Annotated in this window: 211 protein-coding genes, 4 pseudogenes and 2 riboswitches (2 of these 217 running past the window's edge); of the genes and pseudogenes, 131 read left to right on the top strand and 84 right to left on the bottom strand. The window is 67.9% G+C overall.

Annotation, left to right across the window (positions count from 1 at the left end):
• Positions 1 to 183: the 5' portion of a LysR family transcriptional regulator gene (locus AC0KUR_RS04340; protein ID WP_034188520.1), read on the bottom strand. 714 nt of this gene lie to the left of the window's left edge; the window shows 183 of its 897 coding nt (coding positions 1-183); its start codon is at positions 181 to 183; its stop codon lies beyond the left edge, outside the window.
• A gap of 129 nt (positions 184 to 312) precedes the next feature.
• On the opposite strand from AC0KUR_RS04340, the gene tam reads away from it, so the two are divergent.
• A complete protein-coding gene (gene tam / locus AC0KUR_RS04335; RefSeq protein ID WP_175027056.1) occupies positions 313 to 1,098 on the top strand; it encodes a trans-aconitate 2-methyltransferase in 786 nt (261 codons plus the stop codon).
• 30 nt (positions 1,099 to 1,128) lie between these two features.
• On the opposite strand, the gene AC0KUR_RS04330 is transcribed toward tam, so the two are convergent.
• The 5 genes from AC0KUR_RS04330 to AC0KUR_RS04310 all read right to left on the bottom strand — a co-directional run bounded on the left by AC0KUR_RS04330 (position 1,129) and on the right by AC0KUR_RS04310 (position 6,673).
• Positions 1,129 to 1,719 (bottom strand): GNAT family N-acetyltransferase, encoded by a 591-nt coding sequence (locus tag AC0KUR_RS04330; protein WP_124670154.1) that lies wholly within the window; start codon positions 1,717 to 1,719, stop codon positions 1,129 to 1,131.
• A 510-nt stretch (positions 1,720 to 2,229) separates the two neighbouring features.
• Complete coding sequence (locus tag AC0KUR_RS04325) at positions 2,230 to 4,677, bottom strand: phosphocholine-specific phospholipase C (RefSeq protein WP_473375426.1); 2,448 nt, start codon at positions 4,675 to 4,677, stop codon at positions 2,230 to 2,232.
• A 41-nt stretch (positions 4,678 to 4,718) separates the two neighbouring features.
• The gene (locus AC0KUR_RS04320) at positions 4,719 to 4,856 is read right to left on the bottom strand and encodes a hypothetical protein (protein ID WP_226103870.1); all 138 of its coding nucleotides are present in this window, start codon (positions 4,854 to 4,856) and stop codon (positions 4,719 to 4,721) included.
• A 168-nt stretch (positions 4,857 to 5,024) separates the two neighbouring features.
• Positions 5,025 to 5,705, bottom strand: a complete 681-nt coding sequence (locus tag AC0KUR_RS04315) for an HAD family hydrolase (RefSeq protein WP_034188515.1) — start codon at positions 5,703 to 5,705, stop codon at positions 5,025 to 5,027.
• A 23-nt stretch (positions 5,706 to 5,728) separates the two neighbouring features.
• Positions 5,729 to 6,673, bottom strand: coding sequence for a choline ABC transporter substrate-binding protein (locus AC0KUR_RS04310; RefSeq protein ID WP_034188514.1), 945 nt, complete (start codon positions 6,671 to 6,673; stop codon positions 5,729 to 5,731).
• A gap of 259 nt (positions 6,674 to 6,932) precedes the next feature.
• Between AC0KUR_RS04310 and AC0KUR_RS04305 the strand changes: the two genes are divergently transcribed.
• From AC0KUR_RS04305 to AC0KUR_RS04295, 3 genes are all read left to right on the top strand, one after another.
• Positions 6,933 to 7,613: an MgtC/SapB family protein gene (locus AC0KUR_RS04305; RefSeq protein ID WP_034188513.1), complete on the top strand. Its 681-nt coding sequence runs from the start codon at positions 6,933 to 6,935 to the stop codon at positions 7,611 to 7,613.
• Between the two features lie 44 nt (positions 7,614 to 7,657).
• A complete protein-coding gene (locus AC0KUR_RS04300; RefSeq protein WP_034188512.1) occupies positions 7,658 to 8,425 on the top strand; it encodes a DeoR/GlpR family DNA-binding transcription regulator in 768 nt (255 codons plus the stop codon).
• 282 nt (positions 8,426 to 8,707) lie between these two features.
• Entirely contained in the window at positions 8,708 to 9,031 is a 324-nt protein-coding gene (locus AC0KUR_RS04295) for a winged helix-turn-helix domain-containing protein (protein ID WP_473375470.1), read from the top strand.
• A 24-nt stretch (positions 9,032 to 9,055) separates the two neighbouring features.
• Here AC0KUR_RS04295 and AC0KUR_RS04290 read toward each other — a convergent pair whose 3' ends face one another.
• The 4 genes from AC0KUR_RS04290 to motA form a co-directional block, all read right to left on the bottom strand.
• Complete coding sequence (locus AC0KUR_RS04290) at positions 9,056 to 10,402, bottom strand: DUF2325 domain-containing protein (protein WP_473375425.1); 1,347 nt, start codon at positions 10,400 to 10,402, stop codon at positions 9,056 to 9,058.
• A gap of 117 nt (positions 10,403 to 10,519) precedes the next feature.
• Positions 10,520 to 11,059, bottom strand: coding sequence for a hypothetical protein (locus tag AC0KUR_RS04285; protein ID WP_473375424.1), 540 nt, complete (start codon positions 11,057 to 11,059; stop codon positions 10,520 to 10,522).
• Between the two features lie 156 nt (positions 11,060 to 11,215).
• Complete coding sequence (motB, locus tag AC0KUR_RS04280; RefSeq protein WP_034188509.1) at positions 11,216 to 12,151, bottom strand: flagellar motor protein MotB; 936 nt, start codon at positions 12,149 to 12,151, stop codon at positions 11,216 to 11,218.
• Between the two features lie 27 nt (positions 12,152 to 12,178).
• Positions 12,179 to 13,048, bottom strand: a complete 870-nt coding sequence (gene motA / locus AC0KUR_RS04275; RefSeq protein WP_034188508.1) for a flagellar motor stator protein MotA — start codon at positions 13,046 to 13,048, stop codon at positions 12,179 to 12,181.
• A gap of 350 nt (positions 13,049 to 13,398) precedes the next feature.
• On the opposite strand from motA, the gene AC0KUR_RS04270 reads away from it, so the two are divergent.
• The gene (locus AC0KUR_RS04270) at positions 13,399 to 14,325 is read left to right on the top strand and encodes a patatin-like phospholipase family protein (protein ID WP_473375423.1); all 927 of its coding nucleotides are present in this window, start codon (positions 13,399 to 13,401) and stop codon (positions 14,323 to 14,325) included.
• Positions 14,326 to 14,466: 141 nt separating this feature from the next.
• Here AC0KUR_RS04270 and AC0KUR_RS04265 read toward each other — a convergent pair whose 3' ends face one another.
• The 3 genes from AC0KUR_RS04265 to AC0KUR_RS04255 all read right to left on the bottom strand — a co-directional run bounded on the left by AC0KUR_RS04265 (position 14,467) and on the right by AC0KUR_RS04255 (position 17,980).
• Complete coding sequence (locus tag AC0KUR_RS04265) at positions 14,467 to 15,948, bottom strand: aldehyde dehydrogenase family protein (protein WP_473375422.1); 1,482 nt, start codon at positions 15,946 to 15,948, stop codon at positions 14,467 to 14,469.
• A gap of 22 nt (positions 15,949 to 15,970) precedes the next feature.
• Positions 15,971 to 16,921: an agmatinase gene (gene speB / locus AC0KUR_RS04260; RefSeq protein ID WP_069704417.1), complete on the bottom strand. Its 951-nt coding sequence runs from the start codon at positions 16,919 to 16,921 to the stop codon at positions 15,971 to 15,973.
• Between the two features lie 174 nt (positions 16,922 to 17,095).
• Entirely contained in the window at positions 17,096 to 17,980 is an 885-nt protein-coding gene (locus AC0KUR_RS04255; RefSeq protein WP_034188504.1) for a helix-turn-helix transcriptional regulator, read from the bottom strand.
• Positions 17,981 to 18,178: 198 nt separating this feature from the next.
• Here AC0KUR_RS04255 and AC0KUR_RS04250 point away from each other — a divergent pair, with 198 nt between their 5' ends.
• From AC0KUR_RS04250 to AC0KUR_RS04235, 4 genes are all read left to right on the top strand, one after another.
• A complete protein-coding gene (locus AC0KUR_RS04250) occupies positions 18,179 to 18,523 on the top strand; it encodes a cupin domain-containing protein (protein WP_006484551.1) in 345 nt (114 codons plus the stop codon).
• 85 nt (positions 18,524 to 18,608) lie between these two features.
• Complete coding sequence (locus AC0KUR_RS04245) at positions 18,609 to 20,072, top strand: NAD(P)/FAD-dependent oxidoreductase (protein ID WP_200087229.1); 1,464 nt, start codon at positions 18,609 to 18,611, stop codon at positions 20,070 to 20,072.
• Between the two features lie 87 nt (positions 20,073 to 20,159).
• Entirely contained in the window at positions 20,160 to 21,350 is a 1,191-nt protein-coding gene (locus tag AC0KUR_RS04240) for an MFS transporter (RefSeq protein ID WP_473375421.1), read from the top strand.
• Positions 21,351 to 21,481: 131 nt separating this feature from the next.
• Positions 21,482 to 22,402: a LysR family transcriptional regulator gene (locus tag AC0KUR_RS04235; RefSeq protein ID WP_473375420.1), complete on the top strand. Its 921-nt coding sequence runs from the start codon at positions 21,482 to 21,484 to the stop codon at positions 22,400 to 22,402.
• A 15-nt stretch (positions 22,403 to 22,417) separates the two neighbouring features.
• On the opposite strand, the gene AC0KUR_RS04230 is transcribed toward AC0KUR_RS04235, so the two are convergent.
• The gene (locus tag AC0KUR_RS04230) at positions 22,418 to 23,248 is read right to left on the bottom strand and encodes a helix-turn-helix transcriptional regulator (protein ID WP_034188500.1); all 831 of its coding nucleotides are present in this window, start codon (positions 23,246 to 23,248) and stop codon (positions 22,418 to 22,420) included.
• Between the two features lie 237 nt (positions 23,249 to 23,485).
• Here AC0KUR_RS04230 and AC0KUR_RS04225 point away from each other — a divergent pair, with 237 nt between their 5' ends.
• From AC0KUR_RS04225 to AC0KUR_RS04210, 4 genes are all read left to right on the top strand, one after another.
• The gene (locus AC0KUR_RS04225) at positions 23,486 to 25,210 is read left to right on the top strand and encodes an amidohydrolase (RefSeq protein ID WP_473375419.1); all 1,725 of its coding nucleotides are present in this window, start codon (positions 23,486 to 23,488) and stop codon (positions 25,208 to 25,210) included.
• A 212-nt stretch (positions 25,211 to 25,422) separates the two neighbouring features.
• Positions 25,423 to 26,538, top strand: coding sequence for a polyamine ABC transporter substrate-binding protein (locus AC0KUR_RS04220; protein WP_034188498.1), 1,116 nt, complete (start codon positions 25,423 to 25,425; stop codon positions 26,536 to 26,538).
• A 97-nt stretch (positions 26,539 to 26,635) separates the two neighbouring features.
• The gene (locus AC0KUR_RS04215) at positions 26,636 to 28,219 is read left to right on the top strand and encodes a DUF3138 family protein (protein WP_034188497.1); all 1,584 of its coding nucleotides are present in this window, start codon (positions 26,636 to 26,638) and stop codon (positions 28,217 to 28,219) included.
• An 87-nt stretch (positions 28,220 to 28,306) separates the two neighbouring features.
• On the top strand, positions 28,307 to 29,383 hold the full coding sequence (locus AC0KUR_RS04210) for a C45 family autoproteolytic acyltransferase/hydolase (RefSeq protein ID WP_034188612.1): 1,077 nt from the start codon (positions 28,307 to 28,309) through the stop codon (positions 29,381 to 29,383).
• A 58-nt stretch (positions 29,384 to 29,441) separates the two neighbouring features.
• Here the strand turns inward: AC0KUR_RS04210 and AC0KUR_RS04205 are convergent, their stop codons facing one another.
• From AC0KUR_RS04205 to AC0KUR_RS04190, 4 genes are all read right to left on the bottom strand, one after another.
• On the bottom strand, positions 29,442 to 30,821 hold the full coding sequence (locus AC0KUR_RS04205; protein WP_473375418.1) for an MFS transporter: 1,380 nt from the start codon (positions 30,819 to 30,821) through the stop codon (positions 29,442 to 29,444).
• Positions 30,822 to 31,001: 180 nt separating this feature from the next.
• A complete protein-coding gene (locus tag AC0KUR_RS04200) occupies positions 31,002 to 31,865 on the bottom strand; it encodes an XAC2610-related protein (protein ID WP_473375469.1) in 864 nt (287 codons plus the stop codon).
• Between the two features lie 45 nt (positions 31,866 to 31,910).
• Positions 31,911 to 32,279 (bottom strand): hypothetical protein, encoded by a 369-nt coding sequence (locus AC0KUR_RS04195; protein WP_034188610.1) that lies wholly within the window; start codon positions 32,277 to 32,279, stop codon positions 31,911 to 31,913.
• A 23-nt stretch (positions 32,280 to 32,302) separates the two neighbouring features.
• Positions 32,303 to 32,683 carry a winged helix-turn-helix transcriptional regulator gene (locus tag AC0KUR_RS04190; RefSeq protein ID WP_124608144.1) on the bottom strand — a complete coding sequence of 127 codons (381 nt, stop codon included), beginning with the start codon at positions 32,681 to 32,683 and terminating at the stop codon, positions 32,303 to 32,305.
• Positions 32,684 to 32,819: 136 nt separating this feature from the next.
• Here AC0KUR_RS04190 and gstA point away from each other — a divergent pair, with 136 nt between their 5' ends.
• The 6 genes from gstA to AC0KUR_RS04160 all read left to right on the top strand — a co-directional run bounded on the left by gstA (position 32,820) and on the right by AC0KUR_RS04160 (position 40,398).
• Positions 32,820 to 33,452: a glutathione transferase GstA gene (gene gstA / locus AC0KUR_RS04185; RefSeq protein WP_367189006.1), complete on the top strand. Its 633-nt coding sequence runs from the start codon at positions 32,820 to 32,822 to the stop codon at positions 33,450 to 33,452.
• A 72-nt stretch (positions 33,453 to 33,524) separates the two neighbouring features.
• Positions 33,525 to 33,911: a hypothetical protein gene (locus AC0KUR_RS04180; RefSeq protein WP_034188493.1), complete on the top strand. Its 387-nt coding sequence runs from the start codon at positions 33,525 to 33,527 to the stop codon at positions 33,909 to 33,911.
• 91 nt (positions 33,912 to 34,002) lie between these two features.
• Positions 34,003 to 35,295 carry a TolC family protein gene (locus tag AC0KUR_RS04175; protein ID WP_473375417.1) on the top strand — a complete coding sequence of 431 codons (1,293 nt, stop codon included), beginning with the start codon at positions 34,003 to 34,005 and terminating at the stop codon, positions 35,293 to 35,295.
• Positions 35,296 to 35,306: 11 nt separating this feature from the next.
• Entirely contained in the window at positions 35,307 to 36,830 is a 1,524-nt protein-coding gene (locus tag AC0KUR_RS04170; RefSeq protein ID WP_473375416.1) for an efflux RND transporter periplasmic adaptor subunit, read from the top strand.
• Positions 36,827 to 40,033, top strand: coding sequence for an efflux RND transporter permease subunit (locus tag AC0KUR_RS04165; protein ID WP_473375415.1), 3,207 nt, complete (start codon positions 36,827 to 36,829; stop codon positions 40,031 to 40,033). Before AC0KUR_RS04170 ends, AC0KUR_RS04165 begins: the two co-directional genes overlap by 4 nt.
• Positions 40,030 to 40,398 (top strand): copper-binding protein, encoded by a 369-nt coding sequence (locus tag AC0KUR_RS04160; protein ID WP_473375414.1) that lies wholly within the window; start codon positions 40,030 to 40,032, stop codon positions 40,396 to 40,398. Before AC0KUR_RS04165 ends, AC0KUR_RS04160 begins: the two co-directional genes overlap by 4 nt.
• Positions 40,399 to 40,498: 100 nt before the next feature.
• On the opposite strand, the gene AC0KUR_RS04155 is transcribed toward AC0KUR_RS04160, so the two are convergent.
• Positions 40,499 to 41,509: a sodium:calcium antiporter gene (locus tag AC0KUR_RS04155; RefSeq protein ID WP_200089345.1), complete on the bottom strand. Its 1,011-nt coding sequence runs from the start codon at positions 41,507 to 41,509 to the stop codon at positions 40,499 to 40,501.
• Positions 41,510 to 41,611: 102 nt separating this feature from the next.
• Positions 41,612 to 41,746: riboswitch (yybP-ykoY riboswitch) on the bottom strand.
• Positions 41,747 to 41,863: 117 nt separating this feature from the next.
• On the opposite strand from AC0KUR_RS04155, the gene AC0KUR_RS04150 reads away from it, so the two are divergent.
• From AC0KUR_RS04150 to AC0KUR_RS04140, 3 genes are read left to right on the top strand one after another with little or no spacing between them, the layout of a single operon-like run.
• Complete coding sequence (locus tag AC0KUR_RS04150) at positions 41,864 to 42,139, top strand: metal/formaldehyde-sensitive transcriptional repressor (protein WP_034188488.1); 276 nt, start codon at positions 41,864 to 41,866, stop codon at positions 42,137 to 42,139.
• Positions 42,140 to 42,151: 12 nt separating this feature from the next.
• Positions 42,152 to 43,132, top strand: a complete 981-nt coding sequence (gene dmeF / locus AC0KUR_RS04145) for a CDF family Co(II)/Ni(II) efflux transporter DmeF (protein WP_069704430.1) — start codon at positions 42,152 to 42,154, stop codon at positions 43,130 to 43,132.
• Positions 43,133 to 43,134: 2 nt separating this feature from the next.
• Positions 43,135 to 43,320: a DUF1289 domain-containing protein gene (locus tag AC0KUR_RS04140; RefSeq protein ID WP_034188486.1), complete on the top strand. Its 186-nt coding sequence runs from the start codon at positions 43,135 to 43,137 to the stop codon at positions 43,318 to 43,320.
• A gap of 13 nt (positions 43,321 to 43,333) precedes the next feature.
• On the opposite strand, the gene AC0KUR_RS04135 is transcribed toward AC0KUR_RS04140, so the two are convergent.
• Positions 43,334 to 44,743, bottom strand: coding sequence for a heavy metal sensor histidine kinase (locus tag AC0KUR_RS04135; RefSeq protein WP_473375413.1), 1,410 nt, complete (start codon positions 44,741 to 44,743; stop codon positions 43,334 to 43,336).
• Positions 44,740 to 45,411 carry a heavy metal response regulator transcription factor gene (locus tag AC0KUR_RS04130; protein WP_034188484.1) on the bottom strand — a complete coding sequence of 224 codons (672 nt, stop codon included), beginning with the start codon at positions 45,409 to 45,411 and terminating at the stop codon, positions 44,740 to 44,742. Before AC0KUR_RS04130 ends, AC0KUR_RS04135 begins: the two co-directional genes overlap by 4 nt.
• 267 nt (positions 45,412 to 45,678) lie before the next feature.
• Here AC0KUR_RS04130 and AC0KUR_RS04125 point away from each other — a divergent pair, with 267 nt between their 5' ends.
• The 11 genes from AC0KUR_RS04125 (at position 45,679) to AC0KUR_RS04075 (ending at position 56,286) form a co-directional block, all read left to right on the top strand.
• Positions 45,679 to 46,023 (top strand): hypothetical protein, encoded by a 345-nt coding sequence (locus AC0KUR_RS04125; RefSeq protein ID WP_473375412.1) that lies wholly within the window; start codon positions 45,679 to 45,681, stop codon positions 46,021 to 46,023.
• 88 nt (positions 46,024 to 46,111) lie between these two features.
• Positions 46,112 to 46,384, top strand: coding sequence for a hypothetical protein (locus tag AC0KUR_RS04120; RefSeq protein WP_473375411.1), 273 nt, complete (start codon positions 46,112 to 46,114; stop codon positions 46,382 to 46,384).
• Positions 46,381 to 47,883, top strand: a complete 1,503-nt coding sequence (locus AC0KUR_RS04115; protein WP_059559874.1) for a TolC family protein — start codon at positions 46,381 to 46,383, stop codon at positions 47,881 to 47,883. The genes AC0KUR_RS04120 and AC0KUR_RS04115 overlap by 4 nt, the downstream gene beginning before the upstream one ends.
• 1 nt (position 47,884) lies before the next feature.
• Entirely contained in the window at positions 47,885 to 49,180 is a 1,296-nt protein-coding gene (locus AC0KUR_RS04110) for a multicopper oxidase family protein (RefSeq protein WP_473375410.1), read from the top strand.
• Positions 49,181 to 49,248: 68 nt separating this feature from the next.
• On the top strand, positions 49,249 to 49,596 hold the full coding sequence (locus AC0KUR_RS04105) for a copper-binding protein (RefSeq protein WP_049035864.1): 348 nt from the start codon (positions 49,249 to 49,251) through the stop codon (positions 49,594 to 49,596).
• A 14-nt stretch (positions 49,597 to 49,610) separates the two neighbouring features.
• On the top strand, positions 49,611 to 49,991 hold the full coding sequence (copC, locus tag AC0KUR_RS04100; RefSeq protein WP_034188608.1) for a copper homeostasis periplasmic binding protein CopC: 381 nt from the start codon (positions 49,611 to 49,613) through the stop codon (positions 49,989 to 49,991).
• Positions 49,988 to 50,929, top strand: a complete 942-nt coding sequence (locus AC0KUR_RS04095) for a CopD family protein (protein WP_069704437.1) — start codon at positions 49,988 to 49,990, stop codon at positions 50,927 to 50,929. Before copC ends, AC0KUR_RS04095 begins: the two co-directional genes overlap by 4 nt.
• A gap of 211 nt (positions 50,930 to 51,140) precedes the next feature.
• Positions 51,141 to 52,946 carry an ExeM/NucH family extracellular endonuclease gene (locus tag AC0KUR_RS04090; protein WP_473375409.1) on the top strand — a complete coding sequence of 602 codons (1,806 nt, stop codon included), beginning with the start codon at positions 51,141 to 51,143 and terminating at the stop codon, positions 52,944 to 52,946.
• Positions 52,947 to 53,640: 694 nt separating this feature from the next.
• On the top strand, positions 53,641 to 55,488 hold the full coding sequence (locus AC0KUR_RS04085; protein ID WP_069704439.1) for a S10 family serine carboxypeptidase-like protein: 1,848 nt from the start codon (positions 53,641 to 53,643) through the stop codon (positions 55,486 to 55,488).
• Between the two features lie 43 nt (positions 55,489 to 55,531).
• Positions 55,532 to 55,963, top strand: coding sequence for a hypothetical protein (locus AC0KUR_RS04080; RefSeq protein WP_049033869.1), 432 nt, complete (start codon positions 55,532 to 55,534; stop codon positions 55,961 to 55,963).
• 23 nt (positions 55,964 to 55,986) lie between these two features.
• A complete protein-coding gene (locus AC0KUR_RS04075; protein WP_226226985.1) occupies positions 55,987 to 56,286 on the top strand; it encodes an MmyB family transcriptional regulator in 300 nt (99 codons plus the stop codon).
• A gap of 96 nt (positions 56,287 to 56,382) precedes the next feature.
• On the opposite strand, the gene AC0KUR_RS04070 is transcribed toward AC0KUR_RS04075, so the two are convergent.
• Positions 56,383 to 57,861 carry an aminotransferase class V-fold PLP-dependent enzyme gene (locus AC0KUR_RS04070; RefSeq protein ID WP_034188471.1) on the bottom strand — a complete coding sequence of 493 codons (1,479 nt, stop codon included), beginning with the start codon at positions 57,859 to 57,861 and terminating at the stop codon, positions 56,383 to 56,385.
• Positions 57,862 to 58,403: 542 nt separating this feature from the next.
• Here AC0KUR_RS04070 and AC0KUR_RS04065 point away from each other — a divergent pair.
• From AC0KUR_RS04065 to AC0KUR_RS04025, 9 genes are all read left to right on the top strand, one after another.
• Positions 58,404 to 59,657, top strand: coding sequence for an MFS transporter (locus AC0KUR_RS04065; RefSeq protein WP_473375408.1), 1,254 nt, complete (start codon positions 58,404 to 58,406; stop codon positions 59,655 to 59,657).
• A 117-nt stretch (positions 59,658 to 59,774) separates the two neighbouring features.
• Entirely contained in the window at positions 59,775 to 60,704 is a 930-nt protein-coding gene (locus AC0KUR_RS04060) for a LysR family transcriptional regulator (RefSeq protein WP_034188469.1), read from the top strand.
• 115 nt (positions 60,705 to 60,819) lie between these two features.
• On the top strand, positions 60,820 to 61,314 hold the full coding sequence (locus AC0KUR_RS04055) for a cupin domain-containing protein (protein ID WP_034188468.1): 495 nt from the start codon (positions 60,820 to 60,822) through the stop codon (positions 61,312 to 61,314).
• 37 nt (positions 61,315 to 61,351) lie between these two features.
• Positions 61,352 to 62,371 (top strand): hydroxyquinol 1,2-dioxygenase, encoded by a 1,020-nt coding sequence (locus AC0KUR_RS04050; RefSeq protein WP_034188467.1) that lies wholly within the window; start codon positions 61,352 to 61,354, stop codon positions 62,369 to 62,371.
• 50 nt (positions 62,372 to 62,421) lie between these two features.
• Positions 62,422 to 63,888, top strand: coding sequence for an aldehyde dehydrogenase family protein (locus tag AC0KUR_RS04045; RefSeq protein WP_034188466.1), 1,467 nt, complete (start codon positions 62,422 to 62,424; stop codon positions 63,886 to 63,888).
• A gap of 7 nt (positions 63,889 to 63,895) precedes the next feature.
• Complete coding sequence (locus tag AC0KUR_RS04040) at positions 63,896 to 64,963, top strand: maleylacetate reductase (protein ID WP_226226983.1); 1,068 nt, start codon at positions 63,896 to 63,898, stop codon at positions 64,961 to 64,963.
• 62 nt (positions 64,964 to 65,025) lie between these two features.
• Positions 65,026 to 65,337, top strand: a complete 312-nt coding sequence (locus AC0KUR_RS04035; RefSeq protein ID WP_034188464.1) for a YciI family protein — start codon at positions 65,026 to 65,028, stop codon at positions 65,335 to 65,337.
• A 3-nt stretch (positions 65,338 to 65,340) separates the two neighbouring features.
• The gene (locus AC0KUR_RS04030; protein ID WP_069704446.1) at positions 65,341 to 65,676 is read left to right on the top strand and encodes a Rieske (2Fe-2S) protein; all 336 of its coding nucleotides are present in this window, start codon (positions 65,341 to 65,343) and stop codon (positions 65,674 to 65,676) included.
• A gap of 197 nt (positions 65,677 to 65,873) precedes the next feature.
• On the top strand, positions 65,874 to 66,962 hold the full coding sequence (locus AC0KUR_RS04025; protein WP_473375407.1) for a porin: 1,089 nt from the start codon (positions 65,874 to 65,876) through the stop codon (positions 66,960 to 66,962).
• Between the two features lie 67 nt (positions 66,963 to 67,029).
• Here AC0KUR_RS04025 and AC0KUR_RS04020 read toward each other — a convergent pair whose 3' ends face one another.
• Positions 67,030 to 67,689, bottom strand: coding sequence for a glutathione S-transferase family protein (locus tag AC0KUR_RS04020; protein WP_034188606.1), 660 nt, complete (start codon positions 67,687 to 67,689; stop codon positions 67,030 to 67,032).
• A gap of 122 nt (positions 67,690 to 67,811) precedes the next feature.
• On the opposite strand from AC0KUR_RS04020, the gene AC0KUR_RS04015 reads away from it, so the two are divergent.
• The 3 genes from AC0KUR_RS04015 (at position 67,812) to AC0KUR_RS04005 (ending at position 70,278) form a co-directional block, all read left to right on the top strand.
• The gene (locus AC0KUR_RS04015; protein ID WP_059559848.1) at positions 67,812 to 68,627 is read left to right on the top strand and encodes an AraC family transcriptional regulator; all 816 of its coding nucleotides are present in this window, start codon (positions 67,812 to 67,814) and stop codon (positions 68,625 to 68,627) included.
• A 220-nt stretch (positions 68,628 to 68,847) separates the two neighbouring features.
• A complete protein-coding gene (locus tag AC0KUR_RS04010) occupies positions 68,848 to 69,660 on the top strand; it encodes a hypothetical protein (RefSeq protein WP_473375468.1) in 813 nt (270 codons plus the stop codon).
• A 151-nt stretch (positions 69,661 to 69,811) separates the two neighbouring features.
• A riboswitch (SAM-I-IV-variant riboswitch) is annotated at positions 69,812 to 69,915 on the top strand.
• Positions 69,916 to 69,957: 42 nt separating this feature from the next.
• Positions 69,958 to 70,278 (top strand): hypothetical protein, encoded by a 321-nt coding sequence (locus tag AC0KUR_RS04005; protein ID WP_154233749.1) that lies wholly within the window; start codon positions 69,958 to 69,960, stop codon positions 70,276 to 70,278.
• A gap of 227 nt (positions 70,279 to 70,505) precedes the next feature.
• On the opposite strand, the gene AC0KUR_RS04000 is transcribed toward AC0KUR_RS04005, so the two are convergent.
• The 5 genes from AC0KUR_RS04000 to glmS form a co-directional block, all read right to left on the bottom strand.
• Positions 70,506 to 72,869 (bottom strand): heavy metal translocating P-type ATPase, encoded by a 2,364-nt coding sequence (locus AC0KUR_RS04000; protein WP_473375467.1) that lies wholly within the window; start codon positions 72,867 to 72,869, stop codon positions 70,506 to 70,508.
• Between the two features lie 228 nt (positions 72,870 to 73,097).
• A complete protein-coding gene (locus AC0KUR_RS03995; protein ID WP_473375406.1) occupies positions 73,098 to 73,751 on the bottom strand; it encodes a methyltransferase family protein in 654 nt (217 codons plus the stop codon).
• Entirely contained in the window at positions 73,735 to 73,989 is a 255-nt protein-coding gene (locus AC0KUR_RS03990; RefSeq protein WP_473375405.1) for a DUF2933 domain-containing protein, read from the bottom strand. Before AC0KUR_RS03990 ends, AC0KUR_RS03995 begins: the two co-directional genes overlap by 17 nt.
• A 22-nt stretch (positions 73,990 to 74,011) precedes the next feature.
• Entirely contained in the window at positions 74,012 to 74,449 is a 438-nt protein-coding gene (locus AC0KUR_RS03985; protein WP_051700987.1) for a hypothetical protein, read from the bottom strand.
• Positions 74,450 to 74,701: 252 nt separating this feature from the next.
• Positions 74,702 to 76,531, bottom strand: a complete 1,830-nt coding sequence (gene glmS / locus AC0KUR_RS03980) for a glutamine--fructose-6-phosphate transaminase (isomerizing) (RefSeq protein WP_473375404.1) — start codon at positions 76,529 to 76,531, stop codon at positions 74,702 to 74,704.
• 157 nt (positions 76,532 to 76,688) lie between these two features.
• On the opposite strand from glmS, the gene AC0KUR_RS03975 reads away from it, so the two are divergent.
• Positions 76,689 to 77,180 carry an Lrp/AsnC family transcriptional regulator gene (locus AC0KUR_RS03975; RefSeq protein ID WP_034188457.1) on the top strand — a complete coding sequence of 164 codons (492 nt, stop codon included), beginning with the start codon at positions 76,689 to 76,691 and terminating at the stop codon, positions 77,178 to 77,180.
• Positions 77,181 to 77,204: 24 nt separating this feature from the next.
• Here the strand turns inward: AC0KUR_RS03975 and panB are convergent, their stop codons facing one another.
• Positions 77,205 to 78,071 (bottom strand): 3-methyl-2-oxobutanoate hydroxymethyltransferase, encoded by an 867-nt coding sequence (panB, locus tag AC0KUR_RS03970; protein ID WP_473375403.1) that lies wholly within the window; start codon positions 78,069 to 78,071, stop codon positions 77,205 to 77,207.
• 77 nt (positions 78,072 to 78,148) lie between these two features.
• Between panB and AC0KUR_RS03965 the strand changes: the two genes are divergently transcribed.
• Positions 78,149 to 78,967, top strand: a complete 819-nt coding sequence (locus AC0KUR_RS03965) for an AraC family transcriptional regulator (RefSeq protein ID WP_473375402.1) — start codon at positions 78,149 to 78,151, stop codon at positions 78,965 to 78,967.
• A gap of 13 nt (positions 78,968 to 78,980) precedes the next feature.
• Here the strand turns inward: AC0KUR_RS03965 and AC0KUR_RS03960 are convergent, their stop codons facing one another.
• Together AC0KUR_RS03960 and AC0KUR_RS03955 are read right to left on the bottom strand one after the other, a co-directional pair.
• A complete protein-coding gene (locus AC0KUR_RS03960) occupies positions 78,981 to 79,514 on the bottom strand; it encodes a methylated-DNA--[protein]-cysteine S-methyltransferase (RefSeq protein WP_473375401.1) in 534 nt (177 codons plus the stop codon).
• Positions 79,511 to 80,983 carry a DNA-3-methyladenine glycosylase 2 family protein gene (locus AC0KUR_RS03955; RefSeq protein ID WP_473375466.1) on the bottom strand — a complete coding sequence of 491 codons (1,473 nt, stop codon included), beginning with the start codon at positions 80,981 to 80,983 and terminating at the stop codon, positions 79,511 to 79,513. Before AC0KUR_RS03955 ends, AC0KUR_RS03960 begins: the two co-directional genes overlap by 4 nt.
• Positions 80,984 to 81,297: 314 nt before the next feature.
• Here AC0KUR_RS03955 and AC0KUR_RS03950 point away from each other — a divergent pair, with 314 nt between their 5' ends.
• Complete coding sequence (locus AC0KUR_RS03950) at positions 81,298 to 82,590, top strand: MFS transporter (RefSeq protein ID WP_034188452.1); 1,293 nt, start codon at positions 81,298 to 81,300, stop codon at positions 82,588 to 82,590.
• A 72-nt stretch (positions 82,591 to 82,662) separates the two neighbouring features.
• Here the strand turns inward: AC0KUR_RS03950 and AC0KUR_RS03945 are convergent, their stop codons facing one another.
• Positions 82,663 to 83,766: a LacI family DNA-binding transcriptional regulator gene (locus tag AC0KUR_RS03945; RefSeq protein WP_034188451.1), complete on the bottom strand. Its 1,104-nt coding sequence runs from the start codon at positions 83,764 to 83,766 to the stop codon at positions 82,663 to 82,665.
• A 79-nt stretch (positions 83,767 to 83,845) separates the two neighbouring features.
• Here AC0KUR_RS03945 and AC0KUR_RS03940 point away from each other — a divergent pair, with 79 nt between their 5' ends.
• Positions 83,846 to 84,682, top strand: a complete 837-nt coding sequence (locus tag AC0KUR_RS03940) for an NAD-dependent epimerase/dehydratase family protein (protein WP_034188450.1) — start codon at positions 83,846 to 83,848, stop codon at positions 84,680 to 84,682.
• 28 nt (positions 84,683 to 84,710) lie between these two features.
• Here AC0KUR_RS03940 and AC0KUR_RS03935 read toward each other — a convergent pair whose 3' ends face one another.
• From AC0KUR_RS03935 to AC0KUR_RS03925, 3 genes are all read right to left on the bottom strand, one after another.
• The gene (locus AC0KUR_RS03935; RefSeq protein WP_034188449.1) at positions 84,711 to 85,031 is read right to left on the bottom strand and encodes a DUF1330 domain-containing protein; all 321 of its coding nucleotides are present in this window, start codon (positions 85,029 to 85,031) and stop codon (positions 84,711 to 84,713) included.
• A 129-nt stretch (positions 85,032 to 85,160) separates the two neighbouring features.
• Positions 85,161 to 85,859, bottom strand: coding sequence for a hypothetical protein (locus AC0KUR_RS03930; protein ID WP_473375400.1), 699 nt, complete (start codon positions 85,857 to 85,859; stop codon positions 85,161 to 85,163).
• A gap of 97 nt (positions 85,860 to 85,956) precedes the next feature.
• Positions 85,957 to 86,415, bottom strand: coding sequence for a MerR family transcriptional regulator (locus AC0KUR_RS03925; RefSeq protein WP_124608124.1), 459 nt, complete (start codon positions 86,413 to 86,415; stop codon positions 85,957 to 85,959).
• A gap of 77 nt (positions 86,416 to 86,492) precedes the next feature.
• Here AC0KUR_RS03925 and AC0KUR_RS03920 point away from each other — a divergent pair, with 77 nt between their 5' ends.
• Positions 86,493 to 87,737: an NADH:flavin oxidoreductase/NADH oxidase family protein gene (locus AC0KUR_RS03920; RefSeq protein WP_059559830.1), complete on the top strand. Its 1,245-nt coding sequence runs from the start codon at positions 86,493 to 86,495 to the stop codon at positions 87,735 to 87,737.
• Between the two features lie 66 nt (positions 87,738 to 87,803).
• On the opposite strand, the gene AC0KUR_RS03915 is transcribed toward AC0KUR_RS03920, so the two are convergent.
• The 5 genes from AC0KUR_RS03915 to AC0KUR_RS03895 all read right to left on the bottom strand — a co-directional run bounded on the left by AC0KUR_RS03915 (position 87,804) and on the right by AC0KUR_RS03895 (position 93,211).
• A complete protein-coding gene (locus tag AC0KUR_RS03915; protein WP_069704457.1) occupies positions 87,804 to 89,921 on the bottom strand; it encodes a TonB-dependent receptor in 2,118 nt (705 codons plus the stop codon).
• Positions 89,922 to 89,962: 41 nt separating this feature from the next.
• Entirely contained in the window at positions 89,963 to 91,438 is a 1,476-nt protein-coding gene (locus tag AC0KUR_RS03910) for a PepSY-associated TM helix domain-containing protein (RefSeq protein WP_473375399.1), read from the bottom strand.
• Positions 91,439 to 91,680: 242 nt separating this feature from the next.
• Entirely contained in the window at positions 91,681 to 92,166 is a 486-nt protein-coding gene (locus AC0KUR_RS03905) for a hypothetical protein (protein ID WP_473375398.1), read from the bottom strand.
• Between the two features lie 95 nt (positions 92,167 to 92,261).
• Positions 92,262 to 92,816, bottom strand: coding sequence for a hypothetical protein (locus AC0KUR_RS03900; protein WP_473375397.1), 555 nt, complete (start codon positions 92,814 to 92,816; stop codon positions 92,262 to 92,264).
• 71 nt (positions 92,817 to 92,887) lie between these two features.
• Positions 92,888 to 93,211: a hypothetical protein gene (locus AC0KUR_RS03895; RefSeq protein ID WP_034188441.1), complete on the bottom strand. Its 324-nt coding sequence runs from the start codon at positions 93,209 to 93,211 to the stop codon at positions 92,888 to 92,890.
• Between the two features lie 624 nt (positions 93,212 to 93,835).
• Between AC0KUR_RS03895 and AC0KUR_RS03890 the strand changes: the two genes are divergently transcribed.
• Positions 93,836 to 94,468 carry a LysE family translocator gene (locus tag AC0KUR_RS03890; RefSeq protein ID WP_059559818.1) on the top strand — a complete coding sequence of 211 codons (633 nt, stop codon included), beginning with the start codon at positions 93,836 to 93,838 and terminating at the stop codon, positions 94,466 to 94,468.
• 72 nt (positions 94,469 to 94,540) lie between these two features.
• On the opposite strand, the gene AC0KUR_RS03885 is transcribed toward AC0KUR_RS03890, so the two are convergent.
• Positions 94,541 to 96,169: an NADP-dependent glyceraldehyde-3-phosphate dehydrogenase gene (locus AC0KUR_RS03885; protein ID WP_034188439.1), complete on the bottom strand. Its 1,629-nt coding sequence runs from the start codon at positions 96,167 to 96,169 to the stop codon at positions 94,541 to 94,543.
• 731 nt (positions 96,170 to 96,900) lie between these two features.
• Positions 96,901 to 97,113, bottom strand: coding sequence for a hypothetical protein (locus AC0KUR_RS03880; protein WP_124608118.1), 213 nt, complete (start codon positions 97,111 to 97,113; stop codon positions 96,901 to 96,903).
• Between AC0KUR_RS03880 and AC0KUR_RS03875 the strand changes: the two genes are divergently transcribed.
• On the top strand, positions 97,103 to 99,232 hold the full coding sequence (locus AC0KUR_RS03875) for a TonB-dependent receptor (RefSeq protein ID WP_124608117.1): 2,130 nt from the start codon (positions 97,103 to 97,105) through the stop codon (positions 99,230 to 99,232). The two genes, AC0KUR_RS03880 and AC0KUR_RS03875, sit on opposite strands and share 11 nt — an antisense overlap.
• A 95-nt stretch (positions 99,233 to 99,327) precedes the next feature.
• Here AC0KUR_RS03875 and AC0KUR_RS03870 read toward each other — a convergent pair whose 3' ends face one another.
• Entirely contained in the window at positions 99,328 to 100,275 is a 948-nt protein-coding gene (locus AC0KUR_RS03870; RefSeq protein WP_034188437.1) for a LysR family transcriptional regulator, read from the bottom strand.
• A gap of 225 nt (positions 100,276 to 100,500) precedes the next feature.
• On the opposite strand from AC0KUR_RS03870, the gene AC0KUR_RS03865 reads away from it, so the two are divergent.
• Entirely contained in the window at positions 100,501 to 101,529 is a 1,029-nt protein-coding gene (locus AC0KUR_RS03865; RefSeq protein WP_034188436.1) for a DUF1338 domain-containing protein, read from the top strand.
• 343 nt (positions 101,530 to 101,872) lie between these two features.
• Here the strand turns inward: AC0KUR_RS03865 and AC0KUR_RS03860 are convergent, their stop codons facing one another.
• The 3 genes from AC0KUR_RS03860 to AC0KUR_RS03850 all read right to left on the bottom strand — a co-directional run bounded on the left by AC0KUR_RS03860 (position 101,873) and on the right by AC0KUR_RS03850 (position 102,712).
• Positions 101,873 to 102,070: a CsbD family protein gene (locus AC0KUR_RS03860; protein ID WP_034188435.1), complete on the bottom strand. Its 198-nt coding sequence runs from the start codon at positions 102,068 to 102,070 to the stop codon at positions 101,873 to 101,875.
• A gap of 63 nt (positions 102,071 to 102,133) precedes the next feature.
• Positions 102,134 to 102,484 carry a BON domain-containing protein gene (locus AC0KUR_RS03855; RefSeq protein ID WP_034188434.1) on the bottom strand — a complete coding sequence of 117 codons (351 nt, stop codon included), beginning with the start codon at positions 102,482 to 102,484 and terminating at the stop codon, positions 102,134 to 102,136.
• 63 nt (positions 102,485 to 102,547) lie between these two features.
• On the bottom strand, positions 102,548 to 102,712 hold the full coding sequence (locus tag AC0KUR_RS03850) for a hypothetical protein (RefSeq protein WP_167361896.1): 165 nt from the start codon (positions 102,710 to 102,712) through the stop codon (positions 102,548 to 102,550).
• 384 nt (positions 102,713 to 103,096) lie between these two features.
• On the opposite strand from AC0KUR_RS03850, the gene AC0KUR_RS03845 reads away from it, so the two are divergent.
• The 4 genes from AC0KUR_RS03845 to AC0KUR_RS03830 all read left to right on the top strand — a co-directional run bounded on the left by AC0KUR_RS03845 (position 103,097) and on the right by AC0KUR_RS03830 (position 107,873).
• A complete protein-coding gene (locus AC0KUR_RS03845; RefSeq protein WP_034188433.1) occupies positions 103,097 to 104,629 on the top strand; it encodes a helix-turn-helix transcriptional regulator in 1,533 nt (510 codons plus the stop codon).
• 140 nt (positions 104,630 to 104,769) lie between these two features.
• Positions 104,770 to 104,961: a CsbD family protein gene (locus AC0KUR_RS03840; RefSeq protein ID WP_034188432.1), complete on the top strand. Its 192-nt coding sequence runs from the start codon at positions 104,770 to 104,772 to the stop codon at positions 104,959 to 104,961.
• 424 nt (positions 104,962 to 105,385) lie between these two features.
• A complete protein-coding gene (locus tag AC0KUR_RS03835; RefSeq protein ID WP_034188431.1) occupies positions 105,386 to 106,537 on the top strand; it encodes a branched-chain amino acid ABC transporter substrate-binding protein in 1,152 nt (383 codons plus the stop codon).
• A gap of 163 nt (positions 106,538 to 106,700) precedes the next feature.
• Positions 106,701 to 107,873, top strand: a complete 1,173-nt coding sequence (locus tag AC0KUR_RS03830; RefSeq protein ID WP_049036133.1) for an NAD(P)/FAD-dependent oxidoreductase — start codon at positions 106,701 to 106,703, stop codon at positions 107,871 to 107,873.
• 94 nt (positions 107,874 to 107,967) lie between these two features.
• Here AC0KUR_RS03830 and AC0KUR_RS03825 read toward each other — a convergent pair whose 3' ends face one another.
• The gene (locus tag AC0KUR_RS03825) at positions 107,968 to 109,149 is read right to left on the bottom strand and encodes a serine hydrolase domain-containing protein (protein ID WP_473375396.1); all 1,182 of its coding nucleotides are present in this window, start codon (positions 109,147 to 109,149) and stop codon (positions 107,968 to 107,970) included.
• 252 nt (positions 109,150 to 109,401) lie between these two features.
• Between AC0KUR_RS03825 and AC0KUR_RS03820 the strand changes: the two genes are divergently transcribed.
• The 4 genes from AC0KUR_RS03820 (at position 109,402) to AC0KUR_RS03805 (ending at position 113,245) form a co-directional block, all read left to right on the top strand.
• Entirely contained in the window at positions 109,402 to 110,529 is a 1,128-nt protein-coding gene (locus AC0KUR_RS03820; protein WP_473375395.1) for an aminotransferase class V-fold PLP-dependent enzyme, read from the top strand.
• A gap of 265 nt (positions 110,530 to 110,794) precedes the next feature.
• Complete coding sequence (locus AC0KUR_RS03815) at positions 110,795 to 111,259, top strand: GNAT family N-acetyltransferase (RefSeq protein WP_049028879.1); 465 nt, start codon at positions 110,795 to 110,797, stop codon at positions 111,257 to 111,259.
• 111 nt (positions 111,260 to 111,370) lie between these two features.
• Positions 111,371 to 112,240 carry an AraC family transcriptional regulator gene (locus AC0KUR_RS03810; protein WP_473375394.1) on the top strand — a complete coding sequence of 290 codons (870 nt, stop codon included), beginning with the start codon at positions 111,371 to 111,373 and terminating at the stop codon, positions 112,238 to 112,240.
• An 87-nt stretch (positions 112,241 to 112,327) separates the two neighbouring features.
• Positions 112,328 to 113,245 (top strand): alpha/beta hydrolase, encoded by a 918-nt coding sequence (locus AC0KUR_RS03805; protein ID WP_473375393.1) that lies wholly within the window; start codon positions 112,328 to 112,330, stop codon positions 113,243 to 113,245.
• A gap of 34 nt (positions 113,246 to 113,279) precedes the next feature.
• Here the strand turns inward: AC0KUR_RS03805 and AC0KUR_RS03800 are convergent, their stop codons facing one another.
• Positions 113,280 to 113,708 carry a VOC family protein gene (locus AC0KUR_RS03800; protein WP_034188425.1) on the bottom strand — a complete coding sequence of 143 codons (429 nt, stop codon included), beginning with the start codon at positions 113,706 to 113,708 and terminating at the stop codon, positions 113,280 to 113,282.
• Between the two features lie 622 nt (positions 113,709 to 114,330).
• Here AC0KUR_RS03800 and AC0KUR_RS03795 point away from each other — a divergent pair.
• From AC0KUR_RS03795 to AC0KUR_RS03770, 6 genes are all read left to right on the top strand, one after another.
• Positions 114,331 to 114,702 (top strand): VOC family protein, encoded by a 372-nt coding sequence (locus AC0KUR_RS03795; protein ID WP_034188424.1) that lies wholly within the window; start codon positions 114,331 to 114,333, stop codon positions 114,700 to 114,702.
• A gap of 74 nt (positions 114,703 to 114,776) precedes the next feature.
• A complete protein-coding gene (locus tag AC0KUR_RS03790; RefSeq protein WP_049028877.1) occupies positions 114,777 to 115,004 on the top strand; it encodes a hypothetical protein in 228 nt (75 codons plus the stop codon).
• A gap of 13 nt (positions 115,005 to 115,017) precedes the next feature.
• Positions 115,018 to 115,305: a hypothetical protein gene (locus tag AC0KUR_RS03785; RefSeq protein ID WP_080287844.1), complete on the top strand. Its 288-nt coding sequence runs from the start codon at positions 115,018 to 115,020 to the stop codon at positions 115,303 to 115,305.
• Positions 115,306 to 115,415: 110 nt separating this feature from the next.
• A complete protein-coding gene (locus AC0KUR_RS03780; protein WP_473375392.1) occupies positions 115,416 to 115,859 on the top strand; it encodes a hypothetical protein in 444 nt (147 codons plus the stop codon).
• A gap of 85 nt (positions 115,860 to 115,944) precedes the next feature.
• Positions 115,945 to 116,457: a GNAT family N-acetyltransferase gene (locus AC0KUR_RS03775; RefSeq protein WP_124670109.1), complete on the top strand. Its 513-nt coding sequence runs from the start codon at positions 115,945 to 115,947 to the stop codon at positions 116,455 to 116,457.
• Between the two features lie 31 nt (positions 116,458 to 116,488).
• Complete coding sequence (locus AC0KUR_RS03770; protein WP_473375391.1) at positions 116,489 to 117,256, top strand: hypothetical protein; 768 nt, start codon at positions 116,489 to 116,491, stop codon at positions 117,254 to 117,256.
• Positions 117,257 to 117,260: 4 nt separating this feature from the next.
• On the opposite strand, the gene AC0KUR_RS03765 is transcribed toward AC0KUR_RS03770, so the two are convergent.
• Entirely contained in the window at positions 117,261 to 118,232 is a 972-nt protein-coding gene (locus tag AC0KUR_RS03765) for a LysR substrate-binding domain-containing protein (RefSeq protein WP_124608111.1), read from the bottom strand.
• Between the two features lie 135 nt (positions 118,233 to 118,367).
• Between AC0KUR_RS03765 and AC0KUR_RS03760 the strand changes: the two genes are divergently transcribed.
• From AC0KUR_RS03760 to AC0KUR_RS03740, 5 genes are all read left to right on the top strand, one after another.
• Positions 118,368 to 120,668 (top strand): NADP-dependent malic enzyme, encoded by a 2,301-nt coding sequence (locus tag AC0KUR_RS03760; RefSeq protein WP_473375390.1) that lies wholly within the window; start codon positions 118,368 to 118,370, stop codon positions 120,666 to 120,668.
• Between the two features lie 130 nt (positions 120,669 to 120,798).
• Positions 120,799 to 121,182: an ATP-dependent protease gene (locus AC0KUR_RS03755; protein ID WP_473375389.1), complete on the top strand. Its 384-nt coding sequence runs from the start codon at positions 120,799 to 120,801 to the stop codon at positions 121,180 to 121,182.
• Positions 121,183 to 121,492: 310 nt separating this feature from the next.
• Positions 121,493 to 122,692, top strand: coding sequence for an aminotransferase-like domain-containing protein (locus tag AC0KUR_RS03750; protein WP_473375388.1), 1,200 nt, complete (start codon positions 121,493 to 121,495; stop codon positions 122,690 to 122,692).
• 12 nt (positions 122,693 to 122,704) lie between these two features.
• Complete coding sequence (locus AC0KUR_RS03745; protein ID WP_034188415.1) at positions 122,705 to 122,896, top strand: hypothetical protein; 192 nt, start codon at positions 122,705 to 122,707, stop codon at positions 122,894 to 122,896.
• A gap of 96 nt (positions 122,897 to 122,992) precedes the next feature.
• Positions 122,993 to 123,583: a pyridoxamine 5'-phosphate oxidase family protein gene (locus tag AC0KUR_RS03740; RefSeq protein ID WP_473375387.1), complete on the top strand. Its 591-nt coding sequence runs from the start codon at positions 122,993 to 122,995 to the stop codon at positions 123,581 to 123,583.
• Positions 123,584 to 123,626: 43 nt separating this feature from the next.
• On the opposite strand, the gene gcvA is transcribed toward AC0KUR_RS03740, so the two are convergent.
• Positions 123,627 to 124,520 (bottom strand): transcriptional regulator GcvA, encoded by an 894-nt coding sequence (gcvA, locus tag AC0KUR_RS03735; RefSeq protein WP_069704470.1) that lies wholly within the window; start codon positions 124,518 to 124,520, stop codon positions 123,627 to 123,629.
• 134 nt (positions 124,521 to 124,654) lie between these two features.
• Here gcvA and AC0KUR_RS03730 point away from each other — a divergent pair, with 134 nt between their 5' ends.
• Together AC0KUR_RS03730 and AC0KUR_RS03725 are read left to right on the top strand one after the other, a co-directional pair.
• Positions 124,655 to 125,359, top strand: a complete 705-nt coding sequence (locus tag AC0KUR_RS03730; protein ID WP_034188601.1) for an SDR family oxidoreductase — start codon at positions 124,655 to 124,657, stop codon at positions 125,357 to 125,359.
• Between the two features lie 201 nt (positions 125,360 to 125,560).
• Positions 125,561 to 126,838, top strand: coding sequence for an epoxide hydrolase family protein (locus AC0KUR_RS03725; protein WP_473375386.1), 1,278 nt, complete (start codon positions 125,561 to 125,563; stop codon positions 126,836 to 126,838).
• A 53-nt stretch (positions 126,839 to 126,891) separates the two neighbouring features.
• Here the strand turns inward: AC0KUR_RS03725 and AC0KUR_RS03720 are convergent, their stop codons facing one another.
• Positions 126,892 to 128,277, bottom strand: coding sequence for an aminotransferase-like domain-containing protein (locus AC0KUR_RS03720; RefSeq protein ID WP_473375385.1), 1,386 nt, complete (start codon positions 128,275 to 128,277; stop codon positions 126,892 to 126,894).
• Between the two features lie 163 nt (positions 128,278 to 128,440).
• Between AC0KUR_RS03720 and AC0KUR_RS03715 the strand changes: the two genes are divergently transcribed.
• The 13 genes from AC0KUR_RS03715 (at position 128,441) to AC0KUR_RS03655 (ending at position 141,596) form a co-directional block, all read left to right on the top strand.
• Entirely contained in the window at positions 128,441 to 129,727 is a 1,287-nt protein-coding gene (locus AC0KUR_RS03715; RefSeq protein WP_034188411.1) for a hydroxymethylglutaryl-CoA reductase, degradative, read from the top strand.
• 87 nt (positions 129,728 to 129,814) lie between these two features.
• Positions 129,815 to 130,312, top strand: coding sequence for a hypothetical protein (locus AC0KUR_RS03710; RefSeq protein ID WP_034188410.1), 498 nt, complete (start codon positions 129,815 to 129,817; stop codon positions 130,310 to 130,312).
• Positions 130,312 to 131,691, top strand: coding sequence for a tripartite tricarboxylate transporter permease (locus AC0KUR_RS03705; protein ID WP_069704472.1), 1,380 nt, complete (start codon positions 130,312 to 130,314; stop codon positions 131,689 to 131,691). The genes AC0KUR_RS03710 and AC0KUR_RS03705 overlap by 1 nt, the downstream gene beginning before the upstream one ends.
• Before the next feature lie 258 nt (positions 131,692 to 131,949).
• The gene (locus AC0KUR_RS03700) at positions 131,950 to 132,993 is read left to right on the top strand and encodes an alpha/beta fold hydrolase (protein WP_473375384.1); all 1,044 of its coding nucleotides are present in this window, start codon (positions 131,950 to 131,952) and stop codon (positions 132,991 to 132,993) included.
• Complete coding sequence (locus tag AC0KUR_RS03695; RefSeq protein ID WP_473375383.1) at positions 132,993 to 133,535, top strand: cytochrome P460 family protein; 543 nt, start codon at positions 132,993 to 132,995, stop codon at positions 133,533 to 133,535. Before AC0KUR_RS03700 ends, AC0KUR_RS03695 begins: the two co-directional genes overlap by 1 nt.
• Positions 133,536 to 133,821: 286 nt before the next feature.
• Positions 133,822 to 134,148 carry a DUF4148 domain-containing protein gene (locus AC0KUR_RS03690; RefSeq protein ID WP_473375382.1) on the top strand — a complete coding sequence of 109 codons (327 nt, stop codon included), beginning with the start codon at positions 133,822 to 133,824 and terminating at the stop codon, positions 134,146 to 134,148.
• Positions 134,149 to 134,232: 84 nt separating this feature from the next.
• Entirely contained in the window at positions 134,233 to 135,024 is a 792-nt protein-coding gene (locus tag AC0KUR_RS03685) for an alpha/beta fold hydrolase (protein ID WP_059560080.1), read from the top strand.
• 76 nt (positions 135,025 to 135,100) lie between these two features.
• Complete coding sequence (locus AC0KUR_RS03680) at positions 135,101 to 136,501, top strand: amidase family protein (RefSeq protein ID WP_473375381.1); 1,401 nt, start codon at positions 135,101 to 135,103, stop codon at positions 136,499 to 136,501.
• A 378-nt stretch (positions 136,502 to 136,879) separates the two neighbouring features.
• Complete coding sequence (locus tag AC0KUR_RS03675) at positions 136,880 to 137,350, top strand: rhodanese-like domain-containing protein (RefSeq protein ID WP_049030959.1); 471 nt, start codon at positions 136,880 to 136,882, stop codon at positions 137,348 to 137,350.
• A gap of 28 nt (positions 137,351 to 137,378) precedes the next feature.
• A complete protein-coding gene (epsC, locus tag AC0KUR_RS03670; RefSeq protein ID WP_034188403.1) occupies positions 137,379 to 138,320 on the top strand; it encodes a serine O-acetyltransferase EpsC in 942 nt (313 codons plus the stop codon).
• Between the two features lie 8 nt (positions 138,321 to 138,328).
• Positions 138,329 to 138,550: a helix-turn-helix domain-containing protein gene (locus AC0KUR_RS03665; protein ID WP_034188402.1), complete on the top strand. Its 222-nt coding sequence runs from the start codon at positions 138,329 to 138,331 to the stop codon at positions 138,548 to 138,550.
• 138 nt (positions 138,551 to 138,688) lie between these two features.
• The gene (locus AC0KUR_RS03660; protein ID WP_034188401.1) at positions 138,689 to 139,621 is read left to right on the top strand and encodes a family 2A encapsulin nanocompartment shell protein; all 933 of its coding nucleotides are present in this window, start codon (positions 138,689 to 138,691) and stop codon (positions 139,619 to 139,621) included.
• Positions 139,596 to 141,596: a family 2A encapsulin nanocompartment cargo protein cysteine desulfurase gene (locus AC0KUR_RS03655; protein ID WP_473375380.1), complete on the top strand. Its 2,001-nt coding sequence runs from the start codon at positions 139,596 to 139,598 to the stop codon at positions 141,594 to 141,596. Before AC0KUR_RS03660 ends, AC0KUR_RS03655 begins: the two co-directional genes overlap by 26 nt.
• Before the next feature lie 69 nt (positions 141,597 to 141,665).
• Here the strand turns inward: AC0KUR_RS03655 and AC0KUR_RS03650 are convergent, their stop codons facing one another.
• The 7 genes from AC0KUR_RS03650 to AC0KUR_RS03620 all read right to left on the bottom strand — a co-directional run bounded on the left by AC0KUR_RS03650 (position 141,666) and on the right by AC0KUR_RS03620 (position 147,798).
• Positions 141,666 to 142,559, bottom strand: coding sequence for an amino acid kinase family protein (locus tag AC0KUR_RS03650; RefSeq protein ID WP_473375379.1), 894 nt, complete (start codon positions 142,557 to 142,559; stop codon positions 141,666 to 141,668).
• Between the two features lie 49 nt (positions 142,560 to 142,608).
• Positions 142,609 to 143,130 carry a PTS sugar transporter subunit IIA gene (locus tag AC0KUR_RS03645; RefSeq protein WP_473375378.1) on the bottom strand — a complete coding sequence of 174 codons (522 nt, stop codon included), beginning with the start codon at positions 143,128 to 143,130 and terminating at the stop codon, positions 142,609 to 142,611.
• Positions 143,131 to 143,261: 131 nt separating this feature from the next.
• Entirely contained in the window at positions 143,262 to 143,480 is a 219-nt protein-coding gene (locus AC0KUR_RS03640) for a hypothetical protein (protein WP_226103875.1), read from the bottom strand.
• 58 nt (positions 143,481 to 143,538) lie between these two features.
• Positions 143,539 to 143,910, bottom strand: a complete 372-nt coding sequence (locus AC0KUR_RS03635) for a DUF6697 family protein (RefSeq protein ID WP_059559752.1) — start codon at positions 143,908 to 143,910, stop codon at positions 143,539 to 143,541.
• Positions 143,911 to 144,428: 518 nt separating this feature from the next.
• Positions 144,429 to 146,069: a chaperonin GroEL gene (groL, locus tag AC0KUR_RS03630; protein WP_034188397.1), complete on the bottom strand. Its 1,641-nt coding sequence runs from the start codon at positions 146,067 to 146,069 to the stop codon at positions 144,429 to 144,431.
• A 12-nt stretch (positions 146,070 to 146,081) separates the two neighbouring features.
• Complete coding sequence (locus AC0KUR_RS03625) at positions 146,082 to 146,372, bottom strand: co-chaperone GroES (protein ID WP_034188396.1); 291 nt, start codon at positions 146,370 to 146,372, stop codon at positions 146,082 to 146,084.
• Positions 146,373 to 146,514: 142 nt separating this feature from the next.
• A complete protein-coding gene (locus AC0KUR_RS03620; RefSeq protein WP_034188395.1) occupies positions 146,515 to 147,798 on the bottom strand; it encodes a lipase family protein in 1,284 nt (427 codons plus the stop codon).
• A gap of 373 nt (positions 147,799 to 148,171) precedes the next feature.
• On the opposite strand from AC0KUR_RS03620, the gene AC0KUR_RS03615 reads away from it, so the two are divergent.
• Together AC0KUR_RS03615 and AC0KUR_RS03610 are read left to right on the top strand one after the other, a co-directional pair.
• Entirely contained in the window at positions 148,172 to 148,852 is a 681-nt protein-coding gene (locus tag AC0KUR_RS03615) for a class II aldolase/adducin family protein (RefSeq protein WP_034188394.1), read from the top strand.
• Between the two features lie 120 nt (positions 148,853 to 148,972).
• Positions 148,973 to 150,091: a sigma-54 interaction domain-containing protein gene (locus AC0KUR_RS03610; protein WP_059559743.1), complete on the top strand. Its 1,119-nt coding sequence runs from the start codon at positions 148,973 to 148,975 to the stop codon at positions 150,089 to 150,091.
• On the opposite strand, the gene AC0KUR_RS03605 is transcribed toward AC0KUR_RS03610, so the two are convergent.
• The 4 genes from AC0KUR_RS03605 to AC0KUR_RS03590 are packed head-to-tail and all read right to left on the bottom strand — an operon-like array spanning position 150,082 to position 153,922.
• Entirely contained in the window at positions 150,082 to 150,870 is a 789-nt protein-coding gene (locus AC0KUR_RS03605) for an ABC transporter permease (RefSeq protein WP_049030693.1), read from the bottom strand. The two genes, AC0KUR_RS03610 and AC0KUR_RS03605, sit on opposite strands and share 10 nt — an antisense overlap.
• A 22-nt stretch (positions 150,871 to 150,892) precedes the next feature.
• Positions 150,893 to 151,708: an ABC transporter permease gene (locus AC0KUR_RS03600; protein ID WP_059559738.1), complete on the bottom strand. Its 816-nt coding sequence runs from the start codon at positions 151,706 to 151,708 to the stop codon at positions 150,893 to 150,895.
• Positions 151,708 to 152,814: a PhnD/SsuA/transferrin family substrate-binding protein gene (locus tag AC0KUR_RS03595; RefSeq protein ID WP_049036333.1), complete on the bottom strand. Its 1,107-nt coding sequence runs from the start codon at positions 152,812 to 152,814 to the stop codon at positions 151,708 to 151,710. The genes AC0KUR_RS03600 and AC0KUR_RS03595 overlap by 1 nt, the downstream gene beginning before the upstream one ends.
• Before the next feature lie 31 nt (positions 152,815 to 152,845).
• On the bottom strand, positions 152,846 to 153,922 hold the full coding sequence (locus tag AC0KUR_RS03590; protein WP_034188389.1) for an ABC transporter substrate-binding protein: 1,077 nt from the start codon (positions 153,920 to 153,922) through the stop codon (positions 152,846 to 152,848).
• Positions 153,923 to 154,361: 439 nt separating this feature from the next.
• On the opposite strand from AC0KUR_RS03590, the gene AC0KUR_RS03585 reads away from it, so the two are divergent.
• The 8 genes from AC0KUR_RS03585 (at position 154,362) to AC0KUR_RS03550 (ending at position 163,439) form a co-directional block, all read left to right on the top strand.
• Positions 154,362 to 155,534 (top strand): LLM class flavin-dependent oxidoreductase, encoded by a 1,173-nt coding sequence (locus tag AC0KUR_RS03585; protein ID WP_473375377.1) that lies wholly within the window; start codon positions 154,362 to 154,364, stop codon positions 155,532 to 155,534.
• A gap of 50 nt (positions 155,535 to 155,584) precedes the next feature.
• The gene (locus tag AC0KUR_RS03580; protein ID WP_473375376.1) at positions 155,585 to 156,631 is read left to right on the top strand and encodes an ABC transporter substrate-binding protein; all 1,047 of its coding nucleotides are present in this window, start codon (positions 155,585 to 155,587) and stop codon (positions 156,629 to 156,631) included.
• A gap of 33 nt (positions 156,632 to 156,664) precedes the next feature.
• Positions 156,665 to 157,459, top strand: coding sequence for an energy transducer TonB (locus AC0KUR_RS03575; protein WP_124670095.1), 795 nt, complete (start codon positions 156,665 to 156,667; stop codon positions 157,457 to 157,459).
• A 41-nt stretch (positions 157,460 to 157,500) separates the two neighbouring features.
• Positions 157,501 to 158,217 (top strand): MotA/TolQ/ExbB proton channel family protein, encoded by a 717-nt coding sequence (locus tag AC0KUR_RS03570; RefSeq protein ID WP_034188386.1) that lies wholly within the window; start codon positions 157,501 to 157,503, stop codon positions 158,215 to 158,217.
• Positions 158,217 to 158,627, top strand: coding sequence for an ExbD/TolR family protein (locus tag AC0KUR_RS03565; protein ID WP_473375375.1), 411 nt, complete (start codon positions 158,217 to 158,219; stop codon positions 158,625 to 158,627). The genes AC0KUR_RS03570 and AC0KUR_RS03565 overlap by 1 nt, the downstream gene beginning before the upstream one ends.
• 34 nt (positions 158,628 to 158,661) lie before the next feature.
• Entirely contained in the window at positions 158,662 to 159,726 is a 1,065-nt protein-coding gene (locus AC0KUR_RS03560; RefSeq protein WP_034188384.1) for an ABC transporter substrate-binding protein, read from the top strand.
• Complete coding sequence (locus AC0KUR_RS03555; RefSeq protein ID WP_473375374.1) at positions 159,723 to 160,940, top strand: MFS transporter; 1,218 nt, start codon at positions 159,723 to 159,725, stop codon at positions 160,938 to 160,940. Before AC0KUR_RS03560 ends, AC0KUR_RS03555 begins: the two co-directional genes overlap by 4 nt.
• Before the next feature lie 192 nt (positions 160,941 to 161,132).
• Complete coding sequence (locus AC0KUR_RS03550; protein ID WP_473375373.1) at positions 161,133 to 163,439, top strand: TonB-dependent receptor; 2,307 nt, start codon at positions 161,133 to 161,135, stop codon at positions 163,437 to 163,439.
• 81 nt (positions 163,440 to 163,520) lie between these two features.
• Here the strand turns inward: AC0KUR_RS03550 and AC0KUR_RS03545 are convergent, their stop codons facing one another.
• Positions 163,521 to 164,480, bottom strand: coding sequence for a LysR substrate-binding domain-containing protein (locus tag AC0KUR_RS03545; RefSeq protein WP_069704478.1), 960 nt, complete (start codon positions 164,478 to 164,480; stop codon positions 163,521 to 163,523).
• A gap of 184 nt (positions 164,481 to 164,664) precedes the next feature.
• On the opposite strand from AC0KUR_RS03545, the gene AC0KUR_RS03540 reads away from it, so the two are divergent.
• Genes AC0KUR_RS03540 through AC0KUR_RS03530 form a run of 3 tightly spaced genes read left to right on the top strand, consistent with a single transcriptional unit; the run spans position 164,665 to position 167,851 of the window.
• Entirely contained in the window at positions 164,665 to 165,786 is a 1,122-nt protein-coding gene (locus AC0KUR_RS03540; RefSeq protein WP_473375465.1) for a M20 aminoacylase family protein, read from the top strand.
• 46 nt (positions 165,787 to 165,832) lie between these two features.
• Complete coding sequence (locus AC0KUR_RS03535; protein WP_059559723.1) at positions 165,833 to 166,615, top strand: ABC transporter substrate-binding protein; 783 nt, start codon at positions 165,833 to 165,835, stop codon at positions 166,613 to 166,615.
• Between the two features lie 51 nt (positions 166,616 to 166,666).
• Entirely contained in the window at positions 166,667 to 167,851 is a 1,185-nt protein-coding gene (locus tag AC0KUR_RS03530; protein ID WP_473375372.1) for a porin, read from the top strand.
• 44 nt (positions 167,852 to 167,895) lie between these two features.
• Here the strand turns inward: AC0KUR_RS03530 and AC0KUR_RS03525 are convergent, their stop codons facing one another.
• A complete protein-coding gene (locus AC0KUR_RS03525) occupies positions 167,896 to 168,915 on the bottom strand; it encodes a zinc-dependent alcohol dehydrogenase family protein (protein WP_034188377.1) in 1,020 nt (339 codons plus the stop codon).
• A gap of 127 nt (positions 168,916 to 169,042) precedes the next feature.
• Here AC0KUR_RS03525 and AC0KUR_RS03520 point away from each other — a divergent pair, with 127 nt between their 5' ends.
• The 8 genes and pseudogenes from AC0KUR_RS03520 (at position 169,043) to AC0KUR_RS03485 (ending at position 176,646) form a co-directional block, all read left to right on the top strand.
• Positions 169,043 to 169,996 carry a LysR substrate-binding domain-containing protein gene (locus AC0KUR_RS03520; protein ID WP_473375371.1) on the top strand — a complete coding sequence of 318 codons (954 nt, stop codon included), beginning with the start codon at positions 169,043 to 169,045 and terminating at the stop codon, positions 169,994 to 169,996.
• Positions 169,997 to 170,043: 47 nt separating this feature from the next.
• A pseudogene (locus AC0KUR_RS03515) lies at positions 170,044 to 170,457 on the top strand (hypothetical protein); the annotation flags it as partial.
• A gap of 116 nt (positions 170,458 to 170,573) precedes the next feature.
• The gene (locus AC0KUR_RS03510; RefSeq protein ID WP_473375370.1) at positions 170,574 to 171,293 is read left to right on the top strand and encodes an SDR family oxidoreductase; all 720 of its coding nucleotides are present in this window, start codon (positions 170,574 to 170,576) and stop codon (positions 171,291 to 171,293) included.
• Positions 171,294 to 171,429: 136 nt separating this feature from the next.
• Positions 171,430 to 173,388 carry an arylsulfatase gene (locus tag AC0KUR_RS03505; RefSeq protein ID WP_049031087.1) on the top strand — a complete coding sequence of 653 codons (1,959 nt, stop codon included), beginning with the start codon at positions 171,430 to 171,432 and terminating at the stop codon, positions 173,386 to 173,388.
• A gap of 16 nt (positions 173,389 to 173,404) precedes the next feature.
• A complete protein-coding gene (locus AC0KUR_RS03500; protein ID WP_200087676.1) occupies positions 173,405 to 174,454 on the top strand; it encodes a formylglycine-generating enzyme family protein in 1,050 nt (349 codons plus the stop codon).
• On the top strand, positions 174,451 to 175,263 hold the full coding sequence (locus AC0KUR_RS03495; protein WP_473375369.1) for a MetQ/NlpA family lipoprotein: 813 nt from the start codon (positions 174,451 to 174,453) through the stop codon (positions 175,261 to 175,263). The genes AC0KUR_RS03500 and AC0KUR_RS03495 overlap by 4 nt, the downstream gene beginning before the upstream one ends.
• Positions 175,257 to 176,243, top strand: coding sequence for a hypothetical protein (locus AC0KUR_RS03490; protein WP_059559709.1), 987 nt, complete (start codon positions 175,257 to 175,259; stop codon positions 176,241 to 176,243). The genes AC0KUR_RS03495 and AC0KUR_RS03490 overlap by 7 nt, the downstream gene beginning before the upstream one ends.
• 76 nt (positions 176,244 to 176,319) lie before the next feature.
• Positions 176,320 to 176,646, top strand: coding sequence for an antibiotic biosynthesis monooxygenase family protein (locus AC0KUR_RS03485; protein ID WP_034188371.1), 327 nt, complete (start codon positions 176,320 to 176,322; stop codon positions 176,644 to 176,646).
• Between the two features lie 10 nt (positions 176,647 to 176,656).
• On the opposite strand, the gene AC0KUR_RS03480 is transcribed toward AC0KUR_RS03485, so the two are convergent.
• The gene (locus AC0KUR_RS03480; RefSeq protein ID WP_473375368.1) at positions 176,657 to 177,484 is read right to left on the bottom strand and encodes a hypothetical protein; all 828 of its coding nucleotides are present in this window, start codon (positions 177,482 to 177,484) and stop codon (positions 176,657 to 176,659) included.
• A gap of 155 nt (positions 177,485 to 177,639) precedes the next feature.
• Entirely contained in the window at positions 177,640 to 178,572 is a 933-nt protein-coding gene (locus AC0KUR_RS03475; protein ID WP_011356169.1) for a LysR family transcriptional regulator, read from the bottom strand.
• Between the two features lie 207 nt (positions 178,573 to 178,779).
• On the opposite strand from AC0KUR_RS03475, the gene AC0KUR_RS03470 reads away from it, so the two are divergent.
• The 4 genes from AC0KUR_RS03470 (at position 178,780) to pdeR (ending at position 187,264) form a co-directional block, all read left to right on the top strand.
• A complete protein-coding gene (locus AC0KUR_RS03470; RefSeq protein WP_473375367.1) occupies positions 178,780 to 179,553 on the top strand; it encodes a putative hydro-lyase in 774 nt (257 codons plus the stop codon).
• Positions 179,554 to 179,637: 84 nt separating this feature from the next.
• On the top strand, positions 179,638 to 180,936 hold the full coding sequence (locus tag AC0KUR_RS03465; protein ID WP_034188368.1) for an MFS transporter: 1,299 nt from the start codon (positions 179,638 to 179,640) through the stop codon (positions 180,934 to 180,936).
• A gap of 119 nt (positions 180,937 to 181,055) precedes the next feature.
• Entirely contained in the window at positions 181,056 to 184,700 is a 3,645-nt protein-coding gene (locus AC0KUR_RS03460; protein ID WP_175028513.1) for a hydantoinase B/oxoprolinase family protein, read from the top strand.
• 560 nt (positions 184,701 to 185,260) lie between these two features.
• Positions 185,261 to 187,264: a cyclic di-GMP phosphodiesterase gene (gene pdeR, locus AC0KUR_RS03455; RefSeq protein WP_034188366.1), complete on the top strand. Its 2,004-nt coding sequence runs from the start codon at positions 185,261 to 185,263 to the stop codon at positions 187,262 to 187,264.
• A gap of 48 nt (positions 187,265 to 187,312) precedes the next feature.
• Here the strand turns inward: pdeR and AC0KUR_RS03450 are convergent, their stop codons facing one another.
• Positions 187,313 to 188,176 (bottom strand): crotonase/enoyl-CoA hydratase family protein, encoded by an 864-nt coding sequence (locus AC0KUR_RS03450; RefSeq protein ID WP_034188365.1) that lies wholly within the window; start codon positions 188,174 to 188,176, stop codon positions 187,313 to 187,315.
• 420 nt (positions 188,177 to 188,596) lie between these two features.
• Between AC0KUR_RS03450 and AC0KUR_RS03445 the strand changes: the two genes are divergently transcribed.
• A complete protein-coding gene (locus tag AC0KUR_RS03445; RefSeq protein WP_473375366.1) occupies positions 188,597 to 190,504 on the top strand; it encodes a DUF3857 domain-containing transglutaminase family protein in 1,908 nt (635 codons plus the stop codon).
• Between the two features lie 69 nt (positions 190,505 to 190,573).
• The gene (locus AC0KUR_RS03440; protein WP_167361897.1) at positions 190,574 to 190,744 is read left to right on the top strand and encodes a hypothetical protein; all 171 of its coding nucleotides are present in this window, start codon (positions 190,574 to 190,576) and stop codon (positions 190,742 to 190,744) included.
• A gap of 59 nt (positions 190,745 to 190,803) precedes the next feature.
• Here AC0KUR_RS03440 and AC0KUR_RS03435 read toward each other — a convergent pair whose 3' ends face one another.
• Positions 190,804 to 191,853 (bottom strand): AraC family transcriptional regulator, encoded by a 1,050-nt coding sequence (locus AC0KUR_RS03435; RefSeq protein ID WP_049032674.1) that lies wholly within the window; start codon positions 191,851 to 191,853, stop codon positions 190,804 to 190,806.
• A 70-nt stretch (positions 191,854 to 191,923) separates the two neighbouring features.
• Here AC0KUR_RS03435 and AC0KUR_RS03430 point away from each other — a divergent pair, with 70 nt between their 5' ends.
• Positions 191,924 to 193,126, top strand: a complete 1,203-nt coding sequence (locus tag AC0KUR_RS03430) for an MFS transporter (RefSeq protein ID WP_034188362.1) — start codon at positions 191,924 to 191,926, stop codon at positions 193,124 to 193,126.
• Positions 193,127 to 193,175: 49 nt separating this feature from the next.
• Here AC0KUR_RS03430 and AC0KUR_RS03425 read toward each other — a convergent pair whose 3' ends face one another.
• Positions 193,176 to 194,054: an aldo/keto reductase family oxidoreductase gene (locus AC0KUR_RS03425; RefSeq protein ID WP_034188361.1), complete on the bottom strand. Its 879-nt coding sequence runs from the start codon at positions 194,052 to 194,054 to the stop codon at positions 193,176 to 193,178.
• Positions 194,055 to 194,155: 101 nt separating this feature from the next.
• Between AC0KUR_RS03425 and AC0KUR_RS03420 the strand changes: the two genes are divergently transcribed.
• Positions 194,156 to 195,055, top strand: a complete 900-nt coding sequence (locus tag AC0KUR_RS03420) for a LysR family transcriptional regulator (protein WP_059559699.1) — start codon at positions 194,156 to 194,158, stop codon at positions 195,053 to 195,055.
• 342 nt (positions 195,056 to 195,397) lie between these two features.
• Here the strand turns inward: AC0KUR_RS03420 and AC0KUR_RS03415 are convergent, their stop codons facing one another.
• Both AC0KUR_RS03415 and AC0KUR_RS03410 read right to left on the bottom strand, forming a co-directional pair.
• Positions 195,398 to 196,159 (bottom strand): isocitrate lyase/PEP mutase family protein, encoded by a 762-nt coding sequence (locus AC0KUR_RS03415; RefSeq protein WP_473375365.1) that lies wholly within the window; start codon positions 196,157 to 196,159, stop codon positions 195,398 to 195,400.
• Entirely contained in the window at positions 196,146 to 197,201 is a 1,056-nt protein-coding gene (locus AC0KUR_RS03410) for a saccharopine dehydrogenase NADP-binding domain-containing protein (RefSeq protein WP_473375364.1), read from the bottom strand. The genes AC0KUR_RS03415 and AC0KUR_RS03410 overlap by 14 nt, the downstream gene beginning before the upstream one ends.
• A 130-nt stretch (positions 197,202 to 197,331) precedes the next feature.
• Between AC0KUR_RS03410 and AC0KUR_RS03405 the strand changes: the two genes are divergently transcribed.
• Positions 197,332 to 197,913 carry a TetR/AcrR family transcriptional regulator gene (locus tag AC0KUR_RS03405; protein ID WP_226226944.1) on the top strand — a complete coding sequence of 194 codons (582 nt, stop codon included), beginning with the start codon at positions 197,332 to 197,334 and terminating at the stop codon, positions 197,911 to 197,913.
• A gap of 30 nt (positions 197,914 to 197,943) precedes the next feature.
• Here the strand turns inward: AC0KUR_RS03405 and AC0KUR_RS03400 are convergent, their stop codons facing one another.
• Entirely contained in the window at positions 197,944 to 198,411 is a 468-nt protein-coding gene (locus AC0KUR_RS03400) for a MarR family winged helix-turn-helix transcriptional regulator (protein ID WP_034188356.1), read from the bottom strand.
• Between the two features lie 81 nt (positions 198,412 to 198,492).
• Here AC0KUR_RS03400 and AC0KUR_RS03395 point away from each other — a divergent pair, with 81 nt between their 5' ends.
• Positions 198,493 to 198,861, top strand: coding sequence for a hypothetical protein (locus AC0KUR_RS03395; protein ID WP_034188355.1), 369 nt, complete (start codon positions 198,493 to 198,495; stop codon positions 198,859 to 198,861).
• A 90-nt stretch (positions 198,862 to 198,951) separates the two neighbouring features.
• On the top strand, positions 198,952 to 199,569 hold the full coding sequence (locus AC0KUR_RS03390; protein WP_034188354.1) for a glutathione S-transferase family protein: 618 nt from the start codon (positions 198,952 to 198,954) through the stop codon (positions 199,567 to 199,569).
• Between the two features lie 36 nt (positions 199,570 to 199,605).
• Here AC0KUR_RS03390 and AC0KUR_RS03385 read toward each other — a convergent pair whose 3' ends face one another.
• The 5 genes and pseudogenes from AC0KUR_RS03385 to AC0KUR_RS03365 form a co-directional block, all read right to left on the bottom strand.
• A complete protein-coding gene (locus AC0KUR_RS03385) occupies positions 199,606 to 200,328 on the bottom strand; it encodes an HAD family hydrolase (protein WP_343726323.1) in 723 nt (240 codons plus the stop codon).
• Between the two features lie 23 nt (positions 200,329 to 200,351).
• Positions 200,352 to 201,323: an ornithine cyclodeaminase family protein gene (locus tag AC0KUR_RS03380; protein ID WP_034188352.1), complete on the bottom strand. Its 972-nt coding sequence runs from the start codon at positions 201,321 to 201,323 to the stop codon at positions 200,352 to 200,354.
• A 108-nt stretch (positions 201,324 to 201,431) separates the two neighbouring features.
• Complete coding sequence (locus AC0KUR_RS03375) at positions 201,432 to 202,562, bottom strand: DSD1 family PLP-dependent enzyme (protein ID WP_343726322.1); 1,131 nt, start codon at positions 202,560 to 202,562, stop codon at positions 201,432 to 201,434.
• A gap of 111 nt (positions 202,563 to 202,673) precedes the next feature.
• Entirely contained in the window at positions 202,674 to 203,600 is a 927-nt protein-coding gene (locus tag AC0KUR_RS03370; protein WP_034188350.1) for a LysR substrate-binding domain-containing protein, read from the bottom strand.
• 98 nt (positions 203,601 to 203,698) lie between these two features.
• Positions 203,699 to 203,959 (bottom strand): annotated as a pseudogene (locus AC0KUR_RS03365) (FAD-dependent oxidoreductase); the annotation flags it as partial.
• A gap of 3 nt (positions 203,960 to 203,962) precedes the next feature.
• Between AC0KUR_RS03365 and AC0KUR_RS03360 the strand changes: the two are divergent.
• From AC0KUR_RS03360 to AC0KUR_RS03345, 4 genes and pseudogenes are all read left to right on the top strand, one after another.
• Positions 203,963 to 204,170 (top strand): annotated as a pseudogene (locus tag AC0KUR_RS03360) (transcriptional regulator); the annotation flags it as partial.
• Positions 204,171 to 204,430: 260 nt separating this feature from the next.
• The gene (locus tag AC0KUR_RS03355) at positions 204,431 to 205,015 is read left to right on the top strand and encodes a DUF2760 domain-containing protein (protein ID WP_034188349.1); all 585 of its coding nucleotides are present in this window, start codon (positions 204,431 to 204,433) and stop codon (positions 205,013 to 205,015) included.
• Positions 205,012 to 206,853 (top strand): Hsp70 family protein, encoded by a 1,842-nt coding sequence (locus AC0KUR_RS03350; protein ID WP_473375363.1) that lies wholly within the window; start codon positions 205,012 to 205,014, stop codon positions 206,851 to 206,853. The genes AC0KUR_RS03355 and AC0KUR_RS03350 overlap by 4 nt, the downstream gene beginning before the upstream one ends.
• Before the next feature lie 5 nt (positions 206,854 to 206,858).
• Entirely contained in the window at positions 206,859 to 209,603 is a 2,745-nt protein-coding gene (locus tag AC0KUR_RS03345) for an Hsp70 family protein (protein WP_473375362.1), read from the top strand.
• Positions 209,604 to 209,733: 130 nt separating this feature from the next.
• On the opposite strand, the gene ctlX is transcribed toward AC0KUR_RS03345, so the two are convergent.
• On the bottom strand, positions 209,734 to 210,735 hold the full coding sequence (gene ctlX, locus AC0KUR_RS03340) for a citrulline utilization hydrolase CtlX (protein ID WP_473375361.1): 1,002 nt from the start codon (positions 210,733 to 210,735) through the stop codon (positions 209,734 to 209,736).
• Between the two features lie 61 nt (positions 210,736 to 210,796).
• Entirely contained in the window at positions 210,797 to 211,876 is a 1,080-nt protein-coding gene (locus AC0KUR_RS03335) for an ornithine cyclodeaminase (RefSeq protein WP_059559672.1), read from the bottom strand.
• Between the two features lie 296 nt (positions 211,877 to 212,172).
• On the opposite strand from AC0KUR_RS03335, the gene AC0KUR_RS03330 reads away from it, so the two are divergent.
• On the top strand, positions 212,173 to 212,604 hold the full coding sequence (locus AC0KUR_RS03330; protein WP_034188344.1) for an Lrp/AsnC family transcriptional regulator: 432 nt from the start codon (positions 212,173 to 212,175) through the stop codon (positions 212,602 to 212,604).
• Positions 212,605 to 212,639: 35 nt separating this feature from the next.
• Here the strand turns inward: AC0KUR_RS03330 and AC0KUR_RS03325 are convergent, their stop codons facing one another.
• From AC0KUR_RS03325 to AC0KUR_RS03310, 4 genes are read right to left on the bottom strand one after another with little or no spacing between them, the layout of a single operon-like run.
• Positions 212,640 to 213,230 carry a peroxidase-related enzyme gene (locus AC0KUR_RS03325; protein WP_473375360.1) on the bottom strand — a complete coding sequence of 197 codons (591 nt, stop codon included), beginning with the start codon at positions 213,228 to 213,230 and terminating at the stop codon, positions 212,640 to 212,642.
• Complete coding sequence (locus AC0KUR_RS03320; RefSeq protein WP_175028524.1) at positions 213,227 to 213,757, bottom strand: CMD domain-containing protein; 531 nt, start codon at positions 213,755 to 213,757, stop codon at positions 213,227 to 213,229. The genes AC0KUR_RS03325 and AC0KUR_RS03320 overlap by 4 nt, the downstream gene beginning before the upstream one ends.
• A gap of 45 nt (positions 213,758 to 213,802) precedes the next feature.
• A complete protein-coding gene (locus AC0KUR_RS03315; RefSeq protein WP_473375359.1) occupies positions 213,803 to 215,227 on the bottom strand; it encodes an NAD(P)-binding domain-containing protein in 1,425 nt (474 codons plus the stop codon).
• Entirely contained in the window at positions 215,224 to 216,237 is a 1,014-nt protein-coding gene (locus tag AC0KUR_RS03310) for a LysR family transcriptional regulator (protein WP_034188340.1), read from the bottom strand. Before AC0KUR_RS03310 ends, AC0KUR_RS03315 begins: the two co-directional genes overlap by 4 nt.
• 60 nt (positions 216,238 to 216,297) lie before the next feature.
• On the opposite strand from AC0KUR_RS03310, the gene AC0KUR_RS03305 reads away from it, so the two are divergent.
• Genes AC0KUR_RS03305 through AC0KUR_RS03285 form a run of 5 tightly spaced genes read left to right on the top strand, consistent with a single transcriptional unit; the run spans position 216,298 to position 221,268 of the window.
• The gene (locus AC0KUR_RS03305) at positions 216,298 to 216,579 is read left to right on the top strand and encodes a hypothetical protein (protein ID WP_473375358.1); all 282 of its coding nucleotides are present in this window, start codon (positions 216,298 to 216,300) and stop codon (positions 216,577 to 216,579) included.
• A 13-nt stretch (positions 216,580 to 216,592) separates the two neighbouring features.
• The gene (locus tag AC0KUR_RS03300) at positions 216,593 to 217,786 is read left to right on the top strand and encodes an ABC transporter substrate-binding protein (protein ID WP_034188339.1); all 1,194 of its coding nucleotides are present in this window, start codon (positions 216,593 to 216,595) and stop codon (positions 217,784 to 217,786) included.
• Positions 217,787 to 217,824: 38 nt separating this feature from the next.
• The gene (locus AC0KUR_RS03295) at positions 217,825 to 219,636 is read left to right on the top strand and encodes an ABC transporter permease (RefSeq protein ID WP_473375357.1); all 1,812 of its coding nucleotides are present in this window, start codon (positions 217,825 to 217,827) and stop codon (positions 219,634 to 219,636) included.
• A 13-nt stretch (positions 219,637 to 219,649) separates the two neighbouring features.
• Positions 219,650 to 220,507, top strand: coding sequence for an ABC transporter ATP-binding protein (locus AC0KUR_RS03290; RefSeq protein WP_473375356.1), 858 nt, complete (start codon positions 219,650 to 219,652; stop codon positions 220,505 to 220,507).
• A gap of 29 nt (positions 220,508 to 220,536) precedes the next feature.
• Positions 220,537 to 221,268, top strand: coding sequence for an ABC transporter ATP-binding protein (locus AC0KUR_RS03285; protein ID WP_473375355.1), 732 nt, complete (start codon positions 220,537 to 220,539; stop codon positions 221,266 to 221,268).
• A gap of 204 nt (positions 221,269 to 221,472) precedes the next feature.
• Here AC0KUR_RS03285 and AC0KUR_RS03280 read toward each other — a convergent pair.
• A pseudogene (locus tag AC0KUR_RS03280) lies at positions 221,473 to 221,787 on the bottom strand (DinB family protein); the annotation flags it as partial.
• A 127-nt stretch (positions 221,788 to 221,914) separates the two neighbouring features.
• Here AC0KUR_RS03280 and AC0KUR_RS03275 point away from each other — a divergent pair.
• Together AC0KUR_RS03275 and AC0KUR_RS03270 are read left to right on the top strand one after the other, a co-directional pair.
• Positions 221,915 to 222,559: a TetR/AcrR family transcriptional regulator gene (locus tag AC0KUR_RS03275; protein WP_473375354.1), complete on the top strand. Its 645-nt coding sequence runs from the start codon at positions 221,915 to 221,917 to the stop codon at positions 222,557 to 222,559.
• Between the two features lie 84 nt (positions 222,560 to 222,643).
• Positions 222,644 to 222,877: the 5' portion of a hypothetical protein gene (locus AC0KUR_RS03270; protein ID WP_473375353.1), read on the top strand. The gene runs 219 nt beyond the window's last position; only the first 234 of its 453 coding nucleotides appear in the window; it begins with the start codon at positions 222,644 to 222,646; its stop codon lies off the right edge, out of view.

Genomic DNA, 222,877 nt, shown 5'->3' with positions numbered 1-222,877 from the left:
CTCGGTCAGCGTGGTGCGGCGCGTCGTGCGCTCGACCAGCGCGACGCCGAGATAGGATTCGAGCTTGCGCAGCCGCTGCGTGATCGCCGTTTGCGTGACGTGCAGCGTGTCGGCCGCCTGCCGGAAGCTGCCGCCGTCGGCGATCGCGACGAAGGCCTGGACACCGAGCGTATCGATCTTCATCAGAATTTTGAATCAATAACGATATTAAATTCATTTTACTGAAGGTCGGATACGGTCGCAGAATGCGCTGGATCGGCGGCTGCCCGGATCCCGGCGCGCATGCCGCCTCCGCCCACAAGGAGAATCATCGTGACGACCCCACTCGATCAATACGCGAACCAGTACGTGCGGTTCGAGGACGAACGCACGCGGCCGGTGCGCGACCTGCTGGCCGCCGTGCCGAAGACGCCGATCCGTACCGCGATCGACATCGGCTGCGGGCCCGGCAATTCGACCGAGGCGCTGATGGCACGCGCGCCGGACGCGACGATCCACGGGATCGACGCATCGGCGGACATGATCGCGGCCGCGCGCAAGCGGCTGCCGGCGTTGCGGTTCGATCTTGCCGATGTCGCCACGTGGGACGATCCGGGCGGCTATGACCTGATCCTGTCGAACGCGGTGCTGCAGTGGGTGCCCGCGCACGACACGCTGTTCCCGATGCTCGTCGGCCGGCTCGCGCCGGGCGGCCATCTCGCAGTGCAGATGCCGGACAACCTCGACGAGCCCGCGCACCGGCTGATGCGCGAGGTCGCCGCGGCCGGGCCGTGGGCCGACAAGCTGAAAGGGGCGGCGCGTACCGAGCGGTTCGATGCGCGCTACTACCATGCGCTGCTGTCGCCGCTGTGTTCGCGCGTGGACGTGTGGCGCACGACCTACTATCACCCGCTGCGCGGCGGTGCGGACGCGGTCGTCGAATGGTTCAAGGGCAGTGCGCTGCGGCCGTTCCTTGCCGCGCTCGACGATGCCGAGCAGCGCGCGTTCCTCGCGCGTTATCGCGACGCGATCGCCGGGCCGGACGGTTATCCGGTACTCGACGACGGCACCGTGCTGCTGCCGTTCCCGCGCCTGTTCATCGTGGCGACTCGGAAGTAACCCGGCCATGATGTGACGGGCGGCGGGGCATCAGCGCACCGGCCGCACCGATGCGGGATCGACCGTGCGGCTCCGTGCGGTCTGCCCGTCGCGCAGGTCCTTGTACCAGAACAGCGCGACTTCCCCGGCGTTCTCGCCGCCTGCATACAGGAAGCGGTCGTGGCCGCCGAGCGTAAAGCCCGCGCGCGCATAAGTGGAGCAGGCCGCGACGTTGTTCGCCTGCGTTTCCAGCCGCATGAAGCCGAACCCGTGATGGCGCGCCCAGGCTTCCGCGGCCGCCAGCAGGAATTGCCCGATACCGAGGCGCCGATGCTCGCGGTCGACGGCCAGTTCGGCGATTTCGGCCATGCCGTTCCAGCGCTCGGCGACCGCGACGAACCCGGCGAACCGCCCGCCGGCGGTCGCGCGAAAGAGCGCTGTCTTGCCCGACGCTTCATCGGCCCAGCCGGCCGGATCGAACCCGTAGTTTTTGCGGCGCGCGGGCAACGCGCGCAGGTCGAGCAAATCCTGATACGGCGCATTCAGCTCCCATGCGATGTCGAACGAGAAGTCGCATTGGTCCAGCTCGTCGGCGGCAAGCGAGATCGCCGGTTCGATGCTGATGTGCTCGGCTCGGTCCATATGTCGGTGTCCTGTCTTCGGCGGAGGGTGTGGTCTCGTTGGTGGCGCGATCGCCGGTGCACCGATGTGCATCGAATCGCGCCCGTTCCCGTTCTTCGTTTTCTGCATCTGCACCATTCGCTGCATGCGAAACCGGTACAGACACGGCTGTGTGCCCGCCTGATTATGCTGGATTTCGGCGTCGTCACGGCGTTGCTGCCGGTGCGATGACGACCGCCGCGCGTCGTGTCTCCCATTCTCGACGGCAGTCGATCGTCGGCGGATGAAAGACGACAGGAAACCGAATGATTGTTTACCGTTTTCGACAACTCAACATTTTCCGTCAAACAGTTTGACGGTCGTGGCGCCGTCAAGCATCGCGTCGTCCACTGCTCCACGAAAGCCGGAAGAGAGGCTGACCTGCATCGCCGGCGCAACGCGGATCGGCCTGCGTCACCCGTTTTTGCCGCGGCGCGCGTCATGCACGCGCGCCGGCCGGAACGTTGAAGCGACGACGAAACGGCCGCGACCTCAGATGCTGATCGCGATGGGGCCTGCCAGCGGCGTATAGCCGTCGTCGAACAGCAGCCACGCATCGTACTGGCCCGATGCAAGCGTGCTGTTCGCGGTCGACGAGAACAGCAGCGAGCCGGTGCTCTTGGGCAGGTACGCCCACGACTTGTAGCCGCCCCGGGTCGGTTGCGCGCCGCGCGGATAGATGCCGACCCAGTTCTTCGGGCTGTGGCGCCACGGCGGCACGACGTAGTCGAACCGCAGCGTGGCGTACGACGACCCCTGCGACGCCAGCGCCGCGACGAATTTCCCGTTCGTATTGCCGATCGCCGAATCCGTCAGCAACGTGCCGGATTGCGTCTGCACGCAGCCGGCGATACGGCGCAGGAAGTTCGGATCGTTCGCGTCGCGGATGCTCGCGTCGTACCAGCCGGCGTCGCCGTACCACGTGACCGCCTGTGTCGCACCGGCCGGTACGCTGACCGACTGCGCGCGGTTCATCCCGTACGCATTGTCGACGAGCTGGAACGTCGTCGTGCTCGAACCGGCCGAATTGTCGAGCGTGATCTGCACGTTGCCGTTCTGTACGTCGTAGCAGAGCGACACTTCGCCGGTCGATCCCGCGTTCCCCGCTGCGCCGATGGTGCCGCGGAACGTCTGCAGGAACCCGTTCGGGCCGTAGATCGAATAGTCGTAGCCGCCCGCCGAATTCAGCGGGAGCGAATCCGTGAGGCACGCGCCGGTGCCGGCGCCGATCGTGTACTGCCGCGGCGTCGTGCTCGTCCCGTCGACCCATGCCTGCAGGTGCACGCCGGCTGCACCCGTGTTGGTCATCGTTAGCGCGAGCGTCTTGCCGGAGCGGTTGACGCGGCCCTGGACGAAGAACTCGTACGGCAGCCGGCACGCGGTGTTGCGGCCGGCCGTTTGCGCCGGAACCGCCGTGGTGGTGGCCGGCGGAATCAGCACCGTCGAGCCGTTCGGGTCCATGTTGCTGGCCGCCGCCGGAATCGCCGGAATCGTCTGGTCGGGATTCGCGAAGTCGAACGCCGACGTGAGATCGCCGCACACCGTGCGGCGCCACGGCGTGATGTTGGTCTCCTGCAGCCCGAAGCGCGCTTCCAGAAAACGGATCACCGACGTGTGATCGAAGACCTGCGAGTTGACCTTGCCGCCTTTCGACCACGGCGAGATCACGAACATCGGCACGCGCGGGCCCAGCCCGATCGGGACATCGCCGCTCGCGGCGCCGTCCGATGCGGCGCCGCTGCCGGCGACGAATTCCGCGGCCGTCGAGACCGTCGACCGGCCGGTGCCGGCGGCGGCGCTCGACGGGACGGCCGGTGGCACGTGGTCGAACAGGCCGTCGTTCTCGTCGTACATCACGAGCAGCACGGTGCTGGCCCACACCGCCGGATTCGACGTCAGCGCGTTGAGCACGTTGCTGACATACCATTCGCCGCCGCTCGCGGCCCACGACGGGTGTTCGCAATACGCATAGGGCGCGGCGATCCACGATACCTGCGGCAGCGTGCCGTTCGCGACGTCGGCCCGCAGTTGACTGAACAGACGGGTGTCGTACTCCGTGCCGCCGCCGGTCGGGTCGATCTGCGTGCCGTCGAGCGCCGGCGCGAGTGGATCATTCGCGCCGAGGTTCTGGTACTGCTTGAAGTTCAGGATGACGTTGTCGCCGTAGTTGCCGTTCCACCAGAGATCCTTGCTCGACCCGTTGTATTCGCCGTAGCCGTGGCCGGCATCGAGGCCGTTGCCCTTGTCCTGGTAGAACTTCCACGTGACGCCGGCCGTGTTCAGGCGTTCCGGCATCGTGGTCCAGCCGGTGCCGGTCATCGTGTTCGTCGTGTACGGCGAATAGCCGGCGACGTTGCCGCAGCAGCCGGTCCACAGATACAGGCGGTTCGGGTCGGTCGGGCCGAGCATCGAGCAGTGGTACGCGTCGCACACGGTGAACGCGCTGGCCAGCGCGTAGTAGAACGGGATGTCGTTCTGCGTGAAGTAGTACATCGTGCCGCTGGTCTTCGCGGCGACCCAGTTGTCGTAGCGGCCGTTGTTCCATGCGCTGTGCGTGCCGCTCCAGCTGTGATCGAGGTCGCCGTAGTACGTGTCGCCGTTCGCGACGCCGGAAACGGGCGGCGACGGGTTGAACGGGAACACGTAGGACAGCGTCGATGGCTGGCGCCAGACCGGGTAGCCGCTGGAGATCACGACCGGCCGCGGATCGCCGAAGCCGCGCGCGCCGCGCAGCGTGCCGAGATAGTGGTCGAACGACCGGTTTTCCTGCATCAGGATGACGACGTGCTTGACGTCCTGGATCGTGCCGGTGACGGTGGCGGCCGGAATCGATTGTGCGCGCAGGATGCTTTCGGGCAGCATGCCCGTCACCGCGGTGGCGCCGGCGAGCTTCAGCGCATCGGCGAGGAACTGACGTCGTGTCGTGGGTTTGTTTTGCATGATCGCTCCTTGTCCTGGATGGCGGATGGGGCCGGGGCCGGTCAATGGCACGCGCTTGCGCAGTGCAGGACCGGCGCGGACGCCGAACCCGGTGCCGACGCGCGCGCGGCGGCGACAGTGCCCGCCGCGCCCGGGTCGCCGTCGCCGCAGGCGGCCAGCGCGCACAGCAGCGCGATCATGAAAACGCCGCGCCAGTGCGGAATACGGCTTTCCGCGGGGCGAGGCGGGACGACTTGATTTCGATCCGATTCGAATCGGATTCCTGATTGATCGGGATGGTTGCTGCGTGCTCCGTATTTCATTTCCCCTCCAGACATGAAAATGGACAGCAGAGAATATCGCCCGAATCAGAACAACTTCATGACAGGCCAGCCGCGTTTGCCGGCGACCTGGGAAAGCTTCGAGTCGGGATTGGTCGCGACCGGATGCGTGACGTAGTCGAGCAGCGGCACGTCGTTGATCGAATCGCTGTAGAAGTAGGTCCGTTCGAAATCGGACGGCAGGTAGCCGAGCGATTTCAGCCATGCCGCCGTGCGCACGATCTTGCCTTCCCGGAAACTCGGCACGCCGATGCTGCGCCCGGTGAACCGCCCGGCCGGCGTGCCGTCGTCGGTATCGAGCTCGATGCCGAGCAGGTGCTCGATCCCGAACTCGGCCGCGATCGGCCGCGTGACGAAGACGTTGGTCGCCGTCACGATGCAGCAGAGATCGCCGTTCTCGCGATGCCGGTCGACCAGCGCGCGTGCCTCCGGTGTAATCGCCGGCCGGATCACCTCGTCCATGAACTGCGCATGCCACCGTTCGAGCTGCGCGCGCGAGTAGCGCGTGAGCGGCGCGAGCGTCACGGCGAGATACGCATCCATGTCGAGCGTGCCGGCCGCATAGTGGCCGTAGTGCTCGTCGATCAGCGCCGTGTGCGCGTCGTCCTCCTGCCAGCCGACCCGCGTGATGAAGCGGCTCCAGGCCTGGTCGCTGTCGAGCGGCAGCAGCGTGTGATCGAGGTCGAACAGCGCGAGATTCTTGTGCATGGGCCTTTCCCTGTATGGCGTATTTACGCGCCGATGAGCTTCTCGATCGCGTCCCTGGCGTTTTTCCCGTCGATGGTCGTGACGCCGTCGAGCCACTTCGACAGCACGCCCGGGTTCTTCTTCGCCCATTCCTTTGCGACCGCGACCGGATCGGCGTGATTCATGATCGGCACCATCAGCTGGTTTTCCTCGTCGGTCGTGAATTTCAGGTTGGTCAGCAGCCGGCCGACGTTCGGGCAGCGTTCGAGATAGCCGGGCGTGACGAGCGTGTAGACCTTCGCCGAGCCGTAGTTCGGACCGAACACGGTGTCGCCGCCGTCGAGATACGCGATCTTGTAGTTGATGTTCATCGGATGCGGCTCCCACGCCAGGAACACGATCATCCGGTGTTCCTGCACCGCGCGCGTGACCTGGACGAGCATCCCGGCCTCGCTCGATTCGACCAGCTTGAAGCCGCCGAGCCCGAATTCGTTCCTGTCGATCATCCGCTGGACCAGTGCATTGCCGTTGTTGCCGGCGCCGATCCCGTAGATCTTGCCGTCGAGCTGGTCGCGGAATCTGGCAATGTCGGCGAAGCTCCTGAGGCCCTTGTCAGACGCATACTGCGGCACGGCCAGCGTGTAGCGCGCGCCGACCAGGTTGGGTTGCGGCAGCAGGTGCACGGCGCCGGCGTCGACGAACGGCTTCACGGTCGGCGTCATGCTCGGATCCCAGTAGCCGAGGAACGCATCGATCTGCGCCTTCTTCACGCCGGCCAGCACGATCGGCGGCGACGCGATCGTCTTGGTTGCCTCGTAGCCGAGCCCGTCCAGGAGCATCATCGCGACGCCGGTGGTGGCCGCGATGTCGCTCCAGCCCACATCGCCGAGCGTCACCTTCCTGCAGGTATCGCCCTCGGACGCATGAGCGGGCGCCGTTAAAAATGCCGCCAGCAGCGTCGCAGCCAGCATCCATGCTTTCTTGATCATGATGGTCTCCTAAGCAAGTGTTTCGGATCGTGTTACCTGATTGGTCTGACGATTGATCGTGTGGATCGGATGAAACAAACGAACCTGGGTCTGGCTTTGTCGTTTTGCGTACCGTATATTAGAACGCACAAAATCGCAAGATTGCACAAAAATACAACCCGGCGAACGCGAAGGCGGCCGGGCGAAGCCGGGGCGAGCCGCGCAGAGGTCCGTGCGGTCCGTGCGTCATCAAGTGAATCCGTCAGGAAGGAGTGTTCGAATGATCAGTCAGCTGGAAATCGTTTCCCGCCTGTTGCTGGCGGCCTTGCTCGGCAGCATCGTCGGCATCGAGCGCGAGCGCCTGTCGTGGGCGGCCGGGTTGCGCACGCACATGCTGGTGGCCGTGGGCGCCGCGCTGGTGATGATCGTGTCGGCGTTCGGCTTCGCGGATATCCAGGAGGCGAAGAACGTGTCGCTCGACCCGTCGCGGGTCGCCGCGCAGGTCGTATCCGGTATCGGTTTTCTCGGCGCAGGGTCGATCATGTTGCGCGGCGAGATCATCCGCGGGCTGACGACCGCGGCGAGCCTGTGGGTCGTCGCGGCGGTCGGACTGGCGGTGGGCGGCGGCATGTACGTGGCCGCGATCGCCGCGACGGCGATCGTGCTGGCGATCCTGGCCGGGCTGAAGCCGATCGAGAAGCGCTTTTTCGCCGCGCGGCAGCGCTGGGGCGTGCGCATCCTCGCGAGCCGAGGCGCCGTGAAACTGACGTCGCTGCAGTCGATGCCCGGCATCGACCAGGCGCGCATCGTCCAGTTCATCATCGAGCAGGACGACGAGACACCCGACGACGACCGCATCCACGTGGTGTTCTCGAAGATGACGAGCCGCGAATTCCAGGTGGTCCGTCAATCGCTGCAGACCCTCGTCGGCGTCAAAAAAATGGAAGAAAGCGCCGGGTAGACGGCCGTTCGAATAAGATTGACAGACTTTTCCGAGGACATTTCATGTGGCAAGAAGAGCGATACCAGAGGATCCGGCTTCTGTTATCGAAGATGCAGCGCGTGTCCACCGACCGAATCATGGCCGACCTGAACGTGTCGCGCGAAACCGTGCGCCGCGATCTCGTCGACCTCGAGGCGCTCGGTGAACTGAAGCGTGTGCACGGCGGCGCGGTGCAGGTCGGCGACGAAGCGCCGATCGCCGAGCGCGCGCAGACGCACGTGAAGGCGAAGCTGGCGATCGCGCGCGCGGCCGCGCGGCTCGTCACGGGCTCGCAGACGCTGTTCATCGACGCCGGCACGACCACCACGCTGCTGGCCGAGGAACTGGCGAAGTTGTCGGGCCTCACGATCGTCACGAACTCGATCGACGTCGCGCTGAAGATGCGCTCGAGCGACCCAGCGCAAGGCAGGAACGAAACGATCCTGCTCGGCGGGATGATCGGCAGCCGCGCGGCCGCGACGGTCGGCGATGGCACGGTCGCCGAGATCTTCCGCTACCGCGCCGATCTCGCGCTGCTGTCGCCGGTGGGCGTCGATGCCGTTCGCGGCGCGACGAACTACGACCGGATGGAAACCGAGGTGGCGCGCGCGATGGTGAGCAACGCGGCGGACGTGGCGATCCTGGCCGATTTCAGCAAGCTCGGCACGAACAGCCGGATCAGCTTCTGCGAGCCCGCCCGGATCGGCACGCTGGTGACCGACCAGAAGGCGGAATCGGTCGACAGCTACAAGCGCATCAGGAAGGCCGTCGGGAACGTCGTGCTGGCATAGTGCCCGCGGGCAGGGGCGATCGGCTGCCGTCTACGGCCCATGTGGCGCGCCGTTTGCACCCGGACCGCTGTCGGCCGACGACGGCGCGCCGTCGCCGTTCCCGGGCGCCGACCGGCTGCCCGCGCCGCGCTGCGTGAAGCGGCTCGCCGGCATCGTCGCGCGCCTGCCGGGGGCCGGGCGCGGCGTTTTCCGTGCAGGCCATCGTGTATGCTTGCCCGCATCGATCACTCGGCGGACAACATGAAGACTTCGGCACACCCCAAGCCTGAGGTGCGGTTCAGGATGCGTATCCAGCAGGCCGACACGATTGCGCTCGGCCCGGGCAAGGTCGCGCTGCTCGAGGCGGTGCGCGAGCACGGTTCGATTTCGGCGGCGGCGCGCAGCCTGAAGATGTCGTACCGGCGCGCGTGGCTGCTGATGGACGAACTGAACCGTTCGCTGAAATCGCCCGCGACGGTGTCCGAGCATGGCGGGCAGAGCGGCGGCGGCAGCGTGCTGACGCCGGTCGGCGAGGAGATCATCCGCCTTTATCGCGGGATCGAGGCGCGCGCTTCCGCGGCGTGCGCGGACGACATCGCCGCGCTCACGAAAATGGTGCGTCGCTGACAGGGGCGTTGTGCCGGCGCTGGCCTACCCGTGCCGCAGGCAGAAGCGTGACGGGTCGCTCGCGGCGCCATCCGGCGCGATGACGTCGCGTGCCCGTGCATCGAGCCGTCCGATCAATTCGACGAAGCTCGCGACGCTGGCGGTCCGCAACGGGTAGTAAGCGATGTGGTGGCGTTCGCAGATACGCTTGAGCAGGTTCATCGAATCGTGATCGATGCAGTCGACCGGGAAGACGACCATCTGCGCGCCCGGCAGCGCGGCGGCCAGCAGGCCCTTGCGATCCTCGACGCCGCCGTCGTGCAGCGTCACTTCGCCGCCCGACGCCTCGACGATCCGCCGGATCGCCCGGTTCGAACCGGGCCGCCCGCCGACGTAGACGACGCGCCTGCCCTGCAGCATCGACAGCGCATTCGTCGCCGGGTCGGCCGGGTCGGCCGCCGACGCCTGCACCGCCTGTTCGATCGCGCTCGCCTCCGCGCGCAGCGTCTTCACCATCGCCGTCAGGTCGTCGAGCCGCGCGCGCATCGCGCGGGCGCTCGCCTGTTCCGCGGCGATCCGCTCCTCGGCGGCCTCGCGGCGGCTCGTGTGCAGCGCAAGCCGTTCGTCGCGCGCGGTCAGCGCCTCGCGCAGTTCGTGCACTTCGTCGCGCAACGCGCTTTCGGCGGCCAGCGGCCGCGCGTGGTGGCGGGCGTGGAGCGCGTCCCGTTCCTGCAGTGCTGCGTCGCGCTGCGTGCTCATCTCGTGCAGGCGTGCCTGCTGCCGTTCGAGCTTCGCATGCAATGCCGCGTTCTCTTCCTCCAGCGCGACCAGCCGCCGGATATCGGCACGATTGGCCGCGCCGACCAGGTGCGACAGCATGTGCAGGTCGCCGAATGCGGCCTGGCGCACGCCCATCGTCGTGCGCGGATGCGTCATCAGTGCCCAGTACGCGGGCGGAATGTCGCCGCGCTTGAGCGCTTCCTTCCAGCGCGTGAGCAGTTCGTCCGCGTCCTTTGCGTTGTCGAACGCGCGTATCGCGCCCGCATGGCGTTCGTCGAGCGCCTTGTGCAACGCCTTGGCGCCGGCCGTGCCGTCGATCGCGAGCGCGACGGCCGCGTGATGGATGTCGAGGTCGGTCGCACGCTGCCGGTCGAGGTCGGTGAACTTCGGCACGAGCTTGCGCAGTTCGTGCGTGGTCAGGCAGGTGCCGATGATCGAGCAGTGCAGGTTCGCATCGAGTTCGGACAGGCGCGCGCGGCGCTTCAACTCGGCCTGTTGCGCGCGGGACGGCGCGCAGCACGCGTCGATCCGCGCGCCGGTGGCCGCGGACGGAAGGCCGCCGGACGACGGGAGATCCGCCGTGCGGGCCAGGCGAAAGGGCGGAGCGTGCATGTTGACCTCTATCCGGCACGATCGGACCGGAGACGGATGCGCGAAAGATTTGCGAAATATACCACGGAATATAACGGGAACAATTCCGGGGAAACCATCGGGCGATGCGGGGGATGGTCAGCAGGACAGCACTGGACGGCAGGGTTGCGGTAGCGCGGCCGGCGCCGCGGGCGAAAGGGGGAGCGATGCCGGCGCGTGGCGCGCCATCACGGATTCGACGCACAGCCCGACGAACAGCACGTCGACGCGCTCGAGCGCGGCAACCGCGTCGCGCATCGCGACCGGGTCGTTGCTGAACGAATCGGAAAACACGTCGTCGCGCGTGCGTTCGAGGCCGCGCGCGTGGCCGATCGCGCGTTCGAGGTCGGGCAGGCGCGTGAAGCGGGCGGCGCGTGCGTCGCGTTCGAGCGTCGCCAGCAGTTCACGAAAGCCCATTGCCGACAACGCTTCGTCCGGCATCGCGCCGGTGTGCGCGGCGGAGAGCATCCGGATGAAACGCACGATGCTGCCGCGCAGGCGCCGGAACGCGTCGACGACATCCGTGACCTGCCGCGCCCGGGTGTCGCTCGACAGCGGCTTGAGTGCGCTGATCTTGCGTGCGAGCGTCTGTTCCCGGGCGGTGCGCGGCGGGGTGCGATCCGTCGACGTGCGGGCCATGCTGCTTCTCCGGGTGGGCAAGGTTTCGATATATTCTACGGAATATATCGAGGACGCAAAAAAAAAGACGACACCGTGCCGCAAGGCAGGGTGTCGTCAACGGCCTGAACGGCCGCGCTCATCGGTTGACCGTCGCCGGCTGCGGCCGCGCGCGCGTCACGGGCGGACGGCAGGCACGATGCCGGGCGTCTCGCCGACGGTCGTGCGGCCACCGTCGCGAAAGAACGCCTGCTCGGCGGCATTGTTCATGACGAGGATGCTGATGCGGCGATTGGTCGGCTCGTCCGACACGTTCCGGTCGAGCGGCAGCACATCCGCGAGCCCGCGCACCTGCAGCAGCTTCGCTTCCCGCAACCCGCCGGCGACCAGCGCGCGCCGCGCGGCGTTCGCGCGATCGCTGGACAACTCCCAGTTCGAATAGCCGGTCGGGCCGCCGGGATAGGGCGTCGAATCGGTATGGCCGGCAATCGACACGCGGTTGTCGACCTCGTCGAGCGCCGCGCCGACTTGCGCGAGGATCGCGGTCGCATAGCTTTCCGGTTGCGAACTGCCCGACGCGAACATCGGCCGCTTGAGCGAATCGACGATCTCGATGCGCAGGCCCTCGTGGGTGATCGCGATCCGGATCTGGTCCTGGTAGGCGCGCAACGACGGACTCCGCGCGATCGCCGCGGTCAGCTTTGCCTTCAGGCGCTCGAGTTTTTGCGTATCGGCGTTGTCGGCGACGGCTGCGGGCGAGCTGGCCGGCACCGGTTGCGCTTTCGTGTCGATGGCCGGCGCGGGGTCCGACAGGTCGCGGCCGCCACCCTGCACGACGCTCGGGCGCGGCGCCTGGGCGTCTTTCCCGCCGGACAGGAGCGTCGACAGCGGCGTATTGAAGTAGTCCTCGATCCCTTGTTTGTCGTACTTCGAGACGGAGCCGAGCAGCCACATCAGCAGGAAGAACGCCATCATCGCCGTGACGAAATCGGCGTACGCGATTTTCCATGCACCGCCGTGGTGGGCGTCATGGTCGCCGCCTTTCTTGCGGCGCACGACGACGCGCGATGCCGAGGCGGGCTGCTTCGACGAACTGGAGCGATGGTCGGCCATGGCGTGTTCCGTTTCCTCGCGTATCCGTTATGCCGCCTTGGGCGACTTGGTCGCGCGGACGGCGTCGTCGAGCTCCTTGAAGCTCGGGCGATCGGCGGTGAACAGCACCTTGCGGCCGAACTCCACCGCAACCGACGGCGCGTAGCCGCTCATCGACGCGAGCAGCACGGCCTTCACGCACTGGAACGGCTTGGCCGCGGCACGGCCTTTCGCGTTGAGCAGATCCGCGAGCGGACCGATGAAGCCATAGGAGAGCAGGATGCCGAGGAAGGTGCCGACGAGCGCGCCGGCGATCATCTTGCCGAGCACGGCGGGCGGCGCGCCGACCGAGCCCATCGTATGCACGACACCCATCACCGCGGCGACGATGCCGAACGCCGGCAGGCCGTCGGCCATCTTCTGGATGGCATTGGCCGCGACCGACGCCTCCGCATGATGCGTATGCAGCTCTTCATCCATCAGGTCCTGCATCTCCAGCACGTTCACGTTGCCGCTCGACATCATCCGCAGGTAATCGACGATGAAGTCGAGCAGGTGATGGTCGGCGAGCACATGCGAATACTTCTGGAACAGCGGGCTTTGTTCGGGCGCATCGACATCGGCCTCGAGCGCCATCATGCCGTCCTTGCGCGCCTTGTGCAGCAGCTCGTACAGCAGCGCGATCAGTTCGACGTACTGCTGTTTCGTATAGCCGCCGCCCTTGAAGCAGGTCGGCAGGGTCTTGATGGTCTTCTTCAGCGTCGTGACGGGATTGCTGACGACGAACGCGCCCAGCGCGGCGCCGAAAATGCACAGCAGCTCGAACGGCTGCAGCAAGGCAGGCAAATGGCCGCCCACGCCGACAAAACTGCCGATCACCGACCCGATCACGACGATCCATCCGATGGCTACAAACATGATTACCTCGTCCGCGACGTGCGCTGCTGGTTCCGTTGTCGATAAGCGGGCGGGACAGCTCGGCTGTCTCGCTCCATGCCCGCGACGCGATGCCGGTCGGCGGGTGTTGATGCAATAACGGCGCGCGTCGCGGCGGCTGAACCCGTGATTCCACGCATCCCGCGCGATTCGTGCCTGGCACACGTTTGCGGGCGCCGAAGCGCGCGATTTTGTTGATCGAGGTCAAAAAGTACGTGGCGATCGCGCGAGTTTCCGAGTGGAGGCGACCCGGAAACGTCGGCAGCCGAACGGCCTGGCCAGCACGCCGGCAGGGTTTTCATCAGGACATCCAACGCGCCGCACGATCCATCATGGAGAAAGCGCTGTCGCAGCCAACCGCAGGAGGGTGCCCCGTGAATTCCGATTCCACGCCTTCGACCGCCTTCGTGTTCGCCGGCGGCGGCAGTCTGGGCGCGATCGAGGTCGGCATGCTCCGTGAGCTGATCGCGAGCGGCGAACGGCCCGATTGCGTCGTCGGCGCGTCGGCGGGCGCGATCAATGCCGCCTATTTCGCGGGCCGGCCGGACAGGGACGGCGTCGCGATGCTCGCCGCGCTGTGGTGCAGCATCCGCCGCCAGGACATCATGCCGTTCTCGATGCGCGGCATCGTCGCGATGCTGCTGCGCAACCGGCCCCATCTGGTCGAGGCCGACGCGCTGCGCCTGCTGCTGGAAAAGAACCTGCCGTACCGGCGGATCGAGCAGGCCGCGCTGCCGCTGCACATCGTCGCGACCGACGTGCTGAGCGGTCGCGAAGTCGTGCTGTCCGCCGGCCCGGTCGTGGATGCCGTGCAGGCCAGCGCGGCGATTCCCGGCGTGTTTCCGTCGGTCCGCATCGGCGGCGTGGAACTGGTCGACGGCGGCGTCGCGAACAATACGCCGATCTCCGTCGCGATCGCGCTCGGCGTCAAGCGGATCGTCGTGCTGCCGGCCGGGTTCGCCTGTGCGTTGCGCGTGCCGCCGCGCAGCGCGATCGCGCATGCGACGCACGCGCTGACGCTCGTGATCGCGCGGCAACTGGTGCGTGATCTGGAGCTGTACGCGGCCCGCGCGCACATCCATGTCGTGCCGCCGCTCTGCCCGCTCGAGGTGTCGTCATACGATTACTCGAAGTGCGCGCAACTGATCGACGCGGCGGCGCAACGCACGCGCCTGTGGATCGATGCCGGCGGGCTCGCGCAATGTGCGATTCCCGACCCGCTGCGCGAGCACGATCACGCCGCGGCGCTGTCGCATTGAGGCGCGCTCGCGCGCCGCTCGAACGCGTGACCGGCGCACGCGGGCCGCCGGTCCTCTGCCCGGAAATCCGACGTGTACCTGAAAAAAGCGGCACCGTGCCATCCGCCACGGTGCCGCCAACGGCCTGAACGGCCGCACGGGTCAGTCGATCGCGCGCATCGCGTGGCGCAGTTCCTGATAGCTGCGCAGCCCGGTGACGCCGAGTTCGCGGCCGATCCCGCTGAGCCCGAAGCCGCCCCAGCACACGTGCGGGTAGATCAGCTGCGGCGCATTGATCCACACGAGCCCCGCCCGCACGCGCTGCTGGAATTGCTTCGCGACGTCGGCATCGCGCGTGACGACGGTCGCGACGAGCCCGTAACGCGTGTCGTTCGCGAGTGCGATCGCTTCGTCGTCGGTGCGGAACGATTTCACGCAGGCGACGGGGCCGAATATTTCGTCGGTCCACAACGGGTTGTCGGCGGCCGGCTCGGCGATCACGACGGGCGCCATGAAAAAGCCTTCGCCGCCGGCCTCCGCGACCCGTCCGCTGAACGCAATGCGTGCGCCCGCGTCGATGCCCTGCTGGAGCATCGCTTCGACGCGCGCACGCTGCGCGGCCGAGATCAGCGGCCCCATCGCGACCTGTTCGTCGGTCGGCGGCGCGACGACGAGTGCGCGCACGGCCGTCTCGAACGCGGTCATGAAGCGGCGGTAGAGGCTGTCGTGCACGAGAATGCGCGCGGTGGCCGAGCACATCTGGCCCGCGTTCGTGAACGCGCCCGCAATCGCGAGCGGTACCGCGACGTCGAGATCCGCATCGTCGCGGACGATCAGCGACGACTTGCCGCCGAGTTCGAGCGTCACGCGCTTCATGTCTTCGGCCGCGGCCCGCATCACCTTGCGGCCGGCCGCCGTGCTGCCGGTAAACGAGATCTTGTCGATCAGCGGATGCGCGGTCAGTGCCGCGCCGACCTCGGCGCCGCCGTTCACGACGTTGACGACGCCGGCCGGCACACCGGCTTCGGCGACGATGTCGAGCAGCGCGTGCTCGGTCGGCGACGTGAGTTCGGACGGCTTCAGCACGACCGCGCAGCCGGCCGCGAGCGCGGGCGCGAGTTTCCACGCGGTCGTGACCATCGGGAAGTTCCACGGCATCACCAGGGCGGCGACGCCGACCGCGTCGTGGAACCGCTCGGCCGTGACGGCGTCGCTCGGCAGTGCGACGGGCTCGGCCGCGAACAGCGCTCGGTCTTCGCACAGCTTCGCGTAGTACGCGAACGTCGCGGCGACGTCGCCGACGTCGGCGTCGGCCTCGAACGGCGGCTTGCCGCTGACCTGCATCTGCAGCGCGGCCAGCCGGTCGCGTGCGGCTTCGACGCGCTCGGCGATCGTCGCGAGCACGCGGCCGCGCGCGGCGGGCGGCGTGTCGCGCCAGCCGGCGAAGGCGTCGCGCGCGGCGCGCACCGCGGCGTCGACGTGCGCGGGCGTCGCGAATTCCTGCCAGCCGATCGCGTCGCCGGTCGATGCGTTGAGGATCGGCGCGCCGGCCGTGTCGGAATGCGTGCGGACCGGCTGGCCGGCGATGCGCGCGGCGGGCAGCACGAACGCGGTTGCGGAACGGGAAAGTTCGGCGATGGACATGGGGGTCATCCTGTCGGTCGGGTTAGCGGTAGGCGACGCCCGGCATCACGCAAAGCATCTCGAACGCGAGGTTCGCGCCCGTGAGCGCGGTGGTGCCGGCCGGATCGTACGGCGGCGACACTTCGACGAGATCCGCGCCGACGATGTTCAGGCCCTTCATCCCGCGGACGATTTCGAGGCCCTGCTGAATGGTGAGGCCGCCGATTTCCGGCGTGCCGGTGCCGGGCGCGAACGACGGGTCGAGCCCGTCGATGTCGAAGCTCAGGTAGACCGGCGTGTCGCCGACGCGTTCGCGCACCTGCGCCATCAGCGGCACGAGCGACTTGTTCCAGCATTCTTCCGCCTGCACGACGGTGAAGCCCTGCTCGCGGCACCAGTCGAAATCGTCCGCGTGGTAGCCGGTGCCGCGCAGGCCGATCTGCGTGACCTTGTCGCATTGCAGCAGTCCGTCTTCCACCGCGCGGCGGAACGGCGTGCCGTGCGCGATCTTCTCGCCGAACATCGTGTCGTTCACGTCCGCATGCGCATCGATATGCACGACGGCAACCTTGCCGTACTTTTTATGCAGCGCGCGCAGGATCGGCCATGCGATCGTGTGGTCGCCGCCGAGCGTGATCGGCCGGCAGCCGTTCGCGACGATCTCGTCGTAGGCCTCCTCGATGCGGCGCACCGAGTCCTTCAGGTCGTACGGGTTGGTCGCGACGTCGCCGAGGTCGGCCACCTGCAGCGAATCGAACGGCGCCGCGCGCGTGGCCATGTTGTACGGGCGCAGCAGCACGGATTCGGTGCGGATCTGGCGCGGGCCGAAGCGCGAGCCCGAGCGGTTCGACGTGCCGAGGTCGAGCGGCACGCCGACGAAGCACACGTCGAGGCCGTCGGTCGTCGCGGCCTGCGGCAGCCGCATCATCGTGGCGATGCCGCCAAAACGCGGCATGTCGTTGCCGCCCATCGGTTGATTGAGTTCGCGGGGCATGGGGGCCGTCTCCTTTTTCCAGGGTAAAGCGATCGGCCGATGGTAGAGGAGAACGCCTGCGCGAAGATTTTGAAGTCGCAACGTTTACATCGACGGGTCTCGATGCGAGTGGCGCCGCCGCATCGACGCCGCGCAACCGAAGGCGGCCGCGCGGCCGGCGCGGGCGGCGGGCGGTCAGCGGGAGAGGACGGGCGGCGTGGCGGCGTCGTGCGATCCGGCGGAAGGGAACGCGGTGGTGGCCGAGCCCCACGCGGCGAGTTCGCGCTTGGTCCGCACGCCGAGCTTCGCGAACGCGCGCTTCACGTACGACTCGGCCGACGCGACGCGCACGCCGAGGATGCCGGCGGTCTCGGGCACGGTCTTGCCGGAGAGCAGGTGCTTGCAGGTTTCGTATTCGCGTTTCGACAGCTTCACGCCGTCGGCGGCGATGCGCGCGTCGAACTGCGCGAGCGGATGGATCTCCGGTGTCGGATGCGCGACGCGCCGCACGGCGGTGGTCGACGCGTGGAGTTCGAGCAGCGGGAACAGCACGTCGCTGATGCCGCGGAAGCGGTTCATCTCGGCGAGCGTGAACGGCGGCCGGTCGCGGCCGCGCTCCAGCGCGATCGAGTGCTGCGAATAGCGCGTGCCGCGCGCGAGCACGCATTCGTGGCCGATCTGCACGTCGTCGAACAGCCGCTGACGGAATTCGCCGGGCGGGATCGCCGCGATGTCGCGCACGACGAGCATCGTGCCCGTCTTGCCGCGCAACCCGGCGAACAGCGGGTCGCTGTCGAGAAAGCGCTCGTAGTAGAGCGTCATCACGTCGGAGATTTCATGAGGGGCGGTGCCGATGCCGCTGCTGCCGATCCATTCGCATCGGTAGCCGGTGGGCATCGTGCCGTCGACGCGCGAGCGTTCGACGTGCGCGACGTCGAGCGGCACGACGTCGTTCAGCAGTTGCGTGAGGCGCGGCACGAAGTGAGGCGTGCCGACCGTCTCGATCAGCTCGCCCAGCGCCTTGAACGACACGTTGAAGCGGTCGTTGTCGCGGTGGAAGGGGTTCACGTTGAGCAGCATGCGGTTCCCCGGTGAAAAGCGGCGCGATTGTAGCGTCGGCAACGGAAAACGTCATTAGGGGGAAACACCGTCGGTTGTCCTGCCGACCTGCCCGCCCCCGCAAAACATCGCTTGTCCCCCCTGAAGGGGGGCATACCGGGGCAGTGTAAATGAGTAACTTTGTCTCTGCTTTTTTCAATCAAGAGACGAAAGATTCCGATGACCAAACTGATCAAGGACATCCTGCCGCTGGGCGCAGGCGTGGGCGAATTCACGAAGCTCGACTTCGGGATGGACGAAAGCGACTGGCGCGCGGCCGAAGGCAAGAGCGGCAACTACATCGTCGGCTGGTGGGAAGGCAAGGCCGGCTCGGTGGAGTTTCCGGAAACCGCGGCCGACGAAGCGGTGTGGCTCGTCGAGGGCCGGATCGCGCTGACCGACGTCGAAGGCAACCGCAAGGAATTCACGCCGGGCCAGGGCTACCTGCTGCCGGCCGGCTTCGCGGGCCGCTGGGAGACGATCGAGGACGCGAAGAAGTTCTACGTGCTGCTCGAACAGTCGTGATGTCCGAAGCCGCCGCCGGGGTGTCGTCGTCCGTGTGACGCGCATCCGGCGGCGGTTTCGTTTTTCGCGTGTGATGGCTGGGATCATGGAAATGGAAGTCAACGAAGCAAAACAGACCGCGCCGGTGCAGGCGCCGCGTGGCACGCCGGTCGCACCGGTCGCGCTGGGCGTCGAGGCGGCGCTCGCGAATACCAGGCTGTTCCCGTACTGGCTCGACAACCCGGCCGCGCCGGCCACCGAGCCGGAACTCGTCGGCGACGTGACGGCCGACCTGCTGATCGTCGGCGGCGGCTTCACGGGGCTGTGGTCGGCCGTGCAGGCAAAGGAACAGATGCCGCACCTGAACGTGGTGCTGATCGAGGCGGGCAAGGTCGCGCACGGCGCATCGGGCCGAGCGGGCGGGATCATCTCGACGTCGGTGATGCACGGGCTGCCGAATGCGGTGCGCGTGTTCCCGAACGACATCGCGGAACTCGAGGCGTTCGGCCATCACAACCTCGATGGCTTCGAGGAAACGCTGAAGCGCTACGACATCGACGCCGACATCGAGTGGAACGGCGAGATGACGGTGGCGGTCGATCCCGAGCACCTCGCGCACCTGAAGGGCGACTACGACCTGCATCGCGAGTACGGCCACGACGTCGTGCTGCTGAACCGCGAGGAAACGCTCGAACAACTGAATTCGCCGCTGTTCGCGGGCGCGCTGTGGTCGCGCAACCGCAGCGGCATCGTGCATCCGGCGAAGCTCGCGTGGGGGCTGAAGCGCGCGGCGCTGTCGCTCGGCGTGAAACTGTACGAGCACACGCCGCTGACGACCGTGACCGACGAAGGCGGCACGGTGTTCGTGACGACGCCGAAGGGCAGCGTGCGCGCGCCGCGTGTCGTGTTCGGCAGCGGCACCGCGAAGGTCGGGATTCCGGACATCAACCGCCGCGTGATGCAGGTGCGCGATCACGTGCTCGCCACCGAGCCGCTGACCGACGAGCAGCTCGCGCGGATCGGCTGGAAGAATCGCCAGGGCGTGTACGACACGCGCACGCAGCTCAACTATTTCCGGCTGACGAAGCACAACAACATCATCTTCGGCGGCCTCGTCAGCTATCACTTCGACGGCGATCCGGAGCCGCACCAGGACGGCCGGCGCGAAACGTACTACCGGCTCGCGGAAGCGTTCTACCGCACGTTCCCGCAACTGAGCGACGTGCGTTTCTCGCACGCATGGGGCGGCCCGATCGATTATTGCTCGCGCGGCTCGGTGTTCGCGAAACGCTATCTCGGCGGCAAGGCCGTGTTCGTCGCCGGCTATACGGGATTCGGCGTCGCGGCGAGCCGGTTCGGCGCGTTCATGGGGCTGAACATCCTGTTCGACCGCGACAGCCCCGAGCGCAAGCTCGACATCGCGAACCAGAGCCCGAGCTACATCCCGCCGGAGCCGATGCGCTGGGTCGCCGCGAAGATCACGTTCCACGCGTTCGACGGCGCGGATGCCGAAGGCGGCTGGAAGCGCGCGTGGATCAGCGGCCTCAAGGCGATGGGCTTCCCGATGTAAGCGACACGGCGGCCCGGCCCGGGCCGCCGCCATATCCAACTCCCCCGAGGAGACGGTCCGCGCCGCGGACACGGAGAGAGACATCGCATGAACGTTGTGAATCTGCAGGATGAAGCGCGGCAGGAAAGCGCGTTGTTCGTCGTCGTGATGCTGCTGCTCGGCATCCTCGGACCGACGGTCTTTCTCGGCCTGCCCGCGATCGTCGGGCAGGTCGAGCGCCATTGGGGCTTCGGCGAAGCGGCGCTCGGGCTGTCGAGCTTCATCGAGGTGCTCGGCGAATCGACGGGCACGCTGCTCGTCGCGTTCGTGCTCGGCCGCCAGCCGGTCCGGCTCGTGCTCGCGGGCGCGGTGACGCTCGCGGCCGGCGCGAACCTCGGCACGCTCGCGACGCACGGGCTCGTCGCCTATTCGACGCTGCAGTTCGTCGCGGGCGTCGGCTCGGGCGGGCTGAACGGGATCGCGCTGCGCTACCTGTCGTATTCGCGCGCGCCGGAACGCAATCTCGGGATCATGCTGATGGGGCAGGTGATGTGGAGCATGGTGCTGCTTGCGTATGTCTTCCCGATGCTGAGCGGCACGTGGGGCGCGCGCGGCGTGTTCGGTTTCGTCGCGTGCGTGCTCGGCATGTTCGTGCTCGCGACGCCGCTGTTCCGCCGCGGCGAGACGATGGCCGCGCCGACGCCGGTCGGGGGGGCCAGCCGCATCGACCGCCAGGGCGCGATGCTCGTGCTGTGCGCGCAGCTCGCGCTGTACGGCGGCGTGGGCGTCGTATGGACCTTCCTCGAGAAGATCGGCACCGATGCGGGCCTGAGCGGCAAGTCGGTGTCGCTCGTGCTCGGCATCGCGAACGTCGCGAGCCTCGTGATCTGCGCGGCGATGCCGAAGCTCGGCGCGGGCGCGGGCCTGCGTCGCTGGACGCTCGTGAACCTCGGCGGCTGCGCGGTCGCGGCCGTGCTGCTCGCGATGCCGGCGTCGGTCGCGACGTTCACGCTCGGCGCGATCGTGTTCATCGGCTGCTGGACCGGCGGCGCGCTGCTGATCTACGCGACGATTCCGCAGTACGACCTGATCGGCCAGTCGGCCGCGCTGTCGCCGGGCTGCGTCGCGCTCGGCTATGGAGTGGGCTCGGTCGCGGGCGGGTCGCTGATCGAGCGCGCGGGCACGCAGTCGGCATTGATCGCGGCGATCGCGCTGTGCGCGGCGGCGTTCCTCTGCTACGGGCGGCTGCGGCCGGCCGTGTTCGGCATCGCGCGCCCGCTCGCGGCGGTATCGGAGTGACAGGGTTGCGACGCGCGCCGCTGCCGATGGCGGCGCGCGTCCCGTTCGGTTCATCGGCGAAGGCGGCGGGCGGGGCGCGCGAGGCGCGCCGTGCCGGCCGGGCAACGCGCGTACGCGCAGCGGCTTGACGCATGTTTTCGAATACCACCGATCTCGATCTCCGGCTCATCCGGGTCTTTCTGGCCGTCGTCGACGCACGCGGCATCACGGCTGCCGAGGCGTCGCTCGGCGTGCGGCAGTCGACCATCAGCACGCAGCTGTCGGCGCTCGAGGCGCGCGTCGGCTTCAAGCTGTGCGATCGCGGGCGCGGCGGCTTTCGGCTGACGTCGAAGGGCGAACGCTTCGCGGCCACGGCGCGTACGCTCGTCGCGGCGACCTCCGAATTCGTCGCGCGCGTGCGCGACATCGACCGCAAGCTGGTCGGCACGCTGTCGATCGGCCTGATCGGCCAGGCGCCGCTCGTCGAGAACGCGCGGGTGGCCGACGCGATCGGCGCGTTCCGCCAGCGCGACCAGGCCGTCACGTTCTCGATGAAGGTCGCCTCGCCGCAGGAGCTCGAGGAAAGCCTCGTCAACAACCAGCTCGATCTCGCGATCGGCTATTTCTGGCATCGCGTGCCGGGCCTGCTCTATACGCCGCTGTTCACCGAGCAGCAGGTGATCTATTGCGGGCGCGGGCATCCGCTGTTCCATGCGTCGCGGCCCGTGACGGCGGACGATCTGCAGCTTCACGACTGGGTGTGGCGTACCTACCCGGTGCCGGAGGAGCAGTATCCGTTGCCGGAGCGCCGCGTGACCGCGAGCGCGGACAGCATCGAGGCCGCGACCATTCTGATCCTGTCGGGCGGCCATCTCGGCTATCTGCCCGCGCACTACGCGGAGCCGTTCGAACAGCGCGGGCTCGTGAAGGCCGTCGGCCGCGCGACGTTCAGCTTCGACGTGCCGCTGCATCTCGCGATGAAGCGCAGCACGAGCGACAAGCCGATCGTCGACGCGTTCTGCGAGGACTTGCTGCGCGCCTTCAACATCAAGGCGGCCGTGCTGGCCGCGTAAATCCGGGCCGCGCGCTCAGCAGTCGACGAGCGTCCAGTCGAACAGCTCGCGGCGCGTGCGCACGCCGAGCTTCGCGAACGCGCGCTTCACGTACGACTCGGCCGTCGACAGCTTCACGTCCAACTGCTGCGCGGCCTCGGGCACCGAGCGCCCGCACAGCATCAGCCGGCAGATCTCGTGCTCGCGGCGCGACAACTGCACGTCCTGGCGTTCGAGGCGCGCGTCGAAGCTCGCCTGCGATCCGACGTTCACCGATACCGTTGCCACGCGCCGCGCCGCGCAGGTACGCGCATGCAGCTCGAACATCGGGAACAGCAGATCGACCATCTGCCGGAAATGGAACAGCTCGTCCGTCGTGAACGCGGCCCGCCCGACGGCGCGCGCGAGCCCGAGCGCGTACTGCAGGTGCGCGGTGCCGTGCACGAGCAGGCATTCCTGCGCGATGCCGGGTTCGTCGAAGATGCGCCGGCGGAACTCGCCCTGCGCGATGCCGTCGACATGGCGCTGCACGAGCAGCGTGCCGGCCTTGCCGCGCAGCGGCGCGACCAGCGGGTCGGTCTGGCAATAGTGCTGGTAGTAAATATCCATCACGCGCAGTGTATCGGCCGCGACACGCAGGCTGCCGCTGCCGAGCCATTCGACGACGAAGCCCGACGTGCTGCCCGCGTCCGCGCGCCAGCGTTCGAGGTGCACGGCGTCGGCGTGGATGCTGTCGTTGACGAACGCGGTGACCGCGCCGACGAAATCCGGCGTGCCGACCGCACGCAGCGTCGCGCCGAGCGTGTCGGGGCGCACGCCGATCAGGTAGTGGCCGCGGGCGGCGGGGTCGGGCTGGAGCAGTCGCATGGTCGGGTGCAGGCGGTCAGGGGACAGCGCGACGTTACGCGAACGCCGCGCGTGCGTCAGCCGGGTATTCACCGGTCAACCCCGCGGATTTCGCGCGTTGTCCCCAAAACGACGACAAGACCGGGTACGCGGCGGCGTGAATTCGCCGAAGCCCCCGCGGCGGGGGGGCATACCGGTGCGAATCGTCTGTCTATAGTGAAAGCACTTCGAAAACCTGATGACCACCGAGGACAGGCAATGCAGATTCAACCGACGCAGGTCGCCGCGACGCCGGCGGATTTCGTTCTGACCAACGCGAAGGTCTACACCGTCGATTCGCACCGGCCGTGGGCGCAGGCCGTTGCCGTGCGCGACGGCCGGATCGTTCACGTCGGCGACGTGGCGGCCGTGCAGGCGTACGTCGGTGCGCGGACGAAGGTCGTCGACGCGGCCGGCCGGCTCGTGCTGCCGGGCTTCGTCGAGTCGCACTGGCACTTCGAGACGACCGCGTTCGCGTTCCAGGCGTTCGTGAATCACGAGGATCCGCAGAAGGTGCTCGGCGCGCTGCGTGCCTACGTCGAATCGCATCCGGACGAGCCGGCGATCACCGGGATGGGCTGGGTGCAGGCGACGATCCCGCCAGCCATGCTGCGCAAGGAGACGCTCGACGCGATCTGCGCGGATCGCCCGGTGTGCCTGCTGTCGACGGATTTCCATTCGATGTGGGTGAACTCGAAGGCGCTGGAGATCGCCGGTATCGACGCGTCGACGCCGCCCGTGCAGGCAGGCGCGAGCTGGTTCGAGAAGGACGCGATGACGGGCGAGCCGACCGGCCTGATCGTCGACGGCGCCGCGTATTCGTTGCTGATGCAGCGGATCAGCGCGGCCGGCCTGCTGCCGACCGGCATCGATCTGTACCTGAAATCGATTCCGCCGTGGCAGAAGAAGCTGTGCGCGGCCGGCGTGACGACCGTGTTCGATGCCGGCTTCTTCGACGCGAGCGGCGACCAGTCGCTGCTGTACGAGACGCTGCAGACGATGGAGCGCGCGGGCGACCTGAAGCTGCGCGTGGTGGGCAGTGTCGCGGTGATCGGCGAGATCGACGATCCGGTCGGCACGCTCGTCCGGTATCGCGAGCAGTACGATTCGCCGCTCGTGAAGGCGCGCGCGCTGAAGCTGTTCCTCGACGGCACCGAGGCGAACCACACCGCCTACCTGCTCGAACCGTACGCGGATCGCCCCGACACCTGCGGCGCGCCGACGATGCCGGCCGACACTTTCAACCGCTATCTGGTCGAAGCCGATCGCGCGAACGCGAACGTGATGGTCCATTGCGTCGGCGACGCGGCGGTGCGAATGGCGCTCGACGGCTTCGACGAGGTCAACCGCGCGAACCCGCCGCGCGACCGCCGCCACGTGATCACGCACGCGTTTCTCACGCATCCGGACGACATCCCGCGCTTTCGCCGCGCGGGCGTGATGGCGAACACGCAGTTGCAGTGGGGCGTGGTCGACGCGTACACCGAGCAGCTGCGCGACCACTACGGCCACGCACGCTGGAGCAACATGTACAAGTTCCGCACGTTCCTCGACGCAGGCGTGACGGTGTCGATCGGCATGGACGGCCTCGCGTGCCAGTGCCGCTGCCAGCACAAGCCGCTCGAGCACATCGAGTCGGGCCACACGCGCCAGCTCGCGGGCGAACCCGACGCGCCGGTGTTTCCGGACATCGCCGAGCGTCTGAGCATTCCGCAACTGATCGCCGCGTACACGATCCACGGCGCGTACCAGCTCGGGATGGAGCACGAGGTCGGCTCGCTGACACCCGGCAAGCGCGCGGATCTCGTCGTGCTCGAGAACGACCTGTTCGAGGTCGGCCAATACGACATCGGCCGCATCGACGTCGGGCTGACGATGATGGGCGGCCGCATCACGCACGTGGGCAACGATTTCGGGGCACGCACGGGTATCCAGGCGTCCTGACCGGGCATCCCGGCTGACGACGCGGTGACGCCGGCTTTCAGGCGGCTTCCGTTTTCGCGGGCCGCCGATCCCGGCCGGAACCGGATGCGCCGATTGTGACGCGTGTCCCCCTATTGGCAGGGCAGACCGGCCAATTTCCTCTGGCTACATTTTCCCGGACCGAAGCAACCACCGCTCGCCGGGAGCGGATCACGATACCGACGGAGGAAAACATGGCAGGGGAGTGGAAACGGCATCTGGGGACGGCATGCGCGGCGCTCGCGCTGGGCGGGTTCGCGTGGGCCGGCACGCCCGTCGCGCACGCGGCGGACGTCGTCAACGTGTACAACTGGGGCAACTCGATCGGCAAGGCGACGATCGCGAACTTCGAGAAGGCGACCGGCATCAAGGTCGTCTACCAGGAGTTCGATTCGAACGAGACGCTGCAGGCGAAGCTGCTGTCGGGCACGTCGGGCTACGACGTCGTCGTGCCGTCCGACATCTTCTGGGCGCGGCAGCTGCAGGCCGGCATCTACCGCAAGATCGACCGGAGCCAGGTGCCGAACTACGGGCTGCTCGATCCGGAAATCATGAAGGTGCTGGCGAAGGACGATCCGGGCAACCAGTTCGGCATTCCGTGGACGTGGGGCACCGACGGGCTCGGGATGAACGTCGAGAAGGTGAAGGCCGCGCTCGGCAACGATGCGCCGCTCGACAGCTGGTCGCTGCTGTTCGATCCGAAGGTCGTGCAGAAGCTGAAGCACTGCGGCGTGTCGGTGCTCGATTCGCCGGTCGATGCGTTCGGGATGGCGTTCGTGTACCTGAAGAAGGATCCGAACACGACGAACCCGGCCGACTACCAGGCCGCCTATGAGCTGCTGAAGACGGTGCGGCCGTACATCACGCAGTTCAACTCGAGCAGCTACATCAACGATCTTGCGGGCGGCGACATCTGCCTCGCGCTCGGCTGGTCGGGCGACGTGAACTCCGCGCGGATCGCGGCCGCTTCCGCGAAGAAGTCGTATCACATCAAGTACGTGATTCCGACCGAAGGCAGCGCGATGTGGTTCGACATGATGGCGATTCCGAAGGATGCGCCGCATCCGGACGCCGCACTGAAGTTCGTGAACTTCGTGCTGTCGGAGCAGGAGAGCGCGAACCTGACCAACGACACGTCGTATCCGTCCGCCGTGCCGTCGTCGAGGCATCTCGTGCGCGCCGAAGTGACGAGCGACCCGGCCGTGTTCCCGCCCGCCGACGTGATCCGCCGGCTGAGCCTCAGCAAGCCGGTTCCGCCCGAGCTGATGCGTCTGCAGAACCGTCTCTGGACAAAGCTGAAGACCGAGTAAGCCGGCCGCCGCTTCCCGCACTCCCGCATACCTTTCGCGCGCCCCGCCGCTGATCGCGGCGGGCGGGGGCGCGCTCGTCCCGACGACCACCCAGAACATGAAGATCAAACACATGACGGCGCTGTGCCTGCTCGCATTCGAAGCGGCTTCGGCGATGGCGCGCACGGCGCCGCAGGCGACCGACGCGAGCAGGATGAAGGCGCTGCAGGCGCAGGTCACCGCGCTGCAGCAGCAGGTGAACGAGCTGCGCGCGAGCATGCTGGCGGCGCAGCCTGCCGGCGCCGCACCAACGGCCCATGCCGCCTCGGGCGGCGTGAAGATCGGTTCGATCAGCACGGCGGCGGCCGCCGCGCCGGCCGCCGATTCCGCGCCTGCCTTCACGAACGACGACCTGCAGCAGATGCGCGAGCAGATCGCGAATGCATCGCTGAAGGTCGACTCGCTGCAGGAAGCCGCGACGACCGGCCCGCTCGCGGGCCTGAGCATCACCGGCTACGTCGATCCCGTGTACCTGTTCAACCGCGCGCAGCGTACGTCGGGCTTCCAGTTCCTGAACCACGACCCGGGCGCGTACGATTACTACAACAGCACGATCGGCGACGTCTATCTTGACATCAAGAAGACCTTCGGCGTCGGCCCGATGGCGCCGTCCGCGGAGATCGTGATCCAGCCGAACCGCGGCTTCGGCAACGTGTTCGGCAATTCGCACGGCGGCGTCGGCAACAACATCGTCACGCAGGCGCAGGTCAACGTGCCGCTCACCACGACGCGCACGTTCGAGATCGGCATGATGCCGAGCCTCGCGGGTTACGAAGTGCAGCCGTCGAACCAGATGCTCACGCTCACGCACGGGCTGCTGTACGACTTCAGCGAGCCGGGCAACCTGATCGGCATCGGGCTGAAGGGGTCCAACGCGGCGATGACGCGCTTCTGGCAGGTCGTGATCGGCAACGAGGTGCTGCGGACGGCCGGTGCGATCGCGAACGCGGCGAACAACACGACCAAGACCAACTGGACGCCGACGATCACCGCGCGCTTCGACAACGCGACGTCGACGGCCTTCGACTTCGGGATCTCCGGGATGCTCGGCCGGCAGTCGCTGTTCTCGCCGTGCGCGGTGGCGGGAGGCTACGGCTACCAGTGCAACGGCGCGTCGCCGACCGGCTTCTACAAGTACGTGGAAGCCGACATGACCTATACGCACGACAAGACGCAGGTCAACGCGCAGGTCGACTACGGCGAGCTGCAGAAGGGCGCGTGGAACGGCGGCACGGCCCGCTGGTACGGGATGTCGCTGCTCGGCCATACGAAGTGGACGACGTCGTGGGTCGGTCGCATGGGCGCGACGCTGCGCTTCGACTACCTGAACAACACGTCGAACGGCGGCGGCGGCACGAACATCCAGTACGGGCTCGCGGGCGGCAACCCGTCGGTGAACGGCACGAGCGGCTTCGGCATCGATCCGGCGTGCTTCCAGGGCTCGGCGACCAACGGCACCGAATGCAAGGGCGCGCGGCGTTATGCGATCACGGCGGACCTGTTGTTCTATCCGACGCAGCAGATCACCGTGAAGGTCGAATACCGCCACGACGCGGCGAACCATCCGGTGTTCCTGAAGAGCAACGGCACGTACGCGCGCAGCAACGACCTCGCCGGGATGCAGTTCATCTACTCGTTCTGACGGCCGGCACGTGCCAATTTGTTCGTATGGCGAAACACTTTACGGGCCGCGCCGGCCCGGGTCTCATTCGACACAGGAGGTTTGATCTTGAAGCTGCACACATTCGCGACCGACATCACCGATCCGCATGAGCGGGGCCGTCTGATCGGCGCGCGCTTCGCGCCCGCGATCCGCGATACGGTTGCGCGCTATCTCGCGTTCTTCCCGAAGCTCGGCGTCGAGCCGCAGCGCGCGCGGGCGATCGGCGAAGCGAGCCTCGCCGCGCTCGACGCATGGTGCCCACGCCTGGCCGCCGAAGTCGAGGCGATCGCCGAGGGCGTCGACCTGCCGCACTGGCAGCTCGCGTGCCTGAACGCGCGCACCGAGATTCTCGCGACCGCGCCCGCGTCGGCCGAAGGCGAATGCTCGACGACCGTCTACGCGCCGGCGGGCCCGCACGCGCCGCGCACGCTGCAGACGTGGGACTGGCACGACAGCCTCGCGCCGCAGGGGCTGCTGATGCTGTTCGCGACGCCGCAGGGCCGCACGGTCAAGCTGTTCGCCGAATTCGGGATGCTCGCGAAGCTCGGCGTGAACAGCGCGGGGCTCGGGCTGCACTTCAACATCCTGCATCACGCGAGCGACGACGGCAGCGCGGGCGTGCCCGTGCATGCGATCGCGCGGCGTCTGCTCGAAGAGGCGACGACGGTGCAGGAGGCGATCGAACTCGCGCGCACCGCGCGCGTGAGCGCATCGACGGTGCTGACCGTGTTCACGCGGCACGACGCGAACCCGCGTGCGGCGAGCATCGAACTGAGCCCGTCGGGTGTCGGTGTGGTCGTGCCGCGCCCGGACGGCTGGCTGCTGCACACGAACCACTTCCTCGATCGCGCGTTGAGCGGCGGCGAGTGCATGCCCGACAGTTCCACCACGCGCGAACGCTTCGCGTACCTGAACGAGGTCGTGACGGGCATGACGGGCGCCGATGTGCGCGAACGCGCGGCGGCGATGTGCGGTGCGGCCGGCGACGCGGCCGTCGTGTGTTTCCACCCGGATCCGTCGATGCCCGACACCGAGCGCTGGGAAACGCTGCTGACCGTCGGCATCGATACCGATGCGTGTGCGCTCGACTATGTGGCCGGCAATCCGCACGATCTCGCGCGCGACGGGTTCATGCGGTTCTGACGCGGCACGCGGACAGCGGCAAGGCCGGGACGGCTCGTATGGGCAGCCCTCGTGACGCTCATGCGTCGATGCGCTCGACCTTGCCGACGAGCAGCCCGTACGACAGGCTGCCGGCGAGCGCCATCGCGGCGATGTAGGTGATCGCACGCGAGAAGTCGGCACCGTCTACCAGCAGTCCGATCACGATCGGCGTCGCGATCGCGGACAGGTTGCCGATCAGGTTGAAGACGCCGCCCGTGAGACCGAGGAGCCGCGCGGGCGCGAGCCCCGATACGAGCGACCACGTGATCGACGCGAAGCCGTTGCCGAAGAACGCGATCGTCATGAACGCGATGACCCAGCCCGTCGACGACACGTAGTTCGCGCCGATGATGCAGGTCGAGACCAGCAGCCCCGAGATGATCGGCAGCTTGCGCGCGAAGCCCTGCGACGCACCGCGGCGCATCAGCCAGTCCGACAGCACGCCCGAGCACAGCACGCCGACGAACGCGGCGAGGAACGGCAGCGATGCGAGGAAGCCCGACTTGATGAAATCCATCCCGCGGTATTTGACGAGGTAGGTCGGGAACCACGTGAGGAAGAACCACAGCGTCGAGTTCAGTGCGAACTGGCCGAGGTAGATGCCCCACAGTTTGCGTCGGCCGAGCACGACGCCGAGGTCGCGCCACGTCGACGGCGCGCGTTCGCTGCGTGCCGCGATGCGGTCCTCCAGATCGACGAGCCCGCCGCCGTCGCGGATCAGCGCGATCTCGGCCGCGTTGACGCCGTGAAACGCGCGCGGTTCGCGATATACCGCATACCAGATCGCGGCCCATGCGATGCCGGCGAGGCCCGTCGCGACGAACACCATGTGCCAGCCGAGGTGCACCTGCAGCCAAGCGAGCACCGGCGTGAGGAACGCGAGGCCGACGAATTGCCCCGACGTGTAGCCGCCGATCGCACTTGCGCGTTCGCGGGTTGGGAACCACGTCGTGACCACACGGTTGTTGATCGGGTAGGCCGGCGCTTCCAGCGCGCCGACCGCGAGACGCAGCACGATCAGCCCGACGAACGAACCCGCGAAGCCGAGCAGCAGCGTCGCGGCCGACCACAGCGCAAGCGCGCCCGCATACAGCACGCGCGGCGACACCTTGTCGACGAGCCAGCCGCCCGGGATCTGCATCAGCGCATAGGTCCAGCCGAATGCGGAGAACACCAGGCCCGCGCGGACCGGATCGATGTTCAGTTCCTTGAACAGCGCGGGTGCGGCGATCGACAGGTTGCTGCGGTCGAGATAGTTGATCACGACCGTGACGAACAGCAGCGCGAGGATCAGCAGGCGCTTGCGGCTCGGCTGGGTGGTTGCGGTTGAGCGGGGCGTGGATTCGGGGGTGGTACCGCCATGCGCGGTCGAGCGCTCAGGCGGGGTTGCATGGGTGCGTGACGCGGATTGGGCCACGGTCGTCTCCTGTGTTCTCTGCCCGGCCGGCGCCCGCGAGCGGGGCGGCCGAATCGGATGGCGTTGGGGCGAACGTTAGAACCGTGGCGCGACGCGCGTCAACATTTGGACAGGTATCCCTATTAATGGGATGTTTGGCGTTCAGTATGTGGGAAAGGGCGGTGCGTGTCGCGTCGTGCGTCAGTCGGCCATCGCTTCCTTCGCCCTGACCCAGCCCTGCACCACACCCGCGTGCGGATTGCGATACCGCACCTTCAGCCACAGAAAATCATCGCTCGCGTCGATCACCTCCACCGTGTCGCCCGCGACGACATAACGGCGCGTGGGCGCATCGATCATTGCGTCGTGCAGCGGCAGGCGCGCCGGATGTACCTTGAACGTCACGTTGCCGCCGCCATACGCCTGCGGTCGGCGCGACACACGCTTGCCGTGCTCGTCGTAGGTCAGCAGCATCGACGCCGGGCCGTTGTCGTCGTCGAGGAGCGTGCGCAGGTCGTCAGGTACCGCTTCGCTGGACTGGTACAGATACATCTTGCCGGCGGTGTCGAAACGGTACGCATCGGTGTACCAGATCGGCCCGCCACGGCACGAACTGTACAGCGTGCGCTCCTTCGGTTTTGCATCGACATTGATCAGGTCGTCGCAACTGCCGTGCGGCAGGTTGCCCGCCGGCATCGAAAGCGGCGCGAACTGCTGGCGCGCGGCATCGTACAGGTAGATGCCGTAGCTTTCGTTGACCATGCCGAGCAGCGCATGCACCGCGAGATCGCGGTGGCCGTCGAAGTTGTAGTCGTCGGTCGCGACGTGATAGTGGCCCTCCTCGTCGGTGGCCGTGACGTCGAGCGTTTGCGTTTTCCCGCTCGGCAGGAAGCGGACCGTGATGTGCGCGCTGTCGGCGCGTTCGACGCGGGCCGTGACGGTGTCGTCGACCTTGAACGTGAGCAGCGGCTTGGCCGCATGCGCGGCGGGGGCGATCGATGCGCACGCGGCGAGCAGCAGCGCGGCGACGCGGGGAAGCGGGCGGAGCCGCGGCGAGTGCGTCACGAGCGGGTGCCGGAGCGAAGCGAAGGGGCGCATGCGGGCAGCCGGTCAGCGTTGCGTGCTGTCGTCGCGATAGCCGCTCTTGCCGACGAAGATCTCCTTCAGCGCGGCGCGCAGCGTGACCGGATCGTACTGGCCGGGCGCGAGATGGATCACGTAGCGCGTGTGGCCGTCGAGCCGCGCGGCGATGCCCGGTTCGATCTCGACGTCGATCGCATCGTCGGTCAGGCGCACCGACAGATCCTTGACGCGCAGGTTGACCTGGTCGCGCACCATCACTTCGATCAGCGCGTCGTCCGGAAAGCGCGACAGCGCGAAGCAGTAGTCCTGCTCCGCATCGTGACAGTAGAGGTTGGCGAAGCTTTCGTCGTCGTCGAGGTCGGACGTCGCCGCGCCGACGGTAGCGTGAAGTTCCATGAACGTCGGTTCCTGCATGAAGATTATCGGGGGGAATGCATGCGTGTTTCGATCGTGGCCGCGGTGTCGGGCGTCGGATCGGCCTGCTCGTCGCGCGCCTTCAGCCACAGCCCGAACTCGCGCATGACTTCGACGACCGGCCGCAGCCGGTCGCCGTCCGCGGTGAGATCGTACTCGACGCGCACCGGCACTTCGGGATAGACGGTCCGCTTCACGAGCCCCGCATCCTCCAGCGCGCGCAGGTCGAGCGTCAGCATGCGCTGCGAGATGCCCGGCATGTCGCGGCGCAGGTCGCTGAAGCGCCGCGGCCCGTCGAGCAGATACGACACCAGCAGCAGCCGCCAGCGGCCGCCGAGCAGGCGCATCGCTTCTTCAACGGAACATCCTGTCGCACTCGTTTTCATCGTGCTGAACCCTGGTCGGTAAATTTTTTGTGACTACGGCACAAACGACTGCCGTCTTCCCAGCCGTGCGCCGATGCGAGATATTAGCGCCCGCGTCGCGGCGAATCGATACCTGGACTACCCACGAAGGATACGCATGAAGCTCTATCACGCTCCCGGCAGCTGTTCGCAGGCGATCTGCATCGTGCTGCGCGAAGGCGGCATCGACGCGGAGATCGTCAGGGTCGACGCGCGCAAGCACGTCGTCGAAGACGGCCGCAACTACTACGACGTGAACGAACTCGGCTACGTGCCGCTGCTCGAACTCGACGACGGCACGATGCTGCGCGAAGGGCCGGTGATCGCGCAGTATCTCGCGGACCAGCGCCCGGAAGCCGCGCTCGCGCCGGCCCGTGGGACGCTCGCGCGTTACCGGCTGATGGAATGGCTCAACTTCCTCGGCACCGAGATCCACAAGGGCTTCATCCCGTTGCTGTATGCGGTGCAGGCGGGGAAGTACGTCGAGCCCGTCCGACAGAAACTCGACGGCCGCTTCGCATGGATCGACCGCCAGCTCGACGGCCGGACGTTCGTGACCGGCGACACGTTCACGGTCGCCGATGCTTACCTGTTCGCGCTGACCGGCTGGGGCAAGGCCGACTGGATGCGCTCGGTGTACAACGCGGATATCGACCTGAGCCGCCATGCGCATCTGCGCGCGTGGTACGAGCGCGTGCGCGCGCGGCCGGCCGTGCAGGCCGCGCTGGCCGCGGACGGCCTGCTGAAGTGAGCTGTGGCGGCGCGTCATTCTGCCGTAGCGACGCGCCGCCACGCAGCGACCGGCCGGGATATAATCGCCGCCATGAAACTGCTTCGGACCTTCATCCTGCTGCTGCTGTGCGCGGTGCTGCCCCTCACTGGGCTGGCAGCCAGCGGCCTGACCGGTGAATGTCCGATGCAGCACACGATGTCGACGGATCCGGATACCGGCATGAACCTGGCGATGTCCGCCGGCATGAGCGGCTGCGATTCGATGCAGCCGTCATCCGCCGATCACGCGAAGGCCAAAGCCAAGGGCGCGGCCTGCAAGGTGACGGCCGAATGCCAGTTCGGCAGCCTCTATCACCCGGTCGCTCGCGTCGACGTCAGCCGTCCCGCCGCATTCGCGAGCACGATCGTCTTCCATTACACGCAGTCCGTCCCGGCCCGCGACCCGAACGGGTTGTGGCGCCCGCCGCGCATCAACTGATCCCGATCTGACCGGTTCACCGCGCACGCGGTGAGGTTCGTCCTGTGCGCAGGACGTGGAATCCTTTTGGGTTCCGACCTGGGGTTACACCATGTCATTCGATTTCAGCACGCCGCGTACGCGGCGTGCGTGTCGGCGCGCGCCCGTACTGTGGGTCGCGCTGCTGGCGGCGGGCGCCGTTCATGCGCAGCAGTCGCCTGTCACGCTCGACGCCGCGCTGCAGTCCGCGACCGATCATTCCGCTTCGATGCAGGCCGCGCAGGCTTCCGTGCTCGCGCGTTCCGAAGTGGCCGTCAAGGCCGACCAGTTGCCCGACCCGATGCTCAAGGCCGGTATCGACAACCTGCCAGTCAATGGTGGTCAGCGCTTCACCGTCGGCCAGGACTTCATGACGATGCGCCGCATCGGCATCGAGCAGGAGTGGGTGTCCGGCGACAAGCGGCGGCTGCGCACGGCACTTGCCAACGAGCAGGTCGGCCGTGAGCGCGCGGGCCATCTCGCGCAGCTCGCCATCGTGCGCCAGCAGACCGCGACGGCTTGGCTCGACGCCGTCTACGCGAAGCAGGCGCTCGCGCTTCAGCAGGCGCTGCTCGGCCACATGAATCACGAACTCGACGCCACGCAGGCGTCGTATCGCGGCGCGAAGGCGGGTGCCGGCGATGTCGTGCAGGCGCGCGCGATGCTCGCGCAAACGCAGGATCAGGTGCTCAAGGCGCAGCAGGCATACCGCACCGCGCTTGTCGTGCTGGCCCGCTGGACGGCCGTTCCGGCGGCCGACGTGACGGGGGCGCCGCCTGCACCGGAATCCTTCGTGTCGTCGCTGCCGCCGGACGAGCTGCGCCTGTCGCAGCCGGCGCTCGTCGCCGCGGCCGACGACATCGCGGTGGCCGAAGCCGACACGGCGGTCGCGAACAGCGAGCGCAGCCCGAACTGGACATGGGAGATCGCGTACCAGCAGCGCGGCGGCGCGTATTCGAACATGGTGTCCGTCGGCGTCTCGATCCCGCTGCCGCTCAATCGCAAGAACCGCCAGAACCGCGACGTCGCCGAGAAGGCCGCCCTCGAGACGAGGGCGCGCCTGATGTACGAGGACACGCTGCGCCAGGTGCAGGCCGATATCCGTACGCAATCCGAGGCGCTGGCGAGCGGCCGCGAACGCATCGCGAACCTGAGCGCCGCGCTGCTGCCCGCCGCCGACCAGCGCGTGCAGCTCGCGATGGCCGCGTACCGGGCCGGCACGGGGTCGCTCGCCGATACGTTCGCCGCGCGGCGGGCGCAACTCGACGCGCAGTTGCAGCTGCTCGATCTCAGGCGCGACGTGTCGCGGACCTGGGCGCAGCTCGAATATCAGGTCGTGCCGTCGGCGCTGGCCGCCGCGCAGTGAAGGAGAACACCATGAACAAGCAAGCACTCGCACGCGCGGTGGTGCTGACGTTCGCCGGCGCGGCGCTCGGCGGCGCCGGCTACTTCGCGGGCGTTCGCCATGCGGCGGGCGGCGCGGCGACGGCCGCCTCATCCGCTGCCGCGCCGTCCGGCACGCAGGATCCGCAAGCGGCACGCAAGGTGCTGTACTGGCACGACCCGATGGTGCCGAACCAGCATTTCGACAAACCGGGCAAATCGCCTTTCATGGACATGCAGTTGCAGCCCGTTTATGCGGACGAAGAGGGCGCCGCACCGGGCATTCGGATCGATCCGGGCCTGCAGCAGAACCTCGGCATCCGGTATGCGACCGTGCGGCGCCAGCAGACGGCCGCCGGCTTCGACGCGGTGGGCACGACGCAGTTCGACGAATCGCGCGCGGACGTCGTGCAGTCGCGCGTCACCGGCTATATCGATCGCCTGTACGCGCGTGCGCCGATGCAGCGCATCGAGCGGGGCGCGCCGGTCGCATCGCTGTTCGTGCCCGACTGGCTCGCGCCGCAGGAGGAATATCTCGCGCTGAAGCGCGGCGGGATGGACGGCAGCCTGCTCGATGCGGCGCGCGCACGCATGCGGGCGCTGTCGATTCCGGACGGGATGGTCGCGGCCCTCGAGCGCACCGGCCGTGCGCAGACGCATGTCGTGCTCACGGCGCCGGAAACGGGTGTCGTGAGCGAGCTGAACGTGCGCGACGGCGCGATGGTGGCACCCGGTCAGACGCTCGCGAAGATCGCGGGGCTGTCGACGCTGTGGCTGATCGTCGAGGTGCCGGAAGCGCTCGCGCTGACCGTGCAGCCGGGGATGTCGGTCGACGCGACGTTCGCGGGCGATGCGGCGCGGCACGTCAGTGGCCGCATCCGCGAAGTGCTGCCCGGCATCGGCACGGGCAGCCGTACGCTGCAGGCGCGCGTGGAGATCGACAACGCGTCGCTGAAGCTCACACCCGGCATGCTGATGCGCGTGCGCGTAGCCGCGAAGGATACGGTGTCGCGCCTGCTCGTGCCGTCCGAGGCCGTGATCGCGACCGGCAAGCGCACGATCGTCATCGTGAAGAACGGCGACGGCCGCCTTCAGCCGGTATCGGTCACGACCGGCAACGACGTCGGCGGCAACACGGAAGTGCTCGACGGGTTGCACGAAGGCGACACGGTCGTCGCGTCGGGCCAGTTCCTGATCGATTCGGAAGCCAGCCTGAAAAGCGTGCTGCCGCGGCTCGAACGCGCGTCGGAGGCAGGTACGGCCGCATCGTCCGCTGCGGCGACCGCGCCGGTCTACGAAACGACCGGCAAGGTCGAGAAGGTGACGGCCGACGACATCACGTTCTCGCATCAACCGGTGCCGGCGCTCGGCTGGGGCGCGATGACGATGGCGTTCGGCAAGCCGTCGGCCCGGGCGTTTCCCGACGTGAAGCCGGGTCAGACCGCGCGGTTCGCGTTCATGCAGACCGACGACGGCTACCGGCTAACGAAGGTCGAGCCGCAGGGAGGCGAACGATGATCGCGCGCGTCATTCTCTGGTCCGTCCGGAATCGCTTCCTGGTGCTGCTGGCCACCGTGCTGATCGCCGCGTGGGGTGTTCATTCGCTGCGGCAGACGCCGCTCGATGCGTTGCCCGACCTGTCGGACACGCAGGTGATCGTGAAGGCGTCGTATCCGGGCAAGGCGCCGCAGGTCGTCGAGGATCAGGTCACCTATCCGCTGACGACGACGCTGCTCGGCGTGCCGGGCGCGACGACCGTGCGCGCGTACTCGTCGTTCGGCGATGCGTTCGTCTACGTGCTGTTCGACGACCGCACCGATCCGTACTGGGCGCGCTCGCGCGTGCTCGAATACCTGAGCCAGGTGCAAAGCCGCCTGCCGGCCGGCGCGACCGTGTCGCTCGGGCCGGATGCGACCGGCGTCGGCTGGGTGTACGAGTACGCGCTCGTCGATCGCACCGGCCGTCACGATCTCGGGCAACTGCGCGCGCTCAACGACTGGTTCCTGAAGTTCGAGCTGAAGGCCGTGCCGGACGTCTCGGAAGTCGCGAGCATCGGCGGCATGGTGCGCCAGTACCAGGTCGTCCTCGATCCCGACAAGTTGCGTGCCTACGGCATCACGCAGGCGGCGGTCGCGGATGCGCTCGGCAAGGCCAACCAGGCATCCGGCGGCTCGGTCGTCGAGCTGGCCGAGTCGGAGTACATGGTGCGTTCGTCCGGCTACCTGCGCACGCTCGACGACTTCCGCCGCGTCGTGCTGCGTACCGACGACGCGGGCACGCCGGTGCTGCTCGGCGACGTCGCGCACATCCAGGTCGGCCCGGCGATGCGGCGCGGGATCGCCGAGTTGAACGGGCAGGGCGAAGTGGCGGGCGGCGTCGTCGTGATGCGCTCGGGCAAGAACGCCCTGACGACGATCGACGCGGTGAAGGCGAAGCTCGGCGGCCTGAAGCGTTCGTTGCCGCCCGGCGTCGACATCGTCACGACCTACGATCGATCGCAACTGATCGAGCGCGCGGTCGGCAACCTGAAGGACAAGCTGATCGAGGAATTCGTCATCGTCGGGATCGTCTGCGCGGTGTTCCTGTTCCATCTGCGCAGCGCGTTCGTCGCGATCCTGTCGCTGCCGCTCGGCGTACTGGCCGCGTTCATCGTGATGCGTTACCAGGGCGTGAATGCGAACCTGATGTCGCTCGGCGGGATCGCGATCGCGATCGGCGCGATGATCGACGCGGCGATCGTGATGATCGAGAACGCGCACAAGCATCTGGAAGCGTACGACCACGCGCATCCGGGCGAGCCGCCGACCGCCGCGCGCCGCTGGGAGCTGGTCGCGGCGTCGGCCGCGGAAGTCGGGCCCGCGCTGTTTTTCTCGCTGCTGATCATCACGCTGTCGTTCGTTCCCGTGTTTTCGCTGGAAGGGCAGGAGGGCAAGCTGTTCGCGCCGCTGGCGTTCACGAAGACCTACACGATCGCCGCAGCCGCCGGATTGTCGGTGACGCTGGTGCCCGTGCTGATGGGCTATCTCGTGCGCGGCCGCATTCCGCACGAGCACGCGAACCCGATCAACCGCGTGCTGATCCGCCTGTACCGGCCGCTGCTCGAGGCGACGCTGCGGCGCCCGTGGTTCGCGATCGGTATCGCGGTTGTCGCGCTCGTGCTGACGGCCGTGCCGTTGTCGCGGCTCGGCGGCGAATTCATGCCGCCGCTCGACGAAGGCGACCTGCTGTACATGCCGACCGCGCTGCCGGGCATCTCGGCCGACAAGGCGGGCGAACTGTTGCAGCAGACCGACCGGCTGATCAAGACCGTGCCCGAGGTCGACACGGTGTTCGGCAAGTCGGGCCGGGCCGATTCGGCCACCGATCCCGCGCCGCTCGAGATGTTCGAGACGACGATCCGCTTCAAGCCGCGCAGCACATGGCGGTCCGGCATGACGCCGGAGAAACTCGTCGACGAACTCGACCGGACGGTGAAGGTGCCGGGCTTGTCGAACGTGTGGGTGCCGCCGATCCGCAACCGGCTCGACATGTTGTCCACCGGGATCAAGACGCCGGTCGGTGTGAAGATTTCCGGGCCGGACCTGGCAGGCATCGACGCGATCGCGACGCAGGTCGAGGCGGCCGTGAAGCGCGTGCCCGGCGTGACGTCCGCGCTCGCGGAACGGCTGAACGGCGGCCGCTACATCGACGTCGATATCGACCGGCTCGCGGCCGCGCGCTACGGATTGTCGGTGGCCGACATCCAGTCGGTCGTGTCGTCGGCGGTCGGCGGCGACGATGTCGGCGAAGTGGTCGCGGGGCGCGAGCGTTTCCCGATCAACCTCCGCTATCCGCGCGAGATCCGCGATTCGCTCGAGAACCTGCGGCAACTGCCGGTCGTCACCGCGCGCGGCGCGCAGATCCGCCTCGGCGATGTCGCGCGCATCGGCATCGCCGACGGGCCGCCGATGATCCGCAGCGAGAACGCGCGGCTGTCCGGCTACGTGTACGTCGATCTGCGCGGCGTCGACCTGAGCACGGCCGTCCGCGCGATGCAGCGGGCCGTCGCGCAACAGGTCGCGTTGCCGCCCGGCTATTCGATCGCGTGGTCGGGCCAGTTCGAGTATCTCGAACGCGCGGCGGCGACGCTGCGTACCGTGGTGCCCGTCACGCTCGTCGTGATCTTCGTGCTGCTGCTCCTCACGTTCGACTCGGTGGCCGATGCGCTGCTGCTGATGTCGACGGTGCCGTTCGCGCTGGTCGGCGGCTTCTGGCTCGTGTGGGCGCTCGGTCATGCGGTGTCGGTCGCGACGTCGGTGGGCTTCATCGCGCTGGCCGGCGTGGCCGCCGAATTCGGCGTCGTGATGCTGCTGTACCTGAAAGGCGCGCTGCAGCGCCGGCTCGACGGCGGCGAACCGCTGACCGATGCGCTGCTGCTCGACGCGATCCGCGAGGGCGCGGTGCTGCGTGTGCGGCCGAAGGCGATGACGGTTGCCGTCGTGCTCGCCGGTCTCGTGCCGATCATGGTCGGCCATGGCGCCGGCTCCGAAGTCATGCAGCGCATCGCCGCGCCGATGGTCGGCGGCATGGTCACGGCGCCGCTGCTGTCGATGTTCGTCATTCCCGCCGCGTGGCTCCTGCTTCAGCGCCGTCGTGCGTACGGCGCGGGCCGGGCGCGGCATTCCGATGCAGTTCCTTCCGGCACGAACGTGCCACCCATCCCAACCGGAGAATCACGATGAAGATGAATCAATTGATCGCCGCCGCAACCGCCGTTGTCGCGCTCGGCGCTGCCGCCGTGCCGGCGTTTGCCGCCGGCGAGATGTCTGGCATGGACATGGCCGGCATGAAGATGGCGCCGGACGGCGCGGCCGATTCGCATGCCGCGCTGACCGACGCCGAGGTGAAGAAGGTCGATGCCGCGAGCGGCAGGATCACGCTAAAGCACGGCGCCCTCGACAACGTCGGGATGCCGGCGATGACGATGGCGTTCAAGGCGAAGGATGCGGCGATGCTCGCGCACGCGCAGGCGGGCGACAAGGTCAAGGTGCGGATCGAGAAGGTCGACGGCACGCTGACGATCGTCAAGCTCGTCAAGGGTTCCTGACCGTCGTCGGCAGGTGCGGCGGTCGCCCGCATCTGCGCAGTGAAGCGCGCCGCGCCGACGTGTCCGTCGGTCGGCGCGCCCGGTCCACGCATCGGCGCATTCAGCGTGTCAGCGTCAGGACCAGATAACCCGCATACCCCGCGCCGTTCGCGAGCAGTGCCCAGATCGCGAGCCCGCGCGTCCGCGCGTTGACGCGCAGCCACGCGGCCGCCGCGAGCGTGATGATCACGCCGGTCAGCACTTCGGGGCGCGGCTCCCACGGCGTCAGCATGATGCCGATCGCCGGCAGCAGCGTGCCCTGGAACACCATCGCGCCGGTAATGTTGCCGAACGCGAGCGTGTCCTTCCTGCGGCGGATCCACAGCACGCTGTTGACCTTCTCCGGCAGCTCCGTCGCGATCGGCACGATGATCAGCGACAGCAGCAGCGCCGAGATGCCGAGCGCATGCGACACGCCTTCCACGCCGTGAATGAAGCCCTTCGCCCCGCCGACCAGCAGCGCGACGCCGATCAGCAGTTGCAGCGCGATCGTCGCGAGGTTGGTCGGCAGGCCCGCGCGCGACAGGAACATCGGATGCGGCGCCTCGGTGCCGTGCCCGGCATCGACGAGCCGGGTCGACGCGCGGAACGTCATCACGACGTACATCACGTAGAGGCCGACGAGCATCGCGGCGAGCAGCGCGCGCACGGCCCAGTTGTGATGCGGGACGAACATCGCGGCGGTCGCCAGCGAAAACGCGGCGAGGAAGTAGTTCATGTCGCGCACGAAGCCCGTGCGTTCCGGCGCGATCGTGCCGCGCAACCCGCGCGAGCGGATCACGGCGAGCGTCATCAGGAACGTGGTGAGCGTCGCGAGCATCAGCGGCGCGCCGAGGATCGCGCCGACGCCGATTTCCTCGTTCACGGCCTGGTTCGCGGTGCCGCCGGCCAGCGCGAGCAGCGGCACCATCGTTTCGGGCAGCGCCGTGCCGACGGCCGCGAACAGCGAACCGGTCACGCCTTCGGAAATCTTCAGGCGTTCGCCGAGATGTTCGAGCGCATTGGTGAAGACTTCGGCCGCGACGAGGATGACGATCAGCATGAACGCCAGTTCGAGGAACATGAACGTCATGCGGCACCTCCGCGGGCAACGGTGGCGTATGGGGAGAGAGCGGGGAGGAACATGGGGACTCCGTGGTCGGACGCTGACGAACCATGGCGCATCCGCCGCCGTCCGACCAGGAACGACGCGACGCGCCCATGGTCTCGCCAAGCCGATCAGGCCGAACGCGCCACGGCCGCAGGCCGAGTGTGTTGACGCGTTCGCTTTCCGGGGACGGAAAGCAGGCTACTCCCCAAAGACGAAGGGCAGTCTAGCCGAGCGGGTTGCTTTCGACAAGCCTTCATCTCGAAAAAAATGTCTCCCTCCACCCTATGGGGAAACCGTCGTGGAGATATACTCCCCTACCCTATACAGGAGCCATCGATGAGTCATACCGTTCGCGACAAACAGAAGCTGCTGAACCGCGTGCGCCGTATCAAGGGTCAGGTCGAGGCGATCGAGCGCGCGCTCGAGGACGAGCGCGGCTGCAACGATGTGCTGCAGCAGATCACGAGCTGCCGCGGCGCGATGAACGGCCTGCTGGCCGTCGTGCTGGAAGACCACATCCGGTCGCATCTCGTCGACGCGGACACGCCGGACGCGCATGAAGGCAGCGCGACCGAGCAGCTCATCGACGTCGTCCACAGTTATTTCAAGTAACCGGATCGGAACATGAGCAAACTCGAGGGGAGTGCCGCCGACGGCTGGCACAGCCATGCGTTTCTCGGCGCCGCGCACGCGCGGAACGAGCGGAAGACCTGGATGGTCATCGGCCTGTGCACGGCGATGATGATCGCCGAAATCGTCGGCGGCACGCTGTTCGGTTCGCTGGCCCTGGTCGCCGACGGGCTGCACATGTCGACGCATGCGGGCGCGATGCTGATCGCGGCGCTGGCCTACACCTACGCACGCAGGCATGCGGACGATCCGCGCTTCGTGTTCGGCACCGGCAAGCTCGGCGATCTGGCCGGGTTCACGAGCGCGATCGTGCTCGCGATGATCGCGCTGCTGATCGGCTACGAGGCGATCGCGCGCCTTCTGTCTCCGGTGCCCATCCATTTCGGCGAAGCGATTCCGATCGCGGTGCTCGGGCTCGCGGTGAATCTCGCCAGCGTGTGGCTGCTGAGCGGCGATCATCATCACGGGCATGGTCATGCGCATGTCCACGATCACGACCATGACGACGCGCATCACGACCACGGCTCGCTCGCGGCGGCGCATCGCGACCACAACATCCGGTCCGCCTACGTTCACGTGATCGCCGACGCGGCCGTGTCGGTGCTGGCCATCGTCGGCCTGCTGCTCGCGCGGGCGTTCGGCTGGGTCTGGATGGATCCGCTCGCGGGGATCGTCGGCGCGCTGGTGATCGCCAACTGGGCCTACGGGCTGATGCGCGACACGGGCGGCATCCTGCTCGACGTCAACGTCGATCGCAAGCTGACGGACAACGTCCGCCGCGCGATCGAGGCGCTTGGCGACAAGGTCAACGATCTCCATGTGTGGCGCGTGGGCCCGGGGCACATGAGCGCGATCGTGTCGGTCGAAACCGGCGATACCGCGCGCGATGCGCGTTTCTACCATGCACTCGTCGCGCGCTTCGACGGCGTGTCCCACGTGACCGTCGAAGTAACGACGCGTGCGAAGGCGGCCTGATCGTGGCCGTGAAATCGCCGTGTATCGACCTGTGCGCGTTCGACGGCCGGACGGGCTTTTGTGCCGGCTGCCTGCGCACGCGCGACGAGGCGCGCGACTGGAAGAAGATGACCGATCACCGCCGGCACCAGATACTGAATGACCGGTCGCGCCGCGAGGCGAAGCTGCGGCGCGGAACGGACGCGTGAGCGGGCGGGCGGATTACTCGTCCGTGCCGCGCGGAAAATAAAGCGCGAACGTTGTGCGCCCGTCGCGGCTCGCGACCTCCACCTTGCCGCGATGCAATTCCATGATCGACTTCACGATCGCGAGCCCGAGCCCCGCGTTGCGCGCCGCGCCGTGCCGCGACGAATCGATGCGGTAGAAGCGCTCGAAGATCCGTTCGACCTGTTCGGGCGGAATCGCGGCGCCGCGATTCGTGACCTCGACGACCGCATCATTCCCTTGCACCGAAACGGCCAGTTCGATCGCCGACGCGACTTGCGCGTGTTCGAGCGCATTCGATGCGAGGTTGCTCACCGCGCGCCGGAACAGCGTCGCGTCCGCGACGACCGGTGCTTCGCCGCGCACGTCGATGCGCACGCCGGCTTCGTCGGCCAGCGCCTGGAAATACGACGCGAGCCGGCGCAACTCGCCGCCGGCGTCCAGCTCGGCGGTTTTCAGGTGCTGACGCGCATTGTCGGTGCGCGCGAGAAACAGCATGTTCTCGATCATCCGCTGCAGCCGCTCGCATTCCTCGATGTTCGAATCGATCAGCGTTTCGTATTCCTCGGTCGTGCGGGCACGCGACAACGTGACCTGCGACGAGCTGATCACGTTCGCGAGCGGCGTGCGCATGTCGTGCGCGAGATCGGACGAGAACTGCGACAGCCGCACGAACGCGCGTTCGAGGCGGTCGAGCATCCGGTTGACCGACGTCGCGAGTTCGCGCAGCTCGACGGGGCCGCCGCGCGCATCGAGGCGCGCGTTCAGGTTGTGCGCCTCGATGCGCGACGTCTGCCGGCCGAGGCTCTCGACCGGGCGCAGGCCGCGCGATGCGACCGCGTAGCCGAGTGCGCCGACCAGCAGCGCGCCGACGGCCGCCGCGAGCCAGATGTCGACGCGATAGCTTTCGAGCAGCGACTGGCGATCGGTCGCCGTGCGTGCGAGCGCGACCCGGATCGCTTCGCCGGACGGCAGCGTTGCACGCGCATACACGCAGCGGGACGTGCCGATGCCCGATGGCGAGCAGGAGAACGGCCCGGCGGCGCCACCGGCTGGATGCGGTGCCGTGATCACCGACGCCAGCGTGTTGCCGGCCGCGTCGGAGTGCTCGACGAGCGGGCGGTCCTGCGCATCGTAGATGCCGAGATAGACCCCCGGGTGCGACAGCAGCACTTCATGGAACACGGCCGGATCGGCGCGCAGCGCGGCTGTCGATCCGCTCGCGTGCGCGAGCTGCAGGAACTGGTTGAGCTTGCCGGAGATCTCGATGTCGTCGCGCCGCGTGAGTTCGGCGGACAGCGAGCGGTACAGGTATGCGCCGGTCAGCGCGAATACGAGCGCGGCGACGACGGCGAACGCGAGCGTCAGGCGCCGCAGCAGCGAATACGAAGCCGGGCTCGCGCTCACGAGCGATCCTCGAGCACGTAACCCATGCCACGGATCGTGTGGATCAGCTTCTTCTCATATGCGTTGTCGATCTTCGCGCGCAGCCGCTTGATTGCCGCGTCGACGACGTTCGTGTCGCTGTCGAAATTCATGTCCCAGATCTGCGACGTGATGAACGTACGGGTCAGCACTTCGCCTTCGCGTTCGGCGAGCAGTTGCAACAGCGCGAATTCCTGCGCGGTCAGGTCGATGCGGGTGTCGGCGCGCCGCACGCGGCGCTTGAGCAGGTCGATCTCGAGATCGGCAACGAGCAGGATGTCGCGCGCGTTGCGCGGCGCGCGGCGCAGCAGCGAGCGGATGCGCGCGAGGAATTCGGCGTACGCGAACGGCTTGAGCAGGTAGTCGTCGGCGCCGAGTTCGAGCCCGGCCACCTTGTCCTCGATCGCGTCGCGGGCCGTGAGCAGCAGCACGGGCGTCTGCTTCTGCGCACGCAGCCGCCTGAGCACCTCGAAGCCGTCCAGCGCCGGCAGCATCACGTCGAGCACGACGAGGTCGAAATCCTCGTGCAGCGCGAGGAACAGCCCGTCCTGGCCGTTTTCCGCGATGTCGACCGTGTAGCTCGCCTCCATCAGCCCCTTGCGGAGGTACGACGCCATCTTGGGTTCGTCTTCGACTATCAGTATCCGCATGGTGGGGCAGGCTGTCCGTATTTCCAGCCGGTCAGTGTAACGCCTGAGCTTAAGGTGCCGCGCGTGCGCGAACGATGACCGCCGGATGACGGGATTGTCATGCATCGCCCAGGCGCCGCGTCACCCGCGTTTCATGAAAATCCGGTCATGTTTCGGCCATGTCGTCGTCACCGCGGCGGCGATAACCTGCAGCCGTCTTGTCCCCGGAGCGCGCCGTCGCGGCGCCGCGCCGGCCCAACCGGTCGTTGCCTGCCCGATTCCGCATCCATGTCGTACTGGCGCAAATTCCTCGTCGTCGTGCTGCTGGCGCTGAGCCTGCCGATCCAGTCGTTCGCGGCTGTGTCGATGCAGTGCGCGGGCGCAGCCGTCATGCCGGCGGAGGCGGCCCCGCACGCGCAGGAGGGCCGTCACGATCATGACGGTCACGCGCGGCATGCGTCGTCGTGTTCCGCGTGCGTGTCGTGCTGCTTCGGCACGGGCATGTCGGGTGCCGGGGCGATGCCCGCCGTCACGAGCGTCGGCGTCGCGATCGCCGCGCCTCCCCCATCGGCCGGCGGCGTGTCGTTCCTGACCGGCGGCATCGACCGGCCGCCTCGCGCGATACCCGTCTAGTCCCCGCCCGTGGCCGACAGGCCGCGACCTGCAATTCACGCTGGCGGCCGCACCCGGTCCGCCGGACGACTCACGACGAGATATTTTCATGCGACTGATCACTGCGGCGCTGTTGAGCGCGGCGGCCTTCATGCCGTCGCTCGCGCCTGCGCAAACCCCGTTGCCCGATCCGGCGGACGCCGCCGCGCCGGTGCCTGACGTCACCGTGACGTCCGCGTTCGACGGCTACCGGCCGTATCGCGACGACGAAGGCCCCGGCTGGAAACAACTGAACCGGAATGTGACGGAGCGGCCCGCGAAGCCCGGCAATGCGGCGCGCAACGGCGGCGCGCATGCGACGCACGGAGGGGCCGCGCGATGACGAACCTGGCGATATCGCCGAGGATCGGTGCGGCCGCGGTCGCGCTGGCGTTCCTTGCGGGCTGTACGACGTTTTCGAAGGACGGCGGTTTCGACGCCGTGTCGTCCGCCGCATCGGAACGCATCGGGAAAGACGCGGTGGTCGTCAGGACCGATGCCGACCGCGAGGCCGTCGACAGGCGGACGCAGGAACTGCTGGCCAGGCCGCTGTCGATGGACGATGCGGTGCAGGTCGCGCTGCTGAACAACCGCGGCCTGCAGGCGTCGTACGCCGAACTCGGACTGTCGGAGGCCGACCTCGTGCAGGCCGGCCGGTTGCCGAACCCGCGCTTCGCATTCAGCCGCACGCGCGCCGGCGACGGCGAACTGACGCTCGGTCGCACGTTGTCGGCGAACGTTTTCGCACTGCTGACGATGCCGCTCGCGACGAACATCGAACGCCGCCGCTTCGAGCAGACCAGGCTCGAAACGGCCGATGCGATGCTGAAGGTGGCGGCCGACGCGCGCCGCGCCTACGTGGAAGCCGTCGCCGCCGGGCAGGCCGCGAACTATGCGCAGCAGGTGCGCGACGCCGCGAGCGCGGCCGCCGAACTGGCGCAACGCATGCGGCAGGCCGGCAACTTCAGCCGCCTCGATTACGCGCGCGAACAGGCGTTCCAGGCGGACGCGGTCGCGCTGCACGCGAAGGCGCGCCAGCAGGCGCTGGCCGCACGCGAGAAGCTCACGCGCGCGATGGGGCTGTGGGGCGAGCGCACGCGGTACGCGCTGCCCGAGCGCTTGCCCGACCTGCCGAAAGCGCGCCCGAACCTGCCCGATCTCGAACGCTTCGCGATGAGCAACCGCTTCGACATCCAGGCCGCGAAGCTGCAGACGCAGGGCGTCGCGTCGTCGCTCGGCCTGAGCAAGGCGACACGCTTCGTCAACGCGGTCGATCTCGGCTACGTGAACAACTACGAAACCGGCAAGGGCCACGAGCACGGCTACGAGATCAGCGTCGAGATTCCGCTGTTCGACTGGGGCGGCGCGAAAGTCGCGCGCGCCGAGGCCCTCTACATGCAGTCGGCGAACCGGCTCGCGAAAACGGCGATCGACGCGCGCTCCGAAGTGCGCGAATCGTACGCGGCGTACGTGACGAGCTACGACGTCGCGACCCACTATCGCGACGAAGTCGTGCCGCTGCGCAAGACGATCTCCGACGAACTGCTGCTGCGCTACAACGGGATGCTCGCGAGCGTGTTCGAGCTGCTGGCCGACGCGCGCGAGCAGGTCGGCGCGGTCAACGGCTACATCGATGCACTGAAGGACTACTGGCTCGCCGAAACCGATCTGCAGATGGCCGTCGGCGGTCGCTTGCCGTCGTCAGGCGCTGCGCCGCGCGCGGCGAATGCCGCCGAACCGGCACCCGAAACCACGCCCAGGGCCGACGCTGCCGCGCAGCCGGTCTCCACTCCCGCGGCGCCACCGGCGCCCGCGACGCAAACGCATCCGGAAGGTCATTGACATGGTGTCCCGTCGACAATTTCTCAGCGGCTCGGGCGCCGCGCTGCTCGGTGCGGCGATGGTCAGCAAGGCCGGCGCCGCGTCGCTGCCCGAAGCGCCCACGATGGCGAAGACCGGCACGCAGCCGCCGCTCGTGCCGCCGAACGGTCGCGCGTACACGCCCGTCGCGACGCTGAACGGCTGGTCGCTGCCGTGGCGGATGAAGAACGGCTGGAAGGAGTTCCACCTGACGGCCGAGCCCGTCGTGCGCGAGATGGCGCCCGGCATGAACGCGAACCTGTGGGGCTACAACGGCCAGTCGCCGGGCCCGACGATCGAGGCCGTCGAAGGCGACAAGGTGCGCATCTTCGTGACCAACCGGCTGCCCGAGCATACGACGATCCACTGGCACGGGCTACGGCTGCCGAACGGGATGGACGGCGTCGGCGGCCTCACGCAGCCGCACATCCCGCCCGGCAAGACCTTCGTCTACGAGTTCCAGCTCGAAGCGCACGGCACCTTCATGTATCACCCGCACGCCGACGAGATGGTGCAGATGGCGATGGGGATGATGGGCATGTTCATCGTGCACCCGAAGGATCGCGGCACGATGCCGGTCGATCGGGATTTCGTGTTCCTGCTCGCCGCGTACGACATCGACCCGGGCAGCTACACGCCGCGCGTGAACGAGATGACCGACTTCAACATGTGGACTTTCAATTCCCGCGTGTTCCCGGGCATCGATCCGTTGCCGGTGCGCGCCGGCGACCGCGTGCGGATTCGTTTCGGCAACCTGACGATGACGAACCATCCGATCCACCTGCACGGTTACAGCTTCGAAGTGACCGGCACCGACGGCGGCTGGATTCCGCCGGCCGCGCGCTGGCCCGAAGTGACGGCCGACGTCGCGGTGGGGCAGATGCGCGCGATCGAGTTCATCGCCGATCGTCCGGGCGACTGGGCGTTCCACTGCCACAAGTCGCACCACACGATGAATGCGATGGGCCACCAGGTGCCGAACCTGATCGGCGTGCCGCAGAAGGATCTCGCGCAGCGTATCGGCAAGCTCGTGCCCGACTACATGGCGATGGGCAGCACGGGCGGCGCGATGGGCGGGATGGAAATGCCGTTGCCCGACAACACGCTGCCGATGATGACGGGCACGGGCCCGTTCGGGCCGCTGGAGATGGGCGGCATGTTCACGGTCTGCAAGGTGCGGCAGGGGCTCGGCCGCACCGACTATCGCGATCCGGGCTGGTTCCGGCATCCGAAGGGCACCGTCGCCTACGCATACACCGGCGAATTGCCGGACGGTTGAGCAGCAGCATGCGGCGGCCGTGCGTATGCGGCCGCCGGTTTCCATTCACTCACACGGGAGCCGACACGATGAAGAAGGGACTGGTTTTGATGGCAACGGGTTGCGCGCTGGCGTTTTCCGTCGCGTCGTACGCGGCCGGCGACATGGCCGGCATGGACATGAGCGGCGGCGCGAAGCAGGGCGCCGACGCGGCGCAGCGCATGTCGCACGGCGAAGTTCGCAAGGTCGATGCGGCCGCGGGCAAGCTGACGATCAAGCACGGCCCGCTCGAGAACCTCGGGATGGAGGCGATGACGATGGTGTTCAAGGTGAAGGACCCGGCGATGCTGTCCCAGGTCAAGGCCGGCGACAAGATCGACTTCGTCGCCGAAGAGGTGGGCGGCGCGCTGACCGTCGTCGAACTGAAGAAGCCGTGACGCGGAGCGCGAACATGACGATCACGATGCTCAAGCGGCTGGCCGGCTTTGCCGCGGCCGGCGCGATCCTCGCGGCCGCGCCTGTCGCGGCCTCGGCGCACGGCAAGCTGGAAAGCGCTGCACCGGCGACGGGCAGCACGGTCGACGTGGCGCCCGACACCGTGCGGCTCGCGTTCAACGAAGACCTCGAACCGGCATTCAGCTCGGTGAAGGTGTCGGACGCGAACGGCAATGCCGTCACGCAGGACAAGGCGAAGGTCGATGCGTCGAACCCGCGCGTGATGACGGTCGCGATGCCGAGGCTCGCGCCCGGCGCATACACGGTGCAATGGGTGGCGATGACCGCCGACGCGCATCGCACGAAGGGCACCTATACGTTCCGGGTGAAAGGATGAACGACGGTATCGTCGGCCTGCTGCGGCTCGTGGCGGTAGCGATCCAGAATGCGGGGTTCGCCGTCGTCGTCGGTGCGCTGCTCGGCGGCCGCTGGCTCGCGCTTGGCGCGTCGGCATGGCAGCACGGGATCGGGCGACGGCTCGTCGCGACGCTGCGGATCGCGTCCGCCGTGTCGCTGCTCGCGAGCGTCACCGCGTTCTGGGCGCACTGCGCGTTGATGAGCGAAGTGCCGTTGTTCGAAGCGGGGCCGGCCGTCCGCGCGATGCTCGCGGGCACGGGCTTCGGTCATGCATGGCTGGCCGGCGCCGTGTTCATGCTCGTCGTCGTGCTGCTGGCGTTCGTCAGGCGCGCGAACGACACGCGTTTTCCGTTCGCGATGTGGGCCGCGCTTGCCTGCGTTGCGCTTGCGCGCAGCAACGGCGGGCATCCGGTGGACGCAGGCCTGTTCAGCGTGCCCGTGTGGATCGACTGGCTGCATCTGCTGGCGATCAGCGCGTGGGTCGGGCTCGTGCTCGTGACGGCATTCGGCGTGATGCCGCGACTCGCCGGCATGCCCGCGAGCGAACGCGCGACGGGCGCATCGTTCGTGCAGTCGCTGTCCGATGCGTCGACGTATGCGCTGGTCGTGCTGTTCGCGACCGGCGCGTACAACGGCTGGCGCGGCGTCGATACGCCGGCCAACCTGCTCGTGTCGACGTACGGGCAGATCCTGCTGCTGAAGCTTTCGCTCGTGTTGATCGCAGCGGCGCTCGGCGGCCATAACCGCTTCTTCGGGATGCCGAAGCTGTTGGCCGCGCTGCGGGACCCGGCTGCCGCGATGCCGGCCGTCTCGTTGAAACGGTTTGGCGCCGTGTTGCGGATCGAAGCGGTCGTGCTCGGCGGCGTGCTGATGGTGGCGGCCGTGCTCGTATCGAGCGCGTTGCCGGGAACGGCCTAGCGCGGCGATGCGGCGGCGACGGCGGGGGGAATCGTCCGGAGCACGGAGGCGTTCCTGCCAGCCGATTGCCCCGCATTTCCGGGCCCGAACATGCGATCGGTGGGGATCGCGGCGGGATGACGGGCATTGCGTCGGCCTGTCTGTTCATTACCAAAAACTGTCATTGAGCGCCGCTAAGCTTTCGCCACCCTCACAACCGGGATTCCCCGTCATGCGCTCGACAATCCGCCTGTTTGCCCCGCTATTGTTGCTTCCGACGCTTGCCGCGCCGGTATTTGCCGCTCCCGTCAGCCCGAACTGCGACGGCAGCACGACGCCGATCGCCGATATCCAGGGGCCGGGCGCACCGTCGCCGCTCGCCGGCCAGAACGTGTCGGTCGAGGCGGTCGTCACCGCCGATTTCGGCGGCACGGACGGCTTCGGCGGCTTCTTCGTCCAGCAGGCCGACGCGCAACGCCGCAACCAGCCGGGCGTGTCCGAAGGCCTGTTCGTCTATGCGCCGAAAGCGCGCGCGAAGGCCGGCGATCTCGTGCACGTGACGGGCAAGGTCGAGGAGAAATACGGCCAGACGCAACTGACGCTGTCGGGGGCGATCGCGGTGTGCGCGAACGGCCAGACGGTCACGCCCGCGACGCTCACGCTGCCGGTCGACAGCCCGAACGCGTTCGCCGCGTACGAAGGGATGCGCGTGCGCCTGCCGCAGACGCTGAACGTGACCGACAACTACGAGCTCGGCCGCTACGGCAGCGTGATGCTCAGCAACGGCCGCTTGCGTACGCCGACGAGCGTCGTGCCGCCCGCGCAGGCGCAGACGCAGATCGATGCGAACGCACGCAACCGCCTGATCCTCGACGACGGCTCGAACAAGCAGAACCCGGCGACCGTGCCGTATCCGGCACCGGGCCTGTCGGCCGCGAACACGCTGCGCGCGGGTTACACCGTGCGCGACGTCGAAGGCGTGCTCGAAGTGCGTTACGGCGCGTGGCGCGTGCAGCCGCTGCCCGGCGCGGCCGTGCCGGCGTTCGACACGCGTCCGAATCCGCGCACCAACGCGCCCGCGCGCGATCCGAAGTCGAACCTGCGCGTCGCGTCGTTCAACGTGCTCAACTATTTCAACGGCAACGGGCTCGGCGGCGGCTTCGACGATCCGAACAACCGCGGCGCGAAGACGTTCCAGGAATTCCAGCGTCAGGAAGCGAAGATCGTCAGCGCGCTGAAGGCGATCGATGCCGACGTGATCGGGCTGATGGAAATCCAGAACAACGGCTACGGCGAACTGAGCGCGGTGCGTCAGCTCGCGGCGAAGCTCGGCAGCCACTGGCGCGTCGTCGATCCCGGCTCGTCGCGCCTCGGCGGCGACGCGATCGCGGTCGCGATGATCTATGACAGCCGCAAGGTCGAACCGGTCGGCCGCGCGGCGACGCTGGCAATCGACGACAAGAACCGCCAGCCGCTCGCGCAGTCGTTCCGCCTGGTCGACGGCAACAAGCAGACGCTGACGGTGGCCGTCAATCACCTGAAGTCGAAGAACTGCCCGGACGCCGCGAACGACGATCTCGACCAGGGCGACGGCCAGGGTTGCTGGAACCCGACGCGCATGCGCGCGGCGACGAAACTGGCCGACTGGCTGGCCGGCAACCCGACGGGCGTCGCGGGCCAGGGCGTGCTGCTGATCGGCGACTTCAACAGCTATACGTACGAGGACCCGATCCGCGCGCTCGAATCGCGCGGCTACCGCAACCTCGTCGCGCGCTGGATTGGCGCGAATGCGTACAGCTACGTGTACGACGGCGAAGCCGGCTATCTCGATCACGCGCTCGCGACGCTGCCGCTCGCCTCGCACGTGAAGGCCGTGCACGAATGGCACATCAACGCGGACGAGCCGCTCGCGCTGCAGTACACGCTCGCGTACAAGTCGGCCGAACAGCAGAAGACGTTCTATGCACCGGACGCCTATCGTTCGTCGGATCACGATCCGGTGCTGATCGATATCGCGCTCCCGGGCGGCAAGAAATAATCGACAATCGACGTGCCGCAACCGACGACGTGCGGCGACGCCGCATGTCGTCATCCGCCCGGAAATGCCGGCCGGATATCGAGTAAATAATGCCGTCAAGCCGGATTGAAATTAATGGAATCGGTATTTTATGGGCGATGCGGCGCGTATCAGCATGGCGATTGAAGAAAGGTTGAAGCGAATCGAATCCTGGCGTGATGGGTGAAGGTTGCCGTGCTGTATTAATCGATCACAGATAATAAAAATGAAAGAAAAATCCTGTCGATCTGAAGGTTTCGTCATCGTCGAGTCAATGCAGGCAGGGCTTCCGGGTTATGCGAGAAAAGTAAAATATTCGGCCCGGTATTACCGATAAAGCGCAGCTTGCACGAATAATTCCGTTTTCTTTCAAATGCCAGACACTGTCCGCCCTTCGCATCATTGCGGGATTTTTAATATCCGAATGATCTTTGACAACGCGGCGCAGCACCGCCTATTTTGTCGATGTCGTAAATTTCGGTAATCAGAATAGAAGTCCAAACTGCAGGGGGCGGTTCAAGCACGATTCTCGCCAGCAGTTTGCTGTGTCTGTATCACGTTCAGTCTCTTGAAGCAGTCCGATCCCAACCGCCTTTTGCGCGAGTGGCGGGTGTTGCTGCGCGTCTCGTCGGCGAAGGCGGCCTTTGTGAAGCGGTATCCGAACCAAAGGACAGAGATGAAACCAGACAGGAGCTGTACCGGCAGCCGCCGTGCTCGTCACGGCCGGATGGCCGGGCTGGGCGTAGTGACCGTCATGACACTGGCGCTCGCGGCCTGCGGCGGCGACGATTCGTCGTCCGTCGGCGCGTCGAGCCTCGCGCAGGCCACGGCCAGCCAGCAGGCCAGCGCGCAAGCGGCCGGCAATCAGGCGCCGGCGGCCAACCAGCCGTACATCGACCCCGTCGCCTACTCGATGAACGCGACCGACGGTCTCGCCGCGGCGCAGGTATCCGAGAAAGCGGCCGTCATGCATTACCAGTGGAAATCCGGCGGCACGACGGTCAACTACACGACGACCACCGGCCACCTGACCGCGCAGGATGCGAACGGCAATGCGGAAGCGTCGATGTCGTACGTCGCGTACACCGCGCCGAGCACCAACGGCAAGCCGCGCCCCGTCACGTTCGTCTATAACGGCGGCCCCGGCTCGTCGTCGATCTGGCTGCGGCTCGGCTCGTTCGCGCCGACACGGGTGGCCACGCCCGATCCCGGGTTCGGCACCACCTGGCCGAACTATCCGCTCGTCGACAATGCCGAGAGCCTGATCGACACCACCGACCTCGTGTTCATCGACCCGCCCGGAACGGGGCTGTCGGAAGCCGTGTTGCCGAACACCAACCAGAAGTACTGGGGTTCCGATGCGGACGTGAACATCATGCGCGATTTCATCCAGCGCTACCTGAACGTCAACAGCCGCGGCACATCGCCGATTTATCTGTACGGCGAATCGTACGGCACGCCGCGTACCGACATGCTGGCGCTCGCGCTCGAATCGGCCGGCGTGCACCTGACGGGCATCGTGCTGCAGTCAGCCATCCTGAACTACTTCGCGGATGCGGTGGAAGCGGTGGCGATCACGCAGTCGACGGAAGGGCTGCTGCTCGAAACCGATACGGTGGCCGGTTACCTGCCGGGCTATGCGGCGGTCGCGGCGTATTTCAACCAGGTCTCGCCGGCGCCGGTGAACCAGGGGTTGTACGCACTGCAGACGGAACTGTTCACGACGCTGATCTACAACCAGCTGCAGAAGTACTCGCAGTCGTGGGTGTTGAGCCAGCTCGGCATTCCGGATGCGCTCGGCACGCCGGTGTTCCCGAGCGATGCGACGCTCAGGCTGTGGTCGATCCCGTCGAGCCTCACGCAACAGGCGCTGCGCGGCTACTTCAACGCGAATCCGTTCGGCACGAGCCTGCTGCCCGGCACGACGATCGGCCGGTACGACGGACGCGTGTCGTTGCCGAATTCCGATCCGCGGCTGCAGAATGATGGCGACCCGTCCGACATCCTGATCTCGCAGCCGTTCACGAACGCGCTCGCGACGCAGATGCCGGATTACCTCGGCTACTCCGCGCCGAACGCGACGTACCTGCCGCTGAACGACAACATCATCGGCGTCTGGGACTTCTCGCACGACGGCCAGCCGATGCCCGACACGATCCCCGATCTGCTCGGTGCGCTGCAGTTGAACCCGAAGCTTCGCGTGCTCGCGGAGAATGGCTATCACGATCTCGCGACACCGTTCTTCAACACCGAGAAGCAACTCGCGCGGTTGCAGACGGTGAAGGGCCTCAATCCGAAGCTGCAGGTGAACTTTTTCCAGGGTGGCCACATGATCTACCTGGACGACGTCGCCCGGCCGGAGATGAAGCGGGACCTGAAGACGTTCTACAAGGGCGCGCGGATTCCGACGGCGCTGACGCTGCACACGCTGCCGCCGCCGTGGCCGGACGAGAATCCGCCGAGCGTGCCGACCGGCAGCGTCCCGGGCGCGACGGCCGGAACGACGCTGGCGGCGGCGCCCTGAGCGACGGACTCCTTGTCAAAGGAACCCTCTATTCATCCATTGAATGCGAGTGATCATGTCCCTAATCAAATTGATGCGGCGTATGTCTCCGTTGATCGTCCTCGGTGCCGTGACGAGCAGTGCCTATGCGTTGCCGCCGCAAGCGGTGGCGCCGGTGAAGCTGCCGCACGGTGGGCGCGGCGTCGACGGCCCGTTCTTTCCCGCCACGCGGGCGGCGCCGGTGTTGCCGTCGACCGGCGCGGCGCTGCAGCAGCAGGCGCAGCAGCGCGTCGACGCAAGGCTTGGCGGCAATACCGTGCTGAGCAACGGCGCGGCCGTGACGAAGGCGCAGGCGCAGAGCAGCGGCCTGGGTTTCGTGTCGAAGCACTTCGACGAGATCGATGCGAAGCACACCGGGCGCGTGACGATGAGCGACGTGCGGCAGTTCATCCAGCAGCGGCAGGTGCAGGCGCAGCAGGAGCAGCAGGACGAGTGACGTAGCAGGCGGCGCGGCGGCCGGTGCGATGGAGAATCGCATCGGCCGCCGAATCTTCGGTAGCGCGCGTGCGGGATCGTCCGGCTTTATCAGATTTCGGCGGCGTAGTGAAAATCCGGAAGCGTGCGCCGGATGCGAGCAGCGTCGCATTCGCGCAAGGGTGGGACGCTCACGACGTGCGCAGCGGCGTGTCCGGCGAGAAGGTGCTCGTGCATGCGCAACGCGGCACGCAGCGCTATGAGTACGCGACGTTTCAGGCGAACGACGATCCCGCGCTGAAACTGGCGATCTACACGCGGATGAATGACGGAGAAGGGGGCTGATGCTGCGTTGGCCGGCATCACCTCGCGGTCATGCAACGCAGCATCGGCTTCGTGCGTGAACGCGGGTGACGCGGTATAGCGGGGACGTGCGCGGGTTCAGGCCGTGCGTCGCGCGGACAGGCGATTCCACAACAGGCCGGAGCGGCTGCCGCTTCGGCAATACGCGAGCACCGGCTTCTGCAGCGTGTCGACCAGTGCGCCGAACGCGTCGATCTCCGCGTCGCCGATCTGGTCGCGCTCGACCGGCAGGTAGCGTGCCTCGAGGCCCAGTTCGCGGGCGGCGGCGGCGATCTCGTCGAACGCCGGCTGATCGTCGCCTTCGCCGTCGGGCCGGTTGCAGATGACCGAGCGGAAGCCGGCATTGCGGATCGCCTTCAGGTCGGCCGGCGTGATCTGGCGCGACGCGGAGAACCCGTTCGCCGCCGTCGCGCGGCACTGCTCGATCGCCTTGCGGAAACACGCGATCGCGAAGTCGACGTCCTGCTCCGTCGTGAAGCGGCCGAAGCTGATGCGCACCGTGCGGCCGGCCGTTTCCGCATCGAGGCCGAGCGCGGTGAGCACGTGCGACGGTGCGCCGCTGGTCGAGTTGCACGCGGAGGTCGACGAGACGGCGAGCGCTTCGCCGAGCATGAACGGGAAGAAGCCCGGTGCGTTCACGGTCAGGCTCAGCGTATGCGGGATGCGGCGCGCGGCGGCTGCATTCTGCGTGACGTCGCCGAGCGCGAGCAGCGCGTCGGTCAGGCGTGCGCCGAGCGCGGCGATCCGTGCGGTTTCGCCGTCGAGCTTGTCGGCGGCGAGTGCGCATGCGACACCCATGCCGACGATCTGATGCGTCGCGAGCGTGCCCGAGCGCAACCCGCGCTCGTGACCGCCGCCGTGAATCTGCGGTGCGATGCGATCGGCGATCTCGCGGCGCACGAACAGCGCGCCGATACCCTTGGGCCCGTAAACCTTGTGCGCCGACATCGACATCATGTCGATGCCGAGCGCGCGCACGTCGATCGGCGTCTTGCCGAGCGCCTGCGCGGCGTCGACGTGGAGCAGCGCGCCCGCGGCGTGCACGAGGCGGGCGATCGCGCCGATGTCGGTCAGCGTGCCGATCTCGTTGTTCACGAGCATCAGCGACACGAGGCCCGTCTCGGGACCGATGGCGGCCGCCACCGCGTCGGCGGTGATCTCGCCGTCGCGCGTGGGCGTCAGGAACGTGACCTGCGAGCCGTGCTTCGCCAGGCTGGCCATCGTGTCGAGGATGGCCTTGTGCTCGATGCGGCTCGTGATCAGGTGGCGCTTGCCGGCCGCGTTTTCCGCATAACCTTTCAGCGCGAGGTTGTTCGATTCGGTGGCACCCGACGTCCAGACGATCTCGTCGGCATCCGCGCCGATCAGTGCGGCGACTTGCGCGCGTGCGTGCTCGACCTTGTCTTTCGCCAGCCGGCCGGCGGCGTGCGAGCTCGACGCGGGGTTGCCGAAGATGCCGTCGAAGCCGAGGCAGGCCGTCATCGCGTCGATCACGCGCGGATCGGCCGGCGTCGTGGCGGCGTAGTCGAGGTAGTGCAGCGGGTGGGTGTCGCTCATTTCCGTCTCTTGCTCATTGCATGGTGACGGAAATGATACGGGGGACAGAAGGGAAAAAGGATCCAAAGTTGGCTGGTAATTCGGCCTGATATGAAATGACGTTTTATTCTGATGCCAAATTGGGGAATTTGGTTCTCATTCGATGCGAGGGCCTTTCTGTCCGGATGAGACGCGCGCCCTCCCGCGTTCCCGGGTGGTGCTGTATCCGGGCGCTTGCAAGTCCATGAGGGATTCCCCGATGCGGCGCGCGTGAGCGCCGCTTCAACACGGCGTCGACGTGCGCGACGCTTCCCTGCCGGTCCTTCCTGCCCGCCGTTCCCGATTATTTGCGTTTCGCGAATGGCGCGTTCGCCGGTTGTTCCATACCCGATTCGCGGCCATACCCCTATCGTGGCGACGTCGGCCGGGCGAATTCGACGCGTCGAATCCGGGCGCCGGCCGGCACTTCATTGCGATTCGCATCGCACACAAAAACCATCGGACCGGACCCACGTGCAGACGCTGCGGCGCGCGCGGGCGAACCGGCGTCCACGGAGACGGACATGAAAGCAAACGAGTGGGATACCGCATACGAGTGGAGGGCAGTCACGCTGCTGGCGCTCGGTTTCGGGCTGGTCGGCCTCGACCGCTGGCTCATCGCGCCGCTGTTTCCTTCGATCATGAAGGACCTGAACCTGACCGCGCAGGACGTCGGCAACTGCATCGGCGTGCTCGGCCTGTCGTGGGGCATCTTCGCGGCGCTGATGGGCGGCATCTCCGACAAGATCGGCCGCAGGAAGGTGCTGATTCCGGCCATCGTCGCGTTCTCGCTGCTGTCGGGGTTCTCGGGGCTCGCGGGCGGGCTGCTCGGCCTGATGGCGATTCGCGGGCTGATGGGCGTCGCGGAAGGCTCGTTCTGCCCGACCAGCTTCGCGGCGACGGCCGATGCGTCGCATCCGCGGCGGCGCGGCCTGAACCTCGGGCTGCAGCAAAGCGGCTTCGCACTGTTCGGTCTCGCGCTGTCGCCGATCATCGCCACGCAGCTGCTCGGCTTCGTGTCGTGGCGCTGGGTCTTTGCGCTGGTGGCCGTGCCCGGCCTGGTGCTCGGCGCGATCATGTTCTTCGTGATTCGCGAGCCGAAGGTGGTAAAGGAAGTCGCCGCGGAACATGCGCCGGCGTCGCTCGGCCATGTACTCAAGAGCCGCAACATCCTCGTCGCGATGGCCGCACTGTGCTGCGCGATGACGGGCGTCTTCGTGCTCGGCGCGCTGCTGCCGCTGTACCTGACCGATTACCTGGCGCTCGGTACGCAGAAGATGGGCCTCGTCGTCTCGGCGATCGGCTTCGGCGGTTTTCTCGGGCAGTTCGGGTTGCCGGGTCTTTCCGATCTGGTCGGCCGCCGCATCGCGAGCATCGTCGGTTTCGCGGGAACGGCCGCGATGCTCTACCTCTTCCGTGGTCTCGGCCCGCAGCCGCTCGCGCTGTTCGGCGTGCTGTTCGTCGCATCGTTCTTCACGCTCGGGCTGGTGTCGCTGCTGTCCGGCCCGGTCGCGACCGAAGCCGCACCGGTCGGCCTCGTGTCGACGTCCATCGGCGTGGTGGTCGGCGTCGGCGAGATCTTCGGCGGCGGCATCGCGCCGGCGCTGGGCGGTTATGTCGCCGCACACTTTGGCATCCAGAACATTCTGTGGTTGCCGATGTGCGCGGTCCTGCTCGGTATCGTGGTCAGTCTGCTGTTGAAGGAAACCGCGCCGGCCGTGTTGCAGCGCCGCGCGGTCGTGCCGCCGGAGCTGGCGGCCGGAGAGCAATCGCGGTAACGCGCGGTGCGCCGCGCAATTGACATCGATTCGGCGACACTGTGACGCTTTTCACATGACACAGCCCGATTCCCGCGCGGGTAGACTGCCGGTTTCGCTGTCGAAAAAGGGCGCGGTATGGACCGGTTCCTGAGCATCGAGGCATTCGTGAGAGTGGCCGAGGCGAGCAGCTTCGCGGAGGCCGCGCGGCAGCTGGGTGTGACGAGTTCGGTCGTGACGAATCGCATCCAGCAGCTCGAGAAGTTCGTCAACGCGCCGTTGTTCCATCGCAGCACGCGCCACGTGCGCCTGTCGGACGTGGGCGAGACGTTCTATCGCGAGTGCGCGGAGGTGGTCGGGCGCGTCAACGAGCTGACGGACCAGATGCGCGAGCTTCGCGCGACGCCGACCGGGCGGCTGCGTATCCAGATGCTGCCCGGCTTCGCGCTCGATCACTTCGGCGCGCCGCTGGCGGCCTTCAATCAGCGCTACCCGGGCATCCAGCTCGACATCATCGTCAACGACCGTGTGGTCGACCCTGTCGAAGAAGGGTTCGACATCGCGTTCCAGATCTTCCCACCGATTTCCGAATCGCTGATCGAGCGACGGCTGTTCACGGTCCGGCGTCTCTTTTGCGCGGCGCCCGCCTACGTCGACGCGCATGGTGCGCCACAACATCCGCGCGAATTGCTGCAGCACACGACGGCGCTGTATTCGGGCTATCCGTCACGTAACCGCTGGACCATGACGCGCGGCGACGAGGTCGTCGAAATGGAGCTGCCGGGCATGATCCGCTCGAACTCCGTCCACCTGCTGCGCGAATACGCACTGACCGGCGGCGGGGTCGTCTGTTTGCCGACGCTCGTGGCGAGCGACGCGCTCGTCGCGGGCCGCCTGGTGCCGATCCTCACCGACTACCAGCTCGCGCCGCTGAGCTTCGCCGCCGTTTATCCCGCAACGCAGCGACAGGCGCTGAAGGTCAAGGCGCTGGTCGAATTCCTCGCCGAATACATCGGCGACGAATCGCCGTGGGATCTCCCGCTGCTGGCGCGCGGCTGGGTGCGTTGAGCCGCGCGGATTATTCGCGAAACGCAAATGCCGTAATCGCCGTCCGTTGCCTTGTTGCTGCCGTGCGTTGCCCCTAGAGTGGAATCCAACAAGCGGTTCAACTCAGGAGGCAGCAATGACCAGCACGGCATTCCACACCGTCTTCGGCTCGCTCGACGGTTACCGGAAGGGCGAGATCGAAATCACCAGCGGCAGCGCGCAGCACTACGCCTTCTCGAACGTCTTCGAGGTGGCATCGAAGTCGGCCCCTTATGAAAAGGTCGTCGCCGGCAAGAATCTCGAATACGTGATCGAAGTGTTGCGGACCGACGGCCAGTCGCCGTGGTTCGCCTGTGCGCACGACGAGTTCACGATCCAGATGGACGGCGAAGTCCGGATCGATTTCATCAAGCTCGACCACCCGCCGAGATCGGGCCGCGGCACCGTGAGCGCCGGCCCGCAGCCGGCCGGCCGGAACATGGGGTACGTCGTGTTGCGCCAGGGCCATCAGGCGCTGCTGCCGGCCGGCTGCGCGTATCGCTTCACCGCGAGCCGGCCGGGCGTCGCGCTCGTGCAGACCGTCCTCGGCGAACTGTCCGTCGAGAAGTGGGCCGAGATCTGCCTGCACTGACCTTCCGACCTCATTCGACTATTCCAGGAGACACGTTATGGCCACCCTCGACACCCTCGATCCGTCCACGGGCTTTGCCGCCGATCTGGTGCGATCGACCGACGCCGATGCCGTGACCGGCTACCGCCGCTTCCAGCTCGGCGAATTCGAATTCCAGCGCGACGAATACTTCGTGAAGATCAGCTGGCCCGCGAAAGGCCAGACGCGCACGCATGCGATGCCGGCGGATGCGTTCCTGCGCGCGATGATGCGTGACGTCGCCTGGGGCTTCTTCTACGGCTGGGTGAACTTCGACCACGTGTTCGGCACGCGCAATCACTACGGCAAGGTCGACATGTATGCGGGCACCTTCAACGGCATCCTGAAGGATGCCGGTGTCGACTACACCGAGACCTTCGACACGCCGACGATCATGGCGACCTTCAAGGCGATGCTGCACGACTGGACGAACGAAGGCTTCGATCCGTTCGCGGCGCCCGAGGAAACGGGGACCGCGTTCGGCCGCAAGCACGGCGACAACGGCTCGGCGATCGAGCGCACGCGTATCGCGACGCGCCGCATGCCGGGCCTCGAAGGCGATTCGCCGCTGCGCGACGCACTGCCGGTCAACCGCGCGTTCCTCGACGTCGCGCAGGACGAGCCGGACGTGCACGTCGAGCCGGGCTTCGAAGGCGAGCTGCATGCGTTCAACCTGTTCAAGTATCTGTCGCGCTCGGACGTGACGTGGAATCCGTCGGTGACGTCGGTGTGCGGGCGCAGCCTGTTCTGCCCGACCACCGAGGAATTCATCCTGCCGGTGTTCCACGGCAACGACCGCGTCGAATGGTTCCTGCAACTGTCCGACGAAATCGTGTGGGACATCGGCGACAAGAATACCGGCGCGCCGCGTGCGCGCATCACGATGCGCGCGGGCGACATCTGCGCGATGCCGGCCGACATCCGCCACCAGGGCTATTCGACGAAGCGGTCGATGCTGCTGGTCTGGGAAAACGCGACGCCGGACCTGCCGCGGCGCTACGAGAGCGGCGAGCTTGCGCCGTACCCGATCGCGTTCTGAGCCGCGCGCCAGCGACGGCTTCCGCTTCAGCCCTACACCGAGGACGATTCATGCAAACCCAACTCTTCATCGACGGGCGTTTCGTCGACGCCGTCGAGCGCGGCACGATCGACGTGCTGAACCCACACGACGGTGCCGTCATCGCGAAGATCGCGGCGGCCACCGCGGCGGACGTCGACCTGGCCGTCGAAGCCGCGACGCGCGCCTTTCCGACATGGTCGGCGATGCCGGCGGCCGAACGCGGCCGTCTGCTGCTGCGCCTGGCCGATGCGATCGAAGCCAACGCGGACGAACTGGCGCGACTCGAATCGCTGGATACCGGTCACCCGATTCGCGATTCGCGTTCGCTCGACGTGCCGCGCACGGCCGCATGCTTTCGTTATTTCGGCGGCATGGCCGACAAGCTGCAAGGCTCGGTGATCCCGGTCGAGACCGGTTTCCTGAACTACGTGCAGCGCGCGCCGATCGGCGTGGTCGGCCAGATCGTGCCGTGGAATTTTCCGCTGATGTTCACGAGCTGGAAGATGGGCCCGGCGCTGGCGGCCGGCAACACGGTGGTGCTCAAGCCGTCGGAAATCACGCCGCTGTCGACGCTGCGCATCGTCGAGCTGATGGCGGAAGTCGGGTTTCCCGCCGGCGTCGTCAATATCGTGCCCGGTTACGGTCATACGGCAGGCCAGCGGCTCGCCGAACATCCGGGCGTCGGCAAGATCGCGTTCACGGGGTCGACCGCGACCGGCCGGCGGATCGTCGAAGCGTCGCAGGGCAACCTGAAGCGCGTGCAGCTGGAGCTGGGCGGCAAGGGCGCCAACATCGTGTTCGACGATGCGAACCTCGATGCGGCGATCAACGGCGCTGCGTGGGCGATCTTTCACAACCAGGGGCAGGCGTGTATCGCGGGCTCGCGTCTCGTGCTGCACGAACGGATCGCGGATGCGTTCCTCGAGCGCTTCGTCGCGCTCGCGTCGTCGATCCGCATCGGCAATCCGCTGGATGCGAATACCGAAATGGGGCCGCTCACGTCGAAGCAGCACCTCGAGCGCGTGCTGTCGTATGTCGACGTCGCGCGCGAGCAGGGCGGCCGCGTGCTCACCGGCGGCAGCGCGCCGCAGGATCCGGCGCTCGCCAACGGCTACTACGTGCGCCCGACGGTCATCGAGGCGAAGCGCGCCAACGATCGCGTCGCGCAGGAGGAAGTGTTCGGCCCGTTCGTCACCGTGTTGCGCTTCGGCAGCGACGAAGAGGCGCTCGCCATTGCCAACGCGACGGAATACGGGCTCGGCAGCGGCCTCTGGACCCAGAATCTGTCGCGTGCCCACAAGATGGCGTCGCGGATCAACGCCGGCATGTGCTGGATCAACTGCTACAAGCGCGTCAATCCGGGCAGCCCGTTCGGTGGCGTCGGCAAGTCGGGCTACGGCCGCGAGATGGGTTTCGAGGCCATGCACGACTACACGGAAGCGCGATCGGTGTGGGTCAACGTCGACGGCAACGTGCCGCCGCACTTCAAGCGCTGAGGTTCGCATGGAGCGCTTCGTCTATCAGGGCACGCCCTCCCGCGTGGTATTCGAATGGGGGGCGCTCGACAGGCTGCCGGACGAGCTGGCGACGCTCGGCGCCCGCCGCGCGCTCATCCTGTCCACACCCGAACAGCGGCCTCTCGCCGACCGGGTGACGGACATACTGGGCGAGCGTGCGGCCGGCGTGTGCGCGCAGGCTGTCATGCACGTGCCGGTCGACGTCGCGCGCGCGGCCCGCGAGATGGCCGCCGAACGGGGCGCGGACTGTTGCATCGCGATTGGCGGCGGGTCGACGATCGGGCTGGGCAAGGCCATCGCGCTCGAATCGCCGCTGCCGATCCTGGCCGTGCCGACGACGTATGCCGGCTCGGAGATGACGCCGATCTACGGGCTCACGGAAGGCCGCTTGAAGCGCACCGGGCGCGATGTGCGCGTGCTGCCGCGTACCGTGCTGTACGACCCGTCGCTGACGGTGTCGCTGCCGCCGGGTATTTCGGCGGCGTCGGGCGTCAATGCGATCGCGCATGCGGTCGAGGCGCTCTATGCGGAAGATGCGAACCCCGTGATCAGCCTGATGGCCGAAGAAGCGATTCGCGCGCTCGGCGAAGCGCTGCCTGGCGTGGTGCGTGATCCGGCGGACCGGCCGATGCGCAGCCGCGCGCTGTATGGCGCGTGGCTCGCCGGGACCTGCCTCGGTGCGGTCGGCATGGCGTTGCACCACAAGCTCTGTCACACCCTCGGCGGCACGTTCAACCTGCCACACGCACAGACACACGCGGCGATGTTGCCGCATACCGCGCATTACAACCACGCGGCGGCGCCGGATGCATTGCGTCGCGTCGCGCGGGCGCTAGGCGGGAACGACGCGGCCGACGCTGGCCCGTTGCTGTTCGGGCTGAACGAGCAGCTCGGCATCGCGCCGGCGCTCGCCGCGATCGGGATGCCGCGTGAAGGGCTCGACGAGGCGGCCGATCTCGCGTGCAAGAACCCGTATGCGAATCCGCGGCCGATCGAGCGCGCGGCGATTCGCGCGCTGCTTCAGGACGCATGGGAAGGCCGTGCGCCGCGTTGAGCGGCGTGATGCGCCAATGGAGAAAGACTGATGAATGACTCCATCGACCGGAGCTGATCGTCATGGCTCGATTTTTCGCGGTATTGGCGACGGACCAGCCCGGCATGCGTGACGTGCGCGACCGTGTGCGGCCGATTCATCGGACCTATCTGCGTGCGGCTGCCGAGCACGGCGTGGTCGTGCGGCTTGGCGGCCCGACGCTCGACCCGCAGGGCGACGCGATGAACGGTACGCTGCTCGTCGTCGAGGCGGACGACATTCATGCGGTGATGCGGTTCGTTGGCAACGACCCGTATGTGAAGGAGGGGTTGTTCTCGCACGTGGAAGTGCGCCCGTGGGACTGGAGCCTCGGCAACCCCGAGCAGCGGGTGTGAGCGATGGAAGCGAGACGACTCTGCCGCGTTTCCGAGGTGCCCGACGGCGGCGCGCGCGTCGTCGACGAAGCGTGCCTCGGGCGTCCCGTCATCGTCGTGCGGCGTGGCGAGCAGGTATGGGCGTACGTGAATCGATGCCCGCACTTTTCCGTCCCGCTCGATTACGTGCCGGGCAATGTCTCCTGCTATCGGTCGCAGGTGCTGATGTGCGCACATCACAGCGCGCTGTTCCGCTTCGACGACGGCGTGTGCATCGACGGGCCGTGCACGGGGGCCGGACTGGAAGCCGTGGCCGTTGACGTGGATTCCTCGGCGTGGGTCATTTCTCGAGAGCCGTGAATCACGGATCCTGATCGGCTAGGGTGCGACACCGGTTCACGTAAAGAATTTCACGATAATCAATCAGTAAAACTAATCATGATTTTGATGGTGATGTAGCAGCCCGAATCAGGGCGATTTTCCACGAGGCAACAAGCGAGCACCCGCCGCCTGGCGCGGTGACGGGCTCGTATTTCCATAAAAAAGACGGAGACAACATGAAACTCAGGTTTGGCGTATTCGCGGTACTTGCCGTCGCGCAGGGCGCATGGGCGCAGAGCAGTGTGACGATGTTCGGTCTGATCGACGCCGGCATCTCGTATGTCAGCAACGAGGGCGGCGGCAAGAACGTCAAGTTCGACGACGGCATCTATGCGCCGAATCTGTTCGGCTTGCGCGGCACCGAAGACCTCGGCGGCGGATATCGCGCCGTGTTCGCGCTCGTGAACCAGTTCTCGATGGCGAACGGCAGCATCGTCGGGACCGGGATCTTCGGGCGCAATGCATACGTCGGCCTCGACAGCGACCGGTTCGGCAGCATCACGCTGGGGAATCAATACGACTTCATGGTCGACGCGCTTTTCAACAAGGGGAATGCGATCGGGCGGGACATCTCGGGGCTGTACGGTTTCAGGAACGGGCCGTTCCAGCGTCTCGCGCTGCCGGGCAATCCGACCGGCGCGTTCGACTGGGACCGCACGGCAGGCAGCAAGCCGATCGCGAATTCGGTCAAGTACACGTCGCCGACGGTCTCGGGCTTTTCCGGCGGCGTGATGTATGCGTTCGGCGGGGTGGCCGGCTCGATCGGCGCGGACAACGCCGTCAGTGCCGGCGTGAACTACGAGATGGGCGCTTTCGGCGTGGGCGCGGCATACACGAACGAGAAATATGGCTCGGCGCCGGGTGTGCTGTCGACCAGCGTGCGCAACTGGGGCGTCGGCATGCACTACGACTTCGGTGTCGTGAAGGCGACTGCACTGGTGACCACCGTGCGGAATGCGTTCAACGATGCCGGTGTGTGGATGGCGGAAGCAGGCGGCCTGTGGCGGATCAGGCCGGACGTCGTCCTGGGCGCGAAGTACATGTACATGAAAGGCAACGAAGCGGTGAACGACAACCACGCGCATCAGGTCAGCGTGGCGCTTCAGTACCTGTTGTCGAAGCGGACCATGGTGTACGTGTCGGCCGATTACCAGCGCGCCAATAGCGGCGCGAATGCGCAGGTGAATGGCGTGCTCGATCCGAACGGTGCGTCGAGTTCGGCAAGTCAGACGGTGGCTCGGCTCGGGTTGCATACGGTGTTTTGAGGGAGCGGAGCCGACGCCGCACGACGGTGCGCGGGTCCGGCTCCGTCGCGTGCGACGGTTCCCGGCGTCAGCCGGCCGATGCGGCGGCCGCCTTCACCTTGTCCTGCTCCGCCGCCAGCGCCGCATCGGCCGCCTGTGCGCGCTGGATGGCGGGGCGTGCGAGCACGCGATCGAGATAGTGGCGCACCGCCGGCGTCTCGGGCATCAGTTTGAACATCGTGATCCAGTTCAGCGCGGACGCCCACAGCACGTCCGCTGCGGTGAAGCGTTCGCCGAGCAGATAAGGCCCGTTGGCCAGTTGCGCGCCGATCGTGTCGACGACGGTATCGAAGTCGCCGTAGGGTGACGTCGAATACGGAGCAGGCGGCCGGTTCATCGATCGATCGACGATGGCCGGCTCGAAGCACGATCCGTAGAACACCATCCAGCGCAGGTACGAGCCGCGCAGCGGATCGCCCGTCGCCGGCGCCAGGCCGGCTTCCGGATACAGTTCCGCCGCATAGAGATAGACGGCGGCCTGCTCGGTGACGACCACGTCGCCGTGGCGCAGGGCGGGTACCTTGCCCAGCGGATTGATCGCCCGATAGGCGGGCTCGCGATGCTGGCCTGCGGACAGATCGAACGCGTGCAGTTCATAGTCGGCGTTCAGTTCCTCGAGCAGCATGCGGGCGCCGGCCGACCGGCTGCGCGGCGAATGGTAAAGGATCAGGTGGCGGTCTGGCGGCATGGCGGACTCCATGGCGTGGTCGGGAAGCGGGCGTCCAATGTAGGCCGGCGCGCGCGGCATCGTCTTGGAAAAATCCGCTGTGGCGGTGCATCATCACGGTATTCCCTCTCGCCGTTCACACCATGTCCGACCTGCGCAACGTGACCGATAGCCCCAAGGGCGTGGTCGGCCCTCGGGCCGCCCTGCAGCGCTTCCGCCTGAATCGCTACTATCCGTGCGCCGCACTGGCCGGCGTGCTCGATCACCACTGGATCGTCGAATGGGATTTGCGCGACCAGCCGCCCCATGTGCAGCGCACGCTGCCGTATCCCTGCGTGAACCTGGTGTTCGACCGGCGGCAGACGGGCATTTTCGGCGTGGTGTCCGGCGCATTCGAGACGACGCTGGCCGACACGGGGCGCGTCATCGGGCTGCGATTCCAGCCCGGCGCGTTTCGGGCGTTTTTCGGCAAGCCCGTGCATCTGATGACCGACAAGGTGCTGCCGGTGTCGACGCTGCTCGACTGCAGCGATGCGCAGGCCGAGGCGGCGGTGCTCGGTGCGCAGGACGATGCGGGCATGGTGTCGGCCGCGGAGTCGTTGCTGTTGCGCGTGCTGCCGCCGCCCGATCCTCAGGTGGAGCGTATCCACGGCTTGCTGCAGATGCTGCAGCAGGACATCGGCATCACGCAGGTGCGCGATCTGGCCGAACGCGCCGGCTTGAGCGAGCGCACGCTGCAGCAGCTCTTTGCCGACTACGTGGGGGTGACGCCGAAGTGGGTGATCTGTCGATATCGCCTGCACGAGGCGGCTGACCGGCTGGCCGGCGGACAGCCGGTCGATCTGGCTGAACTGGCGCAGGCGCTTGGCTATTTCGATCAGGCGCACTTCACGCGCGACTTTCGCAAGCTGGTGGGGAAGGCGCCGGCGGAGTATCGGCGGGAGGACGGGCAGGCATGAGTGTGTGGATGCCCGATGGGCGCCGCTGCGCACATCCCGTTGGTTGTTGTCGGCCGGGCAACACGGTAGTGTGCCCGTGGGCCTGCCGCCGCGCCGACAACGAACCTATGATGGGGCGCGCCGGCCCTCGGTGACGATCAACACCGAGGGGTGCGCTGCCGATCATTCCACCCTATAGTGCTCGTCGTTGATCGATCTGCAAGCCAATCAGGAGTGTGTCGTGTTTCACCGGAAATCCAAATGGGATCGTTCGAACCTGGCGTGCATCGTCGCCCTGTCGACGATGCTGGCGACGGTCGCCGCGCACGCAGAGACGGAGACTGTCGACGGCGCGACGCGCATCGCGTCGGCCGTCAATCGCGACGCGTCACCGGCCCGGCCGATTGTCGGCGACGACCCGGCCGCCATCCGCGATGCGCTGCAGAAGCTGCACGTCGGCACGCGCTCGCCTTCGTTGCGCGACCGGGTTCGCGGCCTGGTTCCCGGTGCGGCCGACCGGCGCGGATCGAATCCCGACCTGGCGGCCGTCGGTCTGGATCGTGACGTGACGTTCGTGGTGCCGGTGCGGTACGGGGTGAGGTACCGGTCGCGGCGGCACCTGTTGACGCTGGATGTCGACCTGTTCGACGCGGAGCGCGGCGACCGGACGGGCATCCTGCTCAGCAAGGTCACGACGGGGCCACGAGGGCGCGGGCTCGTGATTGCGCCCGAAGCGAAGGCAAAGGGATACGTCCAGCACGTCGACGTCATCGAACTCGACGCCGGGGAAGGCAAAAAGACCACCGTTCGTAGCCGCATGCGGCTTTCGCCCGCCGAGTACGCCCGGACGCAGGGCGACTTCGCGCTCGTTTTTTCCGGGCGCCTGGTTCGGCCTTACCTGACCGACCAAACCGAACATGCCGATCCGAGTATCGAGGAGCCGACGGACATCACGACGAGGGTCTCCACGTTGCACGTGGATCTCCACGACATCCGGCTCGTGAGCCCGTCGAGCGGCGTCGTGGTGTCGAAGAAGCTGGCTTTGTCGAAGTAGCGGGTGTCGGCGACGAGGGTATGCCGGCGTGTGGACAGACAAGGGCCGGATCGGTGATGCGGTCCGGCTGAAGCGCCGTTTTCCGGGGCTTCTTGCCCGACGGCAGGTTTTCGGTATAATGAACCCACGTTCGAAATGCCGAACGTGACACATCAAGCATCCAGAGTCGGATTATCCGACGCCAACCTGCCCTCCCGGGCAAGGTGGACGCCTTCGAGGCGATGCGGCCGATTGACGGCAACGAAACGGGAGCAGCATGGCTGGCACCGGTTCGATAACCATTCATCCGGAGCAACCATGAGCCAAGTTTCCTCCGCTTCCCGCCCGACCCTCTGTGAAGACTGGTCGCAGTTCCTTCCCGGTTTCACGTTGACGCATACCGTTCATCTCGTATCGAAACGGAATCCGGGCATCGTCTCGACCGCGGCCGCCGTGCTCGAAGGTGAAACGGCGACGGTCGACCGGTGGGCCATCACCCGCTGTGGCGACGTGCTCGAGCAAAAGATCGTTCTCGGTGAAATGACGGAAGGGCAGGCGGTGCGTCTGCGCGAACGGCTTGCCGCGCTCGATGGTGTATTGCGCACGAGGGTGGAGCATCATTTCGTGCGGGCGGGGTGAGGCGCGTTCGGATGAACCGGACAACGGCCCGTTGGTGCAGGTCATACGGATCGTGTGTCCACCATCAACATCCGAACACGCGCTTTTGCAATCGTGTGAATGACGTATGCCGCCAGTGGAACTGCGCGCGTGACTTCTCCGGACCGCGTCTCCCGTCAGTGCCTTGACGCACGCTTCATCAGCGAATCGTGGCGGGTGGCTCGAATTGCGGCAGGGTTCGGTGCTGCTCAAATTTTGGCGTTACGCAATCTCAGCGCGTTCGAAATGACCGAGGCCGAACTCAGGCTCATCGCCAACGCTGCAATCATCGGCGAGAGTAGCAGCCCCGTGAACGGGTAAAGAACGCCGGCCGCCAACGGAACTCCGAGCGCGTTGTAAACGAACGCGAAGCCAAGATTCTGCTTCATGTTTGCGACGGTTGCCTCGGACAGCTTTCGAGCACGCGCGATACCGCGCAAGTCGCCCTTGACGAGCGTCACCTGAGCGCTGCTCATCGCCACATCCGTGCCTGTTCCCATGGCTACGCCGACATCGGCCTTGGCAAGCGCGGGGGCGTCGTTTATACCGTCGCCAGCCATCGCGACGACATGCCGGGCTTGCTGAAGCCGTGTCACCAGATCGAGCTTGTCGGCAGGTTTCACCTCGCCATGGAATTCGTCGATGGCGAGCTTTTCGGCCACCGCCTGGGCCGTGACCACACCGTCACCGGTCGCCATCACGACTCGAATTCCGTTCGCCCTCAATGTCGAAAGTGCCTCCGGCGTGGTCAGCTTTATCGGATCGGCGACCGCCAGCAGTCCGGCCAAACTGCCGTCGACTGCCAGATACATGACGCTGGCGCCTTGTGCACGCAGGCTGTCCGCCTTGTTGGACAGCGATTCGACGGATACGCCGTCAGTCTGCATCAGCGCGGTGTTGCCGAGTGCAAGTCTCCTGCCCGCGACCATTCCTCTCACGCCGATACCCGTTGCGGATTCAAAATTTTCCGTGCGGTCCAAAGTCAGCTTCTTCTCACGGGCTGCCGCAACGATGGCTGCCGCAAGCGGATGCTCGCTGCCTTGATCGAGACTTGCCGCCAGACGAAGCACTTCGTCGGTCGTGTATCCGTTTGCGCCTACGGCTTGCTCGAACGCGGGACGCCCTTCCGTCAGCGTCCCCGTCTTGTCGACAAGGAGCACGTCGACCTTGCGCAAATTTTCGATCGCAGCCGCATCGCGAAAGAGAATTCCGTTTGTGGCGCCTTTTCCGCTCGCGACCATGATGGACATGGGCGTCGCCAGGCCCAGCGCACACGGACATGCAATGATGAGCACCGCCACCGCATTGATGAGACCGAACACCCAGCTGGGCTCGGGGCCAAGGATGCCCCACACGAAGAACGTCAGAAGCGCAACGCTGACGACCCCGACGACAAATACGCCGGCGACCTTGTCGGCCATACGTTGCATGGGGGCACGGGAGCGCTGCGCCTGCGCGACCATCTGCACGATCTGCGACAGGACGGTCTGGGCGCCGACTTTCTCGGAGCGGATGAGGAGACTGCCCGTCGCGTTCATCGTTGCGCCGATGATGTGGTCGCCAACACGCTTCGTGACGGGAATGGGCTCGCCGGTAATCATGGACTCGTCGACCGAACTCGTGCCGTCCGTCACCACACCGTCGACGGGGACTTTCTCGCCCGGCCGCACACGAAGAATGTCTCCGACATGAACATGGGGCAACGGAATGTCTTCTTCGGAGCCGTCCGGGTTGACGCGCCGCGCAGTCTTGGGCGCGAGCCCGAGGAGTGCCTTGATGGCGGCGGTCGTTTGCGAGCGGGCCTTCAGTTCGAGCAGCTGCCCGAGAAGCGTTAGCGAAATGATGACTGCCGCCGCCTCGAAATATACGCTGACTCGGCCGTGCGCACTGTACGTATCGGGAAACACGCCGGGGAAGAGGGTGGCGATGACGCTGTAGATGTAGGCCGCGCCTGTCCCGAGCCCGATGAGCGTCCACATGTTGGGGCTGCGGTTCATGAATGAGCGCACGCACCGCTCGAAGAACGGCAGTCCTGCCCACAGGACGACCGGTGTGGAGATGACGAACTCGATCCAGCTCCCGGTGCCGACGTCCATCAATCTGAGGCGATGACCGAACATCGCCAGGACGAAGACTGCGACGGTCAGTGGCAACGTCCACCAGAATCGGCGTTGGAAATCGGCCAGCTCCGGATTGTCGTCTTCGTCGTCGCTGGGCAGAATCGGTTCCAGGGTCATGCCGCACTTCGGACATTGCCCGGGATGGTCCTGGCGAATTTCCGGGTGCATCGGACACGTGTAGATGGTGCCCCCGGGCACTCCTTGTGGTTGCTCAATGGTCGAAGGCTCAACGTACCTGGACGGTGCAGCCTCGAATTTCGTCAAGCAGGCCTGGCTGCAGAACGTGTACCACTTGCCATTGTGTTCGCGGCGGAAGCGTGACTCATCGGTCACCGTCATTCCACAGACAGGGTCGCGAAGCGAATCGGTGGAACGAACGCGCTCGTCCTGGCCCTCACGGTGATGAGCATGTGCGTCGTGTTCGTGCCCGGCGGGATGGTCGTGCTTGTCCATCTCGCGAGCGTGATGTTTGCCCGATGACACGTGCTCGGAAATCCGTGGGTGAGGAAGCTTGTCTTCGCCGGGTTGGCCGCTCATTTGACGCTCCTTTGCTCATCCGTTCCGCTTCCAGTGAGGCTGGCCGGTATCTCGGTTGCGTACAGTGAGACTACATTGCCGAATCGTCGGAGGACGCCTGAGCGATAGGGCGGGAGCAACATTCATTCCGGGCGGCAGTGCCAGCTACGGGTGAGCCGGGCGTTTTCCAGACAAGTTCGGCACAAAGCGCGGCGTATGTGCCGCATATTCACGCCACGCAGCGCCGAACTTCGCCTCCGAATCGTGCTCCTCCTGTATCGCGAGTCGAACGTACATGAAGACCAGGATGGGGAACATGGCCAAAGTCACGAGCGTGGGCCATTGGAGCAGGAAGCCCAGCATGATGACGACGAACCCGACGTACTGAGGATGCCGGATTTTCGCGTAGGGGCCGGTGGCGGCCAGCTCTTTGTCGCGTTGCGCTTCATACAGTACGTGCCAGGCTGTGGACAGCAAGTAGAAGCCGCCCAGTATCAGGAAGAAGCTGAGAAGATGCGGCAGTCCGCCATGCGGGTCGCCGTGCCGGCCGGTCAAGGTCCACCAGAGGTGCCCTGCGTCGTGAGACAGCAAATTCGTTTGCGGAAAGCGCGTCTGCAACCAACCCGACAGCAAATAGAGGGTGAGCGGAAATCCGTACATTTCCGCAAATAGCGCGACGATGAAGGCAGAGAACCCGCCGAACGTTCGCCAGTCCCGCTTGGTTGCCGGCTTGAAGAAGCTGAACGCGAAGATGATGAAGACAAGAGAATTGATAACGACGAGGCTCCATAGCCCGTAACCGTCACCGATGCTGGTCATGACCGTCTCCTGAATCAGGACGCCTGTCGGTCGATTTCGTCCCGTGGTGCCCGTGTCCATGGTGCATAAACAGATGCATCTGCGGGCACGAGAGCAACAGCAGATAGGGCAGCGCCCCAAGGAAGTGGGCGCGGTGTTCGGAAAGCAGGAGGACCAGCGCTATTGCGGTGAACGCGATGAGTGCAACGGCTGACCGCGATTTCCAGAACGGCCGGTCGCCATGCGAGTTGTCATCCACGGCAGTCTCCCATTTCGTACCGTCACTTCTCGGCCGGATGCTCCCGAGCAGCCTGACGGTCCATCATTGCCTGCATCATCATTTGCATCATGTCCATGCGCATTTCCATGCTTCCCCGCCGCGACGACATCGGCATGCCGGACGAGGGAGGCCCCATCATTTCCATCATGCTCATGCCGTTTTGCATGACTTTCATCTGTTCGTCCATCAGGGCGGCGCGTTCTTCAGGCGTCTTCGCGTTCATCATCTTTTCGTGCATGACGCGCATGGCCTGCATTTGGTCGTCCGCGTCGCGTTTCGACTTGCTCGGCGCTTTTGCGGTTGCTTTATTCGGATGATGGGCGTCGTGTGCTGCACTGTCGCTGGCTGCCGGCGTACCAGCGATTGCAGCGGCACTGACCATGCCGAGCGTCGCAATTGCAATGGCGAGTTTTTGCGGGATTGCCATCTTGTTCTCCATGAGCGCGGTTCTCGGGAGGCGGTCGAACCCTGAAACCACTCTATGCCGACGCCCCTCCGATGGCTTGACGTGGCTCAACGAATCACGCACCGAATTCTTCATATGTAGCGCGGCCATAACGCGATCCAGAGCGAAGACGAGGGGGTGAAGGCCGGAGCGTTTCGTGGAGGGAGATAAATTCTCCGAAAAACCTAACTGGACGGGGCGCGGAACGCTTTTTTCATCGTGCCGAAATTGCGCAAAAAACAGGCTTCACTCCACCGTCACCGACTTCGCCAGATTCCTCGGTTTATCAATATCCGTCCCCCGCGCCAGCGCCGCGTGATACGCGAGCAGCTGCATCGGCACCGCATGCAGGATCGGCGAAAGCGGCCCGTAGTACTCGTTGAGCCGGATCACCTCGATCCCCTCGCCCGGCACCAGCCCGCAGTCCACATCCGCGAACACGAACAGCCGTCCGTTCCGCGCGCTGACCTCATGCATGTTCGACCGGAGCTTTTCGAGCAGCATGTCGTTCGGCGCGACCGCGATCACGGGCATCTCGTTACTGACGAGCGCGAGCGGCCCGTGCTTCAGCTCGCCGGCCGGATAAGCCTCCGCATGGATATACGAAATCTCCTTCATCTTCAGCGCGCCTTCCAGCGCGATCGGGTAATGCATCCCGCGCCCGAGAAACAGCATGTTGTCGCGTCGTGCGAGCAACTCCGACCACCCCATGATCTGCGGCTCCAGCGCGAGCACTTTCGACATCGCATCGGGCAGGTGCCGCAGCGCGCGCAGATGCGTCTTCTCCTCGTCGTCGCTCAACCGCCCGCGCACCTGCGCCAGCGACAACGTCAACAGGAACAACGCAACGAGCTGCGTCGTGAACGCCTTCGTCGACGCCACGCCGATCTCGATGCCCGCGCGCGTCACGAACTGCAGCGCGCATTCGCGCATCAACGCGCTCGTCGAGACGTTGCAGATCGCGAGCGTATGCATCATCCCGCTCTGCTTCGCGACATGCACCGCGCCGAGCACGTCGGCCGTCTCCCCGCTCTGCGACACCGCGACCACCAGCGTGCGCGGATTCGGCACGCCGTCGCGATAACGAAACTCGCTCGCGATCTCGACGCTCGCCGGCAGCTTGGCGATGCTCTCGATCCAGTACTTCGCGGTCAGCGCCGCGTGATAACTGCCGCCGCACGCGAGCAGCAGCACCGAGTCGACATCGTTGAACACACGCCACGCGCCGTCGCCGAACAGCTCGGGCATGATCGACGACACGTCGAGCAGCGTATCGGCCACGGCCTGCGGCTGCTCGAAGATCTCCTTCTGCATGTAGTAGCGGTACGACCCGAGATCGGCCGCGCCGCTATGCGCGGCGACGCGTTGCACCGCGCGCTCGACGCGCTGGCCGTTCGCGTCGACGATCCAGTAGCGATGCAGCTGAATGTCGGCGACGTCGCCGTTCTCCAGATACGCGATGCGATCGGTGATGCCCGACAGCGCGATCGCATCGGACGCCAGGAAATTCTCGCCTTCGCCGACCCCGACCACGAGCGGCATCCCGTCGCGCGCGCCGACGATCCGGTGCGGCTCGTCGCGGCACATCACCGCGATCGCGTAGCTGCCGCGCAGCCGCGCCACCGCCCGCCGCACCGCATCGAACAGATCGCCGTCGTACAGGTGATCGATCAGGTGCGCGATCGCCTCGCTGTCGGTCTGGCTCGCGAACACATAACCGTGCGCCTGCAACTCCACGCGCAGTTGATCGCAGTTCTCGATGATGCCGTTATGCGACAGCGCGATGCGCGCATTGGCGTCGCTCGGCGAGAAGTGCGGATGCGCGTTGAGCGTGACGGGCGCGCCGTGCGTGGCCCAGCGCGTATGCGCGATGCCCGTGTAACCGGACAGCGCCTGCGCGGCGATGTCGCGCTGCAGGTTGGCCACGCGGTCGACGCTGCGCGCCCGCGCGAGCGCGCGGTCGCGATAGACCACGACGCCGCACGAATCGTAGCCGCGGTATTCGAGCCGCTTCAGGCCGTCGACCAGGTTCGGCAGGATGTCCCGCTGGGCGACCGCCCCGACAATTCCACACATATCGCGCTCCGTAAATGTCCTGTCTGGATCAGTGAGAGCGATGGTAGGGCGGGCTGTATGGAATTAAATTTCAAAAATTAAATGAAAATGAAACGTACCGTAAATCATCTATCATATTGAAATTAAATTTCACTCCCTTGACCGGAAGGAGCCGCCGATGGCCGGTATCACCCTCGACGATCTCGACCTGCGCATCCTCGCGATCCTGCAGGAGGATGCGTCGGTGTCGAACCTGCAACTGGCCGAGCGGGCGCTGTCGTCGCCGCCGACCTGCATGCGCCGCGTACGGCGTCTGACGGAGGCGGGCGTGATCCGCCGGCAGGTCGCGGTGCTCGACCCGGTCGCGATCGGTACGGCCGTCACCGCACTGATCGAGATCAGTCTCGACCGGCAGACAGCCGAGGACTACGACGCGTTCGAAACCTACGTCTGCGCGGAGCCGGCCGTCACGCAGTGCTACCGCGTGTCCCCGGGGCCCGATTTCGTCGTGGTGGCCGATCTGGCCGACGTCGCCGAATACGACGAATTCGCGCGACGGCTGTTCACCGGCGCATCGAACGTCCGCAACGTGCGAACGTTCTTCTCGACGCATCGCGCGAAATTCGAAGCGAACGCACGGGTCGCGCATGCGACGCGCAAACGCGCGTGACCTGACCATACCGTTCGATCCGCATCACGCAACCGTAGCCGCAACCGGAGCCGCCTCCGGCAGTTGCAGCGGCTTGCCGTATCCGAAGCAATGCGCGGGCTCCGGAAACACGCGCTCCCGCACGTCGTGCGCATACTGTCGGATCGCTTCGCGCATCACCGCATTCGCGTCGGCGTAGCGCTTCACGAAGCGCGGTGTGTACGCATCGAACGCGCCGACCATGTCCTCGGTCACGAGCACCTGGCCGTCGCATGCGGGCGACGCGCCGATGCCGATCGTCGGGATCGTCAGCGTGTCGGTCAGGTGGCGCGCGAGCGCTTCGGCGGTGCCTTCGATTACCACGCTGAACGCGCCGGCCCGCTCGGCCGCGCACGCGGCGTCGAACACGTGCGCGGCCGAATGCGGGTCCATCCCCTGCGCGCGGAAGCCGCCCGTCGCGTTGGCCTGCTGCGGCATGAGGCCGACGTGCGCCATCACCGGGATGCCGCGATCGGTCAGGAAGCGGATCGTGTCGGCCATCTCGCAGCCGCCTTCGAGCTTCACGGCCTGCGCACCGGTTTCGGCGAGCAGGCGCGCGGCCGAACGATAGGCCTGGGCGGGCGATTCCTGGAACGTCGAGAACGGCAGGTCGACGACGACGCACGCCTGCGCGGCGCCGCGTACGACGGCCGCGCCGTGTGCAATCATCATGTCGAGCGTGACGCGCAGCGTATCGGGCATTCCGTACAGCACCATGCCGACGGAGTCGCCGACGATGATCACGTCGGCCACGTCGTCGACGAGTTTCGCCATCGGCGCGGAATACGCGGTCAGCGCGACGAGGCTGCCGATGCCCTTGGTCGAACGGATCGCGGTGACGGTCTTGCGGGTGGTGCGGGTGTGAGCGCTCATGAACGGAAGCCGTGTGAATGAAGAGCCGCCACGGTAGCATCGCATGCGTTCGCGCAATGACCTTCGGAGGACGTCTTATGTTGCTGGCGGGACAATCGGCCGACCCTTACGCGGTGCCGCCGATGGCGCGGCTGCCGAGGCCGCTGTACGTGCGCGCGTTCGGCATTCCCGGCAACGTCAGCGTCGACGCGCACAGTCATCCGTGGGCGCAGCTGATGTATGCGACGAGCGGCGTGCTCGAGGTGTCGACGCCGTCGGGCCGGCAGTTGCTGCCGCCGCACTATGCGATGTGGATTCCGCCGCACGTGCCGCATGCGGTATCGACGCGCGATTGCGTCGCGTTCCACAGCCTGTATCTCGATGCAGCGATCGCGCGCGACGACGTGAACGGCGACTGCACGATCCTGTGCATGACGCCGCTGCTACGCGAGCTGGTGATCGCGACGGGCGAGTTGCCGGTGAACTACGACGAGACGGGGCCGGACGGCGCGCTCGTGTGTCTGATCGCCGACCGGATCGCGCGCATGCAGCCGGCGCCGCTGACGGTGCCGCTGCCGCGCGATCCGCGTCTGCTGAAAATCGCGCGTGCGTTGCATGCCGCGCCGGGCGATACGCGCAGTCTCGACGAATGGGGCCATCAGGTCGGCGCGACGCGGCGCACGTTGTCGCGGCTGTTCCGGCAGGACACGGGGTTGTCGTTCACCGAATGGCGGCAGGCCGTGCGGCTGCTCGCGTCATTGCCGCTGCTCGACGTGGGCGAGCCGATCGGCACGGTGGCCGCGCAACTGGGTTACGACTCGACGTCGTCGTTCATCGCGCTGTTCCAGGCGAAGTTCGGCGTGACGCCCGGCGCGTATGCGAAGCGTGAAGCGCGCCGGCCGGCGTTGAGCGCGTGATGCGCAGCGTCGCTCAGAACGCGAGCGCCTGCTGCACTGGATGGGACGCGCCGCGCGAGAACCCGGCGCCTTCGAGCGACAGCAACGCGCGCTTGCGATCGATGCCGCCCGCGTAACCGGTCAGGCTGCCCGACGCGCCGACCACGCGATGGCACGGCACGATGATCGATACCGGATTGCGGCCGACCGCGCCGCCGACGGCGCGCGCGCCGCTCATCGGCAACCCGATGCGCTCGGTGATGTCGCCGTACGACACGAGTTCGCCGAACGGAATCGCGAGCAGTTCCTTCCATACGCGGCGCTGAAACGCGGTGCCGCGCAGGTGGATCGGCACCGAGAACGTGTCGCGCGTGCCGGTGAAATATTCGGCGATTTCTTCCGCGACCTTGCGCGCGATCGGCAACATCGGGTGTGCGTCCGCTTCGGTCACGATCGTCACCGGCGGAAAGTATTTCTGGCCGACGAAGTACAGGCCCGTCAACGCATCGTCCTCGATGCGCACGGCGATGTCGCCCAGCGGGCTCGGAATCAGGTGAGCGGGAGTCATCGCGCTGCATCTCCTTGGAGGCGCCACACATGCAGTGCGGCATACGCGCGCCACGGCGCCCAGCGCGCCGCATGCGGCGCGGATGATGGCAGGGTCGCGCGTTCGTTGCGGGCGGGAAGCCACGTATCGTCCGCGGGGAACGCATTCGGCCAGGCCATCGCACGCATCGCGACGTACTGCACCGCGCGTTCGTCGAAGCCGGGCATCGCGCGCAACGCGGCGAGCGTCGCGTCGAGCGGCGCCATCGGTTCGAGCGCGAGTGTGCCGTCGCCGACCGCGCGCGCGAGCGACACGATGGCGCGCGCCGTCTCGCGCGGGATGCCGATCGTTTCGAGGGCCGCAGGCGGCAGGGCGGCCAGCGTCGCGGCGCACGGCAGCGCATGCGCGAGGCCCGGCGGCGCACCTTCGACCGACGCGCCGAAACGTTCTGCGAGGCGTGCCGGCACGGGCGTACCCGTACACGCATCCGCCGCCGCAAGCTGCTCGCCCGCGATCGCGCGGATCGCGATCTCGAGGCCGTCGAACGCGCCGGGCACGCGCAGGCCCGGCGAGCCGCGCGCGAGCTCGCCGAGATGCGCGTCGATCACGTCGGGCCGGCTGTCGAGATCGAACAGCCGCCGCACGCGCGCGAGCACGGCCGGGACGACCGGCGTCAGCGCGGGCGACACGGTGACGGCCAGCGCGAAGCGCTGCGGCACGTGTGCGACGGACAGCCAGCCCATCACGCGGCCGCCGTCGTTCCGGTTCGGCATGGCGACGGCGCGCGCATAACCCCGTGCATCGATCCGCTCGACGCCGTCGATCTGCCGCTGGGCGAGAAAACGCATCAGCTCGTCCCACGCGAACGGCGGCCGGTACGGCAGCGGGAACGTCATGTCGCCGGCGGCGGCACCGGCGCCCTTGCGCAGCCGCAGCGGGTTGAGGCCATAGCGTTGACGGAACAGGTCGTTGAAGCGTCGCACGCTGCCGAATCCGGCCGTCGACGCGACGACGGCCAGCGGCAGCGCGGTGTCGGTCAGCAGCCGCTTGGCCATCAACAGGCGGTGCGTCTGCGCGAACTCGACCGGCGACACGCCGAACTGCGCGCCGAAGATCCGTCGCAGATGCCGCTCGGTCACGCCGACGCGCTGCGCGAGCGCGTCGACGCCGTGCGCGTTCAGGAAACCGTCCTCGATCAGCGTCGCGGCCGCGTCGGCGAGATTGCCGGACAGGTCGAGCAGCCCGTGGCCGGGCGCGAGCTCGGGGCGGCAGCGCATGCAGGGCCGGAACCCGGCTTTCTCGGCCGCGGCGGCGGTCGGGTAGTAGCTGCAGTTCCGCGCCTTCGGCGGCTTCACCGGGCAGACGGGGCGGCAGTACACCCCGGTCGTCGCCACGCCGACGAAGAACCAGCCGTCGAAGCGGCGGTTCCGCGCAAGCAGGGCGTCGTAGCAGGTGTCGGGATCGAGGCGCATGGGGCGACTGTAACCCATCTCCGTGCCGCACTGGCTGGAATCGGACATGTGTATCGGCGGCCGCCCTTCTGCGCGCGCGTCGGGAAAATCCGGGAAAAACGGTTAATGCCACGCTGCGAAACAGTCGTCTCTTTTGCCGCGATCAATTTGAGATGACTCATCGAAATCCCCGACTGACAGGGCGCCGGCAGACGCCCTATCCTTTGAAAAACGTTTTCCAGACTGATTGGCGAAAGGGCCCGCGCGTCAGCGCGGGCCGTCCGCCCCGGCGCCGGTCGCCGGTCAACGAACCCAGTGCGGCGCGACGGGCGCGGCCGCGATCGGAGACATTCATGCAATCTGCCGTCGTCGGCGCCGTGCGCGCAGCCGCCAGCCGCTACCGCTGGACCGTCTGTGCGCTGCTGTTCTTCGCGACCGTGATCAACTACATGGACCGGCAGATCCTCGGGCTGCTCGCGCCGATGCTCCAGCACGACATCGGCTGGAGCCAGGTGCAGTACGGCCGGATCGTGATGGCGTTTTCCGCGTTCTATGCGCTCGGCCTGCTCGGTTTCGGGCGGATCGTCGACTGGCTCGGCACGCGCGTGTCGTACGCGGTGGCGATGCTGGTGTGGAGCATCGCCGCGATGCTGCACGCGGCGGTCGGCTCGGTGACGGGCTTCGCGTTCGTGCGCGCGCTGCTCGGGATCGGCGAGGGCGGCAATTTCCCGGCCGCGATCAAGACGACGGCCGAATGGTTCCCGCGCCGCGAACGCGCGCTCGCCACCGGCATCTTCAACTCGGGCGCGAACATCGGCGCCGTGTTCGCGCCGGCGATCATCCCCGCGATCGCGGTGGCGTACGGCTGGCGTGCGGCGTTCGTGATCATCGGCGCGATCGGCATCGTGTGGCTCGCGGTGTGGCTCGTGCTCTATCGGCAGGCCGACACGCGCGCACTCGCCGCGGAATACGACGAACCGCGCGACGAAGCCGAGGCGCTCGACGCGGCGAACGCGGATGCCGGCGCGCCGCGCTGGGGCGAACTGATCCGCAAGCGCGAGACGTGGGCGTTCCTGATCGGCAAGTTCCTGACCGATCCGGTGTGGTGGTTCTACCTGTTCTGGCTGCCGAAGTGGCTCAACGAATCGCGCGGGATGGACATGCAGCACATCGGCCTGCCGCTCGTGTGCATCTACGCGCTGACGACGGTCGGCAGCATCGGCGGCGGCTGGCTGTCGTCGATGCTGCTGCGCGCGGGCTGGAGCGTGAACGGCGCGCGCAAGACGGCGATGCTGATCTGCGCATGCTGCGTGCTGCCGATCGCGTTCGTGTCGCAGGTGCAGAGCCTGTGGGTCGCGGTGCTGATCGTCGGCCTCGCCGCCGCCGCTCATCAGGGCTGGTCGGCGAACCTGTTCACGACCGCGTCCGACCTGTTCCCGCGCCGTGCGGTCGCGTCGGTGGTCGGCATCGGCGGGATGGCCGGCTCGATCGGCGGCGTGCTGTTCTCGGAAGTGATCGGCCAGGTGCTGCAGCGCACGGGCCACTACTGGGTGCTGTTCGCGATCGGCGCGTCGGCCTACCTGATCGCGCTGGCCGTGATGCACGTGCTGACGCCGAAGATGAAGCCCGCGAAGCTCGACGCGTGATCGCGTGCCGGCAAACGAACGCGCCGCCCGAGGGCGGCGCGTTTTCGTTCGGCGTGCGGGGCGGGCGCGCGGTCAGCCGGCCGGCGCCGTCGACGCCCGCATGATCAGCCGCGGCTCGAACGTCGAATAGCTCGCGTCGGTGCGCCCCGCGAGCGCGTCGATCAGCTTCTGCATCGCGAGCTCGCCCATGTTCTCGCTCTGGATGTCGACGGTCGTCAGCGCGGGCGCCGCGTATTCGCCGTACGGCACGTTGTCGATGCCGGCGACGGACACGTCCTGCGGCAGCCGGAAGCCGAGCGACGCGGCTTCCTTCATGAAGCCGAGCGCGATCAGGTCGTTGTAGCAGATCACCGCTTGCGGGCGTTGCGGCCCGAGCATCACGCGCGAGCACGCGCGTTCGCCGGCCTCGGCGGTCGGCGCGTGCGCGTCGTGTACGTCGAGCGTGAGCCCCGCTTCGGCGAGGCAATCGCGCGCGCCCTGGATCCGCTCGTCGTTCACGCGCGCGCTGCCGAAGCCGAGATACGCGATGCGCGTGTGACCGAGATTGAGCAGGTGACGCGCGAGCATGTAGGTCGACAGCCGGTTGTCGATGCCGACGCTCGGAATCGGCAGGCCGGGGCTGCGACGCAGCAGCACGAGCGGCTTGTTGAGGTCGAGCATCCAGCCGGCTTCCTCGTCGGGCATTCGCGTGCTGACGATCAGCCCGTCGACGCGCTGCGCGAGCGCTTCGATCAGCGAGCGTTCGCGTGCCTGGTTCTCTTCGGTGTCGACGAGCAGCAGCGTGTAGTCGTGCTGCAGCGCGACGCGGTTCGCGCCTTTCACCACGTTCGTGAAGTGCGGGTTGCTGATGTCGAGGATCACGAGGCCGATCGTGCGGGTGCGGCCGGTGATCATCGAACGCGCGAGCGGGTTCGAACGGTAGCCGAGCCGCTCGATGGCCTCCTTGAGCCGCGCCTCGACGGTCGGCGAGAAGCGCTGCGTGCCGTTCACGTACTTCGATACCGTCGCGACCGACACGCCGGCTTCCGCGGCCACGTCGCGGATCGTCGGGGAAACTTTTTTCATCGGAAGGGTAACGTTTTCGTTCGATAACGCCGGATTGTGGCAGAAAAAGCCGGGCTGCGGCCACCGGCCGATATCGGGAAAGTGCGGATGGCTGCGAACAGGTTCGGCCATTGACGTTCGGCCGCGCCCCCGCGTATAGTTGGAAAACGTTTTCCGATTTTGGTCAGATTGTCAGATTCAAGGAGATTCGATGAACGCCTCATCCACCGCCGCGCGCAAACCGTTCGGGCGCCTGCTGCTGACGGGCGCGGCCGGCAACCTCGGCCGCCAGTTGCGCGGCGCGCTCGCCGACTGGGCCGACGTCGTGCGCGTCAGCGACATCGCGGCGCTGGACGACGCGGCCGCGCATGAAGAAATCCGCGTGGTCGATCTGGCCGACCGTCCGGCCGTGATGCAGCTCGTCGAGGGCGTGGACGCGATCGTCCATCTCGGCGGCATTTCGGTCGATGCGCCGTTCGACGATCTGGTCGACGCGAACATCACCGGCACGTACAACCTGTACGAGGCCGCGCGCAAGCATGGCGTGAAGCGCGTCGTGTTCGCGAGCTCGAACCATGCGATCGGCTTCCACCCGGTCACCGAAGTGCTCGACGCCGATTCGCCGCTGCGCCCCGACAGCCTGTACGGCGTGACGAAGTGCTTCGGCGAATCGCTGTCGCGCTACTACTTCGACCGCTTCGGGATCGAGACGGTGTGCCTGCGGATCGGCTCGTCGTTCGAAGTGCCGAAGAATCCGCGCATGCTCGTCACGTTCCTCAGCTATCGCGACTTCATCGAGCTCGTGCGCTGCTCGCTGCTGACGAACCGCGTCGGGCACGCGATCGTCTACGGCGCGTCGGACAACCCGGTGAAGTGGTGGGACAACACGAAGGCCGGCTTCCTCGGCTTCCGCCCGCGCGACAGCTCCGAGCAGTTCGCGGGCCTGTTCCCGGTGACGGCGCCGAGCGCCGAGTACGACGATCCCGCGCAGCGGTTCCAGGGCGGCGGCTTCGTCGTCGGCGAGCCGATGGAGCGAAAGGCGTCGTAAGCGTTGCCGGCATCGCCGGCGTCCTGATTCAGCGCAGGATGTCGGTCGCCTTGTGCCGCTCGTCGACCCCGTCGATCAGGATCAGCGGGCCGCTCGCGTGTCGTGCGCGCAGCGGCTGGATCCGCCGGTACGCATCCGATTCGTACCACGCGCGCGCCGTGTCGAGATCGGGAAACGCGATCGCGATCAGGTCGCCGCGCCACACGCCTTCGCGCACCTCCGGCCGCGCGCCGTGAATCACGAAATGGCCGTCGTACGGCGCGAGCGTGCCGTCGATGCGTTCGAGGTAGCCGACGATGTCGTCGCACATCTCGACGTCGTGCAGGTGGGCGATGGCGTAGGCGGTCATGGCGGGCTCCCGGTCGTTGCGGTTCGTGAGTCGATGGCGCCATGATCGCGGCGCGGGCGGCGCGCGTCGATTACCTGCGACGTAAGCCAATCCTCACGGCGGCGCCCGTGTCGCCGCCAGCCGACGCCGTCAAGGCTGGCGGCAAGCCGGATCGGTGTCGCGCCGCTCGGCGGAAGCGCACCAGTCGTTCGGCCGCCAGGCTTCGAAGGCGACGGCCTTCGCCGCATTGGCGCGCGTGACACGCACCGGGTCGGCCTTCAGCGCATCGCCGTCGGCGTCCGCGTCGAATCGCCAGTTCCGGAACACTTCGCGATGGAACACCCACGTGCGGTGCGCCGCGTCGTAGCGGAACGTCACGCGGTCGCGCCAGTGGCTATGGCCCGCGAATACGCCTTGTTCGACGGTGAACGTGCGCGGCTCGACCGTGAGCGCATGCTCGGCGACGCCGTCGAGATACGGGTCGCCCATGCCGCCTTCTTCGGCTTTCATGATCACGGTGTCGTTGCGCGCCGCGAGCCGGTATCGTCCGTCGTTGCCCTGCACGAAGATCAGCAGCGGGCGCGGCGACGGCGTATGCGTCGAATCGCCGGGCCGATGCGCGACGACGACGTAACCGCTGCGCGTGTCGTCGGTCAGGGGCCCCGAAGCGGCATCCAGCGCTTCGTAGCCGGCCGGCAGCTGCGCGACGATGTCGGCCGGCAGTGCCGACGTGTCCGGGCAACGGATCGACGCATGCGTGTCGTCGCACGTCGATGCGCGGGCACTGCCGATGCCGAAACTCAGCAGCGCGGCGACAACGAGCCATCCTCTGATACGGGGGAGCGTCATGCGGATAGGGTCATGAGGTTGCGCGGCGCACGGCGACGCGCTTGCGTCGACGCGTCTCGCCACGGTGCGGGTTGATCGAAGGGGGAGGTGGAGTCGGTCATGCCCGCTTGCGCGCCGGCCGTACCACGGGTGCGGGCTCCAGCGGCTGGCTGGCCTGCTCGCAAAGCCGGTCGAGCATTCGTTGCGCGGCGCCCGCGCAATCCTCGCCTGCCGGCTTGTTCTCGATTTCGTCGATCAGCGCTTCCAGCTGCTGCCGGTTCTGCGCGAGCCGCTGTTCGAGCAGCGCGATGTCGTCGACCTTGTGCCGCAGCGCGACCAGCAGCTCGTCGCGCGGCCATGCGCCGAGATCGGGCGGCAGCACCGCGCGGATTTCGTCGAGCGCGAAGCCCGCGCGCTGCGCGCGGTCGATGATCGCGAGCCGCGTCAGCGCTTCCGCCCCGTATTCCCGATAGCCGTTCGCCTGGCGGCGGGCCGGTTCGAGCAGCCCGCTCGCCTCGTAGAAGCGGATGCGCGACGCCGCGAGGCCGCTCGCCTTCGCCAGTTCGCCGATTTTCATGGTGTGCTCCAAAAGGGCTTGACCTTAAAGTTGACTTTAAAGTTATCGTTGGGCATCGTCAATCGAGGATGTCCACCATGAATCTGTTTGCGCCGCTGACACTGCCCAACGGGGCGGTGATTCCGAACCGTCTGGCCAAGGCCGCGATGGAAGAGAACATGGCCGATGCGGACCACGCCCCGTCCGACGCGTTGCTGCGCCTGTACCAGGCGTGGGCCGACGGTCAGGCCGGCCTGATCCTGACCGGCAACGTGATGGTGGACGGCCGTGCGATGACGGGACCGAACGGCGTCGTGCTCGAAAGCGACGCGCATCTCGACCGCTTCCGCCGCTGGGCGCAGATCGCGCGCTCGGGCGGCGCGCACGTGTGGATGCAGATCAATCACCCGGGGCGCCAGATGCAGGCGGCGCTCGGCCAGACGACGCTCGCGCCGTCGGCCGTGCCGCTCGCGCTCGGCGCGCTGTCGAAGCAGTTCCCGGTGCCGAAGGCAATGACGGAAGCCGATATCCGCGACGTGCAGCAGCGCTTCGTGCGCGCCGCGCAGCTCGCGGAGCAAAGCGGCTTCACCGGCGTGCAGGTTCACGCGGCGCACGGTTATCTGCTCAGCCAGTTCCTGTCGCCGCTGACGAACCGCCGGCAGGACCAGTGGGGCGGCAGCATCGAGAATCGCGCGCGCCTGCTGCTCGATATCGTGAAGGCCGTGCGTGCGGCGGTGTCGCCCGCATTCGTCGTCGCGGTGAAGCTGAACTCGGCCGATTTCCAGCGTGGCGGTTTCAGCGCGGACGACGCGAAGCGCGTGGTCGAGCTGCTGAACCCGCTCGACGTCGATCTCGTCGAGTTGTCGGGCGGCAGCTATGAAGTGCCGGCGATGCAGGGCGAGGCACGCGACGGGCGCACGCTGGCGCGCGAAGCGTATTTCCTCGAATTCGCGCGCGACATCGCGGCCGTCGCGCGGATGCCGCTGATGGTCACGGGCGGCATCCGGCGTCGTGCGGTGGCCGAGCAGGTGGTGAACAGCGGCGTCGCGATGGTCGGCATCGCGACCGCGCTGTCGATCGACCCGAACCTGCCGCGCGACTGGCGCGCGGGCAAGGACAGCGCGCCGGCGCTGCAGCCGATCCGCTGGAAGAACAAGGCGCTGGGCGCGCTGGCCAACATGGCCGTCGTCAAGTTCCAGCTCGCGCGGCTCAGCGAAGGCCGCCGCACGCACCCGCAGGTGTCGCCGCTGCGCGCGCTGGTGCGGCAGCAACTGGCCGCGCAGTGCCAGACGCGACGGTACAGGAAGTGGATGGCCGGGCGTGCGGCAGGCACGCGGGCGTGATCGGCGCGCGGGTGCCCGCCGCGGCGCTGCCGGAGACCGACCGGCAGCGCCGTTGCGCATGCCCCGTCAGAACCGGTAGTTCGCCAGCACTTCGAACCGCCGGTCGTTGCCGAGCAGGACCTGCGTCTCGTTGTAGTACGCGGACTGCACGTAGCGCCGGTTGAACACGTTGTACGCGCGCGCGGTGATCGTCGTGTCCTTGCGCGGCTTCCACGCGAGGCCCAGGTCGACGGTCGTGTACGACGGCATCACGAGCTGGTTCGCGGTATCGGCGAAGCGCTTGCCGACGTACTTGACGCCCGCGATACCCGTCCAGTCCGGCGCGAAGCGCCAGCTGACCCACAGGTTCGCGAGCCGCTGCGGCACCGACACCGGCACGTTGCCCGCGCGCGACACCGTCGTGCCGCCGGACGACTGCTGGAAATCGTCGTACTTCGCGCGCAGGATCGACACGTTCGCGTCGACACGCCAGTCCTTCGCGATCTCCGCGCCGACCGTCGCCTCGAGCCCGCGCGACGACTGCTGGCCGACCTGGATCGACTGGTTCGGGTTCACCGGGTCGGCCGTCAGCAGGTTGCGCTTGACGATCCGGTAGGCGGCGAGCGTCCATTCCGCCTTGCCGTCGAGGAACGACTGCTTCACGCCGATCTCGATCTGCCTGCCGGTCGCGAGCGTGAAGCCCGCCTTCGACGCATTCAGCGACAGCAGCGAGCTGACCGGATCGGCCGCGACCGCGTACTGGCCGTACACGGCGAGACCGGGCCGCACGTCGTACACGGTGCCGATGCGCCAGCCGGTGTTCGCGAACACCTTCGTGAAGGCGCCACCGTTCACGAGATCGTCGCGGTTCACGCTCGCGTGATCGTAGCGCAGCCCGCCGATCACCGACCAGCGCGGCGTGATCGCGAGCCGGTTCTCCGCGAACAGCGCGTACTGGTTCGACTGGCTGCGGTACTTCGGATAGGTGCCGGCCGTGTTGATGAAGCTGCCCGGGTCGAAGCCGAACGGATCGACCGTCGAGGTACCCGAATACGGCGAGTTGTTGTCGTGCTGGAACGTCGTGTGGTTGAACTCGACGCCCGCCGAAAACGTGTTGCGCATGCCGAGCAGCGCGCTGCTCACGGTGGCCGTCGTCACGTTGCCGTACTGCTCCTGGTCGTGGAAGATTTCCGTGTAGCTGCTGCGCCGCACCTGCGCGCTCGACGGCAGGTACGTGTAGTACTCGGCGTCCTTCCAGTGACGGTTGCTCTTCATCCGGTACAGCGTGGTCGTCACGTTCAGGCTGTCGCTCGGCTGCCAGTTCGCCGAGACGGTGGCCCAGCTGTCGCGGAATGCGATGTCGCTGTCGCCGACGTTGTAGTTCTTCCTGTCGAGTGCGCGATCGCGCGCGCCGTTCACGAGCGGCGCGCCGAAGTACTGCATCGGATGCAGGAAGCCCTGCGCATACGACGCCGTCACGTACAGGTCGGGCGTCACGTCGTAGCGCAGCGCGCCGGAGACCGACAGGTTGCGCGAATCGCCGCGGTCGACCCAGTTCGACGAGCGGTTGCCGCTGACGTCGAAGCGGTACGACAGCTTGTCGTTGATCGCGCCGCCGCTGCCGAACGCGGCCCGCGCGGTGCCCTCGGTGCCGCCGCCGACCTGCAGTTCGTTGCGGATCGGCGTGCGCGTCGGCTTCTTCGGCACGATGTTGACCACGCCGCCGATCGCGCCTTCGCCGTAGATCACCGAAGCGGGGCCGCGCAGCACGTCGATGTGGTCGACCGACCATGTGTCGAACGGGAACGTGACGCCGATCGCGCCGTACGGGCGCACGCCGTCGTAGAGTTGCGTGACCGACGACGCGCCGACGAAGCCGCGCGCGGCGAGCTCCGAGTTGCCGTTGCCGGGGTGCGGCGACGCGCTGATGCCGGCGGCGCGGCTCACCGCATCGATGATCGAACGGTCGCCGCGCGTGTCGAGCGCCGCGCGGTTGATCTGCTCGACGCTTGCGGGTGTTTCGAGCGACGACAGCCCGAGATGGCTGCCGGTGTCGAGCGGCTGCGTGAGCGCGGGGGCTTTCCGCGCATCGACGCGGATCGGGGCGAGCGTGGCGCCGGTGCGGTCGACGCCGCTTTCCTGTGCCTGCCCGGCGGGAGAGAAGGCCGCGAGAACGGCGGCGGGCAGCATCAATCTGAACTTCATTGTTTCGGTTTCCTTCGAATGGGTGGCCGCGCTTGCGTCGATCACGCCGCGGCGCGCGTCGCGCGGCCGAACAGCAGCCGGTCGACCAGCCAGACGGCGACGATCGTGATGCCCATCAGCGGGAAGACGATGCCGAGCAGCACGAGCCCGGCGATCCAGCCGCGCATCGGCGGCGTGCCGCGTTCGCGCGACGGTGCGCCCAGCTTGCCGGCCGGGCGGCGCTTCCACCACATCACCGTGCCCGTGACGGCCAGCGCGGCCAGCCCGAGCGACAACACCGCGCAAACGATCTGATTCGCGAGCCCGAAGTAGCGGCCCATGTGCAGCGACGTGCCGTACGACACGGCCTGCGAGACCGCGCCGTAGTCGTCGTAGCGGATGTCCTTCAGCACCGCGCCGCTGTACTGGTCGAGATGGATCGTGCGTTCGGCCTTCGGGTCGGCCGGGAAGTACGACGCGGTGAACACGCCGTCCGTGCCGGACGGCAGCGCGAGCGTGTAGCCGCTCGTCACGCCGAGGCCGGCGACGATCGCGATCGCGCGCGTCAGCGGCAGCGGCAGCGGCGCGGGTGTCGGCGCCGACGGCGAATGCGGAACGGGCACGTTGCCGACCGCCCACGGCGTTTGCGGCAACGGCAGGTCGTCCATCACCATTCCCGGCATCGCGTCGCCGGCATCGTGGTGATGCGTCGATGGTGCGGCAGCCTGCGCGTGCGCAGGCTCGGGCGTCGTGGCAGTGCCCGGTCGCGTCGAGCGTACCGATGCGCCGCCCCATGCGCCTTCCGGCGCGCCGAGGTTCACGCTCGTCGCGAGTGCCTTGAAGTTCTTGCCCCATGAGCCGGACCACGGCAGCCCGGTCAGGATGAACGCGACCGTGCCGGCGGCGAGCCAGATGCCGGCCGTCGCGTGGAGGCTTTTCCACAGCGGCCGGCCGCGCAGCGACAGGTCGGGCCGCAGCGCACGCCCGACGCGCGCGGCGCCACGCGGCCACCACAGCGCGATGCCGGTGCCGATCATCACGAAGGTCCAGCACGCGGCGAGCTCCATCAGCAGCTCGCCCGTCTTGCCGAGCAGCAGCTTGCGATGCAGCATCCGGTCGACCTGCATGAAGCGGTTCTCGACGCTCAGCGTGCCGAGCACGCTGCCGTCGTACGGGTTCACGTACACGCTCTCGCGGCTGCCGTCGTGCAGCCGGAACACGTATTCGGCGCTGCGGTCGCGCGCGGCGGAGACCTGCACGGAGACCGGCGTTGCGCCGGCCGGCATCGCGGTGCGGGCGCGTGCGAGCAGCGTATCGGCGTCGAGCCGCGGCGTGGCGCGCGGCTCGACGACCAGCCGGTGCGGATACAGCAGCGGCTCGATTTGCGGCTGGAAACAGTAGAGCGTGCCGGTGATCGCGAGGATCACGAGGAACGGCATCACGAACAGGCCGGCATAGAAGTGCCAGCGCCAGAGCGTCCGGTAACCGGCGCCGGTGGAACGGGTGGGCGAGATGGCCCGATCGACGGTGGTCGACATGGTGTCAGCTCCTCGTGTTCGTCGAGCGGCAAGGCCGGCAACGGCCGGCCGCCGTCAACGCGCGTCGCGTCCGCGTGCGCGCATCGACGCGGCGGGCGGCGCCGCGTGATGCGCAAACGATGCGCAACGCGGCATCGCCCGCGCGACGCGGGCATGCGGATGAACGCTTGAATCAGGTCGGGTGAAACGAACGGCATGAACGCGCATGCACGTCGACGTGCATGCGCCGCAGGGCGGAACGTTCAGCAGAACAGAGGCGGGGCGCGAGAGGGCGGGCGATCGTCGAGGATCGATCGCACGAAGGGAAGACTGTCGACGTGGACGCGGAACCGTCGTGGCGCCGCGGCCGGAAACAGCAGCACCAGCAGCACGAACGACGCGAGCGCGGTGAACAGTGCCGCGCCGAATGCGCACAGGCCGTCGCCGTTGCCGGCGGACGCCGTCTTGTCGGCATGCGCGTCGTGTTTGAGCGCATCGACGAGCGCCCGCGCATCGTTGGCCGGCGTGATCGGCGCGCTCGCATCGAAGCGGGCGGCCAGCGCGGCGCCGGTGACGATCAGCGGGCCGCGGCCCGAGCACAGCACCACCGAGCCCGCATCCGGACCGTCCGGATCGAGCATCACGGCGCCCGACATCAGCGCGCGGGACAGCAGCGTCACGAGGAGGAATCCCCACAGCAGCTGTCGCGCGACGCCGGGCCGAAGCAGGAAGCGGCGAAGTGCGTTCATGGCGCGCGATTGTACATCCGTTTGCGCGGCCGGGCCGGCGCGCGGCTTGCATCAGCGGGATCGGCTGGTGTGCGTCCGGAAGCGGAACGCGGGGGCTATTCCGGAGCGGCTGATCGTGGGTCCGGCGCGACGTTCGCGGGGCCGTACGACCAGGTGCCGTCGGCCAGCGCGGTCAGCACGTTGCCCGTGCGCGCGTCGTACAGATGCCACTGCTCGTCGGTCGGATCGTCGCCGTACGGCCAGGTCGTCAGCTTGCCGCCGAGGTCGAAGTCGAATACCCACGCTCCCGGTTCGGCGCGCGGCGCGATCGATCTCAGGAACTGTCCGTCGAGCTGCCGCGCGGCGGCCGCGATGTCGCCGGCGCGGGATTCGCTATGCGCGAGTTCACGGCCGTCGATCGCGATCGACCAGTGGCAGTAGCAGATCCACAGCTGTCCGTCGCCCGCGACGGTCACGCGCCGCGACGCCTGCCTGTCGCGTGCCGGGGCGGCCTGGCCGGAGGCGCCGCCGCGCGGCTCCCGCACATGCAGCGCGGGCTGGCCGAACTCGAACGTGAGGAAGCTGCCCTGGCCTTTCGTCACGGACCAGGCCGGCGTGTCGCAGATGGCCGGCCAGATCCGGTCGAAGTCGGCCGTGTTCACGAGGAGCATGTCGGTGATCGGAGCCCGGCGGCCGTGCCCGTCGCGATGGCCGTCCGCGGCAGCCGGTGCGGTGGGCCGGTTCAAGCCGGATAGGAGTCGTCCACCTTCAGGTTCGCGAGCCGGAACAGCGTGCGCAGCGTCTGCGGATGAATGTCGCGGTGCGACGCAAGCGACGTCAGCATGAAGTCGAGCACTTTCGCGTAGCGCAGCAGCACGAGGCACCGTGCGAGATCGGGCGTACGACCGCGCATGTCTTCGGCAAGGGTGACCATTTGCGTCGACAGCGTGCGCGCCATCTCGAGTTCCATCTGCTGTTTTTCGGTCCAGTCGGGCAGGGGCTGTTCGAGCACTTTCGCGAGAAAGAGCTGGAACGACGTATCGGACGAGTTGGGCAGCGCATCCATGAAGAGCCTCGTGCGTATGTGGATCGTTCGGGCGCATCCGTGGACGCGCCCGTGGGTGGAGGTGTGTCCGCGTCTTGATCGGCGCGGTGTTCACCCGAACGGAACGCAGGTTCCGTACCAGCGTCGCGAGACGAATGTTGAGTATTGTTGAGGCGTGTCAACGCGACGTCGGCGAGTCCCGCCGGTGCTGGGTCGCGGCGGCGGTCGAGGAAGGCATCCATACGCGCGGCGCGATGTATGCCGCGCACGCAAAACGGCTCGACACGTCGAAATGCTTCAGGGATGTAACGTAACGCCCGCATAAAACCCGTCGCGCGATTCCGTCGACGAACGGCTGGAACGAGGCGTTTCGCGCGTCCCGGCCACGTCCGACGTGCGTTCGCCGGTGCGGCATGCCGGAACGCGGCGCCCGGCGCCGAGCGGCGCAAGCGGGCCGCGCATGCGCCGGGTGTTTCAAAACCGAGACGCTTGCGCGAGCGGCGATCGCTGGCGCGGCTGCCGAACCGGCCCGGCGAATTGGCCCGGCGAACCGGGGAATTGGCCCAGCGAAACGGCGACCAACTGTCCATGGGCAGACGGCGCGCGTTTGCCAACAATCTCCAGATCATCCCTGCGAGGTTCGACATGAGCGTCCACGCCTTCTTCTCGGCCAACCTGCTGCTCGCCTATACGGCTTACTTCATCGGCACGGCCAGCCCGGGGCCGAGCAACCTGGCGATCATGTCGGTGGCCGCGAACCAGGGCCGCAAGGCGGCGCTGGTGTTCGCACTCGGCGTCATGTCAGGGTCGATGTGCTGGGCGACGGTGGCGGCGCTCGGCGTGTCGGCCGCGCTGCTCGCGTGGTCGAAGCTGCTGGTCGCGATCAAGATTTTCGGCGGGCTGTACCTGCTGTGGCTCGCGTTCAAGTCGGGGCGCGCGGCGCTGTCGGGGCCGGCGGCGGCAACGGTGAACGCGGCGCGCGAGCAGCGGCTGTCGCGCTTCTACGTGCGGGGCGCGATGCTGCACCTGACCAATCCGAAGGCGATTCTCGTGTGGGTATCGATCGTCGCGCTGTCGTCGAACGGCGCGGGGGCGTCGCACGGCGCCGTCGTGCCGGGCTGCCTCGTGATCGGCTGCCTGGTGTTCGGCGGTTATGCGCTCGTGTTCTCGATGGACGGCGCGCGCCGGCTGTACGTGCGCGGCCGGCGCGCGATGGACGCGTGTCTGGCCGTCGTGTTCGGCGTGGCGGGGGTTCGGCTGCTGGCGTCGAACGTCTAGCCGCGCGGCAGGGACTGTCATCCTCCGCCGCGCGGGCGCGCGACGGAGGCTCCGACGTCGATCAACCCGGCTTCAGAAAATGAAGCCCGTGTTGATGAACTTCGAGTGGTGATCCGACACGATCGAATCGAGCAGCTGCTTGCTGCTGTCGGTCTGCTTCGCGGCGACCATCGAGCGGATCGAGAACGCGCGCAGCGCGTCGCTCACCGACAGTGTGCCTTCGGCCGAATCCTTGCGGCCGGCGAACGGGAACACGTCGGGCCCGCGCTGGCACTGGCAGTTGATGTTCACGCGGCATACCTGGTTCACGAGCGGATCGACGAGCGCGCCGATCTGCGCCGGATCGGAGCCGAAGATGCTGACCTGCTGGCCGTGATCCGACGTCGTCACGTAGTCGAGCGCGGTGTCGACGTCGTCGAACGGCGCGACCGGAATGATCGGCCCGAACTGCTCCTCGCGGTACAGCTTCATCCCTTCCGACACCGGATACACGACGGCCGGATAGAACAGCGTCTTGCTGAACTCGCCGCCCGAATGGTTGACGACCTGCGCGCCCTTCGCCTTCGCATCGTCGATCGCGTCCGTCATGTAGGCCGTGCGATGCATGCCCGGCAGCGGCGTGATGCTGACGCCTTTCTCCCACGGCATGCCGATCTTCAGTTGTTCGAGCGCCGCGGTGAAGCGCTTCAGGAATTCGTCGACGATCGAGCGATGCACGAGCAGCATCTTCAGCGCGGTGCAGCGCTGGCCGTTGAACGACAGCGCGCCGAGCAGGCACTCCTTCACGGTCAGGTCGAGATCGGCGTCGGGCAGCACGATCGCGGCGTTCTTCGCGTCGAGGCCGAGGATCGCGCGCAGCCGGTGCGACTTCGGGTGCTGCTTCTTCAGGTGATCGGCGACCTTGCTCGACCCGATCAGCGCAAGCACGTTGATCTTGCCCGAAGCGAGCATGTGCGGCACGACCACCGCGCCCGGCGCGTAGATCGTGTTGATCACGCCCTTCGGGAACGCGTCGCGGAACGCCTCGAGCAGCGGTTCGAACAGCAGCGTGCCGTACTGGGGCGGCTTGAACACCACGGTGTTGCCCATCAGCAGCGCGGGGATCAGCGTCGCGAACGTCTCGTTCAGCGGATAGTTGTACGGGCCCATGCACAGCACGACGCCGAGCGGCGTGCGGCGGATCTGGCCGATCGTGCCTTCCGCGATCACGAAGCGCGAGTTCGCGTTGTCGAGTTCCTTCAGCGCATCGATCGTCTGCGTCATGTACGTGACGGTACGGTCGAACTCCTTCTGCGAATCGGCGAGGCTCTTGCCGATCTCCCACATGATCAGGTTCACGACCAGTTCACGCTGCGCGACCATCCGCTTGATGAAGTCCTGCATGCACGCGATGCGCTGCTCGACCTTCATCGTCGGCCACTCGCCGCGGCCGGCATCGTACGCGCGCACCGCGGCGTCGAGCGCCGCGTCGCTTTCCGTTTCGCCCATCACCGGGTAGCTGCCGATCTCGACCTGCTCGACGCTGCCGTCCGCCTGCCGCACGCATACGGGCGACAGCACGGTCTTGGTCGCACCGTCCCACGGTCGCAGTGCGCCGTCGACGAGCGACACGCGCTGGTGGATCGGGGCGGAGAGCCGGAACTCGGCGGGGATGTCCTGATAGGCGGGAAACAGCTGCTGCAGGGAGGCGGAATCGGGCATGACGGTCTCGTTTGACGGGGTGTCCGGGAAGGACGGGTGATGCGAATCCTGAGCTGAATGATCCTCGATCCTGAATCGGCATGATGACGCGCACGCGACGGCGCGTCACGCGGAAACCTGGCCGAATCAATGAATGGAACCAGTTCCATTAAAAAGGAACGCCGTCGTGAATGCAAGAATCGCCGAACGGCATGACGGAGGCTGTAAGTATTTGGAAAGACTGTTGCCGAATGGCCGGTATAACGTGCAGGGTGCATTCGCAAACGTTTCACTTCGACCGAATTGAGCGGATAATGGCGCGGCGCGGCGAAGAAAATAATGAAGTGAGCCTGAGAGCAGACGGAGTGAAGAACGGAAGTAGGTCCGCCGCGTTGCCGATGCGAGGTCGGCTGCCCGGAGCGCCGGGTCGGGGTTGCCCGGTCCGGCGCGCACCGGACTTTTGCATGCGTGCTGCCTGCGTGGCCAGATCCTTCGGAATCCTCCCCAGTCTCTCCGCCGTCGCTTCCCGAATCCCGCCTTCCCCCTGATCGTTTCCGCCTGGCGCGGCCAATCCTGGTCTTTCGTTTTTATTACGAAAAGGCCGGTCAAATCTACAAAAATGAAAGGTATTTGTCGGGAATGCAGAGCGTTAAGCAGGCGCACGTTGTGGGCAGGCGACACGTCGAAAATTAATTAAAAACACGAATCATTCTCGTTTAATATTTCGCTCCGTTACGAGCCATGACATCGCGTCACGGCTCTTTCGTGCCGGTCGTGCCGGCCGGCATCCACCCGCGCCGGCCATTCGCGGCCGGCATGCGCGACGGGGCGATCCTCCGCGCGCCACAGCCTTCTTCACGGAAAAGGGTGTCGTCGGCCGATTCGCCGCGTGACGCGCGCGTTGACCGGACACGTTTCCGTTCGCCGTTTTTCTTCACCACCCCTACGTTCACGATGAAACTCAACAAGAGCGCCTGCCATGCGCTTCTGATCGCCGCGTCGCTGGCCGGCGCCCGCACCGCGTTCGCCCAGGCGAGCGATGCCGCGGCCACCTTGCCCGCGATTTCCGTCAACGCGGCCGCCGAGCATGCGTCGTACGACGGCGGCCACTCGCGCGCGGCGACCAAGACCGACATGTCGCTGATGGACGTGCCGCAGACGGTGAACGTCGTCCCGCACGCGGTGATCGAGGACCAGAACGCGACGTCGCTGCAGGACGCGCTGCGCAACGTGCCGGGCGTCGGCTTCTCGGTCGGCGACGGCCAGCGCGACCAGATCACGATCCGCGGCTTCAACAGCATCACGGACCAGTACGTCGACGGCATTCGCGACGACGCGCTGTACTACCGCGACCTGTCGAACGTCGATCGCGTCGAGGTGCTGAAGGGGCCGGCGGCCGTGCTGTACGGGCGCGGCTCGGCGGGCGGCATCGTGAACCGCGTGCTGAAGCGGCCGCTGGCGAACCCGGTGAACGACGTGGGCGTGACGCTCGGCACGCGCGGCGAGCGGCGCGGCGAATTCGACCTCGGCTGGAACGCGAACGACGCGGCGCGCTTTCGCATCACCGGCGCGGCCGAGAACTCGAACAGCTTTCGCGACCAGTTTCAGCTGAACCGGCAGGCGATCGCGCCGTCCGCGCAATTCAAGCTCGACAGCGACACCGTGCTGAACGTCGAATTCGACTATCTGCACGACCGCCGCACGTCCGACCAGGGCCTGCCCGCGTATCGCGGCCGGCCGGTGGACGTGCCGATCAACACGTACTACGGTTCGGCCGACGCGGCGAACAGCTCGTACAACGACGTCTCCGCGAAGAGCGCGACGGTGTCGCTCGATCACCGTTTCAACGATTCGCTGTCGTTCCACGGCGCGATCCGCGCGTACGACTTCTCGCTCGAGCGCAAGAACTACGTGACGTACGAGCCGATCAAGACGGCCGCGCACCCGGTCGTCACGCTCGACCAGTCGACGCGCCAGCGTACCGATCACGGCATCGACGGCCTGTTCGAACTCACGCAGAAGACGTCGCTGTTCGGCATGCGCCACGAGCTGCTGTACGGGCTCGAACTGTCGCAGCAGCAGAAGTTCGACACGATCTACGGCGTGACGAAGGTCGCGACCTACGATCTCTTCGATCCGCAACAGGTGGTCCTGCCCGGCGTGCCGACCGGCGCGCGGGCGAAGACGAACGCGTCGACCGTCGTCGGGCTCGCGGGCGTCTACGCGCAGGACCTGATCTCGCTGACCGAGCACTGGAAGGTGCTCGCCGGGTTGCGCTTCGACTACCTGAACCAGATCCGCCACGACTATACGTCGTCGAACGTCAATCTCGACCGCACCGATCACGCGTGGAGCCCGCGTGTCGGGCTGATCTACGAGCCGCTCGACTGGCTGACGCTGTACGGATCGTTCAGCCAGTCGTTCTCGCCGCTCGCCGATACGCTGATCAGCTCCGGCGCGTTCGCGAACGGTGCCGCGCTCGCGCCGCAGAAGACCACCGCGTATGAAGTCGGCTCGCGCGTCGATCTCGGCGGCAAGGCGACGGCCAGCGTTGCGCTGTTCGACATGCGCCAGACCAACCAGCAGATCGGCGATCCGGCGAACCCCGGGTATGCGCTGCCGATCGGCACGCAGCACGTGCGCGGGATGGAGCTTGGCCTGACCGGCGAGATCGCGCCGAAGTGGTCGGTGTATGCGGGTTACGCGTACCTGAACGGCACGGTCGACGGTTCCCCGCAATCGACGGCGGCCGGCCTCGCGTTGTCGAGCAACACGCCGGGGCTGATGCCGCGCCACAGCGCGAGCCTGTGGCTGAAGCGCGAGCTGCCGTACGGCTTCTACGCGGCGGCCGGCATGCAGTTCCAGTCGGCACGTTATGCGTCGGCGAGCGATCTCGTCACGCTGCCGTCGTTCACGGTGTTCAACCTGGGCGCCGGGTATCGCAGCAAGAAGGTCGACGTGACGCTCACGCTCGACAACCTGTTCAATCGCCGTTACTTCATCGCCGCGCACGGCAATGCGGACCTGTACAACATGCCCGGCGATCCGCGCACGCTGACCGCCACGGTGAAGTGGCACATGTAACGCGCTTGCGGTGAGCGATGCAGGCCTTCGTCAGGACGGCCTGCATCTCGTTGCCGACGCTCGCGGCGCCGGTTGGCAGGTTGCCGGCGGCGCCGTCATTCGACGTCCTCGTCGTCCTCCGTATCGTCCATCTCCTCCGCGCGCGCCGGCGCCGCATACGCGCTCGCCTGTTCGAGCAGCCAGCCGCGGAACAGCTCCAGCGGCTTGCTGTGGCTGAATTCCGTCGGATACACGAGGTAGTACGCCGAATCGCCGACCGTCGCGGCGTCGCACGGCACGACCAGGCCGAGCTGCTGCAGCTGTTCCTCGACGAAGAACTTCGGCACGAGCGCGATGCCGAGCCCGGCCGCGGCCGCGCTGATCAGCATCGTATGCAGTTCGTAACGCACGCCCTGCATCGTGCGGATGTCCTCGACGCCATGGGTCTCGAACCACTGCGCCCACGCGCCGGGGCGCGTGGTCGAGTGCAGCAGCGGATACGCGAGCAGATCCTCGACACGCTCGACCGGCCCGTCGAGCAGCGCGGGCGAACAGATCGGCACGACCTCCTCGCCGAACAGGTAGTCGGACGAGGTGCCGGGCCAGGTCGGCTTGCCGTAGTGGATCGCGGCCTCGAAGTGCGTGTCCTCGAACGAGAACAGGTCGGTGCGGCTGCCCATGTTCACGCGCACGTCGGGCGTGCGGTCGTAGAAGCTCTTGATGCGCGGGATCAGCCAGTGCGATGCGAAGGTCGGCAGCACCGCGAGCTCCAGGTAGCCGCCGCCGCTGCCGTGCGCGATGATCGACAGCGTGTCGCGGTCGAGCGTTTCCAGCGCGCGCCGCACCTGCGTGCCGTAGAGCTTGCCGGCGCGCGTCAGCACGACGCGCTGCTTCACCCGGGCGAACAGCCGCACGCCGAGGCTGGCCTCGAGCGTCGCGATCTGGCGCGACACCGCGCTTTCGGTCAGGAACAGCTCCTTGGCCGCGTGCGTGAAGCTCTCGTGGCGCGCGGCGGCTTCGAAAGCCACGAGCGCGCCCATGTTGGGAATCTTGAATTTACGCATGATGCTCGTTTCGTCTGACGAACGGGGCCGCGCCGCGCGAGGGCGGAAGGCGGGCGGGGGACAGGTAATAATTCCAAAAACTCATCACGTGTCAATTTAATCTCGCTTTACGCCCGGCTGCAACCCTTTGAATAATGCTCCCCACGCAAGGTCAGGCGCCCGCCGGGCGGCCGGCCGACGAGTTGCCGGCACGTTTGCCGGCGGTCCCCCGAGACGAGAATCCTGATGCGCAATCCGAATATCGAGAGCTTGCTGACGAAGCTGCTGGGACAGGCGAAGACCGACGCCCTGTTCTCGACCCTGAACATGCCGGCCATCCTCGAAGAATGGGAAGACGGCGTCGTAACGCGCGCGGAAATCGCGCAGGCGATGAACATGGCGCTGTTCGAAGGGCTGCTCGAACGTTCGGCTAACGGCCGCGCCTACACGGCCGAAGCGATCGAAAGCGGCGGCTCGGTCTATTTCGACCACGGCGCGCTGCGCACGGTGCGCTGGCCGCACACGGGCGCGCTGCCGCCGGGCGAAGCCGCGTTCACGCGCATCCTGCGTCCGCTCGGGTTCCGCCTGAACGGCCGCTACCCGCTCGACAAGCTCGGCATGACGGGCCGCGCGTACGCGCACGAAGACGCGCCGGACGAAATCGCGCAGTTCTTCGTCAGCGAACTGCATCCGGAACGTTTCTCGAAGGAGTTCCAGCAGGCCGTGACGAACGTCGTCAGCTCGTCGCGCGATCCGCTGTCGCCGGCGGCCGTCGCGCTGCTGTGGGAGGTCGAGCGCGAAGGCTGGCTGCCGCTGGACGCCGCGCAGGCGCTGCTGCCGGAAATCGTCGGCGCGTTCGCGCGCCAGCACGACGTGCCGAACGAACTCGACTATGAAACGCTGCTGATGGAATCGGCGGAAATGGCGTGGATCGCGACCGAAGGCAACGCGTTCAACCACGCGACCGACCGTGTCGCCGACGTGTTCAAGCTGTCCGACGACGAGAAGGCGAAGGGCCGCCCGATGAAGCCGGAAGTCGAGCGTTCGCGCTCGGGCCGCGTGTTCCAGACCGCGTATCGCGCCGACACCGTCGAGCGCGAGTTCCGCACCCGCGACGGCGGCACGGTGAAGCGCAACGTGCCGGGCTCGTTCTACGAGTTCATCACGCGCAAGCGCACGTTCGACCAGGGCGCGCGCCGCTGGGTGACCGACCTGCGTTTCGATGCGGGCAACGCGCAAGGCATCTTCAAGATGACGGCGAACGCGGCGAAGTAACGCGGCACCGCGGCGGAAGCGACGAACCGGTCGGGCAGGACGTGCATGCGTCCTGCCCGATCTGCGTTGGGGGGCTCGCGATGCAGCGTCGGCGCGCGTCGACGGTCGTGCGGCGAAGCGGTCCGTGGCCGTCGGTCGTGTCGTCGAAGGGGAGGGGTGTGCCGCGAAGGCGGCGGGCGCGTGCCGGGCGCCGCGCCGTCAGAAGACGTGCGTGATCAGATAGAACAGCACCAGCAGCCCGAACGGCACGCCGAGCAGCCAGGCGATCAGGTATTTACCCATGTCGTTGTCCTGAATGGCCGCGACGCCATCGGCGCCGCGGCGGGTGAAATTGCCGGATGCGTTACAGCTCGCGATCGAAATCCTTCAACTGCTTTTCGGCTTCATCGCGGGCGATCCCGTAACGTTCCTGGATCTTGCCGGCCAGGTAGTCGCGATTGCCTTCGGCGACCGCGAGATCGTCGTCGGTCAGCTTGCCCCACTTGGCCTTCAGCTTGCCGGTCAGCTGCTTCCACTGGCCCTTGATCTTGTCCTCGTTCATCGTGTGCTCCTTGGTCGTGATGGGAAAACTGCGGGGGAAGCGCGGCAGCCGCCGCGCGGGAGGTCAGGCCTTCGCCTTCAGGCCGGATGCGTCGACGTGCTTCACGCCCTTGATCGCGCGCGTCACGGCGACGGCCTTCTTCACGGCCGTCTTGGTCGGCAGCACGCCCGTGAGCGTGACGACGCCGTCGACCGTCTTCACGCTGATGTCGGTGCTCTTCACGCCGTCGGTGGTCGCGAGTTCACCCTTCACCTTGGTCGTGATCCACGTGTCGGTGACGGGCTGGTTCGATTCGGTCGCCATGCCGCTGTCGGCCGACGAGGCCTGGGCGTGCGCGTTCGTGAGCGGCGCGGCGGACAGCAGGAAGGCCGCGCTGACGGCGAGCAGCGTCGAAAGGTGCGAGGTCTTGTTCATGGATGTTCTCCTTCGATGGGCGTGTTGAATGAATGGATCGACGAGCACGGAGCGTGCCGCGGGTTACCGGGCGATCGGCGTGTCGTAGCCGGGCTCGCGCGGCGGCATGTCCGGGCGCGGCAGGTCCGGCGGCAGCGGCACCGGCGGATCGGTGCCGGGCGGCGGTTCGGGCGGAGCGTCCGGGGCCGGCTCGGGCCGCGTCGGATCGGGTGTCTGATGCAGCTTCATCCGGTTGTCCTCCTCTGCGGTGTGAAAGGGCAGCGCATGAGCGCCGATGCAGTACCAGCGTACCGACGCGAACGCGAGCGGACATCGCGCAAATTCACCGGATCGGCTAGTGCGTTTGCACCGGGAATGGCACGGGCGGGCAGGAACGGGGAATGCATCACGACCCGGGCAACGCGCGGGCACCGGCGCGAGGGCCTTGCCGTGCCGTTGGGCGGGACACCGCACGGTGCCGATGCGGCATGCGAATGTACTATTGGAGGTAGTGCATTCGCGCCTGTCGCGTCCTCGTGCGGTACGCGATCATCACCGCACGCGCCGGCCGGGGCGTGCGGCGTAACGGGGCAATCGGCGGGCGGTCATGTTGACGACAGGGACAACGACTCGATGAACGAACAAGTAGACGAACAGGCGCTCAAGTCGCACACCGACCGGCGCCAGCTGCACCAGATCATCGCGGGGCTCACCGAAGGCGTGATCCTGATCGAGCCCGACCAGCGGATCGTCTGGGCGAACGAGGCCGCGCTCGCGATGCATGGCGTGACCGAACTGGCCGCGCTCGGCGCGGACGTCACCGAATACCGCGAGCGCTTCCGGCTGCGCTACCGGAACAACCATCCGGTGCGCGACGGCCACTATCCGATGGATCGCGTGATCGCCGGCGAGGAGTTCAGCGACGTGACGGTCGAAGTCGAATCGGCCGCCGACGAAACCGTGAGCTGGGTGCACCGCATTCGCAGCCTCGTGCTGACGAACGCGGCCGGCGAACCCGACTGCCTCGCGCTCGTGCTGCACGATGCGACCGAATGGGCGAGCGCCGAGGAGCGCTTCGAGCGCACCTTCAACGCCAACCCGGCGCCGGCCGTGATCTGCCGGCTCGACGACTTGCGCTACGTGAAGGTCAACCAGGGCTTCCTCGACATGACGGGCCACGCGCGCGACGACGTGCTCGGCCGCTCGGTGTACGAGGTCGACGTGCTCGAACAGGCCGAGCGGCGCGAGCTGGCGATCGAACGGCTCGGCGAAGGCGCGACGATCCCGCAGATGGAAGCCGTGCTGAAACTCGCGGACGGCAGCACGAAGGCGGTGGTCGTCGCCGGGCAGCCGATCGACATGAACGGCGAGGCGTGCATGCTGTTCACGTTCATGGATCTCGAGCCGCGCAAGCAGGCCGAGCGCGCGCTGAAGCAGAGCGAGGAGCGTTTCGCGACGGCATTCCGGATGGCGCCGGTCGCGACCGCGATCGTCACGGCCGACCGCTTCGAACTGCTCGACGTGAACGATGCGTTCGCCGCGATGACGGGCCATGCGCAGGACGCGCTGCTCGGCAAATCCGCGGACGAGATCGGGCTGTGGGCCGAGCGCGGCGCATGGCAGCGCATCGAAGGCCGGCTCGCGCGCGACGGCAACGTCCGCAACGCCGACGTGCAGATCCGCACGCGCGACGGTGATGTGCGCGATTGCGTCGTGTCGGCCGATCCGGTCGCGATCCACGGCCGCGACTGCCTGCTCGTCGCGCTGCTCGACATCAGCGATCGCAAGCGTACCGAGATGGAGCTCGTCTATGCGATCGAGACCGCGATGCAGGATGCGTCGTGGTTCAGCCGCACGCTGATCGAGAAGCTCGCGAACGTGCGGCGCGCGAATGCGCCGGACGCGGGCGCGCAGTTGTCGGACCTGACCGCGCGCGAGCGCGATGTATTCGACCTGCTGTGCCACGGCCTTGCCGACAAGGAGATCGCGGGCCGCCTCGGGCTCGCGCCGAACACCGTGCGCAATCACGTCGCGACGATCTACGCGAAGCTCGACGTGCACAGCCGCGGCGAGGCGATCGTGTGGGCGCGCGAGCGCGGGATCGTCGGCGCGGCCGAGGCGAACGGCGCACGCGGCGAGAAGGGCGGAACGAAGGGCAAGGACTGACGCCGACGGTACGAATGCACCACGCACACTGGTGCATCCGCATCTGCCGCCCGCCGCGTTCGCTTGCGATCCTGTCCACTCGGCGGGGCGGCGCGGGCCGCCGCATCGCCGGTTCTCCCTCACCATCGCAGGAGACGACCATGGACAGGAATCGCATCGAAGGCAAGCTCAAACAGGTCAAGGGTTCGGTCAAGGAAGCGCTCGGCAAGGTAACGGGCGACCGCAAGGCGGAAGCCGAAGGGGTTGCCGAACAGCAGGCCGGCAAGATCCAGGAGAAGGCCGGCGAGGCGGCCGACGCGGTGCGCAAGCCGGTGCGTACCGATCGGCGCTGACCGATGACGCGACGCCCGCCGCGGACGTCGCAAAGGCCGGCCGGGCCGTCGTCGCGACGATGATGCGCGATCGGCATGACCACGGCCGGCCTTTGCCCGAGGGTGCCGCCGCCGCGCCCTCTTGCAGCCTTCCACGCTCGACCCCCCGCCGTACTGGCCGCGGGGTCGCCCGCGAACGCGGAACTTGATGAAAAATCCTCACAACATAGTTCCGATATTTCGTTTGCTGCGCGGGTATTGGCTACCCACAATCCCTTCACCTCTTTCGCGATGAAAGGTTCTTCGGAGACGGAATCGCGGTGATCGGCCGGCCGGTTGGCGCATCGAATGACGCCCCGGCAGCGCATGCCATCACCGACGCGCGAGAGGTCGCCGACGCGCGGCCGCCGCGCGTTGCATCCCGACCCACAGAAGAAGGATTGCCATGACGTTCCGCATTCGTTCGCTTTCCGGCGTTGCATTGACCGCTGCGCTCCTCGCGTTCCAGACAGGCGCGGCTCATGCGCAGGAAACCGTCGTGAAGGTCGGCGTGGCCGGCCCGCTGACGGGCGGCGGCGCCGCATACGGCAAGGACATCGAGAACGGCGTGCGCATGGCGGTCGACGAAGCGAATGCCGCGCACACGACGGTCGGCGGCAAGCCGGTGAAGTTCGTGATCGCATCGCAGGACGACCAGAGCGATCCGCGTACCGGCGTGCAGGCGGCGCAGCAGCTCGCCGACGCGCAGGTGGCCGTCGTGATCGGCCACTTCAATTCGGGCACGACGCTGCCCGCGTCGAAGATCTACGCGAAAGCCGGCATTCCGATGATCACACCGTCGGCGACCAATCCCGACATCACGCGCGCCGGGCTCGGCACCGTGTACCGCGTGATCGCGACCGACACGCAGAACGCGGGCAACGCCGGCGCGTACGCCGCGAGCGTGACGAAGGCGAAGCGCATCGCGATCATCGACGACCGCACCGCGTTCGGCCAGGGCGAGGCCGACGAGTTCGAGCGGGCCGTGAAGGCGAACGGCGGCACGATCGTCGCGCGCGAGTTCACGAACGACAAGGCCGTCGACTTCAGCGCGCAGCTCACGAAGATCAAGAGCACCAATGCCGACCTCGTGTTCTTCGGCGGCCTCGATGCGCAGGCCGCGATGCTCGTGAAGCGTATGCGCCAGCTCGGCATCCGCGCGCAATTCCTCGCGGGCGGCGGCGTGATGAACGCGAACTTCATCAAGCTCGCCGGCAATGCGGCCGAGGGCGCGTCGGTGTGGGAATACGGGCAGCCGCTGTCGCGTCTCGCGAAGGGCAAGCAGTTCGAAACGAAATTCAGGCAGAAGTACGGCGTCGACATGCTCGCGTACGCGCCGTTCGCGTACGACGCGACGTGGATCGCGATCAACGCGATGCAGAAGGCGAACTCGACGAAGCCGGCCGATTTCAACGGCGCGCTGAAGGGCACGCGCTACGACGGCATCACGGGCACGATCGCGTTCACGAACACGGGCGACCTGAAGAACCCGAGCTCGACGCTGTATGAGGTGAAGAACGCCGCGTGGCAGCCCGTCACGACTCAATCGTCGGACTGACCGCAATACGCGCGAGCGGGCTTTCGCGGCGATGCCGGACGTGCTGAAATAGCCGAAGCGATCGCCGGGGAGTCCGCCCACGCGAGGCCGCGCGCGACGCGGCACGAACAACCTACGGGCGCGGCCGGCGGGCTGCGCCTTTCACGTGCAACCGGAGTCAGTCGTGAGTTCTCAAGTCGTCATCGTCGGCGGTGGTGTGATCGGCAGCTCGATCGCTTATTTCCTGCGCGCCACCGATCCCACGGTCGCCGTGACCGTCATCGAACGTGACCCCACCTATGCGCGGTCGTCGTCGGCGCTGTCGGCCGCGTCGATTCGCCAGCAGTTCTCGACGCCGCTGTCGATCGAGATGTCGCTGTTCGGCATCGACTTCCTGCGCACGATCGGCGAGCGTCTCGAAGTGGACGGCGACCGGCCGTCGATCGACCTGCACGAAGGCGGCTACCTGTTCCTCGCGACGCCGGCCGGCGACGCGACGCTGCGCGAGAATCATGCGCTGCAGACGCGCCTCGGCGCCGATATCCGCCTGATGGACCGCGACGCGCTGCGCGCGAAGTTTCCGTGGCTGAACGTCGACGATCTCGTGTCGGGCGCGTACGGCGCGAGCGGCGAAGGCTGGTTCGACGGCTACGGGCTCGTGCAGGCGCTGCGCAAGAAGGCGCAGGCGCTTGGTGCGCGCTACGTGCCGGCCGACGTGAAGGACGTGGTGCGCGACGGGCGCAAGATCACGCATGTCGTGACGGGCGACGGCGAGCGCTACGCGTGCGACACGCTCGTCAATGCAGCCGGCGCATGGGCGCGCACGCTGTCGTCGATGATGGGCATCGACATTCCCGTGTATGCGCGGCGCCGCAGCATCTTCAACGTATCGTCGCCGGCGAAGCTCGCCGATTGCCCGCTGCTGATCGACCCGACCGGCGTGTATTTCCGGCCGGAAGGGCGCACGTATATCTGCGGCACGTCGCCGAGCCCGGATCGCGACCCGGACGACCTGCCGCTCGACGAAGTCGATCATGACCTGTTCGACGAGGTGATCTGGCCGACGCTCGCGAATCGCGTGCCGGAATTCGAGGCGCTGCGCGTGGAGAACTGCTGGTCCGGGTACTACGAGTACAACGTGTTCGACCACAACGCGATCATCGGCTATCACCCGGCGCTCGACAACGTCGTGTTCGCGAACGGTTACAGCGGCCACGGATTGCAGCAAGGGCCGGCGACGGGGCGCGGCGTCTGTGAACTCATTCTGGGCGGGCGTTACGACACGCTCGACCTGTCGTCGCTCGGCTGGGCGCGTGTGCTGGAAAACCGGCCGATCGTCGAAAAGAACGTCGTGTAGCGCGGCGTGACCGCCCGGTCGTGTTGTGGGCGGGATTCTCCTTGTGCCTCAAACCCGTTGGCCCGACGCGTGTCGGGCCTTTTTTTCGTGCGGGTCAGCCGGCGCCGTAGACGGCGTCGCGCAGATCCAGCGTGTACTGGCCGTTCATTCCTTCGTAGAGCGTGTTCGACAGCGACACGACGGTCAGCCCGCGTGCGCGATCGACGAACCAGGAATGACCGTAGACGCCACCCCAGCGCCAGGTGCCGACCGATTCGGGCGATGCGGCCGCCTGCGGGTCGCGCAGCACCGAAAACCCGATCCCGAAGCCCGCGCCCGGCAGGTCCGCCAGCTCGAGGTCGCCGGTCTGCACGCGGCCCATTTCGTCGACGAGGTCCGCGGGCAGGATGGCGCCGCCGCCCGCGCGCAGCGTGTCCAGCACCGTCAGCACATCGCCGGCGGTGCCGACCATGCCGGCGCCGCCCGATGCGAAAGCCTGCGCGTCGAGCGCGCGCGACGGCGAGTACGTGACGCCGACGAACCCTGCGTCGATGGGCACCGTCTCGTTCTCGGCGAGCCGGTGCGGCTGCGGCGTGTCGTTGACGTACGGCGTGGCAAGCCGCGCCGGATCGCGCGCGACGAAGGCCGTGTCGCGCGCGCCGAGCGGGCGGAGCACGAGCGCATCGATCGCGTCGGCGAGCGGCACGCCGCAGACGGCCTCGATCAGCGCGCCGACGACGTCGATCGACAGCGAGTAGTTCCAGTCGGTGCCGGGCGCGAACTGCAGCGGCACGCTCGCGATCCGGCGCAGGTTTTCGGCGAGCGTGATCGCCGCGCCGTCCAGCCCGTCGGAGACGCCGGCACGCGCATAGGGGCCGTTCGTGTCGGTCTCGCTGAAGCGATAGCCGAGGCCGGCGGTATGCGCGAGCAACTGTCGCAGCGTGATCGTCGGCACGCGGCCGTCGGGCAGTGCGGGGCGGAACTCGGGCAGCCAGCGCGTCACGTCGTCCTCGAGCGACAGCTTGCGTTGCGCGACGAGCGCCATCGCGGCCGCCGAGACGATCGGCTTCGTCACCGATGCGAGCCGGAACAGCGTGTCCTCGCGCATCGGCGTGCGCGATTCGCGGTCCGCGAACCCGGCCGCGCGGCGGTAGACGAGTTCGCCGTCGCGCGCGACCAGGACCACCGCGCCGACGAGGCGCTGCGTGTCGAGCTGGCGGGACAGGACCGCATCGATGCGCTCGGCGAGCGCCGGATCGATGGACGACTGCCGTGACGAAGCTGAAGAGGAGGTCATCGAGGATTCCTTCGTGAAGGGTCTGGTCGACATGTTATGGGCGGATGGCCGCACGCGTCGTTAACCCTTACACGGAACAGGGCTACGCGCGCGGCACGGGCCGGCGGACAAAATATGCCCCAATCGGCCGGCGGCGTTCGTTAGAATCTGCTTTCGTCGAGGAAATGACGCATCCGCATGGGTGCGGAGCAGTATCGAATCGCAGGCGCCGCGCGCCGCGGTTCCATCGTTCATCTTTCACCGGAGGCGAGCATGCCAGGTTTACTTCCCGATGTTGACCGCGAGGGGCTCCTCGAATATTCGGTGGTGTACACCGATCGCTCGGTCAACCACATGTCGCAGCGCTTTCAGGGCGTCATGCGCGACATTTCCGCCACGCTGAAGAAGGTCTACCACGCGAAGGCGGTCGCGATCGTCCCGGGCAGCGGCACGTTCGGCATGGAAGCCGTGGCGCGGCAGTTCGCGACCAACAGGAAGTGCCTCGTGATCCGCAACGGCTGGTTCAGTTACCGCTGGTCGCAGATCTTCGACATGGGCAGCATTCCGTCCGAAACGACGGTGCTGAAAGCGCGTCCGGTCGAAGCGGGCCGGCAGGCCGCCTATGCGCCGGCGCCGATCGACGAAGTGGTCGCCGCGATCAACGAGCACAGGCCGGATCTGGTGTTTGCGCCGCATGTCGAAACGGCTTCCGGGATGCTGCTGCCCGACGGGTATCTGCGCGCGGTGGCCGATGCCGTGCATGCGGTCGGCGGGATGTTCGTGCTCGATTGCATTGCGTCGGGCACCGTCTGGGTCGACATGCAGGCGAGCGGCGTCGATATCCTGATCAGCGCGCCGCAGAAAGGCTGGAGCGCGTCGCCGTGTTGCGCGATGGTCATGTTCAGCCCGCTTGCGCGCGAACGCATCGATTCGACGACCAGCACCAGCTTCGCGTGCGATCTGCGCAAGTGGCTGCAGATCATGGAGGCGTACGAGGGCGGCGGGTTTGCGTATCACGCGACGATGCCGACCGACAGCCTCACGACGCTGCGCGACGTGATGAAGGAAACCGACGCGTACGGTTTCGACAAGGTGAAGGCCGAGCAGCTCGAACTGGGCGAGCGCATTCGTGCGCTGCTGGCGGAGAAGGGGTTCAGGAGCGTGGCGGCGGCAGGGTTCGAGGCGCCGGGTGTCGTGGTCAGCTACACGGACGACGACGGGATTCGAACCGGGAAGAAGTTCGCGGATGTCGGGTTGCAGATCGCGGCCGGCGTGCCGCTGCAGTGCGACGAGCCGGAGGACTTCAAGACGTTCCGGCTGGGGTTGTTCGGTCTCGACAAGCTGCACGATGTCGATGGCGCGGTCGAGCGGTTCTCGGATGCGTTGAACCGGATTCTTTGACGCGGTTGTTCGGCGCGGGCGCGCACCGGATCGTTGCCGGGACGGTGCGCGGTGGCGTGCGCTGTCCTGGTCTAGCGGTCCCGAATGGGCACGGTGAGTTTCGATGCCGACCCACTCGACCACGTGATCGTTCGAGCGGTTTCCGCCTCCACCGGTGACTACGCCGAGTTCCGCCTGCTTCAACGCGTCGTCCAGCGCCTGATGCCTCCGACAGAGGCATGCCGCGCATGGTCGTCGGTCTTTACCGACCGGGAAAGGAGACCGGATGCACCGCCGATTTGTCATTCGTGCCGGCCGGCCCGCCGATGCAGACGCACTCACGAAACTGGCATTTCTTTCGAAAGCGCACTGGGGCTACCCCGAGGCGTGGCTGGATCTTTGGCGAGCCGATCTCACGGTGACGCCCGAGATGATCGAGAGCTCGATGGCGTACGTGGCCGAAACGGAAGAACGGATCATCGGGTTCTGGGTGAGGGCTGCGACCGATTCCGATGCGCTTACGCGCGGATGGTTGTTCGTTCATCCGGATCATATGGGGCAGGGCGTCGCACGTGCGCTATGGTCCGCGCTCAGGAAGGAAGCCGCCGCGAAGGGAATCGGAAGCTTCGTGATCGAGGCAGATCCCAACGCCGTGCCGTTCTATATGGCGCTCGGCGCGGAGAAGATTGCCGAGAAAGAGTCGACGCTCATTCCGGGCAGATGGGTTCCGATCCTGCGGGTACCCGTGTGATTTGGCGACGTGGTGCAATCATCGGGGCGACCGAACGGAATTCCACGCTGCAGGCGGACCCGTGTCGTTTGTCCGACTCGCGCGACCGCATCACCCGGCCATCCCGCGCAAATGAAAGGACGCGCGATGCAGGGCGAAGGTAAAGCGATCATGCTCGACGCGACGGCCCACCCGAAGCGGACTGGCCGCGCATACGCGCCGAAGAGCACCGACCCGCGCGATTACCAGCACGCACCGGGTATCGCTGCAGTCATGCCGAAAGCATTTCCCGACGGTTTCGTCGTCGCGGAACACCAGCATCCGCGCGCGCAACTCGTCTACACGACGACGGGCATAGCCGAAGTCCGTGCGAGCCAGTCTCTGTGGATGATCCCGCCGCATCGCGCACTCTGGATTCCACCGGACCTTCCGCATGCGATGCGCGCACACGGCCTCCTCGAAATGCGAACGGCGTACGTCGACCCGCGCGCGTACCCGTCGGCTTATCCGAATCAACCGAGACTGGTCGAGGTGTCGCCGCTGCTGCGCGAACTGATCGTGCGCGCGTCGTCCCTGCCGATCGACACGCATCCCGCCGGACGCGACGATCTCGTCATCCAGCTCATGCTCGCTGAAATCGAATGGTCGCCCGAGCAGCCGTTAAGGCTTCCGTCTGGCCGGGACCGGCGGCTTGCACGCGTCTGCGATGCCATCCTGTCGGATCCGGCCGATCAACGAACGCTGACGGAATGGGCCGGTGAAGTCGGTGCGTCGAGCCTAACCTTGGCGCGGTTGTTCCAGGCCGAAACGGGCTTGTCGTTCAGCCAGTGGCGACAACAAGCGCGTATTTCAGCCGCGCGCCCGCTGCTGGCGTCGGGTTGCTCGGTGATCGCCGTCGCGGCCGAACTGGGCTACGAAACGACGAGCGCATTCTCGACCGTGTTTCGCCGGTTCACCGGCATGACGCCGAGCGCTTACGCGAAATTGTCCGATTCGGCGTAGCACACGTCTTACCGGAACACGCGGGACATGGCGTGCGGGCATATCGTGTCGGTCATCGAATCCACCGACCGAATGAGGCCAGCCGACATGACGCGCCACGACATCGAATTCCCGTCCGAATCCGCGACGCTGCGGGGCTGGTTCTACGTGCCGACGCGGCGCGTCGCCGACAGCGAAACGTATCCTGCCATCGTGATGGCGCACGGCTTTTCGGCCGTGAAGGAGCAGTATCTGGACCGCTACGCGGAGGTGTTCGCCGCGAGTGGTTTTGCCGTGCTGCTCTACGACCACAAGAACTTCGGCGCGAGCGACGGGCTGCCCCGTCAGGAAATCGACCCCGTACAACAGAAGCGCGGCTATCGTGATGCGATCAGCTACCTGCTGACGCGTGCCGATGTCGATGGCGAACGCATCGGTATCTGGGGCACCAGCTACAGCGGCGGCCACGTGCTCGAAGTCGCCGCGATCGACCGGCGCGTGAAATGCGTGGTGTCGCAGGTGCCGACGATCAGCGGATACCAGTCGGGCTTGCGCCGCACGCGTTCCGATCTCGTACCGGCAATGCTGGCGCGTTTTGACGAAGACCGCAGGCAGCGCTTCGCGGGCAGCGCGCCGGCCATGTTGCCGGCCGTCAGTGCCGACCCGTCGGCCGCGTGCGCGATGGCCGGCGCGGATGCGTACCGGTTCTTCACCGAATCGGCCGCGCAGTTTGCGCCGAGCTGGCGAAACGAAGTGACGTTACGCAGTGCGGAGATGTCCCGCGAGAACGAACCGGGCCAGTACGCCGATCGCATCTCGCCGACGCCACTGCTGATGATCGTCGCCGATCAGGACGTGTTGACGCCGACCGACCTGTGCCTCAAGGCATGGGCAAACGCACTCGAACCGAAGCGCCTGCTCCAGATCAAGGGCGGGCATTTCACGCCGTATATCGAGCACTTCGACGCAACCAGTCGGGCAGCGGCGGAATGGTTCACGCAGCATCTGGGCGGCGTGCCGACCTGAGCCCGCGCGCGTCCGACCGGCGCCGCCGTTGGCGCTATGCGTGCCGCTTCGGGTTCCACGCCTTGTGGACGAACTCGAGCCGATTGCCGTCGAAGTCGGCGACGTTCGCCGCGTAGTAGCCGCGAGCGAAGTAGGTGCGATCCGCCGGTTTTCCCTCGTCGATGCCGCCTGCCTGGAGCGCGGCTGCGTAAGCGGCGTCGACCCGTTCGTTGGAGTCGCAGACGATCCCGAGATACAGCCCCGTCTCGCCGGGTTTGCGCTGGCGCAGCCAGATACTCGATCCGACCGCGGTGCCCTTGCCGTACACGTCGTCGCCGATGCCGTAGAGATCGGGGACGCCCTCGGGGCCCGACGCGGAGTCGTAGTTGCCGAAGATGCGCCAGCCGAGCGGTTTCAACGCTGCGGCGTAGAAAGCCAGCGACTTGTCGATGTCGGTGACGGAGAGGTAGACGTGGTCGATCATTGGGCCGCCTTTTTCGGTGTGGGTGTGCGGGGTTGGGACATCACGCTATCGGACCATAACAAACCGGCGATGCGCTGCACAGCGCCGACGATGGTCAAGCGCGGTCGCACGGCAATGGGGGCTCACAAATGACGTGCCGCAAACCGGCGCCGACGCCGGCCGTTGCTTCGTCATATGAAGTAATAGCTGTAATCCCGCATGAAATCTTCTTTCCGGTGACTCGGGCTAGACTGGTCGCGCCTTGTCCCCCCCAAGGCGTTTGGTGACTTCCGCTCGGCCCGCGCTTTCCGGCGCGGGCCTATTTTTTCGAGCGGGTGCTGTCGGCGCTCGAATGAGCGCCAACCGGATGCGCATGGGTTTTTCGAATCCTTTCAGGTGAGCAAGGTATCGACATGCGATCGTCAGGTATCCACAGGATCTCGCCAATGTCACGTCGCGTCGCGTGACGGCCCGGTATGGGGTGAGCGGGTGTTCCTTGTATCCCGCTCATTGGCCCGACGTTGTCGGGCCTTTTTTGTTGGTGAGCGAAGAGGTGTACTGCTGCAGGCAGTGTGTGGCACCATCGCGGTGGTCTCGACATCACACCCGGGTGCAGGCCCGCCCATCTATCCGAGGGGATCTCATGTTTGACCACGTCAAATTCGGCGTCAGCGACTTTGCCGCCAGCAAGGCGTTTTTCCTCAAGGCGCTTGCACCGATCGGGGCAGTGACCGTGGGCGAGGGCGAGCCTTCTTACGGTATCGAGATCAGTACGCCCGCCAAGGCCTCGTTGTGTCTGTTCCAGTCGGACGAGAAACCGGCGCATCTCCACATCGCGTTCGTGGCCGACAATCGGCAGCAAGTCGATGCGTTCTATCGCGCGGCGCTGGAGGCGGGCGGGAAGGACAACGGTGCGCCCGGGCTGCGGCCGCATTATCACGCGAACTACTACGCGGCATTCGTCATCGGGCCGGATGGGCACAATATCGAGGTGGTGTGTCATCAGGCGGAGTAATCGTCGGCGGCTGGCCGATGTCGTCGAAACCATGAACTGACGTATGCATCCGGCATGCACGGGAGTCTCGCGGGATGAGTGACATCGCCATCGATATACCTTTTCCGGTCATCGCGATTATCGTCGGCGCCATCTACTGGCCGGCGACGCTTGCTATCGGGGCGGTCGGCCTGTATTTCGGCGTGACGCGTCTGAGTGGAATCGGGCGCGTGGTCTGTGTCGTCGTTGCGCTGGTGTTTATCGTCGATGCCGGCGCGGGGATCTATGAATCGCTCAGGCAGAGTTTGAGTGCTTCAGCCTGATTGGAGCAGTACGATGGCGTATCGATTTCAGGTGGCGTCGAATGTCCTTCGCGACGGGTTGGGTGTTGAGCTAACCGACACGGAGGGAAATGTGCTCGCCGAAGTGTTCAGATGCGACGCCGACCATACCCTGACGGTTTCGTTGTTTTGCGACGCGCTGCCGTTTGCGCAAGTGGAGAAATTGGTTCTATTGGCACGGGACGAACTGGTTGCATTTGAAGATGGAACGCCGCTGCCGATTCGTATGGACCGCCACGACTCGTCACCCGGCTGTCACAACCTGAGAGATGGAAACGGATAACGATCGATAGCGATGTATGCGGCATTGCGAGTGAGCTACACTCGGCCGACAATCTGCACCGACGATTCAAATAATACCGGGGCGGGGGCCATCGGCCTCCCGAAAAGACGATGCCAATCAGCAAGCTGAAGGCCATGCCGGCGTTTCACACGGACGCGCCGCCGCAGATCAGTCATGCCGTCGCGCTCTTCGCGATTGTCTGGCTCATCGAGGTCGGATGTGCTGTCTGGCTTCAGAGGCTGGGTTTCGATCAACTTGGTGAAGTGCCCGCGGAAAAGGCAACGCTGATGCGTAAGGGCATTGCCCTGATCGCCGTGGTCCAGGCATTCTGGCTGCTCTTGAACGCGAGCCTGATCATCGGCCTTTGCCAGCGACAAAAGCTGGCGCGAACGCTGGAACTGATACTCACGATTGTCACGACGCTAGCCTTCATCGTGATGGCGCCCCCGTTCAGGATGACTCTGTTCGAAGTGTCCTTTTTCGCCAATGCGATTGCGACCGTGCTCATTTATTCGGGCCCATGTTCACGCTGGTTCCAGGGTACGACTTCGTAAGGTCGTTACGTTTGTTATTGCGAATGCGGGTCGGCGAGATGAAGGCCGTCGTGCGACGCCGCGAAGATTCAACGGAAAGACGAGCGTGAATTCGAATGACATCCGCCGAGCCACGGCAGACGACGTACCGGCACTTACGCAGATCCGGAACGATGCGCACGCAAAGAAAGTCGCGCATGGCGACTATGTGTGGGGCAAGGAGGGTGACGGCTTCTCCGAGCGGTGGGTACGAAACCATGTCGCCGAGAAATCGGTGTATGTCGTCGAACAGAACGGCACGTTGGTCGGAACGTTCTCGCTGAGCTTCGACGATGATCCGCACTGGGGGCCGCAAGAACCGGTTGCCGGTTACGTGCACGGGCTATGTGTGCGGCAAGGTTTCAACGGGCTCGGGATCGGCGGCGTCATGCTCGATTGGTGCGCCCGCGAGGTGAGCCGCATCGACCGGCGTTTCGTTCGACTCGACTGCGCTGCCGAAAACACCAAGCTCTGCGCTTATTACGAATCGCTCGGCTTCGTCCGCGTGGGAATCAAGTCGGATGGCCGCGACTGGTCGTTGTACGAGAAACCGGTTGCCCCGCACCGACCGGAACGTTGAAGGGCCTCCCTCACGCACTTCGTCGAAGCGAATGAAACCGGCGATGCGCCTTTTTGCCAGAACCGACCAGATCATCGACAATCTGCAGCCGTCAAATAATCAGAAAGAGAGAGGGTGTATGCGCAGGACCGGCAAGATGTTCACGGCAATCTTGAGTCTGGCAGTCGTCGGCATTGCCGGCGTTCGGGCGGCCTCCGCCGGCGAATCCGCATTTCCGCGCTATACGCAGACGGAAGGCCAGCTCGATAGCGACGGGCTCCCGCTTTCCGGCGTGAAGCTCTGCGTGCTTCCCGACCATGCGCCGTGCTTCGAGATGCCGCCGGCGCCGCTTCCCGGTTCGTCCCGGGAGGTGTACCAGTTCGGCCTGAATCCTCGCTCCGAACGGCTGCCGATCGCATCGGGCGGCTCGTGGGTGTTCTTCTCGGGGATGTTCTCGGGCGGCGGCAGCGGGATGCTGGAGCGTGTGGCCGTCCTGCGTGTCGGCCCGAATGGCAAGATCGAGAACCTGATGCCCAAAGTGACCGAAACGGAGATGGCCGACCGCGCGATGTGGAAGCTGCCGGACGTTTCGCCCTACCCGGTGTTTGTCCGCGCGGACTATATCTGGGAGAAGGACGAGGATCATTTCGGCAAGCACTTCTTCGAAGTCGACGCGTGGGTGTTCGATCCCGCCGCCAATCAATATGCGAAGCGTTTTTCCTACCGCACAACCAGTCGCTACGACCGCGGCGAGGGCTCGGACCACGTATTGAGTGCCGAGCGCGCGGAAATCCTGCGCCGCCTCGCCGCGAGTAAATAGCCGCTTATCGCTGCATGTCCCCGTACGTCTCCTTGCATACCCCGCGCAGCGCGTCGACGAGCAGATCGCGCGCGGGCGAGCGCGAATCGGCGGAACGGGTAAACAGCGCGATCGGCGGCAGCGTCCACACGAGCGAGTAAGGCACGATCGCCACGCCGGCAATCCGCACCAGTTCTTCCGCGATATCGGCCGGCACGATCGACACGGCCTCGTCGCTCGACGCGATCATTTCGCCGATCAGCTTCGACGAGTAGCTTTCGACGATCGGCACGGGCGGCGCGATGCCGGCCGACAGGAACAGGTCGGTCACCTGTTCGCGCATCGGCGTATGCGGCGCGCCGAGAATCCAGTCGAGCGCGTGCAGCTTGTGCCAGTCCAGCGGCATGCGCGCGAGCTTGGCCGCCAGCCGCCGGCTCGCGATCACGCGCGGCTGCTGCTGGTACAGCACTTCGAACGAAACCTGCCCCAGATCGATCGCCGACGACGCGCGGCCGATCACGATGTCGACGCCGTGATCCCTGAGTTGCAACAGCAACTGATCGCTGGTGCCTTCGTGAATCGTCACGGTCAGCCGCCGTTCCATCCGTGCCTGCAACCGCTTCAGCGCCGCAGACAGCAGCTGGCCGGAGATGAACGGAATCACGCCGATGTGCAGATGGGCCGCGTGCCCGGCGGCGACGGCCTCCATTTCGCGGGCGAGGTGGTCGAGATCCTTGATCATCGCCTTCGCGCGCTCCAGCACGACCGTGCCGAGCGCGGTGGGCCGCATGCCGCGCGACGAGCGCTCGAACAGCGGCGTGCCGAACATGCTCTCCAGCTCGGACAGCGCGTTCGTCACGGCCGGCTGGCTGCTGGCCATGTGCTCGGCGACGCGCGTCAGCGACCCGTGCTGCTGGATCTGCAGCAACAGCACCAGATGCCGAATCTTCAGACGCGCGCCCAGCCGCCTGACCACGTCGTTTGCGTCAAAATTCATTGACTGGTCATGTATTCATCAGGAAAAAGTGATGAGCCGATATTAAAACAGAATCATTACGTTATGGCAGATCCCTAGAATCACCTCCATGGATCGCGCCGGGACTGGCCTGGCGCCCACGCCGGGACCCAAAACATGAAACAGACAGAGACACAGCAACAGGCCGCGTTCGACTATCACGAGTTTCCGACCCCCGGGAAAATCTCGGTCGTGGCGAGCAAGCCGCTGGTGACCCAGCGCGATCTGGCGCAGGCCTATACGCCCGGCGTGGCGAGCGTGTGCGAGTCGATCGCCGCCGATCCGCTGCAGGCGCACCGCTTCACGAGCCGCGGCAACCTGGTCGGCGTGATCACGAACGGCACCGCGGTGCTCGGCCTCGGCAACATCGGCCCGCTCGCATCGAAGCCGGTGATGGAAGGCAAGGCCGTCCTGTTCAAGAAGTTCGCCGGGATCGACGTGTTCGACATCGAGATCAACGAGACCGATCCGGACAAGCTGGTCGACATCATTGCCGGCCTCGAACCCACGTTCGGCGGCATCAACCTCGAGGACATCAAGGCGCCGGAATGTTTCACGGTCGAGCAGAAGCTGCGCGAACGCATGAAGATTCCCGTCTTCCACGACGATCAGCACGGCACCGCGATTACCGTTTCCGCCGCGTTCATCAACGGGCTGAAGGTCGTCGGCAAGTCGATCAAGGACGTGAAGGTCGTGACGTCGGGCGCCGGAGCAGCCGCGCTGGCGTGCCTGGACCTGCTGGTCGACCTCGGGCTGCCGGTGGAAAACGTCTGGGTGACCGACATCGAGGGCGTCGTCTATCGCGGCCGCACCGTGCTGATGGACCCGGCCAAGTCGCGCTTCGCGCAGGAAACGGATGCGCGCAAGCTGGCCGAAGTGATCGGCGGCGCGGATGTGTTCCTGGGGCTGTCGGTCGGCGGCATTCTCACGGCCGAGATGCTGAAGGCGATGGCGGCGCGTCCGCTGATTCTCGCGCTGGCCAACCCGACGCCGGAAATCTTCCCGGAACTGGCGCACGAGACGCGCGACGACGTCGTCATCGCGACGGGCCGCTCGGACTATCCGAACCAGGTCAACAACGTGCTGTGCTTCCCGTACATTTTCCGCGGCGCGCTGGATGTGGGCGCGACGACGATCACGCGCGAAATGGAAATCGCCGCGGTGCACGCGATCGCGGGGTTGGCGGAGGAAGAGCAGAACGAAGTGGTCGCGGCGGCCTACGGCGCGTACGACGTGTCGTTCGGCGCGCAATACCTGATTCCGAAGCCGTTTGACCCGCGCCTGATCGTGCGAATCGCGCCGGCCGTGGCCAAGGCGGCGATGGAAGGCGGCGTGGCGACGCGCCCGCTCGAGAATCTCGACGCGTATGTCGAGCAGCTGCAGCAGTTCGTCTATCACTCGGGCGCGTTCATGAAGCCGCTGTTCGCGACCGCGCGTCGGCTCGTGCGTGACGGCGGCAAGGCGCGGATCGTGTTCACCGAGGGCGAAGACGAGCGCGTGCTGCGTGCGGTACAGGTGATCGTCGACGAGAAGCTCGCGCGTCCGATCCTGGTCGGGCGTCCGGAGGTGCTGCTGGCGCGCATCGAGCGGTTCGGCCTGCGCCTGCGACTCGGTCAGGATATCGAAGTGACCAATCCGGAGTATGACGAACGCTTCCCGCAGTACTGGACGAAGTATTGGGAACTGCGTTGCCGCGACGGCATTTCGAAGGAAATGGCGCGCGTGGAAATGCGCCGCCGCCTCACGCTGATCGGCGCGATGATGGTGCAGCTCGGCGATGCGGACGGGATGATTTGCGGGACGGTGGGCGAGTATCACAATCACCTGCGGTTCGTGGACGAAGTGATCGGCAAGAAGCCCGGCGCGTCGACCTACGCGGCGATGAACATCCTGCTGCTCGATCAGCGGACGGTCGCGCTGGTGGATACGCACGTCAACGACAACCCCGATGCGGAGCAGATCGCGGAATTCACGATCGCGGCGGCCCGGCAGATGGAATGGCTGAACCTGACGCCGAAGGTCGCGCTGCTGTCGCGGTCGAACTTCGGGTCGGGAAGCGCGGCCTCGGGCGTGAAGATGCGCCGGGCGCTGGAGATCATGCGGGAACAGGCGCCGGATATCGAGGCGGATGGCGAGATGCATGGCGACTGTGCGCTGGATGAAGGGCTGCGCGCGAAGCTGCTGCCGATGTCGCCGTTGAAGGGCGCGGCGAATTTGCTGGTTTGTCCGAATGTCGACGCCGGTAACATCGCGTACAACCTGCTCAAGACCGAGGCGGGGAGCAATGTGGCGGTGGGGCCGTTCCTGCTCGGCGTCAATGCGCCGGTGAACATCCTGACTTCGAGCGCCACCGTGCGGCGGATCGTGAATATGGCCGCGTTGACGGTGATCGAGGCGAATCGGGGTGTGGGTGGTTGATTGAATGGCGGGGGCGGTTACGGCCGCCCCTTGTTCGTGCGCATCTGGCCGTTACGAGCCAGCCGGATTCGCTGCGTCTGCCCGGGGGCGGCCCGTGCGATGATGTGCCATGACCAGCATGAGAAATGGAATGACGACTACATTCGACGAGGCGACCACGGCGGCGATCGCCGCGTTTGCCCAACTGGATCTCCACACGGCCGTGCAAGCGATGCGCGCCGAGGCCGATTACGACTACGAATGCGACCAGTGGATCTCGCGCTATATCGACGAGCACGGCGGCGGCGAGGACGATGCAGCCTACGATGCCTTGCACGCGCAGGCCCAGGCCACCCCGGAATACGCGCAGTTCGTCGATACGGTTCGCCGGGAAATCCTGGCGTACTTCGACGTGACCGACGATCAACTGGACTGGATGATCCTGCTGCGCGATGACGACAGCGATGCGCTTTGGGCGGAGGTCAACCGGCAGCGGAGCGCGTTGGGAACGGGTGAGGTGCGCGGGGATCTCTGATCTTCGTGTTCCATCTGTGCCGGCTTGTCAGAAATTTCAACCATGTCGGCCGAGCGAATCGCATAGGCCGGGCGAGCGTCACGCTCGTTTTTTTTGATGTTCGTCTACCTGTCAACAGCCCGGCCTCGCTCCGTCTAAACCCGCGATTTAATGACCAAACCGCAAGACCTAGTGCATAGATATCGTTTGCCGAGCCCTTAATGACTATCGACAATCGTGGCTCGAATTCACTGCCGCGGCGCCAAAAGCGCCCCGGCGGTTGGCACTCGACGGCTATCCCGGCCGCCCGTGCCCTCCAGCTCACGACGACATGTACGCGTTCACTCCCTCATTCCAGAATCCCGCCGGCTCGCCGATCCGCGAACTGTTCAAGTACCTGTCCGAACCGGGCATGATTTCCTTCGCGGGCGGCTATCCGGCCAGTGACCTGTTCGACGTCGACGGCCTGAACGCGGCCGCCGAGCGCGCATACGCGCAGCCCGTCCGCTGCCTGCAATACGGCCCGACCGACGGCCTCGCCGAACTGAAGCAGCAATTGATCGCGCTGATGGCGCGTCGCGGCGTCGCGTGCACGCCGGCCGAACTGCTCGTCACGACGGGCTCGCAGCAGGGCCTCGACCTGCTGCTGCGCGTGATGGTGTCGCCCGGCGACGTCGTGCTGACCGAACAGCCGGCTTATCCGGCCACGCTGCAGGCGATGCGTCTGCAGCAGGCGCGCATCGTGACGATCCCCGTCGACGGTGAAGGGCTCGACGTCGACCGTCTTGCCGAGCAACTCGCCTCCGGCGCGATCGCGCAACCGAAGCTGCTTTACACCGTTCCGACCTTCGCGAACCCCACCGGCGCGACGCTCACGCGCGAACGCCGGCTGAAGCTGCTGCGTCTCGCGGTGCAATACCGTTTCCTGGTCGTCGAGGACGATCCGTACGGCGACCTGCGTTTCGCGGGCGAAGCCGTGCCGTCGATGCTCGCGCTGGCCGGTGAAGTGGACGGCGCGCGCGACTGGATCGTGCATTTCGCGAGCCTGTCGAAGATCGTCGCGCCGGGGCTGCGCGTGGGCTGGACGATCGCGCCGGCCGAGATCGCGCGGCGCTGCGTGATCGCGAAGCAGACGGTCGACCTGTGCAGCGCGCCGTGGACGCAGGCGACCGCCGCCGAATACCTGGCCGACGGCGCGCTCGAACGCCACTTGCCGCGCATCACGGCCGCGTACCAGCGCAAATGCGACGCGATGTGCGACGCGCTGCGCGACGGGTTCGGCGATGCGATCGAATTCCACCGTCCCGAAGGCGGGATGTTCGTGTGGGCGCGGATCGGCGCGGTGCCGTCGGACGTGCTCCTGCAACAGGCGATCGCCAACAAGATCGTGTTCGTTCCCGGCAAGGCGTTTTTCGCGGACAACGTCGACGCAGCGTCGCTGCGCCTGTCGTTCGCCGCGCCGGACGTCGAAGCGATCCGGGAAGGCGTCGCGCGCCTCGTGCGCGCGTATGGTGCGGCGCTGGCCGTGTGAGGAGACATCAACGTGAATATCACCGTCAACGAAACGGCATCGACGGGCGCGGCGTCAGTCACGGGCGACAAGCGGCCGCCCAGGCATCGCTCGTCGCAGATCAGCGCGGGGCCGCAATACGTGGCCGACGTGCTCGGCCGCTTCGGCGCGGAGCCGGCGTCCGATGCGGGCGATGTCGCCCCGGCCGTGCTCGGCTATAACTGACCGGCACAAGCACGGCGGCCCGCGTCGCAGGCGAGCCGCCGCTGAAACAACCGGTTAAGCTGGCGCGATCGAAACACCGACGATCGCCATCGCCTCATGTCCGACCCGACTTCCGAATCGCTCGCGCAAACCTACGACCGCCTCTGGTCCTGTCTCGAAACCGGCGTCGGCGCGCGGCGCTCGCCGTTCACGATGCTGCAGGCCGCCACGCTCGGCCTCGACGGCACGCCGAAGGTCCGGACGATCGTATTGCGTCAGGTGAGCCGGGCCGATCGCGTGCTGTCGTTTCATACCGATGCGCGCTCGGAGAAAGTCGCGGAGTTGTGCCGCGATCCACGCTTCTCGATCGTTGCGAACGATCTCGACGCGCTCGTGCAGATTCGCGCGCAAGGCATTGCATCGATCTGCGAAGACGAAGCGCAGCGGCGTGCGATCTGGGCGTCGAGCCGTCCGCATACGCTGCTGCTGTATCGCGCGCCGTTGCCGCCCGGCACGCCGATCGCGTCACCGGAACAAGCGCATATCGACGGCACCGCACCATCCGGCGACGGCTACGAAAACTTCTGCCTGATCCACATGACGTTCACGCGCATCGACTGGCTCGAACTCGCGCGAACGGGGCATCGCCGGGCGGTGTTCGATCTGAACGGTGAAAGCGGCTACGAGGCGCGCTGGATCGCTCCCTGACGCTGATGCAGGACGATCAAGGCGCTCCAGGCATTTAAAGCACTCAAGGCCGCCCGTCCGACGCTGCCTGCCCGGTCATCCACTCGCGCATCACCGCGATCGCATCGTCGTCGCGCCGCTCGGCCGGATACACGAGATAGAACCCCATCGACAGCGGAAACGCGAAATCGAACGGCTTGCACAGCCTGCCGGCCGCGATGTCGCGCTCGACGAGCGGCTCGGTCGCGAGCGCGACGCCCTGGCCGGCGACGGCCGCATCGATCGCGAGCGACGTCTGGTTGAAGCGCAGCCCCTTGTGCGGATCGACGTCGACCGGTTCGGGCAGCGCCGCAAGAAACTCGGGCCACAGGTCGTGCGCGTCATGCAGCAGCACCTGGCCGAGGAGCGCACGCGGCGAAGCCGGCGCAGCGAGCAGCGCCGGGCTGCACACGGCGCACACGTCGAGCGGAAACAGCGCATGCGCGACGAGATGCTTGCCGAACGGCGGCTTGCCGTAGCGGATCGCGAGATCGACGCCGTCGTGGCGGAACGTCGCGATCTGCGGGTCGGCGATCACGCGCACGTCGTAGTCGGGATGGGCCTCGGTGAACCGCGCGAGCCGCGGGATCAGCCACTTCGACGCGAACGACGGCGTCGTGCTGATCGTCAGCGCGGCACGCCGCTTCACGAGCTTGTCGGTCGCGTCGGCGATCGCGTGCAGCGCGCGCTGCACGTCGGAGAAATACGCGGCGCCGTCGTGCGTGAGCGCGAGGCCACGCGGCAGGCGCTCGAACAGCTTCAGGCCGAGCACGTCCTCGAGGTGGCGCACCTGCTGCGCGACGGCGCCCTGCGTGACGCCGATCTCGTCGGCCGCGGCGCGGAAATTGAGGTGCCGCGCGGATACCTCGAACGCGCGAAGCGCATTCAGCGGCGGCAGTCGGGAAGGGCGTGGCGGCATCGTCAGGCTGTAGAAAAACTATCGGCTGGCGGCAGAAATACTGGTTCGACAGTCGGATTCGATGCGCCTACATTACCACCATGGCGGGCCGAACGGCGGCTGCGCGGCAACGGAATCGGAACGAGGAGCAAATCGTGACTGTAGAAAAAGTGGCGTTGATCACGGCGGCAGGCAAGGGCATGGGCGCGGCGATCGCGCGCGAACTGGCGGCGACGGGCTATCGCGTCGCGCTGATGTCGCCGTCGGGCAGCGCGGTGGCGCTCGGCGAGGAACTCGGCGGCTTCGGCATCCAGGGCTCGGTGACGGAAGAAGCCGATATCGACAGGCTCGTGCAGGAAACGGTTGCCCGCTACGGCCGGATCGACGCGGTCGTGAACAACACCGGCCATCCGCCGAAAGGCGACCTGCTGGCGATCACCGACGACAACTGGCATGCGGGGCTCGACCTGATCCTGCTGAACGTGGTGCGCGTGATGCGCCGCGTGACGCCGATCTTCCAGAAGCAGGGCGGCGGCGCGGTGGTCAACATCTCGAGCTTCGCGGCGGATGCGCCCGAGCAGCCGATGCCGGTGTCGTCGGCGCTGCGCGCGGCGCTGAGCGCGTGGACGCGGCTGTACGCGGAACGCTATGCGGCCGAGAACATCCGGATGAACGCGGTGCTGCCGGGCTTCATCGACAGCTGGCCGGAAACGCCGGAGATCGTCGCGCGCATTCCGGCCGGCCGCTTCGGCAAGACCGGCGAGATCGCGAAGACGGTCGCGTTCCTGCTGTCGGACGGCGCGGGCTACATCACCGGGCAGAACATTCGCGTCGACGGCGCGATCGTCAAGGCGCTCTGAGCGTTGCACGAAGAGCGGGCGGCGGCGCGGGCCGCTCGCCATGCAGCGACTACAAACGCGTACAAATCAGACAAATCCGGGATACATCAGACCTTTCAAATGGGCGACGCCGTGTGACGAGGGCGCGCCGGATCGAAAGCCTGGGCGCGATCCCGCGCGCGGCATGTTCACTTTCCACTTCACGAAAGGAGATGCCGAACGATGTCTTCCACACCGTTTTCCCCGCTGCGTCGCCACCTGCTGGCCACTTCCGTGGCCGCCGGCGTCTCGGCGATGCTGCCCACCGCGCTGCATGCCGCAACCGGCGCGAGCGGCATACGCCCGTTCACCGCGCACATTCCCGACGAAGCCGTGGCCGACCTGCGCCGCCGCATTGCCGCGACACGCTGGCCGGGCCGCGAGACCGTCGCCGACGAATCGCAGGGCGTGCGGCTCGCGCGCATGCAGGCGCTGTTGCGCTACTGGGGCACCGATTACGACTGGCGCAAGGGCGAGGCGCGCCTGAACGGTTTCCCGATGTTCATCACGGAAATCGACGGGCTCGACATTCATTTCATCCACGTGCGCTCGCGGCACGAGAACGCGATGCCGATGATCATGACGCACGGCTGGCCGGGTTCGATCTTCGAGCTGCTGAAGGCGATCGGCCCGCTGACCGACCCGACCGCGCACGGCGCGAGCGCCGACGATGCGTTCCACGTCGTCGTGCCGTCATTGCCGGGCTTCGGCTTCTCGGGCCGGCCGACGAAAACCGGCTGGGGCTCCGACCACATCGCGCGGGCATGGGGCGAACTGATGGCGCGGCTCGGTTATATGCGCTTCGTGTCGCAGGGCGGCGACTGCGGCTCGGTGATTTCGCACCGGATGGCGATGCAGCGCGTGCAGGGGCTGGCCGGGATTCACGTGAACATGCCGGCGACGGTGCCGCCGGATATCGCGACGCTGCTCGCGACCGATGCGCCCGCGCCGGCTTCGCTGTCGCCGAAGGAGCGGGCCGCGTACGAGCAGCTCGCGACGTTCTATCGCGACAACTGCGGCTACTCGGCGATGATGGTCACGCGTCCGCAGACGGTCGGTTATGCGCTCGCGGATTCGCCGTCCGGGCAGGCTGCGTGGATGTACGACAAAATTTCGCAATGGACATACAGCGGCGGCGTGCCCGAACGCTCGATCCCGCGCGACGAGATTCTCGACGACATTTCGTTGTACTGGCTGACGAACACGGCGACGTCGGCCGCGCAGATCTACTGGGAGGATCACTCGAACAACTTCAACGCGGTGGATATCTCATTGCCGGCGGCAATCACGGTGTTTCCGGGCGAGATCTACCAGGCGCCGCGCAGCTGGGCCGAGCGCAGTTATCACAACCTGATCTACTTCAACGAAGTCGACAAGGGCGGGCACTTCGCGGCATGGGAGGAGCCGGAGTTGTTTGCGCGTGAAGTGCGGGCCGGGTTCCGGCCGTTGCGGCGCGGGTAAGCGGGGTTGCACGACGAATGCGGGCCGGGCGGTGGTGCGGCCCGCATTCGTTTTCAGGCAACCGCCTGCAAGGCCTGCGCAAACCGCTTGTCCGCCAGATACGCAACGTTAAAGCGGCAATACTTCGACGGGCGATCGGCCTGCGGCGAAAACACCGCGCCGGGGGCGAGGATCACGCCGCGCGCCAGCATCGCCTGCGCGAGCTGCATCGAATCGGGCCAGCCGGGCAGCGCGGCCCACAGATACAGGCTCTGGTCGCAGGACCGATAGACCTCCGCGCCAAGACGCCCGAGCGCATCGAGCGCGTTGCCGGTCGCGCGTCGCAGCTTCTCCTGAAGGTGATTCGTATGCCTGAGAAAGTGCCCGTCGCTGACGATCGCGTCGAGCGTGCGTTCGCAGTACTCGGAGCTGCTGACATGCGTCAGCATCTTCACGTCGGCCAGGTCGCTCGCAAGCGCCGCATTGCACGCAAGGAACCCGACACGCAGCGCAGCCGACACCGATTTCGAGAAACTGCCGATATAGATGGTCCGGCGCAGCTGGTCGAGCGTCGCGATGCGCGTGAGCGAGCGCGGCCGCAGGTCGGCGAGCGCGTCGTCCTCGACGATGATCAGGTCGTGCGTATCGGCGAGCTGCAGAATGCGGTGCGCCTTGGCCGCGCTCGTATCGGTCGCGGTCGGGTTGTGGCCGACCGATTGCGTGAAGAACAGCTTCGGCCGGTGCGTCGCGACAAGTTCGGCCAGCTTCGCGACATCGGGGCCGTCGATCTCGCGCGGCACGCCGACGATGTTCGCGCCGCTCAGCTTCAGCTTGCCGAACAGCGGGTAGTAGCCGGGATCGTCGACGAGCACGGTGTCGCCCGGGCGCACGAAGTAGCGCAGCACGAGATCCATCGCCTGGTTCGCGCCGTGCGTGAGCACGATCTGCGCGGGCGGTGCCTCGATTTCGTAGCCGGCGAGCTTCTGCTGCAGCGACTGGCGCAGCGGCAGGTAGCCGAAGCGGCTGCCGTAGCGGAACAGCGACGCGGCGCTCGTGCGCATGATGCGCTGCTGGTACTGGTTCAGCCGTGTTTCCTCGAGCCATTCGATCGGCGGGAAGCCTTCGCCGAGATTGAGCACATCGGGCTTCACGTGCAACTGCTCGCGCATCAGCCACACGATGTCCATCGCGCGGTCGAGCGAGCTCGGTTCGTCGATGTCGGGCGCGGCTGCCGCGCGACGCGTCACGAAGAAGCCCGAGCCGCGGCGCGGCTCGATCAGGCCGTCGGCCGCGAGCATCTCGAATGCACTGATCACCGTGTTCTTCGAGCAGCCGGATGCCTCGGCGTATTCCCTGATGGAGGGCAGTTTCGCGCCGGCCGGCAACACGCCTTCCTCGATCTGTCTGGCGAGATTGTCCGCCATCGTGCCAGACAGGCTGGCTCTTGCACGCTGTTTCATCGGCATGTTCCGTTGGGCCGGCCCACTGTCATGGGTACGGTTGGGTGACTGTCTGCGTCGTCTGTACCTTTTCAAAGGGTACAGCGTGACTATTATTCGGCTATCCGATGCCCGCCGCAAGCACCGACGGGCAATACCGCCACCCCGAGACAACCGACCCGTCATGCCCATCGATTCCGCCTTGCCGAACTTCCGCGCGCTCACGCCCGAGCAACGCCTGTCCCACCTGTCCCGCGCCGTCGGGCTCGACGATGCCGAGCATGCGCTGCTCGCGAAGCCGGGCGCGCTGCCGCTCGAGGTCGCCAACGGGATGATCGAGAACGTGATCGGCACGTTCGAGCTGCCGATGGCCGTGGCCGGCTACTTCCGGATCAACGACCGCGACGTGATCGTGCCGATGGCCGTCGAGGAGCCGTCGATCGTGGCGGCCGCATCGTATATGGCGAAGCTCGCGCGCGCGGCCGGCGGCTTCCGCACGTCGAGCAGCGGCCCGCTGATGCGCGCGCAGGTCCAGGTGATCGGCGTCGACGATCCGTACGGCGCGCGGCTCGCGATCCTGCGGCATGCGGCCGAACTGGTCGCACTCGCGAACAGCCGCGACAAGGTGCTCGTCGGCCTCGGCGGCGGCTGCCGCGACATCGAGGTTCACGTGTTTCCCGACACGCCGCGCGGCGCGATGATCGTCGCGCACCTGATCGTCGACGTGCGCGACGCGATGGGGGCGAACACGGTCAATACGATGGCCGAAACGGTCGCGACGCGCATCGAGGCGATTACCGGGGGCCAGGTACGGTTGCGGATACTGTCCAACCTCGCGGATCTCCGGCTGGCCCGTGCGGAGGTACGGTACGCGGCCGCCACGCTCGCGACCGACGCTTATTCCGGTGAAGACGTCATCGATCGCGTGATCGACGCCTACGTGTTCGCGGCGACCGACCCGTACCGCGCGGCGACACACAACAAGGGCATCATGAACGGCATCGACCCGGTCGTGGTCGCGACCGGCAACGACTGGCGCGCGGTCGAAGCCGGCGCGCATGCGTATGCGAGCCGCAGTGGCCGCTATACGTCGCTGACGACGTGGGAGAAGGCCGCGAACGGCGACCTCGTCGGCACGATCGAGATGCCGATGCCGGTCGGGTTGGTCGGCGGCGCGACGAAGACGCATCCGCTCGCGCGTCTCGCGCTGAAGATCATGAACGTGACTTCCGCGCAGGAACTCGGTGAAATTGCGGTGGCGGTCGGGCTTGCGCAGAATCTCGGCGCGCTGCGCGCGCTCGCGACCGAAGGCATCCAGCGCGGCCACATGGCGCTGCATGCCCGCAACATCGCGGTCGCGGCCGGCGCGACCGGCGCCGACATCGACCGGATCGCGCAGCAGATGGTCGCGGCGAAAGACGTGCGCACCGACTTCGCGGTCGAATTGCTCGCGGGCCGCCGCGGCGGCTGACGCGCGGACTGCACGCCGCGTCACGCACGCGGCGTGCGGCGCGCCACGCCGGCCAGGCCGGCGACATATCAATCCAGGAGGAGACACATGGAACAGACCGGTTCAAGCGCGCTCGCACGCGCGCCGCATCGTGCCGGGCCGTTGGCCGGTGCCGATGCGTCGGCCGCGACGCTCGTCGAGGTATGGGGCGACACGGTGGCGACGAAACATCTCGCGTGGTCGGTGCTGCTCGGCATCGCGATCAGCCTCGGAGCGTTCGAGATCGGCCGCGTCGTGCTCGCGTCGTTCGTCCACGACGTGGCGATCGCGCGTGCTTACGCGATGCTGATCGGCCTCGGCGGCTGCCTGCTGGCCGGCACGATCTGCGCGGTGCTGTTCAAGCCGAAGCGCACGGTGATCGAACATGCGGCCGGCGGCGCCGAGCGTGACGCGGCATTGCGGCAGCTCGCCGAAGCGTCGGGCGGCCTGGGTTCGGCGAGCGACCTGTCGGCCAGCGCGCGTGCCGAGATGGAGGAACTCGGGCTGCTCGACCTGTTCGCCTCCTACGACGCGTCGTCCGGGCGCGCCCGCGCGGGAGGCCGCTGATGGACGCGCTGCTGCATGCATTGCCGGCCGCGTTCGCGATGGGGCTGCTCGGCGCGATCGTGTTCTCCGCCATCGGGCTGATCTCCGGCACCGACGAAACGACGACGATCGCGCCGCTCACGTTGCTCGTCGCACTGCTCGGCGTCCCGCCGGCCGGCGTGTTCACGTTCTTTCTCGCGGGCGCGGTGGCCAAGCACATCACGCATTCGATCCCGACCGCGCTGCTCGGCATTCCCGGCGACACGATGGCCGCGCCGCTGCTGCAGCAGGCGACGCTGTTGCGCGCGCTGGGCGTGCCGCATATCGCGCTGCGCAAGATGATTTCCGGCGCGATCGTCGCCGCGTTCGTCGCGCTGCCGCTCGCGGTGCTGTTCGCGTCGCTGCTCGCGCCGTTCGGCGCGGCGATCGCCAAGGCCGCGCCGTGGGTGTTCCTCGCGGCGGCCATCGGCATCGCGTACTTCTCCGCGGGGCGCTGGGCGTCGGTGCTGCTGCTCGTGCCGTTCGTGATGCTGGTGGTCGGGCTGCAGGCGCTGACCGGTCGCTACGGCGTGAAGCTGAGCGTCAGCTACTTTCTCGGGATCGCGATCGGGCCGCTCGTGGCCGACCTGTTCTCGATCCTGTCGCCGGCCGAGCGGCGGCGCATGCGCCGCGACGGGCCGTCGACGTTCGTGCTCGCGCCCGACGTGAAAAGCTGGCGCGGCTATTTCCCGAATCCGCTGAAGGTGCTCGACCGCGAGCAGGTCGCGTGGACGGTCGGCACGGCCGCGGTATCGAGCGCGACGTTCGTGTTCAGCCCGGTCGCGATGACGGTGCTGATGGGCGAGGTCGTCGGCGCGCGCGTGCGTCATGCGTACCAGCGGCTGACGACGGTGATCGCCGCGCGCAACGGCGTGACGGAGGCGACCTACATTGCCGAGGCGCTGATTCCGCTGATCGCGTTCGGGCTGCCGCTGAGCCCGGTGGCGGCCGGCCCGGCCGCGCCGCTGTTCAATGCGCCGCCGCGCTTCACGGTCGACGCGGCGAGCGGGCAGATCCACAACCTGCATACGTTGATGAGCTGGCCCGAGTTTCTCGGCTACGGGCTGCTGTCGATCCTGCTGGCCGCGCTGATCGCGTATCCGCTCGCGATGCACCACGCGCACCGTGCGGCATCGTTCGTCGCGCGCAAGCTGAGTCACGAAGCGATCATCGCGACCTTCGCGGGGCTGATCGTCGTGATCGGCGTGTGGGAAGGGCAGTTGCTGGGGCTGGCGGTGATCGTGACGATCGGCCTGTTCGGCGGGATGCTGTCGCGCCTGTTCGCGTTCAACACGGGCGTGCAGTTCATGGGCTACTACGTCGCGGTGCTCAGCGTGCCGGCGATCGCCAGGCTGTTCTGACGTACCGCCACACGGTGGCCGCGTGTGCCGCGCGGTCGCCCGAAAGCGTCGTTTCTCGCGCGATTTTTGAATCGCTGTGTGTCGGGTTCGCACGCGGATACGTTGGGATACAAAGCCTCCGGAGGGTTCGGATATAAAACCGGTGAAGCGATTCACACGGCGGCGCGGTGCCATGCGCCGCCGCTGCGAACGGCGACACCTGATTGCCCGCCTGTGCCGCGGGCCTCTTCCTTAGCGATCGACAATGGAGAACGAGTCATGCCCGATACCGTGAACACCCGCCGCCGCCTGATCCTGGGCTCGACGCTGGCGAGCCTGAGCCTGGCCGACCTCGGCTTCAGCGCGCTCGCGCATGCGCAGTCGGCGCCCGATGCATCGGCCGCGAAGCGCCCGGCCGGCAGCGCGTCGCTGGGCACGATCCACCAGATCGACGCGGGCGTGCTCAACGTCGGATATGCGGACCTCGGACCGAGGAACGGCCCCGTCGTGTTCCTGCTGCATGGCTGGCCGTACGACATCTACAGCTATGCGGACGTCGCGCCGCTGCTCGTCAAGGCCGGCTATCGCGTGATCGTGCCGTACCTGCGCGGCTACGGCTCGACGACGTTCCGCTCGGCCGACACGGTGCGCAACGGCCAGCAGGCCGTGACGGCCGTCGACATCGTCGCGCTGATGGATGCGTTGAAGATCGACAGCGCGGTATTCGGCGGCTACGACTGGGGCGCGCGCACGGCCGACATCATCGCGGCGCTGTGGCCGCAGCGCGTGAAGGCGCTCGTGTCGGTGAGCGGCTACCTGATCGGCAGCCAGGAGGCGAACCGCAAGCCGCTGCCGCCGCAGGCCGAATTCCAGTGGTGGTATCAGTTCTATTTCACGACCGAGCGCGGCGAGCTCGGTTATGCGGCGAATCGCGACGCGTTCAACAAGCTGATCTGGCAACTCGCGTCGCCGAAGTGGAAGTTTTCCGACGAGACGTATGCACGCACGGCCGCGTCGTTCCAGAACCCCGATCACGTGGCCGTCGTGATCCACAACTATCGCTGGCGCCTCGGGCTGGCGAAGGGCGAGGCGCAGTACGACGACATCGAGCGGCGCCTGGCGGCCGGGCCGGCGATCACGGTGCCGACGATCACGATGGAAGGCGACGCGAACGGCGCGCCGCATCCGGAGCCGGCCGCCTACGCGAAGAAGTTCACCGGCAAGTACCAGCACCGGACGATCTCCGGCGGCATCGGCCACAACCTGCCGCAGGAAGCGCCGCAGGCGTTCGCCGATGCGATCCTGCAAGTGGAGCATCTGTGATGCGGGCACGCGTGCGGGTATGGCGGCGCGGCGCGCGCCGTGCGCTCGTCGCCGGCGTGCTGCTGGGCGGCGCGCTGTCGGCCGGTGGGCCGGCCGCGTTCGCGGAGCAGCCGAAGCCGGCGGCGGCGGCCTCGCCGATCTACGGTGTGACGATCCCGCCCGGCTACCGGAAGTGGGAAATGGTCGCGCCGGCCGAAGAGGCCGCGCCGCTCGACGAGTTGCGCGTGGTGCTCGGCAACCCGGTCGCGATCCGCGCGCTCGAACAGGCGACGCTGCCGTTTCCCGACGGCACGATCCTCGTGAAGCTCGCGTACAAGCGCAGGCAGTCCGACGAGTTCGCGCCGGCGACGGTACCCGGCCAGGCGACGACCGTGCAGGTGATGGTGAAGGACGCGCGTCGTTATGCGTCGACGGGCGGCTGGGGCTTCGGGCGCTTCGTCAACGGCGTGCCGGCCGATATCGGCCAGCATCAGACGTGCTTTGCGTGTCACCAGGCGCGGGTGAAGAACCACGACTATGTGTTCACGCGACTCACGCCCTGACGCGACGCGGCGGTGTGCGTTCGATGGAAAGGCGTGCCTTGCGAGGCACGCCTTTTTTCATGATGCGTGGCGAGCGTGGCGTGGCGGCATGCATCGGCGAGCGGGTTTGTATCGCACTGTATCTGCGGCCATTCCGGAAAAACTGGCATGCAGAAAGCACCGGTTCCGGAAACATTCGGGATACGTGGGCGGGTTCTACTGTCGACATGCAGCAAACGTTCGGTGCCAGACGTTCGCACCGGGCGCCCAGTGATCGACACCTCAACTTCCGTCAAGGAGAATCCTCATGAAAGCCGCTCGAATCCTCGCTGTCGCCGTCCTCGCCGTTGCTCCCGCATTGTCGTTCGCCGATACCGGCCACGGCCTCACGCGTGCCGACGTGCGCGCCGACCTGGTCCGCCTCGAACAGGCCGGCTACAACCCGGCGCGCAGCGAGCCGCACTACCCGGAAGACGTCATCGTCGCGCTGCAGGTCGCGCGTTCCGACCAGAACGGCCCGTCGAAGTCGCAAGGCGACAACGTGGCCGATGCATCGACGTCTGCCGGCCATCGCGACGCGGCGCAAGCGCGTGCCGCGCGAGACGCGGCCGACGACCTGTACGCGCATTCGTGACCCGCTGCCGCGCCTGTCGCAAGCAGGCGCGGCCTTCGTTGCAGCACTTCATTTGAACGACACGACAGAGAAAGGAGCATGACGATGGCCGGTTTGATGAAACGCGTTCTGGTGTCCGCCGCGGTGATCGGCGGACTGTCCGGTGCGGTCGCGGCGCAGGCCGCGCCGAAGGAAGACCTGAAGGGCACGAACGTCGTGCTCGTGCACGGCGCGTTCGCCGACGGGTCGAGCTGGAACCGCGTGATTCCGCTGCTCGAGGCGCGCGGTCTGCACGTGGTGTCGGTGCAGAATCCGCTGAGTTCGCTTGCCGACGATGCGGCCGCGACGAAGCGTACGATCGACGAGCAGAAGGGACCGGTCGTGCTGGTCGGCCATTCGTGGGCCGGCGTCGTGATCAGCGAGGCGGGCAACGACGACAAGGTGAAGTCGCTCGTGTACGTCGCGGCGTTCGCGCCCGACAACGGCCAGTCGATCGCCGACGTCACGCAGGGGCTGCCGGCCCCGTCGTGGGCCGGCGAACTGCGCCAGGACGCGGGCGGTTTCGCGCGGCTGTCGGACAAGGCGATCGCGCAGGATTTCGCGCCGGACCTGCCGCCCGCGCAGCAGCGCCTCGTCGCGGCGACGCAGGGGCCCTGGTACGGCGGGTGCATCTCGGAGAAGGTCACGCAGGCCGCGTGGCATGCGAAGCCGTCGACGTTCGTCGTCGCGACGCAGGACAGGATGATCGATCCGGCACTGCAGGAAACGATGGCGAAGCGGATCGGCGCGACGCTCACGCGCGTGAACGGCAGCCACGTCGCGATGCTGAGCCAGCCGAAGGCCGTGGCCGACGCGATCATTGCGGCGGCCGAACGCGCGAAGCAGGCGGCGCAGTGAGTGAACACGGTGCCGCGCTTTCGCGAGGAAGCGCGGCGCCGCGCGCGCGTGTGATGTCTTTCCACCAGGAGAAGTCATGACCGAACTCTGGCAACTGCCGGCAAGCGAACTCGCGAAGCGCGTGCGGCATCGCGACGTGTCCGCGCGTGAAGTGGCCGACGCCGTGCTCGATCGTCTCGATGCGGTGAATCCGGCGATCAACGCCGTGGTCGAACACCGCCCCGACGACGTGCGGCGGCAGGCGGATGACGTCGACCGCGCGATCGCGCGCGGCGACGATCCGGGCCCGCTCGCGGGCGTACCCGTCACCGTGAAGATCAACATCGACCAGGCCGATTTCGCGACGACCAACGGGACGCGCCTGCAGGAACACCTGATCGCGCACGCCGACAGCCCGGTGGTCGCCAACATCCGGAAGGCCGGCGGGGTTCTGCTGGGCCGCACCAATTCACCGACGTTCGCGCTGCGCTGGTTCACGTCGAATCTCGTGCATGGCCGCACGCGCAATCCGCGCAATCCGTCGTTGACGCCGGGCGGATCGAGCGGCGGCGCGGCGGCTGCGGTGGCCGCCGGGATCGGCCCGCTTGCCCTCGGCACCGACATCGGCGGCTCGGTGCGTTACCCGGCCTATGCGTGCGGCGTCCATGGAATCCGGCCGTCGCTTGGCCGCGTGCCGGCGTTCAATGCGTCGTCGCCGGAGCGTGCGATCGGCGCGCAACTGATGTCGGCGGCGGGGCCGATCGCGCGCACGATCGACGACCTGTCGCTCGCGCTGCGCGCGTTCTCCGCACCCGATCCGCGCGATCCGTGGAGCGTGGCGGCGCCGTTCGACGGGCGCGAGGTGCCGAAGCGTGCGGCGCTGTGCGTGCGGCCGCGCGGCCTGGCGGTCGTGCCGGAAGTGGAGGCCGCGTTGCGCGATGCCGCGCGCCGGCTGGTCGACGCGGGCTGGAGCGTCGACGAGATCGACGAGACCCCGCCGCTGCGCGAGGCCGCGCTGCTGCAGGAACAGCTTTGGCTGGGCGACGGCTTCGATGCGCTGGCGAACGCGGTCGGGCAGGACGGCGATCCGGGCGCGGCCGCGGTGATCGAGGCCGTGCGCGGCAAGGTGCGCGATTTGCCCGCCGACGTGATCGGCCGCGCGCTGGTTCGCCGCACGACGCTGGCGCGGCAATGGCGGCTGTTTCTGGACGCGTACCCGGTGTTGCTGCTGCCGGTGTCGTCGGAACTACCGTTCCCGGACGATCTCGACAGGCAGGGGCCGGACGGCTTCGACCGCGTGTGGGAGGCGCAGCTCACGTTGCGCGCGCTGCCCGCGATGGGGCTGCCGGGGCTGGCCGTCACGACGTCGGTCGTGAACGGCGTGCCGGTGGGCGTGCAGGTGGTGGCCGCGCATCATCGCGAGGATCTGTGCCTGCTCGCGGGGCGCGATATCGAAGCGCGCGGTGCGCCGATTGTGCCGGTCGATCCGGTGGCCTGATTGACTTCACTGACGGGCGGATGCGTCGGCGAGGTGCGCTGGCCTCGTCGATGCATGGCGCCTCCCATGCCATTCTGGAATCCATGACAGCGCGCCGCATGCCGCGCTGATCGCCTCCCGCCTCCTTTCAATTTCCTTCGATGGCTGACATCGAACGGTCGTCGTCCTGCCTTTCCTGCCCGCCAGCGACCGCGCATGCATAGCGCGCGTCTGCTATTGCATTCCCCGCGGCGCTGATTAGGAAATGAATTTTTATTGGTTCTGCTTCCCCGGCGGCCCTCGCATAGTGGTGCTGACGGCTATAGACAGCACGCAAGCTGCGACGGCCGAATTCCCGGTGTTTTTGTTCATACGAATCAGCGAAAACAAGGAAGTGTCATGACGGTTGAACTGGAAGAACGAACCGCTGCGCAACAGGCGCTCGAAGACGCGCGCACGGCGGCCGCGGCGGCTGGCAAGTCCTATGCGGGCGGCGTGTCGCCGCAAACCGCGTGGGCGCTGTTCTCGGCAGGCGACGCATTGCTGGTGGACGTGCGCACGGCGGAAGAACGGAAATTCGTCGGTCACGTGCCGGAATCGCTGCACGTGCCGTGGGCGACCGGCACGAGCCTGACGCGCAACCCGCGCTTCGTGCGCGAACTGGAAGCGAAGACCGGCAAGGACGCCGTCGTGCTGTTGTTGTGCCGCAGCGGCAACCGCTCGGCCCAGGCGGCCGAGGCCGCGGCGAAGGGCGGTTTCACACAGGTGTTCAATGTGCTCGAAGGGTTCGAGGGCGACCTCGACGAGCGGCAGCAGCGCGGTAGCCAGAACGGTTGGCGCTTCCGCGGCCTGCCGTGGGCGCAGGACTGATTCACGGCCGTTACGGGGAGAAGGCAGCATGGCCGCATTCGACATCGACGACATCGTTCAATCGCTGCAGACGGTGCGCCGCGCATGGCGCGAGAAGCAGCGGCGCTCGCTCGAACCCGGCGGGCGCGACCTGCCGGCGCGCGAGGCGCTCGCGCAGATCATCGGCGCGCTGAAGGGCGTGCTGTTCCCGATGCGGCTCGGGCCACCCGACCTGCGGCAGGAGAGCGAGAACTTCCACGTGGCCCATGCGCTCGACGCGGCGCTCAATGCGCTGCTCGCGCAAGTGACGCTCGAGTTGCGCTACGCGGCGCGTCACCGCCATACCGACGGGGCGCCGCCCGACAACATCGACGCAGTCGCGTCCCAAGCCGTGCAGGCCTTTGCCGCGCGATTGCCCGAGATCCGCCGGCTGCTCGACAGCGACGTGCTGGCGGCCTTTCACGGCGATCCGGCGGCCGGCAGCGTCGACGAGGTGCTGCTGTGCTATCCGGGCATCCTCGCGATGATCCACCACCGGCTCGCGCACGAGCTGTACGGGCTCGGCCTGCCGCTGCTCGCGCGGATCATCGCCGAGCAGGCGCATGCGGAAACGGGCATCGACATTCATCCGGGCGCGCGCATCGGCGCGGGCTTCTTCATCGACCACGGCACGGGCGTCGTGATCGGCGAGACGGCGATCATCGGCGAGCGCGTGCGCGTGTACCAGGCCGTCACGCTCGGCGCGAAGCGCTTCCCGCGCGATGCGGACGGCCATCTGGAGAAAGGGCTCGCGCGCCATCCGATCGTCGAGGACGACGTCGTGATCTATGCCGGTGCGACGATCCTCGGCCGCGTGACGATCGGACGCGGCGCGGTGATCGGCGGCAACGTGTGGCTCACGCAGGACGTGCCGCCCGGCGAAAACGTCACGCAGGCCGTGCTGCGCAGCGAAGCGAACGCCGCGCCGCGCGCGGCGGCGCGCGTCGCCTAGGAGGCGCGATGAGCGACCTCATCCATCACTTCGGCGCCAACGTGCGCAAGCTGCGCGAGGCGCGCACGTGGTCGCAGGAGCAACTGGCCGAGCATGCGGGGCTGAACCGCTCGTACGTCGGCGAGATCGAGCGCGGCGAGGCGATCGCGTCGATCGTCACCGCCGACAAGATCGCGCGCGCATTCGACGTGTCGATCTCCGCGCTGCTGCCGGGCGCGTACGTCACCTGAGGCTGCCTTATTTCGTTTCCCTTTTGGTTGTACGGGACCTGACGGCTATAGCATGTTGAGCCGGCAGGGGCGTGCTTCCGATAATCACCCAGCGTCATAAGCAATCCCGTTTTTCATCTTAAGAACCCGGAGCCACACATGTCGACCGTTGCAAGCGGCGCGGCTGCGCTGAGCGATCACGCCGCCCGCCAACTAGCGAACGCTACCAAGACCGTCCCCCAGCTTTCCACGATCACGCCGCGCTGGCTGACCCATCTGCTGCAATGGGTGCCGGTCGAGGCCGGCATCTACCGGCTGAACCAGGTGAAGAACCCGGAAGCCGTGCGCGCCGCGTGCACGCAGCTCGAGGACGAAAGCGTGCTGCCGCAGACCTTCGTGCCGTACGAGGAACAGCCGCGCGAATACTTCCTGAACGCGGTCAGCACGGTGCTCGACGTGCATACGCGGATCTCGGATCTCTACAGCAGTCCTCACGATCAGATCAAGGAACAGCTGCGCCTGACGATCGAGACGATCAAGGAACTGCAGGAAAGCCAGCTGATCAACAACCCGGACTACGGGCTGCTCGCGAACGTGACCGACGAACAGCGGATTTTCCCGCTGACGGGCGCGCCGACGCCGGACGATCTCGACGAACTGCTGACGAAGGTGTGGAAGGAGCCGGCCTTCTTCCTCACGCACCCGCTCGCGATCGCCGCGTTCGGCCGCGAATGCACGCGGCGCGGCGTGCCGCCGCCGACGGTCAGCCTGTTCGGCTCGCAGTTCCTCACGTGGCGCGGCATTCCGCTGATTCCGTCGGACAAGGTGCCGGTCGCGGACGGCAAGACCAAGATCCTGCTGCTGCGCGTCGGCGACAAGCGCCAGGGCGTCGTCGGCCTGTATCAGCCGGGTGTCGCGGGCGAGCAGGGGCCGGGCCTGTCGGTGCGCTTCATGGGGATCAACAACCAGGCGATCGCGTCGTACCTGATCTCGCTGTATTGCTCGCTCGCGGTCCATTCGCCGGATGCGCTGGCTGTCCTCGATGACGTCGAAATCGGCAAGTTCCATGACTATCCCGACACCTACCGTTAATCCCGGCCTGGCCGGCGGCGACGCGCACGCGCTGCCGCACGCGCCGCTGCCGGCGGGGTTGCCCGACCCGGCGACGCTCGCGCGGCTCGCGTCCGAGTTCTTCGCGACGCCGCCCGGGCAGGCCACCGCGCCGGGGCTGTCGGCCGGCAGCGGCGCGGTCGGCGGCGTTCCGTCGGCGTTGCCGGCGGCCGCGCCGATCCTCGCGTCGGTCAGCAATCCGGTGCCCGGCGGCTCGCCGCTCGCGGGCCCGGGCGGGGCCGGCACCGGCGTGCCGGGGCTCGCGCTGCCGCAGGGCAAGGTGCCCGGCGCGAACCTCGCGCCGTCCGCGCCGACCCACGTGCTGTCGCTCGGCAACCGCGTGCCGGCGCTCGCGCCGCATGCGGCCGCGCAGAACGGGCTGCCCGACAACGCCGTGTCGATCGCGCCCGCGCTCGAACCGCGCGTCGGCGGCGCGGCGCTCGGCGTGCCGCAGGTGAATGCGCCGGCACCGGAAGGCGCGGCGAAGGCGTCGCCGTACTACTTCACCGACGGCTCGCTGCAGGGCTGGCAGCGGACGCCGCAGGACATCGTCGTGCCGTCGAACGGCCTCGCGTCGCCGGAAGCGTTCGGGCTGCCGGGCGACGACGCGTTGCGCGAACTGCTCGCCGTGCATCGCGACGTGCCGGTGTCGCGTGCATCGGGCGCCGACGTGCCGCGCTACTTCGTCGACGATACACATGCCGCCGAGCCGCAAGGTCAGTTGTACCGCGGCGCGCACCCGCCGTTCGACGTGAACGCGATCCGCCGCGATTTCCCGATCCTGCAGGAGCGCGTGAACGGCAAGCAGCTCGTCTGGTTCGACAACGCGGCGACGACGCACAAGCCGCAGGCCGTGATCGACCGGCTCGCGTATTTCTACGCACACGAGAACTCGAACATTCACCGCGCGGCGCATGCCCTGGCGGGCCGCGCGACGGATGCGTACGAGCATGCGCGGGAAACGGTGCAGCGCTTCATCGGCGCGTCGTCGCCGGACGAGATCGTGTTCGTGCGCGGCACGACCGAGGCGATCAACCTGATCGCGAAGTCGTGGGGCGTGCAGAACGTCGGCGAGGGCGACGAGATCATCGTGTCGAATCTCGAGCATCACGCGAACATCGTGCCGTGGCAGCAGCTTGCCGCGCTCAAGGGTGCGAAGCTGCGCGTGATTCCGGTCGACGATTCGGGGCAGGTGCTGCTCGACGAATACCGGAAGCTGCTCAACGACCGCACGAAGATCGTGTCGGTCACGCAGGTGTCGAATGCGCTCGGCACGGTCGTGCCGGTGAAGGAGATCGTCGAGCTTGCGCATCGCGCGGGTGCGAAGGCGCTCGTCGACGGCGCGCAGTCGATCTCGCACATGCGCGTCGACGTGCAGGCGCTCGATGCGGATTTCTTTGTGTTCTCCGGGCACAAGATCTACGGGCCGACCGGGATCGGCGTCGTGTACGGCAAGCGCGCGATCCTCGACGACATGCCGCCCTGGCAGGGCGGCGGCAACATGATCGCGGACGTGACGTTCGAGCGCACGGTGTTCCAGCCGCCGCCGAACCGGTTCGAAGCCGGCACCGGCAACATCGCGGATGCGGTGGGGCTCGGCGCCGCGCTCGATTACGTGAACCGCATCGGTATCGAGAACATCGCGCGCTACGAGCACGACCTGCTGGCGTATGCGACGAGCGTGCTCGCGCCGGTACCGGGCGTGCGGCTCGTCGGCACCGCGCGCGACAAGGCGAGCGTGCTGTCGTTCGTGCTGAAGGGCTATGAAACCGAGGAAGTCGGGCAGGCGCTGAACGAAGAGGGCATCGCGGTGCGCTCCGGGCATCACTGCGCGCAGCCGATCCTGCGGCGCTTCGGGCTCGAGGCCACGGTGCGGCCGTCGCTCGCGTTCTACAACACGTGCGACGAGGTCGATGCGCTGGTGCGTGTCGTGAAGCGGCTGGCGACGCGCCGTTGACGGTGATGTCGTTGTTGCCCGCCTGCGGCGGCCCTTGCGGGTCGCCGCAGGCGTTTTCCCGTTACGCGGTCAGAATCGTACGACCGGCTTCTTCTCCACGCTGAACCCGTCACGCAGCACGCACGCCGAATCGGCGAAGTATCGGCGGGTTTCCGACAGCAGGTCGGTGTTGCCGCGCCGACAGAACACCACACCCGATCCTTCCTCCGTCAGCAGTTCGTCGATCAGCGATTCGGGTTGCCCGATATCGGCGAGGTGGACGTTCTGCACGCCGTGCGCGAGCGCATCGAGCGCGTCCCGCACGCAGGGCGCCGCATCGGCGGCCGGATGCTCGGCAAGCCATTGTTCGAGTTCCGTGATGCCGTACAGCCCGGCGAGCTCGCCGAGTTCGCGCAGCCATGCCCCGTCGACCATCATCACCAGCGTGACGGCACCGGTGCATTGCGCGAACAGGCTGCCGAGCCGTTCCGGGCGCAGCATGTGCGCGTGGCCCGCGTCGTCCGGTGCGACCGGCATCACGACGGGCACGAGTCCGTTTTCCAGGAAGGCGTTCAACGCGGCGCCGTCGAACCGTGCGACCGCGCTTGCCTGCGTGCGGTCGGGTGCCGCGCGGGCGACCAGCAGGCCGCCGTCGTGACCGTCGATGCCGATCGCCCTAGCACCGTGACCGCCGATCAGGCGCACCAGTTCGTGATTGACGCCGGCCATCGCGGCATGCGCGGCCTCGACCGATTGCGTATCGGCCGCGGCCGGCCCGCCCTGGACGACGACCGGACGAACGCCGGTGAGCGCAAGCAGCGCGACATCCTGTGCGAAGGCCGCACGGGTGCGTGCATCGCTCGCGGCGCCGCCATCGACGATGACGACGGTCCGCCCGTGCAGCGCCTGCATGAACGGCAGCGAGCGAGCCAGGCCGGCTGCGCGTCGCGACATGAGCGTGGGACTTTCAGGGTCTGGGAACATGGGAGTCCGAATGAATGGAGGGAGGTGCCTGTCGCCGTTCGACGCGGCGTCAGTGTGTGCGTTGCATCAGCAGGTGAAGCTCGCCGGGCGTTCGCGCATCGCGCGACGCGTGCCGGAACGCGCGCTCGCTGAAACACCGTGCCGCGTCGGCGAGCAGTTCGAGGTGCGTGCGGTCGTCCGCCCGCGGCAGGACCAGCACGATGAATTCGCGCACGGGCTTGCGGTCCGGCGCGTTGAACGCGAACGGATAGAGCGCGCGGACGAACAGCGCGACCGCCGAGTCGAGCCCGTCGACCCGCGCGTGCGGAATCGCGACGCCCTGGCCGAGACCGGTCGAGCCGAGCTGCTCGCGCCTGGCGAGTTCGGTCCGGATCCGTTCGGCGGATACGCCGCCGCTGCGCGCGATATGGCGCGCGACGAGGTCGAACAACTGGGTCGCGCTTTCGGCCGGGACGTCGAGCAGGATGTTGTCCACCGGGCAGGCGTCGGCGAGCCGAGCTGCGGACGGCGTGCCGCCGCGCGGGCGGGGAAGGTCGGGTTGGCCGCCCACGGCGGCCTGCTGCGTTTGCATGCGGATTGCTCCGTGTCGGGATGACAGGGAAATCCTAGACAAAGCCGCATAAAGACAGTGTCAGAGACAGGGGGGCCGGTATTAAAATTTCATATCGACCGACGATGGAACCGGGCCCGCTACGGACTGGCTCACGTACCCGACAAAACGAACGGCAGCGTGGTCAGCAGGAAGACCGAAATGCCGACGACCGGCGCGCCGAACGCGATCGCCGCGAACGCCACGGCGGCGCTGGTCAGCACGAGCGTTCTCGATACCCGGCGATGCCGGTCGTGCGCCGTTGTCCTGCTGTCGCGGATTGCATCGGTCCGCGCGCCGATCACGTGTTTCCAGAACGTCAGGCCCAGCATGATTGCTCCTGTATGAAAGACGAGCGGGACGCGGCGCGTGATGCGCCGCGCAAGCGTGTCAGCTGCGCTCGAGCTTGAGCACGCGCGAGATCTGCGCGGCGGTGAAGCCGCTGTTGCGCACGTAAGGCGCGCAGTCGAGCGGCGCCGTGAGCGATTCGCTGACGACGTACCGGCCGACGAAGCGGTAGGCATCGGTTGCCGTCTTGATGAACACCGGAATCGCATCGCGTTGCGCGGCGAGCGTCCTGCCGGCCGAGCGCGCGGACGCGCTGCCGTCGCAAAGGATCACGTCGGGCGCGTGCGGATTGAGGTCCGCGCGAAGGCAGGCGGCCACGACCTTGCCGTTCTTCGTCGGCAGGAAACCCTGCTTGCTGCCGCCGCAGGCGGTGTGGATGAATTCGCGTGTGTACTGCTTGTCAATCTCGAACATGACCGGGCTCCGGTAACGGAAATTTCTCTGAATAAAATTCAGGTATGCGTAGTAAATGAGTTGGACCGGCGGATCGATGACGCTTCGTTGCACAGGATGTGCCGCGCACACGCTCGAGCGCATGCATTCCCGATGCGCGGTGATCGCATCGACGTCGTGTTCAGGCGTGCACGGAGAGGACTACGGCGCGCACCGTCCGCCAGGCGGCAGGACGATGGCTCGGGAGGGAGGCACAGGCGTCCTGCCTGTCAGGCAGAAAAGCAACTCGGAGGACGAGGACTTCGGAGGCGCATGTCGCGTGCTCGGTGGTGGATGGCGAACCCATTCTAGTGAACGTATTCGCCGGCGCAAGTAAAAAGGTCGTAAAGGCGTGAGAGCGGTGTGTCGGTGCCCGGTTCGACCTGCCGGCCACCGCATTTCGCCGCTTCCATGCAACAACGCGTGACGACTTGCGTCGCCACGCGTTACGCGTCCTGCCCGGCTGCGCGCGCCGGTGAACCGGCGCGCACGGCCCGTCGTCAGAAATCGAAGCCCGGCCCGCCCGCACCCGGGCCGCCCGGTGCGGCAGCCGGCGCCGCATCCTTCGGCGCTTCGAACACGGTCGCATCGGTCGTCAGCAGCAGCCCGGCCACCGACGCCGCGTTTTGCAGCGCCGTGCGCGTGACCTTGGTCGGATCGAGCACGCCCGATTCGACGAGATCGCCGTACTCGCCCGTCTGCGCGTTGTACCCGAAGTTGCCCGTGCCTTCCGCGACCTTCGCGACGACGACGCTCGCTTCCTCGCCCGCGTTCGTGACGATCTGGCGCAGCGGTTCCTCGAGCGCGCGCAGCACGATCTTGATGCCCGCATCCTGGTCGGCGTTCACGCCTTTCAGTTCGCGGATCGCCTGCCGCACGCGGATCAGCGCGACGCCGCCGCCCGGCACGATGCCTTCCTCGACGGCCGCGCGCGTCGCGTGCAGCGCGTCGTCGACGCGGTCCTTCTTCTCCTTCACCTCGATTTCGGTCGCACCGCCGACCTTGATCACGGCAACACCGCCGGCCAGCTTGGCCACGCGCTCCTGCAGTTTTTCACGGTCGTAATCGGACGTCGCCTCGTCGATCTGCACGCGGATCTGCTTCACGCGCGCCTCGATGTTCTTCGCATCGCCCGCGCCGTCGATCACGGTCGTGTTTTCCTTGCCGACCTCGATGCGCTTCGCCTGGCCGAGCTCGGCGAGCGTCGCCTTCTCGAGCGTCAGGCCCGTTTCCTCCGCGATCACCTGCCCGCCGGTGAGGATCGCGATGTCCTCGAGCAGCGCCTTGCGGCGATCGCCGAAGCCCGGCGCCTTGACCGCGACCGTCTTCAGGATCCCGCGGATGTTGTTGACGACGAGCGTCGCGAGCGCTTCGCCTTCGACGTCTTCCGCGATGATCAGCAGCGGCCGGCCCGACTTCGCGACCTGTTCGAGCACCGGCAGCAGGTCGCGGATGTTCGAGATCTTCTTGTCGTGCAGCAGGATGTACGGGCTTTCGATCTCGGCGATCTGCTTGTCGGGATTGTTGATGAAATACGGCGACAAGTAGCCGCGGTCGAACTGCAGCCCTTCGACGACGTCGAGCTCGTCGGCGAGCGACTTGCCGTCCTCGACGGTGATCACGCCTTCCTTGCCGACGCGGTCGATCGCCTCGGCGATGCGCTGGCCGATCGATTCCTCGCCGTTCGCGGAGATCGTCGCGACCTGCGCGATTTCCTTGCTCGTGGTGGTCGGCTTGCTGATCTTCTTCAGCTCGTCGACGGCCGCCGCGACGGCCTTGTCGATGCCGCGCTTCAGGTCGAGCGGGTTGAGCCCGGCCGCCACGTATTTCTGGCCTTCACGGACGATCGCCTGCGCGAGCACCGTGGCCGTCGTCGTGCCGTCGCCGGCTGCATCGCTGGTGCGCGACGCGACTTCCTTCACGAGCTGCGCGCCGATGTTCTGCAGCTTGTCCGCGAGTTCGATTTCCTTCGCGACCGACACGCCGTCCTTCGTGACGACGGGCGCGCCGAAGCTGCGTTCGAGCACGACGTTGCGGCCCTTCGGCCCGAGCGTCACCTTCACCGCGTTCGCGAGGATGTTCACGCCTTCGGTCAGTCTTGCCCGTGCGACGTCGCTGAAAATGATTTCCTTGGCTGCCATGATTGCGCTCCGTTATTGATTGACGACCGCGACGATGTCTTCCTCGCGCAGCACGAGAAACTCGTTGCCGTCCACTTTGACGGCCTGGCCCGCGTACTTGCCGAACAGCACGCGCTCGCCGATCTGCAGGTCGGGCACGATGCGCTGGCCGTCGGCATCCTTCCGGCCGGGGCCAACGGCGATCACTTCGCCCTGGTCGGGTTTTTCGGCGGCGCTGTCGGGGATCACGATGCCCGACGCGGTGGTGGTTTCCTGGTCGAGTCGCTTCACGATCACGCGGTCGTGCAAGGGGCGTAGGCTCATTTTTTCGTCCTGTGCTGATCTGTCGGATTGGGCTGGCACTCTTCAACAGAGAGTGCTGACGAGTATAAAAACGGGCAGCGGCGCGATCCAATAACGGATTTGCACAAGCATTCGCGTCGTCGTGCAAAGCGCAGGGACCCGGCTATTGCGACGCGGACTGCTGGGCGACCGGCGAGCAAATCGGGTGGATCGTCTCGCCGGCGAGCACGCGCTTCACGAACGGAATCGAATCGGCGAGCGACGCGTTCACGGTGCCGTTGTGTTCGCGGCCCGCGTACAGGTGTGCCTCGACCGTCGTGCCCGCCGCGCACGCGTCCTTCGCCAGCGCGAGTTCGAGCGGCGCCAGCCCGTCGTCCGCGCCCGCGCCGATGAAGACGGGGGTGGCGAGCTTCAGTGTCGGATATTTCAGGTAGTCGTCCCACCATGCTTTCAGCCGCGCATCGCCGCCCGGCTTGACCGTATTCGCGTGCGTGAGGTGCGCGAGCGCCGCGTCGTCCTCGAGCGACGCGAGGCAGCCGATGCGCGATTGCTCGAGAATCGGCAGCGCGCGGTCGGTCAACACTTCGTCGGCGCGCAGTGACGGGTCGATCTGCTGCGCCGACAGCACCGAGTAGAACTGGTACGCAAGCGTCGGGTCGACGCGGTCGGGATCGCGCCGGTAGGCCGTCTCGAACGGCGGCAACGACGCGAGCGTGGCACGCGACGCGTTGTAGATCGTCCCGGTCGCGACGGTCGCGCGGATCGCCAGTTCCGGCGCGTAGACGGGTGCGTAGCCGGCCGCCGCGATGACGGCCGAGCCGCCTTGCGACTGGCCGACGAGCACGACTTCGTTCGCGAGGCCCGGCACGCCGCCGAGCACCGCACGCACGCTGTCGAGCAGCGTGTAGCTGTTCGAGCGGTTGTTGAGCTGCGGATTCGGGCCGGGCGTGCCGAGGCCCTGGTAGTCGGTCGCGACCACCGCGAACCCTTGCTGAAGCCATGCGTTCAGGTAGCGCACGTCGCGATACGAGCGGCCGAACCACGACGGCGCGCAGATATCGGCCATCCCGAACGTGCCGTGCGCCCATGCGACGATCGGCCAGCCGCCGGCCGGCGGTGTGCCGCGCGGCACGAACAGCGCGCCCGACACCGCGATCGGCGTCCGGCCGCCGACGCCGTCGGTCGATGCATACAAGATGCGCAACTGCCGCGCGGCGCCCGCGAGCCCGAGCGTGGCCGGCAGTGGTTCGGAGCGCAGCAGCGCGCCGGGAGTGGCCGGGATGTCGCGGTCCCACGTGTAGAACGCGGACACGCGGCCGTCGCCCTGCAGCGGATCGGGCACGGGAACATGGCCGGGCGAGGCCGCGAGCGAAACGACGGAAGGCACGGCGAGTGCCGAGATGAGCAGCGCGCGCGCGGCAACACCGCGCAGGGGAAGGAGCGTCATGGTCGGATGAAGGTGGATGAGATCGGATGCACCGTGCAAGGCCGGTGCGGGCCGACCACGACGCAAGTTTCGAACCAGCACGTTCGTTGCGCACGCCACGCGCGGTGCGGCGGGCAACCGGTCGGCACCACGCGGATGGTGCACGTGCACGCGCTGCGCGTCGCGCAGCAATCGCGGCCGGTACAGTGTTGCTCCCGCAACAGGCGCACGCTCGCGGATAGCATCGCGCGGGTCGGGCATCGCGCGAGCGCCACGCCGGCCGGCCCGCGCAGCGCGCACGCCGGGTTGGCACGATTGCTGCTGATCCGGTGGCCGTGCGTCGCGGTGTCGCGACGCGAGTCCCTCCGTCCATCCGATCAAGGAAACCGTTCTCATGTCCGTCACCCAAGCCATCGACAGCGGCGAACTCGTGGCATTCGTCGAGCGCGCCACGCGCGAGTTCACGCAGGCCGCGCGCGTGCTGAAGGAAACGCGCACGTTGTCCGCGACCAACACGTTCCAGGCGTTCCAGCGCGTGCCGGGCACGGAGCTCGTCGTCGCGCTGTCTGCGCCGAGCCCGTGGGCCGCGTCACAGGACATTCAACCCGTCGTCGTGACGCTCGACGGCGACGTGCTGCACGGCGACGCGCGCGCGGGCGGCAACGGCCCGCGTTACGCGGGCGTGTTCCGCGAGGCGCCTGAAGTGGACGTCGTGATACACGTGCATGGCCCGTATCTCGGTGCGTGGGCGAGCGCGCATCGCCCGCTGCCGATCCGTTATGCGCCGGCCGCGCGCTACACGCGGGCTCGCGAGATTCCGGTCTACGTCGATCGTCGCCCGGGCGAGCCGCGCTTCATCGTCGATACGATCCGGCGCGATCCCGACGTGCCGGCAATCATCGAGGCAAACGGCGGCGCGACGTTCTGGGGCAAGTCGATCCTCGACGTATCGAAGTACATCCTGATCCTCGAGGAAGCCGCGTATTTCCAGGCGCTCGCGGAACCGCTCGGCGGCTCGCTCGACTTCGGGCCGGGCGCGCTCGAACAGCAGTGGAAGATGACCGGTCTTGCCTGACGCCGCACGGCGGCCGACGCAATCCGGCCGCCGTCATACCGATAGCTCGATGAATTGGTTCGTGGCCGGCGTGCGCCTTGCTATCGTCGAACCTTCCCCGTTCAACACGCCGGTCGTGCCATGGCCATCTTCAGCTTGCCGGACCCGACTTCGCACGCGATCACGATCCGCGCGAAGGCACTGACGTTCGACGATCCCAAATCGCGGGTGCTGCTCGAACGCATCCAGCTCGTCGCACCGAGCGATGCGACGGTGCTCGTCACCGGCGAGAGCGGCACCGGCAAGGAGCTGATCGCGCGCCTCGTGCATTCGCTGAGCGAGCGCCATGACGGCCCGTTCGTCGCGGTCAACTGCGGCGCATTTTCCGAGACGCTGATCGAAAGCGAGCTGTTCGGCCACGAGCGCGGCGCGTTCACCGGCGCAATCAATGCCCAGCCCGGCTGGTTCGAATCCGCGAATCGCGGCACGCTCTTTCTCGACGAGGTGGGCGACCTGCCGCTGTCCGCGCAGGTCAAGCTGCTGCGCGTGCTGCAGGAGCGCGAGGTGACGCCGGTCGGCTCGCGCAAGACCGTGAAGATCGACGTGCGGCTGGTCGCGGCGACCAACGTGAATCTCGAGGCGGCGGTGCGCGCGGGCAATTTCCGCGAGGACCTGTACTACCGGCTCAACGTCGTGAAGCTGAGCCTGCTGCCGCTGCGCGAGCGGCCCGGCGACATCGCGCCGCTGATCGAGCATTTCATCGACACCTATGCGAAGCGGCTGCGCGTGGCCGCGCCGACGCTGACCGACGCCGCACGCGCCCGACTGCATGCGCATGCGTGGCCCGGCAACATCCGCGAGCTGGAGAACGTGATCCACCACGCGGTGCTGATCTGCGCGGGCGGGGCGATCGACGTCGGCGACCTGCAGTTCTCGGCGCTGTCGCTCGCGCCCGACACGGCCGGCGCGCCGGGTGCGGCCGCCGCACCGCCGCGCCGCGCACGCGACGTCGCCGAAGCGACCGAGGCGCTGCGTCATGCGGTGATCGAATTGCTGGATCTGGGAACGCCGGCGCTTTGGCAGCACATCGAGGACACCGTCTACCGCAGCGTGTTCGACTACAGCGATCACAACCAGCTGCGCATGTCGCGCCTGCTCGACCAGTCGCGCAACATCGTGCGAGCGCGGCTCGCGCAGCTCGGTATCCTGAAGCCGCGCGACACGGGCGACGCCGACGCGCGGCTGCGCCGTCAGGCGTGATCCCGCCAGCGCAGCGCGCGCCGCGCGATCCGCTCGCATAGCGCGCTCATCCCGACGGCCAGCGCCGTCACGCCCAATACGCACACGAGCAGCACGTCGGCGCGGGCGCCTGCCTGGGCATTCTGCATCAGGCTGCCGATACCGGCCCCCGTGTTGAACAGCAACTCGCTGCTGGTCGCGGTGATCCACGCGAACGGCACGGCCTGCAGCACGCCCGCGAACAGGTCGGGCAATGCGCCCGGTATCAGCACGTCGCGCCACAGGCCGACGCGCGTCAGCCGATACGACTGCGCGAGTTCGACATAACGTGGATCGACGCGGCGCAGCCCGTCGAAGCTGGCGGTGGTCATCGGGTAGAACGCGGCGAGCGCGATGATGAACACCTTGGCGAATTCGCCGGTGCCGGCCCACAGGCTCAGCAGCGGAATCAGCCCGAGCAGCGGCACGTAGCGCAACGCCTGGAACGCCGGTTCGGCGAGCTTGCGCGCGAGCGGCGAACGCGCCAGTACCGCGCCGAACCCGAGCCCAGCCGCGACGCCGAACCCGAGCCCGAGCGTCGTGCGGCGCAGGCTCGCGCCGAGATCGGTTGCGAGTTCGCCGCTGCGGGCGAGTTCGACGAGCGCCGCGCCGACCTGCTGCAGCGGCACGAATGCGTATTGGTGGGCCGCGTCGCCGGACGAGGCAGCTTGCCACGCGGCGATCAGCAGGGCCGGCACGACGAGGCCGCGCGCGCGGCGGCGCAGCGGGGCGAACGAGAAAGCGCGGGTGGCGAAGGTCATGCCGAAGCGTATCCAGTCAAAGTCAGCGCGCGGGCGTCTGCCAGCGCAATGCGTAGCGCTGCACGAGCGCGATCGAGCGGTCGAGCGCGAAACCGATCAGCCCGATCACGGCGACGTCGACGAGCACCACGTCGAGCCGCAGCATCTGCCGCGCGAGTTCCATCATCTGGCCGATCCCGCTGTCGGCGCTGAGCAGCTCGACCGCGACGAGGGCGAGCCACGCGCGCGCGAGTGCGATCCGCACGCCCGTCAGCAGCGGCGGCAGCGCGGCCGGCAGCAGCACGTCGCGCAGTAGCGCGAAGCGGCCGAGCCCGTAGTGGCGCGCCATTTCGACGAGATCGCGCGGCGCATCGTGCACGCCCGTGTACGCGGCCAGCGCGACCGGGAAGAACACGGCCTTGCCGACGACGGCGAGCTTCAACGGCTCGTCGACGCCGATCAGCAGGATCAGCAGCGGAATCAGCGTGAGCGTCGGCACTTGCCGCAGCAGGTCGAAGGTCGGCCGCAGGTAGTCGGCGAACAGCCGGCTGCGTGCGAGCAGGATGCCGAACGCGGCGCCGCCGGTTGCGCCGAGCGCGAAGCCGAGCGCGAGGCGATGCAGCGTGATCAGCAGGTTGTCGCGCAGTTCGCCGGTGTCGAGCAGCGTGCGCAGCGTCGCGGCGAGGCGTTCGGGCGGCACGACGAGCTGCGGCGGAAACCAGCGCTGCGCGCTCGCGAGCCACCACAGCGCGGCGAACGTAAAGGGCGTGATCCACCACAGCGCATGTTCGCCGAGCCGCGCGAGGCCGGGCAGGCGGATCGCGCGCCAGCCGTTCGGCGCGAGGGCGCGCATCGCCATCAGCGGCTCGCGACGCGCGCGGCATCGGCGCGCCAGTAGCCGTCGAGACCAAGCTGCTTGAGCGCGGTCGCCACGAAGGTCGGCGCGAGCAGCGCGTTCACGTCGACCGGCACCGACGTCAGGCCGGCCTGGCGGCTGTACGCGACGACATCGCGGTAGTGGCCGGTAAGCGCCGGCGTGAAGAGCGGCGTCCATTGCTCTTTCCACGGCGTCGATTCGTCCGCGTATTCGCGGCGCACGACGCTTTCGGGCTGGCCCGACGCGCTCAGGATCTTCACGTACGCATCGCGGTTCTGCGGCTGCGAGATCCAGTGCGCGGCCCGCACGTAGGCCGTCGCGACGAGCTGCGTGACGTCGGGGTAGCGCCGCACGAAATCGTCGGATGCCCACAGTTCGGCGCGCATCTTCCAGTCGTCGGGCGCGGTCTTGGTCGACCAGATGATCTTGCCGACGTTCTTGTCGACGAGCGAATACGCGTCGGACAGCGTAAAGAAGCCGTCGACGCGGCCGGCCGCGACGGCTGCCGCGCCGGCCTGCGGATCGAGGTTGTAGATCTTGAAGTCGGACAGCTTCAGCCCGTTTTCGGCGAGCAGCTTGCCGAACGTGACTTCCCACGGCCGGCCGCGATTGAGCGCGATGCGCTTGCCTTTCAGATCGACGATCGACTTCGCGGTCGAGCCGGCCGGCACGACCAGATACGTGTTGCTGCCGGCGCCGCCCGGCACGATCAGGCGCGTGTGCGTGCCCGACGCGTTGACGACGACCGACGGCAGGTCGCCGTAGCCCGCGAAATCGATGCTGCCGTTCGTGAACGCCTCGTTGACGAGCGTGCCGACCGCCGCGGTCGACACCGGCACCCATTGCAGCTTCACGTGCCGGGCGGCCAGCGCCTTCTCGAGCGACTTGTCGGCGTCGATCAGCGCGGATGCGCCGGCATATTGCGTCTTGCCGCCGCTCGAGTACGCGACGACGGCAATGCGCACGACCTTGGGCGCGTCTTGCGCATGCGCGGCCGGTGCCGCGAGCGACGCGGCCGCCAGCGGTAGCACGGCGAGCAGCGCGCGCAGCAGGCGGCGCAGTGACGCGAGGGAGAGGGAGTATTTCATGATGGTCCCGAACAGTGAACGAAAAAGGGGCTCACGCGCGTTTCTGCCACGACGGCCGCAGCACGTCGGCGAGCGGGCGCGGGTCGATCCAGTCGGCGACGTCGAAGTCGGTTTCCAGAAAGCCGTGCTCGCGCAGGAACGTCTTGAACTCGTCGAGCGCGGCGACCGATTCGTCGTCGAGATTGACGCCGAGATGGCGGTGCAGCTGGTTGCCGTACGCGGCTCGCACCCAGTCGATCGACGATGCGGTTTCGCCCGCCACGTAGTGCGCGGTTTCGTCGGGATGCGTGCTCGCCCATTCGCCGGCGGCGACCACGAGCTTCAGGAAGCCGGCGACGATGTCCGGATGGTTCGCGAGCACGTCCGCGTTGACGGTCAGCGGGCGCGGCGTGCCGTTGTTGTTGCGGATCGAGCGCTCCGGATGAAAGCCGATGTCGATCACGACGTGTGCGCCGATCAGTTGCGCGATCTCGAGACCCGTCGAGCCTTTCACGTAGATCGCGTCGACTTCGCCGCGCAGCAGCGCGCCGGCTTCGGCCGCATACAGCGCGCGGCTCGAAAAGCCGTGCGGCGACGCGAACAGGTTCGCCGCACGCGCGGGCCCGACGGCCTGCAGCGTGCGTGCGCGCACGTCGACGAGCTCGACGTCGCGCGTGGTCAGTCCGTCGAGGCTCAGTGCATTGACGAAGCCGCGCAGCGCGGACGCGCGAAAGATGTCGATGCGGTCGTCGGGGCGGCTCGGAATCGCGATCCGGCGGCCGCGCAACGCCTTCACCGAGCGGATGCCCGACTCGGGCCGCGCGAGGATCAGTTGCGATTCGTCGACCCACGACAGCCCGATCACGCGCGTGTTGGCGTCGTTCGAGCGCGCCCACATCGCGGGGATGCTGCCGCCCTGGCGGAACGACTGCGCGAGCGTGTGATCGCTGATCGATGACACGTCGTGCCGCGTGGCGCCGCGCGGCGAGCGGATCGCGACGCCGTCGGCCGACGTCTCGCCGTTGAGCCAGCCGAGATGCACGGCGATGCCGAGCGGCGTCGGCACGGGCGATCGGGCGTACCAGAACGTCTGCTGCTTGTCCGATGACGAATCGGGCCTGTCTGTCATGTGTGAGATTCCCCTGTCTGGGTAAGCGTGGTCGATGCGCGGTGTCGCACGCGCGGCCGTTCCACGTTGCAAGTTCCGGGCCAATGAGCGGAAACGGCCGGGCGGCACGCGGCGCGGGCATCCCGGGCGCCACGCGGCGCGACGGCCGGCGCAACGCCTGTTGCGTGAGCAACAGTCGCGTCGGGTGCTGTTGCGCGTGCAACACCGGTGTGTCGTGCGCAACAGCACGGCACGGATTCGCTTTCGGGATGCCGGCACCGCGCGGCGCGTGTTCGTCGATGGCCGTCGACGCCCGGCCGGCAAGGCATCGCGCGTGCTCGGCGGCCGCGCCGCACGTCAGCAGGCGTGCGCGTTGGCACACCGCGTGCTTTACAGCGCTGCATACGCGCGGCACGCCGGTGCCGCACGCAATCCGAACGGGCCGACAAGGAGAATCCCGATGGCTGTTGAATTTCTGTGGCGCCTGCCGATGCACGGCGATGGCCGGCGCGCACACGACCTGCATACGCGCGGCGAATGGAATCGCCAGCGCGCGTCGCGCGTCGCGCCGAAAGTCGACGACGACGATTTCGGCTACATCGACTATCTGTCGCAGGTGGCGCGCGCGGCCGACATCGCCGGTTTTCACGGCGCGCTGATTCCGATCTTCCGCTTCACCGAGGAACCGTGGGTCGTCGCGGCGGCGCTGGCGCGCGAGACGCGCCGGCTGCGGCTGCTGATCGCGCTGCAGCCGCATTTCGTGCATCCGGTCTATGCGGCGCAAATGGCCGCGAGCCTGCAGCGGATCAGCCGCGGCCGCGTCGAGTGGAACGTCGTCACGGGCGGCGGCGGTCCCGACCAGCGCGCGTACGGCGACTTCATCGATCACGACAGCCGCTATGCGCGCACCGACGAATTCCTCGACGTCGTGAAGGGCGTCGCGGCCGGCGCGCCGTTCTCGTTCGACGGCCGCTTCTACCGCGTCGAAGCCGGCGGGCTGCTGCCGCCGCTGAGCGGCCAGAAGCCGCCGCGGATTTATCTGGCCGGCGCGAGCGACGCTGCGCTCGCGGTCGCGGCGAAACACGGCGACGTGCACCTGAGCTGGGGCGAGCCGCTCGCGAAGCAGAAGGAAGTGATCGACGCGGCGCGCCGCGCGCTCGACCGGGAGAACGCCGAGCGCGACCTGCGCTTCGGCATGCGCATCGACATCCTCGCGCGCGAAACCGAGGAACAGGCGTGGGCCGAGCTGCGGCAGATGTTCGCCACGGTGGGCGACGCGACGCGTGCCGGTTTCGGCGGGCGCGGCGAATCGTCGGAATCGGTCGGCGCGAAGCGCCAGTTCGCATTGCACCAGGGCAACACGCAGCACTTTGACGACCTGATCGTCGGCCCGAACCTGTGGGCCGGAATGTCGCAGATCCGTGGCGGCCCCGGCTGCGTGATCGTCGGTAGCCACGAGCAGGTGGCCGAGCGGCTCGCGGAATACGTCGACATCGGCGTATCGACGTTCATCCTCGCGAGCAACCCGCATCTCGAAGAGGCGTACCGCGTGGGCGAGGAAGTGCTGCCGCTCGTCGACGGCGCGCTGAACGCGGGCGGCACGCAGGCAGCGCTGCGCGTGGCCGGCGCCTGAGCGCGGCGGCGTGCCGCCGCGCATCAACGACAACGACAAGGATACTCACCATGACGACACTCGCTGCGCAGGCCACGGCTTGCGACGCACTCTGGTACACGCGCTGCCCGGTGCCGACCGCGCTCGGCATCGCCGTGCATCGCGGCTGGTTCGACGAAGAGTTCGGGCCGGACGGCATCGTGCTGAATTCGCTGCAGGAGACGGCCGATGCCGACAAGCGCGAATCGCACTTCGATCACAGCCTGCCGCACTCGTTCCGGCAGGGCGGCAACATTCCCGCGCTGTGGGCGCGGGCACGCGGCGCCGATACGCGCGTGATCGGCCTGTCGTGGACCAACGAATTCCAGGCGATCGTCACGCTGCCCGAGCGCGGCATTCGCACGACGCGCGATCTGCGCGGCCGGCGGCTCGGATTGCCGCGCCATCCGATCAGCATCGACTTCTGGCGTGCGGCCGCCCTGAAGGGCTTCCTGAGCGCGCTCGAACTGGAAGGGCTCGGCCACGGCGACGCCGAATGGATCGACCTGCCCGACACGCGCGAGCGCCGCACCGGGCCAGCCTCGTTCACGCGCGGCCCGCACGAGTACGGACTCGAGATCGCGGCGCTCGTGCGCGGCGACGTCGACGCGGTGTTCGTGAAGGGCGTCGCCGGGCTGGAGACCGTGCACCTGATCGACGCGCAGGTCGTCATCGATCTTGGCGCGCATCCCGATCCGCTGGTGCGGATCGGCAACGGCACGCCGCGCACGCTGACCGTCGATCGCGCGCTGATCGATATGCGCCCCGATCTCGTGAGCCGGTTCCTGTCGGTCGTGGTCGGCGCGGGCGACTGGGCCGCGCGCCATCCGGCCGAGACGGTCGCCTATATCGGCCGCGAAACGCATGCCTCCGACGAGTGGGTGCGCTATGCATACGGCGGGGACGTGCACCGCCATCTGGAGACCGGGCTCGCGCCGACGTCGATCGACGGTCTGGTCGCGTTCAAGGATTTTCTCGTCGAATGGGGCTTTCTCGAACGCGATTTCGACGCGCGCGCGTGGATCGACCCGGCGCCGTTCACGCAGATCGACCGGCATCGCCATGCGTGGGTCGCGTAGCGCGCCGCGGCGCGTCATTGCAAGGAGTCGAACATGACAGGGCTGACGATCGAATACGGCGTGCCGCCGGCGCGCCGGCACGTGGCGCGCGCCGCGCCGCGCGCGGCGGTAGTCGCGCGACCTTCGCCGGTGGCGCCGTCCGCGCATGCGGACAAGCGGCCGGCGCCGGCGAGCGGTTGGCGCGGCGCGGGCGCGATTGCACTGGCCGTCGCGGCGCTGCATGCGGGCGTCGTGCTGCTGGCCGCGCGTCCGGCGGCCGCACCGCCGGTGCAACCGCCGCGGCCGTTGCCGATGACGGTGGAACTGACGCGGCCGCCCGAACCGCTGCCGCAGGCCGCGCATCCGCCGCCGATCGTGCCGCCGAAACCGCTGAAGCAGGCGCCGACGCCGCCGAAGCCGCAGATACCCCGCGCGGCCGTTCCGCATCCGGCAGCGGCACCGTCCACCGTGCCGCAGGCGGCGCGCGAAGCTGCACCTGTGCCCGCGCCAACGGCACTGGCCGTCGCAACCCCGGCGCCGGCACCCGCACCCGCCGCACCCGTGCGTGAAACCGCGCCGATCGGCGACGCGGCGTACCTGCGCAATCCGGCGCCCGACTATCCGGCGTTCGCGCAGGACCAGGGCTGGGAAGGGCGCGTCGTGCTGCGCGTGCACGTGCTCGCGAGCGGCACGCCCGATTCCGTCGAGGTCCGCACGAGCAGCGGCCGCCGCGTGCTCGACAACGCGGCGGTGGCCGCCGTGAAGCGCTGGACGTTCGTGCCCGCGAAGCGCGGCGACGAAGCGGTCGACGGCTGGGTCAACGTGCCGATCGATTTCAAGCTGGGCTGACCCGACGGGCGGCTCGCCATATTTTTCAAGGAACTCACATCATGAACGGTATCCCGACCACCTTCATCGTCCAGGGCGCGCTCTGGCTGCTCGTCGTCTTCTCCGTCGTCACGTGGACGTTGATCGTCGTGAAGGCGATCCAGAGCCTGCGGTCGAGCGCGCGCAACCGGCGTTATGTCAGCGCATTCTGGGCCGCGAACAGCTTTCACGACGCGGCCGCGCTCGACAGCGCGAACAGCCCGGTCGGCGAACTCGCCGCGACGGGCTTCGACGCGCTGCGGCGTGCCGACGAGAGCAGCGCACACGATCTGGAACACAGCTGGAGCCGCCACGACCTGCTCGAACGCCATCTGCGGCAGCAGATCCACAATGCGCGCCGGCGCGAGGAAGCAGGGCTCGCGGTACTCGCGTCGATCGGCAGCACCGCGCCGTTCGTCGGCCTGTTCGGCACCGTGTTCGGCATCATCCACGCGCTGACCGCGATCACGCACAGCGCATCGGCGAGCATCGACGTGGTCGCCGGGCCGATCGGCGAGGCGCTCGTCGCGACCGGGATCGGCATCGCGGTCGCGGTGCCCGCCGTGCTCGCCTACAACTTCTTCGTGCGCCGCGTGAAGGCCGCATCGGCCGACCTCGATGCGTTCGCAACCGACTTCGTGACGCTCGCGCAGAAGGCCGGCTTCCGCGTACCGGCGACGGTACCCGCGGCCGCGCCGGCGCGCCGTGCCGGCGATACCCGTCAGGAGGCGTTCGCATAATGGCCTTCTCGTCCTCCACCGACAACGACGACGTGCTCAGCGAAATCAACATCACGCCGCTCGTCGACGTGATGCTCGTGCTACTCGTCGCCTTCATCGTCACCGCGCCGCTGCTCAACAACGCGGTGCACGTGACTCTCCCGAACACAGTCGCGACCGCGCCGGCCGACCGCAAGCCGAACGTCACCGTGAGCGTCGACGCCAAGGGCGTCGTGTATCTCGACAAGCGTGCGGTCGCGCTCGCCGCGGTACCGGCCGAGCTGGCCGCGCTGAAGGCGGGCCGGCCCGACGTCGCGCTCGACCTGCAGGCGGACGAGCACGTGCCGTACGGCACCGTCGCGAAGCTGATGGCCGCGATCGAGCACGCGGGCATCACGCGGCTGTCGGTGCTGACCGCGCCGCGCGGCTGACGCGCCCTTCACGACTTCCTTTGCGAATGCATCCATGAGCACCACGGCTTCACACAACGTTCAATCGATCTGGTACACGCGCTGTCCGGTGCCGACGCCGCTCGGCATCGCCGCGCATCTCGGCTGGCTCGACAGCGAATTCGCCGGCGACGGCATCACCGTGCGCGCGCTGCAGGAAAGCCAGCACGCGGCGCTGCATCACGCGCACGTCGATCATTCGCTCGACAACGCGTTCCGGCAGGGCGGCAGCATTCCCGCGCTGTGGGCACGCGCGGCCGGCGCCGATACGCGCGTGGTCGCGCTGACCTGGGTCGACGAGGCGCAGGCGATCGTCGCGTTGCCGGAAGCCGGCCTCACGCGACCGAAGGACCTGCGCGGGCGCCGCATCGGCTTGCCGCGTCGCGACGGCGAGCGCATCGACATCTTTCGCGCGGCGGCGCTGCGCGGCTTCGTCAGCGCGCTGTCGCTCGACGGGCTCGGCCCCGGCGACGTCGAATGGGTCGACGTGCCGGCGTCGAACCTGCGCGCGCCCGTGTCGACGCCCGCGACCCGCGACGCGGCATTCAGCCACCCCGCGAGCCTGTCGAGCCGGCGGCTCTATGCGGCCGAAGCGGCCGCGCTCGTGCGCGGCGATGTCGATGCGATCTACGTGAAGGGCTCGCTCGGGCTGGAGACCGCGCACCTGATCGGCGCGCGGACGGTCGTCGACATCGGCTTTCATCCCGATCCGCAGATCCGCATCAACAACGGCTCGCCGCGTCCGCTGACCGTCAATGCGGCGACGCTCGAGCGCCATCCCGGCATCGTCAGCCGCTTCCTCGCGCGCGTGACCGATGTCGAAGGCTGGGCGCGCGAGCACGAACACGAAGTGCTCGGCTATCTCGGCCGTGAGACGGGCTCGGGCCATGACTGGCTGCGGCTGGCGTACGGCGCCGACGTGCACCGGCGGTTGCGCACCGATCTCGACGAAGCGTCGATCGCCGCGCTGGACGATTTCAAGCGCTTCCTGGTGGCGTGGCGGTTCCTGCCCGCCGACTTCGACGTGCGCGCGTGGATCGACCGGCGTGCGCTCGACGGCATCGCGACTTTGTCGCGGTGAGCGCGACGGCACGCGTCGCCGACGCATGGCGGCGCGAGCGCTTCACCGGCGGCTTCATGCTGCTGGCGCTCGCGAGCGGCACGACGATCAGCATGGCGCAGCTCGCGACGACGCTGTATGCGCTCGCGCTCGGCGTCGACAGCGCGCGGCTCGGCATCATCGCCGCGATGGAACCGCTCGGCATCGCGCTGATGACGCTGCCGGCCGGGCTGCTGGTCGCGCGCTACGGCGCGCGGCGCGTGTACTTCGCCGCGAGCATGGGGCCGATGCTGCTCAATCTCGTCGTGCCGTTTACCGGCGCGTGGCCGCTGATCGCGCTCACGCAGGCGCTGATCGGACTGTGCATCCCGTTCCGGATCGTGTCGATCAACGGCGTGTTTCTCGCGCGTCTCGCGCGGATCGGCCTCGCCCGCGCGGGCTGGTATCGCGCGGCCATGACGGTCGGAACGGGCATGGCGGGGCCCTGGCTCGCCAGCTGGCTGATCGGGGCGCATGGCGCGGTCGCGACCTTCTGCGCGGCGTCGGCGAGCTTCGCGGGCATGGCCTGGTTCAGCCGCCTGCTGCTCGGCGACGCGGAGCCGCCGCCGCGCGGTGCGCAACCCGACGCCGGTGGCCTGCGTGCGTTGCTCGCGCTTGCGTGGAGCCGCGACGTGCGCGAGCAACTTGCGCTGGAAGCGGTGAACAGCGCGACGCGCTCGCTCGTCGGCACCTATACGGTCGTGCTCGCCATCCAGTATCTGAAGTTGCCGCAGTCGGGCGCCGTCGCGCTGCTGACCCTGCAGGGCGTCGTCGCGGTGATCGCGCTGTTCGGGCTGGGGCATGTCGCGCAGCGGATGACGGAGCGCCGCTGCCATGCCCTTGGCCTCGCAGGCGGCGTGGCCGGGCTGCTCGCGTTCGGCCTCGCGCACGACGCGTGGATCGTCGGCGCGGGGCTCGCCGCGTTGTGCGCCGGGTCGTCGCTGGTGCATCTCGTCAACATGCAGCATCTCGGCCGCCACCCGGCCGACAAGAGCCGGGTGTCGAGCCTCTACAACCTCGCGTCGATGACGGGGGCGTTCTGCGGCCCGTTGGCCTGCAGTGCGCTCGTGCCGGTCGTCGGGTTGCGGGCCGTGTTTCTGTGCTGTCTGCCCGTCGTCGTGCTGGTTGCGTTCGCGTTGCGCTTTGCCGATGGGCGGCGCGACGCGATGCGGCCGCTGCCTGAAAAGTTGTCCTGAAGATCGTCGTCGCCGGTGTTGCGTGACAAGCAGTTTGCTTCCCTCCACAGATGCGCATGCAGCAACACCGGCACCATGCGCGCGCCGGAAGCCCCGTGCGACGGGCCTGTCGATGCTGGCATCCGAATTGCATTAGAGAACCTGTGCGTAGCGCGCACATGCGTTCAACCGATCAAACAGGATGACTCATCGATGTTCAGGAAAAAACTAATCGTCACCGCGCTGGGGGGACTGCTGACGGGCGGCGCCGTATCGTTGCCGGCGTGGGCAGAAGATGGCGCGGCGGCGGGGACGCCGGACGCGCAGCCGGCGCAACAGGCACCGGACGACGCGACCGCGCCGAAGCCGGCGCGTGCGAGCCGCGGCACGGCCGCACGAGAAACGAACCTCGGCACGGTGACCGTGACGGCGCGCCGGCGCAAGGAAAGCATCCAGGACGTGCCGGTCGCGGTGAGTGCGCTGAGCGGCGATGCGATCAAGAACAACGAACTGCGCGTGATCAACGACGTGACGAAGTACGTGCCGAACTTCACCGGGCAATCGACCGAGGGCCGCGAGCGGCCGCGCTGGTTCCTGCGCGGGGTCGGCAGCAACGATCCGTCGGACCTGTCGTTGAGCCCGATCGGCGTGTACTTCGACGACGTGTACATCAACAGCGTGTTCGGGCAGGGTTTTCCGCTGTTCGACCTCGATCGCATCGAGGTGCTGCGCGGGCCGCAGGGCACGCTGTGGGGCAAGAACACCGTGGGCGGTGCGCTCAGCATCACGTCGCAGAAACCGACCTTCGATGTGAGCGGCTATGGCAAGCTCGGGATCGGTCAGTACAACAGCCGGCTCGCGGAGGCCGCGATCGGCGGGCCGATCGGCAAGAACGACGTGCTGGCCGCGCGCGTGTCGGTGTATCACGAGAATGCCGACAGCTTCTACACGAACACCGTTCAGCAGGGGCGCTTCGGCGGCTTCCACGACAATGCGGTGCGCTTCCAGGTGCTGGCCGTGCCGACGTCGGACACTGACTTCCTGTTCAACATCCACGGCCGAAACTATACGGGCGGGGGCAATGCGTGGCACGCGGAAGGCGCGGGGCCGCGCGGCACGAACCAGTTCGGCTTCGTCGGCTCCACCGATCCGTACACGGTGTCGCTCAACGCGCCGTCGAGCGATCATATCTCGACCTGGGGCACGTCGCTCACCGCGCACTGGCGCATCAACCCGGCCGTGACGCTGACGTCGATCACCGCGTTCGAGGGGCTGCACCGCTGGTACCAGGACGACGAGGATTATTCGGCGTTCGACGCGGCGCGCTCGCACGACCGCCTGTCGAGCCGCCAGTTCTCGCAGGAATTCCGGCTCGAATCGCCGCAGGGCGACCGGCTGAGCTGGCTGGTCGGCACGCACCTGTTCACCGAGCAGCTCGCCGAGCAAGGCGCGGGCGGCAGCCCGAGCAGTTCGCCGTCGCCGGCGTACTATCACCTGACCGATCTCTCGCAGCACACGCAGAGCGCGGCGATCTTCGGCAGCGTCAAGTACCGCTTCACCGACCGCTTCAACGTGACGGGCGGGCTGCGCTACACGGTCGAGCGCAAGACCATCAACCTGACGGGGCTGCAGGGTACCGGTAACGTGACGTTCAGCGATCCGAAAAGCTGGTGGTCGCCGTCGTCGGTGTCGTCGCCGCTCGGGGTCAGCGCGCAGCAGAACCAGACCAACACGTGGCGCGCGCCGACCTGGGACCTGACGCCCGAATATGCGCTCAGCAACAACGTGCGCGCGTATTTCCGCTACGCACGCGGCTTCCGTTCGGGCGGCTACAACGGCAACGCCTATACGCAGAGCACCGTGTCGACCGTATCGCCCGAGTACCTGACCGATTACGAGATCGGCATCAAGAGCGAATGGTTCGACAAGCGGCTGATCGTCAACGCGAGCGTGTTTCATTACGACTATCGCGACATCCAGGTGTTCGCGCTCGCGCCGAACCCGTTCGGCGGGCCGCCGGTGTCGACGCTGTCGAACGCGGGGCAGGGACGCGCGGACGGCTTCGAGCTGGAGCTGAAGGCGCAGCCGGTCAACAGCCTGTACCTGTTCGCGAACCTCGGGATGCTGAACACGCGCTACACGGAATTCCGCTACGTGCCGACGGCCGTCGGCAATTCGTTCGCGCGTTCACCGCATACGACGCTGAACGCGGGCTTCGACTATCGCGTGCCGGTGCCGTTCGGCACGCTGACGGCGGGCGGCGACGTGAACTACCGCAGCCGCGAGTATTTCAGCGCGACGCGGCAGACGATGCCGCAACTGTGGCAGGGCGGTTACACGGTGCTGAACGCGCACGTGTCGTACACGACGCCGAACCAGAAGTACATCGTGACGGGCTACGTGACGAACCTGACGAACAAGGTCTACAAGAAGCTCGAGCTGTTGCCGTCATATGGTGCCTATCCGGTGTTGTACGGCGATCCGCGCACGGTCGGAATCACGCTGACCGCGAAGATCTGACGGGTGGCGCATGCCGCGGTGCTGGCGCGTGGCGCGCCGGGCCGCGGCAGGTCGCGGGGTCTGCCGCGACGGCGCACGCCGTCAGATCAGCAGCGATACCGTCCTGAACAGCGCGAGATCCTCCTTGCGCGCCGAGCGCGCGTGCCGGCGGATCACGTACAGCAGGCATTCGATGAAGCAGCGTGCGGCATCGCTCAGCGTGCTGCTGCGGCGCGTGACGATCCCGAGGTCGCGCGGCTCGAACGTCTCCGTCAGCGTCAACGGCCGCATCCGTCCGCCGAACGGCGGTACCGCCGCGAGGATCGTCGGGCACCACGTGCACATGTCGGCCTGTTCGAGCATCGTCTGCAGCATCGCGACCGACTGCGCGCGCACGATGCGCCGCTCGTCGATCCGCGCGCCGTGGCGCGTGAACAGGTAGTCGACGAGCGCGGCCTGCCCGTCGGCCGCGAAATTCAGCACCCAGTCGTGGTCGAGCAGATCGTGGATCGACCGTGCGCGTTCGCGCGGATGGCCGGCGCGCACCATGACCGCCGTGTCGTAGCGCAACATCGGCTCGAACGCGAATTCCTGCGTGCCGCCCGGCTGCACGTGTCCGAGCGCGAAGTCCATGCTGCCGTCGCGCAACAGCGGCTGCGCAACGGCCATCAGCGCTTCGTAGAGTTCGAGTCGCACGTCGGGCATCCGCTCGCGAAAACGCAGTACCGTTTCCGCGAGGAAGGTCACCGTGAGCCACGGTGTGACGCCGACGCTCAGCCGGCCCTCGACGCGGCCGCGCATGCGCTCGAGATCGCTCCGCGCATGCTCGAGCTGCTTCAGCACGAGCTTCGCATGCGTGAGCAGCGTTTTCCCGTAGTCGGTGAAGCCGATGCCTTCCGGCGCACGCACGAGCAGCGGCAGGCGCTCGCTCGCTTCCAGCTCGCGCAGCGCACGCGTGACGGCCGCTTGCGATAGCCCGAGCGCGCGTGCCGCACCACGGATGCTGCCGGCCTCCGCGCTCGCGACGAGTGCCTGCAACTGATGCAGCTTGATGGTGCTCATGACGCGATACCCGACAACGGAAGGTTGTCATCATAACGAAACCGCGGCTGTTCGCCTGGATTTTCGCTGCATACGATCCGGTCACGATCGATCATTCGGGCGATCGGCAACCGGAACGTGTCAGGGGGAATCGGGGTTGGAACGGAACCATATCCATCCGGAAATATCGGCGATCGAGGCGGAGATGATCGCGCTGCGGCGCAGGCTGCATGCGCATCCTGAGCTCGGCTTCGACGAGCATGCGACGAGCGCCATCGTCGCCGATTGCCTGACAACATGGGGTTATCAGGTCACGCGCGGACTTGGCGGCACCGGCGTGGTCGGCACGCTGACGCGCGGCCCCGGGAAACGGCTCGGGTTGCGCGCGGACATGGATGCGCTGCCGATCCGCGAAACGACCGGGCTGCCGCATGCGAGCCGGCATGACGGCGTGATGCACGCGTGCGGCCACGACGGCCATACGGCGATGCTGCTCGCGGCGGCCCGCTGTCTTGCCGGGCGGGCGCGCTTCGCCGGCACGCTGAACCTGATTTTCCAGCCGGCCGAGGAAGGGCTCGGCGGCGCGAAGCGGATGATCGACGACGGACTGTTCGTACGATTTCCGTGCGACGCCGTGTTCGCGATGCACAACGTGCCGGGCTTGCCGGCCGGTGTGCTCGGTTTCTGCGACGGCCCGGCGATGGCGTCGGCCGACGAGGTGCGCGTGCGCGTGATCGGGCGCGGCGGGCACGGCGCCGCGCCGCATACGACGATCGACCCGGTGGTCGTGTGCGCGTCGATCGTGATGGCGTTGCAGACGGTCGTGTCGCGCAACGTGAATCCGCAGGAGCTGGCGATCGTTTCGGCCGGCTCGATCCACGCGGGAACCGCATCGAACGTGATTCCGTCCCACGCGGACCTGACGCTCAGCGTGCGTGCGTTGTCGCCGGACGTACGTGCGCTGCTGGAGCGGCGCATCCGCGAGATCGTGCACGGACAGGCCGCGAGCTATGGCGCGACGGCCGAGATCGACTACCGGCACGATTATCCGGTGCTCGTCAATCACGCGGTGCAGACGGCCTTCGCGCGCGAGGTGGCGCGCGAATGGGGCGGCGATGCGGCGCTGATTCCGCATCTGCGGCCGATCGCGGCGAGCGAGGATTTCGCATTCATGCTGGAGGAATGCGCCGGCAGCTACCTGTCGATCGGCAATGGCGACGGGGCGTCCGGATGCGGGCTGCATCACCCGGGCTACGACTTCAACGATGCCTGCCTCGCGACGGGCGCGAGCTACTGGATCGCACTCGCCGAGCGATATCTCGGATGACGCGGCCGCACGATTTCGATTCACGATTCACACAAGGAGACAGGCAATGAAACAGTGGATGGCGGTACTCACGGTCGCGCTGGCGGCAGGCGCGGCGCATGCCGGCGACTGGACGGGCAGGGAGATTCGGCTCGCGGTCGATCCGACCTACCCGCCGCTCGAATACAAGCTGCCGGACGGCACGCTGACCGGCTTCGGGATCGACATCACGAACGCGTTGTGCGCGGAACTGCATGCGCGCTGCGTGTGGGTCGAGTCGAGCTTCGACGGGATGATTCCGGGGCTGCTCGCGCGCAAGTTCGACGTGATCGCGTCGTCGATGACGATCACGCCGAAGCGGATGCAGCAGATCGCGTTCACGAACCGCATCTCGAACGCGCCGGCGCGGCTGATCGCGCGCAAGGGCTCGCCGCTGCTGCCGACGGCCGAATCGCTGAAGGGCAAGCGCGTCGGCGTCGAGCAGGGTTCCGCGCAGGCCGACTATGCGGTCGCGAACTGGCAGCCCGCGGGCGTGCAGGTCGTGTCGTACCCGAACCAGGACCAGGTGTATGCCGACCTGGTAACCGGGCGGCTCGACGCGGCGTTCCAGGCGTCGATCGCGGCCAGCGACGGGTTTCTGAAAAAGCCGCAGGGCAAGGATTTCATGTTCGCCGGCGCGCCGATTGACGACGTGAAGTACTTCGGGCAGGGCGACGGCCTTGGCTTGCGCAAGCAGGACAACGACCTGCGCGACGCGTTCAATCGCGCACTCGCGACGATTCTCGCGAACGGCACGTACGGGAAGATCAACCGGAAGTATTTCGACTTCGACATCTACGGCGCGAAGTAAGCAGCGGCGTACCGAAAGGACGCATTCTAAAAATATCAATAAGGATGGCGAATGAACTGGAGATCGATTGTTGTCGCGCTGCCGGCGCTGTGCGCGGCGCCCGCATTTGCGCAAGGCAGCGTGACGCTGTATGGCCTCGTCGATGCAGGCATCGACTATACGAACAACGTCGGCGGCCATGGCGCGTGGCAGATGGCGAGCGGCTTCGCGCAGGGCAGCCGCTGGGGGATGAAGGGGACGGAGGATCTGGGCGGCGGCTACAGCGCGCTGTTCGAGATCGAGAACAGCTTCAACGTGAACAGCGGCACGCTGGCGCAGGGCGGCCGCCTGTTAGGGCGCCAGGCCTACGTCGGGCTCGGCAGCACGCGTTTCGGCACGCTGACGCTCGGCCGGCAGTACGACTCGGTCGTCGACTATCTCGCGCCGACGACCGCGAACGGCAGTTGGGGCGTTTATCCGTTCTCGCATCCGCTCGACAACGACAACACCGGCAACACGTTCCGCACGAACAACACCGTGAAGTATGCGAGCCCGGACTTCTCCGGCTTCTCGTTCGGCGGCACGTACAGCTTCAGCAACGACCCGGGCTTCGCGAACAACAGGCAGTGGAGCGTCGGCGCGCAGTACGAGCAGGGCGGGTTGCTCGTCGGCGCGGCCTTCCTGAACGCGGACAACCCGGGCGCGACGTCGGGTGGCGCGATCGCGGGCTCCGGGGCGGTCGGCGCGGATGCGAACTTCGTGTCGGAGCGGCTGCGGATCTTCGGCGCGGGCGTCAACTACACGGCAGGGCCCGCGACGATCGGATTCGCATACACGAACAGCAACGTCACTCGACCGACCGCGAACGTCGGCTACCTGTTCGGCGACGAGACGATCGAGCCGTCGACCGGGCCGCTCGCGGGCGGCATGGTGACGTCGATCAAGTATCAGAACTTCGAGATCAACGGCAAGTACCAGTTCACGCCGGCGTTGTTCGTCGGCGCGCAATACGTGTACACGACGGTCCGCTACGACGCGACCACCGGCACCGCGAGACCGAAAATCCATTCGTTCGGGCTGATGGCCGACTACAGCCTGTCGAAACGCACGGACGTGTACCTGACGGGCGCGTACCAGCGGGTTGCCGGCGATGCGACCGGTTCGTCGCTGGATCATGCGTATATCCCCGGCGCGGCCGATCTGTCGTCGAACGGAAAACAGTTGATGGTGCATGCGGGGATCCGCCACAAGTTCTGACGGAACGGGCGGGAACGCAGGCGGCCGCCCGCCGCCTGCGTTGCTTACGACGCGACGCGGATCACGACTTTCCCGAAATGCTGCCCCGACTGCAGGTACGCATACGCCTGCGGCGCTTCGTCGAAGCCGAACACGCGATCGACCACCGGCTTGATGCGCTTCGCATCGACGAGCCGCACGACGTCGTCGAGCATCGCGCGGCTGCCGACCATGAACCCGTGCAGTCGCCGGACGCCGCCGATCAGCGACAGCAGCCCGAGTTCGGGCCCGCCGAAGCTGCTGAGGCCGCCGATCACCGACACGATGCCGCCCATCTTCGCCGCCGCCACCGAGCGCGGCAGCGTATCGCGGCCGCCGACTTCGACGACCAGATCCGCGCCCGCGCCGTCGGTGAGCCGCAGCACCTCGTGTTGCCACTCGGGCGTGGCGCGATAGTTGATCGTTGCGTCCGCACCGAGTGCGCGGGCGCGTTCGAGTTTCGCGTCGCTCGACGAGGTCACGATCGTGCGCAGCCCGGCCGCATGCGCGAGCTGCAGCGCGATGATCGACACGCCGCCCGTGCCGAGCAGCGCGACGGTCGCGCCCGGCGCCAGTCCGCCGTCGACGAACAAGGCGTTCCACGCGGTGATGCCCGCGCACGACAGCGTCGCGGCTTCGTCGTAGTCGAGATGAGGCGGGATGGCGACCAGCGCGGCTTCGTCGGACACGAAGCGTTCGGCGAGCACGCCGTCGAAATGGGAACCGGCCGATCCGGAGACTTTCTGCGGCGTGACCGGCCCGTCGATCCAGCGCGGGAAATACGTGTTGATCACGCGATCGCCCGGCTTGAACCGCGTGACGTCGCGGCCGATTTCGACGACTTCGCCGGCGCCGTCCGCGACCGGGATCAGTGCTTCCGTGCCGATGCCGAGATAGTCGCCGCGCGCGAACATCAGGTCGCGATAGTTCAGCGAGGCCGAGTGGATCTTCACGACGACGTCGGTCGGCCCGACCGGGTGCTGCGTCGCGTCGATGCGCCGGAGTCCGGCAATGCCGTCGCCCGGTTTGATTTGCCATGCATGCATGTTCGCTCCTGTTCAGAGATAGTCCGGACTATCATAGTGTTGCGCTGGGGGACGCATTGGTGAGAATTTTTCCAATGATTGTCGCCAGTGCGGACACAAATCAGCCATTCCACCGGAGCGGACTTGCATGGATGAGCGGTTGAGGGGCGTTGCCGAATTCGTCGACGTCGTGGAGTCGGGCAGCTTCGCGGCGGCGGCGCTGCGCCTGGGCATGACGCGCTCGGCCGTCGCGAAGATCGTCGCGCGGCTCGAACAGCGTCTCGGCGCGCGGCTCCTGCAGCGCACGACCCGCCAGATCGGGTTGACCGACGAAGGGCTCGTCTATTACGAGCAGTGCCGGCGGCTGCTGGCCGAACTCGGCGAGACGGAAGCCGCGCTCGACGCGGGCCGCCGCGAGCCGGCCGGGCGCGTGCGGATCAGCGTGCCCGTGCTGTTCGGCCGGCAATGCGTGGCGCCCGTCGTGCGGCGCCTCGTCGAGCGTCATGCGCGGCTCGAAATCGACATGTCGTTCAGCGATCGCGTGGCCGACCTCGTGAACGACGGTTTCGACATCGCGGTGCGCATCGGCGCGCTGGCCGACACGAGCGCGCTCGTCGGCCGGAAGCTGGGCGTGCAGCGCATGGGCATTTGCGCATCGCCCGCGTATCTCGGCCGGCACGGGCGGCCGTCGGGGCTCGACGAACTGGCGTCGCACGTCGGCATCGCGTATTCGCGCGGCGGGCAGCCGACGCCGTGGCGGGTCATCGGCGCGGACGGCGCCGTGCACGATCATTGTCCGGCCGGCCGCCTGAGGTTGGACGACCTGCTGGCGATCGCCGATGCCGCCGCCGCCGGGGCGGGCCTCGCGTGGTTGCCGTGCTGGCTGATGGCGCCGTATGTCCGTGACGGCCGTCTCGCGCTCGTGATGGACAGCGACAGCGTGTCGGGTGCCGAGGTGTACGCGGTGCGGCCGGCATCGCGCCACGTGCCGTCGAAGGTGCGGGTGGTCGTCGACGCGCTGATGGACGAGATTCCGGGCATGCTGGCGTCCGATGATGCCGATGGCGAGCGCGTGCCGCAGCGCGGCGCTCATGCTTCGTAGCGGCACGGTACGTTCGGTTGACGCGGCGAGTGATCAGCGCCTACGACCTGTCGCACTGCGTCGCGCTACGGCGCGCGTTCGGCGACGGCAACGTATGGGCGCGGGGTACGATCGGCCGCACGCTGTTCCTGCCGCTGCTCGTGAAGCGTGCGTCCGGACAGTCGGGCTTCGCGGTCGGTTTCAACTGGGCCGTGACGACCGAATACGCGTCGGGCCTCGCGGCCGCCGCATCGATCGCGCTGATCAATGCGGTCGCGAAACTCGCGGGGCTCGCGCTGCCGCCAGTGATGGGGCGGATCAAGGACGTCACGCATTCGTACGATTTCGCGCTGCTGCTCGTCGCGGTCGCGTTGCCGGCGGGCGGCGTGCTTGCACGGCGGATCACGTCGCGGCGTGCGCTGCCCCGCAGCGGCGGGGCGGGCGGGTTGAGCGACGCGCGGGTGCGTGGCGTCGACGAGTAGCGGGTGACGACCGTACGCGTTTCTCTTCGCTGCGGCACAATCGGGCCGAGCACGCGCGCGCCTCGTGACGACGGGCGCGTCGCGCCGTTTCCCCACTCCTCGTCAAAGGCTCGCCCATGTCCTCCCGCACTTTCCTCGTCACTGGCGCATCGCGCGGCATCGGTCTCGCGATCAGCGCCACGCTCGCTCGACGCGGGCATCGCGTCATCGGCCTTGCGCGACATGCGCAGGGCATCGACTTCCCCGGCGAACTGCTGGCGTGCGATCTGGCCGACATCGAGCAGACGGCCGTGACGCTCGCGCGGATCGGCGAGCGTCACGACGTCGACGGCATCGTCAACAACGCGGGCATCGTATTGCCGCAACCGCTCGGCCAGATCGACTTCCAGTCGCTGCAGACCGTGTTCGATCTCAACGTCCGGGCGGCGATCCAGGTCACGCAGCACTTTGCCGACGCGATGAAGGCGCGCGGCTACGGGCGCATCGTCAACATCTGCAGCCGCGCGATTTTCGGCAGCCTCGATCGCACCGCGTATTCCGCTGCGAAGAATGCGCTGGTCGGCTGCACGCGCACCTGGGCGCTGGAACTGGCCGAGCATGGCGTGACCGTCAACGCCGTGGCGCCGGGCCCGATCGAGACCGAACTGTTCCGCCAGACGCGGCCGGTCGGCAGCGAAGGCGAGCGCAAGGTGCTCGCGACGATTCCCGCGCGCCGGCTCGGCACGGCCGACGACGTCGCGGCGGCGGTCGCATTCTTCCTGTCCGACGAAGCCGGCTTCGTCACGGGGCAGGTGCTGTCGGTGGACGGCGGCGGCAGCCTCGGCGGGCGCAGCTGAAGCAGGGCGGCGCGATACGTGCCGGGCGGCGCGCATCGCATATTCCTGCATCCCGTTAGCATGTGACGAATCCGACTTTGGCCGCCGCGCGCGCGCGGCTAAGATCGCCGATCCCGTAGATCGAGCGTCAACAATAATGAAAAAGTCCGCGTCGCCGTTGCATGCTTTCCGTTTCCGTGTCGTCTGTGCCGCGATTGCCGGCGCGGTGTCGCTCGCCTCGTGCGGCGGCGTCGACAGCAATTCGCCGCCGCCGCAGGCCAACACGACGCCGCCGCAGGCCGCGAAACGCCCGAACATCCTGTACATCATGGCCGACGACCTCGGCTATTCCGACATCCATGCATTCGGCGGCGAGATCAACACGCCGAACCTCGACGCGCTCGTCGCATCGGGCCGCATCCTGTCGAATCACCACACGGGCACCGTCTGCGCGATCACGCGCGCGATGCTGGTGTCCGGCACCGATCACCATCTCGTCGGCGAAGGCACGATGGGTGTGCCGACCGACGAGCGGCGCGGCTTGCCCGGCTACGAGGGCTACCTGAACGACCGCGCGCTGTCGTTCGCGCAACTGCTGAAGGACGCCGGCTATCACACGTATATCGCGGGCAAGTGGCACATCGGCTCGGGGATCGTCGGCAGCGCGACGGGCAGCGGGCAGACGCCTGACCAGTGGGGCTTCGAGCGCAGCTACGTGCTGCTCGGCGGCGCGGCGACGAACCACTTCGCGCACGAGCCGGCCGGCTCGTCGAACTACACGGAAGACGGCCGTTACGTGCAGCCGGGCCAGCCCGGGCAGCCGGGCGGTACGGGCGGCAGCCCGGCCGTGTTCTATTCGACCGACTTCTATACGCAGAAGCTGATCTCGTACATCGATTCGAACCAGCGTGACGGCAAGCCGTTCTTCGCGTATGCGGCCTACACCTCGCCGCACTGGCCGCTGCAGGTGCCCGAACCGTGGCTGCACAAGTATGCGGGCGTGTACGACGCCGGCTACGACGCGATCCGCAACGCGCGGATCGCGCGGCAGAAGGCGCTCGGCCTGATTCCCGCCGACTTCAAGCCGTTCGACGGCCTGCCCGAAACGACGGCCGCGTCGCCCGCGACCGCGAACAACGGCACCGCGAACGCGAAGTACATCAGTGCCGTGCATTCCGCCGCGGACGGCTACAGCGATTACGGCCCCGGCAAGGTCGACAAGCTGTGGTCGAGCCTGTCGCCGGCCGAGCGCAAGGCGCAGGCGCGCTACATGGAGATCTACGCGGGGATGGTCGAGAACCTCGACTACAACATCGGCCTGCTGATCCAGCACCTGAAGGACATCGGCGAATACGACAACACGTTCATCATGTTCCAGTCGGACAACGGCGCGGAAGGCTGGCCGATCGACAGCGGCGCGGACCCGACGGCGACCGACACCGCGAACGCGCAGGAGCCGGTCTATTCGGCGCTCGGCACCGACAACGGCAAGCAGAACGCACAGCGCCTGCAGTACGGGCTGCGCTGGGCCGAAGTGAGCGCGGCGCCGTACCGGCTCACGAAGGGCTATTCGGCCGAAGGCGGCGTGTCGACGCCGACGATCGTGCGCCTGCCGGGCCAGTCGCAGCAACTGCCGACGCTGCGCGCGTTCACGCACGTGACCGACAACACGGCGACGTTCCTCGCGATCGCGGGCGTCACGCCGCCGTCGCAGCCGGCGCCGCCGCTCGTCAACACGCTGACGGGCGTCGACCAGAACAAGGGCAAGGTGATCTACAACAACCGCTACGTGTACCCGGTCACGGGCCAGTCGCTGCTGCCGGTGCTCACGGGCTCGGCGACGGGCGAGGTGCACACCGCGCCGTTCGGCGACGAAGCATACGGCCGCGCGTACCTGCGCAGCGCCGACGGCCGCTGGAAGGCGCTGTGGACCGAGCCGCCGCTCGGGCCGCTCGACGGTCACTGGCAGCTGTACGACCTCGCGTCGGATCGCGGCGAGACGACCGACGTGTCCGCGCAGAACCCGTCGGTGATCAGCACGCTCGTCGACCAGTGGAAGACCTACATGAGCAACGTCGGCGGCGTCGAGCCGCTGCGTCCGCGCGGCTACTACTGATCGCGGGGACGACACGATGCGGTTCCGCTTCTGGACGACCGGCGCGGCGCTTGCCGCCACGCTGTTCGCCGCCGCGTTCGCGGTGGGCTATGCGAATTCGGCGGCGCCGGCAGGCGGCGCGTTCGACGACCTGAATCGCGGCCGCGTGCTTGCGCCGCTCGGTTCGGAACACCAGTGCGAACGCTATTCGGGGCTGCCGGCGAAGTGGCGCGACGATCCGCAGGCCGGGATGGTGCACCTGCGCGGCGGCGCGTTCGTGTTCGGCAGCACGCGCGGCTATGCGGACGAGCGTCCGGTCGGCGACGGCCGCACGCGCGTCGGCGGCTTCTGGATCGACCAGACCGACGTGACGATCGCGCAGTTCGCCGCGTTCGTGCAGGCGACCGGTTACGTGACCGAAGCCGAGCAGCAGGGCGGCGCGGCGGTGTTTCATGTGCCGACGCGCGACGAGATGAATGCGCGCGACCTTGCGTGGTGGTCGTGGGTGAAGGGCGCGTCGTGGCGCCATCCGCGCGGGCCCGGCAGCGACGTGGACGGGCGCGGCAACCTGCCCGTCACGCTCGTCACGCAGCGCGACGCGCTCGCGTATGCGCGCTGGCTCGGCCGCGACTTGCCGACCGAAGCGGAATGGGAATACGCGGGCAAGGCCGGCCGCGACGACGCATCGCTCGATGCGGCGCCGCGCGACGCGCGGGGCAAGCCGGCCGCGAATTACTGGCAGGGCGCGTTTCCGGTGCTCGACACGGCCGAGGACGGGCATGCGGGGCTCGCGCCCGTCGGCTGCTACGCGGCGAACGGGTTCCGGCTCTACGACATGATCGGCAACGCATGGGAATGGACGAAGGACGCGTACACGGGCCCGCACCAGTCGCATACGAACGGCGACACGGCGGCCGTCGCCCCGCCGACGCGCCGGCACGATACGCCGATGGTCATCAAGGGCGGCTCGTTCCTGTGCTCGCGCGATTACTGCGTGCGTTATCGCGCGTCGTCGCGCGAACAGCAGGAAGCCGATCTCGGGGCGTCGCATATCGGCTTTCGCACGATCCTGAGGGACGCGTCATGACGAAGGGTTTCGTGCGCTGCGTGGCCGTATGGCTGCTGGCCGCGTGGGGTGTCGCGCATCAGGGATCGGCAGTGGCGGCCGACACCGCTGCGTCGGAGGTACGCGTCGGCGTCACGCGCGGCGTGCATGCGCAGATCCTGGACGAAGTGAAGCGGGTTGCCGCCGCGCGCGGGCTGGGTGTCGACGTCGTCGAATTCGACGATGCGTCGCGCATCGACGCGGCGCTTGCCGACGGCCGGATCGACGCGGCCAGCTTCGAGGATGCGCAGCAGCTCGCGGCGACGCGTGCGCGCAAGCGCTACGCGCTGACCGAAGTCGCGCCGACCGTCACGCTGCCGATGGCGTTCTATTCGCGCAAGCTGAAAAGCCTGAACGAACTGCGACCGGGTGCGACGGTCGCGCTGCCCGCCGATCGGCGCGGGATGGCACGCGCGCTCGTGCTGCTGCAGAACGACACGCTGGTGACGTTGCGCGAACAGGCCGGCCTGCACGCGACGCTGCGCGACGTGACCGGCAACCGGCTCGGGCTGAAACTCGTCGCGCTGCGCCGCGACCGTCTGTATGCGGCGCTCGATACGGCCGCGTTCGTCGCGATCGACAGCGAGGACGCCGCCCGCGCCGGGCTGCAACCCGCGCGCGACAGCATCAGCCTCGAGGACGCCCGCTCGCCGTATGCGAACGTGTTGACGGTGCGCGACGCCGATCGCGCGAAACCGTGGGTCGCGCAGCTCGTCGCCGCGTATCACTCGGACGACGTCGCGCGCTTCATCCTCACGCGCTACCAGGATTCGGTGCGGCGGCCGTGGTAGAGACCTATTCGCTTGCCTGCCACGCATGCGGACGCTGCTGCAACAGCGCGCCGGCGCTGTCGTTGCGCGAACTGCTCCGGCATCGTCATCGCTTCGTCGGCGCGCTGACGATCCGTCGCGTGCCGAAGCGGCGGATCGGCGAGCGCTGGCGTGCGGGCGGGCGCGAGCACGTGCTCGATGCGGATGATGTCGCGGCGTCCGATGCGCTGGCCGACCGGCTGTTCCATCGCATCGGCGGCGTGAACGGCGAATGGATCGCGGTCACGCTGCAGGGCTACGACTATCCGTCGCTCGGCCGTTGCGCGGCGCTGGCCGACGACGGCCGTTGCAGCGTGCAGGCGAGCAAGCCGTCGATCTGCAGCGCGGTGCCGCTCGATCCGATGCTGCCGGACCGGTTGCAGTCGCGCGTGCTCGCCGCGCGGCGGGACGACGCGGCATGGCTGGGCGCGAACTGCATCGTCGAGGCGGGCGCCGCGCAGGCATCCGTCGACGCTGCATTCCCGATTCCGCTGGTGACGGCCGGGCAGGTCGCGGATCGCGCGGCGCTCGACGCACATCGCGATGCGCTCGCGTTCGAGCGCGCGGTGTGGCGCGACGCCGTGTTCGCCGCGTTGAGCGATGGCGGGCAGGACGTGCGTCATGCGCTGTCGCGGCTCGCGCCGGGCGGCTACCTGACCGTGTCGATCGTGCCCGTGCTGCTGGCCGTCGCAGCGGTTTCCGCGCATTGCCGCGCGCTGTGCACCGACTTCATCGACGCGCAGCTTGCATTGATCGGTGCCAACATCGAGGCGGCGCTCGTCCGCCGGCGTGCCGACGACCGGCCCGCGACGCAAGAGTTGCGCGGTTTCGCGCAGGCGCTTGAACGCGCACGACACGCGCTGGCCGCGATGCCTTCGCCTGCTGCCGGAACGCGTGACGACGCGCCGCGCATCGATGCATGGCTCGACGACCGGCTCACCGCCGGCCCGCTCGCCGCGTAAGCGCCGCATGACGATCGCGGCACGCCGTGCGTGCCGTACACTTGGCGCTCTTTCAACCGTTCTCGATGGAGCGTGCATGTACGCGTCGACCTTCATTTTCCGTGCCGGGCGATACGACGACGAATTCCACCGGCTCGACCGGCAGATCGCCGACATGGCGCGCGCGACGCCCGGCTATGTCGGCGAGGAAACGTGGGAGAACGCCGAAGCGGGGTTGATCCAGAACGTCTACTACTGGGAATCGGAGGCGGCGCTGCAGCAGTTGATGCAGCATCCCGCGCACCTCGAAGCCAAAGCGAAGCAGGCTCGCTGGCTCGACGGCTATCGCGTCGTGATTTCGAAGGTGCTCCGCGAGTACGGTGACGGCAAGCTGACGCAGCCGCACGCGGGGCAACCGGCGTAAGCGTCGCCGCTCAGGCGGTCGCTCCGGTTTCACCCGGCGTGGCCGGGTCGCCCGCCGTGCGTTCCCAGATCGGGAACGTCGCGTTCTGGATTGACGTCTGCGCGTCGACGACCTTGCGGTGATCGATGCCGGGCAGGTCGAGCAGCCGGTCGACCGCCGCCTTCGCGCCTTCGGCATCCTGCGGAAATCCGCACGCGAACTGCTTGCGCGTATCGAACAGGAGCCACCAGACGTCCGACACGAACGGGCCCTGGTCGTTGGTTTCGATCACGACCGCACCGAGGTCGGACAGCGCGATCCCGCGCGTTGCACCGGTCTGGTCGGTCGCTTCGATGCGCGTGCCGGCCGCCGTGACGGTCCAGCCCGTTTTCCGGCCGGGCGGGCCGGCCGGTGACGGCGCGGCGGCGACCGCCGCCATGGCCGCCGCGCCGTCCTTCCGCTGGCGCCCGTCGATCCACGGCAGCGCGGCGCCGCCCGCCATCGCCACGATCCACAGGTAGTACCCGGCACCGAACGTGGTGATCTTTTCGTAGTTCGCGTCGGTCGGGATCGTGTGCCACCCGATCGCAAATACCACGACCACGGCGAGCAGCGCGGACACGGTGCGGTTCGGCCTGATCAGCGCGGCGATCAGCAGCGGATTGCCGAGCCACGCGAACTGCAGGTCGAGGATCGCGAGCCCGCCGAGCGCGAGCACCGTGTACCCGTGCCACCAGCTCACCGCGCCCGCGGCATTCGGCGGTTCGGCCGCGACGGGCAGCAGCAGCGACGCGACGTACAGCGCGACGATCACGGCGCGCGCGAGATTCAGGCGGGTGGAGGCGGAGCGGATCGGCATGTTGCCCTCTGGTCGTGCAGGAGCATGCGAAGCGATGAATGCCGGCCGGCCGTGCCGTCATTCTCGATGGAGGGCGCGATGGTGCGGACGCGCCGAAGGCGATTGTGGGCGATTCCCGCGGCGATGTCGAACGCGCGTCATCGGCCGCTGCAACGTCACAGCGCTTCGACCAGCAACCGCTTGCTCTTCTCGCAGTACTCGTGACACGCGGCCCGCGCGGCGATCGACGCGCCGTGCACGAATCGCGGTGCGTCCGCGCGTCGCGACATCGACACGACGATCGACGGCGGCGACGGCTGCAGCGGCAGCTCGACCACTTCGCCGCTCTCGATCAGCGCGTCGACGAACAGCACCGGAATCGCGGCGACGCCGAAACCGTCGCGCACCAGCTGCACGATCACCGAGATCGACGGCGAGCCGGTGATGCGCGTGTCCGACAGCGGCACGCCGTGCGCATGCGCGAGCGTGCGCACGATGTCCTCCAGCGCGCGATGGGGCGCGGTGCCGCGCCCGTACGTGAGGATCGGCTGGCGCAGCACCTGCCGCGCGAGGCCCGTGCGCGTGTTCGGCAGCAGCCCCGCGCGGGCGATCCAGCGCACCGGGTAGTTCGCGAGCGCGTCGCACACGACCGACGCCTCGTCGCTGCCCTCCACGCGGATGATCAGGTCGAGCTCGCCGGCCATCAGCCGGCGCTGCAGCACGACGCTCACGTCGACGGTCAGGTCGATCTCCAGCTGCGGGTAGTCGGCCGCGAGCCGCCGCATGTAGTGCGGCAGCCAGCTGTGCACGACGGTCTCGATCACGCCGAGCCGCAGCTTGCCGCGCAGCGCGCTCTCGCCCGAGGCGGCCGCCTGCAGTTCCTGCGTGGCCTCGACCACGGCCTTCGCATAGCCGAGCAGGTACTCGCCGTTCGGCGTGAGCCGGAATTCGCGACTGTCGCGATCGACGAGTACCGTCTGCAGTTCGTCCTCGAGCGCCTTCAGGCGCTGCGAGATCGCGGCCGGCGTCGCATGCAGCGCGGCCGCCGTCGTGCGGAAGTTGCGCAGCTTCGCGAGCGTGACGAAGGTTTCGAGAAAACGCGTGTTCATGGCGGATCGGGCGAAGGGGCGATGCGCAGCTTGCCGCTGAGGAAAAGTGAACGGGACCGGGGGGAAACCCGAGGGTGCGTTAAGAAATTCTATACAAGAAGTGCAAAAAAACTCGTTGGCGGTCAATTTTTTTCCTTTCTATTCTTCGCCGTAACCGATGACACATCACCGTCATCCCGACGACAACCCGATTCGCGACAGAACCTCATGACGCCTTCCGAATTCCGCCAGTCCGTGCGCAGCGGCGCATTCCGCGGCCCGACCGCCGGCCATTGCGGCCCGTTCGCGCAAGCGAACCTCGCGATCCTGCCCGACGCGTACGCGCACGATTTCCTGCGCTTTTGTCAGGCGAATCCGAAAGCCTGCCCGCTGCTCGGCGTCGGCGAACCGGGCGCGTTCCGGTTCGACGCGCTCGGCGAGGATCTCGACATCCGCACCGACGTGCCGAGCTACAACGTCTACCGCGACGGCCGCCTGACCGAGCGCGTCGAGTCGCTGGAAGCGCTGTGGCGCGACGATTTCGTCGTGTTCGCGATCGGCTGCTCGTTCTCGTTCGAGGACATGCTCGCCCGCGAGGGCATCGGCCTGCGTCACGTCGAGGAGGGGCGCAACGTGCCGATGTACCGCACGTCGATCGCGAACCGCCGCGCGGGCATCTTCGGTGGCCAGCTGGTCGTGTCGATGCGGCCGATGCGCGGCGCCGACGCGATCCGCGCGGTGCAGATCACGAGCCGGTTCCCGGGCGTGCACGGCGCGCCGATCCATATCGGCCACCCGCGTGCGCTCGGCATCGCCGATCTGGACGCCCCCGAATTCGGCGACGCGGTGACGATCCGCGACGACGAACTGCCGGTGTTCTGGGCATGCGGCGTGACGCCGCAAACCGCGCTGATGGACGCGAAGCTGCCGATCGCGATCGCGCATACGCCCGGCCACATGCTGATGACCGACATCACGAACGCATCGCTGGCCGTTTTCTGAATTCAGGGGCCGATGGACGGCCCAAGCCCGATACCCCGCACGCCCAATCGCCATTCGAACGCGCATAACGACAGGAGCACCACCATGGAAAGCAAGACCCTCGCGGCACCCGCCGCGGAGCCCGCGAGCCGAGCGCGCAGCGGCCTGTTCTCGTGGTACGCGGACGCACAGTCGCGCGAGCGCCGCGCATTCTGGAGCTGCAAGGTCGGCTACATGCTCGACGGGATGGATACGCAGATGCTGTCGTTCGTGATTCCGACGCTCGTCGCGACGTGGGGCATCTCGCTCGCGGACGCCGGCTTCATCGGCACGGTCACGCTGCTCGCGTCGGCGGCGGGCGGCTGGATCGCCGGCATCCTGTCCGACCGGATCGGACGCGTGCGCACGCTGCAGCTCACGGTGCTGTGGTTCGCGGTGTTCACCGCGCTGTGCGGGCTCGCGCAGAACTACCACCAGCTGCTCGCGGCGCGTGCGCTGATGGGCTTCGGCTTCGGCGGCGAATGGACGGCCGGCGCGGTGCTGATCGGCGAAGTGATCCGCGCGCGCGACCGCGGCAAGGCCGTCGGGCTCGTGCAGTCGGGCTGGGCGATCGGCTGGGGGCTGTGCGCGCTGCTGTATGCGCTGCTGTTCTCGGTGCTGCCGGCCGAGCAGGCGTGGCGCGCGCTGTTCCTCGTCGGGCTCGCGCCCGCGCTGCTGGTCGTCGCGATCCGCCGCTACGTGAAGGAGCCGGACGTCTACGAGAAGGAGAAGGCCGCGCAGGCACAGGTGGCCGACGCGCCGCGCCTGACCGAGATCTTCGCGCCGAAGCTGATCACGACGACGCTGCGCGCGGCGCTGCTGACGACCGGCGCGCAGGGCGGCTACTACGCGATCACGACGTGGCTGCCGACCTTCCTGAAGACCGAGCGTCACCTCACGGTGATGGGCACCGGCGGCTATCTCGCGATGATCATCTTCGGTTCGTGGGTCGGCTACCTGACGAGCGCGTACCTGACCGACCGCCTCGGCCGCAAGCCGAACTTCATCCTGTTCGCGGTCGGCTCGATGGTGATCGCATTCGCGTACACGTCGCTGAACCTGACCAACGCGTCGATGCTGTGGCTCGGCTTCCCGCTCGGCTTCTTCGCATCGGGCATCTTCTCGGGGATGGGCGCGTTCCTCACCGAGCTGTTCCCGACCCGCGTGCGCGGTTCCGGCCAGGGCTTCTGCTACAACGTGGGCCGCGCGATCGGTGCGCTGTTCCCGTTCCTGATCGGTGCGCTGTCGAAGCAGTACGGGCTCGGCACGAGCATCGGCATCTTCGCGGTCGCCGCGTACGGCGTGGTGATCGTCGCCGCGCTGACGCTGCCCGAGACCCGCGGCCGCGAACTCGACGCCGCGTAAGCGGCCGGCGGCCCGCCCTTCGTCCTGCTTCCCCTTTCATCGAGACCGTGACACGGCGTGCGACGCGCGCCGTGCGGCGGCGCTCGTCCCTCGATTCAACGACGCCTCGACCCGACATCATGACTGACCGACACCTTTCCTCCGTTCCCTCCGACGCCGCGCGCTGGCAATTCTGGATCGACCGCGGCGGCACCTTCACCGACATCGTCGCGCGCCGGCCCGACGGCACGCTCGTCACGCACAAGCTGCTGTCGGAGAACCCCGAGCAGTACCGCGACGCGGCCGTGGCCGGCATCCGCCACCTGCTCGGCCTCGCGGCCGGCGAGCCGATCACGCCCGCGCGCGTCGACATGGTGAAGATGGGCACGACGGTCGCGACCAACGCGCTGCTCGAACGCAAGGGCGAACGTACCGCGCTCGCGACGACGCAGGGCTTTCGCGACGTGCTGCGCATTGCCTATCAGAACCGGCCGCGCCTGTTCGATCTCGACATCGTGCTGCCGGACGCGCTGTACGAGACCGTCGTCGAGATCGACGAGCGCGTCGGCGCGCGTGGCGACGTCGTCGTGCCGCTCGACGTTCAGGGTGCCGAAGCGTCGCTGCGCCGCGTGTTCGACAGCGGCGTGCGGGCGCTCGCGATCGTGCTGATCCACGGCTACCGCTACACCGCGCACGAGCGCGCGCTGGCCGAGCTGGCGCGCCGCATCGGCTTCACGCAGGTGTCGGTGTCGCACGAGGTGTCGCCGCTGATGAAGATGGTGTCGCGCGGCGACACGACCGTCGTCGACGCGTACCTGTCGCCGATCCTGCGCCGCTACGTCGAGCAGGTCGCGCACGAGATGCCGGGCGTGAACCTGCAGTTCATGCAGAGCAGCGGCGGCCTGACGCGCGCCGACGCGTTCCAGGGCAAGGACGCGATCCTGTCGGGGCCGGCCGGCGGCATCGTCGGGATGGTGCGCGCGGCGCGCGCGGCCGGCTTCGGCCAGGTGATCGGCTTCGACATGGGCGGCACGTCGACCGACGTGTCGCACTACAACGGCGAGTTCGAGCGCGAGTTCGAGACGCAGGTGGCCGGCGTGCGGATGCGCGCGCCGATGATGAGCATCCATACGGTCGCGGCCGGCGGCGGGTCGGTGCTCGGCTTCGACGGCGCGCGGCTGCGCGTCGGGCCCGAATCGGCAGGCGCGAACCCGGGGCCGGCCGCGTACCGGCGCGGCGGCCCGCTGACGGTCACCGACTGCAACGTGATGCTCGGCAAGATCCAGCCCGATTACTTCCCGCGCGTGTTCGGCCCGCACGCGGACGAACCGCTCGACCGCGACGGCGTGGTCGCGAAATTCGCGGCGCTCGCCGACGAGATCCATGCGGCGACGGGGCGGCGCGAGACGCCCGAGGCGCTGGCCGAAGGCTTCCTGGAGATCGCGATCGGCAGCATGGCGAACGCGATCAAGAAGATCTCGGTGCAGCGCGGCCACGACGTGTCGCGCTACGTGCTGACGACGTTCGGCGGCGCGGGCGGCCAGCACGCGTGCGGCGTGGCCGACGCGCTCGGGATGACGCAGGTGTTCGCGCATCCGCTCGCGGGCGTGCTGTCCGCGTACGGGATGGGCCTGGCCGACCAGACCGCGATGCGCGAGCGCGCGGTCGAGGCCGTGCTGTCCGACGCATCGCTGCCCGCGTTGAACGCGGCGCTCGACCGGCTGGCCGACGAGGCCGTCGGCGCGCTGCTCGAACAGGGCGTCGCGCCGGAGCGGATCGCGACCGAGCGGCGCGTGCACCTGCGCTACCAGGGCACCGATTCGGCGCTCGACGTGCCGGCCGGCAGCGTCGACGCGATGCAGCAGGCGTTCGAGGCCGCGTACCGGCAGCGCTACGCGTTCCTGATGCCCGGCACGCCGCTCGTCGCCGAACTGGCGTCGGTCGAGGCGATCGGCCGCTCGGACGCGCCGGTCGACATCGCGCCGCTCGCGCCGCGCGGGGCGGGCGACGGCACCGCGCCGCGGGCCGATTCCGCGGTGCGCTTCCATTCCGGCGGCCAGTGGCACGACGCGGCGCTCTACGTGCGCGACACGCTGCTGGCCGGCGACGCGATCGACGGCCCGGCGATCGTCGCGGAGCAGAACGGCACGACCGTCGTCGAACCCGGCTGGCGCGCCGAGATGACCACGCAGGGCAACCTCGTGTTGACGCGCACGACGCCGCTGCCGACGCGCCGCTCGCTCGGCACCGACGCCGATCCGGTGCGGCTCGAGATCTTCAACAACCTGTTCATGTCGATCGCCGAGCAGATGGGGCTGCGGCTGCAGAACACCGCGTACTCGGTCAACATCAAGGAGCGGCTCGACTTCTCGTGCGCGATCTTCGACGGCGACGGCAACCTGATCGCGAACGCGCCGCACATGCCCGTGCACCTCGGCTCGATGGGCGAGAGCATCCGCACGGTGATCGAGCGCAACCGCGGCCGGATGCGCGACGGCGACGTCTACATGCTGAACGACCCGTATCACGGCGGCACGCACCTGCCGGACGTGACGGTCATCACGCCGGTATTCGCCGACGGCTCGGACGCGCCGCTGTTCTACGTCGGCTCGCGCGGCCACCACGCGGACATCGGCGGCACGACGCCCGGCTCGATGCCGCCCGATTCGACGCACATCGACGAGGAGGGCGTGCTGATCGACAACTGGCAGCTCGTGTCGGCCGGCGTGCTGCGCGATGCGGACACGCGCGCGCTGCTCGCATCGGGCCGGTACCCGGCGCGCAACGTCGAGCAGAACATGGCCGACCTGCGTGCGCAGATCGCCGCGAACCAGAAGGGCGTCGACGAATTGCGCCGGATGGTCGCGCAGTTCGGCCGCGACGTCGTGCTCGCGTTCATGGGGCACGTGCAGGACAACGCGGAAGAAGCGGTGCGGCGCGTGATCGGCGCGTTGCAGGACGGCGCGTACCGCTATCCGCTCGACAACGGCGCGGAGATTCGCGTCGCGATCCGCGTCGACCGCGCGGCGCGGCGCGCCGAGATCGATTTCACCGGCACGTCCGCGCAGCTCGACAACAATTTCAACGCGCCGAAGGCCGTCTGCATGGCCGCCGTGCTGTACGTGTTCCGCACGCTGGTCGGCGACGACATCCCGTTGAACGCCGGCTGCCTGAAGCCGCTGACGGTGATCGTGCCGGCCCGCTCGATGCTGAACCCCGAGTATCCGGCGGCTGTCGTGTCGGGCAACGTCGAGACGTCGTCGGCGATCACCAACGCGCTGTACGGCGCACTCGGCTGCGTCGCGTCGAGCCAGGGAACGATGAATAACTTCACATTCGGCAACGATCGCTACCAGTACTACGAGACGATCGCGGGCGGCAGCGGTGCAGGCAACGGTTTCGCGGGCGTCGGCGCGGTGCAGACGCACATGACGAACTCGCGGCTGACCGATCCGGAGGTGCTCGAATGGCGCTACCCGGTGCGGCTCGACTCGCACCGGATCCGCGCCGGGTCGGGCGGCGGCGGCCGCTGGCGCGGCGGCGACGGCGCGGTGCGGCGGATCCGCTTCCTCGAGCCGATGACCGCGTCGATCCTGTCGAACAACCGGATCCACGCGCCGTTCGGTGCGGCGGGCGGCGAAGCCGGCGCGCTCGGCCGCAATACGATCGAGCGGGCGGACGGCACGGTCGAGGCGCTCGACCATATCGGCCGCGCGCAGATGGCGCCGGGCGACGTATTCGTGGTCGAAACGCCGGGCGGCGGCGGGTACGGCGCGGCGGGCTGATTCGTGCGACCCGGCGCGGGCGGCCGCGCCGGGCTGAAATCATTGCAACGGACTGTGGAATAAAACAACGAATTCACGCACAAACGGAATCAAAAATGGCCGAAATCCGGTGCGCCGGCATGCGATCCGACCCTGTCTGAGCGGTGCCGCCTGTGCGATGCCGCGATCGCTCCGCGTCGACCGCAAACCCATGACCAGCAAGGCATTCAGCCGATTCCGCCACGCCGTTTCGCCGTGCCGCACCGGGTCTTTCGCCGGCCGCAAATCATGAAAAATCCGGCTTGCCAATCGAGTCCCGATTCCTTGACACTCTGCTCTAAATGTGAGTCCCAATCCTCATCGTCATTTGATAAGATGGCTCTCATCATTCGTTTGGCAAAACCTGCGCGCGTCACGCGCGAACGCCGGTCGCAGTAGCTGGAAACAAGTACGGGACGAGGCCCGCTGTCACGGCAATCACGGCTGACCTGCCGGAACGCGCTCGGCGCGGCCCGGGCAGGGCGGTCGGCCCGCTCGCCTCCGTCTACACTGTGCGTTTTTTTCTGGATCGGGGCGTGTCCATGGATGACGAAAACGATAGCGCGGTGCTCGAGGCGCATGTCGGTACGCGCAGCCCCTGCTGGCGTCTCGGCAGCGACAGCAACGCGCTCGAGCTGGCCGCCGTGCGCGGCCTGACCAACGTGGCGGTTGCGCTGACGGTCGAGCAGGCCGCGCGCGTGCGCGCGCTGACCGGCGTCACGTCGCATCTCGTGCTCGACATCGCGCTGTTCGGCAATCCGGTCAGCCTCCATCTGGTCGGCAGGAAGGTCAACACGACCGACTGGGCCGGCACGGCGTCCGCCTATTCCGATACCGCATCCGTCGCCGACGATCTGTCGCACGGGCTCGCCTTCGCCGAGCAGGTCGTGTCCGAAGTCAATTCGCTCGTCGTGATCCTCGATCGCAACGGGATGGTGCAGCGCTTCAACCGGCTGTGCGAGGAAGTGACGGGCAAGCGCGAGGTCGACGTGATCGGCCGCAGCGCGTTCGAGCTGTTCATGAGCCCCGAGCAGGGCGCGCAGTCGCGCACCAACATCACCGGCTTTTTCGCGAGCAACCAGTCGTACGCGGTCGAGCGCTACATCAACACGGTCAACGGGCCGCGCCTGTTCCAGTTCCGCAACAAGTTCGTGCAGAGCGGCAGCGGCATCGACGAGCAGTTCCTGATCTGCTCGGGCATCGACATCACCGAGGAGCGCAACGCGCAGCAGCGGCTCACCGAGCTGGCGAACACCGATGTGCTCACCGGGCTGCCGAACCGCCATGCGATCAGCGAGCGGATCCGTGCGGCGATCGACGCGGAGAGCCCCGACACGCGCGGCCAGGTCGGGATCCTGTTCCTCGACCTCGACAACTTCAAGCGCGTCAACGATCACTACGGTCACATCACCGGCGACCGCCTGCTGCAGGACGTGTCGTCGATCATCAGCGGCTGCCTGCCGTCCGGCGCGACGCTCGCCCGGCTCGGCGGCGACGAGTTCCTCGTGCTGTTCGAGCACGGCACGCGGCCGCTGCTCGAGGCGACCGCGCAGATCATCCTCGAACGGCTGCGCACGCCGATCCACCTCGGGCTGATGGAGGTCTACACGAGCTGCTCGATCGGCATCGCGATGCATCCGCAGCATGGCGATTCGCTCGAGACGCTGATCCGCAGCGCCGACACCGCGATGTACGTCGCGAAGGAGGAAGGCAAGCACACGTACCGCGTGTTCTCGCTGGAGATGAACCAGAAGGTCGCGAAGTACATGTGGCTCGACACGAACCTGCGCAAGGCGCTCGAGGAAGAGCAGTTCGTGCTGCATTACCAGCCGGTCGTCGATATCGCGACGGGCGACGTGCACGGCGTCGAGGCGCTGATCCGCTGGCAGTCGCCCGATCGCGGGCTCGTCGCGCCGATCGAGTTCATTCGTTTCGCGGAGGAGTCGGGGCTGATCGCGCCGCTCGGGCGCTGGGTGATGCGCACCGCGGCCGCACAGGCCGCCGCATGGAAGGCGAAGGGGCTCGGCATCCGGATCGCGGTGAACGTGTCCGCGCGGCAGTTGCAGGACATGAACATCGTGCACCAGTTCGCGTCGATTCTCGACGGCGCGGGGCTGAAGCCCGGCCTGCTCGACATCGAGCTGACCGAAAGCTGCTTCATCGAGGACGAGGATTCCGCGATCGGGCTGATGCGGCAGTTCCGCCAGCTCGGCGCGGAGATCCATCTCGACGATTTCGGCACCGGCTATTCGTCGCTGTCGCAGCTGTCGCGCCTGCCGCTCGATGCGATCAAGCTTGATCGCACCTTCATCACGGGCATCGACCGCAACCCGCGCTCGCAGGCACTGGTGCGCTCGGTCGTGTCGCTCGCGAAGGCGCTGAATTTCGCGGTGATCGCCGAAGGCGTCGAAACGCATGCGGAAGCCGATTTCCTCAAGCAGCTCGACGTCGATCACGCGCAGGGCTACTACTACGCGCGGCCGATGCCGGCGCAGGCGTTCGAGGCGTGGCTCGCGGAGACGCGGAAGCTCAGGCTGATCGCCTGAGCCTCGTGCCCGCCCAGGCGCCGCCGCGTACCGGCGGCGCCGGTTCCATTACACCGTGCGCAGCTTCGACACGCGGCGGTTCTGCAGCATCACCAGGCGTTCCATGTACGCGAGGTCCTTCGGCTCGATCGTGAACGCCGCATGCACCCACGCTTCCGTGATGTCCATCAGCTCCGAGCGCGACAGCTGGAACACGCGCTCGCGGGCGCGCAGCATCGCGCGCACGCCGTTCAGCTTCGGTTTCGTCACGTCGATGAAGGTGCGCGTCGCGAGATACGCGTCGCCGGCGTCGAACGTCTGGTCGATCAGCCCGCGATCCTCGTACCACTCGGCCGCATGCGCCTCGCCGGTCGCGATCAGCGATTCCGCGAGGCCGCGGTTCGCCTTGCGCGCGACGAGCGAATAGCCGCCCATGCCCGGGAACAGGTTGAACGCGATCTCGGGAAACCCGAGCTTCACACCCTTCTGCGCGAGCACGTAGTGGTGCGCGAGCGCGGCCTCGAAGCCGCCGCCGAGCGCGCTGCCCTCGACCATCGCGATCGAGATCGCGCCGGTGCCGAAGCCCGTGTAGATCTCGTACACGCCGTCGATGCACGAGCGCGCGTAGGCCATCAGCTGGTCACGCCGGCCGCTGCGGATCGCGTCGACGAAGAAGCTCAGGTCGCCGCCGACGTTGAACAGCTCGGGGACGAGCGAGCCCGTCACCCAGAAGTCGAACGTGAGGCCCGAGTCGCGTGCGACGCGCGCGAGATGGATGATGTCGGTAACGAGTTGTTGGTTGAAGCACGGCCGCGGCTCCGATCGCAGCATCATCCACATGACGTTACGGCCTTCTTCGTAGAAGGCGGTCAGTTGCGACAGTTCGCCGGCTTCGTAAAACGGGCGGCACGCCGGATGGGATTGGAGTTGCATGGTATGTCCTCGTGAGATGTGGTTCTTGAAGACCATCGCGCCCGGCGCCACGCGGGGAATCGGGTTGCCCGCCGGGCGCCGGGCGCGAGGCATCGCCATTGTTGCGCGCGCACAAAAGACGAACTGCGGGGAACAACGCACGACCGGGACGCGGGCATCGATGGCGTTCGGACGGATAGGGCGGGCGAACGGATCGGGATCGGGAGGCGACGGCCGGCGTGCCGGACGGCGCCGATACGCGCGGAAAGTCGGGAGACGGCGATGGGCCGCACGGCTTGACGCTCGCCGGCACGTCACCCACACTGGATCGCACGACGGCCATCGGGCGGGTGGTCCGTCATGCGCGTGTCATGCGGGTACGACCTGTCGCGTGGGCGCGCAGTCCTGACGCCCGGTAACGAACGCGCGGAGAGTCGCGACGTGGCACGTTTTGCTTCCCGATGGGCCGGCTGTCTGTTCGCCTGCGCCGTTGCGCTCGGCGCGGGAATCGCCGCGGCCGGCACGCACGACTCGCGCGAGTCGTCCGGCGCGGAAGACGAAGCCCCCGTCACGCTCGTCAGCGACGTCCACGAATTCGTGATCCAGCACGACGGCTCGCTCGACGAGCACGACGATTCGATACTGCGCGCGAACAATGCGAACGGCATCGACGCGGTCGCGCAGCGCTACGTGTGGTTCGACAAGCATCTCGAGCAGGTCGATCTGCTCGCGGCCGAGACGATCGATCGCGACGGCGTCGCGCATCCGGTCGGCGCGGACGGCATCCGCGACGTGCAGGAGCCGCGCTCGGCCGGCGCGCCGACGTTCCAGGACGGGTTGTTGCGCACCGTCGTGTTCCCCGGCGTCGAAGCCGGATCGAGCACGCGCGTGGCGTTCCGCAAGACGCGCACGAAACCGGTCAATCCCGGCTACTTCGGCTATTACGTCGAGCCGTCGCGCGAGCCCGTCGACAGCCAGCGGCTGATCTTCGACGTGCCGGCCGACATGCCGCTGCATGCGGACGCGCGCGGCTACGTCGCGCTGCCGCCGGTCACGGCGAACGGCCGCACGCGTTATGAATTCGATTACCGGCACGGCCCGTACGACCGCATCGAGAGCGGCGCGGTCGGCTACCCGACCTACGGCGACCGGCTCGTCGTGTCGACGCTGCCCGACTACGCGGCCTTCGCCGCCCGCTACCGCAACGCGGCCGTCGACCCGAGCGCGGGCGATCCGGCCGTTGTGCAACTGGCGCGCGCGCTCACCGCGGAGGCCGCCGATCCGCGCGACAAGGCGCGCATCCTGTACGACTGGGTGCAGGCGAACGTGCGCTACGTCGGGCTGTTTCTCGGCGAAACGGCCGCCGCGCCGCATCGCGTGACGGACATCCTGCGCAACCGCTACGGCGACTGCAAGGATCATGTCGCGCTGTTCGGCGCGCTGCTCGCGGCGGTCGGCATTCGCAGCGAGCCGGTGCTGATCAATCTCGGCGCCGTCTACACGCTGCCGTCGGTACCCGGTTACGGCGGCGGCGCGATCAATCATGCGATCACGTGGCTGCCCGACCTCGCGCTCTATGCGGACACGACGACGGCCGGCATCGCGTTCGGCTACCTGCCGCCGATCGTGATGGATCGTCCCGCGCTGCTCGTCGACACCGGTGTGCTGTCGCGCACGCCGGCCACGCAGCCGCGCGGCCGCATCGCGCGGGTCGGGATCGACGCCGCGCAACCGGGCGCCGCGCGTTTCAATGCATACGTCGAGGACAGCGGCTGGACGGCCGAACTCGAGCGGAACCTGTTTCGCCGGGCGCCGCACGATCGCATCGACGCGCTGGCGACCGAGCGTCTGAGGCAAAGCGGCCTGCGCGGCCGCGCGCAACTGTCGACCGGCGACCGGCGCGTGACCGAGGGGCCGTTCGACGTGACGGTCACCGGCACGCTCGATCATTTCGTGTGGCCCGACGGCACGACCGCGTTGCCCGCGCTGTCGAGCCTCACGGGCGGCATCGCGACGCAGGTCGAGAACTGGCTGGCCGAACCCGTGCGTACGCAGCCGTGGGGCTGCGTCGGCGGCACGTTCGACGAGACCGGGCAGATTGCACTGCCGGCGGATGTCGTCGTCACCGACCTGCCGACGGATGCGGACGTGCACGACCGCTTCGTCGCGTTCACGTCGCATTACGTGTTCGATGCGGCCGCGCGCATCGTCCAGGTCACGCGGCGGATGAAGGCGGATTTCGGTCGTCAGGTGTGCACGCCGGACGAATTCGCGGCGCTGCGTGGGTCGCTCGAACGCATCGAACGCGACACGCAGGCGCAGATCGTCGTGCGGGCGAAGCCGCGTTGAGCGGCGCGGGCACGACGTTCGCTACGCACGGGCGAATGGCCGCAACCGGCCAGCGTGCGGGAGGACATCATGACGGAACGGGATCACGAGATCGCCGAGCTCTCGAAGGACTTGCTGGGGCGGATCGTGCAGGGCACGATCGCGACCGGTGCAACGGTGAATGCGCAGCAGTGCGCGGCGCTTGCCGTGCAATGCGCGACGGCGCTGGTCGACAGGCTCGACGCGCGCAGCGGCGGCTGAACGCCGAAGTGACGCCAACGTGACGCCAGGCGCCAATGCATGGCGCCGCGCGTCAGGCGTTACGCTTCGACACCGAGATCGCCCTCCGCGCGCACCGCGCCCGGCGGCTTGCCCACCACGCGCTTGAACGCGCGGCTGAACGCGGCCAGCGAACCGTAGCCGAGCCGGTACGCGACGGCTTCGATCGTCTCGCGGTCGCGCGCGATCCACTGCGCGGCGAGCCGCATCCGCAACTCGGTCAGGTAGCGCACGGGCGTCATCCCGGTCGCCGCGAGAAACCGCTCGGCGAACACCGAGCGCGACACGCCCGCTTCGGTCGCGAGTTCCGCGACGCTCCAGTTGCGGCCCGGCTCGCGATGCAGCGCGACGATCGCGCGACCGAGCTTCGGCTCGCGCAGCGCCTGCACCCAGCCCGTTGCGTCGCCGCAGCCGCACTCGACCCAGCCGCGCACGATGAACGCCGCGACCACATCCGCGAGCCGCGCGAGGATGCCCGCGAAGCCCGCGCGCGCCGTGCATGCTTCGCGCTCCATCGCATCGAGCATCGGGCGGATTTCCGGGTAGCGCGCGAGCAGCGTGCCGACGTGCATGAACTCGGGCATCGTGCCGACCAGCGGCTGCATGCCGCCGAGATCGAGCTCCATGCACGCGCTGAAGATCAGCGCATCGCCGGCGCCCGGTTCCGTCGTCGCGCAGGTCGCGGGCGACACGCCGGCCGACGCCACCGACGCCACCGTATCGCAGAGCGTCGCGACCTCGAAGCCGTTGATCTCGCGGCACGGCACATCGGGATCGGATACCAGCGCGTGCATGCCGCCATGCGGCAGCAGGATCGCGTCGCCGCCCTCGAGCCGCATCGTGGCGCCCGACGCGTCGCGCAGCAGCACGGGCCCGCGCACGACGAAATGGAACTGCGCGCGGCCCGGCGCATGGCCGAAGTTCAGCCCGAACGGCCGCGCGACCTGGATGCGGCGGTACTGCACGCCGCTCAGGCGCATCCCCAGCAGCAGCTCGCTGACGAGGTCGTGCGTGTCGGGAATCGGGGGCAGAAGGGGCTCGGACATAGCGAGATTCGGACGTTCGATCAATAAGCACGGATTGTATGTCATAGACCGTCCTGACGTGGTTCCTTACGATACGCCCTCATCAGTACTTTCCCTAACCGACACGGAACCACGCATGAATCCCGGAATCTCCTCGGCCGCCTCGACGGCGGCCCCCCGCGAACCGGCCTGGGGCGCGGTATTCGCGATGGCGCTCGGCGTGTTCGGGCTCGTCACGGCCGAATTCCTGCCCGCGAGCCTGCTGACGCCGATGGCCGACAGCCTCGGCGTGACCGAAGGCGTGGCCGGGCAGGCCGTCACGGCCACCGCGACGGTCGCGCTCGTCACGAGCCTGCTGATCTCGGCACTGACGCGCACGATCGACCGGCGGCGCGTGCTGCTCGTGTTCTCGGTATTGCTCGTCGCGTCGAACCTGGCGGTCGCGTTCGCGCCCAACCTGACGATGCTGCTGATCGGCCGCGTCGTGCTCGGCATCGCGCTCGGCGGTTTCTGGACGATGGCGACGGCCACCGCGATGCGGCTCGTGCCGACGTCGATGGTGCCGCGCGCGCTGTCGATCATCTTCAGCGGCGTGGCGGTCGCGACGATCGCGTCCGCGCCGATGGGCAGCTACTTCGGCCACCTGATCGGCTGGCGCAACGTGTTCCTGATCGCGGCCGTGCTCGGCGGCGTCGCGTTCGTGTCGCAGCTCCTCACGCTGCCGTCGATGCCGCCGAGCGGCACGACGCGGCTGCGCACGCTGATCGACGTGCTGCGCCGGCCGACCGTCGGCCTCGGGATGTTCGCGACGATCCTCGTGTTCACCGGGCATTTCGCGTTCTTCACGTACCTGCGGCCGTTCCTCGAGCAGGTGGCCGGTGTCGGCGTGAACGGGCTGTCGGCGATCCTGCTCGGCTACGGCATCGCGAACTTCGTCGGCACGTCGCTGGCCGGCCGCGTGCTCGAACACCGGCTGCGGCCGATGCTGATCGGCATGCCCGCGTTGATGGTCGTGCTGGGCATCGCGCTCGTCGTGCTCGGCCGCGCGCCGGTGATCGACGCGGTGCTCGTCGCGTTGTGGGGGATGGCGTTCGGCGGCGTGCCGGTCGCGTGGTCGACGTGGGTCACGCGCACCGTGCCCGATGAAGCGGAGAGCGCGGGCGGGCTGATCGTCGCGGCGATCCAGCTGGCGATCGCGACGGGCGCGGCGGTCGGCGGCGTCGTGTTCGATGCGAACGGCGCGGCCGGCGTGTTCGTCGGCGCGGCCGTCGTGCTGGCGGTCGCGGTCGCGACGATCGTGACCGGCGTGCCGAAGCGCGTCGGCGTGGTCGCGTCCTGAGCGGCCGGGCGGCGCGCGCGGCACGGGCCGCCCGGCGATCGTCCACGCGTCAGGCGGCGCCGGCACCCGCGATGCGGTCGAGCGCCGCGAGCGCGTCCGCCGGCAGATCGAGGTCGGCTGCCGCGAGGTTCTCGCGCAGATGCGCGACCGACGACGTGCCGGGAATCAGCAGGAGATTCGGCGCGCGGCGCAGCAGCCACGCCAGCGCGACCTGCATCGGCGTCGCGCCGGTACGGGCCGCCACGCCGGACAGCGTCGACGACTGCAGCGGCGAGAAGCCGCCGAGCGGAAAGTACGGCACGTACGCGATGCCGTCGCGGGCAAGCGAGTCGATCAGCGCATCGTCGCCGCGATGCGCGATGTTGTAGTGGTTCTGCACGCAGACGATGTCGCAGAGGCGCCGGCCCTGTGCGACCTGCGCGGGCGTGACGTTGCTCAGGCCGATGTGCCGCACGAGCCCGCGCCGCTGCAGTTCGGCGAGCGTGGCGAGCGGCGCTTCGATCGATCCCTCGGCCGGCCCGTGCGGGTCGAACATGATGCGCAGGTTGACGACGTCGAGCACGTCGAGTCCCAGGTTGCGCAGGTTGTCGTGCACGGCCCGTTCCAGTTCGTCGGGTGCGAACGCGGGCAGCCACGACGCGTCGTCGCCGCGTCGCGCGCCGATCTTGGTGACGATCACGAGATCGTCGCGATACGGATGCAGTGCTTCGCGGATCAACTGGTTGGTCACGTGCGGGCCGTAGAAATCGCTGGTGTCGAGATGATCGACGCCGGATTCGACGGCTTCGCGCAAGACCTTCAATGCCGCGTCGCGATCCTTCGGCGGGCCGAATACCCCGGGCCCCGCGAGCTGCATCGCGCCGTAGCCGATGCGTTTGACGTGGCGATCGCCGAGCCTGAAGGTGGCGGTGGGGTGAATGTCGGGCATGACCGTACTCCTGTCGATGAGATGAATGCGCCCAGCATAGGGACGAGCCGTCTGCGCGATAAGCCGTCATAATCCGTACGGGCTGTACGAAAAGGCGAACAATGCAAACCGATCTGGGCGATCTGAACGCGTTCATGGCCGTGGCACGCGCCGGCGGATTCCGCGACGCCGCACGCATGACGGGCCTCAGCGCATCGGGGCTGAGCGAGGCCGTGCGCCGGCTGGAAGCGCGGCTCGGCGTGCGGCTGCTGCATCGCACGACGCGCAGCGTCGTGCCCACCGAAGCCGGCGAGCGCCTGCTCGCGCGCCTCGGGCCCGCGCTGACCGAAGTGGCGGCGGCGCTGGACGATATCGACGCATTCCGCGACCGACCGGCCGGCACGCTGAAGCTCAACGTGCCGGTCAGCGCATCGCGGCTCGTGTTGCCCGCGATCGTGCCGCGCTTTCTCGACGCGTACCCGGATATCCGGCTGGAAGTGATCGCCGACGAGAGTTTCGTCGACGTGCTGGCGGCCGGCTGCGACGCGGGCATCCGCTACGACGAACGGCTCGAGCAGGACATGATCGCGGTGCCGATCGGGCCGCGCATCCAGCGGTTCGCGACCGCGGCGGCGCCCGGTTATCTCGACCGGCACGGCCGGCCGCGGCATCCGCGCGACCTGCTCGACCACAAGTGCCTGCGCGGGCGCTTCGCGAGCGGCGCGATGCTGCCGTGGGAGTTCGAGCGCGACGGCGAAGTCGTGCGGGTCGAGCCGGCCGCCGGGCCGCTGCTGGTCCAGATCGGCGGCGCGTCGGAGCTGCTGGTCGATGCGGCGCTCGCCGGTACGGGCATCCTGCATCTGTTCGAAGAGTGGGTGCGCCCGCATTTCGACAGCGGCGCGCTCGAACGGGTGCTCGAACCGTGGTGGCGGCCGTTCCCGGGGCCCTTCCTGTACTACCCGGGGCGGCGGCTCGTGCCGCCGGCACTGCGCGCGTTCATCGATTTCATCAAGGCATCCTGAGCATTGCCCGGCGCATCCGCGCGTGCGTCGAGCAACTGCCTGGCTGCGTCGTCGATCGCGCGGCCGACCGATTCACGATGCAAGCGCCGCAGCAGGCTGCGCGACACGACGCCCCGGTCGGCGCGAACGGCTGCATGCTGAGCCGAGCGAACCTCGGATGCGGCAGGTTGCGTGGCCCTTCGCGCGGAGCCATGTCGATGCCACAGCCGAAACAGCCCGGTGCCGCATCGTTGGTCATCGGCACGTCCCAGTGGCGTCCCATCACGATCGCCCGAATGGCTGCGCGGTACCACCCGCAGCGTAGGCGGTGCGCACGCCGTGCGCGACCGTGCCGCGCATCCGCTAGCGGCTTTCCTTGATCATCGACGCGAGCGTCTTCATGGCCTGCAGGTACGGATACGGCCCGTGGCTGATGCGCGCCACGCCGTAGTCGGCGAGTTCCGCGAGCGTCGGCGCTTCCGACACGCGCATCACGTTCACGGGCAGCGGCGATGCGGCCGTCAGCGCGCGGATGAGCGCCGGCGAGCGAAGACCCGGCACGAACAGGCCGTCGGCACCGGCCGCCGCGTAGGCACGAGCGCGCGCCAGCGTTGCGTCGAGCAGGCGTTCGTCGTGCGCCTCGGCCGCGGCCGTGAAGAACACGTCGGTGCGCGCGTTGATGAAGTAATCCGCGCTCGCGCGATCGGCCGCCTGCCGTGCCGCCGCGAGACGGGCTGCCGCTTCGTCGACGTCGCGCAGTGCGCCCGTCGCGGGAATACTGTCTTCGAGATTGCAGCCGATCGCGCCGGCCTGGATGCTCAGCGTGATCGTGTCGCCGACATCCTCCGGCCGCTCGCCGTATCCGCTTTCGAGATCGACGGTGACGGGCAGGCTCGTCGCGCGCGTGATCCGTTCGAGCACCTCCATCATCAGCGCGCGCGGCATCTGCTCGCCGTCGGTGAAGCCGTTCGCCGCCGCGACCGACCAGCTGCCGGTCGCCAGCGCGACGGCGCCCGCGTCGGCCGCCGTGCGCGCGCTGCCGGCATCCCACACGTTGAACAGCGCCAGCGGCTGGCCCGCGCGGTGTAGCGACCGGAACGTCGCGCCTTTCTCATTGCTGCCCATGCTTGCTCCTCCTGGTGAAAACCGGATCGGTCGTCGTGCCGAACGATACTGCCACGGTATCGAGCGCCGCGAGGAAATCGCGCGCGTCGAACAGTTCGCCGAGGCTGCGCACGCCGCCTGACACCCGCGTCTTGCCGGTGACCAGGCGCACGGCCGCCTCGACGATGATCGGCGCGCTGACCGCGTAGATGTCGCGGCCCGACGCGATCGCGCGATGCGTCGTGCCGCCCTGCGCGACGATCGCGTCCATCGCGAATTGCTGGGCCGAGCGGCCCAGTGCGTCGGCCGGCGCGGGCGGCGGCGTGGCGGCATCGCGCACGTCGCGCAGCGCACGCGTCGCAAGCCAGGAATCGATCGTATCGATACGCAGATGACGCGCCAGTGTCATGACTTCCGAAAACGGCAGCAGCGTCACGTCGACAGTACCGATCGGCGGCGGAAACGGCCACACGCGCTCGCGTGCGGCCGACGGCACCGGCGTCGGCTTTCCGCCTTGCTGCACGAGCCTCACCGCGCGATTGCGTTCGCCCGTCACGCGCGTGCCGCGCGTCGGGTGCCAGCGGTCGAGCCCGGTCGCGATGTCGACGCGGTCGATCGGCCGATCGCGGTCGGCGACCGCCGTGACGAGCAGGTCGGCCAGGCCGCCGTAGAACGCGGCGGCCGGCACGACGGTCAGGTTCGCGGCCCGCGCGCGGGCGTCGACGTGTTCGGTCAGCGCCAGCACCGACGGCTGTTCGGCCGTCAGGTCGAGATAGGGAATGCCGGCGCGCAGCGCCGCATCGGCCAGCGGCAGCGCGGTATCGAGGTAGGGGCCCGCGCAGTTGATCAGGGCATCCGCGCCGCGCAACGCGGCGTCGAGCGCGGCCGCATCGTCGATCGCGGCGACGCGCGCCGGCGCCGCATCGCCGCCGTCTTCGGCAAGCCGCGCGGCGTCGCGGCCGAGGCGAAGCGCGCGAAGGCCGCGCCGGGCCAACTCGGCCACCACGAACCGCCCGGTGTGACCGGCGGCGCCATAGACTGCAACCGTCATTCGATCGTCCATGACCCACTCAGATACAGAACGGTCTGTTTTATAGTACAGACCTGTAGCGTCGTCAAGATCACGGTGCTATGATCGGAGCCCCTGTTGCGGTAACGGCGGCCAGGACGGCCGGGCTTCGATGAAAAAGGACATGGATGCACACGGGAGCATGCCCGATACGCGCGAACGCATTCTGCAGACGGCCAGCGCGCTGTTCTACCGGGAAGGCACGCGCGCGGTCGGCGTGGACCTGATCGTCGCGCAGGCGGGCGTCGCGAAGACGAGCCTGTATCGTCATTTCGCGACGAAGGACGACCTGATCGAGGCGTTCCTGTTGCGCGAGGACGCCGATTTCTGGGCGCATTGGGATGCGGTGGCGCAGCGCTACAAGCGCACGCCGCGCGAAGAGCTGGACGCGCAGCTTCAATGGCTGGGCGAGCGCATCGAGCGGCCCGGCTATCGCGGCTGTCCGCAGATCAACATCGCCGCGGAATACGCGGACGACAGTCATCCGGCCCGCAAGGTCGCGGTCGCGCACAAGCAGGAACTGCGGCGCCGGTTGACGGAGCTGGCGGGCGCGCTGCGGGTCGACGACCCGGAAACCTTCGCGCTGCGGCTCGCGACGGTCATCGACGGCGCGCTGAGCAGCGGGCGGGCGCTGCACGCGTACGGGGCCGCGCGGTTCCTGCAGGAATTCGCGCAACTGCTGTTGCCGAAGAAGGGCAGGAAGTAAGCGCGCCCGCCACCGGGTTCGCGCGCCGGTTCAGCCGGGTGTCGACGGATCGACCGACAGCATGCGCAACTGGCCGCGCAACCGATCGACGTCGCCCGGTGCGAAAGGCTGCTCGATCTCGGCATGCGTTTGCTGCCACAACGGGAACGCTTCGGCCAGCAGGTCGCGGCCGGCCGGCGTCAGTTCGAGCAGGCGGCTGCGGCGGTCGTCCGGATCCTGCGCGATCGTGACGAGGCCGCGCCGCTCGAGCGGCTTGAGCGCGGCCGTGAGCGTGGTGCGGTCCATCGCGAGCAGCGACGCGACCGATTTCATCGGGGCCGGTTGCGGCCGGTTCAGCGACATCAGCAGCGAAAACTGGCCGTTGGTGAGATCGAGCGGGCGCAGCACATCGTCGAAGATGCGCGCGAGATTGCGCGCCGCGCGCTGCATGTGCAGGCACAGGCAGCAATCGCGCACCATCAGCGTCGTTTCGAAAGGAAGCGTTTCTTTTCGTGCCATGTTGCAATTATGTTGATATCAACCTATTGTGTCAAGGTCAAGGGGCGGCAGCCCGCCGCGTCCGTCATCGGAGGAGCAGGCATGAGTGCGCAACAGCAGTTGTATCTCGCCGTATTTCTCGGAACGAAGGATAGCCCGGCCATGAAGGCGTGGGTGGCGCTGTCGGAGGCGGAGCGGCGCACGCGCGAGCGGGACGGCATTGCCGCATGGCATGCGTGGGTCGACCGGCATCGCGATGCGATCGTCGAGATGGGCGGGCCGCTCGGCAAGACCAAGACCATCGACGCGACCGGCATCAAGGACGCCGCCAACGCGCTGAGCGGGTTTACCGTCGTGCGCGCGGCGTCGCACGACGCGGCGGCCGCGATGTTCGAGGGCCATCCGCATTTCACGCTGTTCCCGGGCGTGTCGGTCGACGTGATGCCCGTGCTGGCGATTCCCGGTGCGTGAGCGACCCGTCCTGCCGGGTGCCGCGCGTCGCGTCGATGCGCGCTGGCCGCCCTGCGGACTGATTCCCGACATTCTGGATGGAGACTGGCGATGAAGCTTTACGGATTTGCCGGCACGCGCTCGCAGCGTGCGTTATGGGGGCTGAAGGAACTCGATGCGGATTTCGAATTCGTGTCGGTCAATCTGCTCCAGGGCGAGCACAAGCGGCCCGACTTCCTGCGCCTCAACCCGGCCGGCAAGGTGCCCGTGCTGGTGGACGGCGACCTCGTGATTCCCGAGTCGGCCGCGATCGTGCTGTATCTCGCGGACAAGTATCCGGAAAAAGGGCTGCTGCCGGCCGATCCGGCGCTGCGCGCGGAGGCCTACCGGTGGGTCATGTTCGCGGTGACGGAGCTCGAGCAGCCGCTGTGGCGGATCACGCGGCATTCGTTCCTCTATCCGCCGGAGAAGCGCTCACCGGCCGATATCGCGCTGGCACGCGAGGATTTCACGACGATGGCCGCGCTCCTCGACAAGCATCTCGAGGGGCGCGAATTCATCGTCGGCGATGCGCTGACGGTGGCCGATTGCGTGACGGTCTACCTGATCGACTGGGCGAGCGAATGCCGACTGATCGAACCGTTCCCGCAGTTGCGCGCGTATCTCGACCGGCTGTACGCACGGCCGAAGGCGCCGCAGCGGATCGCGGACGCACGCAAGGCCGCATGACGCCGCGAGGCGGGCATGCGCCGCGCCCGGTGGCGGTCACGACCCGTCGTCGGGGCCGCCGAGCGCGCGGCACAGCATCGACAGGTCGCGCAGCGTGAGGTGCGGCGTCGCGGCCTGCCGCGGCGTGTGGCCTCCTTCCGGACGAGGATCGCGCACGACCCAGGCGGCCTGAAGCCCCGCGTTCAGTGCGCCGACGACGTCGAGATGGAAATCGTCGCCGACATGCAGCAGTTCGGCCGGACGCACGTCGAGTGCGTCCGCCGCCGCGTGGAAGATCTCGGGTTCCGGCTTCGCGAAGCCGAATGCCCGCGCGCTGAGCGTCGTGCGGAAGAATTCGCCGCCGCCGGTCAGCCGGAGATCCGCGTTGCCGTTGGTCACGGCAATCAACGGAAAGCGCGCGCTCAGCCACGTCAGCGCGGGCCACGCGTCGTCGTAGAATTCGACGCGGTTCCGGGCGGCATAGAACACGTCGTACGCGGCGTCGGTCAGCGCGACGTCTTCGTTCGCGCGCGCCAGCGCCAGCCGGATCGAGCCGATTCGCATCGCGCGAAAGTCGCCGGCGAGGTCCGGGCGCAGCCGTTCGTATTCCTCACGGAGTCCGCTCAATGCCTGTTGCGTGGGCAGCACGCTCGCCGTATTGGGCGCGTGTTCGATCAGCCACGCGCGCAGCATCGCCTCGGCTCGGACGACCGACGGCCCGAACGGCCACAGGGTGTCGTCGAGATCGAACGAGAGGGCGGACACTTTGGCGAGACGCATGGCGGTCGAGCGATGAGGGTGGCTTACCACGGCCACGGAACGGAGGTTCCGGCGCCGTTGTCGATGGCGTGCCGATACAGGAAGCGCGCGACGGTCAGATCCTGAAGCGCGAGCCCCGTCATGTCGAACACGGTGATGTCGTGCGCGGCACGGTCGACCGACGCCGCACCGGCGAGGATGTCACCGATTTCGGTGCGCGGCAAATCGGGCGCCCACTGGCACTCGCCGATGCCGCGCGCCTGATCGTGATCGTCGACGAAAATGCGCGCGCGTTCCAGCACGCCGGCCGGGAGTTCGCGCTTGCCCGCGGTATCGGTGCCCACGCAGGTCAGATGGGTGCCCGGTTGCACCGCATCCGCGTCGAACAATGCGCCGCCGCCGGGCGTGGCCGTGATCACCACGTCGCTGTCGGCTACCGCGTCGTTCCGCTCGCGCGCGACGCCGATCGTGCAGCGCGTCAGGAAGGCCGATTCGAACGCCGGGTCCGGCTCGCCGCCGACGTTCACGTACCGCACCGTGCACCGTTGCGGCAGCAGCCTGAGTGCATAGTCGAGCTGCACGCGCGCCTGCACGCCCGTGCCGAACACGCAGATCCGCGTGCTGTCGCGGCGGGCCAGCTGTTGCAGCCCGAGGCCGCCGGCGGCGCCGGTTCGCGCGGTGGTGATCGCGTTGCCGTCCAGGATGCACAGCGGGCGGCCCGTGGCCGGATCGAACAGCGCGACGGTGGCCTGATGCGGCTCGCCGCCGGCGCGCCGGTTGCCGGGCCAGAACCCGGCCGCCTTGAAACCGAGCAGGTCCTGGCCCGCGACGTCGCCCGACTTGATGCCGAACACGCCGCCGGTATGCAGCTTCTCGCGCACCACCGGAAACACGCGCCCGGCCCGCTGGCTGTGCAGCACGAAGGCTTCGCGGACCGCCGCCATCACCTGCTCGGCCCGAAGGGCGGGTTCGACGGCGTCGCGGTCGAGAAGAAGGAGTCGGGCGTCTGTCGGCATGTCGGGTACGCCTTTGCGGCGTAGCGTGAGGCGGAAAGTTTTAAAGTTTGTCCAGATTTGGATAAATAGTCAATGCGTGTGCCAAGCGGCGCGGATGACGGGGCTCGCCTACCACCCGTAGAAGCGCGGCCAGGTCTGCGCGAGGCCGTCGGCGTCGACGGCCTGGTATTCCGGGTGTTGCGCGCCGGTGGCGCACGCGTGATTCGGCAGGATGCGCAGGCGCGTGCCGATCGGAAACCGCTGCGCGATGCCCGTGTCCGGCGCACCCGTGCACGACACGATCCCGTGCTCCTGGTTGGCCGCGCTCATCACGTAGTCGCCGAGCACGTCGCCGCCTTCGGTGCAGACCAGCCCGTAGCCGAAGTCGCGCGCCTGGCGCTGCGTGCCGCGGTCGCGGCTCATCGCCATCCAGCCCGCATCGACGATCGCCCAGCCTTTCTCTTCCTGATGGCCGATCACGGTGGTCAGCACCGACAGCGCGATGTCCGACAGGTCGCACACGCCGATGTTGTGCATCACGAGATCGAACATCGCGTACACGCCCGCGCGCACCTCGGTCACGCCGTCGAGGCGTTGCGCGGACAGCGCGGTGGGCGTCGAGCCGATGCTCACGACCGGGCAGGGCAGCCCGGCCGCTGTCAGGCGTTCCGCGGCCCGCACGGTGCGGCTGCGCTCCTGTTCGGCGATCGCGACCAGCGCGTCGTGCGTGTCGCATTCGTAGCTGGAGCCCGCATGGGCCAGCACGCCGCCGAGCAGCGTGCCGCCGTCGACCAGCGCGCGGCCGACGTCGATCAGCAGGTCGGCGTCGGGCAGGATGCCCGAGCGGTGGCCGTCGACGTCGACCTCGATCCATACCTCGAAGCGCTCGTCGTGTGCGCGCCCGAATTCGGCGATGGCGAGGGCCGCCGGCAGGCTGTCGGCGACGATCTTCAGGTCGCAGCCTTGCCGGCGCAGCGCAAGCGCGTGGCCGAGCTTGGCGGGCACCATGCCGACCGCGTAGACGATGTCGCGGATGCCGCCCGCGAAGAACTGTTCGGCTTCCTTGAGCGTCGACACCGTGATGCCCTGCGCGCCGGCCGCGATCTGCGCGTCGACGACGGGCCGGCACTTGGTGGTCTTGACGTGCGGCCGGAACGTGACGCCGAGTGCGTCCAGATGCGCCTGCATGCGCGCGATGTTGCGATGCATGCGGCCGACATCGATCAATGCGGCCGGGGTGTTGAGGGTGTGAAGGTCCACGAGGCGTTCGATGGCGAGGTTGTCGACGCGGACACAGTAGGGCAGTTGGCGCGCATCGTGTTTAACGCCGCGCTAATTCGCCATTAAGCGCGATTTAATCTGTCGAATCGCTCAGGCCTTGCCACGCCACGGCGGCGGATCGAGAAACCGCCGCGCGGCTTCGAGAAAGACCCGTTGTCGCGCGGAGCGGCCGGTACGGGACGGCAGCAGTGCCGTTACCGGCGCGGGCGGCAGGCGCCAGTCCGGCAACAACCGGACGAGCTTGCCGCTCGCCAGCAACGGCGCGACATCCCACTCGGAGCGTTCGACGATGCCGAGCCCGGCCAATGCCCATTCGGTGATGACGGTGCCGTCGTTCGACGACAGCGCGCCGGTCACGCGAATGACGACAGACCGCCGCGACTCGCCGTTGACGTCGCCGCCGGGCGAGAAGCGCCAGCGCGGGATGTCCTCGTCGTTCTCGCGCAGACACAGGCAGTCGTGGCGCGCGAGGTCGGACGGATGATTCAGGTCCTTGATGCGGCGTGCGTAGCCCGGGCTCGCGCACAGGAAGCGCTCGTTGGGCGCGAGCGGATAACCGACCCACGAAGAAGACTTGAGGCTGCCGACGTGGACGACCACGTCCGCCCCGGATGCGCTGGTCAACGGGCTGTCCGACAGGTGCAGCGAGATTTCGAGCTTCGGATGCGCACGCTGCACGTCGCGCACGATCCGCGCGACGTACTTGCGCCCGAAGCCGAGCGGGGCGACGACGCGCAGCGTGCCCTGCACGTCGCCGTGATCGCCCGCGATGCTGGCCGGCAACGCCTCCATGCGTTCGAGTATGCCGACGGCTTCCTGATACAGCCGCTGCCCTTCGTCGGTCAGCGCGATCCCTTTCGGCTGCCGCACGGCGAGCCGCGCGTTCAGGCGCGCTTCCATCCGCTGCAGGCGAATCGTCACGGCGGGCGGCGTGAGATCGAGCAGGCGCGCGGCGGCGGCCAATGAACGCGACGCGCCGATCGCGCGGACGAGTCGCAGGTCGTCGAGGTCGAGCATTTATTTCATGGCTCTCGATGCGGTAAGTGCCGGACATTAAACCGCACATCGTGCGACGAAGCCATCGGTGGCGATGCGACCTGCCGCGCGAGGTTCCGTCACGCGCCGAGCCCGAAGATCAGCGACCGGTGTACGCCCACGCCGGCCGCCACGCCCGATGCCGATGCGAACGTCGCGTTGGTGATCAGGCTCGATGCGTCGCCGGCCGCATACACGCCGGCGACGCTCGTCCGCTTCCACGCGTCGACGCGAATCGCGTGGCCCCGCGGCCCTTCGTCGAACGCGCAGCCGAGCTGCTGCGCAAGGTCGCTCGCCATCCCGGTGCGCGCGCCGGCGAACAGCGCGTCGATCGGCACGACCGTCGCGCGGCCGGCTTGCCGCCGCTGTTTTCCGACCGGGTACCCGAGGACGCGCCCGAATGCCCGGGTCGAGCAGGCCGTCGACGCGCGTCTGGCGGCCGCGCTGAAGGACACCGAAGCATCGCTGCCGGCGCGCTTCGGCGAGGTCACGCTCGGCATGCTGTCGCGCGATTTCGATGCGAAGGCGGCCCGGCTGCGCCAGCCGCGCTGACGCGCCGCAGCATCGCAATCGCTCGCGCGTGGCGGGCGATCGAGCGCGATTCCACGCGGCCGAAACCGCCGTGCCGCGATGTTCTGTCCCCCAACTTCTGCCCGGTTCGCCCGCCACAGGGCAAAATACGGGTTTTCCGCACCCGCGAGGGCGCGACCGAATCACGCGCCGGGCGGCGGCAGTGCGTCATCCGCACGCCGTCGCCGGGCGCCCAGGCAAGATCGCTCGCCATGGCGCGAGCCCACAGGAGTCCAGACCCCATGCCCGAATCCAACCTGTCCTTCTTCGGCCGGCTGTCGCTGGCCGTCGGCACGTTCTTCTCCGTGCTCGGCAACCGCGAGTTCGCCGCCGGCGTGCTGCGCGTGCGCGATGGCGCCCCGGCACCGGTCGCCCCGGCCCCGGCTGCCGCGCCCGTTGCACCTGCGCCCGCACCCGTGAAGGCGCCGGCGCCCGAGCTGCGCGAAGCGAGCCCGCAGGCCGCGCTGCAACTGCTCGGCCTGCTGCAGCGCGATGCACGCTTCATCGACTTCGTCGAGGAAGACATCGCCGGCTACGCGGACGCCGACATCGGCGCGGCCGCGCGCCTCGTGCACGACGGCTGCCGCGCCGCGCTGCGCGAACACTTCACGATCGTGCCGGTGCGCGACGAAGCCGAAGGCAGCCGCGTGACGCTGCCGGCCGGCTTCGACGCGACGGCCGTGCGCGTGACGGGCAACGTGGTCGGCGCCGCGCCGTTCACGGGCACCGTCAGCCATCGCGGCTGGCGGGTGGCCGACGTGCGCCTGCCGAAGCTGACGGGCAGCCACGACGCCTCGGTGGTCGCACCGGCGGAGGTGGAACTGTGAGCGATCCGCGCTATTCGATCGGTATCGACCTCGGGACGACCCACTGCGCGCTGTCGTATGTCGACAGCAGCGCCAGCGACGGCGAAAACATCACGCAGCAGGTGCTGCCGATCGCGCAGCTGACCGCGCCCGGCGCGCTGGAATCGCGCGACCTGCTGCCGTCGTTCCTCTACCTGCCGCATGAAAGCGAACTGACGCAGGGCGACCTGACGCTGCCGTGGACGGCCTCGCGCGGCTTCGCGGTCGGCGAGATGGCGCGCACGCGCGGCGCCGGCACGCCGATCCGCCTCGTGTCGAGCGCGAAGAGCTGGCTGTGCCATCCGGGCGTCGACCGCCGCGCGGCGATCCTGCCGAGCGATGCGCCGCCGGAAGTGGCGCGCGTGTCGCCGCTGGAAAGCTCGATCCGCTACCTGACGCACCTGCGCGAGGCGTGGGACCACGCGCATCCCGACGCGCCGTTCGCCGACCAGGACGTGACGGTCACGATTCCCGCGTCGTTCGACCCGGCCGCGCGCGAACTGACGGCCGAGGCCGCCCGTGCCGCCGGCTATTCGCGGATGACGCTGCTCGAGGAGCCGCAGGCCGCGCTGTACAGCTGGATCCAGAAGAGCCAGGGCGGCTGGCGCAAGCAGGTGCAGGTCGGCGACCTGATCCTGTGCGTCGACGTCGGCGGCGGCACGACCGACCTGTCGCTGATCGCGGTGGTCGAGCGCGACGGCAATCTCGAACTGCACCGCGTGGCGGTCGGCGAGCACATCCTGCTCGGCGGCGACAACATGGACCTCGCGCTCGCGCACGTGGTCGCGCGCAAGCTCGCGCAGCAGGGCACGCAGGCCGATCCGTGGCAACTGCGCGCGCTGACGTACGCGTGCCGTTCGGCGAAGGAAACGCTGCTGTCCGACCCGACGACCGACGCGGTGCCGCTCGTCGTGCCGAGCCGCGGCTCGAAGCTGATCGGCGGTTCGATCCGCACCGAGCTCACGCGCGCCGAACTGACGCAGACGATCCTCGACGGTTTCTTCCCGCAGGTCGATGCGGGCGCGCGCCCGGTGAGCCGCGCGCGGGTCGGCCTGACGCAGCTCGGCCTGCCGTATGCGCAGGACGCAGGCATCACGCGTCATCTCGCGGCGTTCCTCGGCCGCCAGGTCGCGGCGCTCGATTCGCTCGAAGGCGTGCGGCGCACGCTGCCGCAAGGCGCGACGTTCCTGCATCCGACCGCCGTGCTGTTCAACGGCGGCGTGTTCAAGTCGACGCTGCTCACGCAGCGCGTGCTCGATACGCTCAATAGCTGGCTCGCGGCCGAAGGCGCGCCGCCCGCCCGCCTGCTCGAAGGCGCGGATCTCGATCTCGCGGTCGCGCGCGGCGCGGCGTACTACGGCTACGTGAAGCGCGGCCGCGGCGTGCGCATTCGCGGCGGTACGGCGCGCGCGTACTACGTCGCGATCGAATCGGCGATGCCTGCCGTGCCGGGGCTCGAACCGCCGGTACAGGCGCTGTGCGTCGCGCCGTTCGGGATGGAAGAGGGCTCGGACGCGGCGCTGCCGCCGCAGGAGTTCGGCCTCGTCGTCGGCGAACCGGTGCAGTTCCGTTTCTTCGGTTCGTCGGTGCGCCGCCAGGACCAGGTCGGCACGCTGCTCGACTACTGGTCGCCGGAGGAGCTGCAGGAGCTGGAGGAAATCCAGGCGACGCTGCCCGCCGAAGGCCGCACGGTCGGCGAAGTCGTGCCGGTGAAGCTGCACGCGCGCGTGACCGAGGCCGGCACGCTCGAACTCGAGGCGATCCCGAGCGGCACGAACGAGCGCTGGAAGGTCGAGTTCGACGTGCGCGGCGCCGCCTGAGCGCGATGAAGCGTTATACGGTCGGCATCGACCTCGGCACGAGCAATACGGTCGTCGCGTACGTCGAGGCCGGTTCCGACGCGATCCGCGTGTTCGACGTCGAGCAACTGGTCGGCCCCGGCGCGGTGGCCGCGCAGCCGCTGTTGCCGTCGGTGCGTTATCACCCGGCCGCGGGCGAGCTGCCGCCGGATGCGCTGCGGCTGCCGTGGGCGGCCGATGCGCAAGCGAACGCCGCCGGTGCGCCGCCGGCCGTGATCGGCCGCTACGCGCGCACGCTTGGCGCGCAGGTGCCGGGCCGGCTCGTGTCGAGCGCGAAGAGCTGGCTGTCGCATGCGGCGGTCGACCGGCTCGCGCCGATCCTGCCGTGGGGCGCGGCCGACGGCGTCGACAAGGTGTCGCCGGTCGACGCGAGCGCGAGCTACCTCGCGCACGTGCGCGACGCATGGGACACGCGTTTTCCCGATGCGCCGCTCGCGAAGCAGGACGTGATCCTGACGGTGCCCGCGTCGTTCGACGACGGCGCGCGCGCATTGACGGTCGAGGCCGCGCGGCGCGCGAAGCTGCCCGCGCTGCGGCTGCTGGAAGAGCCGCAAGCCGCGTTCTACGACTGGCTGTACGGCCAGCGCGACACGTTGCGCGATACGTTCGCCGCGGCGCGGCGCGTGCTGATCTGCGACGTCGGCGGCGGCACGACCGATCTCACGCTCGTCGATGTCGCGCCGGGCGGCGACGGCGAGCCGGCCTTCACGCGCGTCGGCGTCGGCAATCACCTGATGCTCGGCGGCGACAACATGGACCTCGCGCTCGCGCGCCTGGTCGAGACGCGGCTGACCGAGCCCGGCACGCGGCTGTCGGCCGCGAGCCTGTCGCAGCTCGTCGAGCGCTGCCGCGCGGCGAAGGAGCGGCTGCTCGGCGACGACGCGCCGGCGTCCGTCACCGTCACGCTGCTCGGCGCGGGTAGCCGGCTCGTCGGCGGCGCGCGCTCGGCCGAGCTGACGCGCGACGAAGTCGAACGGATCGTCGTCGACGGGTTCTTTCCGCAGGTCGAAGCGGGCGAGCTGCCCCGCCGGGCACGCGCCGCGATCGTCGAATTCGGCCTGCCCTATGCGAGCGACGCGGCCGTCACGCGCCACGTCGCGGCGTTCCTGACGCGTCATGCGGAAGGCCCGCTGCCCGACACGCTGCTCCTCAACGGCGGCGTGTTCCGCGCGGGCGCACTCGCCGACCGTCTCGCGCGGACGCTCGGCGCTTGGCGCGGCGCGCCGCTCGACGTGCTGCACAACGCGCATCCGGACGTGGCCGTCGCCCGCGGCGCGGTCGCGTACGGGCTCGCCCGCGCCGGACAGGCGCCGCGCATCGGCGGCGGGTCCGCGCGCAGCTATTTCCTCGTGCTCGACGACGGCGCGGCCGATGCCGCCGCGCGCGGCGTCTGCCTGCTGCCGCGCGGCACGGAAGAGGGCCGCGAGATCCGGCTCGACGAGCGCACGTTCGCGCTGCAGCTCGGGCAACCGGTGCGTTTCCACCTCGTGTCGACGGTGGCCGAAACCCGGTACCAGCCCGGCGATCTCGTCGATCTCGACGGCGGCGATTTCGTGCGGCTGCCGCCGATCGCGACGGTCGTCGATGCGAAGGCGGGCAGCGACGCCCGCGAAACGCCGGTGAAGCTCACGGCGTCGCTGACCGAGGTCGGCACGCTCGAAATGCATTGCATCGCGACCGACGACGCAACACGCCGCTGGAAGCTCGAATTCCAGCTGCGCGGCGATGCGCCGGTGCATGGCGACGATGCGGGGCCCGCGCGGCATCCGCGTGCCGACCAGGCGATCGAGCTGATCGAGCGCTCGTTCGGCAGCAAGGCCGCCGGCGTTGCGCCGAAGGACACGCGCCGGTTGCGCGCACAACTCGAACAGGTGCTCGGCGCGCGCGAGGCGTGGGACGTGGCGCTCGCGCGCGAGCTGTTCGACGCGTTGCTCGCGCGCGCCCGCCGCCGCCGCCGCTCGGCCGATCACGAGCGCGCGTGGCTGAACCTGGCCGGTTACTGCCTGCGCCCGGGCTTCGGGCATCCGCTCGATGCGTGGCGCATCGAGCAGCTGTGGCCGCTGTTCGACGACGGGATTCAGTACGTGACCGACGCTCAGGTGTGGTCCGAGTGGTGGACGCTTTGGCGGCGCGTGGCCGGCGGCCTCGACGACGATGCGCAGACGCAGGTGCGCGACGCGATCGCGTTCCTCGAACCGTCCGACGACAAGCGCCGCAAGCTGCCGTTCGATCCGGCCAAGGTCGGCCCGGCCGACATGACGCGACTGTCCGCCTCGCTCGAACGGCTGCCCGTCGAGCGCAAGGTCGAGCTGGCCGAACGCCTGATCGCGCAGTTGCAGAAGCCGGCCGAGCGCGCGTTATGCGCGTGGGCGCTCGGGCGTATCGGCGCGCGTCGGCCGTTCTATGGCAGCGCGCACGGTGTCGTGCCGGCGGAAGTGGCCACGGGCTGGCTCGATGCGCTGTTCGCGCTCGACTGGAAACAGGTCGAGCCGGCCGCGTTCGCGGCGGCGCAGATTGCGCGGATGACGGCCGATCGTTCGCGCGATTTGCCGGACGAGACGCGCGAGGCCGTCATCAAGCGCCTGTCGGCCGCGAACGCGTCGGCGGCCTGGATCGACATGGTGCGCGAAGCGATCGCGTTCGACGAAGCCGACACGGTGCGGGTGTTCGGCGAGACGCTGCCGGCCGGGTTGAAGCTGCTGGCGGGGTGAGCGGCGCGGTGAGGTGACGGTATCGTCTGGATACCTGAGCATGCCGTCGATGCTCACGGATTCGACGACCTTGAAAAAACGGCTGCCGATGCATAGGCAGCCGTTTTCGTTTGTACGAATCGTGCGGCGGTCAGACCTGCGCCATCGCTTCACGCAACGATGCGGCCGACTCCACCGCGATCGCGTTCGGCGCAACGGCCCGCCGCGCGAGATGAATCCCCGCGAGCATGCAGCGCACCGACCCGCCGGCCAGTTCGATCGTCGGCACGTCGAGCGGCAGCAGCCGCGCGGAGCGTTCGATGACCGTGCGCTGCGCGTGCGTGAGGCAATCGAACGCGCGCCGCGACAGCGCGAGCACGCGTCCCGCCTTTCCTGACAACTCCAGCGTATTGCCCGCGAAATTCGCGATCTGCGACGGATCGAGCGCGATCACCGCGCGCCCCGTTTCGGTCAGGCGCTGCGCGATTTCGCCGCGGCGCCGGCTGTCGGCGATCAGGTCGAGGCCGACCATCGCGAACTCGGTCGCGACGCTCATCATCACGTTCGTGTGATAGATCGGCCGCCCGTCGGCGTCGGCCGTATCGAAGCAGATCGGCTCGAAATTGAAGTGCGTGCAGAAGCGTTCGAGCGCGACCGGATCGGCGCGGCGCGAGCGCGCGGTGTAGGCGATCCGCGCGACGTGGTCGAGCACCATCGCGCCGGTGCCTTCGAGGAACACGTCGTCGTATTCGAGGCCCGAGTAGTCGATCACGTCCTGCACGCGATACTCGGCCTTCAGCATCTCGATCACGTCCGCACGCCGCTCGCGGCGGCGGTTCGCGCTATACATCGGATACAGCGCGACATGGCCGCCGGGATGCGTCGAGAACCAGTTGTTCGGGAATACGGAGTCGGGCGTGTCGTGCTCGCCATGGTCGTCGAACACGTGCACGCGCACGCCCGCATCGGCGAGCGCCTGCGCGGCGGCCGTGACTTCGTCGCGCGCGGCGGCGGATACCGACGCCGTGTCGCGCGCGCCGGTGCCGGCCGTGCGCTGGAACGCGTTGTCGGCCGCGGTCTGCGGGTTCGGCAGGAAACGGTGCGGCCGGATCATCACGACGGCGGCCGGCGCCTGGATCGATACAAGATTCATGGGCGGGGACGGTGCGAAAGGCAGGAGACCGGGCGGCGCACGGGCCGCCCGCAAACGACAATCAGCGCGCGAACGCGGCGACGGCTTCGGTCGCGAACGCCGCGTGACCCTGCGCGATCGCGGCCGGATCGTCGATCAGCGCGAACAGGTTCTTCGGGTCGACGGCCGGCGGAATCAGCGCGATCTCGACGCCCGCGTTGTGCTGCCGCGCGAGCGCGTACAGGTAGCGCAGCGCCGAATAATCCTCGAGCGCGAAGCCGACCGAGTCGAACACCGTGACTTCGTCCGCGCGTTCGCGGCCGGTCGTCTCGCGCTGCAGCACGCGCCACAGCTCGGTGACGGGGAAGTCGGCCGGCATCTGCTGGATCTCGCCCTCGATGCGCGACTGCGGCTCGAACTCGACGAAGACGCGGCCGGCGTGCAGTACGCCCGCGTCGAGTTCGGTCTTGCCGGGGCAATCGCCGCCCACGGCGTTCAGGTGCATGCCGGGCTCGATCATGTCGGCCGTGACGATCGTCGCATACGCCTTGTCGGCGGTGACGGTCGTCACGATGTCGGCGCCGCGCACGGCGTCGGCGGTCGACGCGGCGCGCACGACGCGCAGATCCGGATACGCGGCGAGGTTCCGCACGAGCTTGTCGGTCGCGCGCGGATCGACGTCGAACACGCGGATCTCGTCGATGCCGAGCAGCGTGTGGAACGCGATTGCCTGGAACTCGCTCTGCGCGCCGTTGCCGATCAACGCCATCGTGCGCGCATCGGGCCGCGCGAGCACTTGCGCGGCGAGCACCGACGTGGCGGCCGTGCGCAGCGCGGTGGTGAGCGTGAGTTCGGCCAGCAGCAGCGGGTAACCGGTATCGACTTCGGCGAGCGCGCCGAACGCCATCACGGTGTGCATGCCGCGCGCCGCGTTGACGGGGTGGCCGTTCACGTATTTGAACGCGAACAGCGACGCGTTCGCGACGGGCATCAGCTCGATCACGCCGTCGCGCGAATGGCAGGCGACACGCGGCGACTTGTCGAAATCGGCCCAGTGCAGGTAGTCGGCGCGCAGCGTGTCGACGAGTTCGCGCAGGAACGTCGTCACGCCGGTCGTGGCGATCAGGCGGGCAGTGGCGGGAACGTCGAGGAAGCGGGTCATCGGTCTGTCTCCAAATTCAGTGCCGGTACGGATGTCCTGGCGTTCTGGTCGACCGGGCGCGGCCTCGGCGGGCCTCGTGCTGCCTGAAAAGCGGCGGCGCGGCGGGGGCGTGCCGGTCGATGGAGTCATTATTTCCGCGAGTCGAGCCAACAAAAAGACGGCAAAAGTGGCAGATTTCTCGATAGACTTGGCAAATTGCCAGCCCGTTCCGGCAGTTTGTCCAGTTTGCATGGGCCGGAATGCGCGGCCCCGACACGCTGGCGGCTGTCTCACATGCCCAACAGGAAGCCCCGTTCATGATCACGCTCGACGACGTCGACCGGCAGCTCATCGCATTGCTGCGCGACAACGCGCGATTGCCGGTCGTCGCGCTCGCGAGGGAACTGCGAGTCGCGCGCGCGACCGTGCAGAACCGGCTGACGCGGCTGGAGAAAAACGGCGTGATCGTCGGCTATACGGTGCGGCTCAAGCCGGCGGCGGAGCGCCACCGGATTCGCGCGCTGATGTCGATCGCGGTGCAGGGCAACCGCGGCGCGGAGGTGGTGAAGGTGCTGCGCGGGCATCCGAACGTCGCGTCGATCCACAGCACGAACGGGCGCTGGGATCTCGTCGCCGAACTGCATGCCGATTCGCTCGAGCACTTCGATCGCGTGCTCGGCGCGATCCGGCTGATCGACGGGATCGCGAATACCGAGACGAGCATCCTGCTGTCGACGCACAAGGCGTGACGCGGGCGGGGCCTGCGTCACGTCCTTCCATGCAGTCAGGCGCCGGCCGCCGGTTCCGGAAACACCGGCTCGCCCAGCGTCAGCATCAACCGGTTCGCCCACGCGAAGATCGCGACGGCGTGCGACAGGTCGAGAATTTCCTCATGCGTCAGCCCTTCGGCTTCGAGCGCGGCGACGGCGCTTTCGTCGATCGCGTCGGGCCGTTCGGTCAACGCGATCGCGTAGCGAATGATCGCGCGTTCGCGCGCCGTCGTGCCGGCCGTCGCCGGATCGTCGAAGACCTGCTCGATCGCATCGGTGCGTTTCGCGAGCTGCGCGAAGCGCTGCGCATGCACCGACGCGCAATAGACGCAGCCGTTCACGCGCGACACGGCCGTGCTGGTCAGCTCGCGCTCGGCGCGCGACAGCCCGCCGGGGCCGTACATGATCGCGTTGAACACGCCCGAGCGTTGCCGCAGGATCTCGGGCAGATGCACGAGCAGCAGGTAATAGTCGGACGTCTTCGCCTGCGGGTGGCTCGCTTCGAGCACCGCAAGCTGATCGGGCGTTGCGGCATCGAGCGATACCGTGTCGAGCCATGCGCGCCAGCCGAGCGTGTCGGACGTGAAGCCGTGGGGCGTCGTCATGCCGCCTCCCTGGTCGTACGTGCCTGAATGGCCTGCGCGGCAACGGCGACGCGCAGCTGATACGCGACGAACGCGACAAGTTGCGACAGCGCGACGATCGCGGGTGTCGTGAGGCCAGCCGACTTCAGCGCGTCGAGATCGGCGGCGCGTGCGTCGACGGGGGCGAGCGTCACGCGCTTCGCATGCGCGAGGATCGCGCCGAGGCGTCGAGGCAGCGCGTCGAACGCGTCGGCATCCGCGTGTTCGATCTCACCGGCCGCGCCGCCTGCGTCGAGCAGCCGCGCGCGATAGGTGTCGGCCAGCGCGTGTGCGTTCGACTGGCGCGCGACATACCGTGCGGCATGCAGCCGCTCGACCAGCGAGAGATCGGGCAGCGCGGGATCGAACAGCGCGGCTTCGCTCCGCTGCGTGTGCAGCAGCACCTTGTCGCGTGCGCGGCGCAGCGCGGCGACGGCATCGCCGTCGCGCAGGCCGGCCACCGCGTCGATCGTATCCGGCACGGCGGCCGGCGTGATGGAATCAGTCATCGTTTCGGTTTTCCCTTGTTCGTCGGTGTGATCGATCGCGCGCGGTCACGCATCGGCGTCGCGCCATTCGTCGCCTAGCAGTTCGGCATTCGCATACGCGACGAGCGCGTCGTAGTGGCGGTCGCGATCGGCGTCGAACAACCGGCTCGCGATCCCGCGCGCCAGCCGCTTCGCGCCCGCGCTGATGGCCGGAATGTCGCCGGACAGCTTGCCGTGGCTCAGGCTCGCCGCGTGGTTGAAGCAATGAATCCGCGTGATGGCCGGGCACGCCCCGCGCTCGCGCTCCTGAAACGCGAACGCGGGGCCGAGATCGGGCGACTCGGCAAGCTCGTCGAGCCACAGATCCGGTTCCGGTCGATAACGATCCTTCCAGCGGCGCACGTGCGCGCCGAACGACGCGAATTCGTCGCGCGTCGTCCAGTCCGAATGAAAGCCCGTCGCGAAGATCAGGAAGTCGACCGGGTAGCGCCCGCGCGGCGTCGTGACGTCGAGGCCGTCCGGGCGGTCGGCCAGTGTCTCGATCGGGCTGCCCGCATGGAAATGCGCGCGTGCGTGGCGCGAGACGCGCAGCACGCTGTCGCGCGGCGGCGGCGTCTGCGACGTCAGCGCGTAGTGCATGAAGCGCCACTTCGTCGCGTCGTCGAGATCGGCGTAGCCGTGCACGAGCCCCGGGCTGCCGATGCCGGTCAGCTTGTTGATGCGCGGGATGTCCGCGCGGCGGAAGAACAGGTCGACGCGTGCGGCGCCGGCTTCGAGCGCGGTGCCCGCGTTGTCGAACGCGGACGCGCCCGCGCCGACCACGCCGACACGCTTGCCCGCGAGCGCGGCGAAGTCGATCGGTTCGGACGAGTGAGCCCAGCGCGAGCGCGGTGCGCGTTGCGCGACCGGCGGCACGTACGGACCGCCGAGCCCGTCACGGCCGGTGGCGAGCACGACGTGCCGTGCGAGCAGCGTCCGCGCTTCGCCGTTGCCGCGCACGTCGAGCGCGAGCAGCCCGTCGTCGCGCGGGCGCAGTGCGACGAGCGTCGTGTCGTTGCGCACCTGCAGGTCGAGCACGCGCCGGTACCAGCGCAGGTAGTCCATCCATTGCGTGCGCGGAATCTTGTAGAGCGCGTCCCATGCGTCGCGGCCGTGCTGCGCTTCGAACCAGGCGCGGAACGTCAGCGCGGGCAGGCCGAGCGCGGGGCCCGCGAGCTGCTTCGGCGAGCGCAGCGTCTCCATCCGCGCGAACGTGATCCACGGCCCTTCGTAGCCGGCCGGCGCGCGGTCGATCACGCGCTGGTTGTCGATGCCGAGCAGGCGCAGTTCGGCGGATGCCGCGAGCCCCGCCATGCCGCCGCCGACGATCGCGACGTCGAGCACGCGCGCGCCGTCGGCTTCTTGTGGCGGCACCCACGACGGCGCGGGCAGGTCGAGCCAGCGCAGGTCCTGCGCGAGCCGGGCCTCGAGGGCGTCGAGCGGGGACGTCATGCGGCCTCCGGGCGCGTGCGGCGCGCACGTGCGGTGCGGGGCGCACGCGATGCCCGCTCGCTGCGCAGCCGGTCGCCGCGCAGCAGCGCGTCATGCGCGGTGGCGTCGTGAAAGATCACGTCGCCGAGCAGCGTGCGCGTCGTGCGGTGCAGCGCGTCGAGCAGTGCATCGACGGCTGCCGTGCGCGGCTTGCCGGCCGGCGTCGCGACGCCGAAGGCGAACGGAATGTCGACGTCGAGCGGACGCGCGACGACGCCGTCCACCGGCAGCGCGACACCGGTGGCCGGATCGACGATGCCGATTCCGATGCCCGCGCGCGCGGCCATCACCGCATTCAGCGACGCATTGGTTTCGACGAACACACGCGCGTCGACGCGTGCGGCGGCGAATGCCGCGTCGATTCGCTGGCGCAGCCGATGCCGGTTCGCGACCGTCACGATGCGGCGGCGCGCGAGGTCGCGCAGCGCGATGCGTGGCTTCGCCGCGAGCGGATCGCCGGCGGGCAGCACGGCGACGCAAGGCGTCTGCGCGATCCAGTGCACGTCGAGCCCGGCATGCGCCATCGGCAGCGTGACGACGCCGACGTCGGCCGTGCCGGCCAGCACTTCGTGCACGACATGCTCGGCTGACTCGCTGCGCAACTGGTAATGCGGCGCATGCACGTCGTCGGGCAGCGCGGCCAGCGCGGCCGGCACGAGCGTGGCCGCGAGCGACGGCGTCGCCGCGATGCGTACCGGTTCGGCCGTTGCGTCGCCGAGCGCGCGAGCACGCGCCTCGATCGCGCGCAGGCCGACCAGCGAGCGCTCGACTTCCTCGTACAGCAGGAAGGCGCGCCGCGTCGGCGTGACGCGCGGGCCGTGCCGGTCGAACAGCGCGTAGCCGAGATCGGCTTCGAGCTCCTGGATCTGCCGCGTGACGGCCGGCTGCGAGCGGCCGAGCAGTTCGCCCGCGCCGGTCACGCTGCCGGCCGACATGACCGCGGAAAAGGCTTCGAGTTGATGCAACTCCATGACGCGTTCCGATAATGCGATTTGCGCATTGTAGGAGTGCGAGCATGCGTGATTCATATAATGATTTTTGCTATCGACAGCGCGAAAACTGCGAAGCGTGCGATCGTGTCGACGGCGGGGGGCGCACGCAAACACCTCGATTGCGATCGTCGCCATGAAGAAAACGCCCATCGAATCAACGCGATGCGGTGCGTGCCGATGCATCGTGCGAAGCGGGGCGAACGGACGACCGCTCGCGAGCGTGATCCGCTTCGCGCCGCGCGCGATATCGATATGCGCAAAACTTCGTTGGATCGTCCCGACCCGGATGGTTACATGCCCTCACTCTTTTCGACTGACTGAAGCTGGGGGACGCATGAAGGTTTCGGGGAACGACGCACGCGGCGCATGGCGGCGCGTGCTGGGCACGGTGGCGGCGCTCGCTGCCGCATGGGGCTTGTCGACGGGCGGTGCGCTCGCGGCCGGCGTGTCGGGCGAGCCGGTGGTGATCGGCGTGAGCGGGCCGCTCACGGGCCAGGACGCGCAATACGGCGAACAGTGGAAGCGCGGCTTCGATCTCGCGCTCGACGAGATCAACGGCAGCGGCGGCATTCACGGCCGGCCGCTCGCGATCGACTTCCAGGACAGCCGCAGCGATCCGCGCCAGGCCGTCGCGATCGCGCAGAAGTTCGTCGCCGATCCGCGCATCGCGATCGAGCTGGGCGACTTCTCGAGCGCGACGTCGATGGCCGCTTCGCCGATCTATCAGCGCGGGCAACTGGTGCAGTTCGGCTTTACGAACTCGCATCCGGATTTCACGAAGGGCGGCGACTACCTGTGGAGCACCGCGCTGAGCCAGGCCGAGGAGCAGCCGCTGCTCGCGCGTTATGCGGTGAAGGAACTCGGCTTCAAGCGGATCGCGGTGCTGTACCTGAACACCGACTGGGGCCGCACCAGCAAGGACATCTTCGCGAAGGCGGTCGCCGGGCTCGGCGCGCAGGTCGTCGCGGCCGAAGGCTACCAGCCGGCGGAAAAGGACTTCCGCTCGACGCTCGTGCGGATCGGCGCGTCGAACCCCGATTCGATCGTGCTGATTTCCTACTACGCGGACGGCGCGCAGATCGTGCGGCAGGCGCGCACGTCGGGCGTCGCGCTGCCGATCGCGGCGGTCGGCTCCGTGTATTCGCCGAAGTTCCTCGAACTGGGCGGCACGGCCGTCGAAGGCGTCTATACGGAATCGAACTTCTTCCCGGCCGAGCCGCGCCCCGAGGTGCAGGCGTTCGTACAGCGCTATCGCGCCAAATTCCACGCCGATCCCGATTCGTTCGTCGCGCGTGCCTACGACGCGTTGATCTTGTCGGCCGAGGTGCTGCGCCGCTACGGCACGACGCGCCAGGCCGCGCACGACGGCTTCGCGAAGGTCAGCGACGTGCCGAGCGTGATCTTCGGCAAGGTGCGCTTCGATCCGCAGACGCGCCGCGTGGCCGGCGCGCGCACCGTGTACCTGGTCGTGAAGCAGGGGCAGTGGGCGCTGTGGGACGGCGCGAAACCGCAGCTCGCCGCGCGCTGATTCCGCATGAACCGCATGCAAGTGACGGACGCATCGTGATGGCTTCCTGGCTCGACTACACGCTCAACGGCCTCATCGTCGGCAACATCTACGCGCTGCTCGCGGTCGGGCTCGCGCTGATCTTCGGCGTGTCGCACCTGATCAACTTCGCGCACGGCTCGGTCTACATGGTCGGCGCGTTCATCGGCTGGCTGTGCCTGACGCGCTTCGGCCTGCCGCTGCCGGTCGCGCTGGCGGCGGTCGTCGTCGGCTGCGGCGCGCTCGGTATCGCGATCGAGCGGATCGGGTTGCGGCCGCTGCGCCACGCGGCGCGCATCGCGCCGCTGCTCGCGACGATCGGCATCAGCTTCATCCTCGATCAGCTCGCGCAGCTTGCGTTCGGCGCGGATCCGCGTGCGGTGCCGACGCCGCTGCCCGACTGGCATGTGCGGATCGCCGGCGCGACGCTCGGCTCGCTCGACCTGCTGATCGCGGGTATCGGCATCGCGGCGGCCGCGCTGCTGTACGGCTTCCTGCGTTTCACGCGGCTCGGCTGGGCCGTGCGCGCGACCGCGCAGGACCGCGACGCGGCGCTGCAGATGGGCGTCGACGTCGACCGCGTGAACCAGACCGTGTTCGCGATCGCGTGCGCGCTCGGCGGCGTGAGCGGGCTCCTGGTCGGCATGTACTACAACAGCATCGATCCGGCGATGGGCTTCCAGGCGACGCTGAAGGGTGTCGTCGCGCTGCTGATCGGCGGGCTCGGCAACGTGCCGGGCGCGATTGCCGGCAGCCTGCTGCTCGGTCTCGTCGAAAGCTACGGCGTCGCGCTGTTCGGCACGAGCTATCGCGACCTGTTCGCGTTCGGGCTGCTGATCGTGTTCCTCGTGTGGCGGCCGAACGGCCTGTTCAGCGCCAACCGCGCGCTGCCGCCCGAGCCGATGACGGGCACCTTCCTCGCGGCCGCGAAGGCCGTGCGCGTGCCGCGCCCGGTGCTCGTCGCGCTGATCGTGCTGGCGGCCGTGCTGCCGTGGCTCGGCGCGTCGCCGTACGTGCTGCAGACGCTGACCAATGCATGGCTGTACGGATTGCTCGCGCTGAGCCTCACGCTCGTCGCGGGCACGGTCGGGCAGATCTCGCTCGGCCACGCGGCGCTGCTCGTGATCGGCGCGTATGCGTCGGCGTTGTTGTCGTCGGATCTCGGCTGGTCGCCGGCCGTGACGATTCCGTGCGCGGGCGTCATCACGGCCGTGCTCGGCACGCTGCTCGTCTATCCGGCATTCCGGCTGCGCGGGCACTACGTGTCGATCGCGACGCTCGGCATCGGCGAAGTGGTGAGCCTCGTGATCCTGAACTGGGACGGCCTGACGCGCGGCCCGCTCGGCATCACCGGCATCGCGCCGCTGCCGTGGGCGAGCACCGCGCGCGCCGCGTACTGGTTCACGTTCGCGGTGCTCGTCGCGTTCGCGCTCGTGCAGGTGCGGCTGCTGCGCTCGCATCTGGGCCGCACGCTGCGCGCGGTGCGCGAGGACGACGTCGCCGCGCGCGCGCACGGCATCGCGCCGAACCGCTACAAGGCGATCGCGTTCGCGGTCGGCGGCGTCGCGGCCGGCGTGAGCGGCGGCATTGCCGCGCACCTGTACAGCTACATCAATCACCAGACCTTCGATTCGCAGGTGTCGATCCTCGCGCTGACGATGGTGATCCTCGGCGGGCTCGGCAACGTGCTCGGCGGCATCGCGGGCGCGATCGCGCTGATCGGGCTGCCCGAGCTGTTCCGCTGGGCGGCCGACTACCGGATGCTGATCTACGGCCTCGTGCTGCTGCTGCTCGTCCGGTTCCGGCCGCAGGGCCTGCTCGGTACGGTGTGAGGAGAGGAATGCGATGACGACCACTCGACCCTTGCTCGACGTGCAGGGATTGACGCGCCGCTTCGACGGCGTGACCGCGCTCGACGGCGCGAGCCTGACGCTGGCCGACGGCGAACTGCTGAGCGTGATCGGGCCGAACGGCGCGGGCAAGTCGACGCTGTTCAACCTGATCGCGGGGGCCGACCGGCCCGACGCGGGCCGCGTGACGTTCGACGGCCGCGACATCACGGGCACGGCGCCCGAACGGCTCGCGGCGCTTGGCATCGCGCGCACGTTCCAGCACGGCCGCGTGTTCGGCAACCTGAGCGTGCTCGACAACGTGCTGATCGGCGCGCACGCGCGGCTGCGCGCGGCCCGGCCGGGCTGGCCCGCGCTCGGTGCGGCCGCCGAGGTGCTGCGCGCGCTCGTGCGGCCGGCGTCGGTGCGGCGCGAGGAAGCCGCGCTGCGCGACGAGGCGCGCGCGATCGTCGCCGGGTTCGGCGAACGGCTCACGCCGCGCATCGATCATCCGGCGCACAGCCTGTCGTACGCGAACCGGCGGCGCGTCGAGATCGGCCGCGCGCTCGCGCTGCATCCGCGCCTGCTGCTGCTCGACGAACCGACGGCCGGCATGAACGAGACGGAGACGGCCGAGATGCTGCAGCTGATCCAGTCGCTGAAGGCGCGTGGGCTGACGATCCTGCTGATCGAGCACAAGCTCGAACTCGTGATGCGCGTGTCCGACCGCGTGATGGTGCTCGACAACGGCGTGAAGATCGCCGAGGGCGCGCCGCGCGACGTGCGGCACGATCCGCGCGTGATCGAAGCCTATCTCGGCCGCCGCCATGCGGGCGGCGCACCGGCCGATCGCACCGCCCGGGCGGCCGCATGATCCTGCCTTCTTCCGGACCCGATACGACGATGACCGACGCGCTGCTGAAACTCGAACACCTCGACACGTTCTACGGGCCGGTGCAGGTGCATTTCGACGTGAACTTCGAAGTCGGCCGCGGGCAGATCGTCAGCCTGCTCGGCGGCAACGCGAGCGGCAAGTCGACGACGATGAAACTGATCCTCGGTCTGATGCGGCCGCGGCGCGGCGTCGTGCGTTTCGACGGCGGCGACGTGACGGCGCTCGCGACGCCGCAGCGCGTGCGGCGCGGGATCGCGGCCGTGCCCGAGGCACGGCGGCTGTTCGGCGACATGAGCGTGCGCGAGAACCTGCTGATGGGCGCGTACACACGCGGCGATCGCGCGGCCGTGGCCGACGACTACGAACGCGTGCTCGACCTGTTTCCGCGCGTGCGCGAACGCTTGACGCAGCGCGCCGGCACGCTGTCGGGCGGCGAGCAGCAGATGCTCGCGATGGCGCGTGCGCTGATGGCGCGGCCGAAGCTGATCTGCATGGACGAGCCGACGATGGGGCTGTCGCCGCTCTACGTCGACAAGGTGCTCGAACTGATCGACGCGATCAACCGGCAGGGCGTGACGGTGTTCATGGTCGAGCAGAACGCGAGCCTCGCGCTGGAGATCGCGCATTACGGGTACGTGCTGCAGACGGGGCGCGTCGTGCTCGAAGGGCCGGCGAAAGCGTTGCTCGACGACGAGCGCGTGCGCGATGCGTATCTGGGCGGCGACGCGGTGGCGGCGTAGCGGGCCTGGCGTCAGCCTATCGCACTGCGGGTGCCGGATTCGCCGCTTCGGTTTTTCCCTGAAGCCTGCGCGCGGGTTCCGTCCGGTGCAGGTGAACGGCGTAGGTGTCCCACGGCAGTTCGATGGCTCGCCCCAGCGTGCCGCCGCCTGGCTCATCAGGCGTCCGGCTTCGCCGCGATGATAGCCGCCGTGCGTGACGACATGGGTCAGCATCTCTTCGCGAGTCATGTATCCGCTGTTGCCGTCGGTGAACGTGAACGGAATCGATTCGGACAGCATTCCGGGCGTGGCGGCGTCGGCATAGTCGAGATACCAGCGATCGAGCGACGCGAAGGCCGCACGCAGTGCGTCGGGCTCCGGCGTGTCGGGTGTGTTGTCGGACACGAAGCCATGGCGCTCGCCGGCCAGATGCGCGGCGAAGATCCGGTTGACGACGAGGCAATGGTTCATCAGCCGCAGCGCGAGATGGCGCGCTTCGGCGTGTTGCACCGCATCGAGCCCGGCGATGGCCGCCAGCATGTCGTCATTCGCCCATGCCTGGTAGCGCAGCATGCGGGACAGGAGTGCGTTCGCGCTCATGGTCGTTTCCTCGGGGGTTTCACCTAATATGTGAGCTTCGGCACCATTATTTTCGGTCGGAGTCCGCATGTCCACTCGCGTTTCCAATACCGCCGCCGCGATGCGGAAAGCCCCGCGCCAGGCGCGTTCGCGTGCGACCGTGGACGTGATCGTCACGGCCGGGGCTCGCGTTCTCGATACGCACGGGTGGGCCGGATTCACGACCAACGAAGTCGCGGAGGTTGCCGGCGTCAGTATCGGTTCCGTGTACCAGTACTTCCCGAACAAGCTCGCCTTGGTCGATGCGATTCGGCGCCGGCATTTCGACGACGTGCTGGCCGTGCTGCAACGCGCGCATGACCGTCGGGCAAGCGCCGGGCGTCTCGTCGAAGGCTTGATCGGCGACCTGATCGCCGTGCACCGCGATCACCCGTCGCTGCACCGGGCGCTGCTCGATCTGCCCGATCCGGGGGGCGCGAAGGACGCGTACGAGGCGTTCCAGACGGCGTACTTGCGCCGCTATGCGCTGATCGTTGCCGCCTGTCGCGGGCGTGCGCCCGTCAAGGCCGATGCCATGACGGCGCAGGTGCTGTCTTCCGCGCTCGAAGGCATCGTGCACAATGCGGCCCGGCGCGGGCTGCTGGACGATCCGAAACTGAAGCGCGAACTCGTCAGGCTGGCGCGCGGCTACCTGGAGGATCCGCGCGATCGCGCGGCTAAGGCGCATACGTGAGCCGCGGCGAAAATCATGACGGACACCGAAACTCAGGTAGATTGATGCTTTCCTGATCTCGAACGCCACGGGGGCTACCGCGCCATGTTGACTTATTCGATTCAGAAGGTCGGCTACGATTACAAGCAACTGGATCCGCAGGGCGCGACGGATTACGCGTCGTTCACGCATGCCTTCGACGCGTTCCCGTGGGCGGCGCAGCATGCCGAGTGGGACGAGACGCAGGAAGGCCCGTTGCCGGCGCTCGTGCTGCAGCATGCCGGCGATCAGAGGGCGTTGTGGGTGACCGCGTTGAGCGACGCGCGTTCAGGCGGCTTC

It is taken from the genome of Burkholderia sp. YHN3-13, from assembly GCF_055810675.1.
This window is presented reverse-complemented; position numbering and strand designations above follow the sequence as displayed.

What these genes read in the sequence shown, in the direction of transcription:
- AC0KUR_RS04330 (WP_124670154.1), bottom strand. Translation starts at nt 1,719, where the DNA reads ATGGACCGAGCCGAGCACATCAGCATCGAACCGGCGATCTCGCTTGCC.
- AC0KUR_RS04325 (WP_473375426.1), bottom strand. Translation starts at nt 4,677, where the DNA reads ATGCAAAACAAACCCACGACACGACGTCAGTTCCTCGCCGATGCGCTG.
- AC0KUR_RS04320 (WP_226103870.1), bottom strand. Translation starts at nt 4,856, where the DNA reads ATGATCGCGCTGCTGTGCGCGCTGGCCGCCTGCGGCGACGGCGACCCG.
- AC0KUR_RS04315 (WP_034188515.1), bottom strand. Translation starts at nt 5,705, where the DNA reads ATGCACAAGAATCTCGCGCTGTTCGACCTCGATCACACGCTGCTGCCG.
- AC0KUR_RS04310 (WP_034188514.1), bottom strand. Translation starts at nt 6,673, where the DNA reads ATGATCAAGAAAGCATGGATGCTGGCTGCGACGCTGCTGGCGGCATTT.
- AC0KUR_RS04305 (WP_034188513.1), top strand. Translation starts at nt 6,933, where the DNA reads ATGATCAGTCAGCTGGAAATCGTTTCCCGCCTGTTGCTGGCGGCCTTG.
- AC0KUR_RS04300 (WP_034188512.1), top strand. Translation starts at nt 7,658, where the DNA reads ATGTGGCAAGAAGAGCGATACCAGAGGATCCGGCTTCTGTTATCGAAG.
- AC0KUR_RS04295 (WP_473375470.1), top strand. Translation starts at nt 8,708, where the DNA reads ATGCGTATCCAGCAGGCCGACACGATTGCGCTCGGCCCGGGCAAGGTC.
- AC0KUR_RS04290 (WP_473375425.1), bottom strand. Translation starts at nt 10,402, where the DNA reads ATGCACGCTCCGCCCTTTCGCCTGGCCCGCACGGCGGATCTCCCGTCG.
- AC0KUR_RS04285 (WP_473375424.1), bottom strand. Translation starts at nt 11,059, where the DNA reads ATGGCCCGCACGTCGACGGATCGCACCCCGCCGCGCACCGCCCGGGAA.
- motB (WP_034188509.1), bottom strand. Translation starts at nt 12,151, where the DNA reads ATGGCCGACCATCGCTCCAGTTCGTCGAAGCAGCCCGCCTCGGCATCG.
- motA (WP_034188508.1), bottom strand. Translation starts at nt 13,048, where the DNA reads ATGTTTGTAGCCATCGGATGGATCGTCGTGATCGGGTCGGTGATCGGC.
- AC0KUR_RS04270 (WP_473375423.1), top strand. Translation starts at nt 13,399, where the DNA reads ATGGAGAAAGCGCTGTCGCAGCCAACCGCAGGAGGGTGCCCCGTGAAT.
- AC0KUR_RS04265 (WP_473375422.1), bottom strand. Translation starts at nt 15,948, where the DNA reads ATGTCCATCGCCGAACTTTCCCGTTCCGCAACCGCGTTCGTGCTGCCC.
- speB (WP_069704417.1), bottom strand. Translation starts at nt 16,921, where the DNA reads ATGCCCCGCGAACTCAATCAACCGATGGGCGGCAACGACATGCCGCGT.
- AC0KUR_RS04255 (WP_034188504.1), bottom strand. Translation starts at nt 17,980, where the DNA reads ATGCTGCTCAACGTGAACCCCTTCCACCGCGACAACGACCGCTTCAAC.
- AC0KUR_RS04250 (WP_006484551.1), top strand. Translation starts at nt 18,179, where the DNA reads ATGACCAAACTGATCAAGGACATCCTGCCGCTGGGCGCAGGCGTGGGC.
- AC0KUR_RS04245 (WP_200087229.1), top strand. Translation starts at nt 18,609, where the DNA reads ATGGAAATGGAAGTCAACGAAGCAAAACAGACCGCGCCGGTGCAGGCG.
- AC0KUR_RS04240 (WP_473375421.1), top strand. Translation starts at nt 20,160, where the DNA reads ATGAACGTTGTGAATCTGCAGGATGAAGCGCGGCAGGAAAGCGCGTTG.
- AC0KUR_RS04235 (WP_473375420.1), top strand. Translation starts at nt 21,482, where the DNA reads ATGTTTTCGAATACCACCGATCTCGATCTCCGGCTCATCCGGGTCTTT.
- AC0KUR_RS04230 (WP_034188500.1), bottom strand. Translation starts at nt 23,248, where the DNA reads ATGCGACTGCTCCAGCCCGACCCCGCCGCCCGCGGCCACTACCTGATC.
- AC0KUR_RS04225 (WP_473375419.1), top strand. Translation starts at nt 23,486, where the DNA reads ATGCAGATTCAACCGACGCAGGTCGCCGCGACGCCGGCGGATTTCGTT.
- AC0KUR_RS04220 (WP_034188498.1), top strand. Translation starts at nt 25,423, where the DNA reads ATGGCAGGGGAGTGGAAACGGCATCTGGGGACGGCATGCGCGGCGCTC.
- AC0KUR_RS04215 (WP_034188497.1), top strand. Translation starts at nt 26,636, where the DNA reads ATGAAGATCAAACACATGACGGCGCTGTGCCTGCTCGCATTCGAAGCG.
- AC0KUR_RS04195 (WP_034188610.1), bottom strand. Translation starts at nt 32,279, where the DNA reads ATGGAACTTCACGCTACCGTCGGCGCGGCGACGTCCGACCTCGACGAC.
- AC0KUR_RS04190 (WP_124608144.1), bottom strand. Translation starts at nt 32,683, where the DNA reads ATGAAAACGAGTGCGACAGGATGTTCCGTTGAAGAAGCGATGCGCCTG.
- gstA (WP_367189006.1), top strand. Translation starts at nt 32,820, where the DNA reads ATGAAGCTCTATCACGCTCCCGGCAGCTGTTCGCAGGCGATCTGCATC.
- AC0KUR_RS04180 (WP_034188493.1), top strand. Translation starts at nt 33,525, where the DNA reads ATGAAACTGCTTCGGACCTTCATCCTGCTGCTGCTGTGCGCGGTGCTG.
- AC0KUR_RS04175 (WP_473375417.1), top strand. Translation starts at nt 34,003, where the DNA reads ATGTCATTCGATTTCAGCACGCCGCGTACGCGGCGTGCGTGTCGGCGC.
- AC0KUR_RS04170 (WP_473375416.1), top strand. Translation starts at nt 35,307, where the DNA reads ATGAACAAGCAAGCACTCGCACGCGCGGTGGTGCTGACGTTCGCCGGC.
- AC0KUR_RS04165 (WP_473375415.1), top strand. Translation starts at nt 36,827, where the DNA reads ATGATCGCGCGCGTCATTCTCTGGTCCGTCCGGAATCGCTTCCTGGTG.
- AC0KUR_RS04160 (WP_473375414.1), top strand. Translation starts at nt 40,030, where the DNA reads ATGAAGATGAATCAATTGATCGCCGCCGCAACCGCCGTTGTCGCGCTC.
- AC0KUR_RS04155 (WP_200089345.1), bottom strand. Translation starts at nt 41,509, where the DNA reads ATGACGTTCATGTTCCTCGAACTGGCGTTCATGCTGATCGTCATCCTC.
- AC0KUR_RS04150 (WP_034188488.1), top strand. Translation starts at nt 41,864, where the DNA reads ATGAGTCATACCGTTCGCGACAAACAGAAGCTGCTGAACCGCGTGCGC.
- dmeF (WP_069704430.1), top strand. Translation starts at nt 42,152, where the DNA reads ATGAGCAAACTCGAGGGGAGTGCCGCCGACGGCTGGCACAGCCATGCG.
- AC0KUR_RS04130 (WP_034188484.1), bottom strand. Translation starts at nt 45,411, where the DNA reads ATGCGGATACTGATAGTCGAAGACGAACCCAAGATGGCGTCGTACCTC.
- AC0KUR_RS04125 (WP_473375412.1), top strand. Translation starts at nt 45,679, where the DNA reads ATGTCGTACTGGCGCAAATTCCTCGTCGTCGTGCTGCTGGCGCTGAGC.
- AC0KUR_RS04120 (WP_473375411.1), top strand. Translation starts at nt 46,112, where the DNA reads ATGCGACTGATCACTGCGGCGCTGTTGAGCGCGGCGGCCTTCATGCCG.
- AC0KUR_RS04115 (WP_059559874.1), top strand. Translation starts at nt 46,381, where the DNA reads ATGACGAACCTGGCGATATCGCCGAGGATCGGTGCGGCCGCGGTCGCG.
- AC0KUR_RS04110 (WP_473375410.1), top strand. Translation starts at nt 47,885, where the DNA reads ATGGTGTCCCGTCGACAATTTCTCAGCGGCTCGGGCGCCGCGCTGCTC.
- AC0KUR_RS04105 (WP_049035864.1), top strand. Translation starts at nt 49,249, where the DNA reads ATGAAGAAGGGACTGGTTTTGATGGCAACGGGTTGCGCGCTGGCGTTT.
- copC (WP_034188608.1), top strand. Translation starts at nt 49,611, where the DNA reads ATGACGATCACGATGCTCAAGCGGCTGGCCGGCTTTGCCGCGGCCGGC.
- AC0KUR_RS04095 (WP_069704437.1), top strand. Translation starts at nt 49,988, where the DNA reads ATGAACGACGGTATCGTCGGCCTGCTGCGGCTCGTGGCGGTAGCGATC.
- AC0KUR_RS04090 (WP_473375409.1), top strand. Translation starts at nt 51,141, where the DNA reads ATGCGCTCGACAATCCGCCTGTTTGCCCCGCTATTGTTGCTTCCGACG.
- AC0KUR_RS04085 (WP_069704439.1), top strand. Translation starts at nt 53,641, where the DNA reads ATGAAACCAGACAGGAGCTGTACCGGCAGCCGCCGTGCTCGTCACGGC.
- AC0KUR_RS04080 (WP_049033869.1), top strand. Translation starts at nt 55,532, where the DNA reads ATGCGAGTGATCATGTCCCTAATCAAATTGATGCGGCGTATGTCTCCG.
- AC0KUR_RS04070 (WP_034188471.1), bottom strand. Translation starts at nt 57,861, where the DNA reads ATGAGCGACACCCACCCGCTGCACTACCTCGACTACGCCGCCACGACG.
- AC0KUR_RS04065 (WP_473375408.1), top strand. Translation starts at nt 58,404, where the DNA reads ATGAAAGCAAACGAGTGGGATACCGCATACGAGTGGAGGGCAGTCACG.
- AC0KUR_RS04060 (WP_034188469.1), top strand. Translation starts at nt 59,775, where the DNA reads ATGGACCGGTTCCTGAGCATCGAGGCATTCGTGAGAGTGGCCGAGGCG.
- AC0KUR_RS04055 (WP_034188468.1), top strand. Translation starts at nt 60,820, where the DNA reads ATGACCAGCACGGCATTCCACACCGTCTTCGGCTCGCTCGACGGTTAC.
- AC0KUR_RS04050 (WP_034188467.1), top strand. Translation starts at nt 61,352, where the DNA reads ATGGCCACCCTCGACACCCTCGATCCGTCCACGGGCTTTGCCGCCGAT.
- AC0KUR_RS04045 (WP_034188466.1), top strand. Translation starts at nt 62,422, where the DNA reads ATGCAAACCCAACTCTTCATCGACGGGCGTTTCGTCGACGCCGTCGAG.
- AC0KUR_RS04040 (WP_226226983.1), top strand. Translation starts at nt 63,896, where the DNA reads ATGGAGCGCTTCGTCTATCAGGGCACGCCCTCCCGCGTGGTATTCGAA.
- AC0KUR_RS04035 (WP_034188464.1), top strand. Translation starts at nt 65,026, where the DNA reads ATGGCTCGATTTTTCGCGGTATTGGCGACGGACCAGCCCGGCATGCGT.
- AC0KUR_RS04030 (WP_069704446.1), top strand. Translation starts at nt 65,341, where the DNA reads ATGGAAGCGAGACGACTCTGCCGCGTTTCCGAGGTGCCCGACGGCGGC.
- AC0KUR_RS04025 (WP_473375407.1), top strand. Translation starts at nt 65,874, where the DNA reads ATGAAACTCAGGTTTGGCGTATTCGCGGTACTTGCCGTCGCGCAGGGC.
- AC0KUR_RS04020 (WP_034188606.1), bottom strand. Translation starts at nt 67,689, where the DNA reads ATGCCGCCAGACCGCCACCTGATCCTTTACCATTCGCCGCGCAGCCGG.
- AC0KUR_RS04015 (WP_059559848.1), top strand. Translation starts at nt 67,812, where the DNA reads ATGTCCGACCTGCGCAACGTGACCGATAGCCCCAAGGGCGTGGTCGGC.
- AC0KUR_RS04005 (WP_154233749.1), top strand. Translation starts at nt 69,958, where the DNA reads ATGAGCCAAGTTTCCTCCGCTTCCCGCCCGACCCTCTGTGAAGACTGG.
- AC0KUR_RS04000 (WP_473375467.1), bottom strand. Translation starts at nt 72,869, where the DNA reads ATGGACAAGCACGACCATCCCGCCGGGCACGAACACGACGCACATGCT.
- AC0KUR_RS03995 (WP_473375406.1), bottom strand. Translation starts at nt 73,751, where the DNA reads ATGACCAGCATCGGTGACGGTTACGGGCTATGGAGCCTCGTCGTTATC.
- AC0KUR_RS03985 (WP_051700987.1), bottom strand. Translation starts at nt 74,449, where the DNA reads ATGGAGAACAAGATGGCAATCCCGCAAAAACTCGCCATTGCAATTGCG.
- glmS (WP_473375404.1), bottom strand. Translation starts at nt 76,531, where the DNA reads ATGTGTGGAATTGTCGGGGCGGTCGCCCAGCGGGACATCCTGCCGAAC.
- AC0KUR_RS03975 (WP_034188457.1), top strand. Translation starts at nt 76,689, where the DNA reads ATGGCCGGTATCACCCTCGACGATCTCGACCTGCGCATCCTCGCGATC.
- panB (WP_473375403.1), bottom strand. Translation starts at nt 78,071, where the DNA reads ATGAGCGCTCACACCCGCACCACCCGCAAGACCGTCACCGCGATCCGT.
- AC0KUR_RS03965 (WP_473375402.1), top strand. Translation starts at nt 78,149, where the DNA reads ATGTTGCTGGCGGGACAATCGGCCGACCCTTACGCGGTGCCGCCGATG.
- AC0KUR_RS03960 (WP_473375401.1), bottom strand. Translation starts at nt 79,514, where the DNA reads ATGACTCCCGCTCACCTGATTCCGAGCCCGCTGGGCGACATCGCCGTG.
- AC0KUR_RS03955 (WP_473375466.1), bottom strand. Translation starts at nt 80,983, where the DNA reads ATGGGTTACAGTCGCCCCATGCGCCTCGATCCCGACACCTGCTACGAC.
- AC0KUR_RS03950 (WP_034188452.1), top strand. Translation starts at nt 81,298, where the DNA reads ATGCAATCTGCCGTCGTCGGCGCCGTGCGCGCAGCCGCCAGCCGCTAC.
- AC0KUR_RS03945 (WP_034188451.1), bottom strand. Translation starts at nt 83,766, where the DNA reads ATGGCCGAACCTGTTCGCAGCCATCCGCACTTTCCCGATATCGGCCGG.
- AC0KUR_RS03940 (WP_034188450.1), top strand. Translation starts at nt 83,846, where the DNA reads ATGAACGCCTCATCCACCGCCGCGCGCAAACCGTTCGGGCGCCTGCTG.
- AC0KUR_RS03935 (WP_034188449.1), bottom strand. Translation starts at nt 85,031, where the DNA reads ATGACCGCCTACGCCATCGCCCACCTGCACGACGTCGAGATGTGCGAC.
- AC0KUR_RS03930 (WP_473375400.1), bottom strand. Translation starts at nt 85,859, where the DNA reads ATGACGCTCCCCCGTATCAGAGGATGGCTCGTTGTCGCCGCGCTGCTG.
- AC0KUR_RS03925 (WP_124608124.1), bottom strand. Translation starts at nt 86,415, where the DNA reads ATGAAAATCGGCGAACTGGCGAAGGCGAGCGGCCTCGCGGCGTCGCGC.
- AC0KUR_RS03920 (WP_059559830.1), top strand. Translation starts at nt 86,493, where the DNA reads ATGAATCTGTTTGCGCCGCTGACACTGCCCAACGGGGCGGTGATTCCG.
- AC0KUR_RS03915 (WP_069704457.1), bottom strand. Translation starts at nt 89,921, where the DNA reads ATGAAGTTCAGATTGATGCTGCCCGCCGCCGTTCTCGCGGCCTTCTCT.
- AC0KUR_RS03910 (WP_473375399.1), bottom strand. Translation starts at nt 91,438, where the DNA reads ATGTCGACCACCGTCGATCGGGCCATCTCGCCCACCCGTTCCACCGGC.
- AC0KUR_RS03905 (WP_473375398.1), bottom strand. Translation starts at nt 92,166, where the DNA reads ATGAACGCACTTCGCCGCTTCCTGCTTCGGCCCGGCGTCGCGCGACAG.
- AC0KUR_RS03900 (WP_473375397.1), bottom strand. Translation starts at nt 92,816, where the DNA reads ATGCTCCTCGTGAACACGGCCGACTTCGACCGGATCTGGCCGGCCATC.
- AC0KUR_RS03895 (WP_034188441.1), bottom strand. Translation starts at nt 93,211, where the DNA reads ATGGATGCGCTGCCCAACTCGTCCGATACGTCGTTCCAGCTCTTTCTC.
- AC0KUR_RS03890 (WP_059559818.1), top strand. Translation starts at nt 93,836, where the DNA reads ATGAGCGTCCACGCCTTCTTCTCGGCCAACCTGCTGCTCGCCTATACG.
- AC0KUR_RS03885 (WP_034188439.1), bottom strand. Translation starts at nt 96,169, where the DNA reads ATGCCCGATTCCGCCTCCCTGCAGCAGCTGTTTCCCGCCTATCAGGAC.
- AC0KUR_RS03875 (WP_124608117.1), top strand. Translation starts at nt 97,103, where the DNA reads ATGAAACTCAACAAGAGCGCCTGCCATGCGCTTCTGATCGCCGCGTCG.
- AC0KUR_RS03870 (WP_034188437.1), bottom strand. Translation starts at nt 100,275, where the DNA reads ATGCGTAAATTCAAGATTCCCAACATGGGCGCGCTCGTGGCTTTCGAA.
- AC0KUR_RS03865 (WP_034188436.1), top strand. Translation starts at nt 100,501, where the DNA reads ATGCGCAATCCGAATATCGAGAGCTTGCTGACGAAGCTGCTGGGACAG.
- AC0KUR_RS03860 (WP_034188435.1), bottom strand. Translation starts at nt 102,070, where the DNA reads ATGAACGAGGACAAGATCAAGGGCCAGTGGAAGCAGCTGACCGGCAAG.
- AC0KUR_RS03855 (WP_034188434.1), bottom strand. Translation starts at nt 102,484, where the DNA reads ATGAACAAGACCTCGCACCTTTCGACGCTGCTCGCCGTCAGCGCGGCC.
- AC0KUR_RS03850 (WP_167361896.1), bottom strand. Translation starts at nt 102,712, where the DNA reads ATGAAGCTGCATCAGACACCCGATCCGACGCGGCCCGAGCCGGCCCCG.
- AC0KUR_RS03845 (WP_034188433.1), top strand. Translation starts at nt 103,097, where the DNA reads ATGAACGAACAAGTAGACGAACAGGCGCTCAAGTCGCACACCGACCGG.
- AC0KUR_RS03840 (WP_034188432.1), top strand. Translation starts at nt 104,770, where the DNA reads ATGGACAGGAATCGCATCGAAGGCAAGCTCAAACAGGTCAAGGGTTCG.
- AC0KUR_RS03835 (WP_034188431.1), top strand. Translation starts at nt 105,386, where the DNA reads ATGACGTTCCGCATTCGTTCGCTTTCCGGCGTTGCATTGACCGCTGCG.
- AC0KUR_RS03825 (WP_473375396.1), bottom strand. Translation starts at nt 109,149, where the DNA reads ATGACCTCCTCTTCAGCTTCGTCACGGCAGTCGTCCATCGATCCGGCG.
- AC0KUR_RS03820 (WP_473375395.1), top strand. Translation starts at nt 109,402, where the DNA reads ATGCCAGGTTTACTTCCCGATGTTGACCGCGAGGGGCTCCTCGAATAT.
- AC0KUR_RS03815 (WP_049028879.1), top strand. Translation starts at nt 110,795, where the DNA reads ATGCACCGCCGATTTGTCATTCGTGCCGGCCGGCCCGCCGATGCAGAC.
- AC0KUR_RS03810 (WP_473375394.1), top strand. Translation starts at nt 111,371, where the DNA reads ATGAAAGGACGCGCGATGCAGGGCGAAGGTAAAGCGATCATGCTCGAC.
- AC0KUR_RS03805 (WP_473375393.1), top strand. Translation starts at nt 112,328, where the DNA reads ATGACGCGCCACGACATCGAATTCCCGTCCGAATCCGCGACGCTGCGG.
- AC0KUR_RS03800 (WP_034188425.1), bottom strand. Translation starts at nt 113,708, where the DNA reads ATGATCGACCACGTCTACCTCTCCGTCACCGACATCGACAAGTCGCTG.
- AC0KUR_RS03795 (WP_034188424.1), top strand. Translation starts at nt 114,331, where the DNA reads ATGTTTGACCACGTCAAATTCGGCGTCAGCGACTTTGCCGCCAGCAAG.
- AC0KUR_RS03790 (WP_049028877.1), top strand. Translation starts at nt 114,777, where the DNA reads ATGAGTGACATCGCCATCGATATACCTTTTCCGGTCATCGCGATTATC.
- AC0KUR_RS03785 (WP_080287844.1), top strand. Translation starts at nt 115,018, where the DNA reads ATGGCGTATCGATTTCAGGTGGCGTCGAATGTCCTTCGCGACGGGTTG.
- AC0KUR_RS03780 (WP_473375392.1), top strand. Translation starts at nt 115,416, where the DNA reads ATGCCAATCAGCAAGCTGAAGGCCATGCCGGCGTTTCACACGGACGCG.
- AC0KUR_RS03770 (WP_473375391.1), top strand. Translation starts at nt 116,489, where the DNA reads ATGAAACCGGCGATGCGCCTTTTTGCCAGAACCGACCAGATCATCGAC.
- AC0KUR_RS03765 (WP_124608111.1), bottom strand. Translation starts at nt 118,232, where the DNA reads ATGAATTTTGACGCAAACGACGTGGTCAGGCGGCTGGGCGCGCGTCTG.
- AC0KUR_RS03760 (WP_473375390.1), top strand. Translation starts at nt 118,368, where the DNA reads ATGAAACAGACAGAGACACAGCAACAGGCCGCGTTCGACTATCACGAG.
- AC0KUR_RS03755 (WP_473375389.1), top strand. Translation starts at nt 120,799, where the DNA reads ATGACGACTACATTCGACGAGGCGACCACGGCGGCGATCGCCGCGTTT.
- AC0KUR_RS03750 (WP_473375388.1), top strand. Translation starts at nt 121,493, where the DNA reads ATGTACGCGTTCACTCCCTCATTCCAGAATCCCGCCGGCTCGCCGATC.
- AC0KUR_RS03740 (WP_473375387.1), top strand. Translation starts at nt 122,993, where the DNA reads ATGTCCGACCCGACTTCCGAATCGCTCGCGCAAACCTACGACCGCCTC.
- gcvA (WP_069704470.1), bottom strand. Translation starts at nt 124,520, where the DNA reads ATGCCGCCACGCCCTTCCCGACTGCCGCCGCTGAATGCGCTTCGCGCG.
- AC0KUR_RS03725 (WP_473375386.1), top strand. Translation starts at nt 125,561, where the DNA reads ATGTCTTCCACACCGTTTTCCCCGCTGCGTCGCCACCTGCTGGCCACT.
- AC0KUR_RS03720 (WP_473375385.1), bottom strand. Translation starts at nt 128,277, where the DNA reads ATGAAACAGCGTGCAAGAGCCAGCCTGTCTGGCACGATGGCGGACAAT.
- AC0KUR_RS03715 (WP_034188411.1), top strand. Translation starts at nt 128,441, where the DNA reads ATGCCCATCGATTCCGCCTTGCCGAACTTCCGCGCGCTCACGCCCGAG.
- AC0KUR_RS03710 (WP_034188410.1), top strand. Translation starts at nt 129,815, where the DNA reads ATGGAACAGACCGGTTCAAGCGCGCTCGCACGCGCGCCGCATCGTGCC.
- AC0KUR_RS03705 (WP_069704472.1), top strand. Translation starts at nt 130,312, where the DNA reads ATGGACGCGCTGCTGCATGCATTGCCGGCCGCGTTCGCGATGGGGCTG.
- AC0KUR_RS03700 (WP_473375384.1), top strand. Translation starts at nt 131,950, where the DNA reads ATGCCCGATACCGTGAACACCCGCCGCCGCCTGATCCTGGGCTCGACG.
- AC0KUR_RS03695 (WP_473375383.1), top strand. Translation starts at nt 132,993, where the DNA reads ATGCGGGCACGCGTGCGGGTATGGCGGCGCGGCGCGCGCCGTGCGCTC.
- AC0KUR_RS03690 (WP_473375382.1), top strand. Translation starts at nt 133,822, where the DNA reads ATGAAAGCCGCTCGAATCCTCGCTGTCGCCGTCCTCGCCGTTGCTCCC.
- AC0KUR_RS03685 (WP_059560080.1), top strand. Translation starts at nt 134,233, where the DNA reads ATGGCCGGTTTGATGAAACGCGTTCTGGTGTCCGCCGCGGTGATCGGC.
- AC0KUR_RS03680 (WP_473375381.1), top strand. Translation starts at nt 135,101, where the DNA reads ATGACCGAACTCTGGCAACTGCCGGCAAGCGAACTCGCGAAGCGCGTG.
- AC0KUR_RS03675 (WP_049030959.1), top strand. Translation starts at nt 136,880, where the DNA reads ATGACGGTTGAACTGGAAGAACGAACCGCTGCGCAACAGGCGCTCGAA.
- epsC (WP_034188403.1), top strand. Translation starts at nt 137,379, where the DNA reads ATGGCCGCATTCGACATCGACGACATCGTTCAATCGCTGCAGACGGTG.
- AC0KUR_RS03665 (WP_034188402.1), top strand. Translation starts at nt 138,329, where the DNA reads ATGAGCGACCTCATCCATCACTTCGGCGCCAACGTGCGCAAGCTGCGC.
- AC0KUR_RS03660 (WP_034188401.1), top strand. Translation starts at nt 138,689, where the DNA reads ATGTCGACCGTTGCAAGCGGCGCGGCTGCGCTGAGCGATCACGCCGCC.
- AC0KUR_RS03655 (WP_473375380.1), top strand. Translation starts at nt 139,596, where the DNA reads ATGACTATCCCGACACCTACCGTTAATCCCGGCCTGGCCGGCGGCGAC.
- AC0KUR_RS03650 (WP_473375379.1), bottom strand. Translation starts at nt 142,559, where the DNA reads ATGTTCCCAGACCCTGAAAGTCCCACGCTCATGTCGCGACGCGCAGCC.
- AC0KUR_RS03645 (WP_473375378.1), bottom strand. Translation starts at nt 143,130, where the DNA reads ATGCAAACGCAGCAGGCCGCCGTGGGCGGCCAACCCGACCTTCCCCGC.
- AC0KUR_RS03640 (WP_226103875.1), bottom strand. Translation starts at nt 143,480, where the DNA reads ATGCTGGGCCTGACGTTCTGGAAACACGTGATCGGCGCGCGGACCGAT.
- AC0KUR_RS03635 (WP_059559752.1), bottom strand. Translation starts at nt 143,910, where the DNA reads ATGTTCGAGATTGACAAGCAGTACACACGCGAATTCATCCACACCGCC.
- groL (WP_034188397.1), bottom strand. Translation starts at nt 146,069, where the DNA reads ATGGCAGCCAAGGAAATCATTTTCAGCGACGTCGCACGGGCAAGACTG.
- AC0KUR_RS03625 (WP_034188396.1), bottom strand. Translation starts at nt 146,372, where the DNA reads ATGAGCCTACGCCCCTTGCACGACCGCGTGATCGTGAAGCGACTCGAC.
- AC0KUR_RS03620 (WP_034188395.1), bottom strand. Translation starts at nt 147,798, where the DNA reads ATGACGCTCCTTCCCCTGCGCGGTGTTGCCGCGCGCGCGCTGCTCATC.
- AC0KUR_RS03615 (WP_034188394.1), top strand. Translation starts at nt 148,172, where the DNA reads ATGTCCGTCACCCAAGCCATCGACAGCGGCGAACTCGTGGCATTCGTC.
- AC0KUR_RS03610 (WP_059559743.1), top strand. Translation starts at nt 148,973, where the DNA reads ATGGCCATCTTCAGCTTGCCGGACCCGACTTCGCACGCGATCACGATC.
- AC0KUR_RS03605 (WP_049030693.1), bottom strand. Translation starts at nt 150,870, where the DNA reads ATGACCTTCGCCACCCGCGCTTTCTCGTTCGCCCCGCTGCGCCGCCGC.
- AC0KUR_RS03600 (WP_059559738.1), bottom strand. Translation starts at nt 151,708, where the DNA reads ATGGCGATGCGCGCCCTCGCGCCGAACGGCTGGCGCGCGATCCGCCTG.
- AC0KUR_RS03595 (WP_049036333.1), bottom strand. Translation starts at nt 152,814, where the DNA reads ATGAAATACTCCCTCTCCCTCGCGTCACTGCGCCGCCTGCTGCGCGCG.
- AC0KUR_RS03590 (WP_034188389.1), bottom strand. Translation starts at nt 153,922, where the DNA reads ATGACAGACAGGCCCGATTCGTCATCGGACAAGCAGCAGACGTTCTGG.
- AC0KUR_RS03585 (WP_473375377.1), top strand. Translation starts at nt 154,362, where the DNA reads ATGGCTGTTGAATTTCTGTGGCGCCTGCCGATGCACGGCGATGGCCGG.
- AC0KUR_RS03580 (WP_473375376.1), top strand. Translation starts at nt 155,585, where the DNA reads ATGACGACACTCGCTGCGCAGGCCACGGCTTGCGACGCACTCTGGTAC.
- AC0KUR_RS03575 (WP_124670095.1), top strand. Translation starts at nt 156,665, where the DNA reads ATGACAGGGCTGACGATCGAATACGGCGTGCCGCCGGCGCGCCGGCAC.
- AC0KUR_RS03570 (WP_034188386.1), top strand. Translation starts at nt 157,501, where the DNA reads ATGAACGGTATCCCGACCACCTTCATCGTCCAGGGCGCGCTCTGGCTG.
- AC0KUR_RS03565 (WP_473375375.1), top strand. Translation starts at nt 158,217, where the DNA reads ATGGCCTTCTCGTCCTCCACCGACAACGACGACGTGCTCAGCGAAATC.
- AC0KUR_RS03560 (WP_034188384.1), top strand. Translation starts at nt 158,662, where the DNA reads ATGAGCACCACGGCTTCACACAACGTTCAATCGATCTGGTACACGCGC.
- AC0KUR_RS03550 (WP_473375373.1), top strand. Translation starts at nt 161,133, where the DNA reads ATGTTCAGGAAAAAACTAATCGTCACCGCGCTGGGGGGACTGCTGACG.
- AC0KUR_RS03545 (WP_069704478.1), bottom strand. Translation starts at nt 164,480, where the DNA reads ATGAGCACCATCAAGCTGCATCAGTTGCAGGCACTCGTCGCGAGCGCG.
- AC0KUR_RS03540 (WP_473375465.1), top strand. Translation starts at nt 164,665, where the DNA reads ATGATCGCGCTGCGGCGCAGGCTGCATGCGCATCCTGAGCTCGGCTTC.
- AC0KUR_RS03535 (WP_059559723.1), top strand. Translation starts at nt 165,833, where the DNA reads ATGAAACAGTGGATGGCGGTACTCACGGTCGCGCTGGCGGCAGGCGCG.
- AC0KUR_RS03530 (WP_473375372.1), top strand. Translation starts at nt 166,667, where the DNA reads ATGAACTGGAGATCGATTGTTGTCGCGCTGCCGGCGCTGTGCGCGGCG.
- AC0KUR_RS03525 (WP_034188377.1), bottom strand. Translation starts at nt 168,915, where the DNA reads ATGCATGCATGGCAAATCAAACCGGGCGACGGCATTGCCGGACTCCGG.
- AC0KUR_RS03520 (WP_473375371.1), top strand. Translation starts at nt 169,043, where the DNA reads ATGGATGAGCGGTTGAGGGGCGTTGCCGAATTCGTCGACGTCGTGGAG.
- AC0KUR_RS03510 (WP_473375370.1), top strand. Translation starts at nt 170,574, where the DNA reads ATGTCCTCCCGCACTTTCCTCGTCACTGGCGCATCGCGCGGCATCGGT.
- AC0KUR_RS03505 (WP_049031087.1), top strand. Translation starts at nt 171,430, where the DNA reads ATGAAAAAGTCCGCGTCGCCGTTGCATGCTTTCCGTTTCCGTGTCGTC.
- AC0KUR_RS03500 (WP_200087676.1), top strand. Translation starts at nt 173,405, where the DNA reads ATGCGGTTCCGCTTCTGGACGACCGGCGCGGCGCTTGCCGCCACGCTG.
- AC0KUR_RS03495 (WP_473375369.1), top strand. Translation starts at nt 174,451, where the DNA reads ATGACGAAGGGTTTCGTGCGCTGCGTGGCCGTATGGCTGCTGGCCGCG.
- AC0KUR_RS03485 (WP_034188371.1), top strand. Translation starts at nt 176,320, where the DNA reads ATGTACGCGTCGACCTTCATTTTCCGTGCCGGGCGATACGACGACGAA.
- AC0KUR_RS03480 (WP_473375368.1), bottom strand. Translation starts at nt 177,484, where the DNA reads ATGCCGATCCGCTCCGCCTCCACCCGCCTGAATCTCGCGCGCGCCGTG.
- AC0KUR_RS03475 (WP_011356169.1), bottom strand. Translation starts at nt 178,572, where the DNA reads ATGAACACGCGTTTTCTCGAAACCTTCGTCACGCTCGCGAAGCTGCGC.
- AC0KUR_RS03470 (WP_473375367.1), top strand. Translation starts at nt 178,780, where the DNA reads ATGACGCCTTCCGAATTCCGCCAGTCCGTGCGCAGCGGCGCATTCCGC.
- AC0KUR_RS03465 (WP_034188368.1), top strand. Translation starts at nt 179,638, where the DNA reads ATGGAAAGCAAGACCCTCGCGGCACCCGCCGCGGAGCCCGCGAGCCGA.
- AC0KUR_RS03460 (WP_175028513.1), top strand. Translation starts at nt 181,056, where the DNA reads ATGACTGACCGACACCTTTCCTCCGTTCCCTCCGACGCCGCGCGCTGG.
- pdeR (WP_034188366.1), top strand. Translation starts at nt 185,261, where the DNA reads ATGGATGACGAAAACGATAGCGCGGTGCTCGAGGCGCATGTCGGTACG.
- AC0KUR_RS03450 (WP_034188365.1), bottom strand. Translation starts at nt 188,176, where the DNA reads ATGCAACTCCAATCCCATCCGGCGTGCCGCCCGTTTTACGAAGCCGGC.
- AC0KUR_RS03440 (WP_167361897.1), top strand. Translation starts at nt 190,574, where the DNA reads ATGACGGAACGGGATCACGAGATCGCCGAGCTCTCGAAGGACTTGCTG.
- AC0KUR_RS03435 (WP_049032674.1), bottom strand. Translation starts at nt 191,853, where the DNA reads ATGACATACAATCCGTGCTTATTGATCGAACGTCCGAATCTCGCTATG.
- AC0KUR_RS03430 (WP_034188362.1), top strand. Translation starts at nt 191,924, where the DNA reads ATGAATCCCGGAATCTCCTCGGCCGCCTCGACGGCGGCCCCCCGCGAA.
- AC0KUR_RS03425 (WP_034188361.1), bottom strand. Translation starts at nt 194,054, where the DNA reads ATGCCCGACATTCACCCCACCGCCACCTTCAGGCTCGGCGATCGCCAC.
- AC0KUR_RS03420 (WP_059559699.1), top strand. Translation starts at nt 194,156, where the DNA reads ATGCAAACCGATCTGGGCGATCTGAACGCGTTCATGGCCGTGGCACGC.
- AC0KUR_RS03415 (WP_473375365.1), bottom strand. Translation starts at nt 196,159, where the DNA reads ATGGGCAGCAATGAGAAAGGCGCGACGTTCCGGTCGCTACACCGCGCG.
- AC0KUR_RS03410 (WP_473375364.1), bottom strand. Translation starts at nt 197,201, where the DNA reads ATGGACGATCGAATGACGGTTGCAGTCTATGGCGCCGCCGGTCACACC.
- AC0KUR_RS03405 (WP_226226944.1), top strand. Translation starts at nt 197,332, where the DNA reads ATGGATGCACACGGGAGCATGCCCGATACGCGCGAACGCATTCTGCAG.
- AC0KUR_RS03400 (WP_034188356.1), bottom strand. Translation starts at nt 198,411, where the DNA reads ATGGCACGAAAAGAAACGCTTCCTTTCGAAACGACGCTGATGGTGCGC.
- AC0KUR_RS03395 (WP_034188355.1), top strand. Translation starts at nt 198,493, where the DNA reads ATGAGTGCGCAACAGCAGTTGTATCTCGCCGTATTTCTCGGAACGAAG.
- AC0KUR_RS03390 (WP_034188354.1), top strand. Translation starts at nt 198,952, where the DNA reads ATGAAGCTTTACGGATTTGCCGGCACGCGCTCGCAGCGTGCGTTATGG.
- AC0KUR_RS03385 (WP_343726323.1), bottom strand. Translation starts at nt 200,328, where the DNA reads ATGCGTCTCGCCAAAGTGTCCGCCCTCTCGTTCGATCTCGACGACACC.
- AC0KUR_RS03380 (WP_034188352.1), bottom strand. Translation starts at nt 201,323, where the DNA reads ATGCCGACAGACGCCCGACTCCTTCTTCTCGACCGCGACGCCGTCGAA.
- AC0KUR_RS03370 (WP_034188350.1), bottom strand. Translation starts at nt 203,600, where the DNA reads ATGCTCGACCTCGACGACCTGCGACTCGTCCGCGCGATCGGCGCGTCG.
- AC0KUR_RS03355 (WP_034188349.1), top strand. Translation starts at nt 204,431, where the DNA reads ATGCCCGAATCCAACCTGTCCTTCTTCGGCCGGCTGTCGCTGGCCGTC.
- AC0KUR_RS03345 (WP_473375362.1), top strand. Translation starts at nt 206,859, where the DNA reads ATGAAGCGTTATACGGTCGGCATCGACCTCGGCACGAGCAATACGGTC.
- ctlX (WP_473375361.1), bottom strand. Translation starts at nt 210,735, where the DNA reads ATGAATCTTGTATCGATCCAGGCGCCGGCCGCCGTCGTGATGATCCGG.
- AC0KUR_RS03335 (WP_059559672.1), bottom strand. Translation starts at nt 211,876, where the DNA reads ATGACCCGCTTCCTCGACGTTCCCGCCACTGCCCGCCTGATCGCCACG.
- AC0KUR_RS03330 (WP_034188344.1), top strand. Translation starts at nt 212,173, where the DNA reads ATGATCACGCTCGACGACGTCGACCGGCAGCTCATCGCATTGCTGCGC.
- AC0KUR_RS03325 (WP_473375360.1), bottom strand. Translation starts at nt 213,230, where the DNA reads ATGACGACGCCCCACGGCTTCACGTCCGACACGCTCGGCTGGCGCGCA.
- AC0KUR_RS03320 (WP_175028524.1), bottom strand. Translation starts at nt 213,757, where the DNA reads ATGACTGATTCCATCACGCCGGCCGCCGTGCCGGATACGATCGACGCG.
- AC0KUR_RS03315 (WP_473375359.1), bottom strand. Translation starts at nt 215,227, where the DNA reads ATGACGTCCCCGCTCGACGCCCTCGAGGCCCGGCTCGCGCAGGACCTG.
- AC0KUR_RS03310 (WP_034188340.1), bottom strand. Translation starts at nt 216,237, where the DNA reads ATGGAGTTGCATCAACTCGAAGCCTTTTCCGCGGTCATGTCGGCCGGC.
- AC0KUR_RS03305 (WP_473375358.1), top strand. Translation starts at nt 216,298, where the DNA reads ATGATTTTTGCTATCGACAGCGCGAAAACTGCGAAGCGTGCGATCGTG.
- AC0KUR_RS03300 (WP_034188339.1), top strand. Translation starts at nt 216,593, where the DNA reads ATGAAGGTTTCGGGGAACGACGCACGCGGCGCATGGCGGCGCGTGCTG.
- AC0KUR_RS03295 (WP_473375357.1), top strand. Translation starts at nt 217,825, where the DNA reads ATGGCTTCCTGGCTCGACTACACGCTCAACGGCCTCATCGTCGGCAAC.
- AC0KUR_RS03290 (WP_473375356.1), top strand. Translation starts at nt 219,650, where the DNA reads ATGACGACCACTCGACCCTTGCTCGACGTGCAGGGATTGACGCGCCGC.
- AC0KUR_RS03285 (WP_473375355.1), top strand. Translation starts at nt 220,537, where the DNA reads ATGACCGACGCGCTGCTGAAACTCGAACACCTCGACACGTTCTACGGG.
- AC0KUR_RS03275 (WP_473375354.1), top strand. Translation starts at nt 221,915, where the DNA reads ATGTCCACTCGCGTTTCCAATACCGCCGCCGCGATGCGGAAAGCCCCG.